General features: G+C 40.0%; 161 protein-coding genes, 4 tRNA genes, 1 riboswitch and 1 other annotated feature. Of the genes, 89 read left to right on the top strand and 76 right to left on the bottom strand.

Annotated features, from left to right (window positions below; all coding sequences use genetic code 11):
• The 3 genes from I6758_RS00005 to I6758_RS15170 form a co-directional block, all read left to right on the top strand.
• Positions 1-186 (top strand): hypothetical protein (locus tag I6758_RS00005; RefSeq protein WP_196603169.1); only part of this gene is annotated, 186 nt, incomplete at its 5' end.
• Positions 187-406: 220 nt separating this feature from the next.
• Positions 407-1,588: an ATP-binding protein gene (locus I6758_RS00010; RefSeq protein ID WP_196603170.1), complete on the top strand. Its 1,182-nt coding sequence runs from the start codon at positions 407-409 to the stop codon at positions 1,586-1,588.
• Positions 1,589-2,092: 504 nt separating this feature from the next.
• Positions 2,093-2,263: a tyrosine-type recombinase/integrase gene (locus tag I6758_RS15170; RefSeq protein WP_196603309.1), complete on the top strand. Its 171-nt coding sequence runs from the start codon at positions 2,093-2,095 to the stop codon at positions 2,261-2,263.
• A gap of 30 nt (positions 2,264-2,293) precedes the next feature.
• Here the strand turns inward: I6758_RS15170 and I6758_RS00020 are convergent, their stop codons facing one another.
• Both I6758_RS00020 and I6758_RS00025 read right to left on the bottom strand, forming a co-directional pair.
• Positions 2,294-2,557, bottom strand: coding sequence for a Txe/YoeB family addiction module toxin (locus tag I6758_RS00020; protein ID WP_330997998.1), 264 nt, complete (start codon positions 2,555-2,557; stop codon positions 2,294-2,296).
• A gap of 1 nt (position 2,558) precedes the next feature.
• Entirely contained in the window at positions 2,559-2,807 is a 249-nt protein-coding gene (locus I6758_RS00025) for a type II toxin-antitoxin system Phd/YefM family antitoxin (protein ID WP_196603172.1), read from the bottom strand.
• A gap of 273 nt (positions 2,808-3,080) precedes the next feature.
• On the opposite strand from I6758_RS00025, the gene I6758_RS14805 reads away from it, so the two are divergent.
• Both I6758_RS14805 and I6758_RS15115 read left to right on the top strand, forming a co-directional pair.
• A complete protein-coding gene (locus tag I6758_RS14805; protein ID WP_231038427.1) occupies positions 3,081-3,368 on the top strand; it encodes an AlbA family DNA-binding domain-containing protein in 288 nt (95 codons plus the stop codon).
• Positions 3,341-4,519 (top strand): ATP-binding protein, encoded by a 1,179-nt coding sequence (locus tag I6758_RS15115; protein ID WP_330997999.1) that lies wholly within the window; start codon positions 3,341-3,343, stop codon positions 4,517-4,519. The genes I6758_RS14805 and I6758_RS15115 overlap by 28 nt, the downstream gene beginning before the upstream one ends.
• Here I6758_RS15115 and I6758_RS15000 read toward each other — a convergent pair whose 3' ends face one another.
• Both I6758_RS15000 and I6758_RS00040 read right to left on the bottom strand, forming a co-directional pair.
• Positions 4,520-4,660, bottom strand: coding sequence for a hypothetical protein (locus I6758_RS15000; RefSeq protein ID WP_330998000.1), 141 nt, complete (start codon positions 4,658-4,660; stop codon positions 4,520-4,522). It abuts the gene before it with no gap.
• Between the two features lie 123 nt (positions 4,661-4,783).
• Positions 4,784-4,969 carry a helix-turn-helix domain-containing protein gene (locus I6758_RS00040; RefSeq protein ID WP_196603173.1) on the bottom strand — a complete coding sequence of 62 codons (186 nt, stop codon included), beginning with the start codon at positions 4,967-4,969 and terminating at the stop codon, positions 4,784-4,786.
• Positions 4,970-5,243: 274 nt separating this feature from the next.
• Between I6758_RS00040 and I6758_RS00045 the strand changes: the two genes are divergently transcribed.
• From I6758_RS00045 to I6758_RS00085, 10 genes are all read left to right on the top strand, one after another.
• Positions 5,244-5,468, top strand: coding sequence for a helix-turn-helix domain-containing protein (locus I6758_RS00045; RefSeq protein WP_196603174.1), 225 nt, complete (start codon positions 5,244-5,246; stop codon positions 5,466-5,468).
• Positions 5,469-5,488: 20 nt separating this feature from the next.
• Positions 5,489-5,614, top strand: coding sequence for a hypothetical protein (locus I6758_RS15005; RefSeq protein ID WP_269140309.1), 126 nt, complete (start codon positions 5,489-5,491; stop codon positions 5,612-5,614).
• Between the two features lie 32 nt (positions 5,615-5,646).
• Positions 5,647-6,009 (top strand): hypothetical protein, encoded by a 363-nt coding sequence (locus I6758_RS00050; RefSeq protein ID WP_196603175.1) that lies wholly within the window; start codon positions 5,647-5,649, stop codon positions 6,007-6,009.
• Between the two features lie 26 nt (positions 6,010-6,035).
• On the top strand, positions 6,036-6,188 hold the full coding sequence (locus I6758_RS00055; RefSeq protein WP_196603176.1) for a hypothetical protein: 153 nt from the start codon (positions 6,036-6,038) through the stop codon (positions 6,186-6,188).
• Positions 6,188-6,538: a JAB domain-containing protein gene (locus I6758_RS00060; RefSeq protein ID WP_196603177.1), complete on the top strand. Its 351-nt coding sequence runs from the start codon at positions 6,188-6,190 to the stop codon at positions 6,536-6,538. Before I6758_RS00055 ends, I6758_RS00060 begins: the two co-directional genes overlap by 1 nt.
• A 192-nt stretch (positions 6,539-6,730) precedes the next feature.
• Positions 6,731-6,919 carry a hypothetical protein gene (locus I6758_RS00065; RefSeq protein ID WP_196603178.1) on the top strand — a complete coding sequence of 63 codons (189 nt, stop codon included), beginning with the start codon at positions 6,731-6,733 and terminating at the stop codon, positions 6,917-6,919.
• Positions 6,912-7,475 carry a zeta toxin family protein gene (locus I6758_RS00070; protein ID WP_196603179.1) on the top strand — a complete coding sequence of 188 codons (564 nt, stop codon included), beginning with the start codon at positions 6,912-6,914 and terminating at the stop codon, positions 7,473-7,475. Before I6758_RS00065 ends, I6758_RS00070 begins: the two co-directional genes overlap by 8 nt.
• A 262-nt stretch (positions 7,476-7,737) precedes the next feature.
• Positions 7,738-8,190 carry a GNAT family N-acetyltransferase gene (locus I6758_RS00075; RefSeq protein ID WP_196603180.1) on the top strand — a complete coding sequence of 151 codons (453 nt, stop codon included), beginning with the start codon at positions 7,738-7,740 and terminating at the stop codon, positions 8,188-8,190.
• Positions 8,191-8,292: 102 nt separating this feature from the next.
• Complete coding sequence (locus I6758_RS00080) at positions 8,293-8,652, top strand: type II toxin-antitoxin system RelE/ParE family toxin (protein ID WP_196603181.1); 360 nt, start codon at positions 8,293-8,295, stop codon at positions 8,650-8,652.
• On the top strand, positions 8,652-8,936 hold the full coding sequence (locus I6758_RS00085; RefSeq protein ID WP_196603182.1) for a helix-turn-helix transcriptional regulator: 285 nt from the start codon (positions 8,652-8,654) through the stop codon (positions 8,934-8,936). Before I6758_RS00080 ends, I6758_RS00085 begins: the two co-directional genes overlap by 1 nt.
• A gap of 376 nt (positions 8,937-9,312) precedes the next feature.
• On the opposite strand, the gene I6758_RS00090 is transcribed toward I6758_RS00085, so the two are convergent.
• Positions 9,313-9,936 carry a hypothetical protein gene (locus I6758_RS00090; RefSeq protein ID WP_196603183.1) on the bottom strand — a complete coding sequence of 208 codons (624 nt, stop codon included), beginning with the start codon at positions 9,934-9,936 and terminating at the stop codon, positions 9,313-9,315.
• Between the two features lie 93 nt (positions 9,937-10,029).
• On the opposite strand from I6758_RS00090, the gene I6758_RS15010 reads away from it, so the two are divergent.
• Entirely contained in the window at positions 10,030-10,152 is a 123-nt protein-coding gene (locus I6758_RS15010; protein WP_269140310.1) for a hypothetical protein, read from the top strand.
• Between the two features lie 90 nt (positions 10,153-10,242).
• Positions 10,243-10,509, top strand: a complete 267-nt coding sequence (locus I6758_RS00095) for a tyrosine-type recombinase/integrase (protein ID WP_196603184.1) — start codon at positions 10,243-10,245, stop codon at positions 10,507-10,509.
• A gap of 101 nt (positions 10,510-10,610) precedes the next feature.
• Here I6758_RS00095 and I6758_RS00100 read toward each other — a convergent pair.
• Positions 10,611-10,686 (bottom strand) — tRNA-Thr (locus I6758_RS00100).
• A 170-nt stretch (positions 10,687-10,856) separates the two neighbouring features.
• A complete protein-coding gene (locus tag I6758_RS00105) occupies positions 10,857-11,285 on the bottom strand; it encodes an OmpH family outer membrane protein (protein ID WP_196603185.1) in 429 nt (142 codons plus the stop codon).
• Positions 11,286-11,507: 222 nt separating this feature from the next.
• Between I6758_RS00105 and I6758_RS00110 the strand changes: the two genes are divergently transcribed.
• The 4 genes from I6758_RS00110 to metA all read left to right on the top strand — a co-directional run bounded on the left by I6758_RS00110 (position 11,508) and on the right by metA (position 15,338).
• Positions 11,508-12,170, top strand: a complete 663-nt coding sequence (locus I6758_RS00110) for an HAD family hydrolase (RefSeq protein ID WP_196603186.1) — start codon at positions 11,508-11,510, stop codon at positions 12,168-12,170.
• A gap of 18 nt (positions 12,171-12,188) precedes the next feature.
• Positions 12,189-13,373: an iron-containing alcohol dehydrogenase gene (locus I6758_RS00115; protein WP_196603187.1), complete on the top strand. Its 1,185-nt coding sequence runs from the start codon at positions 12,189-12,191 to the stop codon at positions 13,371-13,373.
• Entirely contained in the window at positions 13,339-14,295 is a 957-nt protein-coding gene (locus I6758_RS00120; RefSeq protein ID WP_231038428.1) for a radical SAM protein, read from the top strand. The genes I6758_RS00115 and I6758_RS00120 overlap by 35 nt, the downstream gene beginning before the upstream one ends.
• An 83-nt stretch (positions 14,296-14,378) precedes the next feature.
• Complete coding sequence (metA, locus tag I6758_RS00125; protein WP_196603188.1) at positions 14,379-15,338, top strand: homoserine O-acetyltransferase MetA; 960 nt, start codon at positions 14,379-14,381, stop codon at positions 15,336-15,338.
• A gap of 122 nt (positions 15,339-15,460) precedes the next feature.
• On the opposite strand, the gene polA is transcribed toward metA, so the two are convergent.
• Complete coding sequence (polA, locus tag I6758_RS00130) at positions 15,461-18,103, bottom strand: DNA polymerase I (protein WP_196603189.1); 2,643 nt, start codon at positions 18,101-18,103, stop codon at positions 15,461-15,463.
• Between the two features lie 25 nt (positions 18,104-18,128).
• Entirely contained in the window at positions 18,129-19,151 is a 1,023-nt protein-coding gene (locus I6758_RS00135; protein ID WP_196603190.1) for a L,D-transpeptidase, read from the bottom strand.
• Positions 19,152-19,443: 292 nt separating this feature from the next.
• On the opposite strand from I6758_RS00135, the gene I6758_RS00140 reads away from it, so the two are divergent.
• A complete protein-coding gene (locus I6758_RS00140; protein WP_196603191.1) occupies positions 19,444-20,499 on the top strand; it encodes a nicotinate phosphoribosyltransferase in 1,056 nt (351 codons plus the stop codon).
• Between the two features lie 152 nt (positions 20,500-20,651).
• A riboswitch (ZMP/ZTP riboswitch) is annotated at positions 20,652-20,735 on the top strand.
• A 78-nt stretch (positions 20,736-20,813) separates the two neighbouring features.
• Positions 20,814-22,028, top strand: a complete 1,215-nt coding sequence (locus tag I6758_RS00145; RefSeq protein WP_196603192.1) for an L-lactate MFS transporter — start codon at positions 20,814-20,816, stop codon at positions 22,026-22,028.
• A gap of 89 nt (positions 22,029-22,117) precedes the next feature.
• Here I6758_RS00145 and I6758_RS00150 read toward each other — a convergent pair whose 3' ends face one another.
• Complete coding sequence (locus I6758_RS00150; RefSeq protein ID WP_196603193.1) at positions 22,118-23,533, bottom strand: DASS family sodium-coupled anion symporter; 1,416 nt, start codon at positions 23,531-23,533, stop codon at positions 22,118-22,120.
• 389 nt (positions 23,534-23,922) lie between these two features.
• On the opposite strand from I6758_RS00150, the gene citD reads away from it, so the two are divergent.
• From citD to I6758_RS00170, 4 genes are all read left to right on the top strand, one after another.
• Positions 23,923-24,198: a citrate lyase acyl carrier protein gene (citD, locus tag I6758_RS00155; RefSeq protein ID WP_196603194.1), complete on the top strand. Its 276-nt coding sequence runs from the start codon at positions 23,923-23,925 to the stop codon at positions 24,196-24,198.
• Positions 24,195-25,106, top strand: coding sequence for an aldolase/citrate lyase family protein (locus tag I6758_RS00160; RefSeq protein ID WP_231038429.1), 912 nt, complete (start codon positions 24,195-24,197; stop codon positions 25,104-25,106). Before citD ends, I6758_RS00160 begins: the two co-directional genes overlap by 4 nt.
• Positions 25,103-26,659: a citrate lyase subunit alpha gene (gene citF / locus I6758_RS00165; RefSeq protein ID WP_196603195.1), complete on the top strand. Its 1,557-nt coding sequence runs from the start codon at positions 25,103-25,105 to the stop codon at positions 26,657-26,659. The genes I6758_RS00160 and citF overlap by 4 nt, the downstream gene beginning before the upstream one ends.
• A 348-nt stretch (positions 26,660-27,007) precedes the next feature.
• A complete protein-coding gene (locus I6758_RS00170; RefSeq protein ID WP_196603196.1) occupies positions 27,008-27,871 on the top strand; it encodes a LysR family transcriptional regulator in 864 nt (287 codons plus the stop codon).
• Between the two features lie 74 nt (positions 27,872-27,945).
• Here the strand turns inward: I6758_RS00170 and murB are convergent, their stop codons facing one another.
• The 5 genes from murB to I6758_RS00195 all read right to left on the bottom strand — a co-directional run bounded on the left by murB (position 27,946) and on the right by I6758_RS00195 (position 32,833).
• Positions 27,946-28,863 (bottom strand): UDP-N-acetylmuramate dehydrogenase, encoded by a 918-nt coding sequence (murB, locus tag I6758_RS00175; protein ID WP_196603197.1) that lies wholly within the window; start codon positions 28,861-28,863, stop codon positions 27,946-27,948.
• 24 nt (positions 28,864-28,887) lie between these two features.
• Positions 28,888-29,373: a tRNA (cytidine(34)-2'-O)-methyltransferase gene (locus tag I6758_RS00180; RefSeq protein WP_196603198.1), complete on the bottom strand. Its 486-nt coding sequence runs from the start codon at positions 29,371-29,373 to the stop codon at positions 28,888-28,890.
• 13 nt (positions 29,374-29,386) lie between these two features.
• Positions 29,387-31,456 carry a polyribonucleotide nucleotidyltransferase gene (locus tag I6758_RS00185; RefSeq protein ID WP_196603199.1) on the bottom strand — a complete coding sequence of 690 codons (2,070 nt, stop codon included), beginning with the start codon at positions 31,454-31,456 and terminating at the stop codon, positions 29,387-29,389.
• A gap of 243 nt (positions 31,457-31,699) precedes the next feature.
• A complete protein-coding gene (rpsO, locus tag I6758_RS00190; RefSeq protein ID WP_196603200.1) occupies positions 31,700-31,978 on the bottom strand; it encodes a 30S ribosomal protein S15 in 279 nt (92 codons plus the stop codon).
• 150 nt (positions 31,979-32,128) lie between these two features.
• Entirely contained in the window at positions 32,129-32,833 is a 705-nt protein-coding gene (locus tag I6758_RS00195; RefSeq protein ID WP_196603201.1) for a tetratricopeptide repeat protein, read from the bottom strand.
• 267 nt (positions 32,834-33,100) lie between these two features.
• Between I6758_RS00195 and I6758_RS00200 the strand changes: the two genes are divergently transcribed.
• From I6758_RS00200 to I6758_RS00240, 9 genes are all read left to right on the top strand, one after another.
• Positions 33,101-34,228: a hypothetical protein gene (locus I6758_RS00200; protein ID WP_196603202.1), complete on the top strand. Its 1,128-nt coding sequence runs from the start codon at positions 33,101-33,103 to the stop codon at positions 34,226-34,228.
• Between the two features lie 75 nt (positions 34,229-34,303).
• Entirely contained in the window at positions 34,304-35,155 is an 852-nt protein-coding gene (locus I6758_RS00205; RefSeq protein WP_196603203.1) for a PRC-barrel domain-containing protein, read from the top strand.
• Between the two features lie 166 nt (positions 35,156-35,321).
• Positions 35,322-36,545 carry a VanW family protein gene (locus I6758_RS00210; protein ID WP_196603204.1) on the top strand — a complete coding sequence of 408 codons (1,224 nt, stop codon included), beginning with the start codon at positions 35,322-35,324 and terminating at the stop codon, positions 36,543-36,545.
• A 107-nt stretch (positions 36,546-36,652) separates the two neighbouring features.
• Complete coding sequence (locus I6758_RS00215) at positions 36,653-37,843, top strand: MFS transporter (RefSeq protein ID WP_196603205.1); 1,191 nt, start codon at positions 36,653-36,655, stop codon at positions 37,841-37,843.
• A 151-nt stretch (positions 37,844-37,994) separates the two neighbouring features.
• Positions 37,995-39,914, top strand: coding sequence for a DNA topoisomerase (ATP-hydrolyzing) subunit B (gyrB, locus tag I6758_RS00220; RefSeq protein ID WP_231038441.1), 1,920 nt, complete (start codon positions 37,995-37,997; stop codon positions 39,912-39,914).
• 229 nt (positions 39,915-40,143) lie between these two features.
• Positions 40,144-40,776 carry a precorrin-8X methylmutase gene (locus I6758_RS00225; protein WP_196603207.1) on the top strand — a complete coding sequence of 211 codons (633 nt, stop codon included), beginning with the start codon at positions 40,144-40,146 and terminating at the stop codon, positions 40,774-40,776.
• Positions 40,777-40,780: 4 nt separating this feature from the next.
• Positions 40,781-42,178, top strand: a complete 1,398-nt coding sequence (locus I6758_RS00230) for a cobyrinate a,c-diamide synthase (protein ID WP_196603208.1) — start codon at positions 40,781-40,783, stop codon at positions 42,176-42,178.
• A gap of 22 nt (positions 42,179-42,200) precedes the next feature.
• Complete coding sequence (locus I6758_RS00235; RefSeq protein WP_196603209.1) at positions 42,201-43,727, top strand: cobyric acid synthase; 1,527 nt, start codon at positions 42,201-42,203, stop codon at positions 43,725-43,727.
• Between the two features lie 43 nt (positions 43,728-43,770).
• Complete coding sequence (locus tag I6758_RS00240) at positions 43,771-44,358, top strand: hydrolase (protein ID WP_231038430.1); 588 nt, start codon at positions 43,771-43,773, stop codon at positions 44,356-44,358.
• A 20-nt stretch (positions 44,359-44,378) separates the two neighbouring features.
• Here the strand turns inward: I6758_RS00240 and I6758_RS00245 are convergent, their stop codons facing one another.
• Positions 44,379-45,020 carry a hypothetical protein gene (locus I6758_RS00245; protein WP_196603210.1) on the bottom strand — a complete coding sequence of 214 codons (642 nt, stop codon included), beginning with the start codon at positions 45,018-45,020 and terminating at the stop codon, positions 44,379-44,381.
• A gap of 133 nt (positions 45,021-45,153) precedes the next feature.
• Positions 45,154-45,370: a binding site (T-box leader), on the top strand.
• 36 nt (positions 45,371-45,406) lie between these two features.
• On the opposite strand from I6758_RS00245, the gene I6758_RS00250 reads away from it, so the two are divergent.
• From I6758_RS00250 to I6758_RS00305, 12 genes are all read left to right on the top strand, one after another.
• Positions 45,407-48,061: a valine--tRNA ligase gene (locus I6758_RS00250; RefSeq protein ID WP_196603211.1), complete on the top strand. Its 2,655-nt coding sequence runs from the start codon at positions 45,407-45,409 to the stop codon at positions 48,059-48,061.
• Positions 48,062-48,067: 6 nt separating this feature from the next.
• Entirely contained in the window at positions 48,068-49,381 is a 1,314-nt protein-coding gene (locus I6758_RS00255) for a bifunctional folylpolyglutamate synthase/dihydrofolate synthase (protein WP_196603212.1), read from the top strand.
• A 61-nt stretch (positions 49,382-49,442) separates the two neighbouring features.
• The gene (locus I6758_RS00260; RefSeq protein WP_196603213.1) at positions 49,443-50,774 is read left to right on the top strand and encodes an O-antigen ligase family protein; all 1,332 of its coding nucleotides are present in this window, start codon (positions 49,443-49,445) and stop codon (positions 50,772-50,774) included.
• A gap of 108 nt (positions 50,775-50,882) precedes the next feature.
• The gene (locus I6758_RS00265) at positions 50,883-51,533 is read left to right on the top strand and encodes a redox-sensing transcriptional repressor Rex (RefSeq protein ID WP_307223837.1); all 651 of its coding nucleotides are present in this window, start codon (positions 50,883-50,885) and stop codon (positions 51,531-51,533) included.
• A gap of 334 nt (positions 51,534-51,867) precedes the next feature.
• Positions 51,868-53,370 carry an acetyl-CoA hydrolase/transferase family protein gene (locus tag I6758_RS00270; RefSeq protein ID WP_196603314.1) on the top strand — a complete coding sequence of 501 codons (1,503 nt, stop codon included), beginning with the start codon at positions 51,868-51,870 and terminating at the stop codon, positions 53,368-53,370.
• A gap of 103 nt (positions 53,371-53,473) precedes the next feature.
• Positions 53,474-55,126 carry an acyl-CoA mutase large subunit family protein gene (locus I6758_RS00275; RefSeq protein WP_196603215.1) on the top strand — a complete coding sequence of 551 codons (1,653 nt, stop codon included), beginning with the start codon at positions 53,474-53,476 and terminating at the stop codon, positions 55,124-55,126.
• A gap of 26 nt (positions 55,127-55,152) precedes the next feature.
• Positions 55,153-55,545 (top strand): cobalamin B12-binding domain-containing protein, encoded by a 393-nt coding sequence (locus tag I6758_RS00280; RefSeq protein ID WP_196603216.1) that lies wholly within the window; start codon positions 55,153-55,155, stop codon positions 55,543-55,545.
• Between the two features lie 182 nt (positions 55,546-55,727).
• Positions 55,728-56,669: a methylmalonyl Co-A mutase-associated GTPase MeaB gene (meaB, locus tag I6758_RS00285; RefSeq protein WP_196603217.1), complete on the top strand. Its 942-nt coding sequence runs from the start codon at positions 55,728-55,730 to the stop codon at positions 56,667-56,669.
• Between the two features lie 26 nt (positions 56,670-56,695).
• Complete coding sequence (gene mce, locus I6758_RS00290) at positions 56,696-57,109, top strand: methylmalonyl-CoA epimerase (protein WP_196603218.1); 414 nt, start codon at positions 56,696-56,698, stop codon at positions 57,107-57,109.
• 158 nt (positions 57,110-57,267) lie between these two features.
• A complete protein-coding gene (gene mmdA / locus I6758_RS00295; RefSeq protein WP_196603219.1) occupies positions 57,268-58,797 on the top strand; it encodes a methylmalonyl-CoA decarboxylase subunit alpha in 1,530 nt (509 codons plus the stop codon).
• 18 nt (positions 58,798-58,815) lie between these two features.
• Positions 58,816-58,959: a hypothetical protein gene (locus I6758_RS00300; protein ID WP_196603324.1), complete on the top strand. Its 144-nt coding sequence runs from the start codon at positions 58,816-58,818 to the stop codon at positions 58,957-58,959.
• Positions 58,960-59,014: 55 nt separating this feature from the next.
• On the top strand, positions 59,015-59,395 hold the full coding sequence (locus tag I6758_RS00305; protein WP_196603220.1) for a biotin/lipoyl-containing protein: 381 nt from the start codon (positions 59,015-59,017) through the stop codon (positions 59,393-59,395).
• 84 nt (positions 59,396-59,479) lie between these two features.
• Here the strand turns inward: I6758_RS00305 and I6758_RS00310 are convergent, their stop codons facing one another.
• From I6758_RS00310 to I6758_RS00320, 3 genes are read right to left on the bottom strand one after another with little or no spacing between them, the layout of a single operon-like run.
• On the bottom strand, positions 59,480-62,521 hold the full coding sequence (locus tag I6758_RS00310) for an efflux RND transporter permease subunit (RefSeq protein WP_196603221.1): 3,042 nt from the start codon (positions 62,519-62,521) through the stop codon (positions 59,480-59,482).
• Positions 62,518-63,615, bottom strand: a complete 1,098-nt coding sequence (locus I6758_RS00315; protein ID WP_196603222.1) for an efflux RND transporter periplasmic adaptor subunit — start codon at positions 63,613-63,615, stop codon at positions 62,518-62,520. Before I6758_RS00315 ends, I6758_RS00310 begins: the two co-directional genes overlap by 4 nt.
• A 49-nt stretch (positions 63,616-63,664) precedes the next feature.
• Positions 63,665-64,240, bottom strand: coding sequence for a TetR/AcrR family transcriptional regulator (locus tag I6758_RS00320; RefSeq protein WP_231038432.1), 576 nt, complete (start codon positions 64,238-64,240; stop codon positions 63,665-63,667).
• A 266-nt stretch (positions 64,241-64,506) separates the two neighbouring features.
• Here I6758_RS00320 and I6758_RS00325 point away from each other — a divergent pair, with 266 nt between their 5' ends.
• Positions 64,507-65,685, top strand: coding sequence for an MFS transporter (locus I6758_RS00325; RefSeq protein WP_196603223.1), 1,179 nt, complete (start codon positions 64,507-64,509; stop codon positions 65,683-65,685).
• A gap of 93 nt (positions 65,686-65,778) precedes the next feature.
• Here I6758_RS00325 and I6758_RS00330 read toward each other — a convergent pair whose 3' ends face one another.
• A complete protein-coding gene (locus tag I6758_RS00330) occupies positions 65,779-66,174 on the bottom strand; it encodes a bacteriohemerythrin (protein WP_196603224.1) in 396 nt (131 codons plus the stop codon).
• Between the two features lie 356 nt (positions 66,175-66,530).
• Between I6758_RS00330 and I6758_RS00335 the strand changes: the two genes are divergently transcribed.
• The 8 genes from I6758_RS00335 (at position 66,531) to I6758_RS00370 (ending at position 75,761) form a co-directional block, all read left to right on the top strand.
• A complete protein-coding gene (locus I6758_RS00335; RefSeq protein ID WP_196603225.1) occupies positions 66,531-66,845 on the top strand; it encodes a PTS sugar transporter subunit IIB in 315 nt (104 codons plus the stop codon).
• A 33-nt stretch (positions 66,846-66,878) separates the two neighbouring features.
• Complete coding sequence (locus I6758_RS00340; RefSeq protein ID WP_196603226.1) at positions 66,879-68,153, top strand: PTS transporter subunit IIC; 1,275 nt, start codon at positions 66,879-66,881, stop codon at positions 68,151-68,153.
• 21 nt (positions 68,154-68,174) lie between these two features.
• The gene (locus I6758_RS00345; protein WP_196603227.1) at positions 68,175-68,657 is read left to right on the top strand and encodes a PTS sugar transporter subunit IIA; all 483 of its coding nucleotides are present in this window, start codon (positions 68,175-68,177) and stop codon (positions 68,655-68,657) included.
• Between the two features lie 75 nt (positions 68,658-68,732).
• Positions 68,733-69,761, top strand: a complete 1,029-nt coding sequence (locus tag I6758_RS00350) for a 2-hydroxyacid dehydrogenase (RefSeq protein ID WP_196603316.1) — start codon at positions 68,733-68,735, stop codon at positions 69,759-69,761.
• 13 nt (positions 69,762-69,774) lie between these two features.
• On the top strand, positions 69,775-70,659 hold the full coding sequence (locus I6758_RS00355) for a class II fructose-bisphosphate aldolase (protein WP_196603228.1): 885 nt from the start codon (positions 69,775-69,777) through the stop codon (positions 70,657-70,659).
• A gap of 36 nt (positions 70,660-70,695) precedes the next feature.
• A complete protein-coding gene (locus I6758_RS00360) occupies positions 70,696-71,736 on the top strand; it encodes a 2-hydroxyacid dehydrogenase (RefSeq protein WP_196603229.1) in 1,041 nt (346 codons plus the stop codon).
• A 315-nt stretch (positions 71,737-72,051) separates the two neighbouring features.
• Entirely contained in the window at positions 72,052-74,925 is a 2,874-nt protein-coding gene (locus I6758_RS00365) for a sigma 54-interacting transcriptional regulator (protein ID WP_330998001.1), read from the top strand.
• 35 nt (positions 74,926-74,960) lie between these two features.
• Positions 74,961-75,761, top strand: a complete 801-nt coding sequence (locus I6758_RS00370; protein ID WP_196603230.1) for a Cof-type HAD-IIB family hydrolase — start codon at positions 74,961-74,963, stop codon at positions 75,759-75,761.
• A 47-nt stretch (positions 75,762-75,808) separates the two neighbouring features.
• Here the strand turns inward: I6758_RS00370 and I6758_RS00375 are convergent, their stop codons facing one another.
• Positions 75,809-77,098 (bottom strand): M18 family aminopeptidase, encoded by a 1,290-nt coding sequence (locus I6758_RS00375; RefSeq protein WP_196603231.1) that lies wholly within the window; start codon positions 77,096-77,098, stop codon positions 75,809-75,811.
• Positions 77,099-77,183: 85 nt separating this feature from the next.
• The gene (locus I6758_RS00380) at positions 77,184-77,732 is read right to left on the bottom strand and encodes a PadR family transcriptional regulator (RefSeq protein WP_196603232.1); all 549 of its coding nucleotides are present in this window, start codon (positions 77,730-77,732) and stop codon (positions 77,184-77,186) included.
• A gap of 101 nt (positions 77,733-77,833) precedes the next feature.
• Between I6758_RS00380 and I6758_RS00385 the strand changes: the two genes are divergently transcribed.
• From I6758_RS00385 to alsE, 5 genes are all read left to right on the top strand, one after another.
• Entirely contained in the window at positions 77,834-78,364 is a 531-nt protein-coding gene (locus I6758_RS00385; protein WP_231038433.1) for a phenolic acid decarboxylase, read from the top strand.
• Positions 78,365-78,861: 497 nt separating this feature from the next.
• Complete coding sequence (locus I6758_RS00390) at positions 78,862-79,329, top strand: PTS sugar transporter subunit IIA (protein ID WP_196603234.1); 468 nt, start codon at positions 78,862-78,864, stop codon at positions 79,327-79,329.
• Positions 79,330-79,349: 20 nt separating this feature from the next.
• A complete protein-coding gene (locus I6758_RS00395; protein WP_196603235.1) occupies positions 79,350-79,661 on the top strand; it encodes a PTS fructose transporter subunit IIB in 312 nt (103 codons plus the stop codon).
• A gap of 51 nt (positions 79,662-79,712) precedes the next feature.
• The gene (locus tag I6758_RS00400; RefSeq protein ID WP_196603236.1) at positions 79,713-80,816 is read left to right on the top strand and encodes a PTS fructose transporter subunit IIC; all 1,104 of its coding nucleotides are present in this window, start codon (positions 79,713-79,715) and stop codon (positions 80,814-80,816) included.
• Between the two features lie 224 nt (positions 80,817-81,040).
• Entirely contained in the window at positions 81,041-81,733 is a 693-nt protein-coding gene (gene alsE / locus I6758_RS00405) for a D-allulose 6-phosphate 3-epimerase (protein ID WP_231038434.1), read from the top strand.
• A 59-nt stretch (positions 81,734-81,792) separates the two neighbouring features.
• Here the strand turns inward: alsE and I6758_RS00410 are convergent, their stop codons facing one another.
• The gene (locus I6758_RS00410; RefSeq protein ID WP_196603237.1) at positions 81,793-83,727 is read right to left on the bottom strand and encodes a BglG family transcription antiterminator; all 1,935 of its coding nucleotides are present in this window, start codon (positions 83,725-83,727) and stop codon (positions 81,793-81,795) included.
• 242 nt (positions 83,728-83,969) lie between these two features.
• Here I6758_RS00410 and I6758_RS00415 point away from each other — a divergent pair, with 242 nt between their 5' ends.
• Complete coding sequence (locus I6758_RS00415) at positions 83,970-84,890, top strand: sensor domain-containing diguanylate cyclase (RefSeq protein WP_196603238.1); 921 nt, start codon at positions 83,970-83,972, stop codon at positions 84,888-84,890.
• A 239-nt stretch (positions 84,891-85,129) separates the two neighbouring features.
• Here the strand turns inward: I6758_RS00415 and I6758_RS00420 are convergent, their stop codons facing one another.
• Positions 85,130-85,342, bottom strand: coding sequence for a cold-shock protein (locus I6758_RS00420; RefSeq protein WP_196603239.1), 213 nt, complete (start codon positions 85,340-85,342; stop codon positions 85,130-85,132).
• A 313-nt stretch (positions 85,343-85,655) separates the two neighbouring features.
• Between I6758_RS00420 and I6758_RS00425 the strand changes: the two genes are divergently transcribed.
• Positions 85,656-85,739 (top strand) — tRNA-Leu (locus I6758_RS00425).
• A 60-nt stretch (positions 85,740-85,799) separates the two neighbouring features.
• Here the strand turns inward: I6758_RS00425 and I6758_RS00430 are convergent.
• From I6758_RS00430 to I6758_RS00465, 8 genes are all read right to left on the bottom strand, one after another.
• A complete protein-coding gene (locus tag I6758_RS00430) occupies positions 85,800-86,795 on the bottom strand; it encodes a glycosyl hydrolase family 18 protein (protein ID WP_196603240.1) in 996 nt (331 codons plus the stop codon).
• Positions 86,796-86,806: 11 nt separating this feature from the next.
• The gene (locus I6758_RS00435; RefSeq protein WP_196603241.1) at positions 86,807-88,666 is read right to left on the bottom strand and encodes a polysaccharide deacetylase family protein; all 1,860 of its coding nucleotides are present in this window, start codon (positions 88,664-88,666) and stop codon (positions 86,807-86,809) included.
• A complete protein-coding gene (locus I6758_RS00440; protein WP_196603319.1) occupies positions 88,653-90,479 on the bottom strand; it encodes a glycosyltransferase family 2 protein in 1,827 nt (608 codons plus the stop codon). Before I6758_RS00440 ends, I6758_RS00435 begins: the two co-directional genes overlap by 14 nt.
• Positions 90,480-90,543: 64 nt before the next feature.
• Entirely contained in the window at positions 90,544-93,222 is a 2,679-nt protein-coding gene (locus I6758_RS00445; protein WP_196603242.1) for a polysaccharide deacetylase family protein, read from the bottom strand.
• 45 nt (positions 93,223-93,267) lie between these two features.
• A complete protein-coding gene (locus I6758_RS00450; protein ID WP_196603243.1) occupies positions 93,268-94,656 on the bottom strand; it encodes a hypothetical protein in 1,389 nt (462 codons plus the stop codon).
• 138 nt (positions 94,657-94,794) lie between these two features.
• The gene (locus tag I6758_RS00455; RefSeq protein WP_231038435.1) at positions 94,795-96,114 is read right to left on the bottom strand and encodes a nucleotide sugar dehydrogenase; all 1,320 of its coding nucleotides are present in this window, start codon (positions 96,112-96,114) and stop codon (positions 94,795-94,797) included.
• Positions 96,115-96,466: 352 nt separating this feature from the next.
• Positions 96,467-98,167, bottom strand: coding sequence for a diguanylate cyclase (locus tag I6758_RS00460; RefSeq protein ID WP_196603244.1), 1,701 nt, complete (start codon positions 98,165-98,167; stop codon positions 96,467-96,469).
• Between the two features lie 38 nt (positions 98,168-98,205).
• On the bottom strand, positions 98,206-99,879 hold the full coding sequence (locus tag I6758_RS00465; protein ID WP_196603245.1) for a tetratricopeptide repeat protein: 1,674 nt from the start codon (positions 99,877-99,879) through the stop codon (positions 98,206-98,208).
• A 326-nt stretch (positions 99,880-100,205) separates the two neighbouring features.
• Here I6758_RS00465 and I6758_RS00470 point away from each other — a divergent pair, with 326 nt between their 5' ends.
• From I6758_RS00470 to I6758_RS00485, 4 genes are read left to right on the top strand one after another with little or no spacing between them, the layout of a single operon-like run.
• Entirely contained in the window at positions 100,206-100,700 is a 495-nt protein-coding gene (locus I6758_RS00470; RefSeq protein WP_196603246.1) for an HD domain-containing protein, read from the top strand.
• A gap of 26 nt (positions 100,701-100,726) precedes the next feature.
• Complete coding sequence (gene folP, locus I6758_RS00475) at positions 100,727-101,542, top strand: dihydropteroate synthase (RefSeq protein ID WP_231038436.1); 816 nt, start codon at positions 100,727-100,729, stop codon at positions 101,540-101,542.
• A gap of 22 nt (positions 101,543-101,564) precedes the next feature.
• On the top strand, positions 101,565-102,404 hold the full coding sequence (gene folK / locus I6758_RS00480; RefSeq protein WP_196603247.1) for a 2-amino-4-hydroxy-6-hydroxymethyldihydropteridine diphosphokinase: 840 nt from the start codon (positions 101,565-101,567) through the stop codon (positions 102,402-102,404).
• A gap of 6 nt (positions 102,405-102,410) precedes the next feature.
• A complete protein-coding gene (locus I6758_RS00485) occupies positions 102,411-103,487 on the top strand; it encodes an iron-containing alcohol dehydrogenase family protein (protein ID WP_196603248.1) in 1,077 nt (358 codons plus the stop codon).
• Between the two features lie 100 nt (positions 103,488-103,587).
• On the opposite strand, the gene I6758_RS00490 is transcribed toward I6758_RS00485, so the two are convergent.
• The 3 genes from I6758_RS00490 to I6758_RS00500 form a co-directional block, all read right to left on the bottom strand.
• Positions 103,588-104,298: an SIMPL domain-containing protein gene (locus I6758_RS00490; protein WP_196603249.1), complete on the bottom strand. Its 711-nt coding sequence runs from the start codon at positions 104,296-104,298 to the stop codon at positions 103,588-103,590.
• Between the two features lie 54 nt (positions 104,299-104,352).
• Complete coding sequence (gene ychF / locus I6758_RS00495; protein WP_196603250.1) at positions 104,353-105,459, bottom strand: redox-regulated ATPase YchF; 1,107 nt, start codon at positions 105,457-105,459, stop codon at positions 104,353-104,355.
• 72 nt (positions 105,460-105,531) lie between these two features.
• Positions 105,532-107,541, bottom strand: coding sequence for an LTA synthase family protein (locus tag I6758_RS00500; protein ID WP_196603251.1), 2,010 nt, complete (start codon positions 107,539-107,541; stop codon positions 105,532-105,534).
• A gap of 272 nt (positions 107,542-107,813) precedes the next feature.
• On the opposite strand from I6758_RS00500, the gene I6758_RS00505 reads away from it, so the two are divergent.
• The gene (locus tag I6758_RS00505; protein ID WP_196603252.1) at positions 107,814-108,824 is read left to right on the top strand and encodes a hypothetical protein; all 1,011 of its coding nucleotides are present in this window, start codon (positions 107,814-107,816) and stop codon (positions 108,822-108,824) included.
• Positions 108,825-108,857: 33 nt separating this feature from the next.
• Positions 108,858-109,838: a hypothetical protein gene (locus tag I6758_RS00510; protein ID WP_196603253.1), complete on the top strand. Its 981-nt coding sequence runs from the start codon at positions 108,858-108,860 to the stop codon at positions 109,836-109,838.
• Positions 109,839-109,932: 94 nt separating this feature from the next.
• Here the strand turns inward: I6758_RS00510 and I6758_RS00515 are convergent, their stop codons facing one another.
• The 16 genes from I6758_RS00515 to I6758_RS00590 all read right to left on the bottom strand — a co-directional run bounded on the left by I6758_RS00515 (position 109,933) and on the right by I6758_RS00590 (position 125,052).
• Complete coding sequence (locus I6758_RS00515) at positions 109,933-110,523, bottom strand: ribonuclease H1 domain-containing protein (protein WP_196603254.1); 591 nt, start codon at positions 110,521-110,523, stop codon at positions 109,933-109,935.
• A 74-nt stretch (positions 110,524-110,597) separates the two neighbouring features.
• Positions 110,598-111,887 (bottom strand): amidohydrolase, encoded by a 1,290-nt coding sequence (locus I6758_RS00520; RefSeq protein ID WP_196603255.1) that lies wholly within the window; start codon positions 111,885-111,887, stop codon positions 110,598-110,600.
• A gap of 91 nt (positions 111,888-111,978) precedes the next feature.
• The gene (locus I6758_RS00525; RefSeq protein ID WP_196603256.1) at positions 111,979-113,220 is read right to left on the bottom strand and encodes an adenosylhomocysteinase; all 1,242 of its coding nucleotides are present in this window, start codon (positions 113,218-113,220) and stop codon (positions 111,979-111,981) included.
• A 52-nt stretch (positions 113,221-113,272) separates the two neighbouring features.
• Positions 113,273-114,070: an S-methyl-5'-thioadenosine phosphorylase gene (gene mtnP, locus I6758_RS00530; protein WP_196603257.1), complete on the bottom strand. Its 798-nt coding sequence runs from the start codon at positions 114,068-114,070 to the stop codon at positions 113,273-113,275.
• Between the two features lie 65 nt (positions 114,071-114,135).
• The gene (gene surE / locus I6758_RS00535) at positions 114,136-114,882 is read right to left on the bottom strand and encodes a 5'/3'-nucleotidase SurE (protein ID WP_196603258.1); all 747 of its coding nucleotides are present in this window, start codon (positions 114,880-114,882) and stop codon (positions 114,136-114,138) included.
• A gap of 4 nt (positions 114,883-114,886) precedes the next feature.
• On the bottom strand, positions 114,887-115,594 hold the full coding sequence (locus tag I6758_RS00540; RefSeq protein WP_196603259.1) for a 7-carboxy-7-deazaguanine synthase QueE: 708 nt from the start codon (positions 115,592-115,594) through the stop codon (positions 114,887-114,889).
• 2 nt (positions 115,595-115,596) lie between these two features.
• On the bottom strand, positions 115,597-115,974 hold the full coding sequence (gene queD, locus I6758_RS00545; RefSeq protein ID WP_196603260.1) for a 6-carboxytetrahydropterin synthase QueD: 378 nt from the start codon (positions 115,972-115,974) through the stop codon (positions 115,597-115,599).
• 230 nt (positions 115,975-116,204) lie between these two features.
• Positions 116,205-117,125 carry a ribokinase gene (rbsK, locus tag I6758_RS00550; protein ID WP_196603261.1) on the bottom strand — a complete coding sequence of 307 codons (921 nt, stop codon included), beginning with the start codon at positions 117,123-117,125 and terminating at the stop codon, positions 116,205-116,207.
• 11 nt (positions 117,126-117,136) lie between these two features.
• A complete protein-coding gene (locus tag I6758_RS00555) occupies positions 117,137-118,159 on the bottom strand; it encodes an aldose 1-epimerase family protein (RefSeq protein WP_196603262.1) in 1,023 nt (340 codons plus the stop codon).
• A gap of 26 nt (positions 118,160-118,185) precedes the next feature.
• On the bottom strand, positions 118,186-119,490 hold the full coding sequence (fucP, locus tag I6758_RS00560; protein WP_196603263.1) for an L-fucose:H+ symporter permease: 1,305 nt from the start codon (positions 119,488-119,490) through the stop codon (positions 118,186-118,188).
• Between the two features lie 76 nt (positions 119,491-119,566).
• Complete coding sequence (gene deoC, locus I6758_RS00565) at positions 119,567-120,208, bottom strand: deoxyribose-phosphate aldolase (RefSeq protein WP_196603264.1); 642 nt, start codon at positions 120,206-120,208, stop codon at positions 119,567-119,569.
• A gap of 232 nt (positions 120,209-120,440) precedes the next feature.
• Positions 120,441-121,376: a sugar-binding transcriptional regulator gene (locus I6758_RS00570; RefSeq protein ID WP_196603265.1), complete on the bottom strand. Its 936-nt coding sequence runs from the start codon at positions 121,374-121,376 to the stop codon at positions 120,441-120,443.
• 191 nt (positions 121,377-121,567) lie between these two features.
• Complete coding sequence (locus tag I6758_RS00575) at positions 121,568-122,800, bottom strand: glycosyltransferase family 2 protein (RefSeq protein ID WP_196603266.1); 1,233 nt, start codon at positions 122,798-122,800, stop codon at positions 121,568-121,570.
• Between the two features lie 65 nt (positions 122,801-122,865).
• Complete coding sequence (locus tag I6758_RS00580; RefSeq protein ID WP_196603322.1) at positions 122,866-123,633, bottom strand: CDP-alcohol phosphatidyltransferase family protein; 768 nt, start codon at positions 123,631-123,633, stop codon at positions 122,866-122,868.
• Positions 123,630-124,259, bottom strand: coding sequence for a phosphatidylserine decarboxylase family protein (locus I6758_RS00585; RefSeq protein WP_196603267.1), 630 nt, complete (start codon positions 124,257-124,259; stop codon positions 123,630-123,632). Before I6758_RS00585 ends, I6758_RS00580 begins: the two co-directional genes overlap by 4 nt.
• Before the next feature lie 103 nt (positions 124,260-124,362).
• A complete protein-coding gene (locus tag I6758_RS00590; protein ID WP_196603323.1) occupies positions 124,363-125,052 on the bottom strand; it encodes a WecB/TagA/CpsF family glycosyltransferase in 690 nt (229 codons plus the stop codon).
• Between the two features lie 302 nt (positions 125,053-125,354).
• Between I6758_RS00590 and obgE the strand changes: the two genes are divergently transcribed.
• The 19 genes from obgE (at position 125,355) to I6758_RS00685 (ending at position 140,091) form a co-directional block, all read left to right on the top strand.
• The gene (obgE, locus tag I6758_RS00595) at positions 125,355-126,632 is read left to right on the top strand and encodes a GTPase ObgE (RefSeq protein ID WP_196603268.1); all 1,278 of its coding nucleotides are present in this window, start codon (positions 125,355-125,357) and stop codon (positions 126,630-126,632) included.
• Between the two features lie 18 nt (positions 126,633-126,650).
• On the top strand, positions 126,651-126,956 hold the full coding sequence (locus I6758_RS00600) for a YhbY family RNA-binding protein (protein ID WP_196603269.1): 306 nt from the start codon (positions 126,651-126,653) through the stop codon (positions 126,954-126,956).
• A 20-nt stretch (positions 126,957-126,976) separates the two neighbouring features.
• Entirely contained in the window at positions 126,977-128,104 is a 1,128-nt protein-coding gene (gene proB / locus I6758_RS00605; protein ID WP_196603270.1) for a glutamate 5-kinase, read from the top strand.
• A gap of 39 nt (positions 128,105-128,143) precedes the next feature.
• Positions 128,144-129,397: a glutamate-5-semialdehyde dehydrogenase gene (locus I6758_RS00610; RefSeq protein WP_196603271.1), complete on the top strand. Its 1,254-nt coding sequence runs from the start codon at positions 128,144-128,146 to the stop codon at positions 129,395-129,397.
• Between the two features lie 157 nt (positions 129,398-129,554).
• Entirely contained in the window at positions 129,555-130,160 is a 606-nt protein-coding gene (gene nadD / locus I6758_RS00615; RefSeq protein ID WP_196603272.1) for a nicotinate-nucleotide adenylyltransferase, read from the top strand.
• A 116-nt stretch (positions 130,161-130,276) separates the two neighbouring features.
• Positions 130,277-131,104 (top strand): helix-turn-helix domain-containing protein, encoded by an 828-nt coding sequence (locus I6758_RS00620; protein WP_196603273.1) that lies wholly within the window; start codon positions 130,277-130,279, stop codon positions 131,102-131,104.
• 13 nt (positions 131,105-131,117) lie between these two features.
• Positions 131,118-131,585 (top strand): transcriptional regulator NrdR, encoded by a 468-nt coding sequence (nrdR, locus tag I6758_RS00625; RefSeq protein WP_196603274.1) that lies wholly within the window; start codon positions 131,118-131,120, stop codon positions 131,583-131,585.
• 134 nt (positions 131,586-131,719) lie between these two features.
• Positions 131,720-133,441 carry a TIGR03960 family B12-binding radical SAM protein gene (locus I6758_RS00630; RefSeq protein WP_196603275.1) on the top strand — a complete coding sequence of 574 codons (1,722 nt, stop codon included), beginning with the start codon at positions 131,720-131,722 and terminating at the stop codon, positions 133,439-133,441.
• Positions 133,442-133,454: 13 nt separating this feature from the next.
• Positions 133,455-134,273, top strand: a complete 819-nt coding sequence (gene pgeF / locus I6758_RS00635) for a peptidoglycan editing factor PgeF (RefSeq protein ID WP_196603276.1) — start codon at positions 133,455-133,457, stop codon at positions 134,271-134,273.
• A 178-nt stretch (positions 134,274-134,451) separates the two neighbouring features.
• Positions 134,452-135,141 (top strand): YggS family pyridoxal phosphate-dependent enzyme, encoded by a 690-nt coding sequence (locus tag I6758_RS00640; RefSeq protein ID WP_196603277.1) that lies wholly within the window; start codon positions 134,452-134,454, stop codon positions 135,139-135,141.
• A gap of 12 nt (positions 135,142-135,153) precedes the next feature.
• Positions 135,154-135,651 (top strand): cell division protein SepF, encoded by a 498-nt coding sequence (locus tag I6758_RS00645; RefSeq protein ID WP_196603278.1) that lies wholly within the window; start codon positions 135,154-135,156, stop codon positions 135,649-135,651.
• Between the two features lie 25 nt (positions 135,652-135,676).
• Entirely contained in the window at positions 135,677-136,477 is an 801-nt protein-coding gene (gene proC / locus I6758_RS00650; RefSeq protein ID WP_196603279.1) for a pyrroline-5-carboxylate reductase, read from the top strand.
• A gap of 1 nt (position 136,478) precedes the next feature.
• A complete protein-coding gene (locus I6758_RS00655) occupies positions 136,479-137,264 on the top strand; it encodes a YlmH family RNA-binding protein (protein ID WP_196603280.1) in 786 nt (261 codons plus the stop codon).
• A 19-nt stretch (positions 137,265-137,283) separates the two neighbouring features.
• Positions 137,284-137,721: a signal peptidase II gene (gene lspA / locus I6758_RS00660; RefSeq protein ID WP_196603281.1), complete on the top strand. Its 438-nt coding sequence runs from the start codon at positions 137,284-137,286 to the stop codon at positions 137,719-137,721.
• Positions 137,721-138,665 (top strand): RluA family pseudouridine synthase, encoded by a 945-nt coding sequence (locus I6758_RS00665; RefSeq protein ID WP_196603282.1) that lies wholly within the window; start codon positions 137,721-137,723, stop codon positions 138,663-138,665. The genes lspA and I6758_RS00665 overlap by 1 nt, the downstream gene beginning before the upstream one ends.
• The gene (gene pyrR / locus I6758_RS00670; protein ID WP_196603283.1) at positions 138,649-139,197 is read left to right on the top strand and encodes a bifunctional pyr operon transcriptional regulator/uracil phosphoribosyltransferase PyrR; all 549 of its coding nucleotides are present in this window, start codon (positions 138,649-138,651) and stop codon (positions 139,195-139,197) included. The genes I6758_RS00665 and pyrR overlap by 17 nt, the downstream gene beginning before the upstream one ends.
• An 11-nt stretch (positions 139,198-139,208) precedes the next feature.
• Positions 139,209-139,811 (top strand): DJ-1/PfpI family protein, encoded by a 603-nt coding sequence (locus I6758_RS00675; protein WP_196603284.1) that lies wholly within the window; start codon positions 139,209-139,211, stop codon positions 139,809-139,811.
• Positions 139,812-139,906: 95 nt separating this feature from the next.
• A tRNA-Arg gene (locus I6758_RS00680) sits at positions 139,907-139,983 on the top strand.
• Between the two features lie 33 nt (positions 139,984-140,016).
• A tRNA-Val gene (locus tag I6758_RS00685) sits at positions 140,017-140,091 on the top strand.
• A 178-nt stretch (positions 140,092-140,269) separates the two neighbouring features.
• Here I6758_RS00685 and I6758_RS00690 read toward each other — a convergent pair.
• The 25 genes from I6758_RS00690 to I6758_RS00810 form a co-directional block, all read right to left on the bottom strand.
• Positions 140,270-140,896, bottom strand: a complete 627-nt coding sequence (locus I6758_RS00690; RefSeq protein WP_196603285.1) for a phospholipase D family nuclease — start codon at positions 140,894-140,896, stop codon at positions 140,270-140,272.
• A gap of 258 nt (positions 140,897-141,154) precedes the next feature.
• The gene (locus I6758_RS00695) at positions 141,155-141,766 is read right to left on the bottom strand and encodes a hypothetical protein (RefSeq protein ID WP_196603286.1); all 612 of its coding nucleotides are present in this window, start codon (positions 141,764-141,766) and stop codon (positions 141,155-141,157) included.
• Between the two features lie 9 nt (positions 141,767-141,775).
• Complete coding sequence (locus I6758_RS00700; protein WP_196603287.1) at positions 141,776-142,165, bottom strand: hypothetical protein; 390 nt, start codon at positions 142,163-142,165, stop codon at positions 141,776-141,778.
• 2 nt (positions 142,166-142,167) lie between these two features.
• Positions 142,168-142,365: a hypothetical protein gene (locus I6758_RS00705; RefSeq protein ID WP_196600114.1), complete on the bottom strand. Its 198-nt coding sequence runs from the start codon at positions 142,363-142,365 to the stop codon at positions 142,168-142,170.
• On the bottom strand, positions 142,358-142,939 hold the full coding sequence (locus I6758_RS00710; protein ID WP_196603288.1) for a GH25 family lysozyme: 582 nt from the start codon (positions 142,937-142,939) through the stop codon (positions 142,358-142,360). The genes I6758_RS00705 and I6758_RS00710 overlap by 8 nt, the downstream gene beginning before the upstream one ends.
• Before the next feature lie 197 nt (positions 142,940-143,136).
• Positions 143,137-143,391 carry a hypothetical protein gene (locus I6758_RS00715; RefSeq protein ID WP_196603289.1) on the bottom strand — a complete coding sequence of 85 codons (255 nt, stop codon included), beginning with the start codon at positions 143,389-143,391 and terminating at the stop codon, positions 143,137-143,139.
• 36 nt (positions 143,392-143,427) lie between these two features.
• A complete protein-coding gene (locus I6758_RS00720) occupies positions 143,428-143,757 on the bottom strand; it encodes a hypothetical protein (protein ID WP_196603290.1) in 330 nt (109 codons plus the stop codon).
• 66 nt (positions 143,758-143,823) lie between these two features.
• Entirely contained in the window at positions 143,824-144,576 is a 753-nt protein-coding gene (locus tag I6758_RS00725) for a hypothetical protein (protein ID WP_196603291.1), read from the bottom strand.
• On the bottom strand, positions 144,576-145,529 hold the full coding sequence (locus I6758_RS00730; RefSeq protein ID WP_196603292.1) for a hypothetical protein: 954 nt from the start codon (positions 145,527-145,529) through the stop codon (positions 144,576-144,578). Before I6758_RS00730 ends, I6758_RS00725 begins: the two co-directional genes overlap by 1 nt.
• A gap of 13 nt (positions 145,530-145,542) precedes the next feature.
• Entirely contained in the window at positions 145,543-150,498 is a 4,956-nt protein-coding gene (gpJ, locus tag I6758_RS00735) for a TipJ family phage tail tip protein (protein ID WP_196603293.1), read from the bottom strand.
• A complete protein-coding gene (locus I6758_RS00740) occupies positions 150,495-150,902 on the bottom strand; it encodes a C40 family peptidase (RefSeq protein ID WP_196603294.1) in 408 nt (135 codons plus the stop codon). The genes gpJ and I6758_RS00740 overlap by 4 nt, the downstream gene beginning before the upstream one ends.
• The gene (locus I6758_RS00745) at positions 150,899-151,513 is read right to left on the bottom strand and encodes a DUF1833 family protein (RefSeq protein ID WP_269140311.1); all 615 of its coding nucleotides are present in this window, start codon (positions 151,511-151,513) and stop codon (positions 150,899-150,901) included. Before I6758_RS00745 ends, I6758_RS00740 begins: the two co-directional genes overlap by 4 nt.
• Position 151,514: 1 nt before the next feature.
• On the bottom strand, positions 151,515-151,865 hold the full coding sequence (locus tag I6758_RS00750) for a hypothetical protein (RefSeq protein WP_196603296.1): 351 nt from the start codon (positions 151,863-151,865) through the stop codon (positions 151,515-151,517).
• Positions 151,862-156,619: a transglycosylase SLT domain-containing protein gene (locus tag I6758_RS00755; RefSeq protein ID WP_196603297.1), complete on the bottom strand. Its 4,758-nt coding sequence runs from the start codon at positions 156,617-156,619 to the stop codon at positions 151,862-151,864. The genes I6758_RS00750 and I6758_RS00755 overlap by 4 nt, the downstream gene beginning before the upstream one ends.
• Before the next feature lie 4 nt (positions 156,620-156,623).
• Positions 156,624-156,953 (bottom strand): DUF1799 domain-containing protein, encoded by a 330-nt coding sequence (locus I6758_RS00760; RefSeq protein ID WP_330998003.1) that lies wholly within the window; start codon positions 156,951-156,953, stop codon positions 156,624-156,626.
• Positions 156,953-157,294, bottom strand: coding sequence for a hypothetical protein (locus tag I6758_RS00765; protein WP_196603299.1), 342 nt, complete (start codon positions 157,292-157,294; stop codon positions 156,953-156,955). Before I6758_RS00765 ends, I6758_RS00760 begins: the two co-directional genes overlap by 1 nt.
• Before the next feature lie 15 nt (positions 157,295-157,309).
• Positions 157,310-158,620 (bottom strand): phage tail tube protein, encoded by a 1,311-nt coding sequence (locus I6758_RS00770; protein WP_330998002.1) that lies wholly within the window; start codon positions 158,618-158,620, stop codon positions 157,310-157,312.
• A gap of 13 nt (positions 158,621-158,633) precedes the next feature.
• A complete protein-coding gene (locus I6758_RS00775; protein ID WP_196603301.1) occupies positions 158,634-159,143 on the bottom strand; it encodes a hypothetical protein in 510 nt (169 codons plus the stop codon).
• A gap of 8 nt (positions 159,144-159,151) precedes the next feature.
• A complete protein-coding gene (locus tag I6758_RS00780; protein WP_196603302.1) occupies positions 159,152-159,745 on the bottom strand; it encodes a hypothetical protein in 594 nt (197 codons plus the stop codon).
• Positions 159,745-160,098, bottom strand: coding sequence for a head-tail joining protein (locus I6758_RS00785; RefSeq protein ID WP_196603303.1), 354 nt, complete (start codon positions 160,096-160,098; stop codon positions 159,745-159,747). Before I6758_RS00785 ends, I6758_RS00780 begins: the two co-directional genes overlap by 1 nt.
• Positions 160,095-160,310, bottom strand: coding sequence for a hypothetical protein (locus tag I6758_RS00790; RefSeq protein WP_196603304.1), 216 nt, complete (start codon positions 160,308-160,310; stop codon positions 160,095-160,097). Before I6758_RS00790 ends, I6758_RS00785 begins: the two co-directional genes overlap by 4 nt.
• Positions 160,311-160,323: 13 nt before the next feature.
• Positions 160,324-161,379 carry a major capsid protein gene (locus tag I6758_RS00795; protein WP_196603305.1) on the bottom strand — a complete coding sequence of 352 codons (1,056 nt, stop codon included), beginning with the start codon at positions 161,377-161,379 and terminating at the stop codon, positions 160,324-160,326.
• A 16-nt stretch (positions 161,380-161,395) separates the two neighbouring features.
• A complete protein-coding gene (locus I6758_RS00800; protein ID WP_196603306.1) occupies positions 161,396-161,767 on the bottom strand; it encodes a head decoration protein in 372 nt (123 codons plus the stop codon).
• Positions 161,767-162,891: a head maturation protease, ClpP-related gene (locus tag I6758_RS00805; protein ID WP_196603307.1), complete on the bottom strand. Its 1,125-nt coding sequence runs from the start codon at positions 162,889-162,891 to the stop codon at positions 161,767-161,769. Before I6758_RS00805 ends, I6758_RS00800 begins: the two co-directional genes overlap by 1 nt.
• Positions 162,888-164,104, bottom strand: a 1,217-nt coding sequence (locus tag I6758_RS00810) for a phage portal protein (protein ID WP_196603308.1), incomplete at its 5' end; no start/stop codon positions are given. The genes I6758_RS00805 and I6758_RS00810, both read right to left, overlap by 4 nt.

A 164,104-nucleotide genomic window follows, 5' to 3' on the forward strand; every position in this document is an offset into this window, starting at 1 on the left:
ATAATAAATTCAGTAAAAGTCGTCCAGCGTGAAGCAGAACAGGCGGCGGTTGAAGCCGAAAAAACGTCGGTCTCTGCTGCGGATCAGTCGGCAGCAATGAGAGAAATAGCAGAAAGCAGCGATAATCTTGCCAAAATAGCAGTTACGTTGCAGCAATCTGTGATGGAATTCACTGAAGAAAATTAACAAGAAACAATTAACCAATTTATAAATTAACAAAGGACTTAAGCAAAAATATAGCCCATGCTGCCGGATATCTGATTCTATCTGATAGATCAGCCGCTAAAAATAGTACACTGGAAAATACTCTTAAAATATAAGAAAAATATGGCGTAATATATTATTATAAGTCTGTATAAGCTATAATATACTATAATAGAAAAAATATACGGGGGGATAATATATTATGCTGCCAAATCCATATCGTCCGGGTGCTGGAATGACACCGGCTTATCTTGCCGGACGCCATGAAACTATAAATGAAGCACAGTCAATTTTAAAGGCAGTAAATGTCGGCTATGCAGCCCGTTCTGTCATATATTATGGTTTAAGGGGGGTTGGCAAGACCGTTTTACTAAATCATATAGAGAATATGGCAGATGAGCTTGATGTGCCATCCGAATATATGGAAATAGCTGAACGCGGTTATTCTTTCGGACAGCATCTTACTTTACATGTGTCGAAGCTCATTAATAAGCTTAGTCTGAAAAAAAATATTGCCGACCATGTAAAAAAGGCTTTATCGATATTAAAGGCTTTTTCCCTGAAATATTCATACGGTGATGAAATTTCTATTGAAATTAATCCCGGGATAATACCGGCTAAGGGAATTTCTGATACCGGAGACCTTGCTAATGATATGACAGAATTATTTTTGGCGCTGGGCAGCATTGCTCAAAAAGAAAACAAAGGCGCGGCCATCTTCATTGATGAAATACAATATATGCGTTTAAAAGAGTTTGAAGCTTTGATGGCGGCACTGCACCGGATAAATCAAAAAGGTTACCCTTTGGTTATCTTTGCGGCCGGGCTTCCTAAAATAGCCAAAATCGCCGGAGACGTAAAATCCTATGCCGAAAGATTATTTTCATTTGTTGAAATAGACTCGCTTGCTCCCAAGGAAGCCATTGCAGCACTTTGTGAGCCGGCCAGACGATTTTCCATAAACTATGCAGATGAAGCATTAAATAAAATTCTGACTGTTACCGGTGGTTATCCCTACTTTCTGCAGGAATACGGTAAATGGATATGGGAGGAAAATAATGATGCTGGGCTTATAACAAAGACCGTAACAGATAAGGCTTACGCTAAATTCGAGCAAAGTCTTGATGATTCATTTTTCAAGGTGCGTCATGACCGGGCCACACCAAGAGAACTGGAATTTATGACTGCCATGGTCAGATGTCGGACACTGCCGTGCACCACCAAGGAAATAGCCGCAGCCATGAACGAAACTATACAGGCAATATCACCTCTGCGGGCACAGCTTATCCATAAAGGCTTTATTTACGCGGCAGAAAGAGGAACAGTAAACTTTACCGTTCCTCAGTTCGATAAATATTTAAAACGTGTTCATATTATAAATTAACAAAGAAACGATTTTATGATAACGGCATAAAGCCAGAAAAGAGATACCGTACCGAACTTTTTAGAAGCACTTATTGTCAGATTCAGAGAAGCAGTGCGTATCGAAAATGAAATAAAGAAAATAAAAGGCCTGCCTATTGCCAAACATGATCATGAAAAAAACGCACCTTGTATTGAATATCCGGACGGAAGAAAAGAATATGCCTAAAAACCCGAAATAATAGTATTTGCCGGACCTAATGGCAGCGGAAAAAGCACAGTTACCCAAATGGCCAATATTATACCGCCTTATATAAATGCAGACGATATAAAAAAAGCTGTTCATTGTATACTGATCTGCAGGCCGCGCAAAGGGCTGCAGAACTGAGAAATACATTAATAGACCGGCATACAAGCTTTACTTTTGAAACAGTTTTATCCACCTCAAGAAATATAGAACTTTTAAAACGAGCAAAATGCTGCTGAAGTTCAAAAGGGGACTGTTGCTTACGCTGGGAAGTACAAACTGGCAGATTTTGCCAAAACATGGTACAAAGATTATTGCCTGAAAAATTTGGCTCCTAAAACTCAGCATTCATATAATAATCACATTAAAAATCGCATTATTCCGGCATTGGGGCATATTGACATGGTTAAACTCAGAACCTGCCTGTTTTTCACAATAAGGGACAAATAAGGGACAAATAAGGGACAAAATATATATGGATTAATCATCATAGTGGGTCCACATTTGTATAATCCTGACCGTATTTTGTTCTTCTAAAACTTCATAGATAAGACGATGCTGTATATTGATGCGCCGTGAATAATAACCTGTTAAATCTCCCACAAGTTTTTCATATGGAGGTGGATTTTGAAAAGGATTTTTACGCAACAATTCTATTAAAATTTTAACTTTTTTATCTAAATTGGCGCCTTTTAGTCTGGGAATATCTTTGACAGCTTTTTTATAATATTCAAGCTTGTACACCCTACCAATTAACCTCATCTTCGGAAATGAAATCAGAGGCAGGTGCCTTTTTTGCTTTTAATAAATCTTTTTTTATTGCGGGCATAGAAGAAATATATAATGTTTCCATTAGATTTTTATAATCCTCTGCATTAACTATAACAACATCTCCATCTTTGGTATTGACAGTAGCAATTTGATTATATTTAGCGACTTGCTCAAGCGTTCCATATAAATTTTTTCTGAAATTTGAAGTATTTGCTGTAAGCATTGTAATCACCTCTATAAATATTTTATCGTACTTGATGGCGTACGTCAATATATCGTTTCTATTCAGAAAGTCTTTATGGTGCTACTGCCTGATAGTGATTATGTAATTTATAGTGGCGCCATGAACAGATTAGCGATATAGTTAATTGTATAAAAGAACTCAAATCTGAAACATAAATTTGAGTTACCTTTTTAGTTTTTTAAATTAAATTTAAGTTATTTGATATAACTTAAATTTAATGATAATATCTGAAACAGATATGGAGGAACTAAAATGACAACGGAAGAATTGCTTGAAAAATTAGAGTTAATTCAAAAACTAAAATGTGAAATGCAGACACTGGAACTGAAAAGTGCAGAAAAAGGCTGTTCCCGGCGTCTGTATGATACCCTGTCCAGTTTTTCCAATCAGGACGAAGGGGGTATTATTATTTTTGGTGTGAATGAGAATGAGGATTATAAAGAAGCAGGTGTTTATGATCCGCAGGATATACAAAAAAAATCAATGAACAATGTTTGCAGATGGAACCGGCAGTGCGGCCGCTTCTTACTGTGGCAATAAAAAACGGAATTTTTTTTGTATCAGCTGAAATTCCTGGCATAGATCTGGCTGAAAGACCATGCTATTATCAGGGAAAAGGCAGACTCAAAGGCTCCTATACCCGCATTGGTGACAGCGATGAACCCATGACGGAATATGAAATCTATAGTTATGAAGCATATAGAAAAAAATACCAGGATGATATTCGTGCGGTCAACCGGGTAACCCTGGCAGCTTTGAATAAGGAATTGCTGGACCAATATGTTCAAAAGCTAAAGGCTGGAAAAGCCAATCTATCGGCAATGAAGAATGAAGATATCTATGAATTAATGAGTATTAAAAGAAACGGTGAAGTTACATTGAGTGCGACCTTGGTATTTAGTCCGTATCCACAGGCCTATTTCCCGCAATTATGTATTACGGCTGTTGTTGTGCCGGGAACGAAAATGGGAGAAACCGGAAAATCAGGCGAGCGTTTTCTGGATAATCAGCGAATTGAGGGTAACATATTGGATTTGCTGAATGAGGCAATAAGATTTGTGAAAAAGAACATGAGGACTAAAACAATTATCAATTCGGAAACCGGACAGCGTGAGGACAGGACCGATTACCCGATTACAGCTGTTAGAGAAGCGATTATCAACGCATTGGTACATCGTGATTATAGTATTCACACAGAAGGAATGCCGATACAAATTGTTATGTTTGATGATCGGCTGGAAATACACAATCCTGGTGGAGTTTATGGCAGAATCCGGGTAGATCAGTTAGGCAAGGTACAACCGGATACCAGAAATCCTGTGCTGGCTTCGGAACTTGAGATACTGGATATCACAGAAAACCGTTATTCAGGCATACCGACTATTCGGCTGGAAATGGAGAAATATAATCTGACCGCACCTGAATTTATTGATGCAAGAGGAAGCTTTGTCGTAAAATTTTATAAAAGAACAAAAATAAGTGATACAGAACAGAATTTTGACGATACGAAAGATCTGCTGGTGTTCTGCAAAACGCCAAGAAACAGAAGGGAAATATGTGAGTATCTGGGATTGTCTTCTGTAACCTACGCAATTCAACGGCATGTGATACCACTCGTCGAAACAGGCAGAATAAAATTAAGTATTCCGGATAAACCAAAAAGTCCGAAACAACTTTATTACAGCGAATAACTATATCTCTGCTGTAAAATTTGTTCTCCAAAGTGTAATTTTCCATACCCGCTTTATCCTAAACGCCTTTACAGCACCGCTGCCTAATAATTCATAGGCAGCGTTTTTTCCTATGGAGAGTATTTCACAAAGCTCTTCCACGGTTACCAAATCCCCATATTCATCAAACTTAATTATCCTTCTCCTTTTAAGATGTGCTTTTATTAAATTTCACCTGAAATACTGCATATAACAGGTATTTATATAAATGGTTTAAACTGGCAGTTAGCTGTTGTTAAAGACATGAGTATTCAGATAATCGTCAAGGGATGTTTTTAACACCAGATAACTTCTGCCGCGTTTGGCGGCTTTTATTTCTTTGGCATGGATCATAGTATAGATTTTACCGGCAGAGTAACGCAGATAAACAGCCGCCTCAGCCACAGTATATAAAGCAGGTTCAATGCTCATTAATAATCACCTCATAATTTTATTTATAATGATGTTGCTTTATTTTGGCGTTTGATGGATTATCCATGCTGAAAAACAATAAATATATAGTTGTATATTATAACAATGAAACCTGCATCGGTATCAAACTGATGCAGGTTTTATTTTTCCCATGCTGCCGATAAGATAGTCAGCAATATTATATATTTCCCTGAAAATGAAATAATATTCATTAATGGTCAATTTTAATTTACTGAAAAACTGGCATAATTATAAAAGGAAGGAGAAGGGCGCAATGGCAAGGCATATTAATAATAAACTTTTGGGAATAAAAATATCTTATTACAGAAAACGCAAGGGATTTACACAGGCACAATTGGCAGAGCAGATTGATATAAGCCCCAGCTATATGGCAAAGATTGAATGCGGTTTTTTATCCAAATGCGTGTCATTGACCGTGTTAAATGACATATCTAATGAACTTAACGTTAGTATTGATGAATTAATCAGTCCCGATTAAAGATAAGGAGGACCAATCTAATGGCAGGAAAAAGTAATGATAATAATGAGATAATACGTCCCTTAAAAGAAGGTCTTACTATTTGGGGAAGATTTTTCAAGGCTCTTCCCCGGATAATATTTCGCATAATAAAAGAAAAATTATGATCGTATGTATTTAATTCTAGGAGGATTTTCAAATGGTTGATATACCTGATTCCATAGCAACGCCGATATACTTTATAGCCGTACCTATCCTGGCAGTAATAGGTACATATTATTATATGAGTTCTCATTCGGTTATATCTACCGGCCCTGAAGGAGAGGTAAAAGGCTGTCTTAGTGTTTTTATAAGCTTTCTGATCGGGACCGGTATCTTAGTTACCTTAGTTATGGCCGTGTTTGCCTGGGTTATTGGTTTTATAATAGCGCACTGGATATGGTTTGCCGTGGGCGCGGTAATAATCATTGTTCTTATTGTTTTAGGTTCCAGAGCGTCAGATAAGGAAAATACACCACCGCAGACCGTTGAGAATAAAAATGAAGATAGCAATGACCAATAAAGTATTAGCAAGGCAGGTGAGATATTTTGAGAAAAACAGCGTTTATTCTGCTAAGCATATATTTACTTCTGCTTATTACAGGCTGCGGTATGTCTGATAAAGAAAAACAAAAAGATCTGGAAAATAAAATGGCAACTCTTAAAATTGCCGTTGGCATGTACATTGACCGGAAGACGTAATGGAATATTTCAAATTTCTGGAGGATAAACAACAGGAGGAATTCTGGGTCCTGCTGCTTAATACCAAAAACAATATCATAAAAGGAAAATGCATAACCATAGGAACCCTGGACGCTTCCTTGGTCGGACCGAGAGAAGTGTTTCATGTGGCAGTCTGGAATATGGCTGCAGCAATTATTATTGCCCATAATCATCCGTCAGGTGACAGCGCACCCAGTGAAGAAGATAAGGCCGTCACAAAAAGACTGACCGTTGTTGGCAAAATAATTGGTATTCCTCTGCTGGATCATATAATCATCGGCAAATACGGCTCACTCAGTATAAAGCAGCGAAAAGAAAGTACCGGTTAAGGGTAAATCTCAATACTTTCTGCTTTATGTCCGGCATGTCCTGTCAAAAAAAGGTGTGTATATAACACTTTTAAGTACTATATACACCATAAAATCCTTGGACAGACAGGACATAACAGCCAAATAAAATTGTACTTTATCTGTAAAAAAAACAATGAATAGTATATAATAATCACAAAGGAGGCACTTACGATGAAAGATAAAAATGAACTCGATTCTACCTGTGGTTTATCCGATGAAGAACTTACTGTCAGATTTAGAGAAGCAGTGCGTATCGAAAATGAAATAAAGAAAATAAAAGGCCTGCCTATTGCCAAATATGATCATGAAAAAAACGCACCTTACATTGAATACCCGGACGGAAGAAAAGAATATGCCTAAAAAACCCGAAATAATAGTATTTGCCGGACCTAATGGCAGCGGAAAAAGCACAGTTACCCAAATGGCCAATATCATACCGCCTTATATAAATGCAGACGATATAAAAAAAGCTGTTCATTGTACTGATCTGCAGGCTGCGCAAAGGGCTGAAGAACTGAGAAATACATTAATAGACCGGCACACAAGTTTTACTTTTGAAACAGTTTTATCCACCTCAAGAAATATAGAACTTTTAAAACGAGCAAAAAAAGCCAGCTTTTTTATACGATGTATTTACGTCCTTACAGCTGATCATCAAATCAATGTGATACGTGTAAAAGTCCGCACTGCTGCCGGCGGGCATGATGTACCCAAGGATAAAATTATCAGCCGCTACCAAAAAGCATTGGCACAAATTCCCCAACTACTGGAAATATGTGATATCTGTCATATTTATGACAACTCGGATGAATTTCCGTTTCGTATTTTTAAAAAACGCAAAAAGGATTATTTTTATTGGGAAAACTTATTCTGGAATAAAGAAAAAATAGAAAAATTAACGAATTGCAAATTATAAAGCCTGCCATGGAAATCAATATCTGCGGCAGGCTTTTTTTATTATGAAGAAAGAAATAATTTGGCATGAATATAAAAACCATTGATCTTACTCATAGTAACTTACTGCTTACTCCGGGAAACCGTCTTTGCCTGACTGTATTGCAATACGTTATTGTTTGTGATAACGTGTTTTTGAAAATAACTTTGCATTATAGAAATAGAAGGAAATACTGGGTAGGACTATATTAATTGAATAAGCAATAATTTGGAGGTTTTAAAATATGCATTTTCAATATACTGACGGAAAAAACAAAGATTTTATCCAATTATGCCACTTCCTAGATGATTTTTTAAATAGTATAGTTGGCGGTGAAGAAAACAGAATGAAATATATTCCATATAATACTCTTGATGATATTAATAATGTAATCGTAATATATGATGGAAACAAACCTGTCGGTTGTGCTGGTTTTAAAAAATATAATAATAAATGCGCAGAAGTAAAAAGAGTATTTATTCGAAGGGGATATCGGGAAAGAGGTCTTTCAAGAAAACTTATGGAAGTATTGGAAAATTGGGCAAGAAATCAAGGATATTTCTTTTTCATTTTGGAATCTGGTGAACCACTGATCGCTGCCATGAAATTATATTATTCAATTGGATATGAAAAAATCCCTAACTATGGTCAATATTTGAATATGACAGATTCAGTTTGCATGAAAAAAACACTGTAAATGCGATAGTGACTTACTGCTTACTCTGGGAAACCGTCTTTACTGAAATATATTGCATTATGTTATCATATGTGATAACATAATTTTGAGAGAAGGTGCAGTGTGAATTGGCATATAGAATTTTATCAAAAAGAAAATGGTAAAATACCTGTGGCAGAATATCTGCATTCATTACCGGAAAAAATAAAAGCCAAGGCCATTTTAGAGATAGAACTTTTGGAGAAACACGGTACTGCCCTTAAAGAACCGTATGTAAAATATATTCAGGGCAGAAAATATCAGGGACTTTGGGAATTGCGAATAAAATTTTCTTCAGATACAGCACGTATATTATATTTCATTTTCGAGGGAGATACATTTGTATTGCTGCATGGATTCACCAAAAAAACCAATAAAACACCTGTTCAGGAATTGGAAAAAGCAATACGCTATAGAAAAGATTATGAAGGGAGACGATCTTAATGGTAAAGACCGGCGTTGACTTTGCCCGGATAAAAGAGCAAATGTTAAGCGACAGTGAAGTAAAAAAAGAATATGATAAATTAAAACCCCGTTATGAACTTATATCCCAGCTGATAAAGGTTCGTTCCGAAAAACAGCTTACCCAGGAAGAACTAGCCAAAATAATGGGAACGCAAAAATCCAATATCAGCCGACTGGAAAGCGGCAATTATAACCCGTCGCTTGATTTTATAATAAAGGCAGCCCATTCACTGGGAAAGGAATTGGAGATAGTCTTAAAATAACCGATAAATTTAATGATTTATTTTAAAAACTGTTGCAGACATTGCAGCAGTTTTTTTATGCCCAAAATGAAAGGAAAAATATATATGCCAATAGCTTATTTTATCTGCCCGGACGGCAAAAGGACAAGAATAATGAACTGTCTTAATAGGTGCCGGATGCGTGAAAGATGTATGTTTCTGCCGACCTTAAGAGCAATTGCCGCCTCCTCGGACAGGAAACTGCTTAAACCAAGCGTCACTGAGCTTATTGCCGGAACAAGAGAAATATATCTGAAACGGACAAACGAATATGCCATAGATCCGTTCAATACATTGTTTACTGTCAGCTTCCGGATCATCCCCGGTAGCTATAATTTCTTATTCATGTACTGTCCTCCTATATGGCAGGTTGTTCCTGCTGTTGTTTTAAGATTTTGGCATAAGGACACATTGACGCCGCATCGCAAAAGCGGAGGCATTTTCTGTCATACCAGCGTTCTTTGGCTGTACATACCGATGGCAATTGTTTATTTTTTAAAGCCTGCTGCAATTTATCGGCTTTATACTGAAAGTATCTTTTGAGCCATCTATTACTTATTTTTATCAGGTACAGCGGTCTGGTTATCTCTCTTTCCATGGCAGCTCTGGTACTGAAGTCACGGCACAGTGCCTGTATGACCATGTCTTTTACTGCATAATCATTTGCTTCCAGCAGCATCCGGTAATAGTTAAGCTGTAAGGCCCAGTCCGTGACATGACGAACACCGTTAAAACAGGTATGTTTCTTAAATTTAGGCTGTCCTTTTTTCAGGCCTGACTTATAAATTTCACCGGTAGATACGTCTTTTTTATAAATTCCCAGAGCCCGCATCAATTTATAGCTGGACGTTACTTTCAGGTCTCCTAAGATGCTGTCCTCATTATTTAAGACACAACCAAACATATCAAACTGGCCGGAAGTTATGTCGTCTTCCAGTCTCACCTCAGCTAAAATATTATCATCCTGTTTTTTATAATTCATATAATGGACGGCCTGTCCGTGTAAGGCAAGACTGATGAAAATACGCTGCAGCCAAAGCCCGCAGAAAAAAAGAAAAACACATCAGTAAAACCTGTGAAACCGACTTGTGTGGAATGCGGAGTAATTCTGTCTGACAAGGTGAAAACCTATTCCATGGAAAAATACGGCAGGCCGCTTTGTATGGAGTGTCAGAAAGGTGCTAAGGTAGTGGCGTAAAATATAAAGCTGCTGCCATTGTACTGGCAGCAGCTTTATATTTATCCTTTTATTATATTTAGAGAGTTTTTTGGATCATACGGGAAAGCCATGTATCCTACAACTCCTTCACAATGGTTCAGCAAGTTTTTGAAGCGTAAGGGACTGCCTCATATGCCATTCCATGCATTGAGGCATTTATCGGCCACTCTTCTGATTTCGCTTGGTATACCGTTAAAAAATATAAGCAGCAGATTAGGCCATGCCGATATAAGAACCACTGCCAATATCTACGGTGAGGCATTGCAATCAGTTGACCGGCAGGCAGCAGACCAGCTGGATCAGTATTTTAGAAAAACGATAAATAAACAGGCCTGAACCTGCCTGTTTTTCACAATAAGGGACAAATAAGGGACAAAACCCTGTTTTCGGGCAAAACAAAAAGGCTTCCGAAAACTTAGGAAGCCTTGATTTACATATGGAGCTGGCAATAGGAATTGAACCTACGACCTGATCATTACGAATGACCTGCTCTACCAACTGAGCTATGCCAGCAGACAACGTATATATCATAATCGAAAGATAGTTTTTTGTCAAGAACATATTAAAACGGCAATCATACAGAACAGTCTCTGCGGCAGCAGATGGACTGCAGATGATTGCCATTTGTTATATTTGAAAATTATGAAGCCAGTATAGAGAATAAAAATGAAAAACATTTTTATTTACATTGTTTTGAGTTTAGCAATTACGTCTTGAGTAATATCTTCTGTTCCATAGAAAACTACAGAATTGTCAAGGACCGCATCCAAATTTTTTGTTTTCGCTACTGCTTCGACAGCTTTTGTTATGTTGTCGCGAATGGGCTTAAAAAGTTTATTCTGTTGTTCGGTAACCTGTTGATTCAATTTATCGAAAAGAGCTTTTTTTCCATTGTCATCAAGCGATGCTGATTTTTCATTGAATTCATTTTGAGCTTTTTGACGTGCAAGATCAACAGCAGCATTAGTGGTCTGCATATCAGGATAACTTGCAATGACTTCGCTCATATTAATGGAACCAAGACTAGCTGCCGATGCCTGTGCGGGTGAATAAGTTCCATAAATGCATATGGCAAATACAGCTGCAAAAACAATGCTGAGAATTTTGTTCATGATTCATGACCTCCATTTAACTATTTATAGCGTAATTTTATTAATAAGACTACTGTTAAGTGTACGTTATCAGTTGATTTTTAGCAAGTTTTTTTTTCCGTTTGATAAAATATTATAAGGGGAAGACGAGGCGGCTGAATGGCAGTTTTTTCATATGGCGGAAAATGACACTTCAATTAAAAAATGTTATAATATTAGTATACTTTTTTAAGGATGATAATTATGAAAGCTGTAATTTTTGATATGGATGGGGTCATTGTGGACAGCGAGGCTGTCCATATAAAGATGAAAATACAGGCATTGGAGGAGTATGGCATAGCGTGTTCACCAGAAGAATGCATGCCATATTTTGGTCGGTCTTCTAATGCCTTTTTTAGTGATTTTATAAAAAAATCCGCAGCGCATATTTCTTTACAGGAGATTGTGGCACGCAAGCATCAATTGTTTTTACAATATGTAGCTAATGATGGAAATGTAAATCCTATTGAAGGTGCCTTGGAGCTTATTCATGGTCTTCGAAGAAATAATATTCCATTGGCGCTGGCATCATCGTCTGTACGTTCTAATATAGAGTGGTTCTTAAAAAAATTTGGTGTTTTTGATTGTTTCGATGTGGTATTAAGTGGGGCAGAGCTGTCAGAAAGTAAACCAAATCCCGAAATATATTTATTGGCAGCTAAAAAATTGGGAACAGGACCGCAGGAATGTGTGGTAATAGAGGATGCGGAGGCCGGTGTAACAGCGGCAAAAATGGCCGGCAGTTATTGTATCGCCTATTGCAATCCAGTTTATAAAAATTGCGGGCAGGACGTGTCCTCGGCTGATATGCTGGTAAATTCCTTAACTGATATTTCGGCAGAGCGGATAATAGGCATAAATATATAAATTTTGGAGGCAGGTATTATGAATAGTTTTGAATATTGCTGTCCTACGGAAATTGTTTTTGGTAAGGATGCGGAATTGAAGGCGGGGGAAAAAATAAGTGCCTGCGGGGCAAAGACAGTACTCGTTGTATATGGCGGTGGCAGTGTAAAAAGAAATGGTCTTTTGGATAGGCTGTGTAAAAATTTGGGGGATTCAGGCTTAAAATGCATAATTCTTGGCGGCGTGAAGCCTAATCCTGTTGTGTCTTTTGTGCGCGAAGGAATAAAGACCGCTTTGCGGGAAAAGGTAGATTTCATTATGGCTGTCGGCGGCGGCAGTGTCATAGATACAGCAAAAGCGCTGGCTCACGGACTGGCAAATTATGAACTGGATATATGGGATGACATATGGCAGAAAAAGGTGGAAATTCATAAGACTACACCGATTGCTTCCGTACTGACTCTGGCGGCAGCGGGAAGTGAAACGAGTGATTCAGCCGTCCTGACCAATGAAGAAACAGGACAAAAACGCGGATTGAGTACGGTGCTGAATAGACCGAAGATGGCTTTTATGAATCCTGAACTTACCTACAGTGCTCCTAAATTTCAAGTTGCATGCGGTATCAGCGATATCCTTATGCATACATTGGAACGATATTTTTCCAAGAGCAGGGATAATTATATGACGGATTTTATTGCGGAAGGATTAATGAAAAACGTCATTCAGTTCAGTCGTGATGCATTGGAAAAAGAAAATGATTATTTGGCAAGAAGTGAAATCATGTATTGCGGCAGCTTATCACATTGTGATTTAACAGGATTGGGCAGGCAGAAGGATTTCAGTGTTCATAAACTGGGGCATGAATTAAGCGGTAAGTTTGATGTTGCTCATGGCGCATCGCTCACAACTATGTGGGCTTCGTGGGCCCGATACAGTTATCAGACTGACATTGATCGATTTGCCAGACTGGCCGGTGCACTTTGGCAGGTAGAAAAAAATGATGCTTCTTCAGCCGCTCTTGAAGGGATCGCCAGAATGGAAAATTACTTTAAGACTATAGGAATGCCCACCTGCTTCAGTGAACTTGGCATTGGCGTCCAAAATGAAAAAGATATAAATTATCTGGCAGATATGTGTACTGACAAGGGAAAGAAAATGGTAGGCAATTTTAAACCTATTGACAGGCAGGATGCAATTAATATGTATAAAATGGCTAATCATTGATTGGAGCGCGATTGATATAAAAAACGGTGAATGTCTATTATGCCCCCGCCGCTGTAAAATAGATCGCAGTCATGATGAACGGGGATTTTGCGGGGCAGGAGCACAGGCTAAAGTAGCGCTGGTCAGTATTCATAAATGGGAAGAACCATGCATCTCGGGGAAAAAGGGAGCCGGAACAGTATTTTTTTCTCATTGTAATCTGCGCTGCGAATTTTGCCAAAACTATGCTATAAGCGCCCGGGGCTATGGGGTGGAAGTCGATGCGGCACGATTGACTGAAATTTTTCTGGAACAGCAGGGCCGAGCTGTAGAGTGCCTGGAATTGGTAACACCCACACATTATGCGCCGATAATAATCGAAGCCTTAAAAAGGGCACGTGCTTCCGGTTTAAATCTGCCTGTTGTTTATAATACAAATGCATATGAATCAATTGAAATTATTGATGCACTGAGTGAATATGTAGATGTGTTTTTACCGGATCTGAAATATTTTTCAGATGATGCAGCAGGAAAATACTCGCATGCGCCTGATTATTTTCACTTTGCGACAGCAGCCATAAAAAAAATGACTGCTGTCGCTGGTCCTGTGATAATGGAAAATGGTCTTATGAAAAAAGGTGTACTGGTGAGACATTTGATTTTGCCCTGGTTGTATAAAGACAGTATAAAAATAGTGGAGTGGCTTTGGGCAACTTTTGGCAGTGATATTTACATAAGTCTGATGAATCAGTATACACCGGCACATAACGCATTTTCTATTTCTAAACTAAATAGAAAATTAACCACCTATGAGTATCAGAAGGTGGTTGATGCGGCGTTGGAATTGGGCATTGAAAATTGTTTTATTCAGGAAAAAAGTGCGTCTTCAACAGACTTTATTCCAAACTTTGATGGTAAGGGTGTACTACCTGTTAAGCTCTAAATATATTAAGTGTAATAGTGTACTTGACTGAAAATTAGTGCTGTGTTAGAATTAGCACAATTTATCCTATAGGAAGTGAAAAGATGCCAATAAAAATACCTAATAATTTACCGGCTGCACAAATTTTGGATAATGAAAATATATTTGTGATGGACGCCGATCGCGCATATAAGCAGGATATACGGCCTTTGCGGATACTTATTTTGAATTTGATGCCACTGAAAACAGTGACTGAAACGCAGGTCCTTAGGCTTTTGAGCAATACGCCGCTGCAGGTTGAAGTGGATTTTATATATACACAATCTTATACACCCGCACATACTTCTATGGAATATCTGACTGAATTTTATGGAACTTTTGAAGATGTAAAAGATAAAATATATGATGGTTTCATCATGACAGGTGCTCCTGTGGAAAAGATGGAATATGAGGATGTAGCGTATTGGCAGGAAGTTTGCCAGATTATGGAATGGACTAAAACGCATGTTTTTTCATCTTTTTATATATGCTGGGGAGCACAAGCAGGTCTTTATTATCATTATAAAATACCCAAATATGCTGTGGCACCCAAGATTTTTGGAGTCTACAAACATCATCTGCTCGTAGAGCATGAAAAAATTTTCAGAGGATTTGATGATGAATTTTATGTGCCGCATTCACGGCATACAGAAATTCGGCGCAGTGATATTGAAAAGGTGCCTGAGCTGACGCTTTTGGCGGAGTCTGACAGCCGTTGCGGAGTGTACGCAGTTGCGAATTTGAAAAAACGTCAGTTTTTTATAACCGGTCATGCCGAATATGATCCGCTGACTTTAAAATGGGAGTATGATCGTGATGTTGAAGCAGGACTTGATATTCAAATTCCTTGCAACTATTATCCGAATGATAATCCATCGCAAAAACCTATGGTAAAGTGGCGCAGTGTGGCAAATTTAATGTTTGCAAACTGGCTTAATTATTATGTATATCAGGAAACACCATATGATTTATCCAAGTTAAAAAAGGTACCAGAACATTGGTGTAACGGTATTCGCGAAGTTTAATATAGTAAAAGCCGCATTGATAAAGAAAGCCCCTTTTGTTTGAACTGATCCTTATGAGTTAGACTGAAAATCTAGCTTATAGGGATCGGCTCGACAAAAGGGGTTTTTATATTGAATAAAGATTATTTTGTCTGGGCCCAGTCAATTCCGGTGTTTATGTCTATGGTCAGAGGTACTTTCAATTCTACTATATTCTGCATGGTTTCATACAGGATGTTTTTTAATGCGGGAACTTCTGCTGCCACAGCTTCAATTACCAATTCATCATGAACTTGAAGGAGTATGCGGCTTTTTAATTTTTGAGCGCGGATTTTCTCCCAGGTCGCTGTCATGGCCATTTTTATTATATCTGCCGCAGTGCCCTGTATCGGAGTATTCATAGCCATTCTTTCATTCTGCATGCGTATATTATGGTTGGAGCTTTTTATCCCGGGCAGATATCGCCGTCGACCAAATAATGTGGTAGTGTAACCTTTTTGATGTGCTTCTTCCACTATGTCGTCCAGGCATTTTTTCACGCCGTTATATTTGGTAAAGTAGCTGTTGATATACTCTGCGGCTTCCTGGCGGGAAATATGAAGTTCCTGAGCAAGTCCATAATCACTTTTGCCGTAGACAAGGCCAAAATTTATAGCCTTAGCGCGGCGGCGCAGTTCGGAGGTTACTTCATCAAGCGGAACACCGAATACCTCTGAGGCTGTTCGGGAGTGAATGTCCTGCTCCAGCTTGAAGGCCTCTATGAAGTTTTTATCATCAGACATATGCGCTAAAATACGCAGTTCTATTTGAGAATAATCGGCAGAAAGAAAAAGATCATAATCTTTTGCAGGTTCGAACAGGCTGCGGATTTTTTTCCCTGCTTCGGTCCTGACGGGGATGTTCTGCAGATTTGGATCGGAGCTGCTGAGGCGGCCTGTGGCGGTCACTGTCTGATTGAAAGTAGTATGAATGCGATGAGTTTCGTTGTCGATAAGTTCATACATTGCATCCAGATAAGTACTTTTTAATTTGCTCCACATACGGTAGTTCAATATTTTTTCTATTATAGGATGATGGGGGCGCAATATTTCAAGTACATCAGCATTTGTAGAATAGCCGGTTTTTGTCTTTTTCTGGACAGGAAGGCTCAGGTGATCAAAAAGTACTTCACCAAGCTGCTTGGGTGAATTTACATTAAATTCTGTTTCGGCCAGAAGATAGATATCACTTAGCAGATCGGCAATTATACTGCCTATGTCAGCAGACATATCTTTTAATTTTTGACTGTTAATATAGACACCATATTTTTCCATGGATACAAGCACCTTTTCCAAAGGCAGCTCTGTACTTTCATAAAGCTTATAAAGATTTTTTTCCTGCAGGGAAGAAATAAGAATATCAGTAATATGGCTGAAAGAAAATGCGTGCAGATAGTAGGAAGCTTCATATTCTAAGCTGGCATCGTCTTTTTTGAAATCATAAGGGAGAATTTCTTTATCCAGATATTTTGCCGCCAGGCTGGTAAGTGTATAGTTGTTGGCAGCGGGATCAATCATATAAGCAGTCAGCAGGATATCGACGACTTTGCCCGATGGTGAATACCCGCAATGCAGTGTATTTTTTAGATCGTAGGTTACTTTAGTAATTGAATCGTCAAGAAAAAGGTCATCAATATATCTGTAAAACTCAGAAACACAGGGAATATACAGGACTGAAGGATCATTTTCAGATGGTTGTTCTGCCATTATTCCCTGGCACAGTATATGGGGAACTTTACCTGAGAAAACCGGCAGATACGCAAAAACACCAGAAGCTTTTATTTGACTTATCAAGGAAGCAATTGACGTTTTATCGACGGTAGTATAAGTGTAATCGTTATTTTCAACAACAGTTTTTTCAGATGAAGGTTCCGCGTAAAGTTTATTGAGGAATCGCCAGATACTTTTAAGCTCATATTCGTCACAAAAAGATTTGAGCTGGGACATGTCAGGGGTTATGGCATATTTTTCTGCGGTAAAGGATAAATCCATCTCACAATTTATTGTAGCCAGCTTGTATGAAAGAAATGCCATATCCTTGTCAGCAGTGAGTTTTTCTTTTAGCTTTTTGCCGGAAATTTTGTCTATATTTGCATAGACACCTTCCAGAGAATCATATTCTGTCAGTAATTTCAGGGCAGTTTTTTCACCTACACCGAAAACACCAGGGATGTTATCGGACTTATCCCCCATCAGAGCCTTCAGATCGATCAGACGTTTGGGTTCAATTCCATATTTTTCTTTGAAGGCTGTGTCATCAAAAATCTCCGTTTCAGTTATACCCTTTTTAGTCATAATAATTTTCAGGTTGGGCCGTATAAGCTGGAGCGCATCACGATCACCTGTTATTACAAGAGACTCGACACCATCAGATGCGGCTTTGGTAGCAAGTGTGCCGATTATATCGTCGGCTTCATAATTATCCACTTCGATAAAAGTGATACCCAGTGCTTTTGTAAAATTATGGAGCATAGGTATCTGACTGATGAGTTCGTCAGGTGTTTTGTCCCGGGTACCCTTGTAGTCTTTGAAAATTTCTGTGCGGAATGTGTGACGGCTTTTGTCGAAAGCTACCACAGCGTATTGAGGCTGCAGTTCATCAAGCAGCTTGAGGGCCATTTTGGCAAAACCCAAAATGGCATTGGTATATTTGCCGGATTCTGTTGTTAAAAGAGGCAGTGCAAAGAAAGCTCGATACATCAAGCTGCTGCCGTCTATGATAACAAATCTGTTTTTTGTGTATTTCATTAAAAACTCCTGTGAAAATTATTTTTTAAAGAAGATGCATCTGCTTGCTTACTCCCTTTGCAGAAGGAAAAGCTTCTTTTGGAGCATCTGTACTGCTGTTTTTGATCAGCAGACGCAGAAATTCAGGACTTTGCCAGTCCCGTTGAAGATTGAATACTTTATCCACATCAAGTAAATTTATGTAGACAACGTCATTTTTTACTATTCCGGCAGAACTGCCGTATTTGCTGTTTAGCATCTTGGATTTTTCATCCCAATCAATGGAAAGATTTGCAGCGGCAGCCAAGGCATAAGCAGGAAGATATATCCCGCTGCCCGTTTTTACAGCTTTGAATGGGAGCATACGGTCTTCAAACGCTAAATTTATGGGAAAGCCGACATAATTGGCAGAGCCGTTTGCAAGGCTTATTTCTTCTCTTATAGAAGGGATATCAGCAAAATTTTCTACACCAAAAGTTTTTAACCTGTCGATGACGCTGCCGACCGTGAGGGCCTGTGTATTATATATATCAGGATATATATAATATGCTATACTGCCATTACTGGCTTTTTCAACAACTAAACGATCATATATTATTTTTACCGGTGTACCAATTTCTACTTTGGGGAAAAGAGCTTCTATATTTTCTTCTTTGACACGCACACAGCCATTAGAAGTAAAACTGCCTATGGAAGAAGGGCGATTGGTGCCGTGTATCCCATAATTGCCGCCTATGCCTATCCAGCGATAACCCAGAGGATTATCTTCACCGGAAGGAATCTGAACGGAGAGGTCATCAGGATCTATCCAGGTAGGATTTATTTCCTTGTCAATGACTTTGAAATTCCCTGTCGGAGTAGGGGTAGCGGGTTTACCGACGGCAACGGGGTAAGCTGCTGTACAGATGTCATTATTGTAAAGTCTTATCCATCGAGCAGGGATGTTTATCAGCAGTCGGACAGGATCGACTGCCGGAGCGGCACTGTCTTGTTCCTGTGCATTGGTATGAGACAGTGGAGTGAAAAAAACAAAAAAAGTATAAAAAATGATAATAAAACAGCGTATCATTAAAAATTCAACTCTTTTCCTAAATATCCAATATAAGTCTAACATAAAATATATCATATTTAAGCCGTTATTCCAATTGCTAATAAAGAGATGAATCACAGAAAAGACATTATCTTTTCTGTGGACAATATAGTTTAAAAATATTATAATAAACGCAAGTTTAATATAAACTAAGGGGTATTATACGCATATAAGCAGTAAATTATATATAACACACAGTATTGCTGCCATGCCGCATGGGCAGGAGATATTTTAGTACTGTGCATATACCACAATTTTGGGAGGCACTCTGATGGAAAAAAGGCTGGATCCGGATTCTTTTGATTTTCCTGTAGAAAAAATAAAAAAAGGGCTTTACAGCGATATTTATTTTCTGCGTACGCAGGCTATACTTGAGCAGGGCGGAATTAATTCGCATGTTACGGTGCAGGTTTTTCAGCGTGATTATGCAATGCTTTGTGGTATTGATGAAGCTATTGCTCTTATAAAACGATGTTCATATAATCCAAAGGAATTAAAAATAAGGGCTCTGCACGACGGTGATATGATAGCGCCATGGGAAACGATCATGACAATTGAGGGAAATCTGGCAGACTTTATACATTTAGAAACTGTCTATCTTGGCACATTGGCCCGCCGTACTAAAATAGCTACGAATTGCCATCGCGCGGTTGAGGCAGCCAATGGCAAGCCCGTATTATTTTTTCCTTCACGCTTTGATGAGTATACGGTACAGGAAGGAGACGGATATGCAGCGAAGGTCGGAGGCATGAGTAATGTTTCTACTCCTGCTAATGCTATGTGTTGGGGGATTGAGGCTGCAGGTACTATCCCGCATGCTTTGATAGCTGCTTTTGGCGGTGATACCTTAGCGGCGACAAAAGCCTTTGACAAATATATGGATCCGGAGATAAGCCGTATAGCACTTGTTGATTTTAATAATGACTGTGTGAATACGAGTCTGGCGCTGGCTCGTGAATTAGGAGATAAATTAGAAGGTGTGAGACTGGATACATCTGATAAAATGGTTGATGTGTCCCTTATAGGACAGATGGGACATTTTAAACCGACAGGAGTAAATGAGCAGCTTGTGCGCAATGTACGTGAAGCACTTGACCGGGAAGGGTTTAGTCATGTGAAAATAATTGTGTCGGGCGGATTTAATCCTGAACGCATACATCTGTTTGAACAAAATGGCGTGCCAGTAGATATTTATGCTGTCGGAAGCAGTATTTTTGCTACAAATGTAGATTTTACAGCAGATGTAGTCCTGCTTGACGGAAAGTCATGTGCAAAGGCGGGACGTCAATATATGGACAGTGATCGTCTTGAAAAAGTGGAAATGTAGGCGATAACATGATAGGCTTTGGTGATTTTTTAATTGTGCTATTGATAGGAGCCATGATAGTATACACGTTTGGTGACGATCTGTTTACTTGATTTTAATGCGGGTATTGACTGTATATCAGGGTTTTATTATAATAGATGTGTAAAAGTGAATATGTAATGCAGGACTGACGGATAATGTGGAAATGACCACATGGACTGTGTTGCAGTGATAAGCCGACCGTCTGGGCAGGAGAAATATTCAGCTCAGACGGTTTTTTGTGTCTCACTTTATATTTCTCCTAAATGTTTTCTAGGAAAAGGAGAAAATATATTATGAGAAATCGTTGGCTTATCGCTTTATCTGCAATTGGCATTCACATCTGCATAGGCAGTGTATATGCATGGAGTGTACTTACCAAACCGATAATGCAGCAGATGAATCTTTCCTTAAAGGAAACAACGTGGGCTTTTTCATTGGCAATTTTATTTTTAGGAATGTCGGCAGGTTTCTTGGGAAGCTTTGTTGAAAAATACGGCCCTAAAAAAAGTGGGCTCATGTCAATGAGCTTCTTCGGTATGGGAATGTTCGGCACGGCTATGTCCATAAATATGCATAATGTTTTGATGCTTTATATTTTTTATGGCGTGATAGGCGGTATCGGTTTGGGAATAGGATATATAACTCCTGTATCCACACTGGTAAAATATTTTCCCGACAAGCGGGGGTTTGCCACAGGCCTTGCCATTATGGGCTTCGGTTTTGCCAGCCTTATAGCCGGACCGCTTATGCAGTATTTGACCGCTTCATATGGACTAGCAAAAAATTTTTTATTTTTGGGATGTGCATATATGCTCGTTATGGCTTTGTCATCGCTCTATTTGAAACCTCCTGCTGAAAAACCGGAGATAAAAAGTGCAATAAAAAGAAATGAAAAAGGACTGGATGCCCGGCAGGCCGTTCATACGTGGCAGTTTGCTGCTTTATGGTGGATTTTTTTTGTAAATATAACCTGCGGTATAGGATTATTGGCTGTGGCATCACCTATGGCTCAGGATGTGGCAGGTATGACTCCTGAGATGGCAGCGTCGATGGTGGGGATAATAGGTCTGCTCAATGGGTTTGGGCGTATATTCTGGTCTACTGTTTCAGATTATATAGGCAGGGGCTTCACATATGCAGTATTTTTCATTATAGAAATAATTGCATTTTGGCAGCTTTCGGCAGTGAATGATAGAACTTCTTTTCAATTGATCATTTTTCTTATAATAACATGTTATGGCGGCGGTTTTTCTTGCATGCCTGCCTATTTAAGCGATATCTTTGGTACACGGCAGCTTAGTGCTGTCCATGGGCGTGTTTTGACAGCCTGGGGAATGGCCGGGATAACCGGACCGGCATTAGTTTCATGGCTGCGTGAGATTACAGACGGTTATGCGGCGACATTACAGTTTTTCGCTCTGTGTTTTGTATTGAATTTTATAATTGCAATAGTATTAAAATATAAAGGAAATACTTTGGATAAAAGAAAGTTGAATAAGTCTGTGTAATAATATTGATATATATTAATAAAAAATGGTATGATTCAGCGAAACGTGCTGAATCATACCATTTTTTTATTTATGGCACAGATATCTATTTACCAATAACCAAGTACTTTCCACCATACGCCGCCGATGCCAAGCCAGATTATGATATGCATCACAGATACGCCAAAGCCGATAGTCCACCATGTTTTTTGATCAATATAACCCGCACCAAAATATACCGGTGCAGGGCCTGTGCCAAAGTGTGTCAGGCAGCCGCATATATTTGCTGCAATGGCGACTACAAATGCAGAAATAAAGGGTGGTGCTCCAGCAGCCGCACCGAGGGTGATCAAGGCAGCATACATTGCAGTTACGTGTGCAGACATGCTGGCAAAAAAATAATGACTGTATAAATAAATAATAAATGATAGGACTACCGCAGTGATCATGCTTACACCGATCATCTGATTTTCAAGAATAGCAGCAAACCATGGTATAAATCCCAATTTGTTCAGATAGTCAGACATGACTATAACGCCGCCAACCCAGATAAGCGTATCCCATGCTTTTTTTTCACTGATAACATCTTTCCAGGTCAAAACACGGCCTATTAGAAGAATGCATAATCCCATAAACGCTATCAGTGTGGTATCTAAATGAGTTATTGTTGTAGTAGCCCATAAAATTAAAAGCATTACAAAAACGAAGAGAAGAATTTTTTCTCTTATGCACATCGGTCCCATTTCTTCCAGTGCTTTATTGGCAATATTTTTTGCTTCGGGAGTTTTCTTTATTTCAGGAGGGTAGAATTTATAAAGGACATAAGGAATAATTATCAGAGCCGCTATGCCGGGGACAGAAGCTGCCACGAACCAACCGATCCATGTAATGTCAATATCGAAAACTTTTTTCGCCATAGCGACGGCTATGGGATTTCCTACCATTGCAGTTAAAAATAAGGCAGATACAACTAAATCAAGATGAAATATGCAGGCCATCAGATATGCTCCGAGCCTGCGCGGACTCTCATCAGCTTTCGAATCGAAAGCATGGGCCAGACTCTGCACGATAGGGAAAATCAGTCCGCCTGCCCGCGCTGAGTTGGAAGGAATAGCAGGTCCGATAATGACATCACTCAAAGCCAGTGAATAGACAAGCTTCAAACTGCTGTCACCGAAAGCTCTCATTGCCAGGTATGCTATACGGCGGCCAAGACCGGTTATAATGAATGCCCTTGCCAACAGGAACGCAGAGACAATCAACCAAACTGTATTGCCGCTGAAGGCTGATAATACCTGCGAGAATTTCATCACACCTGTTAACGCACACAACACCAGCGCGATCAGAGCGATAGTGCCCAGCTCTATGGGCTGCAGAATAAAACCTACTACTGTTCCTAAAAAAATAGCAAATAAGTGCCATGCTGCCACACTTAACCCATCTGGCGGAGGAATTATAAAACCCACTGCGACTACGCCGATTGTAAGAACAGCACTGATGAATTTTTTGCTGCTTAAAAATGACATGATCTCACTCCTCAATATACGATTTTAAATTTTTGGAAAATTATTATCAATAATTCAAAGTAATTTTATGATATAAATAATCAATGGAAGTGTAAAATATAAAAATATGATTGCTGACGATTAGATAATTTTATAAAATTGATATTTCAATGTTAACTCGGTCAATCATATAATGATTAATATTTGCTATTATATTATTTGCTTTTTTTATGAATGAAAATTCAATTTTTAAATTTTACAGATATTTTTTTGTGTTTTATACTAAAAAATAGTAATACAAATTAAAAATTCTATTATTATTGTTCAAACAGGATAAAGGCAAAATGAAATTTGGAATATATTTTAGAGGAAAGATCATTGGATAGTGATGATTTTTAGGAGGGGACGCCATGATAAAAGTATTAAAAAAAACCGCCCAAGCAGGATTTGAAGAAAAAAATGACCTGATAGTAGAGGTTTCTCCACTGCAGGCTGAAAGCGGAATAATTATTGAATTGCAGTCACCGGTAAAGAATCAATACGGCAGTCATATTGAAACATTGATAAAAGATACGGTAGCAGCTGAGGGTTTTTCTGATGTTCAAGTCAACGTATCGGATAAAGGCGCATGGGATTATACGATAAAGGCAAGGATAATTGCCGCACTTGAAAGGGGGATGGCATGATGAATGATCCGAAGACAAGACTGCGCAGGACAATGATGTTTGTGCCGGGCAACAGTCCTAAAATGATCAATTCAGCGGATATTTACGGAGCGGACAGTCTTATGTTTGATGTGGAAGATGCCATTGCCGTCACGGAAAAAGATACGGCAAGATATCTTGTTGCCAATGCATTAAAAACACTTAAGTTCCATTCGGAAACTGTGGTAAGAATAAATCACCCTACACAAACGCCTTTTGGCATCGATGATTTGAAAGTGATTTTACCGGCGAAACCGGATATGATACGTCTGCCAAAAGTGGAAGATGTTTCCGAGGTAGAATTGGTCACAGGTGAAATTGAACGAGTTGAAAAGGAAAACGGCTGGCCGGAAGGCACAATAAATATTATCGGCGCTATCGAAAGTGTCAAGGGGCTTTATAATGTAAGAGAAATCTGCAGGCATCCGCGTTTGATCGCCATTGCATTAGGTGCCGAGGATTTTATAGCCAATTTGAAAACCCAGCGGACGAAAACGGGAATAGAACTTTACTATGCTCGTTCTCAGATATTAATGGCGGCACGCGACGCTGAAATTCAATGTATGGATACGGTGTTCTCAGATGTGAGAGATATGGAAGGGTTTGAACGTGAGGTGACTAACAGCCGCGATATGGGATTTGACGGTAAGTCTGTCATACATCCAAAGCAAATTACGGAAGTTCATCGTATCTATACCCCGGATGATAAACAGTTGACACATGCACTTAAAGTTTTGGCGGCGTTTGATGATTCTCTTAAAAATCATAAAGGAGTGCTGGCTGTCGATGGCAAGATGATCGACGGGCCTATTGTCGTCAGGGCGCAGCGCATAGTCGATCAGGCGAAGGCAGCAGGGATTGATGTTGAAAAAAAGAGGGAAGAAATATGAAAAATGCAGTAGGACGTGAAATCCCGGCTCATATTTCGGGAATAAGTAACACAAGACTCTATGAAGGCACGAGTGCGTATACTCCTGCACATACCGGGGCGGGTAAAAAGCTTCGTGCGGGAAAACCACATACAGATAAAATTTTAAAATCAATAGATGAGGCAATAGAAAAAACAGGTTTGAAAAACGGGCAGACTATTTCTTTTCATCATCATCTACGCAACGGTGATTATGTAATGAAAATGGTGATGGAATGTATTGCCGCAAAAGGAATAAAGGATATTACCATTGCGTCCAGCTCGCTTAGTCCATGTCATGACTTTTTGATAGATTATATTAGGGACGGCACAGTGACAGCTCTGGAATCCAGCGGACTCAGAGGGCAATTGGGAAAATATTTGACAAAAAATCCGGGGGCTTTAAAAAAGCCGACAATAATACGTTCGCATGGTGGGAGAGCCAGAGCAATTGAAGCGGGTGAACTGCATATTGATACGGCGTTTATGGCCGCACCGACATGTGACAGACAGGGGAATGCTACGGGGCGCATCGGCAAATCAGCGTTTGGGTCCATGGGATATGCCATGATCGATGCCGCTTATGCGGATAAGGTGGTGCTGATCACGGATAATCTTGTGAATGACCCGGTATATCCGTATAGTATTCCGCAGACACAGGTGGATTATATCGTTCCGGTGGAAGCGATAGGTGATCCTGAAGGCATCGCATCGGGGGCAATACGCATAACTAAAAGTCCTACACAATTGCTCATAGCTGAATATGCGGCTGAAGTGATGGATGAAACGGGTGTTTTGAAGGATGGTTTTTCCATGCAGATGGGCAGCGGCGGAGCTTCTTTGGCAGCGGCCAAATTTATCCGTGAAAAAATGGAAGATCAGAATATTACGGGCAGTTTTGGTATAGGCGGTATAACTGGGATTTTTGCCGATATGCTTAAGGACGGGCTGTTTAAGGCTTGTTATGATGCTCAGACTTTTGATACGACTGCCGTAAAGTCATTATCGGAAAATCCTAATCATATTGAAATATCCGCTTCTTTTTATGCCAATCCATGGAATGCCGGACCAATAGTAAATGATCTTGATGTGGTAATATTGAGCGCCACGGAAGTTGATCTTGATTTTAACGTAAATGTTATCACTGATTCCAATGGTATATGCATGGGTGCATCGGGCGGGCACAGCGATACTGCGGCAGGAGCGGCACTTACTATTATTGTTGTGCCCTTGATACGGGGCAGACTGCCAATGATCAGAAATCATGTCCAAAATGTTGTCACACCGGGAGATGACGTGGATGTCATCATCACTGAAAGAGGGCTTGCCATTAACCCTAAACGCACAGATCTTATCGAAAAACTCAAAGACAGCAAGCTGCCCATAATGAAGATCGAAGATCTGCAGCAGCTGGCATATGCTTTTGTCGGCAAACCGGAGGAAATAAAATTGAGCGATGATGATAGGGATATAGTGGCTGTGGTAGAATATAGAGACGGCAGTATACTTGATGTGATCCGTAAGCCGTTGGTTTGAATTTTCTTTCAGACTGGGACAGGATAAAAGTGTCAGCGTTTTGATAGTCTGGGAAACTGAGTATATTGACTGCTGTAAAACAAATCAAGGGTATCAGTTATTTATGACACCGTATGAATAAAGATTTGTTTCACAGCAGTCTTTTCTGCGTGGTGAAAAATCAGCGCACATTGAGCTCAGTGGCAAACTAATCAGGGGATTTAATAACCAATGATTAATTTGTACTGTGCGTTCATGCGGACAGACTAATTAAATCAGTGTTTTCTTAATTATGAGGAAAGAGGAGTTCCTTATCGGAATACCGAATTTAAAATGAAAGTAAATTATTTAAAGGCAGTTGAATTTTAAATGGAAGATCGGGATTGGCAGATAATTCAAAGGATATATATAGAAAAAAATATAACTAAGGCCGCACAGGCATTATATATGTCGCAGCCGGCGCTGACTGCCCGTTTGCAGCATATTGAACGTGAATTCAATGTGCGGATTGTTCACCGCAGTACAAGAGGCATTCAATTTACACCGGAAGGGGAATACCTCGTTGAAAAGGCCGCGCAGATGACGGATCAAATGCGGCATATAAAAAATGAAGTGCAGGAGCTTTTCAGTGAAAATGCCGGGACATTGGAGATAGGGGCGTCAAATTATCTTACTATGTATGTTTTACCTGTATTGCTTGAACAATTTAAAAAAAAGTATCCTGCGGTAAAATACAGAGTAGTAACAAGCTGGAGCAAAAACATTTTTACATTACTCTATAATCAAAAAATACAAGTGGGTTTTGCCAGTATAGATTATGGCGGGTGTAAAAATAAGCATCTGATGTTTGAAGAGCCCGTGTATATGGTTTACAGAGAACCGTTCGCTATGAGTGACTTGCCCGAACTGCCGCGGATAGAGTATGACAGCGATTATCTGCTGAAAGGGCAGTTGGACAAGTGGTGGAGGGAAAATTTTAAGAAACCACCTCAGGTAAGTATGCATGTGTCAAATTTAGAGAACTGCAAACGAATGGTTGTTCATGGACTGGGATATGCTCCTTTGCCTGCGCATATTATCAGGGAGCACAATGATATACTGCACAGGCTGACAATAGTAGAAAAATCAGGTGATCCTATAACACGAAAAACTTGGATGATTCATAGTGATCTCAATAATGATATGCCGATTGTCAAATTGTTTGTTGACTTTGTGAAAGAATACACATTGTAATAAAAAACTTATGCCGGCGATATAAAATCGCCGGCATAAGTTTTTGATGTGACTGTAAATAATCAACAGGATAATTATTTTTCACCTATAAGGCGCACTTCGGGATAAAGCTTTACACCGTGTTTCTCATAAACGCGGCGCTGAACTTCAGCTATCAAGCGCAAAACATCTTCGGCAGTGGCGTTGCCGGTGTTGACTACAAAACCGGCGTGCTTGTCAGAAATTTGTGCACCGCCGACACAAAAGCCTTTAAGGCCTGTTTGATCTATCAAAGTGCCTGCATAGTATCCTGGCGGACGCTTAAATGTAGAACCGGCACTGGGCAGCTCTAAAGGCTGTTTACTTTCTCTTTTTTCGGTGAGATCATCCATAAGAGTAATGATCTCATTCTTCTTTCCTTTTTGCAAGGTGAATTCTATTTCACAGATTATATTTTCGTTTTCTTGAAAAATACTGTGCCTATAGCCAAAATCCAGAGCGGAAGCATCGTAGCGGACGATGCTTCCATTTTTATTCACAGCTTTCACAGCCGTTACAATGTTTTTGATTTCGCCGCCATAAGCGCCGGCGTTCATATATATTGCACCGCCGATACTGCCGGGGATGCCAACGGCAAATTCGAGACCTGTCAGGAGATGTTCTGCAGAAAATTTAGCGGCATCACTTAAAAGAGCACCGCAGCCAGCGTAAAGTTTTTCTCCTTCGCAGTGCAAGCCGGACATTTCAGCGCCAAGCTTAATTACTATGCCGCGGATCCCTTTATCGAGAACCAGAATATTTGACCCATTGCCGATTATCGTGCACAAAACAGCGTATTCATTAACCAGCTGCATGATTTTTTCCACTTCATTTATGGAAGCCGGCAGAACAAGACAATCAGCCGGACCACCGATTTTAAAAGTGGTTTGTTCGGACATGGGGGCATCGATCAGAATCCGTTCGGCAGGAAGAAAAGTTTTTAGTTTTGCTATACAATTGTCAAGACTGGGCAATTAACTCATTCCTTACGTTGCAGTTCAAATTTTCCTCAGATAATCGCTGGATTTCTTCAAAGCAGTGAATGATTGCTGCCTGAGTGCCTCATAGACCACTATGGATACAGAGTTTGAGAGGTTTAAGGAGCGGGCCTCTGCTATCATTGGGATGCGGACACAGCAATCGAGATGATCTTTTAAGATAGCTTCCGGGATGCCGGCATCTTCTCTGCCGAAGACCAGCATATCATCTTTTCCGTATGCAGCATCTGTATAGGTGCCGGGTGCTTTAGTAGAGAGATAATGATAGGATGAAGAGGGATAAAGAGACAGCACTTCTCCGAAATTTTTGTGGTAATGTATTTTTAATAAATGCCAATAGTCAAGTCCTGCACGTTTCAAGTGCTTGTCATCTGTAGAAAAACCAAGCGGTTCGACGAGATGGAGTTCACAGCCTGTGGCTGCGCACAGACGTGCTATATTGCCTGTGTTTGGCGGTATCTGCGGTTCGATAAGTACTATATGCATTTTCTGACCTGCCTTACAATAATACCTTATGGGAAAGATTGACTCGTCCCTGTCCGTCTATTTCTGTGACCTTGACTTCAAATTCATCGCCGATGCTTACGACATCTTCCACTTTGCCTACGCGCTTGGTATCAAGCTGGGAGATATGACATAAACCTTCTTTGCCGGGAAGAACTTCCACGAAAGCGCCAAAATTCATTATACGTGTAACTTTTCCCTTGTAAACAGCACCGACCTCTACTTCTCTGGTCAGCTCTTTTATTATGTCGACAGCTTTTTTGGCGCTGTCCTGACTTACTGCTGTTATGCGGACAGTACCGTCGTCCTCAATGTCTATCTGTACGCCGGTTTCATCGATGATTTTTTTGATGATTTTGCCGCCCGGCCCGATCACATCACGTATTTTATCAACAGGAATGTTAATTGTCGTGACACGCGGAGCGTAAGGTGAAAGTTCTTTGGCCGGTTCGTCAATGGCTTCCATCATTTTTGCGAGTATGTGGGCGCGACCGCGTTTTGCCTGCTCCAAAGCAGACGCAAGAATCTCACGTGTTATGCCGGTAAGCTTTATGTCCATTTGAATAGCTGTTACACCGTCTTTAGTGCCGGCTACTTTGAAGTCCATATCACCAAGTGCATCTTCCATTCCTTGAATATCAGTGAGAATAGTATAGGCATCACCGTCTTTTACCAAGCCCATAGCAACACCTGATACCGGTTTTTTTATCGGAACACCGGCATTCATAAGAGAAAGTGTGCTGCCGCACACACTGCCCATAGAACTGGAGCCGTTCGATTCCAGAATTTCGGAAACTAACCGGAGTGTGTAGGGAAATTCATTTTCTGAGGGGATTACAGGAACAAGTGCTCTTTCCGCAAGGGCACCGTGGCCTATTTCGCGTCTTCCGGGGCTGCGCATGGGACGTGCTTCACCCACGCTGTAACCGGGGAAGTTATAGTGATGGATATAGCGTTTGGATGTTTCTGTTCCCACACCATCGATGATCTGTTCATCACCCAGCGGTCCAAGCGTAGTGACCGTGAGTACCTGCGTCTGACCACGGGTGAAAAGACCGGAGCCGTGTGCGCGGGGTAGAAGTCCGACTTCACAGCTTACAGGACGTACCTCATCAACTTCACGTCCGTCCGGACGGATTTTTTCATGAGAGATCATTTTGCGGACTATTTCCTTTACGAGTTTATGCAAAACAGCACTTATTTCCATGGAGGAATCAGGATATTCTTCCAGAAAATGTTCAAGAGCCTCTGCTTTTACCTGAGCAATATGTTCATCACGGCGCAGCTTATCACTGTCACGTACAGCTGCGTTGAGCTTATCATGGGAATATTCACGTACTTTATTTACTATTTCCTCTTCAGGCTGGAATAGTTTAATATTGCGCTTTTCTTTGCCGCATGTTTCTACCATATTCTGCTGGAATTCTACCAGTTTCTTTATTTCCTGATGACCGAACATGATCGCATCCAGGATAACTTCTTCCGGTAATTCATTGGCGCCGGCTTCAACCATCATGACGGCATCGTGTGAACCGGCAATTGTGAGGTTAAGGTCTGACTTCTCTCTTTCCTCTACAGTAGGGTTGACAATAAATTTGCCGTCTATGCAGCCGATACGTACACCTGCAATAGGACCCTTAAAAGGAATATCAGAAATGGAAAGGGCAGCCGAAGCACCGATCATGCCGGCTATTTCGGGGGGATTATCCTGGTCTACAGATAAAACGGTAGCTACTATCTGTATATCATTTCTGAATCCATCGGGAAAAAGAGGCCGTATAGGCCGGTCAATAAGCCGGCTGCATAAAATAGCGGATTCTGAAGGACGACCTTCTCTTTTGATGAAACCGCCCGGAATCTTACCGACAGCGTACATTTTTTCTTCATAATCAACCGTCAGAGGAAAAAAGTCTATTCCCTCACGCGGCTCGGCGGATGCTGTGGCTGTGACAATGACGACTGTCTCACCGTAGCGTACGAGTACGGCACCATTCGCCTGCTTGGCCATTTTTCCGGTTTCTATGACGAATTTACGTCCACCAAGTGTAGTTTCAAAACTGTGCATAATATACCTCCTAAATAACTTGTTGCAGCAATTGTGCACAGTAAACAGTGAAATATCTGCTTAATAAATAGAATCAAACAAACATTTCACTATCCACTGGACACACTGCAAAATCATGTAAAATATAAAAAGCGGGGACTGGTCCATTATACAAATAGACAACAGCCCCGCTTTTTCGATAATCGCTAATGTCGGCTCGTATAACTGATTTTGAAAAATCGAACAAAATTAGATTTCAGATAATTATCTTTTGTTAGCTTTGCCGATATTCAATTTCTTTAAAATAGCACGGTAACGTTCAACATCATTATCATATAAATAAGCTAAAAGTCTGCGGCGGTGACCAACCATTTTAAGAAGGCCACGGCGTGAATGGAAATCTTTTTTATTGGCTTTTAAATGATCTGTCAAATAAAGTATGCGTGCGGTCAGAAGAGCGATCTGCACTTCTGGTGATCCGGTGTCGCCCTCGTGAGTTGAATTGTCTTGAATAATCTGTAATTTTTGTTCCTGTGTAAGCATTAAAATCCTCCTAAAATTTTCATTCCTGTTGACCAGGCAGCCGTTGGAGTTGTCGGCAACCGCGTCAAAGGAGATATATTATTTCTTAAAAAATATATCACAAAATGAAGCAACTGTAAACAAAAATATATTGAATGTAATGGATGTTCTTTAAATATCCCATTTGACAGATGACGGGAGAGGCGTGGATAAATCGATCTGCTGGAGTATCCATGAAGCATTATCATGCGTTGCGCTCATTGCATCTTCTAGGGCACTTTTATTTTTCATTGGCACATCCATATAGGATAAAGCTTTTTTCATCATTTCGACAGAATCTGTTGTATGAAAATTAGCCGCTGCAATCTGGGCCAAAAAACGATAGCCATAATAAAGATAGCTGATATGTTTTACAGGTAAATTCGCGTAGGCAGTTATTTTGTCTTCTACTTCATCTGCAGCAAGATCTGTTTTGTGCAGCCGGGTAAGAATATTCCAGCGATCGGCCCATAGTTCGCCTCGCAAGATATATTTGTATAAAAAATCATTTTCCTCGGCAAGCTCTATAGCTTTGTTAATATAAATAAGTGCATGGTCAAGTTCCTTTTCATCGAGCATGATCATGCTCAGATGCTGCAACGCATAAAGTTTCTCTTCTATATCCTCTCCGCTGTTCTCATCCGGTTCTGTTTCAACTATTGAGCGGAACAGCTCTACGGACTCTGATTTTTTGTTAAACTCCGGCAGAACAAGAAAATGGGCAAGCCGGGCCCTTGCATGCCAATCATCAAAACCTCCGGCAAACAGCGCGGCAGGTGGTTTTGCTTTGGAATCCATTATAAGATGGGTCAGTTCATGAAATTTATTACTGTTCATAAAAAAGCTCCTTCTGGTACGTATGTTCGGAAATTGAAAGAAAAATGCTGCATTAAAAGAAAGCGTCAGCGGAGAAAAACTTTTAAATTATTATAGCATATATATAACTATAACTGAAAGATTATCTGAACTATACAATTGCAAAATCCATGTATACGTTGTAAAATAAAATAGTTGATTTATAGTTTGATAATTTTGTTGATTATCCCCGCTTATGGGGCTGCTTTATATTTGAAAGTAAATTCCGTCTGCAAGGTTGTGAATAAAATGCTGACAGTATTTTTAGGAACAGCTTTAATGGTAGTTTTAACCAGTGTTTTTTTTATATACAGTTTTTTTGCTTTATGCAAAATACAGCTGGAATTGAAGGCTATATCATTAGCGGCAGTTATGCCGTTTTTGTTTATATTTGCTGCATGGCCTCTGACCAGATATATTGAGGTGCCATACTATGCTCTTATAGCGGCAGTTGTTTTTCTGACAGCGTTTGCGGCCACGTTTTATAATAAAAAACTTGTTGAAGACAAAAAAAACTTTAGCAAAAGTCAGAACGAGATGGCTGCGTATGGGCATACTGTTCCTCTCTGGGAAAAATTACCGGTAATGGTAAGCAATCCTCAAAAAATCATTATTGAAAATTTGTGTTATAAAAATGGAAAAACAATCAGAACAGATCATCAGGATAATATTTTACATAATATACCCGATCAAGAGAAAATCAGGCATATGCGTACGACGCTGTCAGATAAATTTTACACGATGAGGGCTTCGCTGTGCAGCGGTACAGATGCAGCTGATACCAGAACTATCAGAAACAAACTGTATTATCCGGTGGTGCTGAGGCAAAAAATGGATCTGAGTATGCAGGGGTGCGGGTACTGCTTTATGAAGAAGGCAGCAATAGTACGGAGCACCATTGCCAGATATAAGCTGCCGGTACCGCTGGACAGAGCGGAAGTTCATACTGTAGCACTTTATCTTCCGGATAGAAAAAAAGAAAAGGTAGCGGCTTTGGTGGCAGGGGTGCATTCCATAGATGAAATTCTCAATTATGTGTATGAGCAGAATGAGAAAAAAGAATATGCAGCTTCTCTGTATGCATTGAAGTGCAGCCTGCCTAAATACAGGGAAAGTGCCTATGCCCCTTTTATATGCATTGAAATAAGCAATATTTATAAAAAATTCGGAGCATTTATCAAGGCAATGGTTATATTGATGGCGGCTCTTCATCTGCCGGCGGTATGCGAGGATATTTCTATGCGGCAGGGCTTTGAAAAACAGATTGCTTATTTACAGAAGCTTGTGCATATTTTGGCTGATGCCGGTATGATCATGACACCTTTTGGAGAAATACCGGGAAAATATTTTACAGAAGCGGAAATATATAATAGATAATAATTTCTGAAATCAGGCTGAGCTATATTGTCTGGCTGCCGGAAATTTACTTAAAAAACGGAGGGACTCTATTAAATGAAAAAGAGTGAAGAATTTTTGGGATTGCCCATTATCAGTATTACAGAAGGCCGTGAATTGGGAACAAGCAAATCCCTCTTAATTGACGCTGAACATGGCAGCATAGCTGCTATAGTTATTGAAGATGAAGATTGGTACCGTGGAGTTAAGCTCCTGCCCTATCCCTCTGTTGTAGCAATAGGGCATGATGCAGTTACTATCACCAGCAGTGAAGATATACTTATATTGGATGATGCTGTTGAATATGAACCGTTTCTTGATCAAAACATACGTATTATAGGTACAAAGGCGATAACCAAGGGAGGAACTATCCAAGGTGTTGTATCGGATATATTTATTGATGACAACGGGAAAATAGCTAAAGTGGTTCTGGGACAGGAAGCAGATACGCAAAAGGAAATAACAGCTGAGGAAATATCGATTTTTGGCAGAGAAGTTACGATTATTGATAGTGCCGTTCCCGGCAAAACGCCTGTTCAAGAAAAGCAACAGGTATCGGTGCAGGCTAAGGATGCGCCAAAGCCTGCAGTACAGCAGCCAAAATCCCCAAAAATAGCAGAACCGGTAGCTGCCGTTGAAAAAAAGGAAGAAGAAAAAACGGTTAAACCAGAAGTAAAAAGCTCACCGACCCCAGGAGCTGTTCCCGTTGAAAAGGAAACCCCTTCTGTCACTGCCAGCTCTGCGGAAGATAGGCATCGCCGCTTTTTGCTCGGGAAAAAAGCGACAAAACGGATTACTACGGACAACGGCATAGTCATTGTCGAAGAAGGTGCGGATATTACGGAAGAAGTTTTGCAAAAGGCTAAATTAGCTAATAAGTTTATAGATCTGTCTATGAATGTAAAATAAAATCCCACCTTTAGGAAAATTCTGTCGGAATGTGATTTGTCATAAATTTCGACAGGTAATGTATGCTTTTCTGAAAGAGTATGTTGGCGATAGATCTCTATTTATGAAAGCTCCTGCGAAAACAGGGGCTTTTTATAATCTGCAAGTGATTGTGGGAGTGGTTTTTTTGTATGGACATTATAAATCAATAATCATAGTGGTGGTTTTATCTGTCTTTTTGGTAGCAATATGTTCATCGGCATTAGCTATAAAAAATGCACCGGGGATCGCCTATGGAGTTCATTCAGGAGATGTTGATCTAGCCGGGCTGGATGAACGGACTGCTGCCAAAAATATTTCTGAAAAGTTTATGAAGGAAACTAAAAACGGCGTTATTATACTTAATTATGACGGTAAATCATGGACGATAAAGCCTGATGACATAGCTTTGATCTGTGACAACGGTAAAACAGCTGAAATGGCAGCAGCTGTTGGAGTGAGCGGCAATTTTTTTAAAGATGTTTTTGATAAGTTCATCTGCACCTACCAGGGGAAAAATGTACCACTGCAAATAACGTATGATCAAAATAAATTGAATTCCATCATTACCAGACTGGCCTCATCTATCAATAAAGAACCTGTTGATGCATATGCTTATACCGATGGCACTGCCGTCGGTATAAAAGGAGAAAAAGAAGGGAAAAAGATAGATGAAAAGCAGCTGACGGACATTATCAATGAAAAAATTGAGTCGGGGATTTATCCTCAAACTTTGGATATCCCGGTCAGTATCACAAAAGCAGCTGTGGAAGCCGGAGCCCTTGAGCAGATAGATACGGTGCTGGCAGCTTATACGACACATTTCAACACCGGCGATGTCAATAGAAGTGCAAATGTGGCGCTTGCCGCTAAAAATCTTTCGGGAACGCTGCTTACGTCAGGAACAGTTTTTTCTTTTAACAAAACTGTCGGGCCAAGGCTTGCCGCAGCCGGGTATCGTGAAGCTCCTGAGATCATAAATGGCAAGGTCGTTCCGGGCATCGGCGGCGGAGTATGTCAGGTCAGTTCTACTCTTTATAATTCTATTTTGCAGGCTGGTCTTACACCTGTTGAGCGGACAGAGCATTATCTGCCCGTCGATTATGTGCCGCGTGCTTTTGATGCCACGGTAGCTGATGGATTCATAGATTTTAAATTCCGAAATAATCTTAAACATAGTGTATATATTTCTACAAGGACAGAGAATGGTGCACTGACAATTTTTATCATTGGCAGTAGTGATGATAAGGCGCAGGCAGCCGGGATAACACTGAAAAACTATTATAATGGTGATGGTTCGGTATCTGCTTATCGAATCTACAGACAAAATGGTAATATTGCCAAAAAAGAATTTTTGCATACGGACAACTAATAGAGATAATAGCAGCTGTGGCTCAAACGCAAAATTATTTTATGAAGAAGCGGCAGAAGCTGGATTAATGAAGAAAGAATAAAAAAGTATCTGAAGGGAGATATTTTATGCAAACGAGACGAAGCTGGAAGATCGTCTTGGCTATTTTAACCTGTAACGTGGTTTTGATGTCAGCAAGTTATACTATGCTTATCCCATTTTTGCCTCTTTACTTGATAAAAGAGCTGGGTGTGGCACAGTCAGATGTGAATATGTGGAATGGTGTGATTTTTTCCGTGTCTTTTTTTATAGGGGCGATCATGGCACCTATCTGGGGAAAAATATCCGATAAAAAAGGACGCAAACTGATGGCGGTGCGTTCAAGTATAGGGCTGGCTATTACATATTTTCTGGGAGGTATTGTTACATCACCGGAACAGCTTTTCATGGTGAGAGTCCTTCAGGGATTTGCGGCGGGACTATGGGCTTCAGAACTGGCTATTGTATCGGCATCGGTACCGGCGGAAAAAATGGGACTGAGTCTGGGAATTATGCAGGCAGCGCTGACCAGCGGCGGTGTAATAGGTCCGCTGCTGGGCGGAGTGCTGGCAGAGGTATTTGGTATGAGAGCATCCTTTATGATAGCAGGCGGAGCCTTGTTCACTATATCCTTGATAACTATTTTTTTTGTTCAGGAACCACCGCGTGAAGCAGGAGATGTCGTGGACAGAAAATCGGTCAACCAAATGGAGCTGCTGAAAGAACCTGTCATAAGACAAATGCTTATTCTGGCTGTTCTGGTGCAGATGGTGATTTTGATTCTGCAGCCGATAATAACTTTATATGTAGCACAGCTGCGCGGCAGCATGGAGAATATAGTATTGATTGCCGGAGCCGTTTTTTCTCTTGGGGGGATTGCTGCCTCCATTTCGGCGCCTGTATGGGGGAGAATGGGACAGAAAAAATCATTTGGCAAGATAATGTATGTGGCTATGGGCGGAGCAGGCATCTGTATGCTTATACAGGCGATTCCCAATAATTTGTTCCAGTTTGCTGTGATGCAGTTTGCCGGTGGATTATTTTTTGCCGGCATCAATCCATCTATTAGTGCAGTGCTGGCAAGTAATACAGGAAGCTCGGTCAGAGGCAGTATCTTCGGCATGCTGTTTTCCGCACAGCAGCTTGGTTCTATGGCAGGACCTCTGCTGGGAGGAGCCGTTGGCACATATTGGGGATTGAAAGAAGTTTTTGTTGTGGCAGGTGCTATTATGATATTGACGAGTACTTTTGTATGTTTTACCCGGAAAGAGATATATTGAAAATACTGTTGGGCAGGAGAGCCTGTTTGATAAAAACCTTAAAAAATGATAAAATGTTAAGTATATAAATTAGAAGGATGATGTTATGAGCTTAGATGAAAATAAAAATGATCCGATTGATTTATCCGATATAAAAATAAATCATGAAGAAATGAGCAGTGAAGTAACGGCCGTAAAAAGCAAGTATGATGCAAAGCAGATTCAGGTGCTCGAGGGTCTTGAGGCCGTGCGGAAGCGGCCTGGTATGTATATCGGCGATCAATCGTCTCACGGGCTGCATCATCTGGTATCTGAAGTGGTTGACAACAGTATAGATGAAGCCTTGGCTGGATATTGCACACATATTGAAGTTACAATTCATAAGGATAACAGTATAACTGTATCTGATAACGGCAGAGGGATACCTATTGATATGCATGAAAGTGGTAAACCTGCCGTTGAAGTTGTATTGACTATTCTCCATGCCGGCGGTAAATTCGGCGGCAGTGGGTACAAGGTTTCAGGTGGGTTGCATGGTGTCGGTGTATCAGTAGTCAATGCATTGAGCAGGGAAATGGATGTGCGGGTAAAGCGTGGCGGAAAAATATACGGTATATCCTTCGCTTATGGAATGACTAAGGTTCCTTTGCATGAAATAGGCACAACTGAAACGACTGGAACCACAGTCCGCTTCCAACCGGATGACACTATTTTTACGGAAACGGTATATGATTACGATATTTTAAAACAGCGTTTGCGGGAATTGGCTTTTCTAAATTGCGGTATTCATATAACACTCACAGATGAACGCGATGAATCGGACAGAACAGAAGTATTCTACGATGAAGGCGGCATTTCTTCTTTTGTAAAATATCTTGACCGTAATAAAGATATTTTAAGTGAGGAGCCTGTCTATTTTAATGGGCAGAAGGACGATACTATTGTTGAAATAGCATTGCAGTATACTACAAGTTATTCTGAAAATATTTATGGTTATGTAAACAATATTCATACGGAAGAAGGCGGTACACATCTTGCTGGCTTCAAAAGCGCGCTTACGCGCGCAGCCAATGATTTTGCACGCAAACAGAATATTTTGAAAAATAATGATTCAGCTCTAAGCGGTGAAGATGTACGCGAAGGGATAACCTGTATCATTAACCTTAAAGTACGGGAACCGCAATTTGAAGGACAGACTAAGACTAAACTCGGTAATTCCGATGTGCGCGGAATAGTGGACTCTATTGTAACAGAAGGATTAAACGAGTATTTTGAGGAAAATCCTGCTATTACAAAAAAAATAATTGAGAAATCAATCATGGCATCACGGGCGCGTGAGGCCGCCAGAAAAGCACGTGATCTCACACGTCGTAAAAATGCATTGGAAGTAAGTTCTCTGCCGGGGAAACTGGCCGATTGTTCGATAAAGGACCCTATGCAGGCGGAAATATACCTGGTCGAAGGTGACAGCGCCGGCGGATCTGCGAAGCAGGGACGTGACCGTCGTTTTCAGGCTATCCTGCCTTTGCGAGGCAAGATACTCAATGTTGAAAAAGCACGGCTTGACAGAATTTTGAATAACGAAGAAATCAGGACGATGATAACTGCTTTCGGCAGCGGTATCGGTGAGGATTTTGACATAGAAAAAAGCCGCTACGGCAAGATAATTATCATGACGGATGCTGATGTGGACGGTGCTCATATACGTACATTGCTGTTGACTTTTTTCTATAGGTATATGCAGCCTTTGATCAAGAACGGCCGTGTGTTTATTGCACAGCCGCCTTTATATCAGGTAAGGAAGGGTCGGCAGCATTGGTATACTTACAGCGATGAGGAATTGTCGCTGAAACTGGATGAAATAGGCAGAGACGGTATAACTGTGCAGCGCTATAAGGGCCTCGGTGAAATGAATCCTGAGCAGCTTTGGGAGACTACTATGGACCCTGAGGGAAGAACTGTTCTGCGCGTTGATCTGATGCAGGCTGAAGAGGCAGACAGTATTTTTTCCGTGCTGATGGGGGATAAAGTTGAACCGCGCCGCCGTTTTATTGAGGAACATGCAGATTTAGTACGCAATCTTGATTTGTAACCTTTATATCTGATTAGATTCCGTGTTGACAACCATATGACTGTCAACACGGAATTTTTGTGTGTCAGTATATGACGTGCAATGTTCATTTAAAGGGCGCAGATTGTTTTATATTTTTCGTTATGCTATACTTTTACTCAACGTCTAACGTTTCTGTGCAGCGGTCTTTTTATTGACTGCAACTGCGTCTGGGATCATAACAACTTTGGATATCGGGGAGATTTTTAATATGGAATTCATAAAAGAGCCAATGGCTATCGAAAATCGCAGTATGGAGATAATTGCACCATATTTGGCAAAGCTTTCATTGAATGCTGATGAGATAAAATTGTATTCTCGCATGATTCATGCGTCAGGAGATGTCGGCTATGCTGATATTATAAAGATAGGCGGGGGCAGCATAGAAAAAATGAAAACTGCGCTGAGAGACGGATGCAGTATATATACGGATGTTGAGATGGTAAGAACAGGCATCAATAAGAAGAAACTGGCTTTCTGGGGCGGAGAAGTAATTTGTAAAATAGCGGACAGCCAGATAGCTGTTACCGCAAAAGCAAAAGGTATCACACGTTCAATGGCAGCCATGCGTTATTTTGGCAAGCAATTGAACGGAGCAATAGTGGCTATAGGCAACGCACCGACAGCTCTCTTTGAAGTTATCAGGATGATGGAAGAAGAGAATATACGGCCGGCGGCCATTATCGGCACTCCGGTCGGTTTTGTCGGCGCGGCTGAATCAAAAAAAGCTTTGGCGGAGTGTTCTTTGGTGCCGTTTATAACTGTAGAAGGCACCAAGGGGGGCAGTCCTATTGCCGCTTCCTGCGTAAATGCAGTAATGTATATGATAGATAACAGCAGGTAACTACATGGCAGATTACAGTGTACCGCGTATCGTTTTTGCAGCTCCGCAGAGCAGCTCCGGAAAAACAACTGTCGTTACGGGTATTTTAAGGGCTTTGCAGCAAAGTGGACTTAAAGTACAGCCTTTTAAGATCGGTCCGGATTACATAGATCCTTCTTACCATTCCGTTGCTGCCGGCCGGCCGGGGCATAATCTTGATACATGGCTTGTACCAAAGGAAAAAATAACGGAGTTGCTTATAAAAACGGCATCTGATGCGGACATAGCCGTGATCGAAGGAGTAATGGGACTTTATGACGGCGGGAAAAATGGAGTGAGTTCTACTGCTGAGATTGCAAAATGTTTAGAGGCTCCAGTGATTCTGGTGATAAACTGCCGTTCTATGGGAGAAAGTGCCGCGGCGTTGGCACTGGGCTTCAGAGAATATGATCCGGATATTAATTTTGCCGGAGTAATATTGAATTGCCTGGGGTCGCCCACACATGAACAAATGATTCGTGAAGCAATGAAGTGTCTTGGAATAAGAGTTTTTGGCAGCATATGCCGGGACGAAAGCATGAAAATGCCGGAACGGCATTTGGGACTGACTCCTGCGGGCGAGAAGGATACAACTGAAAAAATAAAATATATTGCCGAAAAGATAGATGCGCAGGTCGACCTGGAACAGATAATCAAGACAGCCGGAAAAGCGCCAGCGTTGTTTTTGTCCGAATCCGGCAATAATAAAAGTATCCCAAAGCGTGTGCGGATAGCGGTAGCGCATGATGAGGCATTTTCTTTTTATTATGCGGCGGGACTGGATGTGCTGAAACTTTACGGAGCAGAAATAGAATTTTTCAGTCCTCTTCATGACAAAAAACTTCCTGTTTGTGATGCTGTAATTCTGGGCGGCGGTTTTCCTGAATTATTTGTTGAGCAACTGTCAGCCAATATTCTTATGCTTCGTGAGCTGCGCCGCGCTGCTTCAGATGATATGCCTATTTATGCTGAATGCGGCGGTTATATGTATTTGATGAAGGAAATAGTTGATTTTGATGGTAATATTTGGGCAATGGCTGATATTATACCCGCCAGGGCGGTCATGCAGCGTAAATTGCAGACTGTCGGCTATGTAACGGCGCAGGCACAAAGGGACAATATTCTCATGCCTGCGGGGTCTTCTCTGCAGGGCCATGAGTTTCATTTTTCCGTGCAGGAAAATACCGATGAGGATTTTCCGTGGGCCTTTGTTTTTACAAAAAACAGAAATAATGCACGGTACAAGTCCGGCTACGCGACTGAAAATATTTTGGCATCGTATCTGCATATGCACTTTCTCGGGGTGCCCTCTGCTGCAGAACGTTTTATAGATATGGCGGATAGATATAGGCAAAACAGGATAAAAACTGTCTCGGACAAGTAAAACAATTTGGGAGAGATTCGGGATGACAAAATATATAATGCTGCAGGGGACATCGTCTCACGTCGGCAAAAGCATACTGACGACAGCTTTGTGCCGTATATTTTTCCAGGACGGTATAAATATAGCACCTTTTAAAGCACAAAATATGGCGCTTAATTCTTATGTGACAGAAGATGGCAGAGAAATGGGACGTGCTCAGATAGCTCAGGCAGAGGCAGCCGGCCTTGAGCCATGTGTAGAAATGAATCCCGTATTGCTGAAACCCACCGGAAATTCTTGTTCTCAGGTCATACTTATGGGGCGTCCTGTGGGAAATATGTCGGCAAAAGAATATCATCAGGGATATTCTTTAAAAGCTTTTGAGACTGTAAAGAAAGCTTTGGCAAAAATGCAGGATCGTTTCGAGATGCTGGCCATCGAAGGTGCAGGCAGTCCGGCCGAGATAAATTTAAAGGCGAATGATATTGTAAATATGCGCATTGCCAAACACCTGAATGCACCAGTACTTTTGATAGCCGATATAGACAGAGGCGGTGCTCTGGCTTCACTGGTCGGTACTTTGGCACTGCTGGATGATGAAGAAAGAAAACTTGTAAAAGGGCTTGTGATAAATAAGTTTCGTGGCGATATAAAATTGCTGGAACCGGCTCTTGATTTTCTTGAACGGAAGACAGGCAAGCCTGTTTTGGGCGTTGTGCCTTATTTGGAAAATCTCGATATTGATGATGAGGATTCTGTATCGCTTGATGATAAAGATAAGAAAGTGAATAAAGAAAATGCTGTATTGAAAATTGCAGTCATTCGCACACCTAAGATATCAAATTTTACAGATTTTGATGCTTTATCGCGAGAGGAAGATGTAAATCTTTATTATGCAAGTACAGCGGGACAGCTTGGTAGCCCCGATCTTATTATTCTTCCCGGCAGTAAAAATACGACGGAAGATCTGCTGTATCTGCGCAGCAGCGGTCTCGAAAAATGTCTGAAAGACGCACATGAGAATAAGGTGCCTCTTGTGGGCGTCTGCGGCGGTTATCAGATGCTCGGCAGCAAAATACGTGATCCATATCATACCGAGTCGGCGCATGATGAGGTTGATGCGTTGAATTTTCTGCCCATGATAACTACTTTTGCCGAAAAAAAAGTCACCTCGCAGATCAAAGCGCAGGCGATGGACTGGCAGTTTTTGGGAGAAAAAGCCAGCTTTGCGGAACTGAACGGATATGAAATACATATGGGATTGACCGATTTTGCGGATGAGGTCAGGCATCCTTTTGTGATAAATATGCGGGGAGAATGCCCGGTTAATAAGGTTGACGGTGCTGTCAGCGCAGACGGTTTTATCATGGGGTCTTATATACACGGGATTTTTGATAACGATGAGTATAGAAGGACCTTATTGAATATCCTTCGCAAAAGGAAAGACCTGCCTCCGCTGCCGGCAAGTCAGAATTATGCGGCGCAGAAACAGGCGGCCTATAATAGACTGGCACAGACAGTGAGACAGGCACTTGATATGGAAAAGCTGAAAAAGATAATAGACGGATGATCGGAATGCTGTCCGCCGGTAAATTCTTATGGGGGAAAAAGATATGATGCAGACAAAGCTCACGAAAAAACAAGCATGGGAATTGCTTAAAAAATATAATAGTGAAGATTTTCATTTGCTTCATGCAGCCACTGTTTCGGCGGTTATGCATTGGTATGCGGAACATTTGGAATATGCAGACGAGGCGGATTTTTGGGGAATTGTGGGACTGCTTCACGATATTGATTTTGAAAAATATCCGCAGGAACATTGCCGAAAGGCACCGGAGCTTTTGCAGGAAATAAATGCTGAAGAAAATTTGATCCGAGCGGTTTGTTCACATGGATATGGCATCTGTGTCGATATAAAACCGGAGCACATGATGGAAAAAGTTATGTTTGCCAGTGATGAATTGACAGGGCTGATAGGAGCTGCAGCGCTGATGCGTCCGTCGAAGAGTGTGCAGGACATGGAACTTAAAAGCCTGAAAAAAAAATTTAAAGATAAAAGATTTGCCGCCGGCTGTTCGCGCGATATCATAAAACAGGGAGCAGATATGCTGGGATGGACTCTTGACGAGCTTTTGGAAAAAACACTTTGGGCGATGAAAGACGAAGAGAAGTTGATTGCCAGTGAATTAACGGCAGAGTAAGTTTTCCTCACAGCGCTGTTCTATTCACCTGGGATGGGAGCAGTGACAAAGGCATCCAAAGGATAGGCAGTCATACTGAACCAGTCGGCAGCGTCATCCCATGACAGGACAAGGTTCTCCCTGAGGACACTGCCGCTTCCGTTGTCAGCATAGCCTTGCAGAATGGGCCATGCATTTTCACTGTTGAGTAAATGTACTTTCATATTTGTACTATTCCAGCCCATGCCCACTATATTATCCATACTGGCATAAGTTGCATAGCTGCTTTTATAAGGTCCTATCATGTAAAAATCATGTGTAAGACCATTGCTTTGGAGCGCATTGTCTTTTATTATCCAAAAAACCATATCGGGATCAGCTGCTTTGAATTCGAATATTTTTATGATGCTTCCGGGTAAAAAAGTAAACTCAATGTTATTGGCGCTGCCGGAAACAAGCATGCTGCCGCGTACTTTTCCGTTGTAGCTGTCGGGCATGAAGAATGTGAAACGTACATATTCATTCCATTGGCCCATGGTACGAACGCTGAAAACATCGCCCCAAAGATTGTCAGACGCAAATTCTGAAATCTCCCGAGCACTGATAATACGCATGGCCTGGCAGGATGTTTGATAAAAATAGAATATTGAAGCGAATATTATAATAAGGGATATTTTTTTCATAGAATCACTCCTCAAAATAAATATATCATCCAAATACACAGTAGCATATAAAATAAATATTAGTCAAGCAAGGCAGAAATGGCAATATTGTTTTTTCTATAGTTTTATGATAATATAAGGGCGTTGAAATATGAAAAATGCTATGAAAAAGAGAGCACGGACGGATGCGGTATAGAGAGAAAATCCTCAGGCTGAAAGATTTTTCCGCAAAAATTTGTTGCTGTAGCTTTAGAGCTTCTGCGGTGAAGTTAGTAGCCGCGGACGTGCGGCGCGGCGTTAGGCGTTTGAGCTTTGCCCGATGGCAGAGAAATTTAGGTGGTACCACGAAAGTATACTCTTTCGTCCTATTGGGACGGAGGGGTTTTTTTATTTTAGGAGGGAATAATTTGCAGGAGACAAACATTCCAAAGGTTTATGATCCGCAGAGTTTTGAAAAAAAATGGTATGAATTTTGGGAGAAAAATAAATTATTTCACGCAAAAGTGCAAAAAGATAAGAAGCCTTACAGTATTGTAATACCGCCGCCGAATGTCACCGGTCAGCTTCATATGGGACATGCAATGGATAACACTTTGCAGGATATTCTTATACGCTTTCGCCGTATGCAGGGATATAATACCTTGTGGATGCCGGGATGCGACCATGCCGGTATAGCTACACAGGCAAAGGTGGACGCGGCGCTGAGAGAAGAAGGGTCCTCACGTCATGAAATAGGCAGGGAAAAATTTGTAGAACGGGCATGGCAGTGGAAGGAAAAATTTGGCAGCCGTATAATGTACCAGCTGCGGTCTTTGGGATCTTCCTGTGATTGGGACAGAGAACGGTTTACAATGGATGAAGGCTGTTCTAAGGCAGTGAGAGAGGTTTTTGTCCGGTTGTATGAGGAAGGGCTGATCTATCAGGGGACGCGTATTACAAATTGGTGTCCGCACTGTAATACGGCACTCAGCGATATAGAAGTGGAACATGAGACGGAAATGGGACATTTGTATCATATCCGCTATAATGTCGAAGGTACAGATGAATATGTTGAGATAGCCACTACACGTCCGGAGACAATGTTCGGTGACACAGGAGTGGCTGTTCATCCTGAGGATGAGAGATATAAAAGACTGGTCGGGAAAATGCTGGTGCTGCCTGTTGTCGGACGTCTCATACCTCTTTTTGCTGACGAATATGTTGATCCGCAGTTTGGTACGGGAGCGGTGAAGGTCACCCCGGCGCATGATCCGAATGATTTTGAGATGGGACAACGGCATGATCTTGAGCAGATACTTGTTATGACGAATGATGGAAGAATGGCGGAAAATACCGGACTTTATGCCGGCATGGACCGTTATGAATGCCGGCGACGTCTGATCGAGGATTTGAAGAGCCGGGGAGTTTTATCGGGTATAGAGGATCATGAACATGCAGTGGGACATTGCTCGCGATGTGATACAACTGTTGAACCGATGATTTCCAAACAATGGTTTGTAAAAATGGAGTCATTGGCGAAACCGGCCGTAGAGGCTGTAAAAAACGGAAAAATAAAATTTGTACCGGAACGCTTCACTAAAATATATTGCAACTGGCTTGAAAATATACGTGACTGGTGCATTTCCCGTCAGCTTTGGTGGGGACATCAAATACCTGCATGGTATTGTGATAATTGCGGAGAAACGATAGTTTCACGTGATGATGTCACTGTGTGCACAAAATGCGGCAGTAATCATCTGCGCAGGGACGAAGATGTTCTGGACACATGGTTCAGTTCCGGTTTATGGCCGTTTGAAACGATGGGATGGCCGGAAAAAACAGAGGAATTGAAACAGTTTTATCCGACAAGTGTGCTTGTGACAGGTTATGATATAATTTTCTTCTGGGTTGCCCGCATGGTAATGATGGGATTGAAGTTTGGCGAAGATATTCCTTTTAAGCATGTGTTTATTCATGGACTGGTGCGTGATTCTCAAGGACGCAAGATGAGCAAGTCACTCGGGAACGGAATCGATCCGGTCGAGGTTATCGAAAAATACGGAGCGGATACATTGCGCTTTATGCTGATAACGGGAAATACTCCCGGGAATGATATGCGCTTTTATTGGGAACGTGTGGAAAGTGCACGCAATTTTGCCAATAAGTTATGGAATGCATCTCGATTTATGCTTATGAATCTGGAAGGTTTCGATAAGGACTTTGTTCCTGAACAGGCGGAATACACTCTGGCGGACAAATGGATATTAAGCAGGTATGCACATACTGCAGCATCTGTAACGAAAAATTTGGAGAATTTCGAGCTGGGCGAAGCTGCCCGATCTTTATATGAGTTCATTTGGAATGAATTTTGTGATTGGTATATAGAATTGAGCAAGGCACGACTCTATGATAAGGAAAATATAGCTGCAAGAAAGACGGCACAATATGTCCTGGGTTATGTGCTGGAACATACATTGAGATTACTCCATCCTTTTATGCCTTTTATAACGGAAGAAATATGGCAGCATATACCTCATGAGGGAGAAAGTGTCATGACGAGCTTGTGGCCTGATGGGGAAAATGGAAAAATAGATGCTGCCGCTGAAAAAAATATGACGGCTGTCATGGAAACAATCAAAGCAATAAGAAATATACGTGCGCAGGTAAATGCCGTACCCGGCAGGAAAAGTGAAGTGATCTTATTCTTCGCGGATCGCAGTTTAAAGGAAACCTTTGTAGAAAATAAGGGATATCTGGCATCTCTTGCGGCTGCCGAACCGATGACCGTATGGACAGACAGCATGGTCAAGCCGGAAAATGCGATGACAGCTGTAGTCAGCGGGGTTGAAGTTTATCTGCCGATGGCGGGACTGATCGATGTGGAAAAGGAAACGGCACGGCTTACCAAGGAAATGATAAATCTCGATAAGGAAATAGAGCGCCTTGCAAAGAAATTAAGCAATGAAGGTTTTTTGGCCAAAGCTCCGGCAGAAGTAGTAGAAAAAGAGAAGGAGAAACAAAAGGGCTATACTGATAAGAAAGCAGCGGTACAGGAACGCTTGACTTATCTGGCGGCCTTGTGAGGAAAAATGGATTATCAGGAAGCATTGTCATATCTTAATGAACTGAATAAATTCGGCACCAGACTGGGGCTTGATAGAATAAAACGGCTGGTGGAGCTGCTCGATGAACCGCAGCTCAAATATAAAACCATTCACGTGACAGGGACCAACGGTAAAGGATCGGTCTGTGCCATGATCAGCGGAATTATACATCAATCAGGAATAAAGACAGGCCTGTATATCTCACCACATCTTTTTTCCTATACGGAGCGGATTCAAATTGACGGAGCACCGGTGAGCAAGGCTGCATTTGCTAATTGTATAGGAGTTGTAAAAACTTTTGCCGATCAAATGATCGATGAAGGCATGGAATCGCCTACGCAGTTTGAGGTGCTGACTGCCGCAGCTTTCTTATGCTTTGCGGTAAATAAAGTGGAATATGCCGTTATCGAAGTCGGTCTCGGCGGTCTTTTTGATTCTACTAATGTAGTATTGCCGGAAGTGTCTGTCATTACTAATATTGCTTTTGAACATGCTGCTTTCTGCGGAGGAACACTAGAAGGAATAGCACATCATAAAGCCGGGATAATAAAAGACGGAATACCCGTAGTCACCGATGCAAAAGGTATGACACTTGATATACTGCATCAGGAGGCCGCTGAAAAAAATACGGATCTTTTTATTGAGGATACTGATTTTCAGGCACAATTTCTCAGCTATGACGGCAGCAGACAGTATATAGCGTTTGCTTCTAACATTCTCGGCGTTAAAGAGGAATTTGCGCTCAATCTTTTGGGAGATCATCAGGTGCGGAATGGGGCACTGGCGATAATGACGGCATATTTGCTTGCCAATGATGAACGGCGTATAACAGCAGAGTCCGCAAGAGTAGCCTTGGAAAACGTAAGATGGCCGGGACGATTTGAGAAATTTGACATAAATAATAAGCGTATAATTATTGACGGTGCGCATAATCCGGCGGGGATACTTATGCTCAGACAAAATTTGGATAAGTATTTTCCCGATGAACAGCGTGTTTTTGTGTTGGGAATATTAAAGGATAAGGCAGTAGCTGTGATGCTGAAAACACTGCTGCGTCCGAATGATATAGTCATCGCCACAGAACCGGATTCACCGCGTATGGCCGATCCTTCAGAGTGGGCTCAAAACTTGGATATTAAATATGTGCAGGTGGAGACAGACAGGCAGGCCGCTTTAACAAAAGCAATGGCACTGACACAGGAGGGCTGTTTATTATGTCTTACCGGATCACTTTATCTGATAGGTGAATTGCGTCATATCTTATGTGAAATCAAGGAAAATGAAAAACGAAATATTTGATATGGCATCTTTCTGAAATGTTATAAGGATAACTGAGAACTTGTGATTCTTTAGGAGATATATGAATATTTTTAAAAGAAATAAATATGCCAAAGATTCAGGTACAATGATGTTTTATGCGTTGCTTGTGACACTTTTCCTTTTGCCATTCAGCGGCGACGGGGCAGCCTATACCTTATTCTTGGGATGGTTTTTTTATCTGTTGAAAGTCTATTTTTCCGGTTGGCAATGGAAACGGACACATATAGATTTGCCGCTGGCGGTTTTTGTGTGTATTGCTTTTCTCTCAGTGATTAATTCACCGCAGAAAATGTTCAGTTTTTACAATGCCTATCATCTTATTGGAAAGTACCTGCTGATATATTATTTGGCTGTACAATGCATAGTAACTGAAGAACAAATCAGGAAAATTATTTTTTCCATAGGTATTTCAGCTGTACTGGTACTGTTTTACGGATTTTTTCAATATACTGTCGGTATCAATACAGCCGGTATGGACTGGACAGATATGCAGGCTTTTCCCGAAATGACAATGCGTGTTTTTTCCACGTGGGAGAATCCTAACATTCTGGCCGGTTATTTGAATATGGTTATGGCAATAGCTTTTGGTATTTTTATATATACTGATGAAAAAAAAGCAAGATTGATAATCGGTGTTTTTTTTATATTGGCTGTGATTATTTTAGGATTTACCTATGCCAGAGGTGCATGTCTGAGTATAGTTGCGGTGATAGCAGCATATGGAATTTTCTGCAAAAAGAAAATTATTTTACCCCTTGTTGCTGTATTGGCTGTGCTGATGTATTTAGATACGGCTTTGTTTGATCGAATGACTTCTGTTTTTACTACCATTGATACTTCTTCTGAGCTCAGACTGGCATTGTGGGAGAGCACGGTGGAAATGGTATTGGACCACCCACTTTTGGGTATAGGATGGGGTGCGTATTATTTTGTTTATCCGTCCTATGATTTTTATATGCAGGGAAATTTTATAAAAATAGTACACGCGCATAATATGTATCTTAATATTGCAGCAGAAACAGGGATTATCGGTCTTCTTTCCTTTATAGTCTGTCTTGGCGGCAGCATATGGCGTGCTCTGCTGAATTATAAACGGCTGCCTACCAATTTTTTGCGCGGAACATTACTGGGCTGTGGTTTGGCACTTTCGGCTATAGCACTCAATGGTTTAACTGATTTTGTTCTTTTCAATACTCGGCTGTCCATGTTTTTCTGGTCAGTTATTGCAGTGATTTCGGCATTGCTGCAAAATAAGGAATTGCTGACTGCACGTGAAGGTATGAAAAACAGGCGTATAGGATTTAGCATATTGCCCGCTCTTTCCAATGAGGAGATCGAAAAAAATAAATCATATAATTTGAAATCATTTTAGCTGTATTGAAGGTTTGCAGAAGTTTATGATATTATAAATTTACATTCAGGCAAATTGGTGCTGTGGCATCAGCTCAGCCTGTTTGCCCTATGACTGAAAGTTAATCGGATAAGGGAGAAGGCGAAAAGTATAATGAAAGATATATCAAAGGCTACTATAGACAGATTGCCTTTATATCTGAGGGCACTGCGCATGGCTCAGGATGAAGGTCTTGATGTAATCTCATCTGAAGAACTCGGACGCAGACTGGAGATTACACCGGAGCAGATACGCAAGGATTTGGCATCCTTTGGACAATTCGGCAAAAAAGGCGTGGGTTACTATGTAAATGAATTAAAGCACAGTATCAGTAATATTTTAGGACTTGATAATCATTGGAATATAGCCATTATAGGCATAGGTCATCTGGGGTCAGCTCTGGCTAATTATCATAATTTTATTTCATTAGGGTTTAATTTAGTGGCGCTGTTTGATTATGAACCCAATATAATTGGGAAGACCGTAAATCACGTCAAAGTAAAAGATGTTGCTTTGTTGGAACAGACTATAAAGGAATTGAATATCCATATAGGTATTATTACAGTTCCCGGACAATTTGCTCAGGAAGTAGCCGACAGGCTGGTCAAAGCTAAAATAAAAGGAATATGGAATTTTGCGCCTATCAGGATGAAGGTTCCTGATGATATGCACATAGTGAATGAAGATTTGTCCATCGGTCTATCCTGTTTGTCATATCATATCACGAGAAAACCTCATTAGGGTCATGCCCTCATTTTTTTGCAGGACGCGACACTCTTGAATGCCGCTGTAAAACGATTACTTTTATGTATAATTTTTCACAATTATATACAATTAGGTTTTGTTTTTTGGCTAAATTGCTTGACGCTTTTATTATCTGGTGGTATCCTAACAATTGTAGAAATATGGTCGTTTTGCTGTACTATTAACTATAAATGAAGTAAATAATTACTATTCACTTTGATTATAGTTAAAAAATGGCGGGAGGCTATATATGACGTCATCGGCGATTGTTTTTGCCGGTAGTGTAGTAATTAAATTTATAGTTATTGATTCATGGGGAGGAGAATATTTGATGATTGACATTCTCGATCGCGTACGCAATAAAGAATTGCGATCTAAGATCGTTAGTGCCGAAGAAGCCGCTGCCTACATTAAACCCGGAATGAATGTAGCAACCAGTGGTTTTACTCCGTCAGGTTATGTCAAAGCTGTTCCGACGGCTCTTGCCAAACGCATGGAAAAGGAACCGTTTAAAATCAATTTATGGACAGGGGCTTCAACCGGTGCCGAAGAAGACGGTGCTCTGGCGAAGGTCAATGGAATTGCAAAGCGTATGCCGTACCAGACAAACAAGGAATTGAGGAATCGTGTCAATAGCGGTGATGTAGATTATATTGATATGCATCTGAGCGAGTCGGCACAATTTGCACGTTACGGTTATATGGGCGGCAGCGTGGATGTAGCGATTGTAGAAGCTTGTGCGATAACCGAAGAAGGCAATATTATTCCTACGACTTCAATGGGCAATACGGCTTCTTTTGTACAGCAGGCTGATGTTGTAATTGTAGAAGTAAATGTTACGCAGCCTCTCGAACTTGAAGGAATGCACGATGTGTATGTACCGCTTGATCCGCCGCATCGCCTGCCTATCCCTATCGTAAAGCCCAATGATCGCATAGGTACACCGTACATACCATGCAATCCTGAGAAAATCAAATTCATCGTACCATGTGATATAAAAGATCACACACGTCCCTTAGGTGAAATTGATGATAATTCCAAACATATGTCTCATTTTATTACTGATCTGCTCAATAATGAAATTAAGGAAGGGCGTATGCCGGCAAACCTTCTGCCTCTTCAGTCAGGTGTGGGGAATGTAGCTAATGCTGTTATCCACGGATTTGTTGAATCGGATCTGAAAGATCTGTCTGTTTATACTGAAGTAATTCAAGATGGTATGCTTGATTTGATTGATGCTGGTAAATTAAGTTTTGCATCAGGCACAGCCTTGTCCCCTTCCCCGGAAGGTTTGGATCGTTTTTATAGAAATATAAAAGAATACAGGAAGCATCTTGTTCTGCGTCCGGAAGAAATATCGAACAGCCCGGAAGTTGCCCGCCGTATAGGCGTTATTGCCATGAATACAGCTATTGAATGCGATATTTACGGCAATGTAAATTCCACACACATTATGGGAACAAAAATGATGAATGGTATCGGCGGGTCGGGCGATTTTGCACGTAATGCTTATCTTACCATCTTCTGCACAGGATCAACGGCAAAAGACGGTAAAATATCATCAATAGTGCCGTTCTGTTCTCATATTGATCATACAGAGCATGATGTTGATGTTATAGTTACCGAGCAGGGCCTTGCTGATCTGCGCGGTCTTTCTCCGCGCAAACGTGCAAAGCAGATTATTGAACATTGTGCACACCCGGATTTCAAGCCGATGCTGCTAGACTATTTTGAAAGAGCCGATTCTGCCACTAAACATGCACAGACACCTCATCTGCTGAATGAGGCTTTGTCGTGGCATCAGAAATTTGTGGAAACAGGATCGATGAAATAATAGCTGAGATATAAAAAACTGATGGTTTTGGTTTATAATCGGATAGATAAAAAAGTCTTTATATATAATCCGAGTAAATAACAGTCCAGGAGGAAAAATAACTATGAGCACTGAAAAAGAAAAGATTCAAGCTGAATTAACCCAGTATAATGCCAGCGCGGAAAAAGCAATCGCAAGGTTCCCGGAACGGCCCAATCTTCCCGAACAGCGTCTTTATACTCCGCTTGATATCGAAAAAAATGATTATGCCGATGATATCGGTTTCCCGGGTGTATACCCTTATACACGCGGTGTTCAGCCCACAATGTACCGCGGTCGTTTCTGGACTATGCGCATGTATGCAGGTTTTTCAACAGCTGAAGAATCAAATAAACGTTATCGCTACTTGATCGAATCCGGTGCATCGGGACTTTCCTGTGCATTTGATTTGCCTACGCAGATAGGCTATGATTCCGATGATTCTATCTCCGAAGGTGAAGTAGGTAAAGTCGGTGTTGCCATTGATTCACTTGCTGATATGGAAATTCTTTTCGATAAAATCGATCTCGGCAAGGTTTCTACATCAATGACCATTAATGCACCGGCATCCGTACTTTTGGCAATGTATATCGCTGTTGCGGAAAAACAGGGTGTAACGGCTGAACAGCTTAAAGGTACTATTCAAAATGATATACTGAAAGAATATGCTGCCCGCGGCACATATATTTTCCCGCCTCGTCCGTCCATGCGTCTTATCACCAACATCTTTGAATATTGTTCGAAAAATGTACCGAAATGGAATACAATTTCTATTTCCGGTTATCATATCCGTGAAGCAGGTTCCACTGCTGCTCAGGAAATCGCTTTTACCATCAGTGACGGTATTGCCTACGTTGAAGCCGCGATCAAGGCTGGCTTGGACGTAGATGCCTTTGCCGGACGTCTTTCCTTCTTCTGGAATGCGCATAATAATCTTTTGGAAGAAGTTGCCAAATTCCGTGCTTCCCGTCGTATATGGGCGAAAGTCATGAAAGAACGTTTCAATGCGAAGAAACCGAAATCAATGATGCTTCGTTTCCATACTCAGACAGCAGGTTCCATGCTGACAGCCCAGCAGCCGAACAATAATATTGTTCGTGTTGCGCTTCAGACGGCAGCAGCAGTAATGGGCGGCACACAATCTCTGCATACAAATTCCCGCGATGAAGCTTTGGCTCTTCCTACGGAACAATCAGTTATGGTTGCTTTGCGCACTCAGCAGATAGTTGCATACGAAAGTGGTCTTGCCGATGTTATAGATCCGCTTGCAGGTTCTTATTATGTTGAGTCAATGACAGATAAAATTGAAGCGGAAGCATGGGATTATATCAAGAAAATTGATGAAATCGGCGGTGCTGTTGCCGCTATAGAAAAAGGTTACATTCAAAAAGAAATTCAAGACAGCGCTTATAAATGGCAGATGGATGTTGAATCTAACGCAAAAATCATTGTCGGCGTCAACAAGTTCCAAGTTAAAGAAAAACCTGTTGAAGGCCTCCTGAGAGTTGATTCTTCTGTTGGTGAAAAACAGAAACAAAAACTTGCTGATATGAAGGCAAAACGTAACAATGATGCGGTTGCAAAAGCCTTGGCTGAATTGGAAACTGCCTGTAAAGATGAGAATGAAAACCTTATGCCTTATATTCTTGATGCGGTTAGAACCTATGCTACACTTGGCGAAATCTGCGGTGTAATGCGTAAAGTATTTGGCGAATACGAAGCACATACAAACTTATAATATAGAGATTGTCGGAGGGACTAATGATGGAAAAACGTATTAGAGTATTAGTTGCAAAACCTGGACTTGACGGACATGATCGCGGAGCTAAAGTTGTAGCTCGTGCGCTGCGTGATGCTGGTTTTGAAGTTATATATACAGGCCTTCGTCAGACGCCTGAACAGATAGCTGAAGCAGCTTTGCAGGAAGATGTCAATGTTGTTGCTATGAGTATACTGTCAGGCGCGCATCCGCATCTTTTTCCGAAAGTTGTAGAACTTGTTCATGAAAAAGGTATGAAGGATGTATTGATTGTCGGCGGCGGTGTTATTCCGGAAAGTGATATACCTGCTCTTAAAAAAGCGGGTATAGCCGAAGTATTTACCCCGGGTACATCCACCGGTGATATTGTTGATTTTATCAAAGCACACGTAAAATAAAAAAACGTATCATCTTGCCCTCTTATTTCTATGAGAGGGCAAGATGTTTATAAGTGCGGGACTGAGAACTTTTTGCGCAAAGTAAGTGAAAATCTGCTCAGACTGCAAGATGCAATTCGAAGATCTGAAATGAGGTTTCAGCTATATGACAACTTTCATTCATATCAAAGGTGGTGTTTAGCATGGATATAGTAAAAGATCTTTTAAATGGATCAAAGCTGGCTTTATCCCGTACCATTACGGCGATAGAGAATGAATATGAAGAAGCATCATCCATAATGAGAGAACTTTATCCTCACACGGGGCACGCTTTTGTCCTTGGCATTACCGGACCTCCGGGTGCGGGGAAATCAACTATGACAGATAAACTTGCAAGAGCATACCGCAACATGGGAAAAACAGTCGGCATAATCGCTGTTGACCCCACGAGTCCGTTTTCCGGCGGAGCTATTTTGGGTGACCGTATAAGAATGAATAGCCTTACACTTGATGAAGGTGTCTTTATTCGCAGTATGGGAACTCGCGGGAGCCTTGGCGGGTTATCACATAAAACAGCGGATGCTGTAAAAGCATTAGACGCTTTTGGCAAGGATGTTATCTTTGTTGAAACCGTTGGTGTTGGACAGTCGGAAGTCGATATCGTCAAAGCGGCCGACACTACTATGGTAGTGCTTATACCGGGTATGGGTGATGATATTCAGGCGATAAAGGCGGGTATACTGGAGATAGGCGATGTGTTTGCCATCAATAAGGCAGATCATGACGGGGCCGATAAGCTTCAGGCTGAACTTAATATGATGCTTGATCTTGATGGAGAAAAACTGGATTGGCGTCCGCCCATTCAGAAGGTTATTGCAAGTCAGGGTGAAGGTATTAACGAGCTTGTTGCTCTGATTGAAAAACATTATGCACATATAGGGGCAACGGGCAAATTAGCACAGAGGCGTCATGACAGAACTAAAACGGAACTTTTGGAATTGCTGAAAGCTTCCATAGGCTCTTATATCACTAAAAATATCGTGAAGACAGGCAGGCTTGACAACTGTCTGAAGGATATTGAAGAACATCGCAATGATCCATATACTATTGTTCATCAATTGATGAATGAGTTATTGAAACAATAAATTAAGTTTTGCAGGAGGCTGTACAAATGTTTAAAGTTGAATGTGTTGATCATATTGGTATTGCAGTACCGGATTTAGAACAGGCAAAGAAGTTTTATACTGATGTTCTTGGTTTAGCATGTACTGGTGAAGAAGAAGTTGCTGAACAAAAAGTTAAAACTGCGTTTATTCCCACAGGAGAAGCAGAAATAGAACTTTTGGAATCAACTTCACCGGATGGCCCTATTGCAAAGTTCCTCGAAAAAAATGGCGGACGTCAGGGAATACAGCACATCGCTCTTCGTGTTGATGATATTGAAGCGGCTATTGCCGATCTTAAGGCTAAAGGCGCACGCATGATCGATGAAAAACCTCGTTATGGCGCAGGCGGATCCGCTATAGCTTTTATTCATCCAAAAGCAAGCGGTGTGTTGCTTGAACTTTGTCAGCGTAAAAAATAATTATTTCTGGAAATAAGTTTCAAAATCATTATATATAATGGATACTAATTGTCTGAAATATTTGTGAAGACGAAAAGACGCCAAGGCGTCAGGGAAAAATTGATATATTGATCTTGAAAAGTCAATCTTTTTAAGATGAATTATGAGGAGGTATAATTTTGGCCACAGTTCAGGATAGGATCGATCTTATGAGATCGAAAAGTGAACATAATATGCAGGGTGGCGGTCCGAACCGTGTTGCAAAGCAGCATGGCAAAGGTAAATTGACAGCTCGTGAACGCATTGAAATACTGTTTGATGAAGGAACATTTGTTGAACTGGATCAATTTGTGAAACATCGCTGTACTAATTTTGGTCAGGAAAAAAAGGATCTTCCCTGCGAAGGTGTTGTTACCGGTTACGGTACAGTAAATGGTCGTTTGGTTTATGCCTTTGCACAGGATTTTACCGTTGAAGGCGGGTCTTTGGGCGAAATGCATGCCAAAAAGATATGGAAAGTTCAGGATATGGCCATGAAAATGGGTGCGCCTATAATCGGCATCAACGATTCAGGCGGAGCACGTATCCAGGAAGCAGTGGATGCGTTAAGCGGTTACGGCGGAATTTTCCTCAGAAATACATTAGCATCAGGTGTGATACCTCAGATATCTGTAATCATGGGACCATGTGCGGGCGGTGCAGTTTATTCTCCGGCTCTCACGGACTTTATCTACATGGTAAAAAATACTAGCCAGATGTTTATAACAGGACCGGCAGTAATAAAATCAGTTACGGCCGAAGAAGTTACCGCGGAACAATTAGGCGGAGCTATGACGCATAACAGCACTTCTGGTGTAGCGCATTTTGCGGCTGATACGGAAGAAGACTGTCTGAATCAGATACGTTATCTGCTTGGCTTCCTGCCGAGCAATAATATGGATGATGCGCCTCAGGCAGATACCGGTGATGATCCTTCACGTATGGACGAAGGTCTTAACACGGTAATTCCTGACAATCCCAATATGCCTTACAATATGAAGGATGTCATCCGCATGCTTGTCGATAATGGTGAATTCTATGAAGCTCAGGAACATTATGCGCGGAATATCATTACCTGCTTTGCTCATTTTGACGGACGCAGCGTAGGTATAATCGCCAATCAGCCGAATGTAATGGCTGGTTGCCTTGATATTAATGCGTCGGATAAGTCATCAAGATTTATTCGTTTCTGCGATGCTTTTAATATCCCTATTGTCAATCTTGTTGATGTTCCTGGCTTTTTACCTGGGACAGATCAGGAATACGGCGGTATCATCCGTCACGGCGCTAAAATGCTCTATGCATACAGTGAAGCATCAGTGCCTAAGGTTACAGTAATTACACGTAAAGCATACGGCGGCTCTTATCTTGCTATGTGTTCGCGTGACTTGGGGGCTGATCAGGTAATGGCTTGGCCTACATCTGAAATAGCTGTAATGGGACCTGCCGGTGCGGCTAATGTAATTTTCCGTAAAGACCCGGATGTGAAACAGAAAACTGCTGAATATATCGAAGAATTTGCTACACCTTATAAAGCTGCAGAACGTGGTTATGTTGATATGGTAATAGAACCGTCTGAAACGAGACCGCGTATTATCACAGCTCTTAATATGCTTGCCAGTAAGCGTGAAGATCGCCCGGCTAAAAAACATGGCAATGTGCCGTTATAATAAAGGGGTGTGCAATTGATGGAAAAAGACAGTAAAATTAGCGAAGAAGTTATTGCTGCTATTACCGCTGCTGTTGAAGCTATTGTCGGTAAAAAGGTCACGGCCGTCAGAATTGAACGCAGTGAAGCATGGGTCATGGCTGCCCGCCGTGCCGCAGTTTGATATTTTTAACTGAACTGTTGTAAATAAAAAGAACACATTTATGGAGGAATATCTTGTGAAAAAATTTAACGTAACTGTAAATGGCAACTCTTATGAAGTTGAAATCGAAGAAGTAAAAGGCGCTGCAGTACCTGCAGCATCTGTACCTAAAGCAGCTCCCGCAGCTCCTGTCGTATCTGCACCTAAAGCGGCTCCGGCAGCACCTGCTGCTGTTCCTGCAGGCGGCACGACCATTGCAGCTCCTATGCCTGGTAAGATCACAAAAGTTATTGCTGCAGTCGGACAAGCTGTTAATGCCGGTGATGTAGTATTGATTCTTGAAGCTATGAAAATGCAGAATGAAATTACAGCACCTGCAGCAGGTACGGTAAAGGCAGTTAACGTTGAAGTAGGCAAGAGCGTTAAAGCTGGCGAAGCAATGGTTGTTCTCGGCTGATTTCCGATAGTAAAATAATTTGTTTTATAAGTAAAATGCCCTCTGCGATTTAGCAGAGGGCATTTTTTATGGACACTGAAAGTGTTATTTTTTTACTTTGTACATGGCGGCGTACATCGTTGGCAATACCAGCAGAGTAAGTATGGTTGCTATCAATAAACCGCTGGCTATAGCCACAGCCATAGGTCCCCAGAATGGGCTGTACATAAGAGGAAGCATGCCAAGAATGGCTGCTGCGGCAGTAAGCATGATAGGGCGAAAACGAAGGATGGCAGAATCAATAACAGCATCCCAGGGAGCTTCGCCATCCTTAAGATGTTTTTGGATTTGGTCAATAAGGATAACGGAATTTCTTATGATCATACCGCTCAGAGCAAGTATGCCCAGCTGAGCGACAAACCCCATTGCTTTATCCAGCATGAGCATGCCGAAAGCTACACCGATTATACCAAGAGGAGCAGTAAGCAGTGTCAGTAGTACGAGTTTGCCGTTCCTAAGCTGTATCATCAAAAGTGTCATTATCACAAAAAGCATGGCAGGTATTGGCACCAGGAGGAATTGTACAGAATCGTTGCTGTCAGAAAGAGAACCTCCTGCTTCTATACTATAGCCCAAAGGAAGAGAATCTCGCAGCGCCTTCGTCGCGGCATAAACTTTTTGGGCTGCGTCGTTAGCCGTACCTTCCTTGATATTTGCTTCTACCGTGATCGTGGGCAGCAAGTTGCGGCGCCATATAAGTCCGTCTTCTGCGGCGTAGTTTATTTTGGCTATCTGTCCCAAAGGAACATAACCGGCGCTGCCAAGATAAACAGGAATATTTTTTATGTCAGAGAGATTTTGACGATCACTGTCTTTGAGGCGAAGCATTATATCTATTGTCCGATCTCCCGAATAGTACTGAGCAGCTGTGGCGCCGGAGATTTCGGTGTAAAGCATTTGCGCTATGGATTGTCCCGATATGCCCATGGCCCGCAATTTATCCTGATCAAGCTCCAGATGCATAATTTTACTTTTTTCATTCCAATCAAAATGCACATCTTCATTATTGGTGTCAGAGGCCGCTATATCAGCTACTTTAGCGGCAATATCGCGCACCTTGTCTTCATTGTAACCGGATACGCGCAGCATTACAGGATAGTCTGCCGGCGGCCCGGTCTGAATAAATTTGATATTACCTCTTATGTCAGGGTAATTATCGGCTAGTTCTTTATCAATGATTGAGGCAAGCTGCTTGCGCGTATTGACATCCTTGGCAACAATGATGAATTGACTGTAATTATTGGCAGGCAGCTGAGGATCGGTAGTCAGAACAAAACGAGGAGCACCCTGTCCCACATAATAAGAAAAATTGTTTATAATATCAGTCTGCGTGTTTAAAAATGAGGCAAATTTGCTGGCTTCATTTTCAGACGCCGTTAATGAGGAGCCTTCAGGCAGCTGCATTTCTACAATTATCTCAGGACGCAGTGAGGGCGGAAAGAACTCTTGCCGTATGTAGCGAAGGGAGAAAATAGAAAGAGCAAAGATACAGAAGGTAGAAATTATGACGATTTTTTTATGTTCAAGACACCAGATGAGAACTTTTCGGAAAAACAAATAAAATTTATTTTGATATGGATCAATCTGTCCCATGGTATTTGTTTTAGGTTTGACCCGTATAAGGTGATAGCCAAGCAAGGGGGCCACTATCACAGATACAAGCCATGAGATAATCAGGGCAATGCTTATCACCGGAAAAAGACTCTTGCAAAATTCTGAGGCCATTCCTTTTGCAAAAGCAACGGGAATGAAACCGGCGCAGGTAATCAGTGTGCCGGTCAGCATGGGTTTGGCAGTGGCTTTAAATGCATAGCAGGCAGCTTTGAAGCGGTCAAGGCCCTCTTCCAGCTTGACACTCATCATCTCCACGGCAATAATCGCATCATCGACCAGCAAGCCCAGTGCAATAATTAATGCGCCCAGAGAAACTTTCTGCAGATCAATCCCCAATATATACATCATCACGAACACTCCGGCTAAAACAAGAGGTATACAGCCGGCGACGACAAGTCCTGTTCGCAATCCTAGGCTCAGGAAACTGACGGCAAGGATAATAATGATTGCTTCACGCAGAGTATTTATAAATTCATCTATTGAATCTCTTACCACAGTCGGCTGATCGGAGACCTGATCGATCTCGAGGCCAAGAGGCATATCCGCCTGTATTTTTGCCATCAGAGAATTTAGATTGCTGCCGAGTGTTAATATATTTCCGCCCGGTTCCATAGATACGGCTATACCGACTGCAGGATTACCATTAAAAAACATTTTCGGATCGGCTGGTTCGGCATAACGGCGGTCTATTTTTGCGATATCGCCTAAGCGGAATATTTTTCCTCCGGCATTGACAGGCAGGTTTCTGATATCTTCCAGATTGTCAAATATACCGCTGAAGCGAAGATAAACATTATCAGAAGATGTTTCTATCATGCCTGACGGAGTTATGTCATTTTGCGTCTTTATCGCATTAGACACAGTTTGTGGACTTATGCCAAGCTCGGCAAGTTTTATATTGCTTATTTCTATATAAATTTTCTCGCTTTGGACACCCAGCAATTCTACCTTTTGAACGCTGGGAACATTGAGCAGAAGGCGGCGTGCCCGTTCCGCATGCTGGCGCAGTTCCTCATATGAATAACCATCGCCGCTTACGGCATATATAGAACCGTAGACATCATCGAATCGATCATTGTAGAAGGGACCGTAGACGCCGTTAGGAAGGTCTTTTTTTTCATCTTCACACAGATTGCGCACCTCTTTCCAGGTGTCGCGTATTTTGGAGCTGTCAATATTCTGACGAAGTGTCACATAAATGACCGAAGAACCGGGCCGCGATGAACTTTTCAGGTAGTCAAGCCCCGGTGTGTCCTGCAGTTTTTCTTCCAGCTTATCTGTTACCTGTTCTTCCATTTGCTTGGCTGTTGCTCCGGGCCAGCTGACAGAAACGACCATTTCCCGGATAGTAAATGCCGGGTCTTCCATACGGCCGAGTCTGCTGTAAGAAAATATGCCTGCAACAATGACGGTAATAATAAAATACCATACCAAATCTTTATTTTTCAGGGAAAGTTCTGTGAGATTTTTCATGTGTTGCTGCCTTTCGTGTTACTATCATCAAGGCGGACAGTTTCACCATCGCGCAGTTTTTGGACACCGGCTGTTACAACTATATCACCGTTATTGAGTCCCAGAACTTTTACGTGATTTTCATCAAAGGAAAAAACCTGTACTTGTTTTAATGATACTGTCTTATCTTCACTTACGATCCATACCTCAGGATTATTTCCTGTCTGATAGATAGCAGAAAGCGGCAGGATATAAGTGCTGGACGCAGTGTCAGATAAAGTGCAGACGACGCCTGCTGTCATGCCCAATTTTAGGTTATCGGGAGGCTGCGGCAAAGAAATTCTGACGCGGTAGGTTCGGGCTGTCGGGTCAGCCACGGGAGAGATTTCTCTGATAGTGCCATCGACAGAAGAATCAGGGAGTGCCCAAAAAGATACCAGTGCATGTGCGTTCACAGCAAGTTCACCTATGCTATTTTCAGGAACGTTTATTTCAACTTCCAATTCATTAGTCTGAACAAGGGTCAGCACAGTCTGACCTGCGGAAATCACCTGACCGGCTTCTGCGTCAATGGCAGAAATGACACCGTCGGCATCAGCTGTAAGATTAGTGTATGATAAGGAGTTACGGTCCTGAAAAGTTTGTGCTGTTGCCTGCTGATAACCCGCCAGTGCTGAATTATAGGTTGTCTGATATTGATCAAGCGATGCTTTTGGCACTGCGTTTTGTGCGAATAACTGATTATAGCGGCTAAGATTAGCTTTGGCCAGCTGTAATTCCGCATAAGCCGCCTCTGCTTTGGCTTCGCTTTGATTGACTTGCTGAACTATATCTTTGCTATCAAGTGTCATCAAAATGTCACCGACATGAACACGGTCACCAGCTTGAACAGTGCGCTGCAAAATTTTTCCACCAACCTGAAATGACAGGTTCGTTTCGTATCGCCCGTGTACAGAACCTGCATAAGTGTTGGAGAGTGAATCAGAAGCCGCGTCTATTTTTTGGGTTTTTACCAGTGGAGCAATAGCTGCCGGCGCTTCCTTTTTTCCGCAGCCGATTGTCAAAAAAATTGCTGCCAGCCCCAAACACAAAAATTTAATAATGCGGATGTTCATACAATCTCTCCTTATAGTCATTAATAATAAGCATAAAAAATAATATCCTCTAGCATTTTTTTATTCCGTAAAATGAACAGTGAACTAATTTCCTGATATAGTCTTCATTCAATATATCCCCTGTTATCAATAACCGATAAAAAATCGGACCAAAAATCATATCGATGCATAATTCCAAATCGGTGTCGGCAGACAATTCACCTCGGTTTATGCCATTTTGTAGAATTTGAGCAGCTTTCATGCGCCGCGGAATAAAATATCTGGCACGATATTCTTCTGCCATTCTTCTGTCAAATTGTCCCTGTGCAATCAGTTCATTCAAAATTTTGCCCTCATCACTTAATAGAAAATTACTCAGATTGATCGACTGGCGAGTGATGTCTTCAATAACTGAACCAGTGTTGGGGATAGGAAGTTTGGCTGTGGCAGTTGAGAGAAAACCGTCTATGATAACAGCTGCCTTATTGGGCCACCATTTATATATGGTGGCCTTGCTCACTTTTGCCTTTTCCGCGATTTTTTCTACAGTTATATTTACGAAACCCATTTCCAAAAGTAAATCGTATGAAGCTTTTAAAATGGCCTGTTCGGTGTCTTTATCGCGAGGTCTGCCCCTCTTTTTCAAAATGAATGCCTCCATATATAATAAATTATGCTGCAATAACTGACAGACAGCATTTTTAAAACATTGTTTAAATTGAAAAAAATATCATTTTATCATAAAATTTAATATACGCTGCTGTAAATAATGATAAACGACCAGTTATTATTATACTAGATATAAAAAAAAAAGAAAATCAATCTATTTACAAAACTATACGTTTATTATATACTGTTTATAAATAGTGAACTAATAGTTTACTATTTATAAACAGGAAAGGGGTATAAAAAATGAATGAAATAAAAAATGAAAAAGCACCTAATGATTACATTATTGTAATATTAGCTGCTGCCTGCGGTACAATAGTGGCAAATCTTTATTATGCGCAGCCTTTGATTGCATCGATCGGTATGGATTTAGGACTGCCATTATCCTTTGCCGGAGTTATTGTAACATTTACTCAGATTGGTTATGTACTCGGATTATTATTTTTAGTGCCTCTTCTGGATCTGGTCGAAAACCACCGATTGGTTATTTTTACAATGATGATAGCTGTGGCAGCGCTTATTGTTTCCGCTGTAAGCAAAAGTGCGGCCATTTTTCTTCTGGCAGCTGTGGCAGTAGGATTGGGATCCACTGCTACGCAGATACTTGTCCCTTATGCAGCCTATTTGTCAGATGAAGCCAATAGAGGTAAAACAGTAGGAAAAGTTATGAGCGGATTACTTTTGGGAATAATGCTGGCACGCCCTGTATCTGGATTCATCGCGGGAATATGGGGATGGCAGGCAGTGTTTTTGATCTCGGCGGCAGTAACAGTGGCCTTAGGAATCGTTCTGGCATTAACATTACCGAAACGCAAGCCAGACGCAGGGATAAAATATAAGGCTCTTTTGTATTCTCTGTGGCTGTTGTTTAAGGATACGCCTATATTACGGAGGCGCGCTTTTTATCAGGCCGCGCTGTTTGGTTCGTTCAGTTTATTTTGGGCAGCGGTACCTTTATGGCTGGCAGATAATTTTGGGTTGACTCATCAAGGGGTGGCATTATTCTCACTTGCCGGAGTGGCGGGAGCTATCGCTGCTCCGATCGCAGGAAGATTTGCAGACAGAGGCGAGACAGCTCCGCTCACTGGTGCGGCTATGATCACAGCTATGATCTCATTTATAGGTGCTGCGATATTTACTGGAAAATCGGCAATAGCTTTGGCCATATTAGTTCTTTGTGCCATACTTCTTGATATGGCAGTTTCCGGTAATCTTGTTTTAAGCCAAAGGATTATTTATTCGCTAGGTGACAAGGTACGCGGAAGATTAAACGGTGTATTCATGGCGCTTTTTTTTGTCGGCGGAGCAACCGGTTCACTGCTGGGCAGCTGGTCATATTCTTACGGCGGCTGGCTGCTTACTGCTCTGGTTGGAGGAGCAATGGCGGCAGCATCGCTGCTGTATTACTTTACAGAGAGCTAGTATACGGAAAAACTGGACATGGAAAAGAAAATCCCCTGAAGTACAGCCTTCATTGTCTGTTCTTCAAGGGATTTTTATGTGGAGGGTAATGTTTTATTGTTTTTGAATGCGGCAGTCTTTTTTCTTTATATGATTTTGCAGCCACTCTACTAAAAATTGAAGAAGATCAACTATACCGTCTTTTTGATTTATATCGATTTCCTCAAGATTTATAGAATTCAGTTTTTCTACAAATTTTATATGTTCAAGTTTATGACTGAATCTGTGAAGATATTGAATGCTTTCCATATATTTTTCTTCATCGGCGAAATGAGTGATCGTATATTCCCGCAGTTCACTGATAAGACTTATAATACGGTCATATTTGTCATTAACAAAATTATTGGATAAAAGATCAAATGTTTCATTTGCGATATCAAATAATTTTTGATGTTCATTATCAATAAATTCTATTCCGGTCAAATAATCAGCTGTAAATTCATAATGCATAGGTACATAACTCCCTTTAGAATAAATATTACTTTATACTAACATAAATTTTAATAAAATGTAATATTTTTTTGACAAGTGTTTTTTCACTGGCTGCGGATATGCCGATACTTCAGCTTACAATATAGTATATAAATGGAACAGCTGCTTTCTTTTTGAATAGCTGGGCAGGATATTATTTTGGTAACAATTATTTAAAAGTTTTGTAAAAAATATAAAATTTGTGTAATAATGAAAAAGAATAAAAGAAAAAAAACCTATTAGAATAAAGGGAAAGCAATGTTTTTTTTGTAATTGGCATGACACTTGCATTATATATTACCAGAATTACAAAATAAAAAAAAGGATGAATGATTATGAGTAAAAAAGTAAAAATTCTTTGCTGCTGCGGTGCAGGTATCTGCACATCAAATTATCTGAGGGAAGAAATTGAAGATCGTCTGAAAGAAGAAGGGCTTAGCAAGGAGGTCACCGTTAATTTGTGCAGAGTGACTGATGTAGAAGAAACACTTTCTGGTGGCAGCATAGATTTACTTGTTACCACTGTAGAAATGAAAGGGGATTATTCTGTACCTATGATTAGAGCATTAGGTATTATGCTCGATGAAGCTGCAGCGAAAAAGGCTTTGGATGAAATAATAGACAACGTGCGCACAATCATGAAGGAATGAGATGAATAAATAAAATAGGCAGAGGTGATTAATATGGATTTTGTGGACAGCATAACAAAAGGATTATCTTTATTCTTTGGTTTTGATTCATCAGTCACAATAGTCGGAATAATTCTTATAGTTTCAATACTGGTGCAAGTAGACTTCAAAAAAGCCATTTTGGGAGCTTTAAAGGTGTCAATAGGACTTACGGGATTATTTTTGGTCGTTAATCTCATTCAAACAGCTATGGTTCAGCCTATTCAAAATATCATTTCACTTTATGGAATCAACAAGAGTGTAGTGGATATAGGCTGGGGCTGTCTGGGATATGCTTTCGGCAATACCTACGGATATTTTGGTGTTCTTGTATTCCTTGTTTTGAATATTTTTCTTGTATCTATACGGTTTACACAGACATTATATGTGGATGTATTCAATACATGGCGTGCTATGCTGCTGGGCGGACTGGTCGGTGTGGTCAGCGGCAGTTTCTGGATAGCAACACTGGCTGTTGTTGTTTTTTTGATAATAGATGTCAAGGCGGCTGATATTGCAGCGCCTTATATTGAAAAAATCAATAATTTTCCTCCGGGGGGATCATGGCCGCACGGAACGCATTTTTCCTTTCAGGCATGTATAGCTATTCCTCTTGAATGGATATTGAGAAGAATACCTGTAATAAAAGATGCAACATTTAATGCTGAAACAATACAGGAAAAATTTGGTGTTTTGGGTGAAACGACCGTTATGGGAGCTGTACTTGGCATATTGATCGGTCTTTTCAGCCAGATCGGCATCATGGCTTCTTTGCTTTTAGGGGTAAAAATGGCAGCTGCATTTCTGCTTCTGCCGAGAATGGCAGCCATTCTTGTTGAAGGCTGGTTTCCTATCATCAAGGCTTCAAGAAAAATATTAGTAAGCAAAATGCATAGAGATGATGTCAGAATAGCCCTTGACTGTTCTACAGTTATAGGACATTCGGCAGTGGTGCCGACAACACTGATCATGTATCCGCTGGCCTTGATAATTTCAGTACTTTTGCCGGGCAATCAGATGATCGCATCTGTAAGCTTGATCATTGTCCTCTGGGAAAGTGCGGCTGTTAATGCGATCACCGAAGGCAATATTCTGCATAATATTATAATCCTGTCAATTATCGTCGCTTTATTTTGCTGGGGTGCCACATTGATGGCGGGACCGATGACACAGCTGGCAGGCAGCCTTGGCTATGATGTATCAAAAGGAGCGTTGTCTGCATGGGATGCCACAGGCACACCGGCTTTAGTTATAGTTTATAAATTATTCTCATGGATATTTGGTTTTTAAACATTTAAGGGGATGGGGAATATGGGTAGTGCAAACGAAACAGAACATACATTTTATGATGCAGCAATATTAAGTGAGGCGAAAACAAAGAGGGATGTTATATCTTTTCTGGCTAAGGATCTGTTTGAAAAGGGATATGTAAACGAAGACTATTGCAAGGCCACACTGGAACGAGAAGACAATTATCCTACTGGTCTTGCTACTAAACCGATAGGTATCGCAGTCCCGCATTCCAATCCGGAAAATGTTCTGAAAGAAGCGATCGTTGTAGCCATTATCCCCAAAGCGGTAAAGTTTGCGGAAATGGGCAACAATGCTTCCCTGATAGACGTTGGTATAGTATTCATGCTAGCGCTGAAGGGAGAAAACAATCATCTGAATTATTTAAAAAACATTGTTAATTACTTTAAACAGCAGGAAAATGTTCTCAGCTTTCATGCACTGAGATCGAAAACACAAATGAAGTCTATATTGCTGCAGGATATACTGAAAGTACAGCAATAAGGCATAATGCATTTGCGGGAGGAAAATCTGTCCGCCTGCATCAGCAGCTTATTAGCGGAAAGGAATTTGCTTAAAATGAAAGTTATCGGCATAGGAGATTTACTGATACCTTCACAGTATATAGAAAAAGGCTTTTCCATTTTCAGGGACAGTGGTGCTGAGCTTTCCGTCGTCGATTGGCAGCTTAAGAATCAGGAAGAATTGCAAAATATAAATCTGCAGATAGAGCAGTACGGCAGCGAAGCTTATTCAGTGCAGGATGAGCTCTTGGAACAGATAAAATATGCGGATATTCTCATTACGCAGTTTTGTCCTATTAATAAAAAAGTAATGGATGCCTGTGCAAATCTCAAGGCAATAGGCATTCTGCGCGGCGGCTGCGAAAATGTCAATCTGGAAGCGGCATACGAAAAAAATATACTTGTATATAATACGCCGGGCCGAAATTCTTCGGCAGTGGCAGACTTCACTGTAGGGATGCTCATTGCTGAATGCCGCAATATTGCCAGAAGCCATGCCAATTTGAAAGAAGACAAATGGGTGCGTGAGTATACCAATAAGGAATATATACCGGATCTGGAAGGCAGGACAGCAGGTATCATAGGTCTCGGGACAATAGGAAGGAAAGTTGCAAAGCGTTTGCAGGCTTTTGGTATGAAGATATTGGGATATGACCCTTTTTCAACGGAGCTTCCTGAATATATAAAAACTGACAGCTTGGAGAATACAGTAAGAAATGCGGATTTCCTTTTGCTGCACAGTCGTATGACGGCAGATACGAAGCATATGATAAATGCAGAAATATTGAAGTTAATGAAACCTGCGGCATATCTCATAAATACAGCCCGATCCGGTTTGGTAGACGAAAAAGCCCTGTATGAGGTTTTGGACAAACGGAAGATAGCGGGAGCTGCTCTGGATGTTTTTGATGAAGAGCCTCTGCCCTGCGGTTACGCACTGGCGGCTCTGCCTAATGTCACAATAACACCTCATTTGGCGGGAAGTACGACAGATGCGTTTTTGCATTCACCATATCTACTGGCTCAAGAAATGGCACCTTTTCTCTCAGGAGATGCCACATCTAAATATATTATAAACAAATAATGGAGGAATATTTATGTCACTGGTAAGTTTAAAGGAAATTCTCAATGATGCCCGCAAGAATAAATATGCTGTGGGAGCATTTGATGTAAGCAACCTTGAGATGGCAATTGCGGTGGTGGAAGTGGCCGAAGAAAAAAAATCCCCTGTTATTTTGATGGGATTATGCCTGGACCTGCAGGGTGACAGATTGGATTATTGGATTTACAGCCTGCGAAAAATAGCGCAGAAAGCAGCTGTTCCGGTGTGCATACATTTAGATCATGCTACTGATGTAGAATTCATCAAAAAATGTGTAAATGCAGGATTTTCATCAGTAATGATTGATGGTTCGATGCTTCCGCTGCAGGAAAATATTGAGAAAACCAAATATGTTGTTGATTATGCTCATAAATTTAATGTCAGCGTTGAAGCTGAATTGGGACATGTGGGCGACGGGATAGTGGGAAACAGCGAAATCGGCGCACCCAAAAAGGATACATTTGATAAACCAGAAGATTCACTGACTCGGCCGGATGAACTTAAGCATTTTATTGATTCTACCGGAGTCGATTGTATAGCAGTCGCTGTCGGAACAGCACATGGTATATATGTATATGAACCTAAAATTCATTTTGACAGATTGAAGACGTTAAATGAAATATCCGCGGTACCTATGGTGATGCACGGTGGTTCAGGCACACCGGCTGATTTGATAAAAAAATCGGTGCAGAATGGGATATGCAAGCTGAATATATTTTCAGAAATGCTAACAGCCTTTTACGGTACAATGAAGGATGAGCTCAACAGTGCAAAACATCTGGCTATCTGGCCTCATAATGCCAATGAAAAACCTTTGGCGGCTTTGAAAGAAGTGGTCGCTGCGAAGATTGATCTGGTTGGTTCTGAAAATAGAGCATGAATGTATAAGCAATAAAATAATCTGGGAGAGATAAAAATGGCAAAAACAAAAATTCTCTGTGTGGCAGACGGCGGTATCACAAAAAATCTTATGGAACAAATGCATGAATTGGAAAAATATGATGCAGAAGTAACAATAATAGAGGACAAGGACATGTATGCGATGGGACCGATAACCGATCGTATGCTTTTAATAGAACACGGTGGTGTTGATGCGGCGCCAATTTGTCAGGAACTGCTTGAAAATTGCGCAGATAAGGATATTCTCGTAGTACATGTGGCTTCTATAAATAAAGAAATAATAAATGCCTGTAAAAATTTGAAGGTTGCAGCCGTATTGCGCGGTGGTTACGAAAATGCGGATATTGCGGCTTTGACAGAAAAAAATATAAAACTCATAAATGCTCCCTGGCGCAGTGCAAATGCAGTCGCCGATTTTACAGTAGGTATGATGATAGCGGAAAATAAAAATATCGCCCGCAGCCATAAACTTATATTCGAAGGCAAGTGGTGTAAAAAATATGCAAATCAAGAATATATACATGATATGCGTACGATGACGGCAGGTATTGTCGGTTTTGGTTATATAGGTCAGAGAGTAGCAGAAAGGCTGCAGGGATTTGGTACAAAAGTCATTGTGTACGATCCTTATATTGATAAGAGTAAGTTTGCCGGCACTGATGTAAAGTTTGTGGAACTTGATGAATTACTGGCATCGGCAGATTTCGTAAGTGTACACTTACGTCTTTCAGAAAAAACACAGCATTTCATAGGGACTGACGAACTGGCAAAAATGAAAGAGACAGCGTATCTCATTAATACAGCCAGATCAGGACTTGTAGATACTGATGCATTAGTAAACGCACTAAAAAACAAGACTATAGGCGGAGCAGCAATAGATGTTTATGATGAAGAACCGCTGCCCAAGGATCATCCTTATCTGCAGCTGGATAATATCACGCTTACCTCTCATCTGGCAGGTACATCGTGTGACACTATGCGGAATTCCGTTGAAATTGGCGTAGAGGATCTCAAGTTATACCTGACTGGAAAGAAAATGCTCAATGTACGTAATTGATTGACATTGCACCGCGGGCAGATTGACTGTGACGTCAGCTGCCCGGCAGTGAAAACTGCAAGAGTTGCCGCCCGCAACATAACCCCCATTTTTAATTGAGTAACTGAGTGAAAAGACAAGGCGTATCAGTCAATAATATACTGCCTTGTCTTTTCTGCTAAATAAATTTGTATATTGTGTACTTTTTTTACCGGCTGCTGTAATATTATATAGCTTAGTTCTATTTTTATGGGCACTGAAAAATAACAATAAAATTATTTAAAAGGCATATAACAGAAAAATAGGAATAATAAATTAATAAAAAGGAGGTATATTGTGACTGATAATTTGAGAGATAAACTGGCAGCTATGATCAATACCGAAAATAAAAAAAATCCGCTTACGGATGAACAGCTGGCAGAACAGCTGGATGTTCTGCGAGAAACAGTCACAGGAATAAGAAAAGAGCTTGATATACCAAATTCACGTACAAGAAAAAAAGAAATTGTCAAAGCGGCTGTAAGTAAAATAAAAGAAAAAGACCCTGATATAAGTATAGGAAATCTTGTCAGCGGACTGGAAAAAGAAGGAATCTGCATATCAAGGACATATATAAATGATCTTATGAATGAAGAAAAAAATGGCAGTGTTGAGGAACAAGATAATAGTGAAAAGAAAAAAGAAAATGATATTTTTTCAAAATTGATAGGCTATAATGGGAGTCTGCTAAAAAATATTAAACAGGGACAGGCGGCTATTTTATATCCGCCTTTTGGACTGCCCACGCTCATTATCGGTGAAAGCGGCACAGGAAAAACATTATTTGCCGAATATATGTATAAATATGCTGTTAAACAAAGGGTTTTAAAGAATGACGCGCCATTCATACTGCTCAATTGTGCAGATTATAGTGACAATCCGCAGCTGTTGGTATCTATATTGTATGGTTATCAAAAAGGCGCATTTACAGGGGCTGATAAGGATACAGAGGGACTTGTGGAAAAAGCTGATAATGGTATGCTTTTTCTGGATGAAATACATCGTCTTCCACCGAAAGGGCAGGAAATGCTGTTTTCCATTTTGGACAGAGGAAAGTTCAGGCGTTTGGGAGACATAAATACTGAAAGGACAGTGCATATATATTTTATAGGGGCGACCACAGAAAATATAGAGTCATCGCTTTTACTGACATTCAGGAGAAGAATACCGATGCTTATCGAACTGCCCCGCTTGGAGGATCGATCTCTGAATGAAAAAGTGAAATTGATACACGGTTTTTTTCAGCAGGAAGCTAACAGAACAAATTATAAAATTCTGGTCAATGCAAAAATTATGGAAGCATTTGCTTTTAAAAAATATTCGGGAAATATTGGACAGCTGAAAAGTGAAATACAGGTGACATGTGCGAATGCATATGTAGATAAAATAAATAATAAAAGAGAAGAAATATATATAGGTTTCAATGAAATTTTATATCAAAAATTTTTTTATGACATAGATACTCAGAAAAATAATATGAGATTCAACGATGCTTTGTTTATACCGAACAGTGATGAAGCCGAGGATTCGCTGCTGATGGTAAAAAATCAATATTCTCTGCCGGAAGATATATATGAAACTATAGAAAATAAGTATTATGAACTTAAAAATGCCAGTATTTCTGCGGATAAAACAGAAGAAATAATATGGAATTTCTTGTTGAGTTATTTTGATAAAATACGGCTTGATGCCCAGAATAGGAATATATCTTCGCTTGACGAACTCAAATACCTTTTAGACGGTTCAATAATTCAGCTGTTAAAAGAGTTTGTGACTTTAATGAGAGCTGACCGGCCTGAAAGGCAGATAAACGAAAAGGTATTGATATATTTGGCAATACATTTGGAGGAAGCTGTAAAGCGAATAAAATTCAAGCAAGAAATAATGAATCCTAATCTCCTTTATATTAAAGCAAATTTTGCTGACGAATTTAAATTGGCCGGACAGCTGGCACAAAAACTGTCAGAAAAGAAAAAGATAGAGATACCGGAAGGCGAGATAGGATTTATTGCCATTTATATACATGAATTGATGAAGCCTCCTGCCAAAAAAAACCGCATTGCTATTATCACCATTTCACACGGAAAAGTGGCTACCGAGATGGTCAGTGTAGTGAAGAAAATGCTCAGTGTGGACTTCCCGATAGCAATAGATATGCCCCTTGATATAAATCCTGTAAAAATCTTTGAGCAGGTCGTCGAATTGGCAAAATCTCTCAGTGCAGAGGAGGGAATACTATTTTTTGTCGACATGGGATCGCTGGTCAGTATAGGTGAAATTGTACACAGCAGGACCGGTATGCAGACACGAACTATTGATAGAGTAGATCTTGTTTCTGTTCTGGAAGCGGTACGCAAAGCGGATGCTTCCGATGAATCATTGGATAATATATATTATGATATCATAAACTCGAAACATAATTATTCTTTAGTGACAGTGGAAAACTCTGATAAACCGCCGGCTCTTATATGCATGTGCCTGACAGGGCATGGAGTAGCCTTGAAAATAAAGGATATACTGATCAAATATTATGTGGGCGTAAAAATAATTCCTCTGAGTATAATGGATGATAATGTAAAGGCAAAAATAGATAATTTGCGCCAGCAGTATAACCTTCTGGCCATTGTCGGGACCATCAATCCCAAAATCGAAGGATTGAATTTTATACCTTATGACAACAATTTCACCAAAGATAAACGAATGTTTCTCGATTATCTGCTGAAGGAAAATGGCGGAGGTATAGCACATACGATGATCAGAGAAGAGCTTGTTCTTGTTGGCTTGGAATGTGCAGACAAGAAAGAAGTAATCGAAACAATGGGAAAACTTTTGTGCAATGGGGGATTTGTGAAATTTGAATATATAAATTCAGTGCTTGGGCGCGAGGATATGAACAGTACTTATTTCAGAAACTGCGTAGCGCTGCCGCATGGACTGCCGTCATTTGTGAATAAATCAGTTATAATTTTTGCCAGACTGAAAAAAGCAATACCTTGGGACAAAAATGGCAATGAGGCACAGCTGATATGTATGCCTGCGGTAAAGAGTGAAGATGTGGCTGCAATAAATAATCTTTTCAAGATTCTTAAACAGAAAGAAAAAGTTGAAAAACTGATATCCGCACAACAACAGACGGAGTTCGTTGAAATAATCAGGAGCGCCTATGAATAACAAGATTTTCGAATAGAAGCAAACAGGAGTAATATATGGACATAAAATTGATCGTCAGCGATTTGGACGGGACTCTTTTGAACAGCAAAAAATTAGTCAGCGGAACAAGTATAGAAATTATGGAAGAAGCCGCAGAGAAAGATGTAGATGTATCAATAGCTACGGGACGGATGCATACCTGTGCAGCATTTTTCGGCAGGATAATTAACAGCAGAGTACCGGTTATATCATGCAACGGCGGCATGATACGCACTGCTGATACAAATGAGCTGGTTTATGAGAAATATATAGATGATGCTGTAGCTGAAGAGATTTTGGCTTTCCTTTTTGAAAATGGAGTATATTGCAGCTGGTATATAGGTGTGGAAAATTTTGTACCGTATTTTTCGTGGAAAATGTTTCCTGACTATACTACGGTCAAAACACTCGATTTTATAGAAACAGGTAAGAATTATAAAAAATATGCCCATAAAGTAACACAATTTATACTGCGGGACAATAAAAAACTGCAAGCTGATATATTGAAGAGAATGGATGCTAAATTCGGCAGATATGTGTCATTTCAGCAAAATACAGGATATACCATTGATATTACGCCTCAAAATACTAATAAAGCGACAGGATTGAAGCTGCTGGCAGAATATCTGCACCTCAGACGGGAAGAGATAATGGTACTGGGGGACGGTGATAATGATCTGCCGATGTTTGCTTATGCAGGCACGTCTGTTGCTATGGCAAATGCGAAGGAACAAGTCAAAAAAAGAGCAACATTTGTGACAGCCGATTGTGACAGCGATGGAGTGTCTGATGCAATAAGAAAAGTATTGAATATATAAAAATATACCTGCTGCAATAATTGATTTTATACTGCGGCAGGTATATTTTATGCTGAAAAAAACGTCTGAATTAATTTTTCGATAGCAGGCTGATCGTTTATGCCCATAATCTCACGTGCAGAGTGCATAGCGAGTATGGGGATGCCGATGTCAAGGGTGCGCATCGGCATATTCGCTGACAATATAGAACCAAGTGTAGAGCCACCCCTCATATCAGACCGGTTGACAAACATTTGATAGGGAATGTCATGCTGGCAGCATAACTCTTTAATGATCCCAACTGCCTCAGCATCACCCGCATAAGATTGATTGGCCGCAATTTTTATAACAGGGCCTTTATTTAAAAGCGGAAGATTTGTAGGATCGTTTTTTTCGGGATTATTTGGATGCAGTGCATGAGCAACATCGGCAGAAAGAAGGAAACCGCCGGCAATATCGGCAAAATAATTTTCAGTTGAAAAACCAAGATTTTTATAAATACGTTCAATAACCTGCGGCATAAGCAAAGAACCGGCTCCCTGCTTTGTACGGCTGCCTACTTCTTCATTATCAAAGAGAGCTGCTATATTTATGCCATCTGGTCTATTGCTTTCAGTAAGAGCTTTTATGCACGCTCTCACTGAAGTGAGGTTATCAAGGCGCGGTGAAGAAATGAATTCATTGTCAAATCCGCATACACAGCCGGATTCGGCGGGATATACCGTTAATTCATAGGAGAGGATTTCCTTTTTTGGACAGTCCATCTTTTTAGCAAGCATTTCCAGAAAAAAATCATCGGATAATTTGTCGCAAGAAGTCATTCCTGCCAAAGGCAGCATGTCTTTCTGCGGATTTAAACTATTTCCTTCATTTATTTTTCTGTTCATATGAATGGCAAGATTAGGGATGGTCAGCATAGGTCTTTTAAAATCCAGCAGATCTATATGAGGCTTGAAAGGTGTTTCACCTTTGCGTACGATCTTACCGGCAATGGATAATGGTCTGTCCAGCCATGTATTCAGGATCATGCCGCCATAAATTTCAATATTGAGCTTATTATAACCATTTTTTGATATTGATGCTTGTGGCTTGATGCGCAGACACGGAAAATCGGTATGCGCTACGGCTGCTCTGATACTGTGCAGCGGATGTTCATTGATACAAAAAGCGACCAGTGCAGAGCTGTATATACGCAGATAATATTTGCCGCCTTTTTTCAAATGCCAGGTATTTGTAGGTGATAGCTCTGTAAAGCCCATATTATCAAGGCGAGCAGCAGCTGCTGCAACTGCATGAAAGGGAGAGGCAGATTCAGCGATAAATTTAAGCAAAGCATCAGTTGTTTCAGGAATAGTCATGATAACCGCCTTTATAAATTAAAAGTAAAATTTCCAAAAATAAAAAATATATATAAATAGTTGTTTATGCTCTGGGGCAGAAGGATCAATTATTTTTCAGAGATCTGTATTCATCTTTGAGCCATTTTAATTGGGTGTTTTCCCGCAAAATCGCTTTTTTTAAAATAAGGTAATGTCCAAAATTTTGTTCTTGATTTTCTCTTGAAGAGAAAAGTTCTCCCATCCTTGCAGACAGATAATCAAATTTTTTTTGATGACGCAATATTTCTTCAGAGAAAAGATTTTTTATACGCTGATCATGTCTATGGTCTATAAAATATAATTTTAGAGTAAAATCGTCACGTGTCGGCTGTATTTCATCCAGTGGATCTGAAAGCCATTTATCCAAAGCATCTATACCGGCTGATTTAATCATATAGTAAGTTTTTTCAAGTTTTTTACCGGAAATTTCCATTCTGGAGGTGATAAGATGTTCTTCTTCCAGTTTCTTTAATTCTGGATATATCTGACTGTGCTTAGAATTCCAGAAATCGCCTATTTCACAGCTGAATAATTTTTTGATATCATAGCCAGTTAGATCGTGTTGACGCAGTAACCCCAGGATTACATATTTCAAAGTATTTTTTTTTGCCATATAGAGCCGTCCTTGACATTTATTTTCTTTAAGTATATCATAATATTCATATTTGATAACATGTAAATATTTACATGATTTAATTAAAAAGGATGAGGAAAATGATTTTTAAGGATTTAAGTGATTTTTTGGGTACACATTTTATTTATACCTATGATAATGGATGGGAATATGAATGGTATGCCAAAAATTCTCACACTGTAGATTATCGCATTCATGGTGGTATGGTCGCGGGGCGCTGGGTGACTGATCAGGAAGCACATATCGTAAAATTAACCGACGGAGTTTTTAAAGTGACATGGACAGAACCTACGGGAACAGATGTTGCACTTGATTTCATGCCGAATGAAAATAAAATGCACGGAGTTATTTTCTTCCCTAAATGGGTTGAGGAGCATCCGGAAATTACCGTATGCTATCAAAATGAGCATATAAATTTAATGGAGGAAGCGCGTGCAAAATATGATAATTATCCCAAATATCTCGTACCTGAATTTGCAAAGATAACATATATTGGAAAAGCAGGATTGGATAATGAGGAAGTTATTTCTGAAGCGCCATATAAAGGAATGACCGATGATATCAGAGCTGGAAAATATTTTAATGGTGATTATAAACGCATTGGCAAATAAAATCATGTGATTAAATTTAAATTTTTATGATTTATATATTTGACTAAATCACTATGATATGTTATTATTTATTTGATAATGAATATCATTCCTTTCTAACTCTCCAATAATATATGTATTGTATTATCCACTACACTCCACCAACTATTGCGGTTGGTGGTTCTTTTTTTCTAAAAATGTAAGTATTTTTTATAGACGAATCAGTACACAATACAGCTTTCGACAGATTGAATTCATTCAATAACTGCCGCATATGCACAGCATCATAACAGGACTGTGCAATATGCAGGATATATAAATTTTCTCCGGTCACTTATATTATCTTTGAAATAAGGTTCATAAAATATGTCTGTTTCAGTGGACAGAATAAAATAACCATTGCAACGGACATATCATAGAGAGCACGATAAAATACGGATGCTATAATACCAATATAGAAATTAAATTTGCAAATTTAAGATTTTTATATTGAATTACCAGAGAAGGGACGGTGTAATATGGAAGAATTTTTTCAGGCTCAGGACATTATAGATCCTAAAACAGTTCTTGTTCATTTAGAAGCGCACAATAAAAAAGAAGCTTTGCAGAAAATGGCAGAAGCACTAAGGAAAACGGGATATCTTAAAGATACGGAAAAATATCTAAAGGATGTTTATTTGAGAGAATCAAAAGGAGCGACAGGAATCGGTGGATATATTGCAATTCCTCACGGCAAAAGCTCAGCTGTACAAAAAATCGGAGTAGCCGTTGCAACACTCGATGAAGAAATTGAATGGGAAACGCTGGATGAACATGGTGTGCGTGGCATTGTCCTGTTTGCTGTAGGAGATGATGATGAAGCCGCACAGGATCATCTGAAGCTGCTTGCCTTATTTGCCCGTAAACTGGGGAGAGAATCTGTAGTAACAGCGTTACTGAATGCAGATACTGCGCAAGATGTACAAGCTGCATTTTCGGATAATTAGATTGATTGGGAGGAGTTATTATGAATATAGTCGGGATTTCAGCGTGCACTGTAGGGATTGCACACACATATATTGCACAGGAAAAAATTGAAGCGGCAGCAAAAAAGGCCGGAGACAATGTCAAAATAGAAACACAAGGAACTATTGGTATCGAGAATGCACTGACTGATGAGGATATTGCTCAGGCGGATATCGTTATTTTGGCAGTTGATGTCAAGATTTCAGGCGAAGAAAGATTTGCAGGAAAAAAAGTTATTAAGGTAAGCACACAGACAGCTATCAAATCACCAAATAAACTTATTGAAAAATTACATGAACTGGGCAGGCAATAGTTTCTTCATCAAAATATTTTATGTGATAAAAACGAATAGGGGGTACTGTTTATGAATATAAAAGAGATTTGGAAAGCGGCAAATCCAAAAGGTCATCTGCTGACCGCTATCTCATTTCTGATTCCGATTGTCTGCGGGGCGGGTTTTATTATTGCTATCGGAATGGCGCTTGGTGGTACAGCTCAAAATGCTTTGGTCCCGGGAAATTTTGATCTTTGGCAGGCTTTGGCCACTATGGGCGGAAAGGCACTGGGGCTTTTACCTGTTGTCATTGCATGCGGGATTTCCGGATCAATTGCCGGTAAGCCCGGTATTGCACCGGGGTTTGTCGTGGGTTTGGCAGCTAATTCTATCAGCGCCGGCTTTATAGGCGGCATGATCGGTGGTTATCTTTCAGGATATATTGCTCTTGCTATCATAAAAAATGTAAAAGTTCCCAGTTGGGCAAGGGGATTAATGCCCACATTAATTGTTCCTTTTTTCGCATCTATCAGCAGCGGATTGATTATGATCTATATTATCGGAACACCAATTGGAATATTTACTGATGGCTTGACATCATTTTTGAGAAGTATGAGTACATCCTCCAATCTGATCGTTGGTGCAATTATCGGGGCATTGTGCATAGTTGATTTTGGCGGACCGATCAATAAAACTTGTTTCGCATTTGTTTTGACTCTTCAGGCACAGGGTGTAAATGAACCGATCACTGCACTTCAGCTGGTCAATACAGCAACACCTATAGGTTTTGGTTTTGCCTACTTTGTCGGTAAACTTCTGCGGAAAAATATCTACAATGATAAAGAGGTTGAAACGCTGAAATCTGCTGTTCCAATGGGAATAGTCAATATTGTTGAGGGGTCTATTCCTATTGTCATGAATGATATTATCCGTGGCATTGCAGCAGCAGCAATCGGCGGAGCAGCCGGTGGTGCGGTAACAATGGTTTACGGTGCAGATGCTACGGTCCCTTTTGGCGGAGTATTGATGCTTCCTACAATGTCACACCCAATGGCAGGCATTATGGCATTACTGGTCAATATTTTTGTAACCGGAGTTGTATATGCGGTCATAAAGAAAAATGTGTCGTGTGAAGTTATTGAAGATGATGAAGAGGAAGAAGATATAAATTTGGATGATATTAAGATTAACTGATACCTTGATCATATTCTTTTCTTTAATTTTTAAAATAGTTGGATATAATTATTAATAATCATCATAGTATTCAGTAATAACTGAAAAAATCATATGCACAAGTTTACATCAGCCGACTTTGATGGCTGAGAATGCATAAAAAAGACAATTCAGCATCAAGATGCTGTGCAATAAATTAAATTATCTTGGAAGATATATGTTTTTAAAGAAAGGAATTTATAAATATGAGCGAGCATATTAATATTTCACCATCGTTGATGACAATGGATCTCGATCAGTTCAAAGAGCAGATCACTTTCTTGAATGATCGTGTGGATTCATTTCATATAGATATAATGGACGGACATTTTGTACCAAACCTAAGTCTGTCACCGTGGTTCATTGAGCAGACACGCAAGCTGAGCTATAAAGAAATGTCAGCACATTTAATGGTAACAGATCCTACATTCTGGGTACAACAACTTATAAATATTAAGTGCGAAGTTATCTGTATGCCAGCAGAAAACCTGACTGGAATAGCCTTTCGGCTGATTGATCAGATACATGCGGCTGGTTTGAAAGCCGGTGTGGTATTGAATCCGGAAACATCAGTCTGCGATATAATGTCATATATTGATATTCTTGATAAGATAACGATTATGACAGTAGATCCGGGATTTGCCGGCCAGAGATTTCTTGGAAGTATGTTGGATAAAATAACCGAATTGCGTAAGCTTAGAGAAGAACATGGATATCATTACTGCATTGAAATGGATGGGTCAACAAATAAGGCACATTGGAAAATGATCCATGATGCGAAGCCGGATATTTATATCATTGGGAGAAGCGGGCTTTTCAATTTGGCGGATAATATTGAGGATTCCTGGAATCTTATGATTGCTGAGTTTGAAGAGGCCACAGGCAGAAAATTTGCCTGAATTTTGAGGTCCCCATTTTACTTAACCCCCTGACTGCCGTACGGCAGTCAGGGGGTTTGTCATTGATCTGCGAAAAGTAGCTGACGTAATTGTTTTTTGGAAGAGATATTTTGCATACGCTCCACAATATCATCATTTGCTAACTTTTTCATTAGTTGATGCAGGAAAGTGATATTTTCCGCTGTGGGAAGATCGGGAAGAATGATCATAAACAAAATGCGGATATTATTGCCGTCGGCATCCCAGCGAAACGGTTCAGGAAGGAGACTTATCGCGAAAAAGGCTTTGGGAAGATGAGGCAATTGAGCATGTGCTAAGGCAATGCCGGGTGCGATGCAGGTATCACCAAGCTGTTCTCGTTCTTTCAATCCGGCAAGAATGTCAGTTTCATATTCGGTGATTTTGGACGGAGCATATTTCAAAAGCTGACGGAACAAGCCGGATTTGTCTGCAGCAACGGATGTAAATTCGATGATTGGGATTTTTTCAATAGCGCTATTGCCTGTTTTAGGCTTTTGGCGCAGGATATCCAAGGCCTGCCGAACATTTTGTTTGTCGCGCTCAATAAATAATGTATTGACCAGAATAGCAGGAACGGGCCATTCTGTTGATAATTTTACAGTGGTGAGTATGAGATCGACATCCTGTTCGGTCAAATATTCCGGTGTGATAGAACGCGTCGGTGCTGTTCCTACCACATAAATTTCCGGGAAAAAACGTTTTACTTTTATTCGTAATAGTTCTGATGTTCCCATTCCGGTAGTGCAGATTAATAAAGCTCTGACCTGATGTGGATGCTGTTCAATGTAACGGGCAAAATAAAGTGTAATGAAAGATGCTTCATCATTATCTACAGCTGGCAGACGAAATTTATTCGGCAGATAATCTGATATTTGACGGATGGTCTGATAAACAGATCCATATTCTTGGCGAATATCGTCAAATAACGGATTTTTGACTGTCAGTCCTGAACGCATGCGATTGAGCATAGGACTGATATGGCTGGCCAATTCTGCTGTGATAAATTCATGATGAACGGGGATACCTGATCTTCGGGAGAATTCCTGGACATAAAAATTAGTAATCTGCTGTACTTCAGTCTGAACAGGGGTATTTAGATTACCGCTTATTTCTGATTCCATTCGGGACCCCGCAAGATAATTACAAATGTTGGTCGTTTCTGATCGGGGCAGCTTTTTGCAAATATAACCTTCAATGTTTTCTTTTACCTTTTGGGCAAGTGTATAATAAATATCCTGACTCAGATCAATTCCTGCGTCAGATTTTGATTGATCAAAGTCGCCTTTTCTTGCCCGGCAAATCAGTATATAGAGATGGGATAATAAGTTTACATTGTACGGGGCAGGTATGATGCTGTCAATTTCTTTTTCAATAAGCTCTATTTGGCGAATTATAAACCGCAGATCGCTTTTATCAAACTCAACGGAAACATTTTTTAAGTCATTAAAATTAATCAAATTCAATTTTGTCAGCAATTGAATCAATGCTTTGCGTATATGATGCTCAGGACCTGCAATGGAGAGCCGATTATTGTTCTTTTGCAGAGTCAGACCATACTTTATCAGCCCCTGATTGATAGTGTCCTCGTCAGTATAAATGGCTGACGGACTAAGATAATAACGGCTGAAAAGTTCTGATTCCTTCAGTGACAGCGGTGCATGAAAAAGCAATTCTTTCATAATATGCAGCCGCCGTTCGACCGGTGAAAAATTGTAATGTATGCTTTTTTTCTTATCTGTATTTAGATTATGATTATAGTGACTCTCGAGATAAGCTTCATAATTTAAACGAATACCCTTTCCTTTTTCGGCATCAATGAGATTGGTGTTCGATTGCTGATTGATTTGCTTAATTAGCCGATAAACAGTTTTCGATGACAAAAATATTTCTTTGGCTAAATTCGCCACTGTCACGAATGATGACTGTTGCAGAAGGTAGTATATGATAAATTCTTCACGTTCTTTGGATTTCATAATTCCGCCTCATAAAATTTGATGTTTCTTACTTAGATGAATTTATTAAAAGTAGGTGAACATCTGTTTAACTTTAAATTAATATATTATAAATTATATACGTATGCATTCATATCAGTCAATGTACGATCTGATACGGTCAAGAAAAACAGGTTTTTATTTTCAAATGATTGCTCAGAGCTGTTCAAAAGTATTATAATCGTTTTATAATATTTTTAAGAAATATGAAAGTTGGTGATCATATGGCAAGCTATGAAATGGATAAGAAGAATTTGATCAAAGTAGGAAACGAAATTATTACACTTAAAAAGTTATTTGAGGTTATCCCGGTATCGGTTGTGTTGATTAACAGGAAGGGAGAGCATATATTAGACAGCAAAGTTTTATTGGATATTAATAATTCTGAGCCTCATGCTTTGGTGAGGCATAAAGTTGCGGAATTAAGTAAAGAAGATGCTAATATTATTGAACGAGATTTCGGACTTTTCGATCAAAATAAGACTGTACCGGCACATGATTTGGCGATCAATAATAAAACATACAAAGTAGTTGTTGCACCTCTGCGTAATGATTCCGGTTATGCATTTGCGGAATTAGCGGTACTGACCGACATAACAGAGAATAAGAATACCGAGCATCGGTTGGCCAAGCTGAATGAACAATTAAAGCAGCTGGCTTCCCGCGATGGTTTGACGCAGCTGCTTAATTGGTATTCTTATAATGATATATGCAATAAAATGATAGGGCTGGCAAGACGGGAAAATACATCATTCTCTGTTATGTTTATAGATATAGACCATTTTAAAAAGGTTAATGATACCTACGGACATGCAGCAGGAGATACAGTCCTGCGGGAAGTTGCCGACTGCATAGTGGAAAATTGCAGAAAAACCGATATTATCGGAAGGGTTGGCGGCGAAGAGATCGCCGTTTATCTGCCACAGACTGATTGTCATGATGCGATAACCCTGGCAGAAAAAATAAGGATATATATTGAAAAAGAAAAATTTGATGCGGAAGGCACGCTTATTAATATTACGGTCAGTATTGGCATATCAAATGACAAACCGTATTATCAAACGATAGCCGATATAAAAAAGGACGCAGATGCGGCGATGTATATGGCAAAAAGTAATGGGCGCAACAGAATTGAGCATTTATAATATAATTTTTAAGATATAAAAAAACTGTATTTTATAGGAATATTCCGATGTGAATTTTCCATTATTGCCAAGAAAATATATACAAAAAAGACCTTAGCATCGGTTTTATACCAATGCCAAGGTCTTTTGTTAAGACTGTAGTAATACTTCAAAAAAACTTTATTAGCTAAAGAAAAAGCATTGACTTTTCACTGCAATTATTTCTTCGGCCAGTAAATTTTTCTTGAAATAAATGGTAATTACATTACCTGAACGTTAATGGCTCTGAGCTTATTCGGGTCTCTGTTATCTTTTTCAATATCAAAAGAAACTTTCTGGTTTTCATCAAGAGATTTAAAACCTTCTGATTGGATAGCTGAAAAATGAACGAAAACATCACCTTCGCCATCTTCTCTTGTAATAAATCCAAAACCTTTGTCTGCGTTAAACCATTTTACTGTACCTTTATTCATATAAAGTACCTCCTATAATATTATCTGCATAAAAAAATCTCACACACTTTTGTAAATCATTGTACAAACAATAACTTACAAAAATATGTGAGTTCAATTAGCACATTGTTGAATACTCATTAAGTATAGCATGTGTGTATTATATAGTCAATAAATTTATAAAAAAATATTATTGACTATATAATACCAATTGCCTATAAAATAAAAACATAAGAATATAGGATTATATTAAATAGATTTGTCGAAGTAATTGTGATAAAAATTTAAATAATTATTGACTGTATAAATAAAAACACGTATAATTAATGTCAATGCGGAAGTGGCGGAATTGGCAGACGCGCTGGACTTAGGATCCAGTTCCCCGTGAGTGCAGGTTCAAGTCCTGTCTTCCGCACCAATAAGAATATTAATGCACTTCGAGAAACTTTCGAAGTGCATTTTTTATGTTTGAATTCGGTCATTCATCGTCACCCAAGCGCCATAAACTTATGGCATTGATACCCATTTCGCCGGCTTTTTTTGACCATTCCGCAATAGTTTTTTTATCAGCAAACCATACAGTATAGTTTATGCTTTCATCTTTATAAGAAAAAAACAATGCACCGCTTTTTTCATCACGCTTTGTATTTATCTGATGTTTTTGTGCCAGCATTTCCGCTTGGTCAGATGATATAAATCTTTTTTCTCCATTGCTTCCCCACAGGCATCCACCAGCTGAAAAGGCGGCACCTACCGGACCTGGCAATGCCTTCATTGAGTTACTTGTTTGCTCTATGAAAGCAAAATCAGCTTTGGGACCCGGCCCGCTGTGCAGCCCGTATAAATTGTACATCATTACTACATATTGAGGACCACGGGGAAAATTGTAAGCCGCAAATTTTACAGAAGGCTCTAAAATGACGCGCAGTTTTATGTTTTGGGCGTATGCTTTATCGTAAAGAATTTTAATAAAGTGTATATATTCTTCGGCTGTATATTTATCTTTAAAAATTTGTTCATAGTCAAGATCAATACCGTTAAAACCATTCTTCTGCGCCAGAGCAATTATCTTGTCGGCATAGATAATTTTCTTCATATTGCCGTCAAGAGTTCTTTTTACTAAAGTAATACTTTTTAGACTGTTTTTATTATGTGACACAACATCATTGACAATGGTGAGATACCTTCTGGGAATATCATTGTTCAACAGGCCGGCAGAGTCAAAATCGTCGGGCAGAGTCAACTGATCTTCATCTGAAAAATAAGCAGCAAAATATGATATACTGTCGTACTTTTTTGACGGCAGTTTATTTGGGTCCTTTGGCATATCCCAATAGACAAGCCACGCACTATTTTCTGCAGGACTTTCTGGCATAGGCCGTGTTGAACACCATGCCGTATAGGCGGAAAAAAGCAGTATTAAACTTAAAGCAAAGCCAACCGCAAGTTTTGTTATTTTGGGGTAATATTTCATCTTCTCCTCCGTTATAAATATTTTACAAACCAACCAATAATTGCTTCACCGTATTTTTTCCCCGTGTATATTATTTTCTCCATTCCGGTATATTTGGAAGAGAATAAGATATTTTCTCTTGAAAGGTTCTTGATAGTCAATCCGTCAAATACAGCGTCGTAAACATCATCAGTGAGATTCCTTTGATCGAAGCCATGGGTTGTCCAGCCTGAAAGTAAAAACAGTCCGCCGGCATCTGTTTTAGAAAGTTTCGTATTTACTGCCGGTTTTTCATTCACTGAAACGCTGATATCATCATCTTTCAGTGTAATTGATAATTTTATATCCCCCTTCTCATTAGCGTTTATCTCGGGAATGTATTCTTCTCCTCCCTCGGCTACGGACGGGGCAGCGGTCTTTTCTGAATTTAATCTTTTTAAATACACCTGTGCCTGTCCTGTGGATGGAGCATAGCGGGAAAAAGTTTCCAATTCTTTTTTTCGTGCAGCAAGACTGTCTTCTTCAATTGATTTTATGGGAATATTATTTATAAGATCAAGGTTTACACTTGCTAATTCAACCTCTTTGCTGTCTTTTTTTTCTCTGACAAATAACTCTCTGCCGCTTACCAGTACACTTATATAGTTGTTCATGGCATCATCGCTGCGCATGCGGATTTCCTGTTCGCCTTGTTTGTTGCCTTCCAATTTTACATCTATACTAATGTTTTTATAATTGTTGCTGTTTTTTAATTTTATTATGCCCTGATCTTCCGGCAACGAAGTTATATATATTTTTTCATCTAAGAATTCACTGGCACCTTTCAAGACACTCCATGCTGCAGATTTTGAACTATCACCGGTTTCAAAATTCAGATCCTGTCCGGTATCATATTTTATACGCATTAAAAGATGATTTGACGGCCACCATGCCTGAGGCTGCAGTCGTGTTAAATCGTATATACTGCTGTTTTTTATATTGAGTGCGTAACCTTCCCTGTTGAAATTCAGCTTGAAAAGTTTGGTCAGCCAATAGGCGTTTACATTGCTTACCTGGGGATCATTGCCAAAGCTTCCCGTATTGGCGTGCATCAATATACTGACAGGCGGTACATAGCCGATATTGTCTATATATGAAGATTCGAGTTTCTCGTAATCATAACTTATTCTATCCTTCATTCTATCATAGCTTTCCTTGGGAACACCGTATTTGTCTCTGATATAATCCATGAGATAATGGTTGTATCTGCGGCCCAAATACTGATGCATCATTGAAAACATGAGAGGATTAACTTCCCCAAGATAATTGCCGTATCTGTCAAAAATGTTGATGTAAAATAGTCTGTAACCGTTGGAACCAAGTTCCCAGTAAGTGCTGTCCAGAAGCTGCTGCAAATCCTCCGGTGACAGAAATTTATTATCTTTTTTTGTGAAGTTTTCCGGATAAGTAAAAATAGCGGCCTTATAGTTTAATCTTTCTAAAATATCTTTGGCAAAAATGGCTGTGTCTCTGCGTCCGTCTTCGAACATCAGATAAACTGCCTTATCTGGCAGTTTATCACCATTTTTATAATAATTGTATATGTCTTCAGAAGTTATTGTTTCATAGCCTTGCTTTTTCAATGATTCAAGCTGGTGTCTCAATCTGTCCTGTGATATGAGCAGCTGACTGCCTTCTGTCCGCTGCACACCAAAATAGGATAGAGCTATAAATCCTTTTTCTTCCTGTATTTTATCGGTATATGGCTGGTAGGTATCTCTGTAGAAAATATTGTATATAGAAAATAGAAGGATTGTACTTAATAATACCAGCTGCAATACAGTTCGTATAAATTTCTTCCTATTGCGTATTCGAGAGAAATTTTTACTGTCAGTATCATTATTTTTTTCCATCAGCACTACCTCCCTTATGATTTTGTTCATCATAAGCTTTTATATCAGCGGCAGTCAGTCGCGTGCCCCATGTCGATTTCCAGAAAGTCACCCAGGCAATCGGCATTTGCCATAATAGCACAGCCTCATAGTACAAGCAAAACCACATCCCGTATAACCATGTGGTGCTGCGGCGCAAAAATAGCTGGGCAACGCTCATCAATAAGGCCATCATTAAAATGCCTATGAGAAAAGTCAGAGGAAAAACTCGGTGTGCTAGTGGTATATATATGAGATTGTAAATCACAATTATCGGGGCAAGCAGGGGAACAAGCAATCCCATATAGAAAGATAATGCCATAAATGGTTCTTTTTTCCACATGTAGGTTGCGGCTAAGAGCGATTCTCTGAGCCATGAACGTTTCCAACGCATTTGCTGACGTAAAAAGATTTTATAGGTATTAGGGACTATTGTTGAACATACAGCGCTGTCCTGATAATCAGTGCGATGTGAGCGCAGAATAAAATTTGTCATTGAACGGTCATCGCCAAAAGTAGCTTTTTGACCTAAAAATTTTTGGTCCAGCCATGCTTTGCTGTATTTCAAAACAAGATCTTTCCTGTAGCAGGACAGTGGACCGGACAAGCAGGTAACCGCATCGAACAATCCTTCTGCCGCTTTCAATATACGAAAAGCTATATAATATCTGACGGACTGCATTTTTGTCAGAGCATTCGTGTAAGTATTAGCCACGTCTGTGCGTCCGGAAACGCCTCCTACTTTTTTATCCTGGAAGGGCTGTACAATATTTCTTATTGCAAATGAATCAAGAAAACTATCAGAATCGACAAAAACCAATAAATCATTTTTTGCCATTTTGGCACCTATGGCCAGGGCTTCTCTTTTTCCGACATTCACTGGCTGAACATAGTAATGGATCCTTTCCTTTATATTATAGCCTTGTTCTTTATGCAATTCGGAAATTATTTCTTTTATCATAGCTACAGAATTATCATTGGAACAATCGTCTACGACTATAACTTCTAAACGGTCAGTGGGATAATCCTGATTGATGCAGCTCAGAATAGTTCGTTTTATCCATGTTTCTTCATTAAAACAGGGAATTATAATTGTTACAGATGGTGTAAACCGCGGATTTATCGGTGTCGGTCTGTAAAATGCACCGAATAGATATCGGCTGAGAAGAAATGTCGCGGTGAGAATGCTGTATAGATACAGTATTTTGTTGAAGCTGAAGTAAAGAATGCTGGATGAACGAAGCAATATAATGAACAGACAGACAAAAAATATGAAAAAAGATGCAATTGATAACATATAAAACTGCCTTTTAGCATAAATATATTGAGCTAAAATCTGATCAAAGCAAAAAGCACAGCAGATTTTATTTGTATGATCTTTATAAGAACGCACCCATTTTGCACGTATTTTTCTTATTTTCATCTCGTATCCTTCCGGCATAGTTCCGGGAGCAATGCGGAAAGTCAGCCTGACATATGATGAATTTTTTGCTAGTTCCTGATATTCTTCGGGAATGTTGCATGATATGCCAGAACTTGATAGATTGACAGTTCGGCCGACGACAGTGCTTTTGTGTCCATTTTCATCAAATATTTCTATTTTGACTGTGTAATCTACCAAATAGCGTCGACCGGTGTCTTCTTTTTGTTTGCTGACGACATAATCTTCGTGTTGATTACTGTTATTTATACCGCGGCGGTCTACATTTGTCCTTTTTTTATCTTTGTCAGGTACATTAGGGAGGATCCTTCTGTCTGACATTTGCTGAAGAAGGATATCGTCCCTGTTTGTCATGTCATTTTTTTGTATATTAGCGATATTTTTTTTGATATTCGCTGTCTGTTTCGGCGTTTTGTTTTCATTGTTCATATTTTTCACCGCCTATATTGTAGCTGGAATCTTTGGAAACAGACATTTTAGTATACTTCGGATTGGACTGATTATAATCATCAACTAAATAATCCGAAAGACGGGCTGGAATAAATTTGGCAGGATCGCCATCTTTACGCTGTTCATTTGCCGTGAGCAGCAGGTCGAGAGCTCGTGCAGTATATTCGGCGTTGTCGCTCATATGCATCACTAAGATGGCACCTTTTCTTACTTTTCCGTTTTCATATATGCCGGTTTTTATATCATTAAGCATACTCAGCAGATTGGGCTGATCGTAATCATGTGTGCTGTAAGATCCATCAATGACGTACGTATAGCCATTGGCGTATAAACTTTCCAAGCCCATTCGGCTCACAGTCAACTGGGGCGGTCTAAAGTATCGTGTAAGAGACGGCTGCCCGTTTATAACAACATCACCAACAACTGTTTCCAGTTTTTTGTAGCTGTCATGTAAATCCTGCATATATGCTTCACGTGATTGTACGGATCTTTTTTGAATATTTGTCCGGGCATCCTGTGTAGTCATAGGCTTATGCCAATCACTGTGCGAGCCTATGTCATGACCATCCATGGCGATGGATCGCAAAAGGTTAGGGTTATTCATTACGTTATGTGTAAGAACAAAAAAATTGGCCTTTGCATTGTGTTTACGAAGTACATATAATAATGGGTTTATAGCTGCATCCGTGCCCCAGTCGTCAAAGGTAAAAAAAATGACAGGATCATTTGTATGTATTTGTCCGGTTTTGTCAAATGATCTCATTTCTGCAAGTGAAAATCCATAAGCATTGCTGTCGATGCTGACAGCAGGATTACCGATGAATCTTTCTTTGATATAACTTTTAAAGGAAAGAGCTTGTCCTGCCATTTGATTATATTGGCTGTGCAGGTATTCGGGAACATCCGCTTCAGAAGAAAAAGCATAACGATAGGCTGAATTTGACATTATCTGTCCTACCGATTTTATAGTATAGGCGGAATTATTATTGCGTGTATTGACCTTGGGATCATCGTAAAAGGAATTATAAGCTATATTGTCTATTTTTTTACGTTTTATGAGGTCCATTACTTTTCCTGCCATAGAATCATCATCATAATAGTCAAGGCGGAAATAAACTATCCAGCCTCTTCCCAAAGAGTATACATATTTGCCGAAAAGCTCGTTAACAACATTTTCTGCCGCAGTATATCCTTTCATATCAGATCTTACAGCATTTATATAGGGGGATACCATGGTTAAGCCCATCGCAGCAAGTGCTTCACGAGTTTCATCGGCAACTGCTCCCCAGGGCTGCATTGCTATGGATGGATAGACTCCCATCGATTCAAGCCGGGAACGAACATAATCTACTTCTGCACATACGGTATAGAAGTTTGAATTCTTGAGTGAGCGTATACCGATACCGACTTCATTGCCGCTGGCTATTATATCTTTTATCATAGACGGATTATTATCAATATCATTTTTCATAACAAAAAAGGTTCCTGTTGCATTCATTCTTTTTAGGCGGTTCAGTATATCATAGACGGTATCAGATTTTGTTAATCCTGCAAAAGCAAAACTCAGGGATGGCTCTGTTGTTAAGATCATTTTTATGGGCTCAGCTAAAGTACCGGCATTTTTTTGTCTGATGTATTCATAATCAATATTTTGGGCTTGAGCTTTACTGAAGAATAATGTATCAGCTAAAAAAATAATTTTTTCCTGCAGTTTTTTTATAGATATTGAAGCAATATTTATATTATTATTTTTGGCAGTTTTAAGTTCACTGACCAATCGCATATTTGTGATATCGGTTGTCTTGATATTGTATTTATCCATTGATTTGAGGATGCGTTCCGTAACATCGACAATATTCTGTCTGACGATATTATTATCCACACCGGTTTTCAGCCCAGGCTGTTTGTCAAAAGCTGGTCGTTCATCTTTTTTTTCAGGTTTGTATTGCACTCTGTTGACAGGAGTTGCTACATCTAGAGAAATTATACTGCCGGGAATAATGGTTTTAATTAATGCATCGGCAGCGGCATCTGTGTCTATGGTATCCTTTTTTACATATACATTGGTTTTTACCGCGGCTTTAAGGTCAGCTGCGGCAGCTGTTTTGAGGAGTGCTGTTGTATACGTTGTTTGAGGTGCTTTGAATATTTCAGCTGCTGTACCTGTAGTTACCTTAATCACTTTTTGTGTTTTCAACAGCTGTAATAATATTTCTTCCTGGGGCATTTTATCCAGTTCAGATAAGCCTACATAGGTGTAATTGCCAATGGTGTAATTTCTTTCATGGATTTTTTTCAGGGAGTCATTGTCAATGGCAGCACTGCTGCCATCAATAAAGAATGATGCTTTGACATTATATTTGTCTAAAAGATCTAAAAGACGGTCAGTCGTTGTAGGGTCAGGTAACCCGTCGAAAGTGAGAACTATCTCTTTCGTTTCGGGTGAATTGACATATATTTTGGCAGGAATGATATCATTATGGATTTTTTGCTTGGCTTGTGCCAGTTCATTGTCAACGTTATATTCTATTGACAAATCAGTGATATCAGAGTGTCTGTAGGAATCGGCACTATAAAAATACCAATATCCGCATATTGCGGCCGCCAGTATAATAAACACAGCTATGAGTATGTTCCTGTTCAGCATAAACTTTATCCCCCTTTACAATTTCGAAAGCTATGCTCTTGTTCTTTAAAAGCCGTAGGAAATCTGTCCCCACAATGTTTTTACTCGATCATCACTGGATTTATCTTTCAGATCATAGTACTCTATCCCTAAAATGACATTGGGTATCAATGTATAATACCATCCTGCACCATACCCCTTGAAGCCGTTCATATAGCTTCCCAATCCGGACATAGTATGGTTGATATAAGTTGTTCCGGCCATATTATAATAACGAATGGCTATCTCATATGTACCCGGCACCCATGAGCGGTTATAACCATATATTGACGATAAAACATATCCATTTGAAGAATCGCTGCCGTCGTTTTTATTGGCCTTAAAATACATGGCACCCAGTGTATAATTACCCGTGTAATATTTTGAACCCAGGCTGTAAATATTTATTGCGTTACCATAGTTATTCCAGCGGTATACCCCTGCCGTATAATCAATATCGCGGCTTGTTTTGTGATATGCTTCAGCATAAAACATGTTTTCTGTATCATTAACCTTACCATATCCGGCAGAATAAAGAGTGGACTTATCAGCTGAATTTGCACCAAAAGTAGAAAGCTTTACTCCCTTAAAATCGGAATCCAGTATATTGCCGTCGCCAAGATATGCGCTTGTGGCTCCGGCTTCCACATCTACGGGAAGATTGAAGAGGTTTGTACTGCCGCTTATATAATAACGATCGAGGCTTACTTTGCCGTCTTTTGCATTGGTGTAGTATCTATTGTTATTCGAATGGGAAAAGCTTTTATCGCTTTCCAGCATACCGTGTATTGTCCAGGTATCGTCTAAGGGCTTATCCATGTAAATCCTTGTGCGAATGCGATGGTCATTCCAGTTGTATCTGGGATTACTGCTGCTGTTGTTAATGATGTTGTAGCGGATTTCACCGCGTATTTTCAATGATTTATCAATTGATCTTGCAGACTTTTCTGTTGAGGCTTCTTTGCCGGCATTGTATCCCAATGCCTCAATTTCTATTGAAAACTCCTGCATAAGCTTTTTTATATCTTCATATAAAAAAATATTTGGCTGATTGCCAGAAAGCTGATTATATATGTATGGATTATTTTGGCGGTAATAATTATATGCACGTGCTGTTAAAATAGCTCCTTCTCGTCTGTTAAGGTTATGCGGTTCCAAGGTAACGGCATCATCCGGACTTATCAGTCCGGCATTGTTCAGTCGTGTAAAAACATCATATATCCAATAAGGTGCTGATTCGTTGAAGCGTTGATATAATGCTGGCAGAGGCGCTCCAGAGGAAGCAGTGTCCTTACGGGGAGACTGTATGAGTTTGTCTGCAGCATTAGCCCAGTCCGGTATTTGTTGGGCATTGACTGAAACCACAGGCAGTATTGCAGTGAAGATGAAGAAGAAGATAATAATTAAATTTTTCATAATACATCCCTTCTTTTCATAAAATTGGCACAGAATATAAATCTTTATATCATATAAAAAGAAAAAATTGCAATTGGCATCCTCGCTGCAATACAGCAGCAGATATTCCATATGCTGTACGATTATTTATCGGCAGAGCTAAAGCGCCCAATAGGCAAATCCCATTTTTTCCATGCGGTCCCTATCATAGATATTTTTTATGTCTATAATAACCGTTTTATTACCTTGAAAGGATTGTGCAGTCAAAGTTTTTAAAGCATTGTCATTAAATTCGATGAATTCTGTGTGAGCTACGGTAAAAATCAGACAGTCAGCATCATTTATTTCCGTACAGTCTACCATATCAATGTTATAGTTTTTCTTTATGTATTTTTTGTCGGCATACGGATCAAATGCTTTTATATTTATGCCATAACTTTCTAATTGACGGATTATATCTATGACTTTGGAATTGCGCATATCAGGGCAATTTTCTTTAAAGGTCAGTCCCATTATGTAAATATTATCGTTTTTTATAGCATGTTTTTCTTCTATTAATTTACGAATGGCAGACTCGGCAATGAAAGCTCCCATCTTGTTGTTTATTTTCCGTGCCAAAGAGACGATTTCCGCGCTGGTATTATTCATTGATGTTTTATAGAGAAAATAATAAGGATCGACACCTATACAATGCCCGCCGACAAGCCCCGGACGAAAGCCGAGTGCATTCCATTTTGTATCCATAGCGTCAATTACAGCCTTTGTGGATATTCCTATTTTGTTGAATGCTACTGCCACTTCATTTATAAAAGCAATGTTTATATCTCTCTGGGTATTTTCCATCAATTTTGCCGCTTCAGCTACTTTGATACTTTCAGCTTCATAAACTTCATCTATGATTAATGCATATATTTTTTTTATAGCTTCCCGCACTTTATCATTTGTGCCGGAAACTATTTTAACTATATTATGCAGACGATGAATTTTATCTCCAGGATTTATCCGTTCGGGTGAATAGCCGACAAAAAAATCTTTTTCGCATTTTTTCCCGGAAAATTTTTCTAATTGTGGAATACATAATTCTTCTGTTACACCGGGATAGACTGTGGATTCAAAAACTATAGTCGTCCCTGGAGAAAGGTTTTCGCCAATGATTTTGCTGGCGTTAAGGACAGGCTGCAGATTTGGTGTATTATCCTCATTAATGGGAGTAGGAACAGCTGCTATAATGAAATTTGCCATTTTTAGTTCAGCAGGATTATTTGTATAAAAAATATCGCATTTTTTTAATTCAGTATTACCTATTTCTTCCGTAGGATCAATACCCATGCGCAGAATATTTATTTTTTCATCACTTGTATCAAACCCAATCACCTTCGTTTTTTTTGAAAAGGCTGCTGCCAGCGGCAGGCCCACATAGCCCAGACCCACTACGGCAATTTTAAGATTTGCAGAAATTTTTAGTTTCTTTAGTGCCATAATATCACTCCTATATATCTATTCTGCTCTGTCCGGAGCGGATAGATGAGTTGCAATAAACATAATAAAATATGCACTGCATGTTTTACATGAGAAAAAATGACAATATATTTTCAGAATAATTTTAAATAATAAATTAATTATATATCATATAGTAAGGATAATCAATATTCATGAATAAAAATGCGCTATTTATGTAAAGTGCTTATTTTTTCAATTCAGAATATATGCTGAGATTATAAAAATTAATTGTACTTTATCTATTATCGATTTGATCAAAGGAGCGGTGATTGCAAATAAAAACAGCCGCTATTATTCACCGGAAAGCATATGATGAAATAACGGTTGCTGATTATTGAATAAAAATGTCATAAAATCCGAAATCTTTCTTTACTATATGGCCTACTAATACTTCCTGAATCATAAATTCCACGACATCCAGCATACTTTGTTTATGCTGAAGATATTCGCTATACATATCTGTCATCCGTTTCATGAGTTCTTGATGATTTTTTCTATGTTCTTCATAGTCTTTGTATTTAAACTGTTGGATAATTTTTTCTTCTTTTTGAAAATGAATGGAGACATTTTTGATCATTTCTTGCAGCAACAGGTAAATGGCATCATGATTGTCACCATTCACGCAGTTCTGAATGATTTCATTAGATACTTTGACAAGATTACAATGATCTCTGTCAATTGACGGATTGCCGCTGGTAAAGAATGGACCCCATTCGATCTTTATGGGAATACCGTTTTCTATTATATTTACCTTCTCTTCACAGACTATTTTATTTTTCCCCGTTATTTTTGCCAGATAAAGAGAATTATCCATGCGGCGCAGCAGGCTTTCCTGCGTATCATCAGACCGCCACGCGGCTATACCGAAACTTGCGGTCAAAATAGCTGTGTTTTTGAAATCATGAGCGTCAACGGCATTTCGCATTTTTTCCGCAATCGCAGTGACTATATTCAGGTCATCTATTTTTAGCAGGGCAATAAATTCTTCACCGCCCCAGCGGCAAAGAAAATTTGCGGACACCAAATTATTGTATAATATAGACGAGAATTCTTTTAATACTCTGTCGCCCTCCAAATGCCCGTACTCGTCATTTATATTTTTGAAATCATCTATGTCGGCCATTATCAGCGAAAATGAAGAGCCATTATTCTTGGCTTCTGCAAAAATGTCACTGTAAACTTTTGTGAAATAAGTCCTGTTGTACATGCCGGTGAGATTATCCTTTTCTGCTAATCTGGTGAGACGATTATTTTTAGAAATAAGTTCTTTTTTCATTCTGTAGCGGCTGACGCACGAATGAAGCCTGAGCATGAATAAATTGTAATCTATTGGTTTTATGATAAAATCATCCGCACCCAGGCCAAGACAATGTGGTATTACCTGTCCGTTGCCGTAAGCAGTCATCAATATTATTATGGCGTTGCGATTGATATTTCTTATATAATTTATCAGCACTTCACCACAGTATACGGGCATTACCAAATCCACGATAAAGAGATCATACTGTTTTTGACAGTTTATGAATTCAGTGGAATCATGATAATAATCCACTTTGGTTATTTTTGAATCTAAAAAAATCTTTTCAATAATTTTCAGACAAAATGTACTGTCATCTATAACAGCGATGCGCAGTGTTTTGAAAAATTCCGTTGTTTCTATTTCAGCCTTAGTGGTTTGCAGATATTTTTCAAATCTATATTGATCAAATTGTTCTTTGTCGAAATATGCCATAACGCCAAGCTGTGAATAGTGCTTTTCCATTTCAAAATTTTTCTGCGAAGAAATGACAATTATGGATGGGCATACTATTCCCTTGACATTTATTTTATCAATTAAGCTTTCTACTGGCAAAGCAGGCATAAACTGATCAAGGATGATTAATTTATATTCTGTTTCGTCAAATAATTTGCCGAAAAAATCGTTTGTTTCTTTGTAAAAATATATTTTCGTATATGAAAAGCCATTTTTCTCGACGAGCTTTTGAATCCTATGTGAAAAATCTTTATCGGTTTCAATATGCAGTACACGCATTTTTTCCACCTTCATTTATCTATGCTTTTACAAAAGCTTTATTTATCATGTTCAAGCCATTTCAGAGCAGATTTATCTCCGTTTTCAGCAGCTTTTTTCATCCACAGGCAGGCATTTTTCTTGTTTTCACCTATTTTTCCTGATGCATACAGAGCACCAAGATTGTATTGGGCAGTTACTTCGCCTTCTTCAGCAGCCTGCTGATACCATTTTTGCGCTTCTATATAATTTTTTTCCACGCCATAGCCATTTTCATACATTACACCTATACTGCATTGACCTTTGGGGTCTCCTTTTTGGGCGGCTTCTTTGAAATAATATGATGCTTTCTCATAATCCTTGGTCACACCTTCCCCATCAAGATACATGCAGGCAATCTGATAATCTGCCTGTCCCATTCCCTTGGCGGCAGCTTTTTGATACCATTTTTTTGCTTCCTGATAATCTTTGATAGTACCCTCGCCTTTTTGGCACATGACTCCAAGATGATAGGCGGAATAAGGATCATCCTGTTCTGCTGCTTTTAAAAACCATTGATAGGCTTTGCTGTCATCCCTGGGAACACCCTCTCCGCTTTTGTACATTGCTGCCAATTCAAATTGAGCCGGGGCATAGCCTTGAGCTGCCGAAGCTGCATACAATGAGGCGGCTTGCTGAAAATCCTGATCTGTGCCTACACCTTCATCGTACATGGTAGCCAGCACACATTGGGCGGCTGCATGGTTTTGCTGGGCGGCCTGACGGTACCATTTGATGGCTTTTTTGTAGTCCTGCTCGATTCCGCTGCCGGTATCATACATTTTGCCAAGATAAAATTGAGCCGGAGCAAAATCCTGTTTTGCGGCCAATGTGTACCATTTTACGGCTTCTTTGGGATCTTCGCCGACTATACAGCCGGAAGCGTACATGACCCCAAGATTACATTGTGCGGGTGCGTGTCCGCATTGTGCCGATTGTTTATAGCAATTAAGGGCCTTCTTTCGATCTTGCTCAATACCATAGCCATTATCGTACATAAAACCGAGATTGCATTGTGCGAGCGGATTATTCTTCTCAGCAGCTTTCGTATACCAGGCAACAGCTTTAACGTGATCCTGCGCTATATTATCATCACCCTCAAAGTACATATCACCCAATTTACACTGTGCGGCTGCATGACCATTTTCAGCAGCTTTTTCATACCAAGAAAAAGCTTTATGAGAGTCTTTTTTTACTCCCCAGCCGTTTGTGTAAAAACTTGCCATATCGTATTGAGCCAGTGCGTAACCTTGTTTAGCTGCCATTTCACACCATCTTACTGATTCACCGGCGTCAACGACGACCATCAAGCCTGAATAATATAAAAAGCTTAATTCATATTGAGCAAAGACATCTCCTTCTAAAGCTTCATTTTTAATTTCTTCGATGAGCTTTGGCTGCCCATAATTTGGTCTTTCCATGATACAGTACCATAATGAACATAATTTGCTGCCAAGTTCATGCCCGCGCCGATAATATTTTTTTTGCAGGACTTTGTCATTGCAGGATGGGATGAAATGGCCGTTATATAATTTAGCCAGAAGATAGAATGCGTTAGCACATTGTGTCTTGGAAAGCTTTTCCAGCAATGTGAACGCCTCTTCATATTCACAATGCAGAAAAAATTCTTTTGCGTCCTGCATCATAGAGGTTTCTTGTATATCACTATTGTTTTCGTTATTGTCATAATTCATAGGATGTCTGCCTTTCATAAATAATATATCATTTGCCTGCTTTTTCTGTAAACTCGTCACGGGAAAATGATCATTTGCCGATTGGGATATAAATCTATTTATTGAAGATATAAGTATAACTGTAAGAATAATTATATTTATACTGGCATATAAAGTCAATAAACTTCAGATATAAGAAGATAATGCGCATGGACGTTTTGATATCAGATAAAAATATTTGCGGCAGGTAAATTCAGTTATTTCACAGAATACATTAATATCAGTTGCGAATGTCCGGCTTAATCAATAAATTTTGCGGAAGAAGGAGCAGGGGAATAATTTAAAGAATGGGAAACTTTTATGACAGACGCAATCTTATTTTATGTCATCCGTTATTTCAAAAGAGCTATAAAAAAATAGTGCATTACGAAAAAGACCGTTCTTTTTGCCGTCATGATATGACACATTTTCTTGATGTAGCACGAATTGCCATGATACTGAATAATAAGGAACAGCTTCAAATAAATGAAGACCTTATTTATGCCGCTGCCTTGCTGCACGATATCGGCAGACATAAACAGTATAAGAATGGAGAAAATCATGCCGCGGCCAGTGTACCGATAGCTGAATGCATTATGAGAGACTGTTCATTTTCTGATGAAGAAACTGAGTCTATAATAAAGGCTATTTCAATGCACCGTAATGAAGAGATTAAAGAGCAGGCTGATCTTTGCGGTTTGCTTTATCGGGCTGATAAGATGAGCCGCAGCTGTTTTTGCTGCAAGGTTAATGCCAAATGCAGCTGGCCGGAAGAAAAGAAAGGTAATAAGCTTATATATTAGAATGAAAAGAAAGGGGCAATATAAATTTGCTGATAGGCAGGAAAGAATTTATTAACAAAGATAAAACATATATTATGGGAATTCTTAATGTGACACCTGATTCATTTTCCGATGGCGGAAAATATAATTCCATGCATGATGCTATTGTCCATGCGGAGCAAATGATCGAAGACGGGGCGGATATAATAGATATAGGAGGTGAATCGACAAGGCCGAATCATATTCAGATAAGTGACGATGAAGAAAAAAAACGTATCTGTCCTGTTATTGAGGAAATAAAGAAGCATGTTGATGTCCCAGTGTCAGTAGATACTTATAAGGCTGAAGTAGCAAAGGCGGCCATTAGTTCAGGAGCTGATTTGATCAATGATATTTGGGGTCTTAAATATGATAAAAAAATGGCGGGCCTTATTGCTGCCAGCGGGCTACCCTGCTGTCTGATGCACAATCGCAACGATATGAATTATGCCGATTACCTGGAAGATGTGATTGCTGATCTGAGGAAAATTTTACAGATCGCTGATGATGCAGGAATAAGCAGAGAAAAAATTATTCTTGATCCGGGTATCGGTTTTGCAAAAAGCTATGAAAATAATTTAGCATTGCTCAAGCATATGGACATCCTGCACGAGCTGAAGCTGCCCCTGCTGCTTGGGACATCACGGAAATCAGTTATCGGTACAGCGCTTGATCTGCCGATTGCCGAACGAATGGAAGGCACTCTGGTCACTACGGTGCTGGCTGTTTTAAATCGTTATATGTTTGTGCGTGTACATGATGTAAAGGAAAATTATCGTGCCGTGAAAATGGCAGAAGCCATTATTTCTTCCGGGCTGCAATAAATTATAAAGAAACGGAAATGTTATGGACAGTATAATAATAAAAGATTTAAGTGTATATGCTTATCATGGCTTTTTGCCGGAAGAAAGAAAATTGGGCCAAAATTTTTATATATCAGCAGAATTATTTGTTGATCTGCGCTCTGCAGGCATGCATGATGATATCAGCCAAACGGTAAACTATGCTGCTGTGTGCGGTTTTATAAATGAATATACACGGGTGCACCCGGCAAAGCTTATAGAAACGGCGGCTGAACAATTGGCTGAGCAGATATTGCTGAGCTTTCCGGCGATTGAAGAAGTTTCTCTTTCAATAAAAAAGCCAAGCGCACCGATAGGATTGCCTCTGCAGTATGTTTCAGTCAAAATAAACCGTAAATGGCATGAAGCTTTTATTGCCTTCGGTTCAAATATTGGCAATAGAGAAGGATATATAAATTATGCGATTGAAGAGCTTCGGCATGTGGTGCGGATAAAGCTGGAGGCTGTTTCTCCTTTTTATGCCTCTACTCCTTACGGCGGTGTTGAGCAAAGTAATTTTATCAATGGAGCACTGAGGCTTAGTACACTCTTGCTGCCGCTTGAACTGCTTGACCTGCTGCAGAAAATTGAGCGGGGGGCCAAAAGAAAACGCGATATTCATTGGGGCCCGCGCACCTTGGATCTTGATATACTTCTTTACGATGATAAGATTATCAATAATGATAAGCTTATATTACCCCATCCCGATATGGCAAATCGGGATTTTGTTATGAAGCCGATGGCCCAGCTGGTTCCGCAGAAGCTGCATCCTGTTCTGAATAAGTCAATGCAGGCATTATATGATGCTATTCCGCACGACCAACTACATATATATAGGAGCTGAATAATTATGAGCACCACGACTTTTTTATCAAATTATACTGTCGGCGCTGACGCATATGGAAAAATTCCGTTGATATGCGGATACGGCGGCAGGACTGCTGTTGTTATCGGCGGTAAAACAGCAATGGAAAAAGTCAAAAATAAACTTATTGAGGCAGTAAGAGGGACTTGCGTTGAAATAACGGATTTTATCTGGTTCGGCGGCAATGCCACTCATAAAAATATTGGAGTATTGTTGAATAATGAGGCAGTAAAAAAAGCAGATATGATATTTGCTGTCGGCGGCGGCAGAGCTGTGGATACGGCAAAAGCAGCAGCGGACAAGCTTGGTAAACTGGTTTTTACTTTTCCTACGATTGCTTCTAATTGTGCTGCGGTTACATCTTTGTGTATATTATATAATGAAGATGGTTCTTTCGGAGAATTTTATTTTGGACGCAATCCGGCAGTACATGCATTTATAGACACCGAAATAATAATGGCGGCACCTTTAAAGTATTTGAGGGCGGGTATAGGTGATGCGCTTTCCAAACAGTATGAAGCCGAATTTAATTCGCGCGGTGACGAAACGGATCATGAAAATGCACTGGGACTGCAGATAAGCCGCAACTGTTCATCACTGCTTTTAAAATATGGACTGCAGGCTCTCAGAGATGCTGATAACGGTGTCATCAGCGGTGCTCTCGAACAAACAGCGCTGACTATTATTATTAATACGGGACTGGTGTCTTTGCTGGTGAAAAATTATTATAACAGCAGCATGGCACATGCCGTTTATATAGCTTGTACACAGCTGCCGGAATGTAAGCTGCATATGCATGGTGAGATAGTAGCTTATGGAGTTTTGTTTTTGCTGACACTTGATATGCAGATACAGGAACGAAACAGGGTATATGCTTTTAATAAAGAAGCGGGGCTGCCTCTTTGCCTTGCTGATATAACGATAAAATATGAAGTCCTTGACAAATTTATTGCAGATGTGGCTGAGGACAGATATTTGGAACATGCACCATATAGCATAAGTCGCCAGAAAATACAAAAGGCAATTGATGAGCTGGAGCAATATCATCAATCTCAATCGTGACAGCAGATCATAAAAATTAAAGAACAATAAAATATGCCGGAGATTTTTTAAGTCTCCGGCATATTTTATATCGATTTTGTATTTAGCCAATTGTGCATGCTCAATTTATTTCAAACGTAACGGAAATTCTTGCTGTTACATTCAGATCCTTGGCATTGATTGGTGTGGTTGTGGACATATCAGTTGACATGGCCTTTAAGCTGACATTTGAAGCACGGTAGTTTTCTATATATATATTGCTTTCACTGGCGCTGACGACATTAACGATGCTTTTACCCAAGCCGTCAGCTATAGTCCGAGCCTTTCCCTTAGCATCCAGAACAGCTGCTTTTATGGCAGAATCCTTATATTTCTTTTCATCTTTCAAACCGAATTTAACAGAATTAATATTATTTGCACCATTTCTTACAGCAGTATCTATTATGCTGCCGATCTGATTTATGTCAGCAGTAGTGACTATAACAGTATTTTCCGCCTTGTACTGACTTATGAGCTGACTATTGTCCTTGTCATATACAGGATAGAAATTATATGAAGATGTTTTTATATCGCTTTCCGTTAAGCCAATATTATAAAGCGCATTTTGGATTTTTGTCATTACGGCAGCATTTGATTGAGCAGCTACCTGTGCTGTTTCTCCTGTAGTTTCTATACCAATTTCAACAGAGACCTGATCGGGAGTGACAGTAAAATCTGATTCACCCTGTACGCTGATGGTGCGCGGTGCACTCTCAGCATTGACCACTGTCTGCCCCAAAGAAAAACAGAATAAGAAAACACTCATAAAAAACATTGCATAAAATTTTTTCATAATGATTCATCTCCTTGTATTATATATGATTATCCAGTCATCTGAAGAAAAAAGTCAGACGTTGAAACGGAAATAAGTGACATCGCCGTCCTGCATGATATAGTCTTTTCCCTCCAGGCGTACCTGTCCTTTTTCCTTGGCCGTGTTTGTGCTGCCGGCCGCTACGAGATCATCGTAGGATACTATTTCAGCCCGAATAAAGCCGCGCTCTATATCTGTATGAATTTTTCCTGCAGCCTGAGGTGCTTTTGTGCCTCGGGTTATCGTCCATGCTCTGCATTCATCGGGACCGGCTGTCAGGAATGTCAAAAGACCCAGTAATTTAAAGGCACCCTTTATCAATTTGTCAAGGCCGGATTCGTCCAACCCCAGTTCCTGTAAAAACTCTCCGGCTTCTTCTTCGTCCAGCTCAGCTATTTCTGATTCTACTTTTGCGGAAATCGCGACAACTTCGGCTTTTTCGTGGGCCGCATATTCTTTGACCTTCTGGACATAGAGATTTTCCTTATCTGCGGAAGCAGCCTCGTCCTCTGCTACATTTGCTATGAATAAGGCTGGTTTCATAGTGAGCAGATTCAAGTCCCGCAGGATTATTTCTTCATCTTCAGTGAGCTCCACACGACGTGCCGGCTTACCGTCTGAAAGTACTTCATAAACTTTTTTGAGCATCGCTTCTTCTGCCTTTGCTTCTTTTGCGCCGCTTTTTGCTGCTCTGCTTGCTTTTTCAAGACGTTTTTCCACCGTTTCCATATCGGCAAGGCAAAGTTCTGTATTGATTATTTCTATATCACGCAGCGGATCAATAGAACCCTCCACATGCGTTATATTACCGTCGTTAAAACAGCGCACCACATGCGCAACCGCATCTACCTGGCGAATATGCGACAAAAATTTATTGCCGAGGCCCTCTCCCTGCGCCGCACCTTTTACCAATCCTGCTATATCGACAAAACGAATAGATGCAGGTGTGGTTTTCTTTGATTTATACATTTCATGCAGCACCTGAAGGCGTTTATCAGGTACATCGACAACACCGACATTAGGTTCTATTGTGCAAAAAGGATAATTAGCTGCTTCAGCGCCTGCCTTTGTTATAGCATTAAATAAAGTGCTCTTTCCTACATTGGGGAGTCCGACGATCCCAACTTCCAAATTACTCAAAATAAATTCTCCTCTGTCATTTTTTATTTTACTTTATTATACATTGCTCTGCATAAAATTAAAAGTGCGGCATTATTGTGAATCAGCTGCAAGTTTTAAAACAGCGGAATCTATCTTATCTCCGTATTCTGCTTTCCACCAGGAAACGGCTCTGATGGCATCAGCGTATTGTAAAATTGCTGCAGAATCCTGTGTTGTACCGGTTTCTGCGAACACTTCAGGGATAAATTGGTCTTCTTCGGTTTTTCCGATACTATTATTTGTTATGGCAAATGCATAGTTTGCGCCTATTTTATTATTGAGAGTCAGACTCCTGCCGACTGAATAATACGTGAATCCTTTTGGTGCTATCAATTCGACTAGAGTCGGAAATATATCTATTTGACTGCCAGCGGCATCTTTGGGCAGCAGATTCCTGCTGATTCCGCGTCCGTTGATAATGAAAGGAATTGCATAACGTTTATACATAGAAGGATTTTTCTCTATATTATAACGGTCTGCATGATCGCCTACTATTATAAAAAGACTGTCCGGGTATTTATTTTTCATTGCATCAATAAAATCTGCCAGCATTTTGTCTGCATACCAAAAGTGACCTAGTTCTTTCAAAAGCTGCTCATCATTCCTGTACTGCGGAGCGAGAGCGTCTGTCACCTGCCCGGAAGGAAAGTCATTTGCCTTTAAATCTACTTCAAAAGGCGAATGATTAGAAACATTTAAAATTACATTGAAGGAACTCGATTCATCGGTATTGGCGAGTACAAAATTGTACAGATCTTTATCGTCTGCTCCCCAAACACTGCCCTTGGATGTTTCCGTGAGATCGTTCCTGCTGTAGAAATTATCAAACCCCTGTGCTTTTGTAAACTTTTCTATATTTTCCCATGAGGATGGCCCGGCATAATAAAAATTAGGCGCATAGCCAAGTTTTTTCATCTGCGGTGCCGTTGCCGTGGAATAAGGCTCTTTCATTTTATCTACCATTGTAGTCAGATAAAGATTTGCATCGGCAAAATTTGTCACTGTTCCCATCAATGCATTTACTGTACTGGAGCCGTTGGGAAGAAAAGAAGAACAATATGCTGTATCCTTTTGTGCAATCAGCTCTTTCACACCGTCTGCTATATGAAGATCGGCATATTCATCCAAGAGAGGCCAATTTGCATAGCTTTCTGAAATTATTAAAAAAATATGTCCAGGTTTTTTTATGATTGCTCCTTGTGCCTGTTTCACCAGATAATGATCTATACTGCTGTTGCCGGTTTTTTTACCGCTCAAAGCAGCTGCAAACTGCTTTACATCTTCTGCCGTATAACTAAGACCATTGCTGCCGGCATTTCGTTGCTGCATACGATAGGCACGATAAATTGCCTGTCCGTCATCAAGAATGACTTCATTTAAAAAAGCATCCTTTGTTATTGCTGAATTTTCCCAATCTATTTGTGATTGCCAGCTCCAGCTGCCGCCAAATAAGGAAAAACGGGCCAATAAAAAAATGATCAACAGAAATAGCACTCTGCCATTCAAATGCTCGGGTAAAATTTTTGACACATTCAGCACCAAAAATTTTTTCCATAAGAAAAATAATATTGCAGCAAAAAAAACGGCGCCTGATAAGCGTACGGGCAAAGAAAACTGTTCTATCATAGTCTGGAAAAGAGCGGACCAATCTTCATGGACGGCAGTAAAAAGCATCTGGTTGAAGCCACTGTGATAAACACGATAATACGGAAATCTGGCAGCAAATAAAATGCATGCTATAGCCAATTCCAGCAGCACTGCCACATTCATTAATATAGTTCCCCAGCGCACAGAAAAAATACGTCCCAAAAGCAGAGCAAAAAGGGCAACTGAAACCATGATGCCAACAGTCTGCATACTCATTCGCATTCCCAAAAACAGAGCGTTTTCTATGTCTGTGAAATTACTCTGTTCCGATATATAATCATGCATATTTATGATGAAGACTATTCTGAAGAAAGATAATATCAACCAAAAATATAAATAGCATTTTAATCCTTTTATAAGAACGTTAAAAATTTCATTCCATTTATTTTCCGATAATGAAAATTTCCTAAACATATAAATACGCTGCCTCTCCTATTGAAATCAACACGTGCCATATTAACACATCACTATTAACTAAGCAAGATACTGACGCTGTGTTATACAGACTGCTTTATATATTTTACAATTAATATTTTAAAATATATCGAAAATAACCTGCTTTATGTTAAAATAAACTTATCGTTGATTTGTTCTGGGAAGATATAGTATAGTAAAAGTTAAACTTGTGGAAAGGAACGTTATAATTCATGGCCTGGCATAGATTTAAAGTAAAGGGCAAGCATTACATGACTAAGCGCATGCGTACACTTGATGTTATAGCACGTTCAGATGTAGCCGCAAAGCAGAGAGCTATCAGCAAGAAACTCCTGCCGCCTTTCATTTGCGAAGAGATAGATTTTGAACCGCCGTCGGAAAAGTTGCTTGAAGAGGCTGTATTACAGGGGATTGCAGTTCCGGAAAATGCCAGCGGTGATGATGTGAACAGCCTTATTGAAAGTAAAAATGATATTGCACCACCGGCTGGGCTTATTGCATTTGCGGAAAGATGGGATATTTATTTTTCTCAGTATATCGGTAATAAAGCTCTTTTTAATATTACTTTCAAAAATCTGCCGCAGGAAAGCAGCTCAGCTTTCTTTGTTTTTTCTGTATATAAGTTCCTATCCAAGGACAAGAAGACAAATCTGGATACACATCCTTACAGAGAGATTTTTTATAAATTTGCTGCTGTAGCAGCAAATGATACACGTCTGCTTCGTTCGATCGCCAACTATAAGGGGGAAAATCTTTGTGCTTTTGGCACGACTGAAGGACTGCCTGCTGATTATAAGGCAGGTGGAGTCAGAACTATTGCCTATAAAACAGCGGCAGCTTTTATAGAAGAATATTTTGATGATAATTATCAGCCGCGTGCACTGAAAGATAGCAGTCAATCTCAGCTGGATAAAAGCGGGCAGGAAAAATCAATACTGAGTTCAATAACACCTGCTTCAACCGTGAAATCTGAAAAAAACAGGGAGATTTCTCCGGCCGTCTTTATTCTGTCTAAAACTGATACATTTGTGCCGACAAGGGCCATAGAATTGAAAAATAAAATAGTAAAGATACCGGATTTAGAAAATAAAGCTGCGGCTGATCTGCCCATATATTCGCAAAAAGCCGAACCGGTAAGAACTCCCATGCGTTATGAACCAACAAATAATTTGGAAAAAAAATTTCTGGATAAATCGGGATGCTTGGCTATGCTGGCAGTACTGGTCATCATTGTAGTTATTATTGTTTTCCTGTTATTTTAAATTTGTTTGATTTATTATTGAGGTGATTGAAATATGAAAAAATTATTTTTGATCTGGGTGTTTTTCCTGTTTATATTTATGGCTGCCGCACCATCGATTATTTATGCACAGGCTGGGCAAAATACAACGGGAGAAACAAGCTGGACATGGATAGCTTCAGATGAAAAATATGGTAAATTTTACGCTCCTGAAAGAGTACGTGTTACAGCCAGAGAAAATGATATTCCCATATGTATTGAAGCATGGATAAAAACTGCCTATACAACTGCAGGCGCGGCTGAAACTGTTTCCGCGATGGGACTTAAGGAAATTTCAAACCCTGCGTCGCTTAGCTACAGTCTGGCGCTTATTGAAATAAATCCTCAGGGACGGACTTTGGATTACAAGCAGGAAATTTTTTATGACAAAGAAGGCAATATTCTGGTTTCGCATAAATATGATCAACCCCGCTTGAAAGAGATAAATTCCCAATCCTTTGATGAAAATTTTTATGATGCCATTGTAGATCAAGTATTTGGTCAGGGAGAAACTGCGCGCACTAAAGCCAATGACCGCTGGATTACGTTATGGCGTAAAGTGGATGCTGACACAGCTTCGTCTTCAACCGCGGACACAACAACAATACGCAAACGCGGTGATGATGTTTTTGTCTGGATCTGGCAGGAAACTCGCAATAACAGCACAAGTGCCATAACACAAATCAATTTCTATAAGAAAGTTTTTAGTTTATCAACCTACAGTTACAAAATAACTTCGTATTCCAGTTGGACGCCCGCCGAAAGATGGAAGGATAATAATGCCTCTTTGACGGGGCAATATGCATCTATTGTTCCTGACAGTAAGGAAGATATGGAAATTCGAATGATAAAGCAGTATGCAGATGCCCATCCCGACTGGGTTAATCGTTATCAGACTGCAGGAAGTAAAATAACGGCAGCAAATACTCCTGCAGAAAATCAGCTCCAAACACCTGCGGCAATTACGCAGGGTTCCGGTTCGGCAGATACATTATGAGCACTGAGTTTATTGCTATGTATTAATACAGACAGCCGCAGCGGCCCGTTTTAAACGGGCTGCTGCGGCTGTGTTTTCGTATAAGGCTAAAGGCTTAAATTCCCAATTCTTTTTTTGCCAGTTTATCGACTAATTCATTGCCGGGTATTCCAGTGTGACCGGCAACTTTCTTAAAACGTACGATATCTTTGTAATCCTGCATGAAAGCAGCATATTGAGCAGTCCCTGGAGTATTTGTTTTCCAACGGCCTTGTGCCCATTCCGAAATACCTATATAATCGTGGCAAATAATGATTTCATCAATTTTATTCTTTCGGGCCCATTCAGCTGCCTGCATGGCTGCTTCTATCTCTCCCGCGACATTATTCATTTTTGCATTTTCGACGGATTGTCCGACGCCGCTGGCTGTGTGAATGAGATCTCCCTTATAATAAACAGCTATTGCCCAGCTGTATTTTCCCGCTATATATGAACCGTCGACATAAGCATAGTGTAGACTTTCTTCATCGGAAGCAGCCAGGGGTTTTTCTGCACCCAAATATGACTCAGCTTCGGGCAGCGTTGCAAATCCCTTGTAAAGAGCACCGGCAAAATGGTCAATTTGTTCTTTACAAGCTGACCAACTATGAAAAATGCCGGTTTTTCGCCCATTTTTTACAGCATAAAAATTTTTTTTAGCGGCCAAATCATTTCTTCCTTCCCTTCTGGGGTATACTCGGCAGTATGTTAATCGCTACTTTTATTGATTTAAGGATGGTATCAATTTTTTATGGTTTTACCTGTCAATCTTTCGGCACATTTATTTGCCTCATAAATTATTTTTTCTTCGTCAATCGTTGTAAGGAGGCCTTTATCCAGAAGAATTTTACCATTTACAATAACCGTATCGACCATTGATGCATTAGCAGAATATACAAGCAGTGATATAGCATCATAGCAAGGTGTCCATTGTGTTCCCTGCATGGAGAAAAGTGTTATATCGGCTTTCATGCCCGGTTCAATTTTGCCAGTATCATTAAGACCTACAGCTTTTGCACCATAGTATGTTCCCATTTGCAGGGCTTTAAAAGCCGGCACTGCCAGAGGATCAAGAGTAGCAGCTTTGTGGATCAATGCCGTCAGATTTATTTCCTCCAACATATCCAGATTATTATTGCTGGAAGCTCCATCTGTTCCAAGTCCTACACATATGCCTTTTTCCAATAATTTTTTCACAGGAGCTATTCCGCTGGCAAGTTTCAGATTGCTGCCTGGATTATGAGCGACTCTGACATTGTGTTTTTTCATTATGGCAATATCTTCATCGCTGAGGTGAACACAATGCGCAGCTAATACTCCACAGTCTAAAAGACCTATTTTTTCCATTTGAGCTATTGGCGTTTTAGAATATTTTTCCAGGCATTCTTTTACTTCACCCTCTGTTTCGGCTAAGTGAATATGGATCTGTGCATTATATTTTTGTGCCTTCTCAATCACTTGCTTAAGAAAATCCGGCGGGCATGTATAAGGCGCATGCGGGCCAAACATGACTGTTATTCTGCCGTCGGCGCTGTTGTTATAATTTTCAAAAAGAGTGCAGTTTTCCTGCAGCGCAGCCTGACCATTAGGAGCAGCACCAATCATGCCGCGCGATAAAACGGCACGTATACCGGTCTCTTCCACCGCTTGAGCAACTTTATCCATATCACCATACATGTCAGCAAAAACAGTTGTGCCGGTTTTTATCATTTCTGTGATGCCAAGCATTGCACCCCAGTATATATCATCCTTTTTCATCTTTGCTTCAACGGGCCAGATTTTATTTTCCAGCCAATCCATCAGCTTCATATCATCGGCATAACTTCGCAGCAATGTCATAGATACATGTGTATGTGCGTTAACAAAACCGGGAACAGCCAACTTACCCTGTCCGTCTATAGTAGTATTGGCAGTAAAAGTTTCGGGAATTGTACCAATGGCGAAAATAATATCATTTTTGACAGCAATATTGGTTTTTTTGGCAGTGCCATTGGGAAAAACAGTAAGTACATTTTTTATTAAGATATTCATTTTATTTTCCGCTTTCATATTTAAATTAACATGTAAATTGATATAAATGAGGCCCTGCAGTTATTACAGGGCCCCTGAGGAATATGGACGATCAAGCCTGGTGAAGATACCTGTGCTGCTCATCCGAAAGTTTATCGATATTGATATTCAGCGAATTCAACTTGATCTGAGCTAATTTGATATTTATTTCATTTGGCATCAAATGAACTTTATTTTCCAGAGAATGATGATTTTCTAAAATATGCAATGCCGAGAAAAATTGTACGCCGAATGAGAGATCCATTATTTCGGCAGGATGTCCGTCTCCGGCAGCAAGATTTACTAAACGTCCTTCTGCCAGAAGGTAAAGTTTTCTGCCGTCTTTTTGTTTATACTCTTCAATATTTTTACGAACGGTTCTTTTGGACACGGCATTGGACATGAGGTCAATCTTATTTATTTCCACATCAAAATGACCTGAATTAGCTAATACAGCGCCATTTTTCATAACAGCAAAATGTTCTTTTGTTATTATATCCTTGCAGCCGGTAAGTGTCAGAAAAATATCACCTATCTTGGCGGCTTCCTGCATCGGCATAACCCTAAAACCGTCAAATACGGCTTCAACAGCCTTGATAGGGTCTATTTCGGTAATAATAACTTTTGCACCCAATCCTTTTGCACGCATTGCCGCACCTTTGCCGCACCAGCCATAACCGGATATTACGACATTTTTGCCTGCTATGACGAGATTTGTCGTACGCATTATTCCGTCCCACGTAGATTGTCCTGTGCCATAACGATTATCGAACAAATACTTGCAATATGCGTCATTGGCGGCTATCATCGGAAATTTCAGCTTCCCAGTATCAGCGAGTGCACGCAGACGAATGACACCGGTAGTCGTCTCTTCACTGCCTCCTATGATTTTGTCGGCGAGATCTGCACGATCACCATGCAGATGGGCGACGAGATCACCGCCGTCATCTATGATGATATCAGGCTTCGTATCAAGAGCCTTATTGATAAACATATCATATTCTTTGTCAGTACAGCCATGCCATGCAAAAACACTGGCTCCTTCTTCGACCAAAGCGGCGGCTACATCGTCCTGTGTTGAAAGCGGATTGCTGCCGGTGATTGCCAGCTGCGCTCCTGCGTGCATAAATACGAGCCCCAAATATGCCGTTTTGGCTTCCAAGTGCATCGTAATAACCAATTTTTTACCGGCAAAGGGTTTGCTTTTTGAAAACACAGCATCAATATGATTTAATACAGGCATAAAATTCTTTACCCATTCTATTTTATCGTGTCCTGACGGTGCAAGCTTAATATCGCGTATCATCGATTCCATTTAATAAAATTCCTCCTAATATGATAGATAGAGATAGACTTTGACTTATCAGTCAGATATTAAATCCGCCGAACTCAGCAATGGTGCTGGCACAATGACATTCTTCTTTTACACTTGTCAATAGTTCGATGGATTTCATTATAAGATTTTTGATATTGGCACCATTTTTTTCCATAGTGGCGACTACCTCTGCATGTGTAAGAGGTGTTTGTGATATACCGGCGGCCTGATTTGTAACCATTGAAACTGTCGCGTAGCACATTTCTGCTTCATGTGCTAAAGTCACCTCTGGTACATTAGTCATACCGACGAGATCACCGCCGAATCTGGCATACATTTTTATCTCGGCGGGAGTTTCAAATCGGGGGCCTTCCGTGCACACGTATGTGCCGCCCATATGTGCTGTTATTCCCAATTCGCCTGCAGCTTTCTTTAAAACCTGGCGCAGATGCGGGCAATATGGTTCGCTGACATCAGCGTGCACCACTTTACCGTCTTTTCCTTCAAAGAAAGTAGTGATGCGGCTTTTAGTAAAATCAAGGAACTGATCAATAAGAACAAAATCTCCCGGTTTCATGGATGGATTCAAAGAACCGACAGCTGTTGTTGCAAAAATTTTTTTTACACCAATCTTTTTAATAGCCCATATATTGGCGCGATAATTAATTTTATGTGGCGGAATAGAGTGATGACTGCCGTGGCGGGGAATAAATGCCACTTCCACCCCATTATAAATACCTGTTTTAAAACTTACCTCGCCAAAGGGAGTGGTAATGCTGTCATCATGTATATCAGTCAAGATCGAGGGATCATAAACTCCGGTTCCGCCAATTATGGCAATTTCTGGCATAGTATAGCCTCCTGATTTTTTATTATTACATGCTAATCCTTTTTAGTGAATAAATGAATTAAAATTCATTTATCAAGCAATAAATCCTGCAGAAGCTTTTTATTAGTCCGTCCTATTTTTAGCGGATTTATAGAGACAAACCCGTTATGAATAGCCCAAATATCACTGCCTTCAATGTTACCGGCATCGTTTGGTGTTCCATTCATGTAATAACATGTTTCGCCCTGTTCGTCTGTTTCAGCGGCATATTCATTATGGTATGTGCGGCGTCCCTGCTTTGTATAGCGAAAAATATCTGCTCTGTCAGAAATTTTTTTTGGAAAATTTATATTATACATATACGGTTTTTCTCTTCTTAATGCAGGCAGTTTTTGCCTGAAGATTTCTGCGACCTCGGTAAAGCTGAGCTCAGAATTGACCACTCGTGATACGGCTATAGAGAAAATGCCGTGCAGATGGCCCTCCATAGCGGCACCGACTGTGCCTGAATACAATACATCCGTTCCCAAATTGCCGCCGTCATTTATGCCAGATATTATGATATCGGGCAGGTCGTTTTCATACAAAACTTCGGTAGCCAGTTTTGTACAATCGGCAGGTGTGCCATAAACCTTATATGCTTCAACAGGTAGTTGGAAATCGACTCTTTTTACTTTTATTCGGCTATGTGCTGACAGGGCCTGCGACATCCCGCTTTGCTGCACTGCCGGTGCGACTATACGCAGATCATAATTATCTGTTAAAACTTCTGCCATTGCATAAAGCCCCTGTGCATCAATTCCGTCGTCATTGACTAGTAAAATTTTTTCCATAAATTCACCTTTGCCCCATCATGATATGTGTTTGGCCTATTACACGGACATCATCTATCTTTTCCATTGCGAGACTTTGCCATTCAAGCATTTTCCCCGGAGAGGGCTTTGTATAGATACCATATGGTGTGATAGGCTGTAAAATCAGCATGATATTTTTATCTGTCCCGCTTAATAAATTTATGGCTTTTTTAAAATCGTTCAAGGAAGTTTCCTGAGCGATAACTATCTTAACATACACATCTTTTTGCCGGGCTATGTGCAAAAAATCCGCGTGCTGTTGCCAAAGCTCCGTATGTACTGCATCCGGCATTTTAAAATCCATACTTATAATGGAGATATTATTGATAACTTTTGATAATTCTTCGGGCAAAGAACCGTTTGTTTCTAAAAAAAATGGCAGATTGATATGTTTGGCCATTTCGTTGATGAAAGCTGTGTGCAAAAGGGGCTCACCGCCGGTAAGACTGATGGAATGATGCCTTTTCAGAAGAATTTTTTGTATATAGGGAAGAATATCAGTTAACTCGACAGGATTTAATAAAGTTGCCTCATTTTCAAGATCACAGTTTTCAGAATGAAGAATATCATTTGTATCACAGTAACCGCAATCAAGATTACAGCCGGCAAAGCGAATGAAAAGCTGACGGCAGCCAGCATATTTTCCCTCACCCTGTATAGAGGAAAATATCTCACTTATCGGTGCATGCAATTTTATGCCTCCTCGTAATATAATGCCGCTGATTTTTCTGTTTCCCATACTTTTACAAATTTCACACGGCATTTTCCTTTTATATTTTCATGCTCGCTTAGTCTATGATATAAATAAGCAGCAATATTTTCTGCTGATGGATTTGAGGACAAGAACGGCTCCAATTCATTAAGATAATGATGGTCAAATTCGCCGATAATCTCTCTGAGGGCACCTTTCAATTTTTTAAAATCAATAAGCATACCCAACTCATCAAGTTTGCTGCCATATACTACTGCTTCAACTATCCAGTTGTGTCCGTGCAGATTATCGCATTTCCCGGGATAACCAATAATGCGGTGGGCTGCGCCAAAATCATTTTTTACTGATAACTCAAACATTTTTTACCTCCTGACAACCTCACTACATAAAATTATAACATAAATAGGTTCTTATTTCAGGTAGAGTTTATATTCCATGTAATAAAAAAATATTGTATATAGGGGATTTTATGATATAAAAAACTTCCAAACCACTTGATCTGAATTGGTTTGGAAGTTTTTGACGCATTATCATTTTGGGAGAAGACATTATTACAGTAATAATACAGCTGAAATGAAATTACACGATACTATTTATGAGCTGCTAAAAATTTTTGGACTTCTTGATAAGAAGGATATGATTTTTGGGTGCCTTTTTTTGTGACACTCAAAGCCGAGAATGCGCTGGCTTCGTACATTGATGCTAAAATATCATTGCTTTTTACGTAACAGCTGGCAAAACATCCTATGAAAGCATCCCCGGCACCGGATGAATCAACAGAGTCAACAGAAAAAGCATTTAAACGATGGACGGAGTCTTTAATCACCCACATTGAACCTCTTGCCCCCATCGTGACAATAATATTTTTTATGCCTTTTTCCACCAGCGAAATTGCCGCTTTCTTTATATTTATGTCAGTATCTACGGGCCTTTTTGTGATAAATTCAAGTTCTGTTTCATTGGGAACAAAAAAATCACATTCTTTAATTTTTTCAATGTCAAGCTTTGCGTTTGCAGGTGCCGGATTGAGCAGCACTCTGATACCATTTTTAATGGCAAACTGTACAGCATAATATACGGTATCAAGATTGACTTCCAATTGCAGAATTATGAGACTGCATTTTTTCAGATGGTCAGCCGCTTTATGAATATCTTCGGGCAAAAGATATTCATTAGCTCCTTTTATGATCAGTATTCTGTTTTGTCCTGAGGAATCCACAAATATGGGAGCTACACCACTGGATATATTCTTTACCCGTTCGACAAAAGTAGTATCTATATTGTAATGTTTAAAATTATTTATAGTATTATCAGCGAATATGTCATCACCTACCTTTGTTAATATCATCACATCACTGCCATAGGATGCGGCAGCTACGGCCTGGTTGGCACCCTTTCCGCCGCATCCTATGGAGAATTCGGGAGCTTCCAATGTTTCCCCGTCTATAGGCATTCTGTCTATATAGGAAATTAAGTCTACCATATTAGAACCAATAACTGCTATTTTCAAAAGTTTTCTCCTTATTTTTTACCGGTTGTTACTGAAAAATATTTTTCTTCATTAGATTTCAACATTATTAAAGTCCCCGACTTTTTAGCAGCCAAAAACCCTTCGGGCCTGCATGTAGCAGGTAAAACGAAAGCAGATACCTGTTGATCTGCATTGTATAGAAGCCATCTGGTTGCGCAGGGGAATTCTTTTGTCGAAAAGGTTGTTTTAAAACCGAATCCTTTAGGAGAATCTATTTCAAAAACAGCATTTTCGGTATAATTCTTGAGATCATCCGCCATAAAAACAATTTCAGGGTCATACATGTCGGGCTGATCAAGTTTAGTCAAAGTACTGCCATTTTTTTGTAACTGTTTTATATCTTCATTATAATGCATCCATTTTGGTGTGGGCTTGACATGTGCTGGTATGGATTCGCGTAATTTGAACGCTTTTTCTGGTACATTTGAAGAAATAATGGCATTATCTACATATGCATAATTCATGTGACACATATATTGTAACGGCATGTCGATACCTGTAAGATTTTTTACTTTCATGCCAATGTCCATTTTTGTGTCATTTGCTTTTATAGTAAGACTGGGATGTGATAAATAGTGATAACCGAAGCCTTGACAATATTCGTATTGACCAGTTACTGAAATAGTTTCATCAGAAAGTTCCAACCATGCCTCATCAATTGGTGCACATGACATTTCTCCATGCATTGGATGAGTATCTTCCGGTGATGGACATCCATTTGATAAAAGTCCAGAATGAAAAGCAAAACAACCATAGGTATCAATGATACAGTTTGCTGGCTTGGGCTGGGAAAACATGTTCTTCATCCGCAGGCTTATTCCGTCAAATTCCGCATCCCATATTATTTGCCCCATGTAGGGAAGAACTGTTACATAGCCTCTGCTGTTTGTTAGTTTTACCGCTTCGACTCCTGATGAATATATAAATATGTCGACAGTAAAATTATCATTTTTAAAAATTTCTTTAGATTTTTCTGAAAAAAAACCACGCTTGAGAAAAATTTTATTTTTCATTTTATTTTTACCTCTTTTTGTTATAGTCAATATTCATTGCCGATTCTTTTGTAAAAATAATAGCCAACATAGGCAAAACAGAAGAAATTTACTATAAACGAAAATTGCATTGAACCGGTTATGTCTGAGACAAGTCCCTGGATAGCAGGCACAAACGCCGCGCCTATTATGGACATGACAAGGACAGCTCCGGCAGTTTCAGTATATTCTTTTTCTACTGAATTTAATGTTTCGGCGTAAATAGTCGCCCAGCATGGTCCCATCAATATGCTTATTGCTACTGCAGCGTATACTGCTGTAAAATTTGGTATAAAAGAAACATAAAGGACCAATGCACATCCGATAATTGAATATGCTAATAAAACTTTATTTGCAGAAAATTTTGCAATCAAAAAATTTGCTATAAATTTCCCGACAAAAAAACATGCATAGCTAATTACCATAAAATCAGCAGCCATACGTTCATTTATAGTGTTATCAAGAACTAAAGCCAATCTTATTGTAAATGACCATACAGCTACCTGCATTCCTACGTAAAGAAACTGAGCTGCAATTCCCTTCTTGAATTTACTGTTTTTAATGAGATATTTTAAAGTTTTGATAATTCCTGCGTCGTTTTTATTTGATGTTTTTTCGATAGTCTTACATTTAGGATATTTAGTGATGAGAAATAGAATAAATACTGCAACTAGAATATATATCATAATTTTATATGGATGTAGAGTATGCTGCAACATTTGCAACTTAAAAGCATGCAGAGCTGTTTCATTTAGAACAGCCATTTGTGTAGCCAAACTGGCACCATTTTGAAATATCAGGTATTTTCCCAGCAGGATTCCGGCGGCAGCGCCAATAGGATAAAAAGTTTGGCTTATATTTAAACGCAATGTAGAATATTTGCGAGGTCCTAACATGGTGCTATAAGTGTTTGAAGCTGTTTCCAGAAAACCAAGGCCTATAGCAATGGAAAAAACAGCAAATAGGAACATCGTATATGTGGCCATGTCAGATGCGGGAAAAAATAATCCGCAGCCAATAATATAAAATAATAAACCACATAGGATAGCAAATTTGTAGCTAGTCTTTTTGATTACTATGGATGCTGGTATTGATATCAAAAAATATCCACCGTAAAAAGCACTTTGCACTAAGGCACTTGCAAAGTCGCTTAATGTAAATACACTTTTGAATTGAGTGATCAATATATCGTTTAAGCTCGCTGCAGCACCCCATAGTGGAAATAAGCATGATAATAATATGAATTGAAAAATTGGTGTTTTGTTTAAATAACCATCATCGTATTGTAGTAAAGCATCTTTCTTATCTGCCATAATTTTTCCTCCAAGTAAACATTGAGAAAACAGTTATTCCAATAAATAAGTGTTTTCTCAATATAAATCTTTATTATTAATTCACAATTTCCACGCCGTGGCTTGTACCAATTCTTTCTGCACCGGCAGCTATCATTATATCTGCATCCTGTCTGCTGCGAATACCACCGGCAGCCTTTACTTTGGCTTTGCCATTAACAGTCTTTTTCATTAGGGCAACGTCTTTTTCTGTTGCTCCGCCTGTGGAAAAACCTGTTGATGTTTTTACGAAACTTGCACCCGCTTCAACAGCCAGATTGCATGCACGTACTTTTTCACTATCTGACAGCAGGCAGGCTTCTATAATAACTTTTACGATTGCTTTACCTTTTGTTGCTTTAACAACTGCAGAGATATCATTTTTGACATATTTGTCATCACAGTCTTTCAATTTGCCTATGGCTATCACCATATCAATCTCTGAAGCACCATCTTTGATGGCCTGTTCTGTTTCAAAAACTTTTACAGATGTGGGAGTGGCTCCCTGCGGAAAACCAATTACTGTGCAAACAGCAATATTTGTATTTTTTAGCTGTTCATACGCATCTGATACCCATATAGGACTGATACATACAGAGGCAAAATTGTATTTTTTTGCCTCTATTAAAAGTTTTTCCAGATCCTTTTTTACGGCATCTGTTTTTAATAATGTGTGGTCTATCAATTTTGCATAATCCATAGTCTACCTCCGTTAGCGTTGATATTTATTACAAAATTTATCTTAACATATTTTTGAACTTATGTAAACTAAATAATGAAATTAATTTCATTATTTAGTTTACATTGAAAAATATCCTTTGTTATTATGAACAATTGTTTAATAATGAATAATCAAATAAAAAAGACATAATTCCAATAAGTTAAATTTTTAGATATAACCTATTAGAACTATGTCTTTTTATCTTTATCTATTATTTTATTAACGCATGTGCTGTATATTGATCTGTTACCAATATGTTGGCAAAACCGCCTGCCAAAGCCGCTTTTATAGCAGAAATTTTTCTTTGGCTGCCTGCAACAAGAATTCGTTTTTCCTTATTCTTTAACTCTTCCAAATTTATCCCGACTGTTCTGTTGTCAAGTTCTTTATTACATAATTCACCTTCTGCGTTAAAAAAACGTGAACATATATCACCGACAGCATCTTCCTTTAATATACGCTTATCTTTTTCATCAATGTAACCTAATCTAAAAAGCAGAGCATCATCTTTTACAGTCCCTACTGTAAATACCGCTATGTTTGCCTGGCGACCAAGTTCCAATATCCTTTTTATATGACGATCATTTTCTACTAATTTTTTCATCTGTACACTGTCGAACATTAGCGGTAATGGTAAATACCGGCCGACCGTGTTGAATGATTCAGAAAATAATTCAACAACTTCATAGGCATAGGTATTACTTTGCGAATGACTGACGCCACCTTTTAATTGGACAATTTGTACACCTTTTAGTGACTTTGATCGTAATTTCAAAGCCACATTATAAATAGTAAGTCCCCAACTTACACCTATAATATCACCGTCTTTAGTCACTGCATATAGATATTCTGCTGCCTTTGCACTTATGCTTTTTGTTATTTCATCTCGTGTATCAAGTGGCGTATAAGCGATTTTCACGTCATCTAAATTATACTTGCTGATTAACATCTGTTCTAAGCTGCTATTGTCTTCAATAGGATCTACTATATTTATCCGGACAAATTTTTGATCTTTTGCATATTGCAGCAATCGTGAAACAGTTGGTCTGGATATATTTAGTTTTTCAGCAATTTGCTGTTGGCTGTAATCTGACTCATAATATAATTTTGCAATATTTATACTGAGCCGTTCTTTGTTGTTGTCCATTTGTATATTCCTCAAATTGTATATTATTCAAAAATTATTGTAAATTTATTGGAACGTAATATAATATTTTTATAAAAAATATCGAATAATAAAAAGCTATCGCATAGCAGCACTAACTACTTGCAATAGCCTTTTATTTTGTGGCAGTAATCCTATCGTTATGATATATTTATTATGTGCAGCATAGATTTTTAACGAACAATGTCATCATATGAAACGGCACGTGTATGTTGGGTATGACTCCATTCGTGTTCATTGCGATGCAGAAATCCCAAAAATACTATAGGAATCCAGCTGTATATAAAAATAGGATATAAGATAAGATAAAACCATGCTTTTAATCTAACACGTATTTTTAGCAGTATAATAACAGGTAAAACATATTGCCCTAACGTAATCACTGTAAGCAATGATGAAGGAAGAAATTGATATATATTGGTAAATAAGCTTATGCCGAAACCCATTTGAATATAACTCATGATAACGAAAATCGTGGATATCATCAGAATATGAGGTTGCAATAAATGCATGCAACCATCCAATATGCGGATATCATGTTTTTTTATACCGGCCTTGATCATTTTGGGTATAAAACGGTGAGCAACATCAAATTGCCCTTGTGCCCAACGTTTTCGCTGACGCCATGACTGCATAAATGTAAGCGGTTTTTCATCATAAACTATGGCATCGTGGGCCCATGTGGTTTTTATTCCTTCAGTTAAAGCTTTCATCGTAAATTCCATATCTTCTGTCAGACATGTGGCGCCCCAGCCATATTTATGCAATACATCTGTTGTTATGCACATGCCAGTACCACCAAGAACGGAAGACAAACCTATGTTGGTTTTTGCCAGATGCCATATATGATCAATTACCCAAAATGAAATGGCAAAAGTTCCGGAAATCCATGTATCGTAAGGATTTTTTGCATCAAGGTAACCTTGAATGAGTTTATCACCCTTGCAGAGACGATTGTTCATTTCTAATAGAAAGCGTTTATCGACAAGATTATCCGCATCAAAAATTGCCACAGCATCATATTGCCGCTGCATTTTGAAAAGACGACTGAACATCCATTCCATGGCAAAGCCTTTGCCATGTTTTTCTTTATCAGTTCTTTCATGAACGATGGCGCCGTGGACTGAAGCAATTTGTGCAGTATTGTCACTGCAATTGTCAGCTATAACAAAAATATCGTATAGGTTTTTGGGATAATCAAGCTGTCCGAGATTATCTATTAATTGACCGATGACAGCTTTTTCGTTATGCGCGGCAATAATTACTGCAAACGACTTTTCAGGTACAAGAATTTTGACCTCCCTGCGCCTCCATAGTCCACAGACACCGATACAAAAATAATATACTGTAAATAAAAATATTATCCCCTGTATCGGCAGCATAATATAATCGAGAGCATATGTCATTAGAATTAGTTCCCCTTTGGCTGTATATCTTCAGGCATACTCTGCCCGCACAAACCATGAATGCATTAAGCGATTTTGTTGCAAATAGTATTTAATATACCAAAAACAGCATATGTAGAAAAAATAGCGAATAAAACTGCAAACGGAAATACCGCTCGGCATAGGAAGATAAGACCTAAAGCAAACAGCAGGGAAAGAATCAATGCTGCTATATTTATTTTTTCGCCAGTACCTTTAAAATCAGGATAATGGATATTGCTTACCATTAAAAAACCTGTAAAAATAACTACAAAAGGTACGACATACCCGATCATTATCGGTGGTATAAAAGGCAGATTGGCTATAAGCATGGCAGCTGTTGCTATCATGCAGCCGCCGGCAGGAATGGGCAGCCCCATGAAGTAGCCGTGCAATGTGCCGGCATTGACATTAAAGCGTGCCAGACGCCACATTCCGCAAACAGCGTAAATAACACCGGCGATAATACTGAAATACATAAAATAACGCAAACTGTCAGGCGGGGTGCCAGTTTTCATGGCAGCCATGCTGATAATTGATAAGGTGAAAAGAACCGATATTATTCCGGGAGCAACGCCGAAGGAAACGACATCGCAAAGAGAATCCATTTCCTTGCCCCGTTCATCGGTGGTACCGAAGTAACGGGCAAGACGGCCGTCCAGTCCGTCTGCAAGCAGTGCCAGCAATATAAATATAGGGGCATCAATCAAAGGACCGAACTTAACTCCACCCATAAGCATCACAAATATGGACAATATACCAAATACCAAATTCATCGAAGTGCAGACATTTGGTATCCATGCTTTACTCATTATTTTTTTATCCTCCCAATAATTGTTTCTCCGCCGACAACTTTATCGCCTTTTTTGACGAGCACAGCTATGTTGTCAGGCATGACGACCTCAGTACATGAACCGAATTTAATGAGACCGTAAAGCTCGCCCTTTGTCAATGTATCATTGAGTGTGACCCAGGATACGATGCGTCGGGCTAAGATTCCTGCTATTTGTGTAACTGTGATTCTCATTTCGCCATTGTCTATACCAATCATGTGGCGTTCATTTTCAAAACCAACACTATTTTTATATGCCGGACGAAAACGCCCGCAGGTATATTGCTGTAACTTTATTTCGCCTTTTATGGGACTGCGGTTGACGTGAACATTAAAAACCGACAAGAAAATCGTTACCTTGGTTCCGGGTCCCTTGACAAAATCATCATGATCAATTTTAACAACTTTCATGACTTTCCCGTCGGCAGGCGAAACGATCACTGATTTATCATCTGGTATATTTCTTTTTGGATTTCTGAAAAAAAATGTAAAGAATCCTGCAAGAACGCCTGGAGCAACAGCTGCATACGGTCCGATAAAAGCACCTGTACCAACAGTTAAGGCCGCGGCAAAACCAATGAACTTGTAACCTTCTTTAACAATATTCATTTTTATTACCTCTTCTATAATTAAAAACTGAATTATCAGTTCAATATATGTGTACTGCACACATTTATAACATATCAATTATAGTATAATACATTTTTTTTGTCTACTGATTAGTCTTTTTTTTCCATGACCATACAGCTTTTATAAAGCGGGGCAGGGCCATCAGACGACCGGCTCTGCTTGGCTGCATCATCCCGCGGAAAAGCCATTCTAATTTTGCTTTCTGCATCCATAAAGGGGCTCTTTTCATGACACCGGCCATGACATCAAGTGTGCCGCCGACGCCGATAGCAAGAGAACAGTTCAATTCATGTAAATGCGTATACAGCCACTTTTCTTGTTTGGGGACACCAAGCGCTGCAAGAAGGATATCTGGCTTCGCAATATTTATTTCTTCAACTATTTTTTTTTCGTCAGCAAGCGTAAAAAAACCGTTTCTTACTCCTGCTATCTGAATTCCGGGATAATCTGCCATTGCTTTTAATTTTGCTTTTTCCGCTACACCCGGAGCTGAACCGAAAAAAAATATACGCCAGCCTTTTTGCGGCGCTGCTGCCAATAGCTTTTGCACCAGATCAAATCCGGCAACGCGTTCAGGCATAGGCACTCCCAGGTAATTAGATGCCCATACTGTGCCGGCGCCATCGGGAACTACCAGATTGACTTTATTCAGTATTTCTCCCAATTCATTATCTTTGGTGGCACGCATAAGCATTTCGGCATTAGCTGTTGCGATCATTGATTTGTTTTTCGCTTCAATAAAATGTGTTGCTGCTTCCACTGCCTGACACATAGTTACTGAAGCCACTTTTATACCCAGAATATCAACCGTTGTAAACAATTGCCCATTCCCCTTTTTACAGTTAATCTCCTATTTAGAGACGGCTCAGTAATATACGCTATCCCGCAACAAATAGATTTACAAGCCAATAAGACATTTTATCATATTCTCTGTATTATGGAAAACTATTTATTATACCTATGTTGAAAAAATCCCATATTGACAACATGCAGCTTTACAAATATAAGATTTTCTGATATTGTTTGAGAGATATAACAAATTTTTATTTTTAAATATTCAGAACGGGAGAAAAGATGAAATTTATAGATAGAACAAAAATAACTGTCAAGGCTGGTGACGGCGGAAATGGCAAATCGGCTTTTCGCCGGGAAAAATTTGTGCCTAAAGGCGGACCCAGTGGTGGTGACGGCGGAAAAGGCGCCGATATAATATTCATTGTCGATAATAACATGAATACATTGCTGGATTTTCGTTATAATCGTAAATTTTTAGGGAAAAATGGCGGTAACGGAGATATAAAGAATCAATTTGGCAGAAATGCGCCTGATTTAATGATAAAGGTTCCTGCAGGCACAATCATTAAAGATGAAGACACCGGTAATATTTTAGCTGATCTGACGGACGCAGATGAAAGTGTTGTCATCTGCAAGGGCGGACGAGGCGGCCGAGGTAATGCACGTTTTTCCAATAGTGCTAATCGCGCTCCTACTTTTGCCGAACTTGGTGAACCTGGTGCTTATAAAAAGTTGATTTTGGAATTGAAAGTGCTGGCTGATGTGGGACTTATAGGGTATCCCAGTGTTGGCAAATCCAGTCTTATAGCGTCTGTGTCAGCAGCACGTCCCGACATAGCCGAATATCATTTTACCACTTTATCCCCTATTCTTGGCGTGGTCAGTGTGGGACCTGAACAGAATTTCGTTATGGCCGATATTCCAGGACTCATTGAAGGTGCAGCAGACGGGATCGGGCTCGGACATGATTTTCTGCGGCATATTGAACGGACAAAGATTCTTATACATGTTATAGACGCATCCGGCATAGAGGGAAGAGATCCTGTCGATGACTTTTATAAAATAAACAAGGAATTAGCATTATATGCTGATAAATTGACAAAAAGTCCGCAGGTAATTGCTGCCAATAAGATAGATCTGCCTGAAGCTGCTGAGAACTTAGTCAGACTAGAAGCGTTGGCTAAAAAAGAAGGACTTCCTTTCTTTAAAATATCAGCAGCAACAAAAGAAGGGGTAACTGATTTAATGAAGCATGTATATACCATGCTGCTCAATTATACAGCACCTCCTGAAATTGAAGAAAAGATCAAGATATACGATGCTGAAAAAGATAATGATGAAATTAAAATATCCAGAGACATGACAGGAGATTTTGTTGTTTCGGGGAAGGCATTAGACAAGCTGGTCGCCATGACTAATTTTGCCAATGACGAAGCTTTGCGCCGCTTTCAGTATATTTGGCGGCTCAAGCAGATTGATGGAAAGCTGAAAGACAAAGGTATCAAGGAAGGCGATACTGTGCACATTGGTGCGATGGAATTTGAATTTAGAGAATGAAAATCTGGAGGATGAAATTTGATTCGAAATACATTAACAGGCAAACAAAAACGATTTTTACGTTCAGCAGGAACAGCGCTTGAACCTATTGTTCAAATAGGCAAGGAAGCAGTGACGCCGTCATTGGTTAAAAGTGCCGATGATGCAATAACGAAAAGAGAACTTATTAAGGTCAGGGTATTGCAAAATTGCATGCAGTCTCCCGAAGAGGCAATAACTCTTTTGGCAGAAAGAACAGATTGTGATCTGGTTCAGCTGATAGGTCGCAACGGATTATTATTCCGCAAGAATTTTAAAAAACCTAAAATAGAATTGCCTAAATAATACAGACGAGGGTAAATTCAATGAAGGACAGAGATGAAATAAAAGAGGCCGGACGCATTGTTGTTAAAGTCGGTACAAGCACGTTGAATCATGCGGGAGGACGTTTAAATATCCACCGTATCGAGTGCCTGGTACGGCAATTGTCAGATCTTTCTAATCAAAACAGGGAAATAGTACTTGTAACGTCAGGAGCTGTGGGAGCCGGCCTCAGCCGTATGAAAATGGGAGAAAAACCCGACAGTATCCCGGAAAAGCAGGCCTTGGCTGCCATCGGTCAGGGAATTCTTATGCATATCTATGAAAAATTGTTTGGTGAATATGGGCAGACTGTAGCTCAGGTGCTTTTGACAAAGGAGAATTCAGTTCGCTACTCACAGTATATAAATTCACGCAATGCACTTTTGGCACTGCTGCAGATGCAGGTTATTCCGATAATTAACGAAAATGATGTCGTGGCGGTGGATGAGCTTAAAATTGGCGATAATGATACTTTATCTGCCACAGTTGCCAGCTTGGTGGATGCTGATGTATTGGTGCTCCTGACGGATACAGACGGACTTTATACCGATAATCCGCAGGTATGCCCGGATGCAAAACTTATAGACGAAATTTCTGAGATAACTCCGGAAATAGAGAATGCCGCCGGTGGTGCAGGCACAAAATTAGGCACAGGGGGCATGTTCACAAAGGTTCAGGCAGCGAAAATAGCTGTTAATTCCGGAGTGACTATGGTCATTGCCAATGGCAGCAGGAAAAATGTATTGACGGATATTTTTGCCGGAGAAAATATAGGAACTATTTTTCCTACGCATGAAACACATTTGAAGCAAAGAAAAAGCTGGCTGGCTTTTGGTAAAAGAATTGCAGGCAGCATAGTGGTTGACCGTGGCTGTGAGGAAGCTCTTATAAAACACGGTTCGAGTATACTGGCTGCAGGTATAACTGATTTTGAGGGGCTTTTTATTGAAGGAAGCACGGTCAGGGTTCTGTCAGCTGATGCACGTGAGATAGCTCGTGGCATTATAAATTATGATACGAAATCGCTGAGAAAAATAATAGGTCATAATACCAAAGATTTTGCATCACTCTTGAATGGAAAAGTGTATGATGAGGTAATACATCGCGATAATATGGTCCTTATGGTTTAAGTAAAGCTTTCTCATAGCCTTTAAGAAAGGGGTTTCTTTGTGGAAAATACATTATTACTGAATGAACAGGCTGGAGCAGCTCAGGCTGCAGCAAATGAGCTGGCAGGATTATCTACCTTGGAAAAAAATAAAGCATTGTCTGATATGGCGGATACTTTAGAACATCGTCAAAGGCTCATTTTAGCTGAAAATCAGATTGATTTGACCAACAGCCGCAATAAGAACCTTAGTGCGGCTATGCTTGATAGATTGATGCTTAATGAAGAACGCATACATCAAATTGCAGATGGACTCAGGAAAATAGCCGCTCTGCCAGATCCTGTGGGCAGTGGACTGATGGAAGTGAAACGACCAAATGGGCTTGATATAAGGGCTGTGCGAGTACCATTAGGTGTTGTCGGTATAATCTATGAAGCTCGTCCCAATGTCACAGCTGATGTTGTCGGTTTGTGCATAAAATCAGGAAATGCAGTTCTTTTACGCGGTGGTTCAGAAGCGGTGAATACTAATAAGATAATAAGTTCAATGCTGGCTGTGGCGGCGTACAGTGCCGGAGTGCCAGAAGGATCAATTCAATTTATTGATCCAACAGACCGCAGTCTGGTTACCGAAATGCTTCATCTGCGCAAGTATATAGACGTTATTATTCCGCGTGGAGGCAGCAATTTGATAAAATATGTTGTTGATAACAGTACTGTTCCGGTTATAGAAACGGGAGCGGGTATTTGTCATGCTTTTATTGATAAAAGCGCTGATAAGGATATGGCTGCCAATATAGTAATAAATGCAAAAACATCAAGGCCTGCTGTCTGCAATACGATAGAGACTCTTTTGGTACACCGGGATATAGCCAAGGACTTTCTTCCGCTAATAGCTGATAAACTTTCTAAATACAATGTGGAAATGCGCGGCTGCGAACGTACCAGAGCTTTTTGCCCCGATATGGCACCTGCTGGAGAAGAAGACTGGGCAACTGAATATCATGATCTTATTCTCTCTATAAAGTTAGTTGATGATATAAATGCGGCTGTCAGCCATATTAACACATATGGAACGAAACATTCGGAAGTGATCGTGACAAACGACTATGCCAGTGCTCAGTTCTTTCAAAATAAAATAGATGCGGCTGCTGTATATGTGAATGCATCTACACGCTTTACGGACGGTTTTGAGTTTGGCTTTGGCGCTGAAATAGGTATCAGCACACAAAAACTTCATGCAAGAGGACCGATGGGCTTGAATGCGTTGACTACTATGAAATATTTGATCAATGGAAGCGGACAGATACGTTGATGCATCGATTTAGAGGATATCTGAGAACATTAAAGCAGTATTTGCACACTGCAAAAGGCAGGCATGATTTTCTTGATTATTTAAGAGCGCTGTTTATTATGCTTATGATCATGCTTGTTATGTATTTATTAATAAAATATTTATCAGGAGAGTACCAATGAGAAAGATTGGGATAATGGGCGGAACTTTTGATCCTATCCATTACGGTCATCTGATGACAGCTGAGGCAGTGCGTGATGAATATAAAATGGAACAGGTTATTTTCATTCCGGCTGCGAATCCGCCGCATAAATCTGGGCTGACAATCACGCCTGCTATTCACCGTTTCAATATGACACTGTTGGCTACATGTTCAAATCCATGTTTTCAGGTATCTAATATTGAAATGCGCCGTACAGGTCCTTCTTACACGATAGATACTGTATACGAACTCATAAGGGCTTACGGAAAAGATACAGAAATCTATTTTATAACCGGGGCTGATGCTGTTCAGGAACTTCCGACATGGGATAGAATAGAAGAGCTTTTGAGTATCTGTCAGTTCATTGCGGCGACGCGCCAGGGATGTATACCTGATGTCAATGCTATAAAAAAACATTTTGGAGTGTTGGGAGAAAAGCGTATTCATCGCCTGGCTACACCGGAGCTAGAAATATCTTCAACAGATATACGAAATCGTTTGAAAAAGGGTTATTCTATAAAATACATATTACCGGAAGCCGTCGAACAATATATACGCAAGGAGCATTTGTATCTTACTTAGAAGGATCTGCTGTTCAATAAATAGAAATTGATAGGCAAATAGCAGAGTATTTGTCAAATAAACTTATATACGTTATAATGTAAGGCAAAGTCCTTTGACGAAGGGAGAAAAATGCTATGATCGGCGATATTTTCCGACAGGAACGGGAAAAACGGCAGATTACTTTAAAGGATGTCGAGAATGAGACAAATATCCGTATTTTATATTTGGAAGCCATAGAAAAAGGTGACTATAAGGTAATACGCGGTGAGGTATATCTTAAGGGTTTTATTAAGACATATGCAAAATTTTTAGATATTGATTATAATGAGATTTTAAAAAAGTATTATGAAGAAAATGGAATCGCTGCACCAGAAGACGATAGTTATCTAAGGCAGCATAATCCACAGACTGCTGATGAATCCGCCGCATCTGATCAGCAGCATTCTTCCCTGACTAAGGTTGATAAATCCGAGTCTGGCTTTCGGCAGCGTGTGGAAGAACGTCGGAAAAAAAGAAGTTCTGCCAATATTGTGTTTGGTTTAATAATAGCTATAGTAGTGATTGGCTGCGCAGCTTATTTTGTCATGCCCCTTTTGACGTCGTCAGGAGCATCAGTGGGGCCTGTTGTGCCTGCGGCCGATACAAAGGCTGTCCAGCCGGCAGCAGAGCCTGTGGAGAAAACACCGGTACCTGTTGAATATGATGGCGTTCATATGGAAGCTGTTTTTAATAATAAATGCTGGGTGGAAGTAAAAGTAGATGGAAAAACAGTTCTTGAAAAAACTGTTGATCAGGGCAGCACTTTTAAATGGGACGGAAAACAGGAAATTCAAGTGATTTTGGGTAATGCGGGAGCGGTAAAAATTATGATCAACGGTAAGGATGCTGGCAGTTTAGGCGCTGACGGTGCAGTGGTTACCAAAAAGTTTACCAAGGATAAAATAGAAGATGTAAAAAAATAAAGCAGGTGCATAGATGAAATGTCCATTTTGCGGCACAGTTGACAGCCGCGTCATTGATTCACGGTCTGCAGATGACGGAAATTCAACAAGACGCCGCAGAGAATGCTCTGCCTGTGGCAAACGGTTTACGACTTATGAAACAGTAGAAACAATACCGCTTATAGTCATAAAAAATGATGGACGTCGTGCTGTTTTTGATCGCAATAAACTTTTGAACGGTATTATTCGCTCATGTTATAAGCGGGACATTCCTATCGAGGATATCATTCATTTTGCAGACGATATCGAAAAGGATTTGCATAATATGATGGCATCTGAAATTCCCAGCAAAAAAATCGGTGAACTTATTATGGAGAGATTAAAACATTTTGATGAAGTAGCTTATATACGTTTTGCTTCTGTTTACCGCAAATTCACAGATATTGATAATTTTGCTCAGGAACTGGCAGAATTGAGATCAACGAAAGAGAATAAAAAATAAAAAGACTGTTGCCAAAACTGCTTTTGGTTGCCATAATAAATATTATGCTGCCAGTATTGTGGTTTTGCCAACGGCTTTTTTTTTACAGCTGTTGATCTGATGAAGCATTGCACTAACTTTTGGAGGTACAAATTTTGTCATGGAAAATTAAAAATCATTTACAGGAAATTTTGGCTGCCGAAGAAGGATATAGTTTATATCCTGCCGGTATCCGTACACGTTTTGCACTTTGCTATCCCAACCACTATAATGTCGGTATGTCCAATCTTGGGCTGCATATAATTTATCATCAAATAAATTCTCGTACCGACAGCGCGGCCGAACGTTTTTTTCTTCCGGACGGCAATCTGCAAAAGCAATACGAACAAAGCAATACTCCACTCTTGAGTCTTGAGTCGCAAAATCCTCTTTATGAATTTGCCATTATAGGTTTTGCCGTGTCTTTTGAGTTGGATTATTTTAATATATTGTCCATGCTGTCACGCGGCAAAGTAAAATTGCTGGCCTCAGAACGCGGTGAAAATGATCCCTTGGTAATCGCCGGAGGACCATGTGCTACGTTTAATCCCGAACCGTTGTATCTTTTCATTGATGCTTTTATTATCGGTGAGGGCGAAGAAACAATAAATCATTTTCTTGATGTATATCTCAGCACACGCAGGAAAGGGGAGTCACGCCAGAAAGCATTGCTTTGTCTGGCTAATATTCCTGGTGTATATGTTCCTGCCTTTTACAAACATGACTATGATGAAAGCGGCGTGCTGCGGTACATTTATCCGGATAAAAATGTACCGGCAAATATATTACGGCAGTGGGTAAAAAATATAGATGATTATCCGGCACATACAGTAATCAAAAGCAATAACACAGAATTTAATTTTTACTTGATTGAAACAGCTCGCGGCTGCGGACGCCATTGCCGTTTCTGTATGGCAGGCTATTGTTTTCGTGTCCCGCGCAACAGAAGTATAGAATCCATCATGCAGATGATAAGCAATGTTCCGGCAAAGGAAAAAATAGGATTGATGGGAGCGGCTGTATCCGATCATCCGCAAATCGATGAGATATGCCGCTTCATAAATGAGCGTAACCATCCGATGTCTGTGGCTTCGTTTCGGGCAGACTCTGTCACGCAGCTGCTGGTTGATTCTTTGGCTGCAAGCGGGCAAAAAACGCTTACACTTGCCCCGGAAGCGGGCAGTGTAAAACTGCGCCGCATTATCAATAAAGGAATTGAAGATGCTCACCTGTATAAATCAATAGATATGGGAATAAAGGCAGGTATTCAGAATTTCCGCCTTTATATTATGGTCGGTCTGCCGGAAGAAACTGATGAAGATATAGAAGCCATAATAAAAATGGCGTTTGATCTGCGCGGGTATATGGATAAGAACAAGGCCCGCGGTAAGTTGACATTGAGCGTAAACCCATTTGTTCCTAAACCGTTTACGCCATTTCAATGGATGGCTATGGCCGATATGCAAAAAGTTTCCGCGGTAATGAAATATATAAGGGCTTCTTTAAAGAAAGAAAAGAATATTGAAGTCTTGACCGAATCACCTAAAGCGGCATATTTACAGGGGATATTGGCGCGCGGAGACAGAAAGCTGTCGCAGATTCTTTATGAGGCGCACATGCTGGGAGGCAGTAAGGCCTTTCGGCGAGTTATGAAAACCCATAAAATCAGCGACTCCTTTTATCTTTACCGTGAAAGAAATATTGATGAACTTTTACCATGGAACATACTGGAGATGGGGGTAAAAAATGATTATTTTATCCACGAACTGGAAATGGCAAAAAAACAAAAATTTACTGTAAAGTGCTTTGACGGCTGCAAGCGATGCGGCGTTTGTTAAAGGAGATAATACAATGAAGACAGTTCGACCGTTTTATAAATTATCTGTTTTGAGTAGGTATGAAAATAAAATTATTCATGGCATATCACAAAGAGGCGGCGGTGTCAGTGAAGGCTGTTATCAATCTTTAAATTTGGGTCTGCATGTGGGTGATGAAACGGCTAGAGTAATCGAGAACAGAAAAAGATTTTGCGGGGAACTCGGTATTAAGTTATCGCGTACAGTTTGCTGCGAGCAAGTGCACGGCACAAATGTCCGCATTGTCGATGAAAAAGATATGGGGCGCGGGACGCTCACTCTTGAGGATATTATAGAGAATACCGATGGTTTGATCACAAATAAAAAAAATATAGCCCTCATGCTCTTTTTTGCTGATTGCACACCGGTGTTTATATATGATCCCAGGAATGATGCCATCGGATTATCTCATGCAGGCTGGCGGGGAACGCTGGGCAATATAGCCGCAAAAACATTGCGTGCAATGCATGACGCATACGGTACGAAACCGAGTGATTGTATTGCGGCGATCGGACCTTGCATCGGCGGCTGCTGTTATGAAATAGGTGATGAAGTAGCCGAAAAATTCAATGATATTTTCACATCTATGCATTTACCATCAACTGCTTTTTCACGCATACTTTTTCGTGATGAAGGTAAATATCATCTTTCTCTTTATGAGGCGAACAGTGCGCTGCTTGTGCAGGAAGGGATTAGTTCTGAAAATATTTCATCTGAACATTGCTGCACCAGCTGCAATGTTGATGAATTTTACTCATATAGGGCAGAAAAAGGAAAAACGGGAAGGCATGCCGCTGTCATTTGTCTGAAATAACCGGTGCAGTATCTGTAAAAAAATTTAGCGGCAGCAGGAAATTACTGTTTTTAAGAGGAATTTATTTTAGTTGGCATTTAGTGGCAGATATGTTATTTATCTGTGAATATATATGCATTTTATATATTAATATTTGTACGAAATGAAGGTACTATATATCTTCAGAGGAGATATAATAATGATAAGGGAAAACATAGCAGCAGTAGAGACTTTTATTAAAGAAGCCAGTGAAAAGCGTCAGTCGGATATGACAGAAAAGGTAAAACTTGTCGCAGTGACAAAAAATCACACTGTTTCAGAGATACGTGAAGCAATTGATGCAGGAACAGCTTTTATAGGTGAGAACCGTATTCAGGAGGCATCAGAGAAATATCAGCAGCTTGGCAACACGGTGGAATGGCATTTGATCGGGCATTTGCAGACCAATAAGGCGAAACAGGCAGTAAAAATATTTGATTTGATCGAGTCAGTGGACAGTATAAAAATTGCTGAGGCAATAAATAAAGAAGCGGCAAAGATAGATAAAGTTCAGGATATACTTGTTCAGGTGAATTTAGTAAAAGAACAGAGTAAAAACGGAGTATATATGGAAGATCTGCCGGCACTGCTGCTTGATATAGATTCTCTGGAAAAATTGAGACTGCGTGGACTCATGTTTATAGCGCCTAATGTTGAAAATCTTGAAGAAGTCCGGCCCATGTTCAATTCTATGTATAAATTGTTTAGGAAAGTGCAAAAAATGGAATTTTTGAATGCTGATATAAAATATCTTTCTATGGGAATGACACATGATTATAAAATTGCCATTGAAGAAGGTGCCAATATTGTACGTGTTGGTACAGCCATATTCGGACCGCGCCAATATTAAGGAGGAGCGATTATGAGTTTTTTTGATAAGTTTGGCAGTAAAATGGGTTTGACTGACGATAAAGATAAAAACCGTGGAGATTCACGCAACAGGCAAATGGATCCTGAGTCGGATGAATATGAAGAATATGAGGATAGTCCTGTCAGCCAGGACAATGTGGTTGACTTTCAGTCGGTTGCCGCAAATTCAGCGGGAAACAGTTCCGGTATAGCCGGCAGGCAAATGAAGGTTATAATTATTGAACCGGCTTCTTTTGACGATGCTCAGCAAATTGCCGAACACATAAAAGCGCGCAAACCTGTTGTTTTGAATTTCGAAAATACAAACGACGAAACGGCAAAAAGGATTATCGATTTTATAAGCGGTGCTACGTACGCTCTTGCTGGAGACATAAAAAAGGTAGGGCAGCATATTTTTTTATGTGCACCTAATAACGTGAATGTTACTTTTTCTGATGCAGCAGCATCAAAACCCGTTCCACCACGTGATGATAAACTTCCTTGGGAATAAATAACGATATATTTGGGGTGATTTTATGAAAATAGGATTTATAGGCGGCGGGGCAATGACAGAAGCTATAGTCTGCGGCATATCTTCTCAACCGTGGATTAAGCCGCAGGATATTTATGTTTCCGATCATAAAGAAGACCGTTGTAATTATCTGAAAGAAAAATATAGTATAAATGCAATAGTAGGGGCGCAGTCTTTTATAAAAACTGCTGATGTAGTGATCTTAGCTATAAAACCGCAGACAGCGTTTAAGGCTGTCGATGAAATAAAAGACAGTGTTGATGCCGGAGCAATTATTATATCTATTATAGCGGGATTGGCGCTTGCTGATTTAGAAAAAAGTTTTCCTGATAATCCGGTTATCCGTGTTATGCCTAATACTCCTATGGCGGTGAGTGCGGGAATGTCAGCGATAGCCACGGGCAGTAAGACAAAAAAAGCGGATGCCAATATTGCTGAAAGAATTTTTTCTTCGGCAGGGCAGGCTGTAATAGTTGAAGAGAAATTAATGGATGCTGTTTCAGGACTATCAGGCAGCGGACCGGCTTTTATTTTTATATTGATCGATGCTATGTCCGATGCCGGCGTAAGGGCAGGCTTGAAACGAGATACCGCCGTTAAACTGGCAGCACAGACGGTTTTCGGTTCTGCAAAAATGGTTCTTGAAACGGGTATGCATCCTGCTCAGCTGCGTGATCAGGTAACATCGCCGGGAGGAACTACTATCGAGGGAGTTCATATCATGGAGCAGCGCGGTGTTCGTGGCGCTATGATAGACGCCATAACAGCAGCTGTGGAAAAATCTAAGGCAATGGGGAAAAAATAGTATGGCTGATCGTGATAAGATTATTCGTTTTTATAAAGGTACGGAGGGCGAGGAGATCGCTGTCCGTTTGATCGATAATATAGAAGCTGTAAACAAAACAAGAAAATTTCGTACCAGCGATTTTCTCGATCCTTATGGGCAGGAAATAGCCGAAACTATTACCGCCAATTACGGGGGAATACGTGTCGAGTTTGATGGTGGGTATATCGGAGCAGAAAGGCAGTGTGCTGCTTTCATTCATGATGATTTTATGGGAAATCCATTATTTAGTCTTAAATTGATCAATGCGGCATGGAACGATAAATATTATCATCTTCTGCACCGCGATGTGTTGGGAGCGTTGATGGGGCTGGGGATAGATCGGCGCAATATAGGCGATCTTGTCATAAACAGCGGGGGTGTGAAAATAATCTGCCTGGACAAAATAGCCGAGTTCATCATGACTAATCTTGTGTCTATAGGTTCGGCGGCAGTTTCATGCACTTATGACGATTTATCTTCCATCGCGGCGAAGGAAGAACGCAGCAAAGAAATATCAGCTACGGTAGCTTCTCTGCGCATTGATTCAATAGCTGCTGCCGGGTATGGAACCTCCCGCAGCAAGATGACATCAGATATTGAGGCGGACAAACTTAAATTAAATTGGCAGTCGGTCAAAAACCCTTCACAGACAGTTAAAGAGGGGGATGTTGTTTCCATGCGCGGACGAGGAAGGGTTGAAGTATTCCAAATAAAAGGAAAAACAAAAAAAGGACGTATCGGTATTTTGTTAAGACGATATATATAAAACGTGGAGATTTGATATTATGTTCATCATATGCATTATGGTTATAGTTTTTATCGATCAGACAGTTAAGCACTATATTCAGTCGTCTATGCTGCCGGGAATGTCCTTTCCTGTTGTTCAGGATATATTCAGCATTACGTATATTCAAAATGCAGGTGCCGCCTTCGGCATATTGGAAGATCAGCGGTTGTTTTTCATAATAGTAACAATGCTGGTATTGATCTGCGGAGCATATTTTTATCCTGTATTAAAAAAACAGTGCTGCATGCTGCGTTTCGGTATGGCTTTGCTGCTTGGCGGCGCCGCTGGGAATTTAATAGACAGAATCAGGCTGGGAATAGTTGTCGATTATTTTGATTTTCATATATGGCCGATTTTCAATATAGCAGATATAGCAATAGTCTCAGGAGTGGTCATTATTATTTATCATATTTTTACAAAGGGACTGACTGAGTGATGAGTCTATATGAATATACGGCAAAGCAGGATAACGAACGAGTGGATGCTTTTGTTTCTGCGCAAAATAATACATTATCCCGTTCTGCGGTACAGAAACTTATTGCCGGTGAAAATATTCTTGTCAATGGAAAGAAAATCAAGGCAAATTATCGTTTAAAAAGTAATGATTGTATTACTGTTATTGTCCCGGAGCCAGTGCCGCTTGATATAAAAGCAGAAAAAATACCGCTGGATATTTTATATGAAGATGAACATATTATAGTTATAAACAAACAAAGGGGAATGATCGTCCATCCTGCTCCAGGAGTTTACAGCGGTACGCTCGTTAACGCATTATTGGCACATTGCCATGATCTTTCCGGAATAAACGGGATCATCAGGCCGGGTATAGTTCATCGGCTTGATAAGGACACTTCGGGTGTCATGGTAGCAGCAAAAACGGATGAAGCTCATTTGAGTCTTGCTGAACAGATCGGCAGCAAGAAAGCACAGCGCTGTTACCTGGCTATCGCAAACGGCAATATCAGTGAGAATGAGGGACGGATCAACGGCAATATAGGACGTCATCCCGTTGACCGAAAAAAGATGGCTGTACTTGTAGGCAAGGGCAAAAGCGCTGCCACTATCTTTGAGGTTTTAGAGCGTTTTCGGCAATATACTTTTATCAAATGCAGGCTTTTGACTGGACGGACGCATCAGATACGAGTGCATATGGCATATATAGGGCACCCGCTGCTCGGTGATCCGTGTTATTCAAAATGCAATAAACCACTGGATCGAAAAATAGCAGGGCAGGCATTACATTCCAATACGCTTAAACTTTATCATCCTGCAACAGGGCAGGAGATGCTCTTTACGGCTCCGGTGCCGGATGATATGGTAAAGATACTTGCTGCTCTGAAAAATAGAAACGGAAGTGAAAACAATGGCGGATTTTGTTGATAAAACAGTTTTGATGGATGAAAAAGGAATTCATCGGGCGCTGACAAGGATTGCTCATGAAATAATTGAAAAAAACAAAGGTGTGCAGAATATTGTTCTTATTGGTATTCGTACACGCGGTGTTCCTCTTGCGGAACGATTATCCTCGGAAATAAAAAATATTGAAGATGTAATTGTTCCGGTTGGGATGCTTGATATAACGTTATATCGTGATGATCTGTCTACATTAGCCTATCAGCCAGTAATTCGCGAAACAAAATTTCCCTGTGACATAACAGGAAAAACAATTGTTTTGGTCGATGATGTTCTTTACACCGGGCGTACCATCAGAGCGGCGCTTAACGCACTTACTGATCTTGGGCGGCCTCATGCTATACAACTTGCCGTGCTTATTGATCGCGGGCACAGAGAATTGCCTATACGGGCTGATTATGCGGGGAAAAATGTTCCTACTGCCGCCAGGGAAATAATAAGTGTTCAGCTTGTTGAAGTTGATAAAAAGGAACAGGTTATAATAAAAGAACCTGTGTGAGGTCAGAAATTATGAAGGCAAATATTTTTTTATTCGACAATTTTGAGACATTGGATGTATTTGGTCCGGTAGAGGTGTTAGGGTATGTACCTGATTGTCAATTACAGTTCGTTTCATGTAAAGGCGGGATTATAAACAGCAGTCAAGAAGTTCCTGTAATGACAAAAAAGCTTGATGCTGAAAATGTTTCCGGACTGTTTTTTATTCCGGGAGGGCAGGGTATCCGTACGCTGATCAATGACAGCGAAACGATTGCTCTTTTGAAAAAAGCTGTACAAAAAGCACAATATTGTCTTACTGTCTGTACCGGATCATTGGCACTTGCAAAGACAGGTCTGCTGGACGGAAGAAAAGCTACATCCAATAAAAGAGCGTTTGAATGGGTGCTCTCCCAAAAACTGCCTGTTCTTTGGGAAAGAAGCGCCAGATGGACAAATGACGGGGAATTTTATACATCTTCCGGTGTATCAGCAGGAATCGATATGACACTTGGTTTTACAGAAGATCACTTCAGCAGAAAAATCGCGACTGATATAGCTATAAGAATGGAATATATGTGGAATGATGATAAAACTAATGATCCCTTTGCTGCTTGTACAACAGCTGATTTGTAATAGTTTTATCGAAAAAGTATTATTGCATTAATATTTCGGTGACTGTATTTGCTATAATATTAAAAATTTGCTATAATATATAGGTCGTTTAGAGTGTGGCTGTAGCTCAGACGGATAGAGCGGTTGCCTCCTAAGCAATAGGCCGCAGGTTCGACTCCTGCCAGTCACACCAATAGTGTTCAGAGATTTTTGGCATATGTATTTTGGGATATTAGCTCAGGGGGAGAGCGCTTGATTCACATTCAAGAGGCCGGTGGTTCGAAACCACCATGCCCTACCAGTAAAATCAAGGCTTATAAGGATTTGGGCACAGACTTTCAAGTGGTCTTTGGGCACACTTTGGGCACACTTTGGGCACAGTTGATAAATATAGAACAGCCATTACCTTAATTAATAACAGCCGTACTTAATAAAAATATAATAGCTGATTACTGATAGGCTGGCAGATTTCTGCCGGCTTATTTTTTATTGCTATAGTCTTGTGTATTTTCCCAACGCCATTGCCAATTTTCTAAATAATATTTAGCCAACTCTTCATTACCTCTTATTACCAAAACATTTTCGGCATTCTTTTCTTGCGCAGCTTTAGTAAAATTAAATGAGCCGGTAACTATATTTACATCATCAATTATCATAACTTTACTATGCGCAATTGCAAAATCATGATCTATTTTCACCGGAACACTGTTGTTTGCAAAAAATGTTGCAGAGGAATATTTTGCCGTTTCCTGGCTCTTATCTAAGATAATTTTTACATCAATACCGCGTTTTTGTGCTTGTACAAGAGCCTTTGCAATCGGTGCGCTTGTAAATGAATATGCCTGTACTCTAATACTTTTTTTAGCTTCATTGATAGCTTTTATTACCGTATCTGTAGCGGCCCCATTTGGGCTAAAAGCCACTTCGATTGTTCCAACGGCATTTACGGTATTTGAATGGCTTATATCTTGAGGTAGTGTTGCTTGTGCTTCAACAGTTTTATTTACGGACGCACTTTCTTTCTGGTTTTCCTTGCTACCGCAGCCGACCATAAAACCGGCTAAAAATATAACAATTATTGCTATAACTGATATTATTCTTTTCATATTTATTACGCTCCTTTTTCGTAATTATAACACAAAAAGCCACAACACCGATTTTAATGTCAGTGTTGTGACTTTAACTTCACTTCAGGCAATCTAATTGCTCCCCAAATTTTGAGACTGATTACTGACAGCCGGTAGAATTTTTCTACCGGCTTATTTTTTCAAGGAATTTTAGGTTTTATGTAATTTCTTTTGAAAAAAAGTATGTACAAAATAAAAAAGCCCGACACTGGTTTTATGCCAATGCCGGGCTATTCCCTACCATGTATATTCTAATTTTACCATTGTTGCCTTATCATCAAAATTATAATCAACGCCAACGCCGAGGTACTGGCCGCCTTTCGTGATTTTACGCGACACCGAATAACCTACTTCCTTCGGGCTTGGATTATCTATCGCTTTCGGCGCATAGGAGACCGTATGCAATACTTTCTTGTAAGCTTGAACATTGTATTGGTTCAGGCTTATTTGCGTGTCAGAGGGCAATTTAGAGGTATCTACCGTTTCAGTTGAATTCGCTGGGTCCGTCACAATAGAAAAATCAGCATTGGCTTTTTCCTGCGCCACCTTTTCGGCTGCAGGTGCTGCGCTGGCTGTCGTGTAAACGACATATTGCGGTTGCTGTCCGGACGATACGATGTATTTTATCTGGCTTGCTGCCTCTTTTGCCTGATCACTGGATATTTCAACATCAGCATTAGTGGCAGCATTTTCTACACCAGCAGGGGTTTCAGCCTGTTGCTGTGATTCATTTGTCACCGGCTGTGCCGGATGAAAATGTTGGTAAATAAAATATGCGCTGATACCTAAAATAATAATGGTCAGCGCACCTATGATAATCTTTTTATGGCCTTTTATAAAATTTATCATACAATTACCTCATTTTACAAAAATGTAGTAGCCTAACATCAGTAATCCTGCTATAACATATACGTCATAACGGTATTTTACCCACCATGAAGTAGTTTCTGAGCCTGCATTTTCGATAGCTGTTTCGGTATCTTTTACTACATCATCAACCGCTGTTTCAGCCGCAGCCTTTTCTTTTTCGACAAGTACCGCTAATTTATCGGTCTTGGCCTTGATGTTGTCTTTAATATCAGAAATAGCACCGCTAAATAAGTCTGCGCCCGCGGTTTCTAATGATGTCACTGCAGCGGTCATTTTTTCGATGTCAGCTTTTATTGCCGCCTTGTCGTCATTTACTGCCGGTTGAGCACTTTGTTGTGCCGCCTGATTTGTTGTTTCCTGATTCTGTTCATTTGCCATTATTATAACTTCCTTTCAAATTCACTGTGAATATCAGTTCCATTAAGCCAGAATTCCGCACGGTCAAAGTCATGCACATATCCTTCGGGACTCATTGGCACAAGTACGCATGTTGCGTCGCCTGCCGCAAATACAATATATTCTTCCCCCGTACTTTTTTTGATATATCTTTCCTTGTACTTTACTTTTTCATCACTCATAATATTCGCTCGCATCATAAGGTAAACTATCGCTATAATGGTCGGTATACTGCCATATTTTATGCTTTAATTCAGGATGTTCGGTTAAAAGATCATTTTTGCTGTTATATTGCGCTGACCAAATCGGCACATAATCAGGTAAGCAAGTTAGATCAATCTGATTAGATAACCAGTTATACGAGCTGTACAAACCAACATAGTTATATCCGACAGCATTAAGGCTTGTAATAAATGCCGTTATTGGATAGACAACGTTTTGCGGACCGGACAGCATACTGTTATCCTCTGCGTCGTACCAGATACCAAGTTCCGGATTTGCGCCGTTCAGGTAAGTCTTTATCCATGCGTCAACCTGCGACGCTTCGGCTTTTGCGTCATTCACGGTATTAGCATGGCCGTAATAATAAACACCATATTTCAAACCGTGTGCGACTGCGTTATTGACGTGATCAACAAACATTGAGTCAAGCTCCGACCGTTCACCTATTTTTAAAATCACACCTTTAAAGCCGGCATCGGCAATCGCTTGCCAGTTTACATTAGTTTGCCATGCGGATAAATCAATTATTCTCATATTGCAATATCCTCCGTAATCTTACATGGAGCATTAACATCACAAAAATATAATATGTTATCCCTAATGCAGTTAAAGCTTGGAAAAGTGTTTTCAAGGCTTTCATTCGGACAATTAGACTGTGCAAATATATCCTTGATTTTTTGTTTATCCTCATCCGACAGCTTTTGATTTTGTGTTACTATTGTCATTTATTATCAATCCTTTCTATCCGGAAACTCACCCGGCACACTGTTTTTACTGCTGTCTATCATCCATTTAAACAAACCCACAAGTCCCATACCGCAGGCGGATATCCCCTGCCAGCAGCTATCAATTTGGAACTTTGTGCCGTAAAGTCCATTAGACCAGTAACCATATACCCATGAAAAAAGGACTACCGCCGCTGCGAGTAGTCCGAATCCAATGCAGATAACTGCTATGTGATTTTTTATTTTTGTCAGGAAAATCAATATCACACCTCCCACTTAGATAACGGATTTTAATGATCACCTCCAAAAATGCTGTAATAATATACCGACAATGCTTATAAAAGCAGCAGTAAGCCCACTGACTATACGTGCTGTACGATTGATACTGCCAATTTTATCATCAATAACATTGCCCAGATCGGTTTTAAGTTCTTTTCGCGAGTTTTCCATGTCATCAAGCCGATGATGCGCTGACTTTGCTGACAGTAGAGCTTCTTTTGCTATGTCATTAGCGTTGTTTATCCTTAACTGACATGGGATGCATGATTCATTAAGCATCTTTAATTGAGCTTCTATACTTGACAGCCTGCTTACTGTCTCTTTTTGAAATTCAGTATTGTCTTCCAAAAATAATCACCACCTTATCACGATTTATCGGCTTGATAGCTTGTCACAGCAGTTAGATTACAAGCTTCAGTTGCTATTCCATACTGACTGATAATTAGCACTACACCCAGTACCATAAGTATTAACAGCATCTGACCATGATATCGTTATTGTAAGTGGATTTGGATCGGATGTATGTTTTGATAAATCTGCATTACCAATCGATACGAATGTTTCTCTATAGACGTCAACACCAATTTTGCGTTGTGTGCTTACCCTAATTAAATATTGATTACCAGAAGTAACGGCTACATTTCTTGAACCACTCCATGCATTACTATAAACCGCTAATACATTAACATGTGCAGGTACAATAAATTGCCCAGAAGCTGTTTGATTACTTGCATATGTCACACTGCCTGCAACAACTAATGTAGCCCCACTCGTTGCATATGCTGTTATATCTCCTGTAACATTCCCAGATGATACATTGACGCCGCCTGCTGTATAGCCGTTGTTGCCAATGATAGAAACGCTGAAAGCATCACCATATCTGGCAGTAAATGATGATGTATAGCTGGTACCATTGCATATTACTGTAATTGTCTGGTTCGCAGATTGAGAAATAGTAACGTTAAAAGTCTGACGAATAGCAATATATTTCTTAGTCGTTCCACCGTCCCTGCTTACCCAAAGCTTCGTAGTATACGAAGCTTCATATGCTGGCAGTAATAATGCATATGCCCCATCTACAGTGAGATAATCATAACCAGATCGTTTAGAATTGACCAATTCCATAGTGTTTTTTATACCATTAAAAATATAGTACAAGTCACTCATTAACTATCAACTCCTATGGTCACACTGCCAAATGTAAGAGTATTACCAGAAACTACTTTATTTATCGCATCAGTTACAAAAGCCGTTGTAGCTATCTGTGTTGTATTATCCCCCGAGGCCGCTGTGGGTGCCTTAGGCGTACCTGTTAATGTTGGTGATGTCAAAGGTGCATAGGTATCAATAATGACATTACCGCTGGCATCTTGTGTAGCCTTTGTTGCCGCAACAGCATTAGCAGCATTAGCTACTGTGCCATCTGTAGTAGCCAGCGTCTTAGTAGCTGTGCCATTGCTCCACGTAGGATTAACGCTAGAATTAAGTATCGTAGGATAGGCAGTAGAACCAAGGATACTATTATTGTTGGCATCACGCAATACCAAATTATACGCTGTACCTGCTTTGTCTACGCCATTTATCTGTATATTATTTGCCAAATTTAGGGCACCGGATATAGCACCACCGCTGTTTAGCACACACCCAGTTACTGCAATGGTCAATTTGTCGTTTGTAGTATCAGCAACGATATTTATATTTGCACCCGCAACAACCGTCAAAGTGTCTTGCTTGGAATCCGCTTGAATTGTGTTACTGCCAACTGCGACATTTGCAAATGTGTTTTGATTTACCTCCGCGCCTGAGGCAATGCCATCCAACTTAGTTTTATCTGCGGCAGACTCAAAGCCATCTGTATTTACCGTGGCAGCCGCATGTACATGGCCCACCATAGCAAATTCACTGGCATGATGTCCATCCACCATGTCGGCGTTGAGATTTACGCAAACTGTACCATTTGAAACAGGTATCTGTCCTGTGTTGTTACTAGGTATAAGCCCTGCTGCGCCTTTTGCATCAACAATTTGCCCAGTACGTAGCTGCTCCTGATTTGCCCTGATTTCTGCAGGTGCAGCGCTGATATATTCGGTGTCAGCAGGATTATCGCCATTATATGACATTTATACCATCTCCTTAGTAGCCGCCAATTTGCAGACATACACTGCCCGCAACAACAGCATCGTTATTAGTTTTATCTACAATTTGTCCTGTGCATTGAGCCTTATCCACGCTTAGTAATTCAAACTGCAGGCCAGAACCTATCACAGTACCTATAATTGTAGGATTAGTGTAAAACGTGTGCCCGTAGGATATCGTGTTTATTGCGGCAGACAAAGATACAGTTTTGCGTATATCGGTATCTGGCACATCAATAGACACCATAAATTGATTTACTTCCGGTGTTTTAGTAGTATCAGTAGTCGCAATGTCTATACGAAATTGGATATATCGAAAAGTACGTTGAATAGGCTTGAAAACTTCCCAGTCCATCCAAGTAGTATTGTCCTGTGAAGTCCGAATGTACAATGCCGCCAAACCGCCTTTGAGTGCGGCAGAGCTTGTGAACAGCGTAGTCACATTTGCAGTTATGACACTGTCTACGTCAATTACTGCCGAGAGATAAGTGCCGGATGCAAAATAATTACCGCTAGTATCCTTTGCTAATTTCAGCACCGACGCACCACCAATATCACTGAATTTCGTCGTAGGATAGTCACTGAATCTACCGCCGAGTGTCTGGAAGTTCAAGACAGATACACCGAATGCAGTGTTGCTGTGAGTACCGCTTGCCAGTGCTATTTCATCGTAAGTTTCAATGACATTCCGAGAAGAAATGCTTAACACAGTAACCGAGGCACTAGCTGCGTTGATACTGTACTTACCACTGCTGTTTATTGCCTTTACAAAGTACCTATAAGTTCTTGTATTATCTATATCAACTGTGTAATTAGCATTGGTAATTCCTGTTGCAACTGTGCTGCCTTGGTCAAACGAATATCCTTCATGGACTTCATAGCCTGTAACATCAGCATCGCTGCTTTTATTCCAATAAAGTTCCACGGTATCACCATTCTGAAACGCCATAAAGCCAGTAACGTCCGAAGGTTCAACCTGCACATTCACTGAAATTGACAATTCGTCTGAGTAATATCCAGCATTATTCACAGCTTTTATCATTACTTTGTAATTGCCGCTGGCGGCCAATGTATACGTAGAGTAAAGTTCACGGGTAAATGGTAGGCTTTCTCCGCTATTCCAATCGGAACCAATCTTGACTTGATATCCGCTAAGGTCGCCATCGTCAACTTCGCCCCATTGGATATTGAGAATACTTCTGTCATCAGCGTTCTGCGTAGCTTGCAACGATAAAACCGCAGTAGGTCTAAGGTCGTAATTACCACTAACTGATGCTGCATACTGTGATTCATTACCCGCGATAGTCACAGCTTTAATCAGCCATGTATGTGATAATTCATCAGTTAACTCTACGTCATAAAGAGTCGTGGAGACACGTGGAGAAAGTATCGTACCAGTATCCCAAGATACACCTGACTTTATCACATAGTAAGCAATGTCAACTTCTGATGGTGCATCCCAAGTAAGGCGCACTATCGTTTTATCAGTGCTGCTTTGTGTAGCTTTAAAGTTTGTGACATCAAATGGCTGTATGGAAACATCAACGATATCTATGCTTGCTATTGTGCTGACATACCCGGCGACTGTCACGGCTTGCACCATGTAATGAAAAGTGCCATTACCCGGAAGTGCAGTTTCCAGCGTGATTTCCTTGGTCTGCGCAACAAGTGCGCCGTTACTCCAAACGCCACCGTATTTAACAACGTAATATGAAATATCGCTGCCCGACGATGCAGTCCACGACAATATAGCTTTAGATTTATCCTGCGTAGACTGGACTATTGCAAGGTTCGTTACGACATCTGGTTCAAGTGTTATCTGTTCTGTGAGATTTGTAGGAGTAACAGAATAAAATCCCTCAGCATTCACTGCCTTTGCCCAGAATGTATAGTGTCCAGAACTTGGCAACGTATACCGTACAGTCGTAGCCTTGGTCTTGGTAACGATGACTGTTCCTGTGTCCCAAGTATCGCCCATGCGTATTTCGTAGTAGCTAAGGTCTATTTCGGTATTGGCGTTCCAAGTGAACACTGCAATACTGCGATCTGCATCGGATTGTGCAAAGGAAAACCCTGCTACATCTGCGGGTTCACAAGTTATCGTGACCGTTTGTATATCAGGGTTTGTTGATTCATTTCCGCTATTATCTACCGCTACCACTCCAAAAGTATATGAGCCAGTTGAAGATGCGGTATAAATATAAGTTGAGTCTGTTAAAATATTTGAAACAAGGATATTATTTACATAGACACGATATCCTTTAAGATCTATATCGGTATTAGCTGCCCATGTTAATTTAACCTGAGTAGCATTTGATAGAACCTGTATAACCATAAGTCCAGTAACGTCGTTAGGTGGGATATCCTGTCCAACATCAGCGGTAATTGTAACTCCACTTGACTGAGACAAATTAGTAATAGTTTTTATTTTTAAGTAATAAATGGTATCTGGAAGTGTATCAAAATCAATTGAAAATGCGCTTACCTCTGCAATCATATTAAAATTCACGTTATCAGTTGATGCATAAACGAGAAACTTGCTTGCGTATGCGCCTGATGGAAGTTCCCACGAGGCATATAAATGAGCATGTTTTGTACCATCTGATGCCAGCCAATGTACTTGCCTTGCTGATATATTAATAACATTCTGTGCCTGATTAGCTTGTGCAGTAGAATAGTTCTGCGGTGGTACTGTATAGTTCTGGCTAAAGACATTCGCATTGTATTCCAAAGCTGTAATTTGGCGTTCAAATTCGCCATTATTGCTTCTGGTGATAGCTTTAATTGTAAACCATTTGGAACCTATGTTTACTTTAGCGATATCGCATATGTCTCCTATTGATGGTGCATCAGTCCCAAGACTAGCTAAAACGGCTTGAACGCCGTCTGACAAAATAGTAATTGATGATACCTCAACAGTATATAAGGAATCAGTATCTGACGCTCTATACTGAAATTGATAAGCTGCTGCACTATCATAATTATCAAAAATGCCATTCATTGTAATAGTATTTCCATTGACGGCCGTAATGCGCCCACTACAGGCCCATTCAGGCACATCATGTGAGAGTGCAACAACATCGCCAACATTACAGGCTATTGCATCAATTGAGGCATTAAATACACAAGTACGTACAAGCCATTTATTACAGTACAGTTGGTACTTGCCATAAGCATAAGCTTGTTCATAGCTTGTTATGCCATCCATCGTAATTGATGTTACTGTATTATATTGATCTGCTTCATCATAATCATCTGAGTAGACAGTTGTAGTATCACGTTCATAGTTTTTATCTTTATTAGTAAAAGTTATTTCAACGGCATTTGCTCTATCCGATGTCTGCAAAAATTCTTCCTGGAAACTTCCCTGTATAATGTTCCCCATTGTAAACATCTGAACAGGCGTATCCACAACATCGTCAAATGTGCAACCATATTTGACTCCGAACAATTGCACTCTGCCATAACCTACACAGGCAATATTTTTATTTATGACGGTCAACATCTCATCAGCTGTATTGACTTCAATATTCACATGTAGATTTTTTGCTGTACATGATGCCGCCCATGCAGCAAACTTATCGTACATCATGAGTTCTGCCGGCGCACCATCTATGACAACCGCACTACCGTCACCATATAAATCCACTGCCCTGTGCACGGCATCATATGACGCCCATGCGGGATTAGTAGCATCTTGTTGTTCATAAACAGCTTTATCAGGATTATAGACTAATACTGTTGAACGTGTCTTTAAAAAGGTAACAGCTGGTGATCCGGACAGCTGATCTGTGGCGAGGACCTTAATTCCAATAAGTCCGATCCCCGGATAACAAAAGTCATCATAAGTTATTCCTGAAACCGCTGTCCACCAGATTCGAGTTTGTGCTCTGGTGGACCCTATATCAGCACCACGCCCTGTGCAAATAACGCGCACAGTATAAGTACCGGCCGCTATACCGTCTACCCTATACTGTTTACGCACTGCGCTTGTCTGCGCTGCTGATATGCTTTCATTAACAAATGTTATCCAATTGTTACTGCCTGTAATACAATAATCAGCCTTTATTGATACCCATTCTGTACCTAAACTGCCATTATCATTTGCGTAATACAAACCATTTGAGCATTCCACCTGAATCATTAAGCCTTGATTAGCGTTACCGTCAATATTATATTGTCTATAAGAATCAGTTAATAATTCCTGATCTAATGCCAATGTCGAAACAGTATCATTAAAATTAGCTATTGCAGATTGGTTAAAAGTACCGTTTCTTATGTCATAGCTGGTATCTTTATAATAACCAATCGGATTACTGTTCATTTCTATATCACTAAAGTTTAACGGCCCTTCGCCAGCAGATATGAGCCAGTATAAATACTGATTGTCATTACTGATTGTGATAAATTTACTAAGCGTTTGCCCACCGGATTTTACAGTACCATAGGTAAGCGGGATAGGGTTACCCTGTCCACTGGTAGTAGTAATTCCATCCCAGCTATAAGTAGGATTCGATGCGCTTTCCTTTTTTGCCGTGCCAAAAGCATGATTAATAAGTGTGCCACCTAAATACATAACTCCAGCAGCAACAGCATACCCACCAATAGCCGCCCAGCCTGTTGCCTGTGATAATGCGGATACACCTGCAAACCCTGCACCTAATGACATGGCAGCCACCGATAAAGCAATTGTAGCTACAACAAGTAGTGGATTTTTACCGCCACCTTTACCAATAGACGGGGACATAACAATAAAGTCACCATCATTTATTTTATTATCAGGATTTACTAATTTCCCTTTAACGGCAAATATCATATTATCGGCATCTATATTATCAAAAAGGTATGGCTTTGTATAATCAAGCAGTGTTTTATCAGGCTTATATTTAATTTTATGTATTTCGCGCCCTTTATAAGGCGCAAAAGGATTTTTTACTACGATGATTGTTATCATAATTGGCCCTTATAAATAAAAAAGCCAGCAATCACATGTCGCCATGCTATGCTGTGTATGTTTTCTATACAAACTCCTGTCTTTTCCCTGATATGAATAAATCGTGAATTGCCTATATAAACCCCGGTATGATTGACAATAGGCGACGGTACGCCAAACCTTATTGCCAATAAAGCAGGTACCGGATAAGGAGGCTTAACCTCTCGCCATACACTTGAATCCATTTGCCCATGAATAATGTTGCTGATTTTATCGCTATCATCATAATCAGCGAAAAATTCCGGAAGCTTAATTCCAAACCTTCCATAAACTTCCATTGCAAGACCATAGCAGTCAACTCCGGTTTTTATATCCCTGCCATTATTTTTAAATGGCACTCCGATTAAATCGTCATATTTTATCATACATATACACCTTCCTGATCAATACCAGGGAAACCGCCAAAGCGTGTGCTGTTTCCATTTGCCCTGCAACCAGATAATGTATGATTACAGGAAGTAGCGCTTGATGTACAACCGCAACGAGCGTCTTTGTACTGAAACCTACAGCCATTTTTTAAATACCTTCCAATGGGGCGTCTTGAATCCGGTGAATAAGATGGGCCAACAGTGAGTGTCACAAAATTTTGGTCTACGTCGCATTTTGTAACTTCGTATTTTTCTTCAATTTCTGGTGTATTGCTATTAAGATTTTTACTATTTACAACACGCAGAATTACCGTACCACCATTAGCACCATTTGATTCTTCAATATAATAAGTAAGTGCGCGACTTGTATTGTCTACCTTAATAGCAAAAGACGGGTAGGAACCTGTCGAATCTTCCTTGCATTCTTCTATTTCGAGAGGAAACGCTTGCCATAATTGACCATTCCATGTGATATCTTCGGTGTTATAGCAAACTCTGATAGGGTCTACGCCACTTATCGGCACCTGCAATTCTAAAAGTATAAGCATAACGGAATCAGTAGACATTTTGTTTTTTTCTTTTTTTGCAATTGAAGATAATGCTAGCATATTATGCCTCCGTTAATGTAATAGAACCTGTCAGGGTATTAACATCCTTTGTCTCGAATTCTTCCTTTGCCGTATACCTTACGGTATAAGTTGTGTTATCCAAAGGACATATCCACTCAAATGTTAACGCTGAAAAATAAACCGTATTCCGTAAGAAATCTGATAAAATAAGATAATCACTTTTGGTGATAGCATCCCACTTCAATTTCCATGATAGCCGGCTTTTAGTAAATTTACGGCGCCCGACCTGTGAACCGTCATCCATTTTTGTTAAAAGGCTTGTATCTTCGGGGTCTATAGTAGTTCCATAGGATGGTTTTATAATGTCCGGAAATGCAATTGCATCACTCATCCTACCATCCCCTTAAATATATTTCTGATATTAGAATCATTATTGGCAACAGCTTCCAATACAGCGGATACCACATATTTTTTACCGTCAAATTTTACGTTTCCAGAAGTTGTTTTTATCTGCTGCCCTGTTTTATTTACTAAAGTCATCTGAACAGATGGAGTGCCAGACGCATTATTATTATTATTTGCAGTGCGATTTAAAATATCTGCCGTTTCTCTTGCATTATAGACATAACCTGGTGTATTTGTGTGTATAAGTTCTGCACCATTTTCACCAACAAGAGCATATCCGCTATCCATTTCACCACCACTGGCGTAAGCAGACACGTTCCTAAAGGTATATGCACTGCCAAAAGTATATCCAGCCCCAGATGATGTTGAATCAGTCAAAAGTGATTGCATTTTAGAAAATGCAATGTCATATGCACTTGATGGACCCGAATATGAACCTGTGTTACTGCCAAATATGGTCATAATACTGTTCATGACGAGTCCCTGCATGATAATCTTTGTCATAGTGTTAAGGATAGTATTACCAACATCTATATACAGGTTTTTCATGCGTTCTGAAAATGACTTATTTGTCGTCAGCAGATCACTAAATACACCTTCGATATCACCGGTTACACTATTCCATCCGCTTTTCATAATTGACTGTGCATCCATTTGATAACTTTTCATTTCACGCATAGTGGATTTCCAAGCATCATTTGTTGAGTATTTACCTTTGTTTTCAGCTAATTCCTGTTGTTTTTCAACAAGTTCCTTAGTTAATGCAAGCCTGTCCTTGTATGAAATATCTGTTTGGTTTAATTCTTCGTTTAGAACCTTGATATATCTTTCTAATTCCTTTTGCTGCCTAATATCTAAATTACTTTCGTAATCATTTTGTAAATAGCTCATATCAGAAAGGTGTTGTTTTATTTCATCATGCTCAGTACTGTATTCCTCACGGACTTGAGCGTTTGCATCTTCATGAATTTTTTTAATTTTAGCAGCTAAATCAGCTTGCGCTATATCAGTATCGCCTTTATTTTTACCAGAAGCTTTTACCATATCCTCAAATTGGTCATTAGCGGCATTTACATCAAATTGTTCCTTATCGCGAATAGCATGAATTCTGGCAGCAGGATCAGTGCTCAACTGGTCATTTGTATATAAAGTGTCCTCTATCTGTTTGCGACGCCTGATACTCCAATCACGGTAAGCCTTTTTATCCGCCTCGCTTCTATCTTGTTCAGCTTCAGTTAATGCTTTGTTAGTAAGAGGAGATGTATACCTACTAAATGAAGTAGGCGCTAGATTTATGCCAGCACCTAAACTATTATAATCAGCCTGAACCTGCCCCTCGTATTCGTCTGTGCCTTCACCATAATGTTTAACGCCTTCCCATATATCACCGTATTGATTTATCTTATCCTGTAATATAGTAATTGCGGCTTTAGCATTTTCAAGTGGATCCGTGTCATAAGCTGGATAAAGATCAGAAATATTAGAGCGACTGCCATCATTATTAGCAACATCTTGTCCCGGCGTAATCTGAAACATACCGCGAGCGTCAGAGTTAGGATTATAGGCATCTTCGTTGATATTATTAACATCGTCACCGCCAGATTCACGCATGGCCAGCGCAATCAAAAGTGGGATATTATCAAATCCTAATTCTTTTGCTGCCTCTGTAATTGTCCCAACTGCATCAGTCTGTGGAATGGCAGCCTGTGATTGACTAATGTCCGACTGCGCGTTATATTCGGGAAATAATTGAGACACCGATACATAACCAACTGGCGCTCCGAAATCTCCTTCAACACTGTTTTTTTCAACCACACCTGTCGAACTATTAGCACCAACATATCCGCCTTCACCGTTGCTTATAACAATATGGTCACCGCCTAATACAACAACACCGTCACCAACATTAGGCATATACCCATCGCCTGCCGGATGCCAAGCGCCATTATCCGATGCATATTGTTCAATAGCGTCTACTGTCCTACCTATAGACACTCCTGTTGCCTGTTCAATGCCATCAACAAATAATTTGCCACAATCAGTATAAGAAACACCATCACCACCAAGCTGATAAGGCATGCCGTCTTTTGATGCGGCTATATTATAAAGGTCTGCACCTAAACCGCCGCCCATAGTGGTATGTTGAGCCGTTGTATAGCTCAGGGTCTTTAAATTAACAGCCGCTCCGTGAATTTGTTTAACAATGTCAGTCCATTCTTTTTTATTTTTTGATAAATCAATTTGAAGTTGTGTGCCGGTGTATTCAAGAAGCTTTTCATCTAAGCTTGCTAAAATGCTATTCATTTTATCGTTAGCCTGTTTGATAAGCTGCGCATTTTTATTAATAGTATCAGAATATTGTTTATTGGCTTCAGCAATCTGCTGTTCTTGGTGGGCAAGCTGACGAGCAGCCTTTTGAGCCGACTTATCATTATCGTCACCAGAATATTTACCTGTTACCTGCCCCATTAAATCTTTAATTGCTTTTTGAGTATCTAAATAGTGAGGATCCTGTGATAACTTTTCTTGGATAGCCAACCAACGATCTTGTTGTGATTTTTCTTCATCAACTTCTTTTTGTATTTCAGCATCATAATCAGCTTGTTCTTTAGCGGCTTCCTGTTCCCTTATATCTTCGTCATTATAATTATCAATACTATTGGAACTACTCGTCCCTATACCAAACTGACCGAATAGTTTTGACGAGTATGAATCGATTCCGTAACTTGGCAGCCCTTCTGAATTAGCGGCAGGTGTTATATTACCATTTTGTTGATAAGTATAATATTGTCCATTAGGTGCTTGAAACGTATGTTCTCTGGTATATTTTTGTTCTTTTTGGAAATAATCATCAAGTTTAGAAGTGGCATACATTGTCATTAAGGCAACTGTTACCCAACCTCCAGCCAACGTAAATACAGAAGATGCTAAATCTTTTACAATAGTTGTCGCCGTACGTCCAGCTGTAACCATTTTGCCGCCCGTAACTTCAGCAGTGGTCCCAGCCCCAGCTACAACAGTTGCTGTCTTAGCAGCTTCACCCGTCAAAGTTGCTTGCGCTGCTGTACCTGCAGTCGCACCTTCAACAGCTTTTACTCCTGCTGTCGCTGCAGCCGTTCCCTGCCAATCAAAAGCAGCATTGGTTTCTAATATTTTTTGAGCAAGTTCAGTTTCACCCATTTGGATAAGTTCGATGGCACTTGCAGCACGAGCCGACATTGTACCAGCGGCAACCCCTTGCGCATCTAAAGAAGTATTTGTTTCTAGTATCTTTATAGCAAGTTCGTTTTCACCAGCCAAAAGGGCAGCGTTTGCACCCCTAAAAGCAGTAGCAGCAGTTGTAGCGGCTAACATTTTACGTGTTTCAGCGCCGGTAGTATTTGTCACTACCTGCCCCAACTGTGCTTCTAAAGCTATTTCTGCAGCAATATTTGTTTTACTGACTTTCGGGGCAGAAGTAGCAGCGATAGTCGCCATTGATGTTTGTGCTTCTTTTAAATATGCCGTCTTTTGCGCCGTCATGGCCGCTGTTTGTGCTTGCAGTTGAGTTTTTGTTTTAAGAGCAGCACGCCCTAAGAAGGTTTCTGCTTCTGTCGCGCCATTTAATACATTCCTATAATCCAAGATATAAGAATTAATGCCCCTGCCTACCCACGTAACCATTAAAACTTCACCCATTATGGCAGCATGCTGTGATACAAAATCAATTCCTGCACCAAGTGCATGTAGTGCTGGAACGCCTACACCACTGATATCCGTAACAAATTTTTGAAACTGATTGCCAAAGTTCATTAAAACCTGTCCGGCAGATGCAATTTCTTCTATTATATCCGGATTTACATATTCTACCTCACGAGTTTGATTGTTAATTTTAACAAACTGGTTGGCTATATTTGCCAATTCATCGGTTACTGATTTCAGTAATGGCGTTGCACCTAAACCACCGATACGAGCCATCGCTTCCTTTAAGTGGTTCCAGCGTCCTTCTAGTAGTTCAAGGTAATTCTGATTGGCTTCCATTTCACCTTGAAGTCTGGTGCTTAGGAAATTAAATAATCCATTAGCTGATTGTTTGGCCTGCTGAATATCTTCATTAGTAAGACCTAAAACAGCACCTAATTTTGTACGCTGAACATTTTTACCACTGATTAGATCCTGTGCATCACGCATTAAAATGTTTCCGTTTAAGCCTAATGATTTACCAGTTGTAGTTAGGGTACCCGCTAATTTCAACGTCTGTTCAATAGACATTCCGGCATTCAAGGCGTTCGGCAACATTGCCCTGAAAACGTCAGAAATTTCTCTTGTTGAGGCCCCCGTTACTAGCGCCTGATCACTAAGTTCTTGCATAAGTTCTTTAGACATACTTAATGACTGATTCCATGTAAGGGATTCTCCATTGATCTGCCCCATAGACATTAAGGAACCAGCAAGAGATACCGCACCAGTCTGCATTGTAGTATAAAATTCAAGCGCCGCCCCGATAGTTGAATGCATAGCATCACCAAGTCCATTTACACCTGCTATAGCTAAAGCATAACTTGTAGTGTTGGAAAGAATAGAATTAAGCGACATTATGCTTGTGCCGGCATTTGAAAAGGTGGAATTTAATGAGCCTACATTACCACCTAAACCCTGTATGCTACGTGATGTTTTTTCAGCAGATGATAATACGGACTGAAAGGCCCCCGTCGCGTTATCTTTACCTATAATGTTGATCTGTACATCATTTTGAGCCATAATATCACTTTCTTTCCATTTTCTTTCTAATTTTTTCTATCGTGTATGCCTCTAACGCTTGAATCTTTAAAAACATGCCCGGCGAAACCTTTATATCAAGCTGTTTTGCTATGGCAAGCATAGACGAATAGTTAATCCCTGCCAGTACGGGAACCATCCCGCCTGACCACTGCCATTGAGTTTGGGAACGGCTCCACAGTTTATAGGTAGAATAGTTGATTGGCATTAATTCAACCTGTTTTGCATCACAATTTTCACAATCCGTATTTTCGCCGGCTGCCCTACATGATTCACAGTAGTCTGCCCATTCATAAGTCCATGACCAGACATCTATTAGTTTTTTTCGGACAACTTATCTCCATAGGTCAGATCGTATATCATACGTCCAAATACTAAACATACATTATTAGGCAGATCAGAGAAATTAAAAGATTTATAGACATTATCCAAAATCCAGTCATAGCAGCTTTCCTGTACAACAAGAGGACTACGTTTATCCGTGAATACCTCTTTTAAATAATTATTATGCGACTTATCAAGTTCTTTACGTTGTTTGCGAGTAAGCGCTTTAAGTTCTGGCAGTTTCTTTTCCGTAATCAACTTTTCAATATATTCCTGCTGTTCTTTATAAATCTGTTTAGCTTTTTCTTGATTCTTTTTTTCCTCGTCTGTCATTTATGAAACCTCCAATTATCCTGCATATGATGATACATCATTAATAAGTGTAGCAATAACCGCTGAATTGCCCGAATCATTGCTGTAATAACCTTTATAGCTTAATGTAGCTGTAACTCCTTTAGGCCCATCTACAGTAGGGGTGGCACGTTCAAAAAGCAGCTCCGGTAATTTAATACTTAAACTGTACGGGCCATTACTGTAAATTAATTCCAAAGATGTTTCGGTACCATTTATTGCCTTATCAAGTAAAGATGTGTCAATAAATAATGCTTCAACCGAGCCCGACGGAGTTAAAACGCCTTCATTGATAGCTGGACGGATGCCAGAACCATTAAGGCAATAGGTATCACCATCTAAACCATTATCAATATCAAGCTGTATTTTACGGCATATAGCAAGTGTATTACCGCCTTCTTTTACTTCGGCATTTACGTTATTAAACCGTAATAATGCTAACGAGCTTGGGGCTGCGGAAAGAGGTACAGCTGCTTCCACTTCATTAGCCGCCATCATATCCATTGTGTAAGTTGTTTCATTGTTTCCAACTTGGGCAGTCAGTGAAAATTTATTAACTTTTGCACCCAGGTACCGAAAATATTTGCTAATATCAGAAAAACCTTTTTCAATTGTCAAAGATGGTATACTATCACCAACTTTAAATACATGCTGATAAAGCGCTGCACCCGCTGTTGATACACCATTAGTCATATTAAGCAAATCACCTAAATATGTTCCTGATGCTGCTGCCGTCATTTGACTAACAGAACTTGTTGCACCAGTCGTACCTGAGGTTATTGTGATTTTCTGTGTGCCTTCATCATAAGATACTATTACCGCACTAAACTTTGTATTAGCCGCCTGTATTGCTGTTTGAATGGCTGTAGCAATAGCAGCCATAGACGATACAGATGCGAACGTAATGCCTGTTACATCGGAAGCAGTTCCATCAATTGAAATATGAAAAGATCCTGTGGTTATTTTTATCCAGTCTTCTAAAGTTACATCAATCGGACTATTAGAAATTAAGTTGCCTGACGTACTTAAAGAAGTGGTTGTCGGCACACCGATAATTGCCTTTAAAGCCAGACCTATATTACGGACATCAAGCGGTAAATCAATCTGTCCGGATACATCAATCTGTCCTAAACCAGGTTGCACAGCATCCCTGCGCCCAGTAATAGTATTTGATTCTATTTGATTTTGCTTAGAAGTTAAAGCATTCTTATTGAACGGCATACGATATATTGTTCCGGTTGATGGAAGAACCCCGTATGTAGATTCAAATGCTAGATTAAGAATGCTTTTCATGCCTTTTGCTTGCATTGTCAATCTCCTTTCAATATGTCAAAATCTCACCCATAGCGGGTTCAATATTAGTCGTTGCTAACATAACTCCAGCAAACTGCGGGAAAGCCGTGACCGGAGAAATATCGTATTCAATTTTTGAAATAGGATAGCCTATTTCTTCTGCGTAGGTCTGTAATACTTCAAAAATCATCTGCCCAAATTCATCACATTCCTGCATGCCTGAGATGATAATTTCTTTTGCATCCGAATAGTCATTAAACGGTTTTTTAACACCATCTACTAACACGTTTGGCTGTGCGATTACCCAAGCAACCCCGACCGTATAGATAAGCGGGTCTGAGCCTTCGCTTTTTCGCCCCGGCATTACAAGAATGTAGGGGCAATATTTTTTATCAGGTGCCTGCCTTGGATTAGTTCCGCCTAAAAAAATAGGAGTCTTACCATAATTATTCTGGCAAAACTCCTGAATTTCATTCGATTGTTCGAGCGCCGTCAGCCATTTGGAACATATTGACCATAACGGCAATGTCATTTCCATTTACTCACCTACCTATAAACCTTATATATACGATCACTACTTGCCGTAGATCTTGCATTATTACCGCAGATATAAGATACAAGCTTAGCCTGTACTGTCTGCATAGCAGTAACATTGACATCCGGTAATATTGGAGGGAATGTAGGACGAGCCGCAATAGTCAGTTCTGTCTTACCCTTTGCAAGCTTAATGCCCGCTGCCGCAAATGCCCGACGTACATTATCGGTTACTTCGGTTGTAAAACCTTCCTGCTGCTTGCTGCCTAAATTTACAGCTGAGCCGCTGAGCCAACCAACAGTAACAACACCTTCATCAGCTCGTGTCTTATCGTAACCTACAGCTTGTTTCAAGCGGCCCATTGTCTGATAATGTGATTTAATATTGCCGCCCAGCACCATTTCTAATGCTTTACGCAGTTTATCAGGCATTAATGGCGTATAAGACTCGCCGCCCGGCGCACCTGACTGAATACCAGACTTGATTAATTTTTGTGACTGATAAGCAGCAGATTTTAATGCACTAGCAATCCATTTCGGATTATTAGCAACTAAATCTTTTAAATAGGGAACTGCCATATCATCATATTCGATTTGTAATTCCATTATGACAGCCTCCCCATACTGACAGCCGATTCACCAGATGAGAACCGTAAATCATACATACCATTCACGCATTGGTCTATGGTAACAAAAGTATAAGTGTTGCCATTGTAAAGAATTTCATCACCTATATGTGGCTTGGGAATGTCTGACTGTCTAATAGTAAACGTAGCATCTCCGTAACTACGGTCCTTTTCCTTTAGGTTCCATTTTTCTCCTGACGAAGTGCCAATTTCAATTAGTGCTGAGATATTTTTATCAACGCCATCTGATGTATAAGTAATTGTTTCTGCCATTTCATCAGAATTAAAAAAAACACTGTCAACGTCAGCCAGCATATCGTCCTTCAATGTCATTTTTTGGTACCCATGGTTTTTTTAGGATCAACATCAGGAAGCTGCGTATCTTTTTTTACTCCATCAGAAGTTCCTGCTATTATTTTTAAGGTTCCGTTACTAGCGGCAGCTAATTTTTTGCCCTCATCATCGGAAATTCCTTTAATAACATCATCTTTTTTATAAGTCCTACCGTTGTGCCTTACTTTAAATTTATTAACTAAAATATCCATCAATAAGACCTCCTTAAAATGCCTTTACAGTATACCAGTCATCTATAAATTCTGGTTTTGGCACGCATTTAGATGCAACACGTATCAGTTGAGTATCTTTTCCTACTTCGCTCCACACTTTCGGTACATTCTTGCCTTCATAGGTTCTATAAACATTATCCTGTTCAAGCTGAGTCACAGCGCCGAAAAGCTGAGAACCACGACCACGAACCCCCATAATGAAGTAACCGTCAGGAATGTACTGCTGCAAAGTTCCTGTGCCATCATCATATACACCATCATAAGCCCATATCTGAAGATTTAAAGAACTAATAAAACCATAGAACATTACACCAGGTGCAGTAATACGCGGCTGGAACTGCATAAGAGTTAAATTATCTCTGTTTGGAATAGATAAATACTTAAGCATTTCACTGTTTTCTATGATTGCGTCTGCCGTTTTGAAGCTGCAAATCCCGATATCTGGTATTTTACCACTATTACGGGCTATTGTTTTGGACATATCCTGCATAACACTATAAGGAGTACCTGTAGTCGCACTCCAACAATCAGTGCCAGATAAAGTAAGCTTCTGTGTCCAGTCAGCAAATGTTACAGTATCTACTAAAGCTGTTTTTCCGTCATCTGCATAGCCAGTAACATTAAATTCACCATATAACATTAGCTGAGCGCACATCCATTCAATACGGCGCACATTCATGTCTTGAAGTTCTGCCATATCTTTAGCGCGTAAAACTAGAGCACGCTGCGCCGGAGTCTGAACGGAAAATACATTTTCACCGAAAGAGCGGTTTTCAATATCCTTTATAGTAGTGGGACGTTGAGGTGCCATCATTGGTGGCTCATACTGTTTTGTCTGAAAACCAGTGCGCTGCATAGTTACTCCGCTGCCATTTTTAACAATGAATGGCGCAAGTTCACGACTTCCCTTTCTGTAATCAATTAATACAGTAGGAGTATTGAAAGTATTTTCATTCGGAAAAAAAGTGTCCCTGAAAAGTGTCTGAGGCGGATAACTTTCTTCTAATGCCTGCAAAAGTGTGTAAGTACTATTGATATCTAATCCCATTATTTACATCTCCTTTTTATTGTACGTTCGTCAGATAAATATCAAGATCACGCAAGGTGTCTTCATGCGTATCTGCTGTGTCAGTCCCGCCAAATATCAAGGCGCTGCGGTTAAACCGTCCACGTAAATATACCGTGGCTATAACATCAGCATTTGTTGCGTCAATTGCTTGAGCCAAAACACAATTAGCAGTCTGGCTGCCATCAGTATTTGTACTTTTTACAATCGTGTATTTACCTGATGCAGTAATCTTTCCAAGGACTGTACCTCTGGCTAAAACCCCTGCCCCGCTGATTATAGTTACGTTTTTTGTCAATCGTGCTGGTATCGGGCCACCGATTAAAGGATCATAAGTAAATGTTGCTGCTGTATTTACTAATTCGCTCATTATTTTTTCACTCCATTTCTTTTATTAATTGCTTCTACCATGAATTTAACCGCATTTTTACGCTCAGTTTCTTCATTTTCAATTTTTGATTTACCGTTTGATGCAATATTATCAACACCAGATTTTTTATTATCCTCTATGACATCTTTCATAAAATCCTTGCCATCGTTTTTTTGATATTCTGATTCTTTTGCTGCAGGATACTTATTTAATATATCTACTACATATTTTATGTCCTTTTCTGATTTACCAGAGCTTTTAGCGTCCACTATTATAGCGTGAAGCGCTTCATTTTGTGGATCGTCCATTTTTTCAAGTGCTGAAATGCGTCCTCTTTCATTTTCTATACTGTTTTGAGCAATTTGTCCATACAAATCCGGATAAGCTTTTTGCAAATCCTCCAGCGTATTGATTTTATTTTCTTCCAAAGGTAATTCCTCCTTATTTTCAATTAATTTTTTCTTATTTTTTTCAATAAACTTCTTAAATGAATCGGCATTTCCGCTGTTTTGTATAGCAAAACGAGTAAACATAAGCGAGTTTTGAATGGGTGGCTTTTGTCCTTCGTCCTGATACAAAATTTCATCAATAAAGCCTAAATTTTTAGCTTTTTGGGCATCCATATAAGTTTCATCATTCATCATTTGGCTTATTTCATCAGCTGATTTACCTGTTTTTTGCAAATAAGCGTTCATAATTGTCGTTTTTACAGTATCAAGCACATCTGCTACTTTTCTTAAATTTTTTGCTTCTCCTGATACTTCTGACGATGGGTTATGAATCATCAACATGCCAACAGGTGACATTTGGACAGTATCACCAGCCATAGCAATAACAGAAGCTGCTGACATTGCTTTGCCATCTATGATAGTGGTAACTTTTCCGTTATGGCTTTTAAGAGCGTTATATATACCGGCACCAGCCGTGACATCACCACCGTAAGAATCTATCCATACTGTTATATTCTGTCCTGAATACTTATTAAGTTCATCCCTAAAAGTATTTGGTGAAGCAGCTTTAATACCAAACCATTCATACATCCAAATATCATTATCATCAACGATATCTCCATCAATCCGGAGTTCTGCACCATCAGCAACAGGTTTAAAATTCCAAAACTTCATGTTTTATTCACCTCCCCGTTTTGCTCATTTTCTGAACGATCAGAGCTTGGTACAACCGCTGTTTCAAGTGGCAAGCCTAACCTTTGCATTGTCTGCTTTTCTATTGCTAATCTTTCCACATTTTCATCCCATGAAGTGCCTGTCATTTCCGCTGTTTCTTTTTCACGTGTAGAAATACCATACTGAACACGTAATGCAGCGCCCTGCACTTCTTTTATCGGGTCCAAAACTCCCATTACAGGACCATACCAATCAGTATTGCACCATGCGTTATGAATAAGAGGATCATCGAAAAAACCTAGTGCTTTTATTCTTCCTATTGTGATAGCTTCAGCAAGCCAGGCTTCAAACACAGGCTGGCAAAAATCTCTTGCAAACCATGTACGCCGCATTTTAAAATTTGAACCCGCCTGCAATAATGCTGCCCTGCTTGCCGTATAAGAAGAATTGAACGATTTAATCAATACTTCATATGGTATTTCAAGCGCCGCGCCTATTTCCTTTATTAGAGCCTGCGTGAACGGTTCAAATGTTGATAAGCTTCTCTGCGGATCCATTGATGTAACCTTATAGCCAGGCGGCAGCACATTCATTGAACCAGGCCCAAGTTCGAATTTATCAGGATCAAGTGTTATTTTATCTCTTGGCTTAATGCCTTCATTGAGCGGAAAAGCGCCGCCTGTATTTGGAACTTCTTCTGAAAAAAAGACCGTAAAATATGCTTTAATGATCGCTGCTGTTAATTCAGCACTTGTATAACGGCTGACTTGCTTTAAACTTTCAAGTACTGGTGCTAAATACGGAACGCCCCGATATTGCTCGGGACGTTCATCATGACCAATTTGTAATATATTCGGTTGTCCAGTCTGCGGACTAAAGGATTCTACGCGTACCCATTCGGGTAATTGAGTCATGTTCGTTGGATCATATAAGTATTTATTGCATACCCAATACGCAACTACAGCACCGTCTACATCAACTTCAACCCCATCAATAATATGGTTGCCATTATTAGGATTCTGGACAATTACCATCCATGGAGAAACAGAACTAATTACTCCCTGTGTGCCAGGATTGCATACCCTGCTGCCTTCAAATAATTGAATTCTTAACGCATAAGGCATTCCAGGTTGTGGTGTACGATATTTAAAAGCAGCAAAACTATCACCATCAACAAGATATGACATATAAGCAATATCCTGCATATCATAGA

Origin of the sequence: Pectinatus haikarae (assembly GCF_015732185.1) — a bacterium.
GTDB lineage: Bacteria > Bacillota > Negativicutes > Selenomonadales > Selenomonadaceae > Pectinatus > Pectinatus haikarae.

Bases quoted from the DNA above. Each gene is read 5' to 3' on its own strand.
- I6758_RS00010 (WP_196603170.1), top strand. From the start codon at position 407: ATGCTGCCAAATCCATATCGTCCGGGTGCTGGAATGACACCGGCTTAT.
- I6758_RS00025 (WP_196603172.1), bottom strand. From the start codon at position 2,807: ATGCTTACAGCAAATACTTCAAATTTCAGAAAAAATTTATATGGAACG.
- I6758_RS14805 (WP_231038427.1), top strand. From the start codon at position 3,081: ATGACAACGGAAGAATTGCTTGAAAAATTAGAGTTAATTCAAAAACTA.
- I6758_RS00040 (WP_196603173.1), bottom strand. From the start codon at position 4,969: ATGAGCATTGAACCTGCTTTATATACTGTGGCTGAGGCGGCTGTTTAT.
- I6758_RS00045 (WP_196603174.1), top strand. From the start codon at position 5,244: ATGGCAAGGCATATTAATAATAAACTTTTGGGAATAAAAATATCTTAT.
- I6758_RS15005 (WP_269140309.1), top strand. From the start codon at position 5,489: ATGGCAGGAAAAAGTAATGATAATAATGAGATAATACGTCCCTTAAAA.
- I6758_RS00050 (WP_196603175.1), top strand. From the start codon at position 5,647: ATGGTTGATATACCTGATTCCATAGCAACGCCGATATACTTTATAGCC.
- I6758_RS00060 (WP_196603177.1), top strand. From the start codon at position 6,188: ATGGAATATTTCAAATTTCTGGAGGATAAACAACAGGAGGAATTCTGG.
- I6758_RS00065 (WP_196603178.1), top strand. From the start codon at position 6,731: ATGAAAGATAAAAATGAACTCGATTCTACCTGTGGTTTATCCGATGAA.
- I6758_RS00070 (WP_196603179.1), top strand. From the start codon at position 6,912: ATGCCTAAAAAACCCGAAATAATAGTATTTGCCGGACCTAATGGCAGC.
- I6758_RS00075 (WP_196603180.1), top strand. From the start codon at position 7,738: ATGCATTTTCAATATACTGACGGAAAAAACAAAGATTTTATCCAATTA.
- I6758_RS00085 (WP_196603182.1), top strand. From the start codon at position 8,652: ATGGTAAAGACCGGCGTTGACTTTGCCCGGATAAAAGAGCAAATGTTA.
- I6758_RS00090 (WP_196603183.1), bottom strand. From the start codon at position 9,936: ATGAATTATAAAAAACAGGATGATAATATTTTAGCTGAGGTGAGACTG.
- I6758_RS00095 (WP_196603184.1), top strand. From the start codon at position 10,243: ATGTATCCTACAACTCCTTCACAATGGTTCAGCAAGTTTTTGAAGCGT.
- I6758_RS00105 (WP_196603185.1), bottom strand. From the start codon at position 11,285: ATGAACAAAATTCTCAGCATTGTTTTTGCAGCTGTATTTGCCATATGC.
- I6758_RS00110 (WP_196603186.1), top strand. From the start codon at position 11,508: ATGAAAGCTGTAATTTTTGATATGGATGGGGTCATTGTGGACAGCGAG.
- I6758_RS00115 (WP_196603187.1), top strand. From the start codon at position 12,189: ATGAATAGTTTTGAATATTGCTGTCCTACGGAAATTGTTTTTGGTAAG.
- I6758_RS00120 (WP_231038428.1), top strand. From the start codon at position 13,339: ATGCAATTAATATGTATAAAATGGCTAATCATTGATTGGAGCGCGATT.
- metA (WP_196603188.1), top strand. From the start codon at position 14,379: ATGCCAATAAAAATACCTAATAATTTACCGGCTGCACAAATTTTGGAT.
- polA (WP_196603189.1), bottom strand. From the start codon at position 18,103: ATGAAATACACAAAAAACAGATTTGTTATCATAGACGGCAGCAGCTTG.
- I6758_RS00135 (WP_196603190.1), bottom strand. From the start codon at position 19,151: ATGATACGCTGTTTTATTATCATTTTTTATACTTTTTTTGTTTTTTTC.
- I6758_RS00140 (WP_196603191.1), top strand. From the start codon at position 19,444: ATGGAAAAAAGGCTGGATCCGGATTCTTTTGATTTTCCTGTAGAAAAA.
- I6758_RS00145 (WP_196603192.1), top strand. From the start codon at position 20,814: ATGAGAAATCGTTGGCTTATCGCTTTATCTGCAATTGGCATTCACATC.
- I6758_RS00150 (WP_196603193.1), bottom strand. From the start codon at position 23,533: ATGTCATTTTTAAGCAGCAAAAAATTCATCAGTGCTGTTCTTACAATC.
- citD (WP_196603194.1), top strand. From the start codon at position 23,923: ATGATAAAAGTATTAAAAAAAACCGCCCAAGCAGGATTTGAAGAAAAA.
- I6758_RS00160 (WP_231038429.1), top strand. From the start codon at position 24,195: ATGATGAATGATCCGAAGACAAGACTGCGCAGGACAATGATGTTTGTG.
- citF (WP_196603195.1), top strand. From the start codon at position 25,103: ATGAAAAATGCAGTAGGACGTGAAATCCCGGCTCATATTTCGGGAATA.
- I6758_RS00170 (WP_196603196.1), top strand. From the start codon at position 27,008: ATGGAAGATCGGGATTGGCAGATAATTCAAAGGATATATATAGAAAAA.
- I6758_RS00180 (WP_196603198.1), bottom strand. From the start codon at position 29,373: ATGCATATAGTACTTATCGAACCGCAGATACCGCCAAACACAGGCAAT.
- I6758_RS00185 (WP_196603199.1), bottom strand. From the start codon at position 31,456: ATGCACAGTTTTGAAACTACACTTGGTGGACGTAAATTCGTCATAGAA.
- rpsO (WP_196603200.1), bottom strand. From the start codon at position 31,978: ATGCTTACACAGGAACAAAAATTACAGATTATTCAAGACAATTCAACT.
- I6758_RS00195 (WP_196603201.1), bottom strand. From the start codon at position 32,833: ATGAACAGTAATAAATTTCATGAACTGACCCATCTTATAATGGATTCC.
- I6758_RS00200 (WP_196603202.1), top strand. From the start codon at position 33,101: ATGCTGACAGTATTTTTAGGAACAGCTTTAATGGTAGTTTTAACCAGT.
- I6758_RS00205 (WP_196603203.1), top strand. From the start codon at position 34,304: ATGAAAAAGAGTGAAGAATTTTTGGGATTGCCCATTATCAGTATTACA.
- I6758_RS00215 (WP_196603205.1), top strand. From the start codon at position 36,653: ATGCAAACGAGACGAAGCTGGAAGATCGTCTTGGCTATTTTAACCTGT.
- gyrB (WP_231038441.1), top strand. From the start codon at position 37,995: ATGAGCAGTGAAGTAACGGCCGTAAAAAGCAAGTATGATGCAAAGCAG.
- I6758_RS00225 (WP_196603207.1), top strand. From the start codon at position 40,144: ATGGAATTCATAAAAGAGCCAATGGCTATCGAAAATCGCAGTATGGAG.
- I6758_RS00230 (WP_196603208.1), top strand. From the start codon at position 40,781: ATGGCAGATTACAGTGTACCGCGTATCGTTTTTGCAGCTCCGCAGAGC.
- I6758_RS00235 (WP_196603209.1), top strand. From the start codon at position 42,201: ATGACAAAATATATAATGCTGCAGGGGACATCGTCTCACGTCGGCAAA.
- I6758_RS00240 (WP_231038430.1), top strand. From the start codon at position 43,771: ATGATGCAGACAAAGCTCACGAAAAAACAAGCATGGGAATTGCTTAAA.
- I6758_RS00245 (WP_196603210.1), bottom strand. From the start codon at position 45,020: ATGAAAAAAATATCCCTTATTATAATATTCGCTTCAATATTCTATTTT.
- I6758_RS00255 (WP_196603212.1), top strand. From the start codon at position 48,068: ATGGATTATCAGGAAGCATTGTCATATCTTAATGAACTGAATAAATTC.
- I6758_RS00260 (WP_196603213.1), top strand. From the start codon at position 49,443: ATGAATATTTTTAAAAGAAATAAATATGCCAAAGATTCAGGTACAATG.
- I6758_RS00270 (WP_196603314.1), top strand. From the start codon at position 51,868: ATGATTGACATTCTCGATCGCGTACGCAATAAAGAATTGCGATCTAAG.
- I6758_RS00275 (WP_196603215.1), top strand. From the start codon at position 53,474: ATGAGCACTGAAAAAGAAAAGATTCAAGCTGAATTAACCCAGTATAAT.
- I6758_RS00280 (WP_196603216.1), top strand. From the start codon at position 55,153: ATGGAAAAACGTATTAGAGTATTAGTTGCAAAACCTGGACTTGACGGA.
- meaB (WP_196603217.1), top strand. From the start codon at position 55,728: ATGGATATAGTAAAAGATCTTTTAAATGGATCAAAGCTGGCTTTATCC.
- mce (WP_196603218.1), top strand. From the start codon at position 56,696: ATGTTTAAAGTTGAATGTGTTGATCATATTGGTATTGCAGTACCGGAT.
- I6758_RS00300 (WP_196603324.1), top strand. From the start codon at position 58,816: ATGGAAAAAGACAGTAAAATTAGCGAAGAAGTTATTGCTGCTATTACC.
- I6758_RS00310 (WP_196603221.1), bottom strand. From the start codon at position 62,521: ATGAAAAATCTCACAGAACTTTCCCTGAAAAATAAAGATTTGGTATGG.
- I6758_RS00315 (WP_196603222.1), bottom strand. From the start codon at position 63,615: ATGAACATCCGCATTATTAAATTTTTGTGTTTGGGGCTGGCAGCAATT.
- I6758_RS00325 (WP_196603223.1), top strand. From the start codon at position 64,507: ATGAATGAAATAAAAAATGAAAAAGCACCTAATGATTACATTATTGTA.
- I6758_RS00330 (WP_196603224.1), bottom strand. From the start codon at position 66,174: ATGCATTATGAATTTACAGCTGATTATTTGACCGGAATAGAATTTATT.
- I6758_RS00335 (WP_196603225.1), top strand. From the start codon at position 66,531: ATGAGTAAAAAAGTAAAAATTCTTTGCTGCTGCGGTGCAGGTATCTGC.
- I6758_RS00340 (WP_196603226.1), top strand. From the start codon at position 66,879: ATGGATTTTGTGGACAGCATAACAAAAGGATTATCTTTATTCTTTGGT.
- I6758_RS00345 (WP_196603227.1), top strand. From the start codon at position 68,175: ATGGGTAGTGCAAACGAAACAGAACATACATTTTATGATGCAGCAATA.
- I6758_RS00350 (WP_196603316.1), top strand. From the start codon at position 68,733: ATGAAAGTTATCGGCATAGGAGATTTACTGATACCTTCACAGTATATA.
- I6758_RS00355 (WP_196603228.1), top strand. From the start codon at position 69,775: ATGTCACTGGTAAGTTTAAAGGAAATTCTCAATGATGCCCGCAAGAAT.
- I6758_RS00360 (WP_196603229.1), top strand. From the start codon at position 70,696: ATGGCAAAAACAAAAATTCTCTGTGTGGCAGACGGCGGTATCACAAAA.
- I6758_RS00370 (WP_196603230.1), top strand. From the start codon at position 74,961: ATGGACATAAAATTGATCGTCAGCGATTTGGACGGGACTCTTTTGAAC.
- I6758_RS00375 (WP_196603231.1), bottom strand. From the start codon at position 77,098: ATGACTATTCCTGAAACAACTGATGCTTTGCTTAAATTTATCGCTGAA.
- I6758_RS00380 (WP_196603232.1), bottom strand. From the start codon at position 77,732: ATGGCAAAAAAAAATACTTTGAAATATGTAATCCTGGGGTTACTGCGT.
- I6758_RS00385 (WP_231038433.1), top strand. From the start codon at position 77,834: ATGATTTTTAAGGATTTAAGTGATTTTTTGGGTACACATTTTATTTAT.
- I6758_RS00390 (WP_196603234.1), top strand. From the start codon at position 78,862: ATGGAAGAATTTTTTCAGGCTCAGGACATTATAGATCCTAAAACAGTT.
- I6758_RS00395 (WP_196603235.1), top strand. From the start codon at position 79,350: ATGAATATAGTCGGGATTTCAGCGTGCACTGTAGGGATTGCACACACA.
- I6758_RS00400 (WP_196603236.1), top strand. From the start codon at position 79,713: ATGAATATAAAAGAGATTTGGAAAGCGGCAAATCCAAAAGGTCATCTG.
- alsE (WP_231038434.1), top strand. From the start codon at position 81,041: ATGAGCGAGCATATTAATATTTCACCATCGTTGATGACAATGGATCTC.
- I6758_RS00410 (WP_196603237.1), bottom strand. From the start codon at position 83,727: ATGAAATCCAAAGAACGTGAAGAATTTATCATATACTACCTTCTGCAA.
- I6758_RS00415 (WP_196603238.1), top strand. From the start codon at position 83,970: ATGGCAAGCTATGAAATGGATAAGAAGAATTTGATCAAAGTAGGAAAC.
- I6758_RS00420 (WP_196603239.1), bottom strand. From the start codon at position 85,342: ATGAATAAAGGTACAGTAAAATGGTTTAACGCAGACAAAGGTTTTGGA.
- I6758_RS00430 (WP_196603240.1), bottom strand. From the start codon at position 86,795: ATGAAATATTACCCCAAAATAACAAAACTTGCGGTTGGCTTTGCTTTA.
- I6758_RS00435 (WP_196603241.1), bottom strand. From the start codon at position 88,666: ATGGAAAAAAATAATGATACTGACAGTAAAAATTTCTCTCGAATACGC.
- I6758_RS00440 (WP_196603319.1), bottom strand. From the start codon at position 90,479: ATGACAAACAGGGACGATATCCTTCTTCAGCAAATGTCAGACAGAAGG.
- I6758_RS00445 (WP_196603242.1), bottom strand. From the start codon at position 93,222: ATGCTGAACAGGAACATACTCATAGCTGTGTTTATTATACTGGCGGCC.
- I6758_RS00450 (WP_196603243.1), bottom strand. From the start codon at position 94,656: ATGAAAAATTTAATTATTATCTTCTTCTTCATCTTCACTGCAATACTG.
- I6758_RS00455 (WP_231038435.1), bottom strand. From the start codon at position 96,114: ATGGCACTAAAGAAACTAAAAATTTCTGCAAATCTTAAAATTGCCGTA.
- I6758_RS00460 (WP_196603244.1), bottom strand. From the start codon at position 98,167: ATGCGTGTACTGCATATTGAAACCGATAAAGATTTTTCACATAGGATT.
- I6758_RS00465 (WP_196603245.1), bottom strand. From the start codon at position 99,879: ATGAATTATGACAATAACGAAAACAATAGTGATATACAAGAAACCTCT.
- I6758_RS00470 (WP_196603246.1), top strand. From the start codon at position 100,206: ATGGGAAACTTTTATGACAGACGCAATCTTATTTTATGTCATCCGTTA.
- folK (WP_196603247.1), top strand. From the start codon at position 101,565: ATGGACAGTATAATAATAAAAGATTTAAGTGTATATGCTTATCATGGC.
- I6758_RS00485 (WP_196603248.1), top strand. From the start codon at position 102,411: ATGAGCACCACGACTTTTTTATCAAATTATACTGTCGGCGCTGACGCA.
- I6758_RS00490 (WP_196603249.1), bottom strand. From the start codon at position 104,298: ATGAAAAAATTTTATGCAATGTTTTTTATGAGTGTTTTCTTATTCTGT.
- I6758_RS00500 (WP_196603251.1), bottom strand. From the start codon at position 107,541: ATGTTTAGGAAATTTTCATTATCGGAAAATAAATGGAATGAAATTTTT.
- I6758_RS00505 (WP_196603252.1), top strand. From the start codon at position 107,814: ATGACTAAGCGCATGCGTACACTTGATGTTATAGCACGTTCAGATGTA.
- I6758_RS00510 (WP_196603253.1), top strand. From the start codon at position 108,858: ATGAAAAAATTATTTTTGATCTGGGTGTTTTTCCTGTTTATATTTATG.
- I6758_RS00520 (WP_196603255.1), bottom strand. From the start codon at position 111,887: ATGAATATCTTAATAAAAAATGTACTTACTGTTTTTCCCAATGGCACT.
- I6758_RS00525 (WP_196603256.1), bottom strand. From the start codon at position 113,220: ATGGAATCGATGATACGCGATATTAAGCTTGCACCGTCAGGACACGAT.
- mtnP (WP_196603257.1), bottom strand. From the start codon at position 114,070: ATGCCAGAAATTGCCATAATTGGCGGAACCGGAGTTTATGATCCCTCG.
- surE (WP_196603258.1), bottom strand. From the start codon at position 114,882: ATGGAAAAAATTTTACTAGTCAATGACGACGGAATTGATGCACAGGGG.
- queD (WP_196603260.1), bottom strand. From the start codon at position 115,974: ATGTTTGAGTTATCAGTAAAAAATGATTTTGGCGCAGCCCACCGCATT.
- I6758_RS00555 (WP_196603262.1), bottom strand. From the start codon at position 118,159: ATGAAAAATAAAATTTTTCTCAAGCGTGGTTTTTTTTCAGAAAAATCT.
- fucP (WP_196603263.1), bottom strand. From the start codon at position 119,490: ATGGCAGATAAGAAAGATGCTTTACTACAATACGATGATGGTTATTTA.
- deoC (WP_196603264.1), bottom strand. From the start codon at position 120,208: ATGGATTATGCAAAATTGATAGACCACACATTATTAAAAACAGATGCC.
- I6758_RS00570 (WP_196603265.1), bottom strand. From the start codon at position 121,376: ATGGACAACAACAAAGAACGGCTCAGTATAAATATTGCAAAATTATAT.
- I6758_RS00575 (WP_196603266.1), bottom strand. From the start codon at position 122,800: ATGACATATGCTCTCGATTATATTATGCTGCCGATACAGGGGATAATA.
- I6758_RS00585 (WP_196603267.1), bottom strand. From the start codon at position 124,259: ATGAATATTGTTAAAGAAGGTTACAAGTTCATTGGTTTTGCCGCGGCC.
- I6758_RS00590 (WP_196603323.1), bottom strand. From the start codon at position 125,052: ATGTGTCAGGCAGTGGAAGCAGCAACACATTTTATTGAAGCGAAAAAC.
- obgE (WP_196603268.1), top strand. From the start codon at position 125,355: ATGAAATTTATAGATAGAACAAAAATAACTGTCAAGGCTGGTGACGGC.
- proB (WP_196603270.1), top strand. From the start codon at position 126,977: ATGAAGGACAGAGATGAAATAAAAGAGGCCGGACGCATTGTTGTTAAA.
- nadD (WP_196603272.1), top strand. From the start codon at position 129,555: ATGAGAAAGATTGGGATAATGGGCGGAACTTTTGATCCTATCCATTAC.
- I6758_RS00620 (WP_196603273.1), top strand. From the start codon at position 130,277: ATGATCGGCGATATTTTCCGACAGGAACGGGAAAAACGGCAGATTACT.
- nrdR (WP_196603274.1), top strand. From the start codon at position 131,118: ATGAAATGTCCATTTTGCGGCACAGTTGACAGCCGCGTCATTGATTCA.
- pgeF (WP_196603276.1), top strand. From the start codon at position 133,455: ATGAAGACAGTTCGACCGTTTTATAAATTATCTGTTTTGAGTAGGTAT.
- I6758_RS00640 (WP_196603277.1), top strand. From the start codon at position 134,452: ATGATAAGGGAAAACATAGCAGCAGTAGAGACTTTTATTAAAGAAGCC.
- I6758_RS00645 (WP_196603278.1), top strand. From the start codon at position 135,154: ATGAGTTTTTTTGATAAGTTTGGCAGTAAAATGGGTTTGACTGACGAT.
- proC (WP_196603279.1), top strand. From the start codon at position 135,677: ATGAAAATAGGATTTATAGGCGGCGGGGCAATGACAGAAGCTATAGTC.
- I6758_RS00655 (WP_196603280.1), top strand. From the start codon at position 136,479: ATGGCTGATCGTGATAAGATTATTCGTTTTTATAAAGGTACGGAGGGC.
- lspA (WP_196603281.1), top strand. From the start codon at position 137,284: ATGTTCATCATATGCATTATGGTTATAGTTTTTATCGATCAGACAGTT.
- I6758_RS00665 (WP_196603282.1), top strand. From the start codon at position 137,721: ATGAGTCTATATGAATATACGGCAAAGCAGGATAACGAACGAGTGGAT.
- pyrR (WP_196603283.1), top strand. From the start codon at position 138,649: ATGGCGGATTTTGTTGATAAAACAGTTTTGATGGATGAAAAAGGAATT.
- I6758_RS00675 (WP_196603284.1), top strand. From the start codon at position 139,209: ATGAAGGCAAATATTTTTTTATTCGACAATTTTGAGACATTGGATGTA.
- I6758_RS00690 (WP_196603285.1), bottom strand. From the start codon at position 140,896: ATGAAAAGAATAATATCAGTTATAGCAATAATTGTTATATTTTTAGCC.
- I6758_RS00695 (WP_196603286.1), bottom strand. From the start codon at position 141,766: ATGATAAATTTTATAAAAGGCCATAAAAAGATTATCATAGGTGCGCTG.
- I6758_RS00700 (WP_196603287.1), bottom strand. From the start codon at position 142,165: ATGGCAAATGAACAGAATCAGGAAACAACAAATCAGGCGGCACAACAA.
- I6758_RS00705 (WP_196600114.1), bottom strand. From the start codon at position 142,365: ATGAGTGATGAAAAAGTAAAGTACAAGGAAAGATATATCAAAAAAAGT.
- I6758_RS00710 (WP_196603288.1), bottom strand. From the start codon at position 142,939: ATGAGAATAATTGATTTATCCGCATGGCAAACTAATGTAAACTGGCAA.
- I6758_RS00725 (WP_196603291.1), bottom strand. From the start codon at position 144,576: ATGAGTGACTTGTACTATATTTTTAATGGTATAAAAAACACTATGGAA.
- I6758_RS00730 (WP_196603292.1), bottom strand. From the start codon at position 145,529: ATGTCATATAATGGCGATAATCCTGCTGACACCGAATATATCAGCGCT.
- gpJ (WP_196603293.1), bottom strand. From the start codon at position 150,498: ATGATAACAATCATCGTAGTAAAAAATCCTTTTGCGCCTTATAAAGGG.
- I6758_RS00740 (WP_196603294.1), bottom strand. From the start codon at position 150,902: ATGATAAAATATGACGATTTAATCGGAGTGCCATTTAAAAATAATGGC.
- I6758_RS00745 (WP_269140311.1), bottom strand. From the start codon at position 151,513: ATGCTAGCATTATCTTCAATTGCAAAAAAAGAAAAAAACAAAATGTCT.
- I6758_RS00750 (WP_196603296.1), bottom strand. From the start codon at position 151,865: ATGAGTGATGCAATTGCATTTCCGGACATTATAAAACCATCCTATGGA.
- I6758_RS00755 (WP_196603297.1), bottom strand. From the start codon at position 156,619: ATGGCTCAAAATGATGTACAGATCAACATTATAGGTAAAGATAACGCG.
- I6758_RS00765 (WP_196603299.1), bottom strand. From the start codon at position 157,294: ATGACAGACGAGGAAAAAAAGAATCAAGAAAAAGCTAAACAGATTTAT.
- I6758_RS00770 (WP_330998002.1), bottom strand. From the start codon at position 158,620: ATGCAAGCAAAAGGCATGAAAAGCATTCTTAATCTAGCATTTGAATCT.
- I6758_RS00775 (WP_196603301.1), bottom strand. From the start codon at position 159,143: ATGGAAATGACATTGCCGTTATGGTCAATATGTTCCAAATGGCTGACG.
- I6758_RS00780 (WP_196603302.1), bottom strand. From the start codon at position 159,745: ATGGAATTACAAATCGAATATGATGATATGGCAGTTCCCTATTTAAAA.
- I6758_RS00785 (WP_196603303.1), bottom strand. From the start codon at position 160,098: ATGACATTGAAGGACGATATGCTGGCTGACGTTGACAGTGTTTTTTTT.
- I6758_RS00790 (WP_196603304.1), bottom strand. From the start codon at position 160,310: ATGGATATTTTAGTTAATAAATTTAAAGTAAGGCACAACGGTAGGACT.
- I6758_RS00795 (WP_196603305.1), bottom strand. From the start codon at position 161,379: ATGGGATTAGATATCAATAGTACTTACACACTTTTGCAGGCATTAGAA.
- I6758_RS00800 (WP_196603306.1), bottom strand. From the start codon at position 161,767: ATGAGCGAATTAGTAAATACAGCAGCAACATTTACTTATGATCCTTTA.
- I6758_RS00805 (WP_196603307.1), bottom strand. From the start codon at position 162,891: ATGAAGTTTTGGAATTTTAAACCTGTTGCTGATGGTGCAGAACTCCGG.